Origin of the sequence: Roseovarius carneus (assembly GCF_020141465.1) — a bacterium.
In the GTDB taxonomy this organism is placed as follows: domain Bacteria; phylum Pseudomonadota; class Alphaproteobacteria; order Rhodobacterales; family Rhodobacteraceae; genus Roseovarius; species Roseovarius carneus.
In genome coordinates, this window is the sequence record NZ_JAHSPD010000001.1 from 2,281,407 (window position 1) to 2,509,644 (window position 228,238).

At 61.7% G+C, this 228,238-nt stretch carries 213 protein-coding genes and 6 tRNA genes (2 of these 219 only partly in view); 104 read left to right on the plus strand and 115 right to left on the minus strand.

Features of this window, described 5'->3' with window-relative positions:
- The 3 genes from eno to xth form a co-directional block, all read right to left on the minus strand.
- On the minus strand, positions 1-695 hold the 5' portion of the coding sequence (eno, locus tag KUD11_RS11405; RefSeq protein WP_109384595.1) for a phosphopyruvate hydratase. The gene continues 583 nt to the left of window position 1, outside the view; 695 of the gene's 1,278 nt are visible here — the first part of the coding sequence; it begins with the start codon at positions 693-695; the stop codon falls past the left edge of the window.
- Between the two features lie 74 nt (positions 696-769).
- The gene (locus KUD11_RS11410) at positions 770-1,657 is read right to left on the minus strand and encodes a DMT family transporter (protein WP_109384594.1); all 888 of its coding nucleotides are present in this window, start codon (positions 1,655-1,657) and stop codon (positions 770-772) included.
- Positions 1,654-2,433 (minus strand): exodeoxyribonuclease III, encoded by a 780-nt coding sequence (gene xth / locus KUD11_RS11415; protein ID WP_109384593.1) that lies wholly within the window; start codon positions 2,431-2,433, stop codon positions 1,654-1,656. The genes KUD11_RS11410 and xth overlap by 4 nt, the downstream gene beginning before the upstream one ends.
- A 361-nt stretch (positions 2,434-2,794) precedes the next feature.
- Here xth and KUD11_RS11420 point away from each other — a divergent pair, with 361 nt between their 5' ends.
- From KUD11_RS11420 to KUD11_RS11430, 3 genes are read left to right on the plus strand one after another with little or no spacing between them, the layout of a single operon-like run.
- Positions 2,795-3,271: a DUF6749 family protein gene (locus tag KUD11_RS11420; protein WP_109384592.1), complete on the plus strand. Its 477-nt coding sequence runs from the start codon at positions 2,795-2,797 to the stop codon at positions 3,269-3,271.
- A 49-nt stretch (positions 3,272-3,320) separates the two neighbouring features.
- On the plus strand, positions 3,321-4,415 hold the full coding sequence (locus KUD11_RS11425; RefSeq protein ID WP_109384591.1) for a DUF6902 family protein: 1,095 nt from the start codon (positions 3,321-3,323) through the stop codon (positions 4,413-4,415).
- Positions 4,412-5,329, plus strand: a complete 918-nt coding sequence (locus tag KUD11_RS11430; RefSeq protein ID WP_109384590.1) for a DMT family transporter — start codon at positions 4,412-4,414, stop codon at positions 5,327-5,329. The genes KUD11_RS11425 and KUD11_RS11430 overlap by 4 nt, the downstream gene beginning before the upstream one ends.
- Positions 5,330-5,348: 19 nt before the next feature.
- Here the strand turns inward: KUD11_RS11430 and KUD11_RS11435 are convergent, their stop codons facing one another.
- Entirely contained in the window at positions 5,349-5,672 is a 324-nt protein-coding gene (locus tag KUD11_RS11435; protein WP_109384589.1) for a HesB/IscA family protein, read from the minus strand.
- A gap of 79 nt (positions 5,673-5,751) precedes the next feature.
- Here KUD11_RS11435 and KUD11_RS11440 point away from each other — a divergent pair, with 79 nt between their 5' ends.
- From KUD11_RS11440 to KUD11_RS11470, 7 genes are all read left to right on the plus strand, one after another.
- Positions 5,752-6,948 carry a deoxyguanosinetriphosphate triphosphohydrolase gene (locus KUD11_RS11440; protein ID WP_109387909.1) on the plus strand — a complete coding sequence of 399 codons (1,197 nt, stop codon included), beginning with the start codon at positions 5,752-5,754 and terminating at the stop codon, positions 6,946-6,948.
- Between the two features lie 52 nt (positions 6,949-7,000).
- The gene (gene argS, locus KUD11_RS11445) at positions 7,001-8,746 is read left to right on the plus strand and encodes an arginine--tRNA ligase (protein WP_109387907.1); all 1,746 of its coding nucleotides are present in this window, start codon (positions 7,001-7,003) and stop codon (positions 8,744-8,746) included.
- Between the two features lie 77 nt (positions 8,747-8,823).
- Positions 8,824-9,783 carry an SPOR domain-containing protein gene (locus KUD11_RS11450; protein ID WP_224380213.1) on the plus strand — a complete coding sequence of 320 codons (960 nt, stop codon included), beginning with the start codon at positions 8,824-8,826 and terminating at the stop codon, positions 9,781-9,783.
- The gene (gene nagZ / locus KUD11_RS11455) at positions 9,780-10,772 is read left to right on the plus strand and encodes a beta-N-acetylhexosaminidase (protein WP_224380214.1); all 993 of its coding nucleotides are present in this window, start codon (positions 9,780-9,782) and stop codon (positions 10,770-10,772) included. Before KUD11_RS11450 ends, nagZ begins: the two co-directional genes overlap by 4 nt.
- Before the next feature lie 3 nt (positions 10,773-10,775).
- Complete coding sequence (locus KUD11_RS11460; protein WP_109384587.1) at positions 10,776-11,567, plus strand: segregation and condensation protein A; 792 nt, start codon at positions 10,776-10,778, stop codon at positions 11,565-11,567.
- Between the two features lie 4 nt (positions 11,568-11,571).
- A complete protein-coding gene (scpB, locus tag KUD11_RS11465) occupies positions 11,572-12,240 on the plus strand; it encodes an SMC-Scp complex subunit ScpB (RefSeq protein ID WP_109384586.1) in 669 nt (222 codons plus the stop codon).
- A 70-nt stretch (positions 12,241-12,310) separates the two neighbouring features.
- Complete coding sequence (locus KUD11_RS11470) at positions 12,311-12,511, plus strand: hypothetical protein (protein ID WP_109384585.1); 201 nt, start codon at positions 12,311-12,313, stop codon at positions 12,509-12,511.
- A gap of 7 nt (positions 12,512-12,518) precedes the next feature.
- Here KUD11_RS11470 and KUD11_RS11475 read toward each other — a convergent pair whose 3' ends face one another.
- The 8 genes from KUD11_RS11475 to KUD11_RS11510 form a co-directional block, all read right to left on the minus strand.
- A complete protein-coding gene (locus KUD11_RS11475) occupies positions 12,519-13,592 on the minus strand; it encodes a 2'-deoxycytidine 5'-triphosphate deaminase (RefSeq protein ID WP_109384584.1) in 1,074 nt (357 codons plus the stop codon).
- A gap of 52 nt (positions 13,593-13,644) precedes the next feature.
- Positions 13,645-13,721 (minus strand) — tRNA-Pro (locus tag KUD11_RS11480).
- Positions 13,722-13,783: 62 nt separating this feature from the next.
- Positions 13,784-14,620: a MerR family transcriptional regulator gene (locus KUD11_RS11485; protein ID WP_109384583.1), complete on the minus strand. Its 837-nt coding sequence runs from the start codon at positions 14,618-14,620 to the stop codon at positions 13,784-13,786.
- 9 nt (positions 14,621-14,629) lie between these two features.
- Complete coding sequence (ihfA, locus tag KUD11_RS11490; RefSeq protein WP_109384582.1) at positions 14,630-14,932, minus strand: integration host factor subunit alpha; 303 nt, start codon at positions 14,930-14,932, stop codon at positions 14,630-14,632.
- Positions 14,933-15,028: 96 nt separating this feature from the next.
- On the minus strand, positions 15,029-15,994 hold the full coding sequence (locus tag KUD11_RS11495; RefSeq protein ID WP_109384581.1) for a beta-ketoacyl-ACP synthase III: 966 nt from the start codon (positions 15,992-15,994) through the stop codon (positions 15,029-15,031).
- The gene (gene plsX, locus KUD11_RS11500) at positions 15,991-17,091 is read right to left on the minus strand and encodes a phosphate acyltransferase PlsX (protein WP_109384580.1); all 1,101 of its coding nucleotides are present in this window, start codon (positions 17,089-17,091) and stop codon (positions 15,991-15,993) included. Before plsX ends, KUD11_RS11495 begins: the two co-directional genes overlap by 4 nt.
- Positions 17,092-17,127: 36 nt before the next feature.
- A complete protein-coding gene (rpmF, locus tag KUD11_RS11505; RefSeq protein ID WP_109384579.1) occupies positions 17,128-17,334 on the minus strand; it encodes a 50S ribosomal protein L32 in 207 nt (68 codons plus the stop codon).
- 155 nt (positions 17,335-17,489) lie between these two features.
- Positions 17,490-18,044 carry a YceD family protein gene (locus tag KUD11_RS11510; protein ID WP_109384578.1) on the minus strand — a complete coding sequence of 185 codons (555 nt, stop codon included), beginning with the start codon at positions 18,042-18,044 and terminating at the stop codon, positions 17,490-17,492.
- A 113-nt stretch (positions 18,045-18,157) separates the two neighbouring features.
- Between KUD11_RS11510 and KUD11_RS11515 the strand changes: the two genes are divergently transcribed.
- The 3 genes from KUD11_RS11515 to KUD11_RS11525 all read left to right on the plus strand — a co-directional run bounded on the left by KUD11_RS11515 (position 18,158) and on the right by KUD11_RS11525 (position 21,329).
- Positions 18,158-18,610 (plus strand): outer membrane protein assembly factor BamE, encoded by a 453-nt coding sequence (locus KUD11_RS11515; RefSeq protein WP_109384577.1) that lies wholly within the window; start codon positions 18,158-18,160, stop codon positions 18,608-18,610.
- Between the two features lie 87 nt (positions 18,611-18,697).
- Complete coding sequence (locus tag KUD11_RS11520; protein ID WP_109384576.1) at positions 18,698-19,483, plus strand: GNAT family N-acetyltransferase; 786 nt, start codon at positions 18,698-18,700, stop codon at positions 19,481-19,483.
- Between the two features lie 31 nt (positions 19,484-19,514).
- Positions 19,515-21,329, plus strand: a complete 1,815-nt coding sequence (locus KUD11_RS11525) for an ABC-F family ATP-binding cassette domain-containing protein (protein ID WP_109384575.1) — start codon at positions 19,515-19,517, stop codon at positions 21,327-21,329.
- 52 nt (positions 21,330-21,381) lie between these two features.
- Here the strand turns inward: KUD11_RS11525 and KUD11_RS11530 are convergent.
- Positions 21,382-21,455, minus strand: a tRNA-Gly gene (locus KUD11_RS11530).
- A 418-nt stretch (positions 21,456-21,873) separates the two neighbouring features.
- Between KUD11_RS11530 and torT the strand changes: the two genes are divergently transcribed.
- The 8 genes from torT (at position 21,874) to KUD11_RS11570 (ending at position 32,038) form a co-directional block, all read left to right on the plus strand.
- Positions 21,874-22,920: a TMAO reductase system periplasmic protein TorT gene (gene torT / locus KUD11_RS11535; RefSeq protein WP_181375258.1), complete on the plus strand. Its 1,047-nt coding sequence runs from the start codon at positions 21,874-21,876 to the stop codon at positions 22,918-22,920.
- A gap of 6 nt (positions 22,921-22,926) precedes the next feature.
- Positions 22,927-24,531 (plus strand): sugar ABC transporter ATP-binding protein, encoded by a 1,605-nt coding sequence (locus KUD11_RS11540; RefSeq protein ID WP_109384573.1) that lies wholly within the window; start codon positions 22,927-22,929, stop codon positions 24,529-24,531.
- Complete coding sequence (locus KUD11_RS11545; RefSeq protein ID WP_109384572.1) at positions 24,528-25,532, plus strand: ABC transporter permease; 1,005 nt, start codon at positions 24,528-24,530, stop codon at positions 25,530-25,532. The genes KUD11_RS11540 and KUD11_RS11545 overlap by 4 nt, the downstream gene beginning before the upstream one ends.
- The gene (locus tag KUD11_RS11550) at positions 25,525-26,508 is read left to right on the plus strand and encodes an ABC transporter permease (RefSeq protein WP_109384571.1); all 984 of its coding nucleotides are present in this window, start codon (positions 25,525-25,527) and stop codon (positions 26,506-26,508) included. Before KUD11_RS11545 ends, KUD11_RS11550 begins: the two co-directional genes overlap by 8 nt.
- 9 nt (positions 26,509-26,517) lie before the next feature.
- Entirely contained in the window at positions 26,518-26,841 is a 324-nt protein-coding gene (locus KUD11_RS11555; RefSeq protein ID WP_109384570.1) for a cupin domain-containing protein, read from the plus strand.
- 141 nt (positions 26,842-26,982) lie between these two features.
- Positions 26,983-27,945: an AraC-like ligand-binding domain-containing protein gene (locus KUD11_RS11560; protein WP_109384569.1), complete on the plus strand. Its 963-nt coding sequence runs from the start codon at positions 26,983-26,985 to the stop codon at positions 27,943-27,945.
- Positions 27,946-28,045: 100 nt separating this feature from the next.
- Positions 28,046-30,073 carry a hydantoinase/oxoprolinase family protein gene (locus tag KUD11_RS11565; protein WP_109384568.1) on the plus strand — a complete coding sequence of 676 codons (2,028 nt, stop codon included), beginning with the start codon at positions 28,046-28,048 and terminating at the stop codon, positions 30,071-30,073.
- Positions 30,074-30,076: 3 nt separating this feature from the next.
- Positions 30,077-32,038 carry a hydantoinase B/oxoprolinase family protein gene (locus KUD11_RS11570; RefSeq protein WP_109384567.1) on the plus strand — a complete coding sequence of 654 codons (1,962 nt, stop codon included), beginning with the start codon at positions 30,077-30,079 and terminating at the stop codon, positions 32,036-32,038.
- 399 nt (positions 32,039-32,437) lie between these two features.
- Here KUD11_RS11570 and KUD11_RS11575 read toward each other — a convergent pair whose 3' ends face one another.
- The 3 genes from KUD11_RS11575 to KUD11_RS11585 form a co-directional block, all read right to left on the minus strand.
- Positions 32,438-32,623: a hypothetical protein gene (locus KUD11_RS11575; protein WP_146190823.1), complete on the minus strand. Its 186-nt coding sequence runs from the start codon at positions 32,621-32,623 to the stop codon at positions 32,438-32,440.
- 202 nt (positions 32,624-32,825) lie between these two features.
- Positions 32,826-32,900, minus strand: a tRNA-Asn gene (locus KUD11_RS11580).
- A gap of 49 nt (positions 32,901-32,949) precedes the next feature.
- Positions 32,950-33,876, minus strand: a complete 927-nt coding sequence (locus KUD11_RS11585; protein WP_109384566.1) for an MBL fold metallo-hydrolase — start codon at positions 33,874-33,876, stop codon at positions 32,950-32,952.
- Positions 33,877-33,962: 86 nt separating this feature from the next.
- On the opposite strand from KUD11_RS11585, the gene KUD11_RS11590 reads away from it, so the two are divergent.
- From KUD11_RS11590 to KUD11_RS11605, 4 genes are all read left to right on the plus strand, one after another.
- Entirely contained in the window at positions 33,963-35,249 is a 1,287-nt protein-coding gene (locus tag KUD11_RS11590; protein ID WP_109384565.1) for an ATP-binding protein, read from the plus strand.
- A 198-nt stretch (positions 35,250-35,447) separates the two neighbouring features.
- Positions 35,448-36,959: an asparagine synthetase B family protein gene (locus tag KUD11_RS11595; RefSeq protein WP_146190822.1), complete on the plus strand. Its 1,512-nt coding sequence runs from the start codon at positions 35,448-35,450 to the stop codon at positions 36,957-36,959.
- A gap of 2 nt (positions 36,960-36,961) precedes the next feature.
- Complete coding sequence (locus KUD11_RS11600) at positions 36,962-38,080, plus strand: hypothetical protein (RefSeq protein ID WP_109384563.1); 1,119 nt, start codon at positions 36,962-36,964, stop codon at positions 38,078-38,080.
- The gene (locus KUD11_RS11605; protein ID WP_109384562.1) at positions 38,077-39,012 is read left to right on the plus strand and encodes a glycosyltransferase; all 936 of its coding nucleotides are present in this window, start codon (positions 38,077-38,079) and stop codon (positions 39,010-39,012) included. The genes KUD11_RS11600 and KUD11_RS11605 overlap by 4 nt, the downstream gene beginning before the upstream one ends.
- Here the strand turns inward: KUD11_RS11605 and KUD11_RS11610 are convergent, their stop codons facing one another.
- A complete protein-coding gene (locus KUD11_RS11610; RefSeq protein WP_224380216.1) occupies positions 39,013-39,699 on the minus strand; it encodes a WecB/TagA/CpsF family glycosyltransferase in 687 nt (228 codons plus the stop codon).
- A 216-nt stretch (positions 39,700-39,915) separates the two neighbouring features.
- Here KUD11_RS11610 and KUD11_RS11615 point away from each other — a divergent pair, with 216 nt between their 5' ends.
- The 8 genes from KUD11_RS11615 to KUD11_RS11650 all read left to right on the plus strand — a co-directional run bounded on the left by KUD11_RS11615 (position 39,916) and on the right by KUD11_RS11650 (position 57,763).
- On the plus strand, positions 39,916-41,355 hold the full coding sequence (locus KUD11_RS11615) for a hypothetical protein (protein WP_109384560.1): 1,440 nt from the start codon (positions 39,916-39,918) through the stop codon (positions 41,353-41,355).
- Between the two features lie 359 nt (positions 41,356-41,714).
- Entirely contained in the window at positions 41,715-48,077 is a 6,363-nt protein-coding gene (locus tag KUD11_RS11620) for a type I polyketide synthase (protein WP_109387903.1), read from the plus strand.
- 6 nt (positions 48,078-48,083) lie between these two features.
- On the plus strand, positions 48,084-49,094 hold the full coding sequence (locus tag KUD11_RS11625) for a glycosyltransferase (RefSeq protein ID WP_109384559.1): 1,011 nt from the start codon (positions 48,084-48,086) through the stop codon (positions 49,092-49,094).
- The gene (locus KUD11_RS11630; RefSeq protein ID WP_109384558.1) at positions 49,091-53,566 is read left to right on the plus strand and encodes a MupA/Atu3671 family FMN-dependent luciferase-like monooxygenase; all 4,476 of its coding nucleotides are present in this window, start codon (positions 49,091-49,093) and stop codon (positions 53,564-53,566) included. The genes KUD11_RS11625 and KUD11_RS11630 overlap by 4 nt, the downstream gene beginning before the upstream one ends.
- Positions 53,563-54,285, plus strand: coding sequence for a 4'-phosphopantetheinyl transferase family protein (locus tag KUD11_RS11635; RefSeq protein WP_224380217.1), 723 nt, complete (start codon positions 53,563-53,565; stop codon positions 54,283-54,285). Before KUD11_RS11630 ends, KUD11_RS11635 begins: the two co-directional genes overlap by 4 nt.
- A 45-nt stretch (positions 54,286-54,330) precedes the next feature.
- Positions 54,331-55,266, plus strand: coding sequence for a hypothetical protein (locus tag KUD11_RS11640; protein WP_224380218.1), 936 nt, complete (start codon positions 54,331-54,333; stop codon positions 55,264-55,266).
- A complete protein-coding gene (locus KUD11_RS11645) occupies positions 55,263-56,963 on the plus strand; it encodes a hypothetical protein (RefSeq protein WP_109384557.1) in 1,701 nt (566 codons plus the stop codon). The genes KUD11_RS11640 and KUD11_RS11645 overlap by 4 nt, the downstream gene beginning before the upstream one ends.
- Positions 56,964-56,977: 14 nt before the next feature.
- Complete coding sequence (locus tag KUD11_RS11650) at positions 56,978-57,763, plus strand: glycosyltransferase family 2 protein (protein ID WP_109384556.1); 786 nt, start codon at positions 56,978-56,980, stop codon at positions 57,761-57,763.
- Here KUD11_RS11650 and KUD11_RS11655 read toward each other — a convergent pair.
- A complete protein-coding gene (locus KUD11_RS11655; protein ID WP_109384555.1) occupies positions 57,760-58,959 on the minus strand; it encodes a glycosyltransferase in 1,200 nt (399 codons plus the stop codon). The two genes, KUD11_RS11650 and KUD11_RS11655, sit on opposite strands and share 4 nt — an antisense overlap.
- Before the next feature lie 196 nt (positions 58,960-59,155).
- On the opposite strand from KUD11_RS11655, the gene KUD11_RS11660 reads away from it, so the two are divergent.
- Positions 59,156-60,532, plus strand: a complete 1,377-nt coding sequence (locus KUD11_RS11660; RefSeq protein WP_181375256.1) for an oligosaccharide flippase family protein — start codon at positions 59,156-59,158, stop codon at positions 60,530-60,532.
- A gap of 3 nt (positions 60,533-60,535) precedes the next feature.
- Here KUD11_RS11660 and KUD11_RS11665 read toward each other — a convergent pair whose 3' ends face one another.
- The 5 genes from KUD11_RS11665 to KUD11_RS11685 form a co-directional block, all read right to left on the minus strand.
- Positions 60,536-61,816, minus strand: coding sequence for a Wzz/FepE/Etk N-terminal domain-containing protein (locus tag KUD11_RS11665; protein ID WP_109384554.1), 1,281 nt, complete (start codon positions 61,814-61,816; stop codon positions 60,536-60,538).
- 164 nt (positions 61,817-61,980) lie between these two features.
- Positions 61,981-62,904 (minus strand): CpsD/CapB family tyrosine-protein kinase, encoded by a 924-nt coding sequence (locus KUD11_RS11670; RefSeq protein ID WP_146190821.1) that lies wholly within the window; start codon positions 62,902-62,904, stop codon positions 61,981-61,983.
- Positions 62,905-62,989: 85 nt separating this feature from the next.
- Positions 62,990-63,664, minus strand: coding sequence for a sugar transferase (locus tag KUD11_RS11675; RefSeq protein WP_109384552.1), 675 nt, complete (start codon positions 63,662-63,664; stop codon positions 62,990-62,992).
- 850 nt (positions 63,665-64,514) lie between these two features.
- Positions 64,515-66,125, minus strand: a complete 1,611-nt coding sequence (locus KUD11_RS11680) for a peptide chain release factor 3 (RefSeq protein WP_109384551.1) — start codon at positions 66,123-66,125, stop codon at positions 64,515-64,517.
- Positions 66,126-66,209: 84 nt separating this feature from the next.
- On the minus strand, positions 66,210-67,229 hold the full coding sequence (locus tag KUD11_RS11685; protein ID WP_109387895.1) for a Hint domain-containing protein: 1,020 nt from the start codon (positions 67,227-67,229) through the stop codon (positions 66,210-66,212).
- Between the two features lie 147 nt (positions 67,230-67,376).
- On the opposite strand from KUD11_RS11685, the gene KUD11_RS11690 reads away from it, so the two are divergent.
- The 7 genes from KUD11_RS11690 (at position 67,377) to KUD11_RS11720 (ending at position 73,539) form a co-directional block, all read left to right on the plus strand.
- Complete coding sequence (locus KUD11_RS11690) at positions 67,377-68,156, plus strand: SDR family oxidoreductase (protein ID WP_109384550.1); 780 nt, start codon at positions 67,377-67,379, stop codon at positions 68,154-68,156.
- Between the two features lie 112 nt (positions 68,157-68,268).
- Positions 68,269-69,636 (plus strand): SLC5/6 family protein, encoded by a 1,368-nt coding sequence (locus KUD11_RS11695; RefSeq protein ID WP_109384549.1) that lies wholly within the window; start codon positions 68,269-68,271, stop codon positions 69,634-69,636.
- 114 nt (positions 69,637-69,750) lie between these two features.
- The gene (locus KUD11_RS11700; RefSeq protein WP_109384548.1) at positions 69,751-70,827 is read left to right on the plus strand and encodes an ABC transporter ATP-binding protein; all 1,077 of its coding nucleotides are present in this window, start codon (positions 69,751-69,753) and stop codon (positions 70,825-70,827) included.
- 166 nt (positions 70,828-70,993) lie between these two features.
- Positions 70,994-71,218, plus strand: coding sequence for a twin-arginine translocase TatA/TatE family subunit (locus KUD11_RS11705; RefSeq protein WP_109387893.1), 225 nt, complete (start codon positions 70,994-70,996; stop codon positions 71,216-71,218).
- Positions 71,219-71,225: 7 nt separating this feature from the next.
- Positions 71,226-71,837: a Sec-independent protein translocase protein TatB gene (gene tatB / locus KUD11_RS11710; RefSeq protein WP_109384547.1), complete on the plus strand. Its 612-nt coding sequence runs from the start codon at positions 71,226-71,228 to the stop codon at positions 71,835-71,837.
- Positions 71,834-72,703: a twin-arginine translocase subunit TatC gene (gene tatC / locus KUD11_RS11715; protein WP_109384546.1), complete on the plus strand. Its 870-nt coding sequence runs from the start codon at positions 71,834-71,836 to the stop codon at positions 72,701-72,703. Before tatB ends, tatC begins: the two co-directional genes overlap by 4 nt.
- Entirely contained in the window at positions 72,700-73,539 is an 840-nt protein-coding gene (locus KUD11_RS11720) for an ATP-binding protein (protein WP_109384545.1), read from the plus strand. Before tatC ends, KUD11_RS11720 begins: the two co-directional genes overlap by 4 nt.
- 202 nt (positions 73,540-73,741) lie before the next feature.
- Here KUD11_RS11720 and KUD11_RS11725 read toward each other — a convergent pair whose 3' ends face one another.
- The 18 genes from KUD11_RS11725 to KUD11_RS11810 form a co-directional block, all read right to left on the minus strand.
- On the minus strand, positions 73,742-74,923 hold the full coding sequence (locus KUD11_RS11725) for a LysM peptidoglycan-binding domain-containing M23 family metallopeptidase (protein ID WP_109387891.1): 1,182 nt from the start codon (positions 74,921-74,923) through the stop codon (positions 73,742-73,744).
- 39 nt (positions 74,924-74,962) lie between these two features.
- Complete coding sequence (locus KUD11_RS11730; RefSeq protein ID WP_109384544.1) at positions 74,963-75,625, minus strand: protein-L-isoaspartate(D-aspartate) O-methyltransferase; 663 nt, start codon at positions 75,623-75,625, stop codon at positions 74,963-74,965.
- Positions 75,622-76,401 carry a 5'/3'-nucleotidase SurE gene (surE, locus tag KUD11_RS11735; RefSeq protein ID WP_109384543.1) on the minus strand — a complete coding sequence of 260 codons (780 nt, stop codon included), beginning with the start codon at positions 76,399-76,401 and terminating at the stop codon, positions 75,622-75,624. Before surE ends, KUD11_RS11730 begins: the two co-directional genes overlap by 4 nt.
- A gap of 96 nt (positions 76,402-76,497) precedes the next feature.
- Positions 76,498-77,151, minus strand: coding sequence for an SDR family NAD(P)-dependent oxidoreductase (locus KUD11_RS11740; RefSeq protein WP_109384542.1), 654 nt, complete (start codon positions 77,149-77,151; stop codon positions 76,498-76,500).
- A gap of 70 nt (positions 77,152-77,221) precedes the next feature.
- Positions 77,222-77,563 carry a hypothetical protein gene (locus tag KUD11_RS11745; protein WP_109384541.1) on the minus strand — a complete coding sequence of 114 codons (342 nt, stop codon included), beginning with the start codon at positions 77,561-77,563 and terminating at the stop codon, positions 77,222-77,224.
- 102 nt (positions 77,564-77,665) lie between these two features.
- Positions 77,666-79,144, minus strand: a complete 1,479-nt coding sequence (purF, locus tag KUD11_RS11750; RefSeq protein WP_109387889.1) for an amidophosphoribosyltransferase — start codon at positions 79,142-79,144, stop codon at positions 77,666-77,668.
- Positions 79,145-79,279: 135 nt separating this feature from the next.
- Positions 79,280-79,726, minus strand: a complete 447-nt coding sequence (locus tag KUD11_RS11755) for a DMT family transporter (RefSeq protein WP_224380219.1) — start codon at positions 79,724-79,726, stop codon at positions 79,280-79,282.
- 4 nt (positions 79,727-79,730) lie between these two features.
- Positions 79,731-80,291, minus strand: coding sequence for a CvpA family protein (locus KUD11_RS11760; protein ID WP_109384539.1), 561 nt, complete (start codon positions 80,289-80,291; stop codon positions 79,731-79,733).
- A 57-nt stretch (positions 80,292-80,348) separates the two neighbouring features.
- Positions 80,349-81,719, minus strand: a complete 1,371-nt coding sequence (gene radA / locus KUD11_RS11765; RefSeq protein WP_109384538.1) for a DNA repair protein RadA — start codon at positions 81,717-81,719, stop codon at positions 80,349-80,351.
- A 32-nt stretch (positions 81,720-81,751) separates the two neighbouring features.
- Positions 81,752-82,201, minus strand: a complete 450-nt coding sequence (locus KUD11_RS11770) for a paraquat-inducible protein A (protein ID WP_109384537.1) — start codon at positions 82,199-82,201, stop codon at positions 81,752-81,754.
- A gap of 32 nt (positions 82,202-82,233) precedes the next feature.
- Positions 82,234-82,590, minus strand: coding sequence for a hypothetical protein (locus KUD11_RS11775; protein ID WP_109384536.1), 357 nt, complete (start codon positions 82,588-82,590; stop codon positions 82,234-82,236).
- Position 82,591: 1 nt separating this feature from the next.
- Positions 82,592-83,338 carry an ABC transporter ATP-binding protein gene (locus tag KUD11_RS11780; RefSeq protein ID WP_109384535.1) on the minus strand — a complete coding sequence of 249 codons (747 nt, stop codon included), beginning with the start codon at positions 83,336-83,338 and terminating at the stop codon, positions 82,592-82,594.
- Between the two features lie 117 nt (positions 83,339-83,455).
- Complete coding sequence (locus KUD11_RS11785; protein WP_109384534.1) at positions 83,456-84,241, minus strand: MlaE family ABC transporter permease; 786 nt, start codon at positions 84,239-84,241, stop codon at positions 83,456-83,458.
- Positions 84,238-85,275 (minus strand): alanine racemase, encoded by a 1,038-nt coding sequence (alr, locus tag KUD11_RS11790; protein ID WP_109384533.1) that lies wholly within the window; start codon positions 85,273-85,275, stop codon positions 84,238-84,240. Before alr ends, KUD11_RS11785 begins: the two co-directional genes overlap by 4 nt.
- 73 nt (positions 85,276-85,348) lie before the next feature.
- Positions 85,349-86,863, minus strand: a complete 1,515-nt coding sequence (locus tag KUD11_RS11795) for a replicative DNA helicase (RefSeq protein WP_109384532.1) — start codon at positions 86,861-86,863, stop codon at positions 85,349-85,351.
- A gap of 243 nt (positions 86,864-87,106) precedes the next feature.
- Positions 87,107-87,787 (minus strand): orotate phosphoribosyltransferase, encoded by a 681-nt coding sequence (locus KUD11_RS11800; RefSeq protein WP_109384531.1) that lies wholly within the window; start codon positions 87,785-87,787, stop codon positions 87,107-87,109.
- A 75-nt stretch (positions 87,788-87,862) separates the two neighbouring features.
- The gene (pyrC, locus tag KUD11_RS11805; RefSeq protein WP_109384530.1) at positions 87,863-88,921 is read right to left on the minus strand and encodes a dihydroorotase; all 1,059 of its coding nucleotides are present in this window, start codon (positions 88,919-88,921) and stop codon (positions 87,863-87,865) included.
- A 63-nt stretch (positions 88,922-88,984) separates the two neighbouring features.
- Positions 88,985-89,959, minus strand: a complete 975-nt coding sequence (locus tag KUD11_RS11810; RefSeq protein WP_109387887.1) for a phosphoadenosine phosphosulfate reductase — start codon at positions 89,957-89,959, stop codon at positions 88,985-88,987.
- A 180-nt stretch (positions 89,960-90,139) separates the two neighbouring features.
- Between KUD11_RS11810 and KUD11_RS11815 the strand changes: the two genes are divergently transcribed.
- The 7 genes from KUD11_RS11815 to KUD11_RS11845 all read left to right on the plus strand — a co-directional run bounded on the left by KUD11_RS11815 (position 90,140) and on the right by KUD11_RS11845 (position 98,348).
- On the plus strand, positions 90,140-91,042 hold the full coding sequence (locus tag KUD11_RS11815; RefSeq protein WP_109384529.1) for an AAA family ATPase: 903 nt from the start codon (positions 90,140-90,142) through the stop codon (positions 91,040-91,042).
- A gap of 67 nt (positions 91,043-91,109) precedes the next feature.
- Positions 91,110-92,417 carry a vWA domain-containing protein gene (locus KUD11_RS11820; protein WP_109384528.1) on the plus strand — a complete coding sequence of 436 codons (1,308 nt, stop codon included), beginning with the start codon at positions 91,110-91,112 and terminating at the stop codon, positions 92,415-92,417.
- Complete coding sequence (locus tag KUD11_RS11825) at positions 92,414-93,376, plus strand: XdhC family protein (protein ID WP_109384527.1); 963 nt, start codon at positions 92,414-92,416, stop codon at positions 93,374-93,376. Before KUD11_RS11820 ends, KUD11_RS11825 begins: the two co-directional genes overlap by 4 nt.
- Positions 93,373-94,368, plus strand: a complete 996-nt coding sequence (locus tag KUD11_RS11830; RefSeq protein WP_109384526.1) for a molybdopterin-binding protein — start codon at positions 93,373-93,375, stop codon at positions 94,366-94,368. The genes KUD11_RS11825 and KUD11_RS11830 overlap by 4 nt, the downstream gene beginning before the upstream one ends.
- 122 nt (positions 94,369-94,490) lie before the next feature.
- Entirely contained in the window at positions 94,491-94,976 is a 486-nt protein-coding gene (locus tag KUD11_RS11835) for a (2Fe-2S)-binding protein (protein WP_109384525.1), read from the plus strand.
- A gap of 81 nt (positions 94,977-95,057) precedes the next feature.
- Complete coding sequence (locus KUD11_RS11840; RefSeq protein ID WP_109384524.1) at positions 95,058-97,421, plus strand: xanthine dehydrogenase family protein molybdopterin-binding subunit; 2,364 nt, start codon at positions 95,058-95,060, stop codon at positions 97,419-97,421.
- Positions 97,422-97,565: 144 nt separating this feature from the next.
- Complete coding sequence (locus tag KUD11_RS11845; protein WP_109384523.1) at positions 97,566-98,348, plus strand: FAD binding domain-containing protein; 783 nt, start codon at positions 97,566-97,568, stop codon at positions 98,346-98,348.
- Between the two features lie 72 nt (positions 98,349-98,420).
- On the opposite strand, the gene infC is transcribed toward KUD11_RS11845, so the two are convergent.
- Entirely contained in the window at positions 98,421-99,107 is a 687-nt protein-coding gene (gene infC / locus KUD11_RS11850) for a translation initiation factor IF-3 (RefSeq protein ID WP_109384522.1), read from the minus strand.
- Between the two features lie 68 nt (positions 99,108-99,175).
- Between infC and KUD11_RS11855 the strand changes: the two genes are divergently transcribed.
- Positions 99,176-99,844, plus strand: coding sequence for a translation initiation factor 3 (locus tag KUD11_RS11855; protein WP_181375255.1), 669 nt, complete (start codon positions 99,176-99,178; stop codon positions 99,842-99,844).
- A gap of 78 nt (positions 99,845-99,922) precedes the next feature.
- On the opposite strand, the gene KUD11_RS11860 is transcribed toward KUD11_RS11855, so the two are convergent.
- The 6 genes from KUD11_RS11860 to KUD11_RS11885 all read right to left on the minus strand — a co-directional run bounded on the left by KUD11_RS11860 (position 99,923) and on the right by KUD11_RS11885 (position 104,960).
- Positions 99,923-100,771 (minus strand): ferredoxin--NADP reductase, encoded by an 849-nt coding sequence (locus KUD11_RS11860; protein ID WP_109384521.1) that lies wholly within the window; start codon positions 100,769-100,771, stop codon positions 99,923-99,925.
- Positions 100,772-100,843: 72 nt separating this feature from the next.
- Complete coding sequence (locus KUD11_RS11865) at positions 100,844-101,248, minus strand: DUF934 domain-containing protein (protein WP_109384520.1); 405 nt, start codon at positions 101,246-101,248, stop codon at positions 100,844-100,846.
- Positions 101,245-102,021: a phosphoadenylyl-sulfate reductase gene (locus KUD11_RS11870; protein ID WP_109384519.1), complete on the minus strand. Its 777-nt coding sequence runs from the start codon at positions 102,019-102,021 to the stop codon at positions 101,245-101,247. Before KUD11_RS11870 ends, KUD11_RS11865 begins: the two co-directional genes overlap by 4 nt.
- Positions 102,008-103,675, minus strand: coding sequence for a nitrite/sulfite reductase (locus KUD11_RS11875; protein ID WP_109384518.1), 1,668 nt, complete (start codon positions 103,673-103,675; stop codon positions 102,008-102,010). Before KUD11_RS11875 ends, KUD11_RS11870 begins: the two co-directional genes overlap by 14 nt.
- Positions 103,675-103,977 carry a DUF2849 domain-containing protein gene (locus KUD11_RS11880; protein ID WP_109384517.1) on the minus strand — a complete coding sequence of 101 codons (303 nt, stop codon included), beginning with the start codon at positions 103,975-103,977 and terminating at the stop codon, positions 103,675-103,677. Before KUD11_RS11880 ends, KUD11_RS11875 begins: the two co-directional genes overlap by 1 nt.
- The gene (locus KUD11_RS11885) at positions 103,977-104,960 is read right to left on the minus strand and encodes a siroheme synthase (protein WP_109384516.1); all 984 of its coding nucleotides are present in this window, start codon (positions 104,958-104,960) and stop codon (positions 103,977-103,979) included. Before KUD11_RS11885 ends, KUD11_RS11880 begins: the two co-directional genes overlap by 1 nt.
- 143 nt (positions 104,961-105,103) lie before the next feature.
- On the opposite strand from KUD11_RS11885, the gene KUD11_RS11890 reads away from it, so the two are divergent.
- Positions 105,104-105,574, plus strand: a complete 471-nt coding sequence (locus KUD11_RS11890) for an Lrp/AsnC family transcriptional regulator (RefSeq protein ID WP_109384515.1) — start codon at positions 105,104-105,106, stop codon at positions 105,572-105,574.
- Here KUD11_RS11890 and tpiA read toward each other — a convergent pair.
- The 6 genes from tpiA to KUD11_RS11920 all read right to left on the minus strand — a co-directional run bounded on the left by tpiA (position 105,571) and on the right by KUD11_RS11920 (position 110,033).
- Positions 105,571-106,317 (minus strand): triose-phosphate isomerase, encoded by a 747-nt coding sequence (tpiA, locus tag KUD11_RS11895; RefSeq protein WP_109384514.1) that lies wholly within the window; start codon positions 106,315-106,317, stop codon positions 105,571-105,573. The genes KUD11_RS11890 and tpiA overlap by 4 nt on opposite strands.
- 99 nt (positions 106,318-106,416) lie before the next feature.
- Positions 106,417-106,767 carry a HesB/IscA family protein gene (locus KUD11_RS11900; protein WP_109384513.1) on the minus strand — a complete coding sequence of 117 codons (351 nt, stop codon included), beginning with the start codon at positions 106,765-106,767 and terminating at the stop codon, positions 106,417-106,419.
- Between the two features lie 102 nt (positions 106,768-106,869).
- Positions 106,870-107,232, minus strand: a complete 363-nt coding sequence (locus KUD11_RS11905) for an SUF system Fe-S cluster assembly protein (RefSeq protein WP_109384512.1) — start codon at positions 107,230-107,232, stop codon at positions 106,870-106,872.
- Positions 107,233-107,336: 104 nt separating this feature from the next.
- Positions 107,337-108,737, minus strand: coding sequence for a 30S ribosomal protein S6--L-glutamate ligase (gene rimK / locus KUD11_RS11910; protein WP_109384511.1), 1,401 nt, complete (start codon positions 108,735-108,737; stop codon positions 107,337-107,339).
- 136 nt (positions 108,738-108,873) lie between these two features.
- Complete coding sequence (locus tag KUD11_RS11915; RefSeq protein WP_109384510.1) at positions 108,874-109,146, minus strand: NfeD family protein; 273 nt, start codon at positions 109,144-109,146, stop codon at positions 108,874-108,876.
- A complete protein-coding gene (locus tag KUD11_RS11920) occupies positions 109,143-110,033 on the minus strand; it encodes an SPFH domain-containing protein (RefSeq protein ID WP_109387885.1) in 891 nt (296 codons plus the stop codon). The genes KUD11_RS11915 and KUD11_RS11920 overlap by 4 nt, the downstream gene beginning before the upstream one ends.
- Positions 110,034-110,168: 135 nt before the next feature.
- Between KUD11_RS11920 and tgt the strand changes: the two genes are divergently transcribed.
- Entirely contained in the window at positions 110,169-111,299 is a 1,131-nt protein-coding gene (gene tgt, locus KUD11_RS11925) for a tRNA guanosine(34) transglycosylase Tgt (RefSeq protein ID WP_109384509.1), read from the plus strand.
- Positions 111,300-111,568: 269 nt separating this feature from the next.
- Positions 111,569-113,980 (plus strand): endopeptidase La, encoded by a 2,412-nt coding sequence (gene lon / locus KUD11_RS11930; RefSeq protein WP_109384508.1) that lies wholly within the window; start codon positions 111,569-111,571, stop codon positions 113,978-113,980.
- Between the two features lie 81 nt (positions 113,981-114,061).
- Here the strand turns inward: lon and KUD11_RS11935 are convergent, their stop codons facing one another.
- On the minus strand, positions 114,062-115,033 hold the full coding sequence (locus KUD11_RS11935) for a phosphotransferase (RefSeq protein WP_109384507.1): 972 nt from the start codon (positions 115,031-115,033) through the stop codon (positions 114,062-114,064).
- Positions 115,034-115,145: 112 nt separating this feature from the next.
- Here KUD11_RS11935 and KUD11_RS11940 point away from each other — a divergent pair, with 112 nt between their 5' ends.
- The 4 genes from KUD11_RS11940 to KUD11_RS11955 all read left to right on the plus strand — a co-directional run bounded on the left by KUD11_RS11940 (position 115,146) and on the right by KUD11_RS11955 (position 119,405).
- On the plus strand, positions 115,146-115,400 hold the full coding sequence (locus KUD11_RS11940; protein WP_109387883.1) for an exodeoxyribonuclease VII small subunit: 255 nt from the start codon (positions 115,146-115,148) through the stop codon (positions 115,398-115,400).
- 39 nt (positions 115,401-115,439) lie between these two features.
- Complete coding sequence (locus KUD11_RS11945; RefSeq protein WP_224380305.1) at positions 115,440-116,258, plus strand: polyprenyl synthetase family protein; 819 nt, start codon at positions 115,440-115,442, stop codon at positions 116,256-116,258.
- 30 nt (positions 116,259-116,288) lie between these two features.
- The gene (gene dxs, locus KUD11_RS11950) at positions 116,289-118,217 is read left to right on the plus strand and encodes a 1-deoxy-D-xylulose-5-phosphate synthase (protein WP_109384506.1); all 1,929 of its coding nucleotides are present in this window, start codon (positions 116,289-116,291) and stop codon (positions 118,215-118,217) included.
- Between the two features lie 114 nt (positions 118,218-118,331).
- On the plus strand, positions 118,332-119,405 hold the full coding sequence (locus KUD11_RS11955) for a PQQ-dependent sugar dehydrogenase (protein ID WP_109387879.1): 1,074 nt from the start codon (positions 118,332-118,334) through the stop codon (positions 119,403-119,405).
- Between the two features lie 18 nt (positions 119,406-119,423).
- Here the strand turns inward: KUD11_RS11955 and KUD11_RS11960 are convergent, their stop codons facing one another.
- Positions 119,424-120,425 carry a GlxA family transcriptional regulator gene (locus KUD11_RS11960; RefSeq protein WP_109387877.1) on the minus strand — a complete coding sequence of 334 codons (1,002 nt, stop codon included), beginning with the start codon at positions 120,423-120,425 and terminating at the stop codon, positions 119,424-119,426.
- Positions 120,426-120,597: 172 nt separating this feature from the next.
- On the opposite strand from KUD11_RS11960, the gene KUD11_RS11965 reads away from it, so the two are divergent.
- Positions 120,598-121,965: a class II 3-deoxy-7-phosphoheptulonate synthase gene (locus KUD11_RS11965; protein WP_109384505.1), complete on the plus strand. Its 1,368-nt coding sequence runs from the start codon at positions 120,598-120,600 to the stop codon at positions 121,963-121,965.
- Between the two features lie 177 nt (positions 121,966-122,142).
- Here KUD11_RS11965 and KUD11_RS11970 read toward each other — a convergent pair whose 3' ends face one another.
- Positions 122,143-122,847 (minus strand): PAS domain-containing protein, encoded by a 705-nt coding sequence (locus KUD11_RS11970; protein ID WP_224380220.1) that lies wholly within the window; start codon positions 122,845-122,847, stop codon positions 122,143-122,145.
- A gap of 261 nt (positions 122,848-123,108) precedes the next feature.
- Between KUD11_RS11970 and KUD11_RS11975 the strand changes: the two genes are divergently transcribed.
- From KUD11_RS11975 to phoB, 10 genes are all read left to right on the plus strand, one after another.
- Positions 123,109-123,999, plus strand: a complete 891-nt coding sequence (locus KUD11_RS11975) for a YicC/YloC family endoribonuclease (RefSeq protein ID WP_181375254.1) — start codon at positions 123,109-123,111, stop codon at positions 123,997-123,999.
- Positions 123,989-124,648 (plus strand): guanylate kinase, encoded by a 660-nt coding sequence (gene gmk, locus KUD11_RS11980; protein WP_109384503.1) that lies wholly within the window; start codon positions 123,989-123,991, stop codon positions 124,646-124,648. Before KUD11_RS11975 ends, gmk begins: the two co-directional genes overlap by 11 nt.
- On the plus strand, positions 124,645-125,175 hold the full coding sequence (locus KUD11_RS11985; protein WP_109384502.1) for a gamma carbonic anhydrase family protein: 531 nt from the start codon (positions 124,645-124,647) through the stop codon (positions 125,173-125,175). Before gmk ends, KUD11_RS11985 begins: the two co-directional genes overlap by 4 nt.
- Positions 125,172-126,215 (plus strand): sensor histidine kinase, encoded by a 1,044-nt coding sequence (locus KUD11_RS11990; RefSeq protein ID WP_109384501.1) that lies wholly within the window; start codon positions 125,172-125,174, stop codon positions 126,213-126,215. Before KUD11_RS11985 ends, KUD11_RS11990 begins: the two co-directional genes overlap by 4 nt.
- 168 nt (positions 126,216-126,383) lie before the next feature.
- Positions 126,384-127,424, plus strand: a complete 1,041-nt coding sequence (locus tag KUD11_RS11995; protein WP_109384500.1) for a substrate-binding domain-containing protein — start codon at positions 126,384-126,386, stop codon at positions 127,422-127,424.
- Between the two features lie 83 nt (positions 127,425-127,507).
- Positions 127,508-128,968: a phosphate ABC transporter permease subunit PstC gene (gene pstC, locus KUD11_RS12000; protein WP_109384499.1), complete on the plus strand. Its 1,461-nt coding sequence runs from the start codon at positions 127,508-127,510 to the stop codon at positions 128,966-128,968.
- Positions 128,965-130,326 (plus strand): phosphate ABC transporter permease PstA, encoded by a 1,362-nt coding sequence (gene pstA, locus KUD11_RS12005; protein WP_109384498.1) that lies wholly within the window; start codon positions 128,965-128,967, stop codon positions 130,324-130,326. The genes pstC and pstA overlap by 4 nt, the downstream gene beginning before the upstream one ends.
- 25 nt (positions 130,327-130,351) lie before the next feature.
- Entirely contained in the window at positions 130,352-131,152 is an 801-nt protein-coding gene (gene pstB / locus KUD11_RS12010) for a phosphate ABC transporter ATP-binding protein PstB (RefSeq protein ID WP_109384497.1), read from the plus strand.
- Between the two features lie 5 nt (positions 131,153-131,157).
- Positions 131,158-131,868, plus strand: a complete 711-nt coding sequence (gene phoU / locus KUD11_RS12015; RefSeq protein ID WP_109384496.1) for a phosphate signaling complex protein PhoU — start codon at positions 131,158-131,160, stop codon at positions 131,866-131,868.
- 13 nt (positions 131,869-131,881) lie between these two features.
- Positions 131,882-132,571, plus strand: a complete 690-nt coding sequence (phoB, locus tag KUD11_RS12020) for a phosphate regulon transcriptional regulator PhoB (RefSeq protein ID WP_109384495.1) — start codon at positions 131,882-131,884, stop codon at positions 132,569-132,571.
- On the opposite strand, the gene KUD11_RS12025 is transcribed toward phoB, so the two are convergent.
- Positions 132,568-133,476 carry a LysR substrate-binding domain-containing protein gene (locus KUD11_RS12025; protein ID WP_109384494.1) on the minus strand — a complete coding sequence of 303 codons (909 nt, stop codon included), beginning with the start codon at positions 133,474-133,476 and terminating at the stop codon, positions 132,568-132,570. The genes phoB and KUD11_RS12025 overlap by 4 nt on opposite strands.
- Before the next feature lie 108 nt (positions 133,477-133,584).
- Here KUD11_RS12025 and KUD11_RS12030 point away from each other — a divergent pair, with 108 nt between their 5' ends.
- Positions 133,585-134,811, plus strand: coding sequence for an acyl-CoA dehydrogenase (locus tag KUD11_RS12030; RefSeq protein ID WP_109384493.1), 1,227 nt, complete (start codon positions 133,585-133,587; stop codon positions 134,809-134,811).
- A 118-nt stretch (positions 134,812-134,929) separates the two neighbouring features.
- Here the strand turns inward: KUD11_RS12030 and KUD11_RS12035 are convergent, their stop codons facing one another.
- From KUD11_RS12035 to dctP, 6 genes are all read right to left on the minus strand, one after another.
- Complete coding sequence (locus KUD11_RS12035; RefSeq protein WP_109384452.1) at positions 134,930-135,940, minus strand: IS30 family transposase; 1,011 nt, start codon at positions 135,938-135,940, stop codon at positions 134,930-134,932.
- Positions 135,941-136,075: 135 nt separating this feature from the next.
- Entirely contained in the window at positions 136,076-137,605 is a 1,530-nt protein-coding gene (locus tag KUD11_RS12040; protein ID WP_109384451.1) for a malonate--CoA ligase, read from the minus strand.
- A gap of 5 nt (positions 137,606-137,610) precedes the next feature.
- Positions 137,611-138,849, minus strand: coding sequence for a malonyl-CoA decarboxylase (locus KUD11_RS12045; RefSeq protein ID WP_109384450.1), 1,239 nt, complete (start codon positions 138,847-138,849; stop codon positions 137,611-137,613).
- Positions 138,846-140,162, minus strand: a complete 1,317-nt coding sequence (locus tag KUD11_RS12050) for a TRAP transporter large permease (RefSeq protein WP_109384449.1) — start codon at positions 140,160-140,162, stop codon at positions 138,846-138,848. The genes KUD11_RS12045 and KUD11_RS12050 overlap by 4 nt, the downstream gene beginning before the upstream one ends.
- 1 nt (position 140,163) lies before the next feature.
- Positions 140,164-140,712, minus strand: a complete 549-nt coding sequence (locus tag KUD11_RS12055; protein WP_109384448.1) for a TRAP transporter small permease subunit — start codon at positions 140,710-140,712, stop codon at positions 140,164-140,166.
- A 68-nt stretch (positions 140,713-140,780) separates the two neighbouring features.
- Complete coding sequence (gene dctP, locus KUD11_RS12060; protein ID WP_109384447.1) at positions 140,781-141,767, minus strand: TRAP transporter substrate-binding protein DctP; 987 nt, start codon at positions 141,765-141,767, stop codon at positions 140,781-140,783.
- 138 nt (positions 141,768-141,905) lie between these two features.
- On the opposite strand from dctP, the gene KUD11_RS12065 reads away from it, so the two are divergent.
- Positions 141,906-142,562: a GntR family transcriptional regulator gene (locus KUD11_RS12065; RefSeq protein ID WP_109384446.1), complete on the plus strand. Its 657-nt coding sequence runs from the start codon at positions 141,906-141,908 to the stop codon at positions 142,560-142,562.
- Between the two features lie 72 nt (positions 142,563-142,634).
- Positions 142,635-143,078 carry a type II 3-dehydroquinate dehydratase gene (gene aroQ / locus KUD11_RS12070; protein ID WP_109387861.1) on the plus strand — a complete coding sequence of 148 codons (444 nt, stop codon included), beginning with the start codon at positions 142,635-142,637 and terminating at the stop codon, positions 143,076-143,078.
- A gap of 380 nt (positions 143,079-143,458) precedes the next feature.
- Here aroQ and tsf read toward each other — a convergent pair whose 3' ends face one another.
- A complete protein-coding gene (gene tsf, locus KUD11_RS12075) occupies positions 143,459-144,331 on the minus strand; it encodes a translation elongation factor Ts (RefSeq protein WP_109384445.1) in 873 nt (290 codons plus the stop codon).
- Between the two features lie 85 nt (positions 144,332-144,416).
- Positions 144,417-145,238 carry a 30S ribosomal protein S2 gene (gene rpsB, locus KUD11_RS12080; RefSeq protein WP_109384444.1) on the minus strand — a complete coding sequence of 274 codons (822 nt, stop codon included), beginning with the start codon at positions 145,236-145,238 and terminating at the stop codon, positions 144,417-144,419.
- A 297-nt stretch (positions 145,239-145,535) separates the two neighbouring features.
- Between rpsB and KUD11_RS12085 the strand changes: the two genes are divergently transcribed.
- A complete protein-coding gene (locus KUD11_RS12085; protein WP_109384443.1) occupies positions 145,536-146,231 on the plus strand; it encodes a DUF502 domain-containing protein in 696 nt (231 codons plus the stop codon).
- Positions 146,232-146,325: 94 nt separating this feature from the next.
- Here the strand turns inward: KUD11_RS12085 and KUD11_RS12090 are convergent, their stop codons facing one another.
- Entirely contained in the window at positions 146,326-147,345 is a 1,020-nt protein-coding gene (locus tag KUD11_RS12090; protein ID WP_109384442.1) for a patatin-like phospholipase family protein, read from the minus strand.
- 66 nt (positions 147,346-147,411) lie between these two features.
- Positions 147,412-148,197 (minus strand): 3-hydroxybutyrate dehydrogenase, encoded by a 786-nt coding sequence (locus tag KUD11_RS12095; protein WP_109384441.1) that lies wholly within the window; start codon positions 148,195-148,197, stop codon positions 147,412-147,414.
- Between the two features lie 367 nt (positions 148,198-148,564).
- On the opposite strand from KUD11_RS12095, the gene KUD11_RS12100 reads away from it, so the two are divergent.
- Positions 148,565-150,406, plus strand: a complete 1,842-nt coding sequence (locus tag KUD11_RS12100; protein ID WP_109384440.1) for an extracellular solute-binding protein — start codon at positions 148,565-148,567, stop codon at positions 150,404-150,406.
- 47 nt (positions 150,407-150,453) lie between these two features.
- Entirely contained in the window at positions 150,454-150,567 is a 114-nt protein-coding gene (locus tag KUD11_RS12105; protein WP_109384439.1) for an entericidin EcnA/B family protein, read from the plus strand.
- A gap of 183 nt (positions 150,568-150,750) precedes the next feature.
- Here the strand turns inward: KUD11_RS12105 and KUD11_RS12110 are convergent, their stop codons facing one another.
- Complete coding sequence (locus KUD11_RS12110) at positions 150,751-151,407, minus strand: helix-turn-helix domain-containing protein (RefSeq protein ID WP_109384438.1); 657 nt, start codon at positions 151,405-151,407, stop codon at positions 150,751-150,753.
- Between the two features lie 134 nt (positions 151,408-151,541).
- Between KUD11_RS12110 and KUD11_RS12115 the strand changes: the two genes are divergently transcribed.
- From KUD11_RS12115 to KUD11_RS12130, 4 genes are all read left to right on the plus strand, one after another.
- Positions 151,542-153,044, plus strand: coding sequence for a class I adenylate-forming enzyme family protein (locus tag KUD11_RS12115; RefSeq protein ID WP_109384437.1), 1,503 nt, complete (start codon positions 151,542-151,544; stop codon positions 153,042-153,044).
- A complete protein-coding gene (locus KUD11_RS12120) occupies positions 153,031-153,669 on the plus strand; it encodes a DsbA family oxidoreductase (RefSeq protein WP_109384436.1) in 639 nt (212 codons plus the stop codon). Before KUD11_RS12115 ends, KUD11_RS12120 begins: the two co-directional genes overlap by 14 nt.
- Positions 153,670-153,790: 121 nt before the next feature.
- Entirely contained in the window at positions 153,791-155,005 is a 1,215-nt protein-coding gene (locus KUD11_RS12125; protein ID WP_109384435.1) for an NADP-dependent isocitrate dehydrogenase, read from the plus strand.
- A gap of 237 nt (positions 155,006-155,242) precedes the next feature.
- Complete coding sequence (locus KUD11_RS12130) at positions 155,243-157,714, plus strand: penicillin acylase family protein (RefSeq protein WP_109384434.1); 2,472 nt, start codon at positions 155,243-155,245, stop codon at positions 157,712-157,714.
- A 4-nt stretch (positions 157,715-157,718) separates the two neighbouring features.
- On the opposite strand, the gene KUD11_RS12135 is transcribed toward KUD11_RS12130, so the two are convergent.
- The 10 genes from KUD11_RS12135 to dusB all read right to left on the minus strand — a co-directional run bounded on the left by KUD11_RS12135 (position 157,719) and on the right by dusB (position 170,639).
- Entirely contained in the window at positions 157,719-158,630 is a 912-nt protein-coding gene (locus KUD11_RS12135) for a calcium/sodium antiporter (RefSeq protein WP_109387859.1), read from the minus strand.
- 92 nt (positions 158,631-158,722) lie between these two features.
- Positions 158,723-160,000 (minus strand): GTPase HflX, encoded by a 1,278-nt coding sequence (hflX, locus tag KUD11_RS12140; protein WP_109384433.1) that lies wholly within the window; start codon positions 159,998-160,000, stop codon positions 158,723-158,725.
- On the minus strand, positions 160,000-160,239 hold the full coding sequence (gene hfq / locus KUD11_RS12145; RefSeq protein WP_109384432.1) for an RNA chaperone Hfq: 240 nt from the start codon (positions 160,237-160,239) through the stop codon (positions 160,000-160,002). The genes hflX and hfq overlap by 1 nt, the downstream gene beginning before the upstream one ends.
- A 129-nt stretch (positions 160,240-160,368) precedes the next feature.
- The gene (locus tag KUD11_RS12150) at positions 160,369-161,868 is read right to left on the minus strand and encodes a TrkH family potassium uptake protein (RefSeq protein WP_109384431.1); all 1,500 of its coding nucleotides are present in this window, start codon (positions 161,866-161,868) and stop codon (positions 160,369-160,371) included.
- 25 nt (positions 161,869-161,893) lie between these two features.
- Complete coding sequence (gene trkA / locus KUD11_RS12155; RefSeq protein WP_109384430.1) at positions 161,894-163,270, minus strand: Trk system potassium transporter TrkA; 1,377 nt, start codon at positions 163,268-163,270, stop codon at positions 161,894-161,896.
- Between the two features lie 106 nt (positions 163,271-163,376).
- Complete coding sequence (gene ntrX, locus KUD11_RS12160; RefSeq protein WP_109384429.1) at positions 163,377-164,783, minus strand: nitrogen assimilation response regulator NtrX; 1,407 nt, start codon at positions 164,781-164,783, stop codon at positions 163,377-163,379.
- Positions 164,784-164,790: 7 nt separating this feature from the next.
- Positions 164,791-167,151 (minus strand): sensor histidine kinase, encoded by a 2,361-nt coding sequence (locus tag KUD11_RS12165; protein WP_109384428.1) that lies wholly within the window; start codon positions 167,149-167,151, stop codon positions 164,791-164,793.
- Positions 167,152-167,203: 52 nt separating this feature from the next.
- Positions 167,204-168,562, minus strand: a complete 1,359-nt coding sequence (locus tag KUD11_RS12170) for a response regulator (protein ID WP_109384427.1) — start codon at positions 168,560-168,562, stop codon at positions 167,204-167,206.
- A gap of 2 nt (positions 168,563-168,564) precedes the next feature.
- Entirely contained in the window at positions 168,565-169,656 is a 1,092-nt protein-coding gene (locus KUD11_RS12175; protein WP_109384426.1) for a two-component system sensor histidine kinase NtrB, read from the minus strand.
- Positions 169,653-170,639, minus strand: a complete 987-nt coding sequence (dusB, locus tag KUD11_RS12180; protein WP_109384425.1) for a tRNA dihydrouridine synthase DusB — start codon at positions 170,637-170,639, stop codon at positions 169,653-169,655. Before dusB ends, KUD11_RS12175 begins: the two co-directional genes overlap by 4 nt.
- A 161-nt stretch (positions 170,640-170,800) precedes the next feature.
- Between dusB and KUD11_RS12185 the strand changes: the two genes are divergently transcribed.
- The 3 genes from KUD11_RS12185 to KUD11_RS12195 are packed head-to-tail and all read left to right on the plus strand — an operon-like array spanning position 170,801 to position 172,895.
- Positions 170,801-171,931, plus strand: coding sequence for a bifunctional 2-C-methyl-D-erythritol 4-phosphate cytidylyltransferase/2-C-methyl-D-erythritol 2,4-cyclodiphosphate synthase (locus KUD11_RS12185; protein ID WP_109384424.1), 1,131 nt, complete (start codon positions 170,801-170,803; stop codon positions 171,929-171,931).
- Positions 171,928-172,425, plus strand: a complete 498-nt coding sequence (locus tag KUD11_RS12190; protein ID WP_109384423.1) for a phosphatidylglycerophosphatase A family protein — start codon at positions 171,928-171,930, stop codon at positions 172,423-172,425. The genes KUD11_RS12185 and KUD11_RS12190 overlap by 4 nt, the downstream gene beginning before the upstream one ends.
- Positions 172,422-172,895, plus strand: coding sequence for a CinA family protein (locus KUD11_RS12195; protein WP_109384422.1), 474 nt, complete (start codon positions 172,422-172,424; stop codon positions 172,893-172,895). Before KUD11_RS12190 ends, KUD11_RS12195 begins: the two co-directional genes overlap by 4 nt.
- Here the strand turns inward: KUD11_RS12195 and KUD11_RS12200 are convergent.
- The gene (locus KUD11_RS12200) at positions 172,883-173,332 is read right to left on the minus strand and encodes a type II toxin-antitoxin system RatA family toxin (RefSeq protein WP_109384421.1); all 450 of its coding nucleotides are present in this window, start codon (positions 173,330-173,332) and stop codon (positions 172,883-172,885) included. The two genes, KUD11_RS12195 and KUD11_RS12200, sit on opposite strands and share 13 nt — an antisense overlap.
- Before the next feature lie 128 nt (positions 173,333-173,460).
- On the opposite strand from KUD11_RS12200, the gene KUD11_RS12205 reads away from it, so the two are divergent.
- Positions 173,461-173,643: a hypothetical protein gene (locus KUD11_RS12205; RefSeq protein WP_109387857.1), complete on the plus strand. Its 183-nt coding sequence runs from the start codon at positions 173,461-173,463 to the stop codon at positions 173,641-173,643.
- Between the two features lie 57 nt (positions 173,644-173,700).
- Here the strand turns inward: KUD11_RS12205 and KUD11_RS12210 are convergent.
- Positions 173,701-173,777 (minus strand) — tRNA-Asp (locus KUD11_RS12210).
- A 177-nt stretch (positions 173,778-173,954) separates the two neighbouring features.
- Between KUD11_RS12210 and KUD11_RS12215 the strand changes: the two genes are divergently transcribed.
- Positions 173,955-174,338 carry a thiol-disulfide oxidoreductase DCC family protein gene (locus KUD11_RS12215; protein ID WP_109384420.1) on the plus strand — a complete coding sequence of 128 codons (384 nt, stop codon included), beginning with the start codon at positions 173,955-173,957 and terminating at the stop codon, positions 174,336-174,338.
- A 250-nt stretch (positions 174,339-174,588) separates the two neighbouring features.
- On the opposite strand, the gene KUD11_RS12220 is transcribed toward KUD11_RS12215, so the two are convergent.
- From KUD11_RS12220 to KUD11_RS12235, 4 genes are all read right to left on the minus strand, one after another.
- Positions 174,589-174,664, minus strand: a tRNA-Val gene (locus KUD11_RS12220).
- Positions 174,665-174,716: 52 nt separating this feature from the next.
- A complete protein-coding gene (locus tag KUD11_RS12225) occupies positions 174,717-175,295 on the minus strand; it encodes a histidine phosphatase family protein (RefSeq protein ID WP_109384419.1) in 579 nt (192 codons plus the stop codon).
- Between the two features lie 35 nt (positions 175,296-175,330).
- Positions 175,331-175,405 (minus strand) — tRNA-Val (locus KUD11_RS12230).
- A gap of 18 nt (positions 175,406-175,423) precedes the next feature.
- Complete coding sequence (locus KUD11_RS12235) at positions 175,424-175,966, minus strand: HU family DNA-binding protein (RefSeq protein WP_224380222.1); 543 nt, start codon at positions 175,964-175,966, stop codon at positions 175,424-175,426.
- Between the two features lie 138 nt (positions 175,967-176,104).
- Between KUD11_RS12235 and KUD11_RS12240 the strand changes: the two genes are divergently transcribed.
- Positions 176,105-176,326 (plus strand): hypothetical protein, encoded by a 222-nt coding sequence (locus tag KUD11_RS12240; RefSeq protein ID WP_146190819.1) that lies wholly within the window; start codon positions 176,105-176,107, stop codon positions 176,324-176,326.
- A 108-nt stretch (positions 176,327-176,434) separates the two neighbouring features.
- On the opposite strand, the gene KUD11_RS12245 is transcribed toward KUD11_RS12240, so the two are convergent.
- Positions 176,435-177,994, minus strand: a complete 1,560-nt coding sequence (locus KUD11_RS12245; RefSeq protein WP_109384417.1) for a helicase HerA-like domain-containing protein — start codon at positions 177,992-177,994, stop codon at positions 176,435-176,437.
- Positions 177,995-178,488: 494 nt separating this feature from the next.
- On the opposite strand from KUD11_RS12245, the gene KUD11_RS12250 reads away from it, so the two are divergent.
- Positions 178,489-179,115, plus strand: coding sequence for an invasion associated locus B family protein (locus KUD11_RS12250; protein WP_109384416.1), 627 nt, complete (start codon positions 178,489-178,491; stop codon positions 179,113-179,115).
- 103 nt (positions 179,116-179,218) lie between these two features.
- Here KUD11_RS12250 and KUD11_RS12255 read toward each other — a convergent pair whose 3' ends face one another.
- The 4 genes from KUD11_RS12255 to KUD11_RS12270 are packed head-to-tail and all read right to left on the minus strand — an operon-like array spanning position 179,219 to position 183,421.
- Complete coding sequence (locus KUD11_RS12255; RefSeq protein WP_109384415.1) at positions 179,219-180,430, minus strand: beta-ketoacyl-[acyl-carrier-protein] synthase family protein; 1,212 nt, start codon at positions 180,428-180,430, stop codon at positions 179,219-179,221.
- On the minus strand, positions 180,427-180,684 hold the full coding sequence (locus KUD11_RS12260; protein ID WP_109384414.1) for an acyl carrier protein: 258 nt from the start codon (positions 180,682-180,684) through the stop codon (positions 180,427-180,429). The genes KUD11_RS12255 and KUD11_RS12260 overlap by 4 nt, the downstream gene beginning before the upstream one ends.
- A 30-nt stretch (positions 180,685-180,714) precedes the next feature.
- Positions 180,715-181,806 (minus strand): UDP-3-O-(3-hydroxymyristoyl)glucosamine N-acyltransferase, encoded by a 1,092-nt coding sequence (gene lpxD / locus KUD11_RS12265; protein WP_109384413.1) that lies wholly within the window; start codon positions 181,804-181,806, stop codon positions 180,715-180,717.
- 28 nt (positions 181,807-181,834) lie between these two features.
- On the minus strand, positions 181,835-183,421 hold the full coding sequence (locus KUD11_RS12270; protein ID WP_224380224.1) for a L,D-transpeptidase family protein: 1,587 nt from the start codon (positions 183,419-183,421) through the stop codon (positions 181,835-181,837).
- 379 nt (positions 183,422-183,800) lie between these two features.
- On the opposite strand from KUD11_RS12270, the gene KUD11_RS12275 reads away from it, so the two are divergent.
- Complete coding sequence (locus KUD11_RS12275) at positions 183,801-184,367, plus strand: YcbK family protein (protein ID WP_109384411.1); 567 nt, start codon at positions 183,801-183,803, stop codon at positions 184,365-184,367.
- A 97-nt stretch (positions 184,368-184,464) separates the two neighbouring features.
- Here KUD11_RS12275 and lipA read toward each other — a convergent pair whose 3' ends face one another.
- Together lipA and KUD11_RS12285 are read right to left on the minus strand one after the other, a co-directional pair.
- On the minus strand, positions 184,465-185,412 hold the full coding sequence (gene lipA / locus KUD11_RS12280) for a lipoyl synthase (protein WP_109384410.1): 948 nt from the start codon (positions 185,410-185,412) through the stop codon (positions 184,465-184,467).
- Positions 185,413-185,596: 184 nt separating this feature from the next.
- Positions 185,597-186,571 carry a LysR substrate-binding domain-containing protein gene (locus KUD11_RS12285; protein ID WP_109384409.1) on the minus strand — a complete coding sequence of 325 codons (975 nt, stop codon included), beginning with the start codon at positions 186,569-186,571 and terminating at the stop codon, positions 185,597-185,599.
- 149 nt (positions 186,572-186,720) lie between these two features.
- Here KUD11_RS12285 and katG point away from each other — a divergent pair, with 149 nt between their 5' ends.
- Positions 186,721-188,910, plus strand: a complete 2,190-nt coding sequence (gene katG, locus KUD11_RS12290; protein WP_109387853.1) for a catalase/peroxidase HPI — start codon at positions 186,721-186,723, stop codon at positions 188,908-188,910.
- 134 nt (positions 188,911-189,044) lie between these two features.
- On the opposite strand, the gene KUD11_RS12295 is transcribed toward katG, so the two are convergent.
- Positions 189,045-190,148: a DUF6456 domain-containing protein gene (locus tag KUD11_RS12295; RefSeq protein WP_224380226.1), complete on the minus strand. Its 1,104-nt coding sequence runs from the start codon at positions 190,146-190,148 to the stop codon at positions 189,045-189,047.
- 281 nt (positions 190,149-190,429) lie between these two features.
- Here KUD11_RS12295 and KUD11_RS12300 point away from each other — a divergent pair, with 281 nt between their 5' ends.
- Positions 190,430-190,720: a DUF6477 family protein gene (locus KUD11_RS12300; RefSeq protein WP_109384407.1), complete on the plus strand. Its 291-nt coding sequence runs from the start codon at positions 190,430-190,432 to the stop codon at positions 190,718-190,720.
- Between the two features lie 9 nt (positions 190,721-190,729).
- Here the strand turns inward: KUD11_RS12300 and KUD11_RS12305 are convergent, their stop codons facing one another.
- On the minus strand, positions 190,730-192,274 hold the full coding sequence (locus KUD11_RS12305) for a trimethylamine methyltransferase family protein (protein WP_109387851.1): 1,545 nt from the start codon (positions 192,272-192,274) through the stop codon (positions 190,730-190,732).
- 203 nt (positions 192,275-192,477) lie between these two features.
- Here KUD11_RS12305 and KUD11_RS12310 point away from each other — a divergent pair, with 203 nt between their 5' ends.
- Together KUD11_RS12310 and guaA are read left to right on the plus strand one after the other, a co-directional pair.
- Entirely contained in the window at positions 192,478-193,695 is a 1,218-nt protein-coding gene (locus tag KUD11_RS12310) for a Hint domain-containing protein (protein ID WP_109384406.1), read from the plus strand.
- Positions 193,696-193,704: 9 nt separating this feature from the next.
- The gene (gene guaA / locus KUD11_RS12315; protein WP_109384405.1) at positions 193,705-195,267 is read left to right on the plus strand and encodes a glutamine-hydrolyzing GMP synthase; all 1,563 of its coding nucleotides are present in this window, start codon (positions 193,705-193,707) and stop codon (positions 195,265-195,267) included.
- A 10-nt stretch (positions 195,268-195,277) separates the two neighbouring features.
- Here the strand turns inward: guaA and KUD11_RS12320 are convergent, their stop codons facing one another.
- From KUD11_RS12320 to KUD11_RS12380, 13 genes are all read right to left on the minus strand, one after another.
- Positions 195,278-196,459, minus strand: a complete 1,182-nt coding sequence (locus tag KUD11_RS12320) for a c-type cytochrome (RefSeq protein WP_181375249.1) — start codon at positions 196,457-196,459, stop codon at positions 195,278-195,280.
- A 54-nt stretch (positions 196,460-196,513) separates the two neighbouring features.
- Positions 196,514-196,672, minus strand: a complete 159-nt coding sequence (locus KUD11_RS12325) for a hypothetical protein (RefSeq protein WP_181375248.1) — start codon at positions 196,670-196,672, stop codon at positions 196,514-196,516.
- A gap of 3 nt (positions 196,673-196,675) precedes the next feature.
- Positions 196,676-197,785, minus strand: coding sequence for an Mrp/NBP35 family ATP-binding protein (locus KUD11_RS12330; RefSeq protein WP_109387849.1), 1,110 nt, complete (start codon positions 197,783-197,785; stop codon positions 196,676-196,678).
- Between the two features lie 103 nt (positions 197,786-197,888).
- Positions 197,889-198,908: a formate dehydrogenase subunit gamma gene (locus tag KUD11_RS12335; protein WP_224380227.1), complete on the minus strand. Its 1,020-nt coding sequence runs from the start codon at positions 198,906-198,908 to the stop codon at positions 197,889-197,891.
- A gap of 21 nt (positions 198,909-198,929) precedes the next feature.
- The gene (gene fdh3B, locus KUD11_RS12340; RefSeq protein WP_109384402.1) at positions 198,930-199,526 is read right to left on the minus strand and encodes a formate dehydrogenase FDH3 subunit beta; all 597 of its coding nucleotides are present in this window, start codon (positions 199,524-199,526) and stop codon (positions 198,930-198,932) included.
- 14 nt (positions 199,527-199,540) lie between these two features.
- On the minus strand, positions 199,541-202,501 hold the full coding sequence (locus KUD11_RS12345) for a molybdopterin-dependent oxidoreductase (RefSeq protein WP_109384401.1): 2,961 nt from the start codon (positions 202,499-202,501) through the stop codon (positions 199,541-199,543).
- A gap of 3 nt (positions 202,502-202,504) precedes the next feature.
- Complete coding sequence (locus KUD11_RS12350) at positions 202,505-202,714, minus strand: hypothetical protein (protein WP_109384400.1); 210 nt, start codon at positions 202,712-202,714, stop codon at positions 202,505-202,507.
- A 54-nt stretch (positions 202,715-202,768) separates the two neighbouring features.
- Complete coding sequence (locus KUD11_RS12355; protein WP_109384399.1) at positions 202,769-203,431, minus strand: TorD/DmsD family molecular chaperone; 663 nt, start codon at positions 203,429-203,431, stop codon at positions 202,769-202,771.
- Between the two features lie 120 nt (positions 203,432-203,551).
- Positions 203,552-204,247: a DUF3306 domain-containing protein gene (locus KUD11_RS12360; protein ID WP_181375247.1), complete on the minus strand. Its 696-nt coding sequence runs from the start codon at positions 204,245-204,247 to the stop codon at positions 203,552-203,554.
- Positions 204,244-204,780, minus strand: coding sequence for a DUF3305 domain-containing protein (locus tag KUD11_RS12365; protein ID WP_109384398.1), 537 nt, complete (start codon positions 204,778-204,780; stop codon positions 204,244-204,246). The genes KUD11_RS12360 and KUD11_RS12365 overlap by 4 nt, the downstream gene beginning before the upstream one ends.
- Positions 204,780-205,793, minus strand: coding sequence for a DUF6352 family protein (locus tag KUD11_RS12370; RefSeq protein WP_109384397.1), 1,014 nt, complete (start codon positions 205,791-205,793; stop codon positions 204,780-204,782). The genes KUD11_RS12365 and KUD11_RS12370 overlap by 1 nt, the downstream gene beginning before the upstream one ends.
- Positions 205,790-206,353 carry a DUF6505 family protein gene (locus KUD11_RS12375; RefSeq protein ID WP_109384396.1) on the minus strand — a complete coding sequence of 188 codons (564 nt, stop codon included), beginning with the start codon at positions 206,351-206,353 and terminating at the stop codon, positions 205,790-205,792. The genes KUD11_RS12370 and KUD11_RS12375 overlap by 4 nt, the downstream gene beginning before the upstream one ends.
- Positions 206,350-207,063, minus strand: a complete 714-nt coding sequence (locus KUD11_RS12380) for a biotin/lipoate--protein ligase family protein (RefSeq protein ID WP_109384395.1) — start codon at positions 207,061-207,063, stop codon at positions 206,350-206,352. Before KUD11_RS12380 ends, KUD11_RS12375 begins: the two co-directional genes overlap by 4 nt.
- A 125-nt stretch (positions 207,064-207,188) precedes the next feature.
- Between KUD11_RS12380 and KUD11_RS12385 the strand changes: the two genes are divergently transcribed.
- Complete coding sequence (locus tag KUD11_RS12385) at positions 207,189-209,201, plus strand: 4Fe-4S binding protein (protein WP_109384394.1); 2,013 nt, start codon at positions 207,189-207,191, stop codon at positions 209,199-209,201.
- Between the two features lie 15 nt (positions 209,202-209,216).
- Here the strand turns inward: KUD11_RS12385 and KUD11_RS12390 are convergent, their stop codons facing one another.
- From KUD11_RS12390 to KUD11_RS12405, 3 genes are read right to left on the minus strand one after another with little or no spacing between them, the layout of a single operon-like run.
- A complete protein-coding gene (locus KUD11_RS12390; protein ID WP_109384393.1) occupies positions 209,217-210,488 on the minus strand; it encodes a DUF6522 family protein in 1,272 nt (423 codons plus the stop codon).
- Positions 210,481-211,677: a P-loop NTPase gene (locus KUD11_RS15295; RefSeq protein WP_219930170.1), complete on the minus strand. Its 1,197-nt coding sequence runs from the start codon at positions 211,675-211,677 to the stop codon at positions 210,481-210,483. The genes KUD11_RS12390 and KUD11_RS15295 overlap by 8 nt, the downstream gene beginning before the upstream one ends.
- Positions 211,674-212,291: a MarR family transcriptional regulator gene (locus KUD11_RS12405; RefSeq protein ID WP_109384392.1), complete on the minus strand. Its 618-nt coding sequence runs from the start codon at positions 212,289-212,291 to the stop codon at positions 211,674-211,676. Before KUD11_RS12405 ends, KUD11_RS15295 begins: the two co-directional genes overlap by 4 nt.
- A gap of 590 nt (positions 212,292-212,881) precedes the next feature.
- On the opposite strand from KUD11_RS12405, the gene KUD11_RS12410 reads away from it, so the two are divergent.
- The 7 genes from KUD11_RS12410 (at position 212,882) to KUD11_RS12440 (ending at position 218,817) form a co-directional block, all read left to right on the plus strand.
- The gene (locus KUD11_RS12410; protein ID WP_109384391.1) at positions 212,882-213,946 is read left to right on the plus strand and encodes a hypothetical protein; all 1,065 of its coding nucleotides are present in this window, start codon (positions 212,882-212,884) and stop codon (positions 213,944-213,946) included.
- 159 nt (positions 213,947-214,105) lie between these two features.
- Positions 214,106-214,975 (plus strand): ATPase, encoded by an 870-nt coding sequence (locus KUD11_RS12415; protein ID WP_109384390.1) that lies wholly within the window; start codon positions 214,106-214,108, stop codon positions 214,973-214,975.
- A 29-nt stretch (positions 214,976-215,004) separates the two neighbouring features.
- The gene (locus tag KUD11_RS12420) at positions 215,005-215,937 is read left to right on the plus strand and encodes a homoserine O-succinyltransferase (RefSeq protein WP_109384389.1); all 933 of its coding nucleotides are present in this window, start codon (positions 215,005-215,007) and stop codon (positions 215,935-215,937) included.
- Positions 215,938-215,975: 38 nt separating this feature from the next.
- The gene (locus tag KUD11_RS12425; RefSeq protein WP_109384388.1) at positions 215,976-216,953 is read left to right on the plus strand and encodes an alpha/beta fold hydrolase; all 978 of its coding nucleotides are present in this window, start codon (positions 215,976-215,978) and stop codon (positions 216,951-216,953) included.
- A 52-nt stretch (positions 216,954-217,005) separates the two neighbouring features.
- Complete coding sequence (gene ppk2 / locus KUD11_RS12430) at positions 217,006-217,875, plus strand: polyphosphate kinase 2 (protein WP_109387843.1); 870 nt, start codon at positions 217,006-217,008, stop codon at positions 217,873-217,875.
- Positions 217,868-218,485 carry a TetR/AcrR family transcriptional regulator gene (locus tag KUD11_RS12435; protein WP_109384387.1) on the plus strand — a complete coding sequence of 206 codons (618 nt, stop codon included), beginning with the start codon at positions 217,868-217,870 and terminating at the stop codon, positions 218,483-218,485. The genes ppk2 and KUD11_RS12435 overlap by 8 nt, the downstream gene beginning before the upstream one ends.
- A complete protein-coding gene (locus tag KUD11_RS12440; RefSeq protein WP_109384386.1) occupies positions 218,482-218,817 on the plus strand; it encodes a hypothetical protein in 336 nt (111 codons plus the stop codon). Before KUD11_RS12435 ends, KUD11_RS12440 begins: the two co-directional genes overlap by 4 nt.
- Positions 218,818-218,869: 52 nt before the next feature.
- On the opposite strand, the gene rpsI is transcribed toward KUD11_RS12440, so the two are convergent.
- From rpsI to KUD11_RS12455, 3 genes are all read right to left on the minus strand, one after another.
- Entirely contained in the window at positions 218,870-219,355 is a 486-nt protein-coding gene (gene rpsI, locus KUD11_RS12445; protein WP_109384385.1) for a 30S ribosomal protein S9, read from the minus strand.
- Entirely contained in the window at positions 219,355-219,819 is a 465-nt protein-coding gene (gene rplM / locus KUD11_RS12450) for a 50S ribosomal protein L13 (protein WP_109384384.1), read from the minus strand. The genes rpsI and rplM overlap by 1 nt, the downstream gene beginning before the upstream one ends.
- Positions 219,820-219,979: 160 nt before the next feature.
- Positions 219,980-221,302: an aminotransferase-like domain-containing protein gene (locus KUD11_RS12455; RefSeq protein ID WP_109384383.1), complete on the minus strand. Its 1,323-nt coding sequence runs from the start codon at positions 221,300-221,302 to the stop codon at positions 219,980-219,982.
- A 161-nt stretch (positions 221,303-221,463) separates the two neighbouring features.
- On the opposite strand from KUD11_RS12455, the gene KUD11_RS12460 reads away from it, so the two are divergent.
- Both KUD11_RS12460 and KUD11_RS12465 read left to right on the plus strand, forming a co-directional pair.
- Positions 221,464-221,697, plus strand: a complete 234-nt coding sequence (locus KUD11_RS12460; protein WP_224380228.1) for a DUF1127 domain-containing protein — start codon at positions 221,464-221,466, stop codon at positions 221,695-221,697.
- Positions 221,698-221,890: 193 nt separating this feature from the next.
- The gene (locus KUD11_RS12465; RefSeq protein ID WP_109384382.1) at positions 221,891-223,225 is read left to right on the plus strand and encodes an NAD(P)H-dependent oxidoreductase; all 1,335 of its coding nucleotides are present in this window, start codon (positions 221,891-221,893) and stop codon (positions 223,223-223,225) included.
- A gap of 4 nt (positions 223,226-223,229) precedes the next feature.
- Here the strand turns inward: KUD11_RS12465 and KUD11_RS12470 are convergent, their stop codons facing one another.
- On the minus strand, positions 223,230-223,655 hold the full coding sequence (locus KUD11_RS12470) for a PaaI family thioesterase (protein WP_109384381.1): 426 nt from the start codon (positions 223,653-223,655) through the stop codon (positions 223,230-223,232).
- Between the two features lie 21 nt (positions 223,656-223,676).
- Here KUD11_RS12470 and KUD11_RS12475 point away from each other — a divergent pair, with 21 nt between their 5' ends.
- From KUD11_RS12475 to gluQRS, 4 genes are all read left to right on the plus strand, one after another.
- Positions 223,677-224,498 carry an enoyl-CoA hydratase gene (locus KUD11_RS12475; protein WP_258305400.1) on the plus strand — a complete coding sequence of 274 codons (822 nt, stop codon included), beginning with the start codon at positions 223,677-223,679 and terminating at the stop codon, positions 224,496-224,498.
- A gap of 199 nt (positions 224,499-224,697) precedes the next feature.
- Positions 224,698-226,032 (plus strand): methylenetetrahydrofolate--tRNA-(uracil(54)-C(5))-methyltransferase (FADH(2)-oxidizing) TrmFO, encoded by a 1,335-nt coding sequence (trmFO, locus tag KUD11_RS12480; protein WP_109384379.1) that lies wholly within the window; start codon positions 224,698-224,700, stop codon positions 226,030-226,032.
- Positions 226,033-226,074: 42 nt separating this feature from the next.
- Positions 226,075-226,251, plus strand: a complete 177-nt coding sequence (locus tag KUD11_RS12485; protein ID WP_224380229.1) for a hypothetical protein — start codon at positions 226,075-226,077, stop codon at positions 226,249-226,251.
- 184 nt (positions 226,252-226,435) lie between these two features.
- Entirely contained in the window at positions 226,436-227,281 is an 846-nt protein-coding gene (gene gluQRS, locus KUD11_RS12490) for a tRNA glutamyl-Q(34) synthetase GluQRS (RefSeq protein WP_109384377.1), read from the plus strand.
- A gap of 142 nt (positions 227,282-227,423) precedes the next feature.
- Here the strand turns inward: gluQRS and hisI are convergent, their stop codons facing one another.
- Positions 227,424-227,786, minus strand: coding sequence for a phosphoribosyl-AMP cyclohydrolase (hisI, locus tag KUD11_RS12495; protein ID WP_109384376.1), 363 nt, complete (start codon positions 227,784-227,786; stop codon positions 227,424-227,426).
- A gap of 66 nt (positions 227,787-227,852) precedes the next feature.
- Here hisI and KUD11_RS12500 point away from each other — a divergent pair, with 66 nt between their 5' ends.
- Positions 227,853-228,238 carry the 5' portion of an iron-sulfur cluster assembly scaffold protein gene (locus KUD11_RS12500; protein WP_109384375.1) on the plus strand. The gene runs 61 nt beyond the window's last position, so the window shows 386 of its 447 coding nt (coding positions 1-386); its start codon is at positions 227,853-227,855; its stop codon lies beyond the right edge, outside the window.

The window sequence follows — 228,238 nt, forward strand, 5'->3', positions numbered from 1 at the left end:
ACATAGCCAGCCTTCTCCACGCTGCGCAGCACGAAATCAAGCGCTTCACGGGTGGAGGCGATGTTGGGCGCGAACCCACCCTCATCGCCGATCCCGGTGCTGAGGCCCGCCGCTGTCAGCTCCTTTTTGAGGGTATGGAAAACTTCAGCCCCCATGCGTACAGCCTCGCGGATATTCGCCGCGCTGATCGGCATGATCATGAATTCTTGAATGTCAATAGGGTTATCAGCATGTTCCCCGCCATTGATGATGTTCATCATCGGCACGGGCAGGGTGCGCGCGGAGGCGCCACCGACATAGCGATAGAGCGGTTGCTCACAATATGCGGCCGCCGCCTTGGCCGCGGCAAGGCTCACGCCGAGGATCGCATTGGCCCCGAGGCGCGCCTTGTTGGGCGTGCCGTCCAGCTCAATCATCGTCATATCAATACCGACCTGCTCGGTCGCGTCCATGCCCAGAAGCGCCTCGGTAATCTCGCCGTTCACGGCCTCAACCGCCTCCAGCACGCCTTTGCCGAGATAGCGGGCCGCATCTCCGTCGCGCCGCTCAACCGCCTCATGCGCTCCGGTTGAGGCACCAGACGGGACGGCGGCACGGCCCATTGTGCCGTCCTCAAGGATCACGTCCACCTCCACCGTCGGGTTGCCCCGGCTATCGAGGATTTCGCGGGCGTGGATGTCGATGATGGTGCTCATGGCGGCTATGTCCTTCGGGGCTGCAAGTGGCATTGCGCAATTCTCTAGCAAACCTGCGCGCCAAGGGGAACCGCTCAGATCAGAGTGGCGGCGCGACGGCCCAGCGCACGTTCGCGCAGGAAGGTATAAAGGCCCGAGGCGATGATGATGCCCGCGCCAAGCAGGGTCATCAGATCGGGGCGCTCACCAAAAATCAGTACGCCAATGAGCAGCGCAAAGATGAGCCGCGTGTAGCGAAATGGCGTGACCACGGCCACTTCACCCACGCGCATGGCCCCTACGATCCAGTAATAGGCCACGACGCCGAAAAACAATGCGGCGGCAAGATTGACCCAGATCAGCGGGGTGGGCATTACGCCACCGCCGCCCACCAGCAGCATAAGCGCCCCGACCGGAACGACGATGGCAAACGCATGGGCCGAAAGCTGAAGCGAGGAGATATGCGCCGGGACCGCACGGGTGGCCAGATCCCGGATCGCCAGACCAATGACACCGAGCACTGCAAAGAGCGAGGCAGGCTCAAATCCCGACAGGCCGGGGCGGATGATCATCAAAACCCCAAGAAAACCCACAAGGATCGCGGCCCAGCGCCGCCAACCCACCTCGGCCCCCATAAAGAGAGCCGCCCCCAGTGTGACCGCGAGCGGCGTCGCCTGAAGGATCGCGGCGGCGGAGGAAAGCGGTGTGAGGGCGATGGCTGCGAGCCAGCCCACGGCGGCGATCAATTCGCCCAAGTTGCGGATCAGAACGGGGCGTGACAACGCCCCTGTGAAGAAAATAGCCTGCCCTTTGAGGCGCGCAAGGCAGGCAAAACAGATCGCGCCGCCGCTGCCAAGCATCACAAAAATCTGCCCGATGGGCAATGTGCCCGACAGGATTTTGAGAAACGTATCCTCAAGCGCAAATCCGGCCATGGCCAGCGTCATAAGCGCCGCCCCGCGCAGATTGTCTGACGCGATCATGCCCTGAGCTTCACCCAGATCGGCACGTGATCCGATGGTTTGTCACCCGCGCGGGTCATCTTGTCGATTTGGCAATCTTCTAGCAGATCGGCGCAGGCGGGGCTGAGCAGGAAATGATCAATGCGGATGCCGTCATCGCGGTTCCATGCGCCGGCCTGGTAATCCCAGAACGTATAGTGGCCCGGCCCTTGGGTGCGGGCCCGGAACGCCTCGGTGAAGCCCAGCGCCATGAGACGGCGGAAAGCCGCGCGGCTTTCGGGACGGGCGAGGGCGTCCTCTTGCCAGACCTCGGGGCGCTTGGCATCCTCATCTTGCGGGATGATATTATAATCTCCAGCCATCAAGAAAGGTTCCTCCAGCGCCAAAAGGGCCTCGGCGCGGGCGTGCAGACGCTCCATCCATGCGAGCTTGTAGTCGTATTTCGGCCCTGGTGCGGGGTTCCCGTTTGGTAGGTAAAGACCACAGACGCGCACCGGCGTGTCGCCCATCACAGTGGCCTCAATCCAGCGGGCCTGTTCGTCACTGTCGTCGCCGGGCAGGCCGCGTGTCACATCTTCCAGCGGCAGCTTGCTGAGAATTGCGACGCCGTTGAAGCCCTTCTGCCCATGTGTCTCGACCGTGTATCCGCGATCCTCGAAAAGTTCGCGGGGGAAACCCTCGTCTACGGATTTGATTTCCTGAAGTAGGGCCACGTCTGGGGCGGCCTCATCCAGCCAAGCGGGCAGGGCGTTGATGCGGGCCTTGATGCCATTGATGTTGAAACTCGCGATCTTCATCGGCGGACCTCTCTGCTGCGTCCCTCCTCTATGGCGCGCGTCGCAGGGCAGTGCAAGCGGGCGGGTGAGGCGGAATTCATCGTGCATGCGAATCGTCTTTGTATGAATTGAGTGGGTGAAGTGAAATGCTCGCATAAGTGGTATGATCAAATTCTGTGGGTAAGTTTGTGGTTAAGTCAGGGATAAATTTTTTGCGGCAAAAAAGGGCCGTAAGAAAAGTGCTTATTCCAGAGCACTTTAGGAATAAATCGCCAGTTTTATGAGGTTTTTTGAATCTATTTTTAGGTGAAATAGGCTTGGCAGCTTCAACCTTAGGTGTAATCCTGAGGCTATTGTAAATTTCAATATAGGGAAGAATGCCATGTCCGCACAACTTAAAGAAGAAAATATGATCACATCCACCGCAACCGAGACGGCGTCCGATTTTGGTGCGAGCCTGTTTGATGGTGGCTCCGTGGAGGCGTTCACCTCCTCGCTTGGCCCGGCCATGTCGGGCGCGGCTGAGACTGGCGAAGGACTTGAGATGTTCACCTCGTCGTTGGCGCCAAATGCGACCCATATCGCATCGGGCGACGTGACCGGCGCGTTCACCTCTTCGTTGATCGCGCAAGGCTCCAGCGTCTCTGCGGGTGAGGCGACAGAGGCGTTTACCTCCTCGCTCAGCCCTGCGACCACGGCAAAGCTCTCGGATGGGGATGCGGTTCAGGCCTTCACCTCGTCGCTGGCGCCACGTGCGGTGGCCGGTGAGGCAACTGGGGCTTTCACCTCGTCGCTGGTGATGGCTACGGCTAAGGCGGATGATGGCGATGCGACTGAAATCTTCACGTCCAGCCTCTAAGCGATAAGCGAAACGGGGCGCGCAGCACCTGACCATGAGGAGCATTGCCATGCACAACATCGTCCAACTGAACATCCCGTTTCGCCAACACAGCAAGGCCGCCCGTCAAGCAGCCCTGCTGAGCACCTTCGCCCATGCCCGCCGCAGCAAGGATGATGTTTTCTGGCTCAAGGAAAACGCCGAAATGCTCAACATCCTTCAAAGTACCGGGCAAAAACTGGGGCGGGAGGCGCTCTCGACCTTTGATGCGTTTTACGATCAGATCGAGACGCGTGTGGAGTTTTTCCCGCAATATTACCGCTTCTTACTGTCGATCTGTCTCGATCTGGAAGATCTCGGGATGCCTGGTTCCAAAGGGGCCGCGCTGACCGCTTGGGCCGCAGAGCAGAGGCTTGCGGAGGCCGAGCTTTCAGATCTGCAACGGGCCGAGGCGCGGCGTCTTTGTGCGCGCCGGGGCGTTGAGGCCTTGCCGCAGGACCACGCGCTTGAGGCGCGGCTGCGCCAGTTTGCGGGCCGTGCAGAGACATTCGCGCTGCCCAACAAGAAGGCGGCATATGAGCTTACGCATATCGTTTTCTACCTGTCGGAATATGGCACGCATGATCCGCAGATTTGCGCCGCCATTCACCAGAGCCTTCTCTTCGCCGGAACGCTCGCGTTTCTGGATTATAACGCCGACCTTCTGGCCGAGATTTGCATCGCCCTCTGTTTTGCGCGCAAGGCCCCGCCACCCCCTTGGGAATTGTGGCTGACACAGCAGTTGAACTGCTTTAGGCTCTCGTCACGTAACAACGCAGGGTTGCAGGATGACTATCACGAATATCTTATGCTGAATTGGTTTTTGGATCAGTCTGGCCATGATGGATTTGCAGCACAAGTGCCGTTGGGTCGCGTGACGTTTTCGCGTGTGCGCCCGCAAATAGGCCCACTGCGTGAACTCTCCGAGACAATGTATGCGATGGGCGCGCACCGGTCGGATGATTGGGAGGTGATGCGCGAGGCCGTGTCGAACCGTGTGTCGGATCAGACGCAGGCAGCTTTGATGGCAGCCGAAGCGTCAACGGCTGAGTTTGGGGCGTTTTTCGCCGGGTTCGCACGGGTGGGGTTGCATTCCAGCCCGACACCACAGGAGGCCTTGGCATGATCGTGGCGCGCTATGGTCTGATCGCCGGGGTGGCGATGACGGCGCTTTATACGCTGCTTATCGCCTCCGCTGATGGGATCACCAAGATGTTCGCGGCGACCTACGCAGCCCCTCAGCTTTTTGCCCTTTCCGGTGCAATTGTCGCGCTCCTCGCGCTGACTGCCGGACGTCTGAGCCCGGCGCGGCGCGGGATGCGCACCAAATGCCCGCGCGCCATGGCCGTGCGTAGCGCCGCGACCGTCCTTGGGGCGGTGTGTTTCTTTTATGCCTTCCGCCTTTTGCCCTTTGCCGAAGTGTTTCTCTTTATCGCCTTGATCCCGCTCTTCACGGGGCTTTTGAGCGGCCCGGTGCTGAATGAGCCTGTGCGCCCGCAAGCATGGGCTGCCTTGATGCTCGGCCTTGTGGGGCTTTTGTGCCTCGCGCCGGAGGGGCTCAGCTCGGTTCAGGTGGGGCATGGCGTGGCGTTGGCTGCGGTGCTTTTGGGCACGGTGTCGATGATGGCCTCTCGGTATATCGGCACCCGCGACGACAATCTTCTGCCGCAGGTTTTTTATCCCAATCTCGCGCTCGCCATCATCATGGCTGCGGCGCTCCCGTTTGTCTGGCAGCCGATGGGCATGGCCGATTTCGGCTTGGCCTGTCTCTATGCGGGGCTGCTATTTGGCGCGCGCTGGGTTCTGGTGGCGGCGTTCAAGGCGATGCCCGCCTATGTGGTCACGCCGCTCATGAACCTGCAGTTCATCTGGATGGTGGTGATTGGCGCGGTTGTCTTTGGAGAGGTGCCTGGGATGGTGGTGTTTCTCGGCGCGGGTCTTGTGATCACGGCGGGGGCTTGGCTCGTCTACGATCAGGCCGCACCGCATATCGCGGTGCGCCGGGCCGAGCGTAAGGCGGCCACATTAGCGGCAGAGTAATCCGCCGCGCAGGGCACGCTTACATCGAAAAGGATGTCCCGCATCCGCAAGAGCTGCTGGCGTTTGGGTTCTCAATCACGAAACGCGCGCCGATAAGCTCTTCGGTGAAGTCAATCACCGCATTGGCCAGAAATGGCAGCGATACCTGATCAACCACGACGCGCTCACCATTGCCCTCAAGGATCAGATCATCCGCGTCTGGCGCGTCTAGCTTGATCTCATACTGAAACCCCGAACAGCCGCCGCCCTCAACCGCCACGCGCAGGGCCTGCCCCTGATCGGAGGCGCCGATTTCGCTCAGACGCTCAAAGGCGCGGGGGGTCACTGTGGGGGGCAGGTTCATGGCAATCTCATCGGTTTCGTTTGGGCGTTTGGTGCAATATAAGCTGTGCTACTGCATCGAGCAAGGAGCAGAGTGCTACATGGTCCAGCCAACAGCCCCCATCGCCTGCGATCCGGCCCAGACACGTGGGCGCCGCGTTTGCGAAGAGGAAAGCGCGCATCGCTCGTGCTTTCAGCGTGACCGTGACCGGATCATCCATTCCAGCGCCTTTCGCAGGCTCAAGCACAAGACGCAGGTGTTTGTGGCCCATGAGGGCGATTATTTCCGCACGCGGCTGACCCATTCCATCGAGGTGGCGCAGGTGGCGCGCACCATTTCAGGCGCGCTTGGCCTGAATGGCGAGTTGACCGAGGCGGTCGCACTCGCCCATGATCTTGGGCACACGCCCTTTGGCCATACGGGCGAGGATGCGCTTGCGGCTCTGATGGCACCGTATGGCGGTTTTGATCACAACGCCCAAGCGATCCGCATCGTGACCCGGCTGGAGCGGCATTACGCGCGGTTCGACGGGCTGAACCTCACTTGGGAAACGCTTGAGGGGCTGGCCAAGCATAACGGGCCGGTCACGGGCGTATTGCCCGAGGCATTGGCCGAGTATAACGCGCTGCATGATCTGGAGTTGCACACCCATGCCAGCGCCGAAGCGCAGGTGGCGGCCTTGGCCGATGACATTGCCTATAACAACCACGATCTGCATGACGGGCTGCGCGCGGGGCTGTTCTCTGAGCAAGAGGTCAGCGCGCTGCCCATCCTCGGCGCGTGCTACGCCGAGGTGGACGCGGCCCATCCCGGCCTTGATCCTTATCGGCGCAGGCATGAGGCTTTGCGCCGGGTCTTTGGCGTGATGGTGGGCGATGTGATCGACACATCGCGCGCCCTGATCGCCGAGGCGGGCGTTGCGGATGCGCAGGCCGTGCGGCATCTGGGCCGCCCCTTGGTGCAGTTCTCGCCCGCGCTCTGGCGCGATCTGCGCGAGATCCGCGCGTTTCTTTTCGCGCGCATGTACCGCGCGCCGGTGATCATGGAAATGCGTGAGACAGCCACGCGCACTGTGGCGGAGCTTTTCCCGTTCTATATGGAGCGCCCCGCGCTTTTGCCGCGCCGCTGGCAGGCGGATGTGGCGGCGGCAGAGGGCGCGCCCGCTCTGGCGCGGCTGGTGAGCGACTATATCGCGGGGATGACCGACCGCTTTGCGCTGGCCGAACATGCACGCCATCTGGGCGGGCCGGGCGGTGCGGGATCATGGGCTGGCGTGGCTGTGCCTGCGCCGCATTGACGCCCGCTCTGGCAGTGGTAAACCGAGGCCCAAACCGCAAAGGATGGGGCACATGAACCTTTTCACCACGTTACGCACCGCTGTTCTGGATGCGCTGGCCGAGATGGTTGCCGCCGGGCAGCTTCCCGAGGGTCTCTCGATGGACAATGTGACCGTCGAGCCGCCGCGCGATCCGGCCCATGGCGATATGGCCACCAATGCCGCGATGGTGCTGGCGAAGCCTGCGGGCCTGAAGCCGCGCGACATTGCCGACGCGCTGGCCGCGCGTCTCGCCGCCGATCCGCGCATCGAGGGCGCTGAGGTGGCGGGGCCGGGGTTCCTGAACCTGCGTCTCGCGCCGGGCCTTTGGCATGAGGTCGTTCTGGCTGCATTGGCCGCGGGTGCTGATTTTGGCCGCTCGGATATGGGGCAGGGGCGGCGGGTGAATGTGGAGTTCGTCTCGGCCAACCCCACGGGGCCTTTGCATGTGGGGCATACGCGGGGTGCGGTGTTTGGGGATGCGCTGGCGAGCCTTTTGGATTTCACAGGCCATGACGTGACCCGCGAATATTATATCAACGACGGTGGCGCGCAGGTCGACGTGCTCGCGCGCTCGGTCTACCTGCGCTATCTGGAGGCGCATGGGCAGGCCGTGGCGTTTGAGGATGGCACATATCCCGGCGATTACCTGATCGCGGTGGGCCAAGCGCTTAAAGACAAGGTGGGTGCGGTCTATATCGACCAACCCGAGAGCGTTTGGCTCGAAGAGATCCGCGACTATTCCACCGATGCGATGATGGACCTGATCCGAGCGGACTTAAAGGCGCTCGGGATCGAGATGGATGCGTTTTATTCGGAGAAATCGCTCTACGGCACAGGCCGCATTGAGGCGGCGCTGGAAGCGCTTTATGCCAAGGGGCTTATTTATCAAGGCGTGCTGGAGCCACCCAAGGGCAAGAAGCCCGAAGATTGGGAGCCGCGTGAGCAGACGCTCTTCAAATCCACCGCGCATGGCGATGACGTGGACCGGCCCGTCAAGAAATCGGATGGTGCATGGACCTATTTCGCGCCCGACATTGCCTATCACTTCGACAAGATCGAGCGGGGCTATGACGCGCTCATTGATGTATTCGGGGCCGATCATGGCGGCTATGTGAAACGGATGAAGGCGGCGGTGTCGGCCCTGTCGGATGGGCAGGTGAGCCTTGATGTGAAGCTTGCACAGCTTGTGAAGCTCTACAAAAATGGCGAACCCTTCAAGATGTCCAAGCGGGCGGGCACGTTCGTCACCTTGCGCGATGTGGTCGATCAGGTGGGCGCGGATGCGACGCGGTTTGTCATGCTTACGCGTAAGAACGACGCGCCTTTGGACTTTGATTTTGACAAGGTTCTGGAGCAATCCAAGGAAAATCCGGTCTTTTACGTGCAATACGCCCATGCGCGCGTCTGCTCGGTTCTGGCCAAGGCGCAAGGGGCGGGGATTGACGTGTCGGACGGGGCTTTGCGCGCGGCCGATCTCAGCATCCTCACCCATGAGGCAGAGCTGGCGCTGGCGCGCAAGATCGCCGAGTGGCCGCGCCAAGTTGAGATCGCCGGGCGCACGAATGAGCCGCACCGCGTGGCCTTCTATCTCTTTGATTTGGCCAGCGATCTGCACAGTCTTTGGAACCGTGGCCATGACGTGCCCGAGCTGCGCTTTCTTCAGGAGGGCGATCCGGCCACATCCAGCGCGAAAATTGCCCTCGCGCGGGCCGCAGCCGTTGTTATTTCCGCAGGTCTTGGTATCTTGGGAGTCACTCCGGCGCAAGAATTGCGATAAAAATCGCGACAGTCCGGGGATATATGAGGCAGAAATTCATCCCCGGCACATGCTGGCCGGCGGCAAAGAGGCGAGATATGGCACAGATGCAGGCAGACGGACACTGGTCCGGTGAGGCGCGCGGAACCCGCGGCCAAGATCAGGTAAGCACGCTTTCAAAACTGACATATTGGGTCGCGTCTGCGATCTCTTTGGGGTTGATGATTGGCCTTGGGGTTTGGGGTTACAAGCTGATGGCGCGCGACGTGAGCGGTGTGCCTGTGATCCGCGCCGCCGAAGGCCCGATGCGGGTCCAGCCCGAAGAACCCGGCGGACAACAAGCGGCCAATCAGGGACTATCGGTCAATGGTGTGGCCGCGACCGGAACGGCGGCCTCGGCTCCAGATGAGTTGATCCTCGCTCCGGCCCCGCTTGACCTGACGCTGGAGGATGATCCGACGCTGGAGCGGGTTCAGACGACTTCCCTGCAAACCGCAACAACGCCCGAGACAGCGCCTTCAGACGTCACCCAAGCGGCGCCTGAAATGTCTCAGGCCACAGCGCCTGCCACCGATGAGGAGGCCGCGATGCTGGCTTTGGCCGAAGCCCTGTCGCAAGATGTGCCCCCTTTGAGTGAGGTGGTGCCTGAGGCCAATCTGCGCATTTCCACACCGATTTCGGGCGGTATTGGCAGCTCTCTGCGCCCCAAAGCGCGCCCCTCTGGGGTGCAAGCCGCGTCGCTCTCCAATGGTGCGCCGAGTTCCGCGCAAAGCGCACGCCAAGATGTGGCCGCCGCTGATATCCCGGTAGGCACGCGGCTGGCGCAGCTTGGCGCATTCAAAAGTGAGGCGATTGCTCTTGAGGAATGGGCGCGGCTTGAGGCGCGGTTTGAGGATGTTCTGAGCGGCAAGGGCCGCGTTATTCAGCGCGCCGAAAGCGGTGGGCGGACCTTCTACCGTTTGCGCGCCATAGGGTTTGAGGATCTGGCCGATGCGCGCCGTTTCTGCTCGGCTTTGGTGGCCGAGCGGGCCGAGTGCATCCCAGTGGTCACGCGGTGAGCCGATTTGGCGCGACGATCCTCGACGCAGAAGGACTTCGCCTGAGCGCTGAGGAAAAGGCGTTTTTTCGCGAGGCCAATCCGTTTGGATTTATTCTCTTTGGCCGCAATATTGCGGATGCTGACCAAATCCGCGCGCTCTGTGATGATATGCGCGAGGCGGTGGGGCGCGAGGCCCCGATAACCATCGACCAAGAGGGCGGTCGGGTCCAACGGCTGCGCGCACCTTGGCGGGTTTGGCCCGCACCTTTGGCATTTGTGGAGCAGGCAGGCGCGCAGGCCGAGGAGGCGATGTACCTGCGCTATCGCTTGATTGCGCATGAACTGCGCGCGCTTGGGATCGACAGCAATTGCGCGCCCTTGGTGGATGTGGCGGGCCCCGAGACCCATGATTTTCTCCGCGATCGGTGCTATGGTACGGACTCTGCGCGCGTTGCGGCCTTGGGCCGGGCGGTGGCGGAGGGGCATCTGGCGGGTGGCGTCTTGCCGGTTGTGAAACACATCCCCGGTCATGGCCGCGCCACCGCCGACAGCCATCTTGACCTGCCCGTGGTGGACGCGGATCATGCCGCACTCACCGCATGCGATTTCGCACCTTTCAAGGCGCTGAGCGACCTGCCGATGGGGATGACCGCGCATCTGAGCTACAGTGCGATTGACCCGGTTCCGGCCACGGTATCGGCTAAGATGATGCGGATCATTCGCGATGAGATTGGCTTTGGCGGGCTTATCATGACCGACGATATATCAATGAAGGCGCTGACCGGCGCGCCCGCCGATATTGCACGCGCCTCGCTTGAGGCGGGCTGTGATGTGGCGCTTCTCTGTAACGCCGATCTGGACACGCGCCGGGCCGTTGCCGAGGCCTCAGGCGCGATGAGCCCCGCCGCACAGACCCGCGCCGAGGCCGCCCTGGCCGCACGCAGACCGCCCGATGAGGTTGACATTGCCGCGCTGGAGGCAAAGCTGTCTGCCATCATGGGCGGGTAGGATATGTCTGAGACGGACGAGGATTTTGATCGCGGTGCGGCGGATAACGTGGCCGAAAGGCTCGCGGCAGAGGCGCTGATCGTGGATGTAGATGGGTTTGAGGGGCCGCTCGACGTGCTCTTGATGCTCAGCCGCACTCAAAAAGTGGATTTGCGCCGTATTTCCGTGCTGCAACTTGCGCGGCAATATCTGGCCTTTGTAGAGAAAGCCCGCAAGCTCCGGCTGGAGCTGGCTGCGGATTACCTCGTCATGGCGGCGTGGCTCGCCTTTCTCAAATCCCGCCTGCTGCTGCCGCCCGATCCCACAGAGGAAGGCCCCTCAGGCGAGGAGTTGGCCGCACATCTCGCGTTTCAGCTTGAGCGCCTTCAGGCGATGCGCGATGTGGCCGCACGTCTTATGGGGCGTGACCGGCTGGGCCGGGATTTCTTTGCGCGTGGCGTGCCCGAGGAGATCACACGCTCGCGCAAGATCACTTACACCGCCTCGCTTCTGGACCTGATGCAGGGCTATGCGCGCACCCGCACGAAGGATGAGTTTCGCCCCTATGCGTGGGACCGTGATGCGATTTACCCGCTGGAGGCCGCGCTGGACCGGATGCGGGGCCTGATCGGGTTTGCGGGTGGTTGGACGGATATCGTGACCTATCTGCCCGATGGGTTCGGCACCGACCCTGCACGCCGCCGCTCGGCCACGGCCTCGACCTTTGCGGCCTCGCTTGAGCTTGCCAAAGAGGGGCGGATCGAGATTCGGCAGGGCGAACATTTCGCGCCAATCGAGCTGAGGCGGAAGGAATAACTGTATGAGTGAAGAGCCTGAAACCAAAGAAGAAAGCCTCTTTGAAGCGCCGCCGATAGGCGAGCAGGAGCGTATGGTCGAAGCCATCCTCTTTGCGAGCGCTGAGCCTGTCACGGTGCGCGAGCTTAACGACCGGATGCCCCATGGCAGCGATGCCGCCGAGGCGCTTGTTTACTTGCGCAAACGCTATGAGGGGCGCGGCGTGACGCTGATGAAAACCGGCGATGCCTATGCGATGCGCACGGCACCTGATCTGGGATTCCTGATGCAGCGCGAGACGATGGAGACCCGCAAGCTTAGCCGGGCCGCGATCGAGACATTGGCGATCATCGCCTATCACCAGCCTGTAACACGGGCCGAGATCGAGGAAATTCGCGGTGTGTCGGTCAGCCGGGGTACGGTGGATCAGCTTTTGGAGATGGAATGGGTCCGGCTTGGGCGGCGCAAGATGACACCCGGACGCCCTGTGACATTCGTGGTCACCGCGACGTTCCTCAGCCATTTCGGGCTGGAGAGTGCGCGCGATCTTCCGGGCCTCAAGGAGCTTCGGCAGGCGGGGCTTCTCGACAGCCGTCTGCCGCCATCCTCCATGCCCGGTGCGCCCTCGGGCGAGGATGAGGACGGCGAGATGCTGCTGGAAGAGGGCGATCAATCGGAATTGTTTGAAGAATAGGTTATGTTGCCATCAAAATGGCATAGTTCGACACTATATTCTCCATCAGGCAGTAAAACAGGAGGGCGCTATGAACGTCAACTCAATGGTTAACATGGTTGTGCGCATGGTTATGCGCCGTGTTATGAGCAAAGGGATAAATGCCGGCATGGATGCGGCGACGAACCGCATGTCGAAGGGTCGCCCCGAGGGCGCACAGGTCGATGCCGCCCCAACGCAAAAACGCGCAAAGCAAACCATGCGGATGGCGCGCAAGATCGGCCGGATGTAAGGTCTGCTCAGGTCTTGAAGTGTTTCGACAGCTTCAGACCTTGCCCCTGATAATTTGATTTAAGCTCCGCGCCGTAGAGCTGCGCGGGGATTTCGTCCATGCGCTCATAGATCAGACGCCCCACGCTTTGCCCGTGCTCCAGCACGAAGGGCGCTTCATGACAGCGTACCTCAAGAACTCCGCGCGAGCCTGCACCGCCCGCCGCGTCATGGCCGAAACCGGGGTCAAAGAACCCCGCGTAATGCACCCGAAACTCGCCTACCATCGCCACGTAAGGCGCCATTTCTGCGGCATAGCTTGGCGGGATATGCACAGCCTCGCGACTCACTAGAATATAGAACGCGCCGGGGTCCAGAATGATGCGGCCCTCGTTACTATGGACCTCTTCCCAAAACTCCGCCGGATCGTAATGCCCGATCCGCTCCAGATCAATCAGCCCGGTATGCGGCTTGGCGCGGTAGCCGACCAATGTGCCGGCGCTGGGTTTGAGATCGACGCTGAAGCCAAGCCCCTCGTTGATCTCGGCAGGGCTGTCCACCAGACGTTCGGCTTTGTGAAGGGCGTGTAGCTCCGCGTCGCTCAGCACCGCTTGGCCCGCGCGAAAGCGGATTTGGTTGAGGCGCATGCCCGGGCGCACGAGGACCGAAAAGGAGCGGGGGCAAATCTCGGCATAAAGCGGGCCGGTATAGCCTTCGGGAATACGGTCAAACTCGGTGCCGCCATCGGTGATGAGCCGTGTCAGCAGATCCAGCCGCCCGGTGGAGGATTTGGCATTCGCCACAGCCTGAAGCCCGGCGGGCAGGGCCAACTGCTCCATCAGGGGGACGACGTAGACACAGCCCTTTTCCAACACTGCGCCGGGGCCAAGGTCAATGCGGTGCATCTCGAACTCGGCAATGCGATCTGCCACTGGGGTGCCTGCGCCCGCAAGAAACGAGGCGCGGACGCGGTAGGCGGTCTGCCCGAGGCGCAGATCAATGCTTGAAGGTTGGATTTGGTCGTCTTTGATCGCAGGATTCGCAGTAATCTGGCCCGTTTTGGCCATTTTGCGAAGCTGTTGAGAGGCGAGAACACCGGTCATATGATGTCCGCCTTTATCTTGCGTGGTAGCGGGTCTGCGGGAAGGGTGTAAATGGTCGGGCTAGCAGGACTCGAACCTGCGACCTTCCGTCCCCCAGACGGACGCGCTACCAGACTGCGCCATAGCCCGACGATGGATGCTTCATACCTGTTTTGCGGCGCAGAACAAGGGGGGGCAGACAAGTTTTCCACCTAAGGGGTGGTGCCCGTCGATCCGGGCACTCGCAGATCGCGCAAACGCGAGGCCAGCGCGCTGAGCGCATCTGCCTTGGAGGGGGAAACTGGCGCTGAGAGACCCGCCAAAGCGGTGAGTGTTCCCGCAGGGGCTGTGATTGTATCGGGCGGATCATCCGGCGTGGTGATCGGGCGCGCGCTGGGAAGGACGGGGGGGTCTTGGTGTTTCGGTTCTTCTGGCGTGGCCGCTTCGGCGGGGGGGGATTCGGGCGCATTATCCGCGCTATCCACCTCAGGCACGTCCTTGGCTAATGTGCGGTCAGGCTCACTGGAGGGCGTGGTCTCAGGTACAGGCTCGGGCGCTGGTTCATCCTCGATAGGGGCCGTGGCGTCCTGCATCTCATCCGCTGCGGCCTCAGGCTCAAGGTCAGGCTCTGACACAGGCTCAGGCTTTCTCACGGCTCTTTCGGTGGGTTTTTCACCGCCCGATCGACCAAAACTCAGCACTTGCCCACGCTCTTCTTCGGCCTCGGGCGCCACCTCAAGAGTGATCTCATCCATACCCAGAGAATCATCGATATCCATCGGCGGAGACAGGGCCATGACGTGTTTAACGCCTTGTTCGCGCATGATCTTTTGTACGCCCTTTATCGTCATGCCTTCATCATGCAAAAGTTTGCGAATGCCGCCCAGAAGCTGCATGTCGGCGGGGCGGTAATACCGCCTGCCGCCCGCGCGTTTCACGGGTTTCACTTGGGTGAATTTGCTTTCCCAGAACCGCAGGACATGAGCGGGAATACCCAGCCAGTCGGCGACTTCGCTGATCGTGCGAAAGGCGTCTGCGGATTTGGACATATGCCGGGCTTAGCGCTTGTTGCCGTCGGCCACGCGATCCTTCATCAGGTGCGAAGGTCGGAAGGTGAGCACGCGGCGCGGGTTGATAGGGACTTCTTCGCCGGTTTTCGGATTGCGGCCCACGCGGGCAGATTTCTCGCGCACGGAAAAGGTGCCAAACGAAGAAATTTTCACCTGCTCGCCGCGTACCAGAGCATCCGACATATGCTCCAGAACGCTTTCGACCAACTGTGCGGAGTCGTTGCGTGAGAGGCCCACTTCGCGAAAAATAGCTTCGCTCAGGTCCATGCGCGTCAGTGTCTTATCACTCATCCTGTCCCCCGGATTGTTTTGTAAGGTTAGAGCCAATAAAATTTGAAAGTCAATATCAACGGCTTGGTCTGCCAAGTTTACTCAGGTTTGCGGCCATTACCAGCGCATCACCACGGCACCCCATGCCAATCCACCGCCGATCGCCTCGCTGAGGATCAGATCACCTGTCGTAATCCGCCCGTCCGCTACACCGATGGACAAGGCCAGCGGGATGGAGGCGGCCGAGGTATTTCCGTGGTCCTGCACCGTAAGGATCACGCGGTCCATTGGTAGGCCAAGCTTCTTTGCGGTGCCTGCGATAATGCGGATATTGGCCTGATGCGGTACGACCCAATCAACATCGGCACCCGAAAGACCGGCGCGCTCCAGAGCCGTCACAGCGGTGCTCGCCAGCTTGTCCACCGCCTGCCGAAACAAGGGGTTACCCTGCATCCGCAGCTTGCCGGACGTGCCTGTGGTGCTGACGCCGCCATCGACATAGAGCATGTCGCGGTAGCGCCCGTCAGAATTGAGGTCCGTCGCCAGAATACCGCGATCCTCTGCATCTTCGCGCGCCTCAAGGATCAGTGCGCCCGCGCCATCGCCAAAGAGGACGCAGGTGCTGCGATCCTCCCAATCCATGATGCGGCTGAACGTCTCCGCGCCGATCACCAGCAACCTGTCTGCCTGACCCGCCACGATAAGCGCGTTGGCATTACAGAGCGCATAGATGAAGCCCGCGCAGACGGCCTGAACGTCAAAGGCAAATCCGCGTGTCATCCCCAGCGCGTGTTGCACCATCGTGCCCACAGAGGGAAATGTGAGGTCCGGCGTGGACGTCGCGATGATGATCCCGTCAATGTCCTGCGCCGTCAGACCTGCATGGGCCAGGGCGGCCTCCGCCGCGCGGGTCGCCAGATCTGATGTGGTTTGACCCTCGGCGGCGAAATGCCGCCGCTCAATGCCGGAGCGGGTGCGAATCCACTCATCCGTAGTGTCGATGAGACCCTCGAAATGGCTGTTCGGAACGATCCTGTCCGGCAGGTAATGCCCAATACCGCGGGCCACGGCGCGTCTTGTCATGTGTTTTCACCGTCTGCTTCGGAGCCCGCATCTTCGGCGGGCAGGGAGGCGGATGCAACCCGCGCGGCCAGCTTTTCAGAAAACCCGCTCTGGGCCAGTTGAAAGGCAAGCTTCACAGCCGCCGAAACGCCCGTGGCATCCGCCGCGCCGTGCGATTTTACGACCGTGCCGTTGAGGCCCAAGAATACGCCGCCATTGACCTGACGCGGATCGATCCGCTTTTTGAGGCGACGCAGGGATGTATAGGCGAGCAGCGAGGCGAGCCGCGACAGGGGCGTATATTTGAACGCCTCGCGCAAAAGCTCTGCAATCAGGTTTGCCGTGCCCTCGCCGGTTTTGAGCGCGACATTGCCGGTGAACCCGTCGGTGACGATCACATCGCAAATATCGCCGGGCAGATCGCGGCCTTCGACAAAGCCGATGAAGTCGAAATCCGCATGGCGGGCATTGGAGGAGATAAGCTCATGCGCCTCTTTCAGTTCCGAGCGGCCTTTATGTTCCTCGGTGCCGACATTCAGCAGGCCCACGCGAGGCCGCGCCACGTCAAAGCCATTGCGCGCATAGCTCACGCCCATAAGCGCATATTGCATGAGATCTTTGGCATCGGCGCGAATATCCGCGCCCCCGTCCAGCAGGACGTTGAAGCCTTGGGGATTGCGCGAGGGCCAGAGCACGCCAATCGCAGGGCGATAAATGCCGGGTAGGCGGCGCAGGCGCAGAACGCTCATCATCATCAGCGCCCCGGTATTGCCGCATGACACGCAGACGGTCGCCTCGCCCGCGCGGACCGATTCGAGGGCCGACCACATGGAGGTGTTCTTGCCGTGGCGCATAACGTGGCTGGGTTTGTCATCCATCGACACGATATCGGGGGCGTCGCGAATCTCGCAGATATTTGCCAGAACCCGCTTGCGAGCGACCAACGGCTCCAGTTCGGCGCGGGGGCCGTGCAGGATAAAACCGATATCGGGATTAAGCGACGCGGATTTTGCAATCCCGGCCACAACCACAGCCGGGCCAAGATCGCCACCCATCGCATCTATGGATATAACCGTCCGCCCATGCCGCACCGGAGCCGTGTCCTGCTGCGCTGTCATGGGGGTGTCCTATCCGTATTCAGGCCGGGAGGGGCCTCAGGCTGCGTCTTCGTCCAGGTCGATGTCGTCTGTCATCGCCACGACTTCGCGGTCTGCGTAATGGCCGCAAGCCGAGCATACGTGGTGGGGGCGTTTCAGCTCACCGCAATTCGGGCACTCGTTCGGGTTTGCACTCGAAAGAGAATCGTGCGCGCGGCGATTGTTGCGACGCGACTTGGAGACTTTGTTCTGCTGGACGGCCATGGTGCGATCCTAAATTCCTTGGGGCCTCATATCTGGCCCGGTTTCATGGGTTCACGCGGCTCATACTTCCGAGTGAGCCGTCGGTTCAACCCCAAATTCCGATGAAAGCGCGAAAATACAGGCAAAGGGGCTTTTAGCAAGCAGTTTCTCGCGCGTTACGTGTCGTTCTTGTCAAGGTTTTGCTTCAGAGCCGCGAGGCCTGCGAAGGGCTTGGCGTCCTCGTCACTCATCGGGGTGCTGCCGGGGGTGGTGAAGGCGGTCTGCGTCAGTGTGGCCCCGTCCTTGCGTGGATAGTCGGGCAGGGCCAGCGCGAGCGCCTCCATCAGGATGCGGGGTATGTCGATGAACTCAGCGAGCGGTTCGCTGCTTTCATCCTCGGGCATTTCCATTTCCTCATCAGTAGAGGGGGCAGGCATATTTTCCAAAAACTGCCGTCTGAGGGGCACGTCGATACGCGTGGTAATGGGCTCCAGCGTGATCACGCAGCTTTGCTCCGCGGTGGCGCCCAGGTCTCCGCGCAACTCCCAGTCGCGTTTGCCTATGCCGGTCAGCGTGCCGCGAAAGCTCAGCTTGCGCACGCTTGGCAGATCCAGATCCTTGGCCATCTGCGCGCGCATAGGCGCATCCGCCACAAGGTCGAGCGTGAGGCCGCGACTTGGCGAGAGGTCCGCCGCGCGCAGAACTTCGGGGGTTTTGGTCGTATCAGCCATGAGCGATGCGTGTCCTTGTCGGGGCGAGACAGGTTAACGCGGCCTTGAACCCGAGGGGGGGAGTGTTGTAAGCGGGATGAAAGGCACCGCGTGGCAGTATCAAGAGGTCAGACATGTTCGGACACCAACTTTCCTTTCGTGCGATCCTCGCGGCAGGCGCTTTGTGCTTTATGACAGCGTGCAGCGCCACCTTCAACAATCATGGCTATGTCCCGCTGGACGAAGACTTGCAACAGCTTGTGGTTGGTGTGGATTCGCGCGCCACGGTGGATGATCTGATCGGGCCACCCTCGGCTTCGGGTGTGCTCAGCGGCGGGGATTATTATTATGTCCGCAGCCGCATCCGCAATTACGGCATCCGTCGCCCCGAAGTGATTGAGCGCCAAGTACTCGCCATCAGCTTTGATGGCTCCGACACGATCGCCAATATTGAGCGGTTCGACCTCAGCGATGGCAAGATTGTTGCGCTGTCGCGGCGGGCTACCAACTCTTCGGTCGAGGGGCAGGGGTTCTTGCGGCAGATCTTGGGTAATATCGGCAATATCAACCCGGCCGACTTTTTCTGAGCCAGGTCGGGCATTCGTGCTCGCAAAGTGCTATGATAGAGTCGGGCAGGGCGCGTCGCCCCGCAGCATGAGGCGGTAGCGCCAGTTATGACATCACTCACAGGCCCGACGGTCGATCCGGTTGCCAGTCCATACGCGGGGCCACGCTACGTGGCGCGGCTGGCCCACGGCCCGGATGATTTGGCACGTGCGCAGGCGCTTCGCGCGCTCAGCTTTGGGCGGGCCGGGGCCGATTGCGACGGGTTTGACGCCGATTGCTTGCATTTTCTGGTGGAGGACCGGCGCAGCGGCGGGCTTGTCTGCTGCTACCGGATATTCCCCCTGACAGGCCCGACCATTGCGCGCAGCTATTCGGCGCAATTCTATGATCTCGCGCGGCTCGCCGCCTTTCCCGGCCCGGTGGTCGAGATTGGCCGCTTTTGCACCCATCCAGAGGTCCAAGACCCCGATATCTTGCGCGCCGCATGGGGCGCACTTACGGCATACGTGGATGCCAATGGGGTGGAACTTCTCTTTGGGTGTTCCTCGTTTCAAGGGATTGAGGCGGCGCGTTATGCAGATTCCTTTGCCATTCTTGCGGCGCGGCACCGTGCGCCAGAGGCGTGGATGCCAGGGATCAAAGCGCCTGAAATTGTCGCCCTGTCTACTCTGCGCGCTGGTCAGCGTCCTGATCTGCGCCGCGCGTCCGACCTCATGCCGCCCTTGCTGCGCACCTATCTTTTGATGGGAGGCTGGGTTAGCGATCACGCGGTGGTGGACCGGGCGATGAACACGCTGCATGTCTTCACCGGGCTTGAGATTGCAACGATCCCCGAGGCCCGCAAGCGGCTTTTGCGGGCCGATGCCGAGACCCGTGCGCCCAAGCCTTCTTGACGGGGCCGTGCGGGCGGGTTAGCTGCCCGATATGGCAGCCCGTCCCCCCCTTTTACAGCTGAGCGACATCGCCCTGACCTTTGGCGGTGATCCAATATTTTCCAACCTCTCCTTGGTGGTGCAGCCGGGTGACAAGCTCGCCCTTGTGGGGCGCAACGGGTCGGGTAAATCCACGTTGATGAAGGTTATGGCGGGGCTGGTCGAGGCGGATGCAGGATCGCTGGTCATCGCACCGGGTGCGAGCGTTGGATATATGGAACAAGACCCTGATATGGCCGGGTTTGCCACGCTGGGGGATTATGCCACCGCCACGCTGGACCCTGCGGAGCATTACAAGGTCGAGATGGCCGCCGAGGGGCTGAAGTTCAACCCCGAGGGCGATGTGTCCACTGCCTCGGGCGGGGAACGGCGGCGCGCGGCGCTGGCGCGTTTGATGGCCGAGGCGCCGGAGCTGATGCTGCTGGATGAGCCAACCAACCACTTGGATATCGAGGCGATCGGCTGGCTTGAGCGGACGCTCAAGGAGACCAAGGCAGGCTATGTGCTGATCAGCCACGACCGCGCCTTCCTGCGAGAGCTGTCGCGCGCAACACTCTGGATCGACAGGGGAATGTCGCGGCGGCAGGAGAAGGGGTTTGACGCGTTCGAGGCGTGGCGCGACAAGGTCTGGGACGATGAGGACATGCAGCGCCACAAGCTGGATCGCAAGATCAAGTCCGAAGGCCGTTGGGCCGTGGAAGGCATCAGCGCACGGCGCAAGCGCAATCAGGGCCGGGTGCGCGCCTTGCAAGAGTTGCGCGCCGAACGTTCAAGCCAGATCCGCCGTCAGGGGGCGGCGTCCATGGCACTGGAGTCGGGGCCGAAATCAGGCAAGCTGGTGGCCGAGGCTGAAGTTATATCAAAGGCTTACGGCGACAAGGTGATCTTGCAAGACTTCTCCATTAAGATCCAACGCGGCGACCGGATCGCGCTTGTTGGTCCTAATGGCGTGGGCAAAACCACCTTGCTGCGGATGCTTTTGGGCCAAGAGGCACCGGACAGCGGCAGCCTGCGTTTGGGCACCAATCTCGCGCCTGCTGTGTTTGATCAAAGCCGCGCGCAGCTTGATCCGGACATGAGCCTTTGGGACAGCTTAACTGGTGATCCCGACATGCGCGTGTCGGGCAAGGCCGATCAGGTTCTGGTGCGCGGGATGCCGCGCCATGTGATTGGATACCTTAAAGATTTTTTGTTTGACGAGCGGCAGGCGCGTGCGCCTGTGCGGTCGCTGTCTGGTGGCGAAAAAGCGCGGCTTTTGCTGGCCAAGCTGATGGCCAAGGAGAGCAACCTTCTGGTGCTTGATGAGCCGACGAATGACCTCGATATCGAGACGCTGGACCTGCTTCAGGAGTTGCTCGATGATTATGACGGCACGCTGATCCTTGTCAGCCACGACCGTGATTTTATCGACCGGGTTGCGGCGACCACCATTGCGATGGAAGGCGATGGCCGCGCCGTTGTCTATGCGGGCGGGTGGAGTGACTACCGCGCGCAAAGGGGCAGTGATCCGGCGGAGGAGACGCAGGCAAAACCCCGCAAATCCAACGCGAAGGCGGCGCCTGCGGCAAAACCTGCGGTGAAGCTGAGCTTCACTGAGACCCACCGTCTGGAGGCCCTGCCTGCCGAGATCGCGCGGCTGGAGGCGGAGATTGGCAAGCTTGAAGGGCTGATGGCTGACCCAGAGCTTTACACCCGTGAGCCTGTGAAGTTCCGCAAGGCGAGCGAGGCTTTGACCACCCGGCAGGCGGCCTTGGCGGCGGCGGAGGAAGAGTGGATGGTGCTGGCCGAGAAGGCCGAAGCGTCCTAAGCAGCGCGCCTGATCAAGGCACGTGGCGGCACTCAATTTATCTGAGCAAAGCTGGAGCGGGTAACGAGAATCGAACTCGTAACTAAAGCTTGGGAAGCTGCCGTGATACCTTTTCACCATACCCGCCGCTGAGTGAAGGTTTGCCCCAAAGCGCGGGCAGGATCAAGCGCCATTCGTGGCGCGCGCTGGGGGCAAGTCTGGGCCCCTTACGTCTTTGTTGCTGCGCGGAATAAGCGCCTCCGTAGGCGGATTATTTGCATATTCGCGCGGCCCAAGGTATCAGAAATACCGATTACGCATCGCTGAAAATCGTATTTTACAATATAAAGCCTCTATCACTACACTATATTTGGCCGTGGTCTGGGTTGGATTAGAGGCATGCTTTGCCTGCTTGTGCGCTATTTCAGCCCAATTAGGCCGCTGACGACCAATAATAGGCCGCTTGCACCCAACATACTCCGCATCAAGCGCGGCTGGGACAAGCCTGAGACGCGGCAACAGCACGCGGCACATGATAAAAAACTACGAACTTGGAGGTTCAAACATGAAAAAACTCATTACCAGCCTGTCGATCTCGACGCTGCTAGCGTCGTCCGTGGCAACAACGGCATCTGCCGCTGATATCTGGCCTTTTGACGTGATCAACGCCGAAGGCGGCGGGGCCGAGGTCGTGTCTTATGTCGGTCTGGAGGCGGCCGAGCAGCCTTGGCACATCTGCGTGCTCTTTCCGCACATGAAAGACAGCTACTGGGTCGGCGTGAACTACGGCATCGTGGATCAGGCGCGCAAGCTGGGTGTGAAAGCCACCATCCTTGAGGCAGGCGGCTACACCGAAGCTGCCAAGCAGGTAGCGCAGTATAATGACTGTGTGGCGCTGGGTGTTGATGCGATCGTGATTGGCGCGATTTCCGAGGCGGGTCTGGCCAAGAGCATGGAAGAGGGCCGCGAAGCGGGCATCGTGCAGGTTGGCGTGATCAACCCGATGAGCGATGTGGCCGATGCGCGCATCTTTGCCAATTACGACGATGCGGCTGAGGCGGGTGCGAACTACCTGATCGAGCTTGCGGGCGACACGCCCATGCGCATGGTGCACTTCCCCGGGCCCCAAGGTTCCGGCTGGGCTGAGGCGTCCACTGAGGGCGTGACGCGCGCTCTGGAAGGCAGTTCCATCGAACTGCTCGAATCCAAATACGGTGACACCGGCAAGAGCATTCAGCTTCAGCTCGTGGAAGATGCGCTTCAGGCCCATGACGGCGTGAACATCATCTTCGGCACGGCCGTGACAGCAGAAGTCGCGGGCCAGGCTCTGGAAGAGGCGGGCATCGAAAATGCGATGGTTGCGGCCTATTACTCGAACGAGGGTATGGTCGATATGGTCAAGTCTGGTGCCGTGACCGCCACGGTGACCGAATCGCCGGTTATGGAGGCGCGGATCGCCATGGACATGGCCGTGCGCATCCTTGAGGGCAAAGAGCATATGACACATCTCTTCCCCTCGATGACTGTTGTGACCCAGGACAATATCGCCGATCTTGATCTGAGCCGGTCCTTCGCTCCGGCGGATTGGGAGCCGGTCTACTCGGTCGAGTAAGTCTTGATGACAATCGCAACAAATACACCGGGCGCTCAAGCAGCGCCCGGCTTTGTCTCGCTCCCCCTGATCAAGATCGAGGGGTTGCATAAATCCTATGGCGCGTTCAAGGCGCTGGACGACATGCAGTTTGAGCTGCGCGCGGGCGAGGTGCATGTGCTTTTTGGCGAAAACGGCGCGGGCAAATCCACCCTTATTCAGATCATTTGCGGCGTTCAGGGCTTTGACGAAGGGACATACGATCTCTTTGGCGCCCCGGCTGGTACGCTCAGCCCCGCGATCGCGCATAAAAAGGGTGTGAGCATCGTTTTTCAGGAATTCAGCCTGATCCCCGATATGACGGTCGAGGAGAACCTCTTTCTCGGCCATGAGGTGATGCGTGGCGCGCGGCTTGATAAGGCGGCGATGCGCGCGCGCGTGGCGTCTGTGCTGGACCGGCTGGGCTTTGCACTTGATCCTGCCGCGCAGGTCAGCAGCCTGCGGCGCGCCCATCAGCAGATGGTTGAGATCGCCAAGGCGCTCTTGTGGGATTGCAAGGTCCTGATCCTGGATGAGCCGACAGCGTCGCTCACCGATCAGGAGGCCGCGCAGCTTTTCGATATCATAGAACAGTTGCGTGCGGACGGTCTTGGGATCGTCTATGTCTCGCACCGGATGCCAGAAATTCAGCGCCTTGCGGACCGGATCACGGTGCTGCGCGACGGCAAGTTTATCGCCACGGTGCGCAATGAGGACACAAGCGAGAAGGAGCTTGTGCAACTGATGACGGGGCGGACTTTTGACGAGTTTTTCCCGCATGTCGCGCGCAATGTGGGCGAAGAGGTTTTGCGGTTTGAGGATGTGACGCTGCAAAGCGGTCTGGCCGAGCATGTGAGCTTTGCCGTGCGCCGGGGCGAGGTTCTGGGCTTTGCGGGCCTTGCGGGCTGTGGCAAATCCGAGGTGCTGCGCGCGGCCTTTGGGCTGGAGACCGCCGCGCGGGGCCGGATCACGGCAAGCGGGGTGGCGTTGACGCATCATAACCCACGAAAGGCGCTCAAGGCGCGCATCTGTTATTTTCCGTCCGATCGCGCGACTGAAGGGTTGGCGATGCACCAAAGCATGGTCTTCAACGGTACCATCGCCGCGTTGGATGATCCGGCCTTTTCGCGCAGTAAGACATTGCTGAAGCGCAAAGCCGAGACAAGCTTTACCCAATCCATGATCGACAAGCTGAAAATCCGCACGCCGGGCCTTGGCGCGAAGGCGGATCAACTATCGGGTGGCAACAAGCAAAAACTGATGATTGCCAGGGGTTTGTCGCGCGATTTTGATGTATTTTTATTCGACGAGCCCACAGTGGGTGTCGATATCCAAGCCAAGCTGGAGATTTATGACGTGATCAAGACACTGACCGAGGACGGTAAGGCGGTGGTCATCGCCTCATCCGAGCTGGCCGAGGTCATGCATATGTCGCACCGGGTTCTGGTCATGCGCGAGGGTGCCATCGTGGGTGAGCTTGACGGTGAGGCGGTCACGGAAGATGCGCTCTTGTCGCTTTTCTTCGATCACGAGGTCACGACGAGTGGGCAGGCAACGAGCGGAGAAACAACGGGCGGGGAGGCGGCACAATGAGCGATGCAAGCCTGACCCGCGAGAGCCAAATGGGCCGCATCCTCCGTGTGGTGGGCATTTTGCCCATCGTTCTGGTGCTGACATGCGTGTTTCTGGCGCTTTATGAGCCACGGTTTGTGCGGACCAACAATCTGATCAACGTGCTGCGCAATGCGTCGTTTCTCACGATCATCTCGGCCGGGCAGATGCTTGTCATCATCGTCGGCGGTTTTGACATCTCCGTCGGGGCCATTGTCGCGCTGACCTCGGTCAGTGCGGCCTTGTCCATGGCGGGGCTGTCGGAGATGGGGGTCGAGAGCGTCGGGATGATCGTCCTTTTGGGGTGTCTCATGGGGCTGATCCCGGCGATCATCGTAGGCATCGCCAATGGCTTTTTCGTGAGCGTGATGAAAATCTCGCCCTTCATGGTGACCATTGGCACGATGACGATTGCGCTGGGGATTGCGGGCTATGTCACGGGGGGTACGCCGATTTATGACATGCCCGAGCTTTTCACCCGCGAGATCGGGCGCGGCAAGGTTTTTGGCCTGCCATACATCGTTTATGCGGCCATGATTGTGGTGCTGGTGATCTGGTATATCCAGAACCAGACGCGGATGGGCCGCTATTTTTATGCGGTCGGTGGCAATGAGAAAGCGTCCCGCCTGTCGGGGCTCAACACACGCAAATATATCTGGCTGGCTTATGTGTTCAGCGCGCTTCTGGCCGGGATTGTCGGGCTTTTCCTCACTGCGCGGGTGGGGTCGGGCGAGGCGACGCTGGGCAGCAACCTGATGTTGGAGAGTATATCGGTCGCGGTGATTGGCGGTGTGGCCCTCAAGGGCGGCGTGGGGCGGATCGGGATGGTGGTGATGGCCGCCCTCTTCCTATCGGTGCTCAGCAACGGGATGAGCCTCGCGCGGATCGACAGCAAGTATCACATCATCATCATAGGTCTGGTGATCATTATCGCCGTGGCCGCTGAGAGCTTCCGCGAGAGCAGAAAGGGCCGTCATGTCTGATCAAACGCAAACACCGGGTTTCGATCTGCGCAGCATGGGGACGCATCTCTTGTTGCCGCTCGCGATTGTGGCGGTCGTGCTGGTCTTTGCCCTGCTACAACCGGCGATGGTGTCGGGCGGCAATGTGGTCAATATCCTCAAGCAATCGTCGCTGTTTTTCTTCGTGGCCTGCGCGCAATTGATGGTGATCATCACGCGGGGGTTTGATCTGTCGGTGGGGGCCAACGTCTCGCTGGTGTCGGTCGCGTCCTCCATGGTGATGACAGCGCTTATCCCCACGATGGGGGCGGGTGCGGGGATCGCGGCAGGGGTGGTGTGCGGGCTGCTGATCGGAGTGGGGATCGGGGCTGTGAACGGCGCTCTTGTGGCTTATGCGCGGATTAACCCGTTTATCGCGACACTGGCCACGATGAGTATTTTCACCGGATTTGCGACCACGATTTCGGGCGGTTTTCCTATTTTCAATCTGCCTGATGCGTTCAATTTCGGTTTCAATCAGATGTTGATCCTCTTGCTGCCGATCCCTGTGGTGATTGCGGGGCTGGTCGCATGGGGCATCCATTTCACGCTGACGCGGACGGTGCATGGGCGCGTGCTCTATGTGCTGGGCGACAGCAACGCCGTGGCCCATGTCGGCGGGCGGCGCGTGAAAGAGCATCTTTTCTTCGCATATGTCAGCGCAGGGGTCTTGGCCTCCATCGCCGGCATTCTGATGACCGCGCAGACCGGGTCTGGCGAGCCGAACCTCGGGACGTCGTTGGTGCTGGGCAGTATCGCGGCGGCAGTGATTGGCGGCGCGTCCTTGCGCGGCGGGGCGGGCGGCATTTCGGCGCCAATCTATGGCGCTTTGCTGATCACGTGCCTCTCGGTCGGCATGAACCTTGAGCAGATCCACGGGGCATTGCAACCTGTGGTGATCGGGGCAATCTTGATTTTTGGAGCAGCACTTGATGCGCTGCGCAATCGCGGGCGGTAGGAGGCAGCCATGTGTAAGGGAAGCGGAGCGGGCACAGCGGTGCCGAAGGTGTTTATCGACAACGAGCGCACACGCGTGACCGAATGGCGTTTTGCCGCGCGCGGGGACAACACGGGCTGGCACAGGCATGAGTATGATTATGTCGTGGTGCCGGTGCAGGATGGCTTTTTGGAACTGACTGACCCGGATGGGAAAATGACCCGCGCCGAGCTGAAGACAGGCGTGCCCTATTTTAAAAATTTGGGCGTTGAGCATGATGTGGTAAACGGGAATGACTTCGAGTTTGCCTTCATGGAGGTGGAGTTCAAGGATAGCGCTGCGGGCGGCGCTTAGGACCGTACCAAGGGCTGATCCGGGCCGTAGAACGGCCTTGGGCAAAGGTTTATGCGTATTTCACCAAGTCTTGGCCGAAGCCTTGGGAGATACTTGCCACAATAGCGGCACTGGGATGGAGCGCTTTGCGAGGGGGAGATCATGTATTTTTCGACAGCTGAGTTCACCGCGCCCGACAAGAGCGATGTCTGGGCTCGTAAACTGTCTGAGACCTATTTCTCGCTTGAGGCCGAATGCCATAATGCGGCGGAGTTTCAGGGCGAGCTGAAATCTTGGTCGTTGGGCGTCATGGGCCTGTCAGAGATGGAATGTGACGGGGTCCTTTACCATCGCCGCCGCGAACATTTTGCCAAGGAACAAGACGCAAGCCTCCTGATCACTATCCCGCACAAGGGAGATGTGCATTTCAAGCAGGCCGCGCGCGATACCAAATGCGGCCCCGGTGCGTTTTTGGTGGAGCGAGGCGACATGCCTTATGAGTTCTGGCACGCCAAGCGCAATCGGCTATGGGTGCTCAAAGTGCCCACCGCCAGCGTCCGCTCGCGCCTTGGGGCGACGGATCGGCTGGGCTCACTGACCTTTGATGCCACGGGCGGTGTCGGGTCTTATTTCGTGGGGGCTGTGCGCAACACGATCGAGTGTATTGATATGATCGCCGATGCCGGGCGCGATATGGCGGGGCAACATCTGCTGGACCTTCTGTGCCTATCGATGCGCAGCGATGACCGTATTCTGGACAGCAATTCCTCGACCATCCGTGCAGCTCATCTTCAACGTGCCGAGCAATATATCCGCGATAACCTTGCCAATCCCAACCTCAGTTCGCAACTGGTCGCCGAAAGCTGTGGCATCTCGCTGCGCTATCTTCAGCGTCTCTTTGCGGAGACGGACAACTCCATCGTAGGTTATATCCGCGACAAGCGGCTCACGCGCTGTGACGAGGCGCTTCGGATGGTGGGCGAGACCTCTACCGTGGCCAATATCGCCTATAAATGGGGGTTCTACGACCAAGCGCAGTTTTGCAAACATTACCGCAAGCGCTTTGGCTGCACCCCCACCGACACACGCAGACAGATCCGCCTGGAGGCGGCGCGCGAGGGCTGAGAGCGGCCCGCCACACAAAGATACCAAATGAAGCATGGCCCCGAATAAAGGGGCATGACCCCTCACGGGGTGCGCAGACATAAAAAGACAGGAACGCAAAATGACAAAAACACGGGTTGCAGTCGATGTGGGGGGCACGTTCACCGACGTGGTCATCATGGATGAGGCAAGCGGGCAGATCCGCATTGAAAAGACCCCCTCCACCCCCGATGATCCGATGCGCGCCATCATGACCGGTGTGGCGGATGCAAAGGTGGATCTTGCGGATGTCACCATGTTCTCGCATGGCACCACGGTGGCTACGAACGCGCTTATCATGCGGCAATTGCCACGCACGGCGATGGTCTGCACCGAAGGGTTCCGCGATGTGGTGGAGATACGCCGCTCCAACAAGGAAGACCTTTGGGACACCTATAAGGACGTGGCCAAGCCCTATATCCCGCGCCGGGACCGTTTGTGCGTCAAGGAACGGATCGACGCTGCAGGCAAGGTGATCGCCGAGCTGGACGAGGCAGATGCCCGCCGGGTGGCCGCGATCCTCAAGAAACGTGATGTGAAGGCCATCGCCGTTTGTTTCATCAACTCTTATGTCAACGGCGCGCATGAGCGGCGGATGAAGGAAATCCTGCGCGAGGTGATGCCGGATGTGCATATCTCGATCTCAAGCCAGATCATGCCCGAGATTTTCGAGCATGAGCGGTTCTCGACCACGATGGTCAATGCCTGCGTGTCGCCCGTGGTGGTCGATTACGTCTCGCGGCTGAGCGATAAGCTCTCGGACGGGGGCTATACGCGCGACCTTTTGCTCCTGCACACCGGCGGCGGCGTGATGACGCCCGCAAGCGTCAAGGATTTTGCCGCGCGTCTGGCTGGCTCGGGCATTGCGGCGGGGGCGATTGCGAGCCGGTTTATCGGCAATCTCTGCGGCCATGAGAATTCCATCGGGTTTGACATGGGCGGGACCAGCACGGATGTCTCGCTGGCCTATCAGGGCGAAAGTACGGTGACGAAGGATTGGTATATTGAATACGGCTATCCTATCCGCTTCCCGTCGATCGAGGTTCTGACCATCGGCGCGGGCGGTGGATCGCTCGCGTGGCGCGATGAAGGTGGGTCCTTGCGCAACGGACCGCAATCCGCGGGCGCGATGCCCGGCCCTGCGTGTTATTCCAACGGCAATGAGGTGGCCACCAACTCGGACGCCAATGTGGTTCTGGGCCGTCTCGGCACCAGCCTTGCAGGCGGCGATATCACGCTCGACCCCGCGCTGGCCGAAAAGGCGGTGCAAGACACCGTGGCAGGGCCTTTCGGGATGGAGCTGCACGCCGCAGCAGAGGCGATCATCGACGTGGCCAACGCCAACATGGCCAATGCGGTGCGGCTCTTGTCGATCAGCCGCGGCCATGATCCGCGCGATTTCGCGCTGGTGGCCTTTGGTGGGGCAGGGGCCTTGCACGGCGCGGCTGTGGCCCGCGAATTGTCGATCCCCGTGGTCATCGTGCCGCCCAATCCCGGCGTCACCTCGGCCATGGGCTGCTTGCTGGTGGATATTCAGCATGACTTCTCCGACAGCTTCATGGCCGATGCGGCCACCACCAAGCCGGAAGATCTGGAGGCGGCGTTTGCCTCTATCGAGGCCGAAGCGGCAGAGCGTTTGCGGCATGAAGGTGTCGCCCCCAAGGACACGGTTTTGCAGCGCACGGTTGAGATGATGTATCAAGGTCAGTGGCGTTCGCTTGCGGTGCCTGCACCCGGAAAAATCACCTCGACCAGCGATCTGATCAACGGCTTTCATGATCAGCATGAGCGCGAATACAATTTCCGCCGCGAGGATGCGCCCGTCAGCATCTTCCGTGTGGGGATCAAGGCCACGGGCGTGGTGCCCAAGGCCGAATTGCCCAGCTTTGAGGTGGTCAAGAACACGCCTACGCCTTTGACCACCCGCAAGGTGTGGTTCAAGGGCGCGGCCCATGACACGCCGGTCTATGACCGCGCGGCCTTCAAGGCGGGGGCCGAATTCGACGGACCCGCGATTGTCGAACAGGTGGACAGCACCGTGGTCGTGCCGCCGAGCACCCATGTGACGGTCGATCAGTATATGAACATTCTTATGCGCGTGGAGGGCTGAGCCATGAACACTGCACACACCCAAGAGCTGGACCCGGTCACCTTCGAGGTTCTGAAAAATTCCTTCATCACATCGGTCGATCAGATGGCCGAGCAGATGCTGCGAACCTGCTATTCGTTTGTGATCTACAACCGTGATTTCTCCAATGGTCTGCATGATGCGGATGGCAATTGCGTGGCGCAGGGCAACGCCGATATCGCGGTGCATGTCGGCACGCTGCATTACACCTGCAAGGACGTGATCCGCGTCTTTGAAGGCGATATGTATCCCGGTGATGTCTATGCAATTAACGATCCATATGCGGGCGGCACGCATTTCAGCGATGTGCGGCTCATTCGGCCCATCTTTGACGAAGAAACCCTGATCGGTTTCTCGCAATCCAACGGGCATTGGTCCGACCTTGGTGGCTCTGTTCCCGGATCGTTCAACGTGAGCGCCCATGAGATGTTTGGCGAGGCGGTGCGGATCACGCCCATCCGCCTCTTCCATAAGGGCAAATTCTGCTCGGACGTGGCCAATATGATCGCGGCCAACACCCGCGATCCCGCCTCGATCATTGGCGATATCCACTCCCAAGCGCAGGCGACGCAGGTCTCCGAGCGCGAGTTGCAGCGCCTTGTCGCCAAATATGGCCGCGATCAGGTGATGCAGGGTATGAGCGCGGTGCAGGATTACGTTGAACGCTCCGTCCGGCAGCGGATTGCGGCGCTGCCTGATGGCACATGGGAGGCGGTGGATTACATTGACCGTGATCCCGGCGCGGGCGAGGGGATGATCCCCATCCATATCAAGATGACCATCAAGGGCGATCAGATCACCTATGATTTCGAGGGCAGCCACCCGACGATCTCGTCGATCTACAACTCCGCCCATGGCGCGACCTTTTCGGCGGTGGTGGCGGGGATGAAGACCTTCTTCCCCGACCTGCCGATGAACAGCGGCTTTTACCGGATGGTGGATGTGAAGGCGCCCAAGGGCAGCGTGGTCAGCGCCGAGTGGCCCGTGGCCGTGACCGGGTTCCTGATGCCGTTCGAGAAGATCATGAACGCGATCTTCGAGATGTGGTCCCAGATCATGCCGGAACGCGCCATCGCCTGTGCCTTTAACCTCGAATACCTGTTGGCGGGCGGCAATGACCTGCGCAAGCCCGAGAAGCCCATTTACATGTTCTACGAATGGCTTCCCGGCGGCTGGGGCGGGCGCAACGGCAAGGATGGCAGCGACGTGACGACCGCGTGTTTTGGCACTGGCCTCATGTCGCAACCTTCCGAGGGCAATGAACGCGTGAACCCGACCCGCGCGGACGAGTTCCAGATCATGCAAGACAGCCCCGGCCCCGGCAAATGGCGTGGTGGTGCGGGCGTGATCAAGGCCTCGACTTTGCTGGAGGCCGAAAACACCGTGATCTCCTATATCTGCGACCGGGAGCGGGCCGTGGTCTGGGGGGTGGAGGGCGGATTGCCGTCGATGCCGCATGGCCTGATGATCGCCGATGGCGAGACGGGCGAGGAAAAATGGCTCGGCTCCGTCTTCTCCAACTACCGCATCAAGAGCGGGGATCGCTTCACCCGCCCCACGGCGGGCGGGGGCGGCTATGGCGATCCGATGGAGCGTGACCCCGTGCATGTGCTTGAAGACGTGATCGACGAGTATGTGTCGGTTGGCCGGGCCGAGCTGGATTACGGCGTGGTGATCAAGGTGAACGATGCCGATATGCTCGATTACGAGATTGACGTGGCCGCCACCGACAAGGCCCGCGCCCATATCCGCGCAAACCGTGTCACCTGGGCGCGCACCGACCCCGAAGAGGTCGCGCAGATGTATAAGGACGGCAAAATCAACGAGATGGACGCCGTGCGCAAATATGCGGTGATCCTTGATTGGGGCACGGGCGAGCTGATGCCGATCTCCACAGGCCAGTTCCGCGAAAGCTATGAGCGCCGCTCGGTCGCGCACTGGACCTGAAACGTAGCTGGGTCGCATCTGGGTCCGGGGGGGTATCCCTCGGGCCCGGTGTCTATTGCGGCATCGAATAGCTTGAGACAGACCAGCATACGCTAAGAGAATGTCTGGCAGCACGCATCGCGCCCTCCATCCTACAAACGCAAGCTTTGCTCTGCGCGGCGCCAGTTCGCTCTCTGGGGCGTTATTTGCCGTGACAGACGGGCTAAAACTGCCATCCCTTACCTTTGCCCCAATCCGTGAGCGCGCCGGAGTCGAGCATGATGCGCTTTGGGTAGCGGGGACCGAGACGATTACTGAGCCTGTGCAGTGCATCCTCGTAGGGCACCCATTTCTGAGGATCAAAACCGCGCTCGGATAGTTCCAGACGCATACGAGCGTCGGCATGCGCGAGCTTGCCACTCACAGGCTTGGAGTGCGCGCCAGTTGATCCTCGAAAGAGAACACACCGTGCCGCAAATCATCTACCCACCGAGACAACGGCTGAAAATGATTTGGATGCACCGAGAACAACCGCTGACGGGCCAGTTGGTTCTCAACCACCTGAAAGTCGTCATTTGCTGGTGTTCCTGATGCATAGTGCAGCATCGGTGCGCTTGCTCCTGATTATGGTGTGAGCAAAGCACTGATTTCAAACAGATTCGCTCAGCCAGCTTCCTAATCGCTAACCAAGCGAGGTTACCAAAGCGTTAACACCGTGCCGCCAATATCAATGTTGCAGAAATGTTGCACAAAACAAAATCCACCCAGAAGGGCAGATTTGTAACTCTTTGATCTCTTTTAGAGATTTTGGCTCCGGCGGTAGGGATCGAACCTACGACCAATTGATTAACAGTCAACTGCTCTACCGCTGAGCTACGCCGGAATACCGCGGTTCGTATAGCAATGGGTCTGGGCGGCGTCCAGAGGGTTTGTCAGTTATTTTGATGGCGATCTTGTAGGGCCCTGAATGGGGTGTCCGCATGCAGTGCGCCTTGGGGTGCAGCGTGTTTTTTGCCCATCAGGTCAATGAGATGCGCGAGGACGTTGCGGACGGCGGCGGGCAGGAGGGCAGGGTTTGTGTCGGTGTAGATGGCCTGTGCGATCTGGCTGGCTGTGGCCGGGCCGTGGGCGATCTGCGCCAAGATCTGGGCTTCGCGGGTCTCGCGGTGCGCAATCAACCACTTGAGCCGCGCGGCGGGGTCCGTGATGGGCGCGCCGTGGCCGGGGTACAGGACCTTTGCGCCGCACTCTTGCAGCCTGCGGCATGAGGCCATGAAATCCGTGAGGTCCCCGTCGGGGGGCGAGACGAGGGAGCTGGCCCAGCCCATTACCAGATCGCCGCAGAAGATGGCCCCGCCCATCTCAAAGCAGAGATGATTGCCGAAATGGCCGGGGGTCCAGAGGGCGCGGATCTGCCAATCTGTGCCAGTAATGATCTCGTTATCTTTCAGGGTGATATCAGGGGTAAAGCCTTCATCCACACCTTCGCCGCCGCGCATGAGGCCGGTGGCTGCGAGATCTGCCATCACTGCGCTGCGCCCGGCCTCTGGCCCGCCATACGCATAGACCGGCGCGCCTGTCTGTTCGCTAAGCGGAGCCGCGAGCGGCGTGTGGTCGCGATGCGCATGGGTGGTGAGGATATGGGTGATCCGCTGCCCGGGCTCCAGCGCGCTTAGGATAGCGCTCAGATGGTTTGGATCGTCCGGGCCGGGGTCAATGACGGCGATATTGCTTTGGCCGATGAGATAGGTATTCGTGCCACGGTAGGTCATGGGCGACGGATTGGGGGCCACGATCCGCCGCAGGTCGAGGGCGAGGGGGATGGCTGTGCCGGGGGCGGGGTTGAAATCATCGCTCATGGGTCTTGGATAGGGCTGCGCGGCGCGCGGTGTAAAGGTGCATTGAGGCATTTCCCCGGCATGGCTTTCGGATTAGGCTCGCTCGCATGACTTTTCATTGGCTCAAACGCTACCTGCCGCGCAGCCTTACGGGGCGCGCCACGCTGATCCTGCTCTTGCCGGTGATCACGGTGCTGATCGTGGTGTCGGTCGTGTCTGTGCAGCGGCTTTTTGAAGGGGTGACGCGGCAGATGACGGTGACCGCGGCGCGCGAGATTTCGCTTGTGATGGCGGCGGATGGGGATGCTCTGGCGCGGGCGCTTGATATGGAGCGCCGTGTTTTGGCTAGCAATGAGGTGCCGGAGGCGGATTTGCGGCGCTGGCATGATTTGACAGGGATTGTGGTGATCCGTGAGCTGCGACGGCTGGTGCCGGAAATCAGCGCGGTGCATCTGCCCGATAATCAGGTCGTGGCGCTTTATGTGGAGGGGCGGGACGGGGCTCTGGAGTTGAGGTTTGACCGGCGGCGGGTGTCCGCCTCCAACCCGCATCAGCTTTTGGTGAATATGCTGGTCTTTGGGGCGCTTATGACCGTGGTTGCCTATATTTATCTGCGCAACCAGCTCAGGCCGATCACGCGGCTGGCACGGGCAGCGGAGGCGTTTGGCCGCGGACGGATGGAGGATTATCGCCCGCGCGGTGCCATCGAGGTGCGCGCGGCGGGGCATGCATTTTTGGACATGCGCGCGCGGATTGAGCGGCAGATTGAGCAACGCACGTTGATGCTGTCGGGTGTGAGCCATGATCTGCGCACGCCGCTTACGCGGTTGAAGTTGAGCCTGACCATGCTTGAGGATCAAGAAGAGGCGGCCCCGATGCTGCGCGATGTAGATGACATGCAGCGCCTTTTGGACGAATTTTTGGCCTTTGCCCGTGATGCGGCGGAGGATGAGCCGGAGGTGGTGGACCCTGTAGCCCTTGTGAGGCGGATCGTGGAGGATTGCGTGCGCAGCGCCTTGCCCGTGACTTTGCATGAGGTGCGTGGTGAAGGCGCGCTGCCCTTGCGTCCCGGCGGCATCCGGCGGGCGGTGGAGAACCTGATCAACAACGCGGTGCGCTATGGCAGCCGGGCGGAGGTCTCGGTGCAGATCACGGCACGCACATTGCGGATCACTGTAGAGGATGATGGGCCGGGCATCCCCGAGGCGCTGCGCGAGGAGGCGGTAAAGCCCTTTGCGCGGCTGGAGCCGGGGCGCAATCAGGATAAGGGCACGGGTGTGGGCCTTGGGCTTGCGATCACCACGGATATTGCGCGGGTGCATGGGGGGAACTTGCGGCTTGGACCCTCGGAGCGTCTGGGAGGGCTGTGCGCAGATATCGTGATTGCGCGGTGATAGCGGTTTTTTTGAGTATTTTTTGCTAAGAAGAAGCGCAAATGTGGCGCGCAGGCCCCTTATGCGGTGTTTTGGGCCGGGGGACCTCATATAAAGATTGCTTGATATGGTGCGCCTGCGGTTTATGGCATTGGGGGCGTAACTGAGATCGGCGAAATTGTGCAGCAGGCGGGCGGTTATCCATTTGTGGAGGTGCGCATGGACGACGGGCGCGCCGAGATGTCCGGGGTCTCTGCATGGCAATCGGGACCGTCATTCGATGTACCTGTTGGGCGGCTTTTTGCGCGCTGGGACTGGGATGGGGCGACGCTCAGGGCTGAGGTCGATCCCTTCGGGTTTTTCAATCTTTATGTCTATGAGAAAGCAGGCAGGGTGATGATATCGCCCTCGCTTCTGGAGCTTGTGGCGCAGGGTGCGGATACGGCGCGCGATGATCTGGCGCTGGCTGTGTTTCACCGGATGGGTATTTTTATCCATGATGAGACGCCGCTTGCCCATGTGCGGACCCTGCCGCCCGGCGGTCGCCTCGTGTGGTCGGAGGGGCGGTTGGAGATCACGGGCGGGGTGGATATCCCCGTGGAGCGGCAGATCAGCCGCGAAGGTGTCGTCGAGGGCATGACGGAGTATTTTCGCGCAGGGATGGCGCGGATTTTGCACAGCTATGATGGGCCTTTGGCGCTGCCGCTGAGCGGGGGGCGGGATTCGCGCCATATCCTGCTGGAGATGCTGCATCAAGGTCGGCGGCCCGAGGCGTGTGTGACGTTTCATCATAATGGTGTGGTGATGAATACCGAGGCGCAGGCGGCGCGTATGGTGTGCGAATGGGCCGGGGTGCCGCATCATGTGCTGGGCCATGCGCGGCCCCGTCTGGCCGATGCGCTGCGGAACGTTGTGATGACGAGCCTTTGCGCGGATGAGCATGCGCAGATGATGCCGCTTCATGATTACTTTCTGGGCCGCGATATCGCCGGGTTTGACGGTATCGCAGGCGATATCCTGACCAACCCGGATGGTGATGCGGAGCGGTTCTACCAGCTGGCGATGAAGGATGATTATGTCGGCATCGCGCGCGGGTTGGTGGAGGGGCATGGCGGCGTGATCTCGCAGCCCGGATGGGGGCAAGGGGCGGGGCCGCTTTACTCACCCGGGATGGATCGCGAGGTCTTGGAGCATATTGGACGGGCGGTGGCCGCCTATGCGGATGCGCCGGACCCTTATCAAGTGTTCTGGATGTATCACCGCACGCGGCGTGAGATTAACTTCGTACCACAAGCTATTTTAGAGTCTACGAAAATGGTTTTTTGTCCCTATCTGGATGAGCCTTTTGCACGGTTCTGCATGTCGCTGCCTTATGCCGTGACGCGCGATCAGAAATTGCACAATGACTGCATCGCGCGCGCTTATCCGGGTTATGCGGATATCCCTTTTGCCGAAGGGTTTGCCGCGCCCGCGCCCCAATCCGGTGGGCTGCGCCATAAGCTGCGCAGTGCATTGGATGTTATGCGGATTTGCCGGAAACTGGGCGCGCTTGGGGAGGTGCGGGCGTTTATCGGCGAGCCTGCGGAGCTGAAACGTGGCCCGGACACGGCGTACCGCTTGCATGATCTGTGTCTGAGCGGGCTTGATACGGTCAAGGCACGGGCTTTGCTGGATTTGGCGTCAGAGCTTGAGGCTGCGCGGCCGCGCCATTTGATCACGGATGCGATCTGAGGATGTTGGATCGTGTCTCTTCCAAGCTGCGCCAAGCGTTTTACCAGCGCAAACGCAGCGGCGCGTTTCAACGTCCCTTTGATCAAAGTGCTGCGCGCAAGCTGCTTCTGCTAAGTGTTGATCACCGGATTCCACAGAGCCAATTGTTCCCGTTTCATTATTACGCAGGCGCGCTGCGGCGGGATCTGGACATGGATGTGCGCGAGGTCGTGGCCGAGGAATACGGGCTTGAGGGACATCCAAAGAACGCCACAACCATTTGCTTTCAAACACAATTCGATATCTCGGATGAGGCGCTTGTCACGCTTGTGGCGCGGATACGCGCGCGCAATCCGAAGGCGCGGCTGATCTATCTCGATTGGTTTGCGCCGACGGATTTGCGGCTGGCCGCGCGGGTCGGCCCTTTGGTGGATGCGTATGTGAGCAAGCATGTGTTGCGCGACCGGGCGCGCTACGGCGAGCCGACATTCGGCGACACGACGCTTATGGATCACTATGGGCGGGCCTTCGGTCTGACCCATACGGAGCAACATTTTCCGGTGCCGGAGGCGTTTTGGGACAAGCTGCATCTGGGTCCGTCCTTTGCCACGGCGGATTTCATGCTGCCGGTTTTTGCGCGCGGTGCGCGGCCCCAAGGCGCGCGGCCCATTGATCTGCATGCGCGCATCGCGGTTGGTGGCACGCCATGGTATGCGCAGATGCGGGCGCAATGCGCGGCGGCGGTGGACGCTTTGGACGGGGTCAATTGCGTGACCGGAACTGGCATCCGACATCATCTCTTTCTGCGCGAGCTGCGGGGATCGAAGCTCTGTTTCAGCCCGTTTGGCTATGGTGAGGTGTGCTGGCGTGATTATGAGGCGGTGATGACGGGGGCGGTCCTGATCAAGCAGGATATGAGCCATGTGGAGACCGACCCGGATATCTTCTTGGCGCATGAGACTTACGTGCCGGTGCGCTGGGATCTGAGCGATTTCGCCGATGTGGTGCGCGGCCTGTTGGACGACGCGCCACGCCGCAAACGGATCGCGGAGGCCGCGTTCGCGCGGTTGCAGGACTATGCCCGCGCGGGCCGCTTCGTAAGCCAGATGCGGGCGGTGATTGCACCGGAGGCGGGTCCATGAGCGTTACCGCCATTGTGATCGGGCGCAATGAGGGCGCGCGATTGGTGGTGTCTCTTGCCTCGCTCAAGGGCGAGGTGGCGTCGGTCATTTATGTCGATAGCGGCTCTAGCGATGGGAGTGTTTCGGCGGCGAAAGCTGCGGGGGCGCAGGTCGTGGCGCTGGACATGGGCAAGCCCTTTACGGCGGCGCGGGCGCGCAATGCAGGCCTGACGTTGGCGGACACTGAGTTCGTGTTCTTCCTCGATGGGGATTGCAGGGCTGTTCCGGGCTTTGTGGCCGACGCAATCGCTTGTTTAGAGGCGCATCCGCAGGTGGTTGTGGTCTGTGGCAGGCGGCGCGAAATTGCGCCCGAGGCCAGTGTTTACAACGCCTTGGCGGATCGTGAATGGGACGGCCCAAGCGGCGCGGTCAAGGCCTGTGGCGGGGATGCTGTGATGCGTGCAGCGGCTGTGCGGGCTTTGGATGGCTATAATCCTGCGCTGATTGCTGGCGAGGAGCCGGACCTCTGCTTGCGCCTACGCGCGCAGGGTTGGGGCATCTGGCGGCTAGACCGGGATATGACGTTGCACGATGCGGATATGCACCGCTTTGAGCAGTGGTGGCAGCGCGCGATGCGGGCGGGCCATGCCTTTGCCGAAGGGGCTATGCTGCATGGTGCGGCACCCGAGCGGCATTGGGTGGCGGAGACACGCAGGGCGCTTCTTTGGGGCGCAGTTTTGCCTTTGGCGCTGCTTACCCTGAGCTTCACTGTGTCGTGGGGCTGGCTCTTGTGGCTGGTCTATCCGGCGCAGGTTTTGCGGCTTTCGCGGCGCGGCGGCTGGGCCTGGGGTTTCTTCACGGTCTTGGGCAAATTCGCGGAGGCGCGGGGCGCGGTGGGCTATTACTGGCGCAGGCTGCGCGGGGGTGAAGTGCGGATTATCGAATATAAGTGATCATTTCGCGCGCCATGTGCGCCAGATCAGTGCCGGCAGGATAGCAAAACATTTGGCATAGCGCGGGACGAGCCGGGCAGGGCTGCTGAGCGCGCGCCACAGCCATTCGAGCGCAATCGCCCGGACCCATGCGGGTGCGCGCCGCTGATGGCCGCCCAGAAAATCAAGGCCCGCGCCGATGGAGGCAAACCCGACCGACGGGGCGAGGCTGCGACCGCGTGCGGCCAGCGCCTCTTGCTTGGGCGCGCCGAGGGCCAGAAAGCATAGGCCCGCGCCTGAGGCCTCAACCGCGCGCAGCACCTCCGCCGCCGTGTCGCCCTCTGGGTCAAACCCCATGGGCGGTGCGTGGGCATATGCGACCTCAAGCCCCGGCAGGGCGGCACAAAGATGCGCGCGCGCGTCCTGCAAGGCCAGTTCCGTGGAGCCGATTATCGCGATGGGCACGCCTGCCTCTTGGGCAAAGCTGCACAGAGGCACGATCATATCCGAGCCGGGCAAGAGCTCAATCGTCTCGCCCGCAAGCCGCGCAAGCCAGACAATCGGCCGCCCATCGGCCACGACAATATCCTGCGCCGCATATGACGCCGCAAACGCCGGGTCTTCCCCAATCTTTACAAGATGGTCAAGGTTCACGGTGGCCAAGGCAAAGCCGCGCCGTGCGCGCAACGCGGCCCCGATATCTGCCATCAATCGCGCCTGTGTCGGGTGCGTGATACGGACGCTGTGGGGCGGGACGTGCAGGATCATGAAAGGCCTCTCGACATGGTGCCCCTACAAACTCCTTCAAAGCGGCCAAGAAAAGGCAAAATCGAGGGGTAGGCGGGACAAATCATGCGCCCTTGTGCTATTTGCCCCCAAAGCGGGCGCGAGGGCCCGACCCCAAGCTGAGACCGCCCCAAGGATATGCCCAACGCGCTTGCCTTTTTGATGCTGATGATCTGGCCCATCGTGTGCCTGATCCTGTTTCGGCGTCTGGGGGTCGAGCGCGCGATTATCTGGTCTATTTTGGGCGGCTATCTGATCTTGCCACAGTCGGCGGCCTTTGATTTTCCGCTGATCCCGGCGATGAACAAGACATCCATCCCCAATATCTGCGCGTTTCTCTTTTGTGTGTTCCTGCTCAAGAAAAAGGTGGGGTTTTGGCCAATGACATGGCCAATGCGGGTGATTGTGCTGCTCTTTATTGGTGGGGTGGTGCCCACGGTGCTCACCAATGGCGACACGATCGTTTTCTCGCTTTTGGGGCAGACTGCGCCGATTGTCTTCTCCACCGCGTCACTTCCCGGCCTGGGGTTGCGTGATCTTTTGTCGGTGATCATCGGGCAGGTGATCACCCTGCTGCCGTTCTTTCTTGCGCGGGCCTATCTCAGCACCGAGACGGGCCTGCGTGAATTGCTCTACGCATTGATGATAGGCGCGTTGATCTATTCCATCCCCTCGCTGATCGAGATCCGGCTGAGCCCACAGATGAACGTCTGGGTCTACGGCTTCTTTCAGCATGATTTTGAGCAAATGATGCGCCAAGGCGGGTTCCGGCCCATCGTCTTCCTGCCGCATGCGCTCTGGCTTGCTTTCATGGTGATGAGTGCGGCGATGGCCGCTATCGCCTTGGCGCGTGAAGCGCCTGTGCAGAGCAAGGTAAAACTCTTTGTCGCGGCGTGCTATCTCATGGTGCTTTTAGTGCTCTGCAAAAGCCTTGCATCGCTGCTTTATGCGCTAATTCTGGCCCCTGTGCTCTTGTTTGCGTCGAGCCGTATCCAGGTCTGGCTGGCCTTTATCTTCGCGTCGGTCGCCTTCATCTACCCAATGCTGCGCAATAATGGCTGGGTGCCCTTGGACAATATTCTGGCGCGGGCAGAGGCCTATAGCCCTGCGCGCGCGCAATCCCTTGGATACCGCTTCAACAACGAGGAGCAACTTCTTGAGCGCGCGGATGAAAAGCAACTGTTCGGCTGGGGTGAATGGGGGCGGAACCTCGTGCGAAACGTCGAGTCGGGCGAAATTCTGACGATCCCTGATGGACAATGGATCATTACCTTCGGCTCTTTCGGTTGGGTCGGCTATATCGCGCAGATGGGCATGATCGGTGGGCCGCTCTTGATCCTGTGGTGGGGGATGAACCGCTGGCCGGGCGGGCAGATGCCGCGCTATCTGGCGCCTGTGGCGCTGCTCTTGTCCATCACGATGATCGACATGCTGCTCAATGCGATCCTCACGCCTTACACATGGCTGATGGCCGGGGCGGTTCTGGGGGCCTGCGAGGCCCAGCATGTGAAACGGATTAATACCCCAGTGTCAGAGCCGCGACCGCCTCGCACGGTCATGGGTGCGCGGATCAGATGAGCCTTCTGCGCGAGGGAAACGGGGCTTCCAGCAACCGGTGAGTGATTCGGCGAGAAATAACTGAAAAGTGGCAAAAATGTGCAATTGTTTCGGATTAGTATCCAATCTGTTTCTCCTATTGGTTTTGTCGCAATTGGCGGATTAAACACATTATGGGCACATTTCCAAAGTTTCTTTTTATAACAAAATCTTGCGTTCCAATTGTTACCTAAATCGGGCGCTAACCCTTCGTCGGGAAAAAGCGTTGAGATAGATAGAAATGGTTTCAACCTGTGTATTCTCGGGCAAGCTGGAGCTTGGACCCCCCTATGGCAGATAGTTTTGCACCCTCGGCCAAGATCAGTGGCGGCACAGCAGCAATGCTGCGCGACCACTGTGCCTCGCGCAGGTGTGATATTGCGATTGTGGGCATGGCTGCACAGGTTCCGGGCGCGGCGAGTATAGCGGAGTTCTGGCGCAATCTGTCGGGAGGCATTGAGAGCATCTCGCGCCTTAGCGAGGCAGAACTGCGCGCGGCGGGCGAGGACCCGGCCAAGATGCGCCTCAAAAATTACGTGCCCGCCGCCGCCGTGCTTGATGGCTTCGCGGAGTTTGATGCGGAGTTCTTCGGCTTTGGTCCCAAGGACGCCACGATCCTTGACCCGCAGCACCGCAAGTTCCTTGAGGTTACATGGCAGGCGATGGAGCAGGCGGGCCATGTCCCGAGCCAGTTTGGTGGGCGCATCGGTGTCTATGCGGGCTGCGGCATGGGGAGTTATTTCTATTTCAACATCTGCTCAAACCCCGATCTGGTCGAAGACACCGGCATGTTTCTTCTGCGCCATACCGGCAATGACAAGGATTTCCTCAGCACGCGGGTGAGCCACGTGTTCGACCTCAAAGGGCCGAGCATCAACATGCAAACGGCATGCTCCACCTCACTCGTGGCCATTCATTACGCGCGGCAGGCCTTGATATCAGGCGAATGCGACATGGCGCTGGCGGGGGGTGTCACGATCGAGCTGCCGCAGGGGCGGGGCTATGCGTTCAAGGAAAATGAGATCCTGTCGCCGGACGGGCATTGCCACGCCTTCGATCACCGCGCCGAAGGGACCGTGTTTGGCAGCGGTGCCGGGGCCGTGGCGCTCCGCCGGCTTGAGGATGCGGTGGCGGATGGCGATCATATCTGGGCCGTAATCAAGGGCTCGGCCATCAACAATGACGGTGCCGCCAAGGCCGGCTATCTCGCGCCAAGCGTGGACGGGCAGGCGGCGGCGGTGCGCGCGGCCTTGACGGATGCGAATGTTGCGCCGTCAAGCGTTGGGTATATCGAATGCCACGGCACGGGCACCTATCTGGGCGATCCTATCGAGGTGGCTGCCCTGACCGAGGCGTATGGCCAGACGCCCGGCCATGTTTGCGGCATAGGCTCGGTCAAGACCAATATCGGCCATCTCGATACGGCAGCAGGGGTTGTGGGGCTGATCAAGACGGCGCTCAGCCTGCATCACAAACAAATCCCGGCAAGCCTTGGCTTTGAGGCCCCGAACCCTGCGATTGATTTTGAGGGCAGCCCGTTTCACGTAAACGCTGCGCTGACAGAATGGGCAGCGGACGGGCCCCGCCGGGCGGCTGTGAACTCGCTCGGCGTGGGCGGTACGAATGCGCATGTGGTGCTGGAAGAAGCGCCTGCGCGCGCGGCGTCTGACGAAAGCGATTTCCCGTTTCAGGTGCTCACCCTCTCGGCGCGTAGCAAATCAGCGCTTGAGGCAAGCTCAGCCGCGCTTGCCGCATATCTGCGCGCGCATCCCGGTGCGGATATGGCCGATCTGGCATGGACCCTGCGCGCGGGGCGTCACGGGTTCGACAAGCGCCGCGTTCTCGTGGCCGAGACGCCGGTGGAGGCGGCAGCGCTGTTGGAGGCGGGCGATCCGCTGCGCGTTCATACCCATGCGGTGCTCGCAGCACCCGAGACGGTGTTCATGTTCCCCGGTGGTGGCGTACAATACACTGGCATGGCGCGCGATCTGTACGAGACAGAGCCGGTTTTCGCCGAGTGGATGGATCGCGGGTTTGCCCATCTGGAGCCGCAGCTTGAGTACGACATCCGCGCGCTGTGGCTGCCTGAGCCGGGGCAGGAAGATGCCGCTGCCGAAACGCTCAAGCGTCCGTCGGTGCAATTGCCGCTGATCATGATCACCGAATACGCGCTGGCGCAATTGTGGATCAGTTGGGGTGTTATGCCCGCTGCCTTGGTGGGTCATTCAATGGGCGAGAATACCGCAGCCTGCCTCGCGGGTGTGATGCAGTTTGAGGATTGCATTGACCTTGTGCTCCTGCGTGGGCGGCTCTTTGACACGGTACCTGCGGGGGGCATGCTCAGCGTGCCTTTGCCGCTGGCCGAGCTGGAGCCGCTCATTGGCAATGACCTTGATATCGCCTCGGTCAATGCGCCCGCGCTCTGTGCTGTGTCCGGCCCCAATGCCGCGCTGGAGGGTTTGGCCGCACGGCTCAAGGCGCGCGATGTGGAGACGCAGCGGGTGGCGATTGATATCGCGGCTCATTCGCGAATGCTTGACCCCATTTTGGATCGGTTCCGCAGCTTTGTCGCAGGGTTGGACCTGAAAGCGCCGCAGATGCCGGTGATCTCCAACCGGACGGCCAAGCCCCTCACGGCGGCGCAAGCCACAGACCCGGATTATTGGACCGAGCAGCTCCGCCAGACTGTCCGCTTTGGCGATTGCATTGACGCGCTCCCGGACGTGCCGCGCGTTTTCTTGGAGGTCGGGCCGGGCAAAGCGCTGAGCGCGCTGGCCGGGATGGCACCGGGTGTGACGCCTGCCCAAGTGCTCAGCTCCCTGCGCCACCCGGAGCAGGACATGGCCGACGACGCCTTTTTCCTGCAACAGATCGGGCGGCTCTGGGCCTGTGGGGTCGAGGCCGATTGGGATCAGATCTGGGGCGGGGCGCGCCGCGTGCGGCTCGATCTGCCGACCTATCCGTTTCAGCGCAGCCGCTATTTCATCGAGCCGGGGCAGGCGGCGGTGGAAGACACCCTCGCGCGGAGCGATGATATAGCCGACTGGGGCACGCGGCCTGTCTGGATGCCGCGTCTGGCGGAATGTGCGCTCGATGTGGAGGCGGATCTCGGTCCGCCGCTCACATGGGTGATCTTTGAGGATGACGCGGGCTTTGCCGCGCCCGCGATTGCGCGGCTGCGCGAGGCGGGTCATGTGGTGACAACCGTGCGCTCTGGTGACAGCTTTCAGCGGCGTGGTGAGGAGACATATATCCTCGCACCCGAGCAGGGGCGCGCGGGGTATGAGGCGCTCTTATTCGCGCTGGCGGGGGACGGGCGCTTGCCGGACCGTATCGCCCATTTCTGGCTGGTGACGCAGGGCGAGAGTTTCCGCCCGGGCAGCAGTTTTTTCGACCGCAACATCGACCATGGGTTCTTCAGCCTCCTGCATATCGCGCAAGCGATCGGGGCGGTCGAGATGCCGAGCCCATGCCATATCACGGCCTTCGCCACCGGCGCGGCGGATGCGCGCGGCGGCGGCATGGCGGCACCCGAGAAGGCCACGCTAGAAGGCCCCATTGGGGTGATCCCGCGCGAATTGCCCAGCGTTACGGCCAATATGGTGGATGTGGAGCTTGCCGCGCCGCCCAAGGGCCGCCATGCACGCACACAGCCTGACCATACAAACCGTCTCCTGGAGGAGCTTCTGGCCGAGCCGTCCTCTGTGCCCGCCGCGTGGCGCGGTGGCAAGCGGTTCGCAAAGGTGCTGCGCCCAGCCGACTTGCCAGAAGCGGGCGCGCTTTATGCCGAGGGCGGCACGTATCTCATCACCGGTGGGTTTGGCGGGATCGGGCTCAGCGTGGCGCGCGATCTGGCGGCGCGGGCGGAGGCCAATATCGTGCTGTTGTCGCGCAGCGCCCTGCCGCCGCGCGAGGCTTGGGGCAGCTATCACGGTGCGGGCCGTACCGCACGTCGCATCGCCGCCGTGCGGGAGATTGAGGCGGCGGGCGGGCGCGTGCATGTCTGCCGCGCGGATGTGACGGATATCGCCCAGATGCGCGCGGCGCGGGCGGAGATCGAGGCACAGTTCGGCCCGCTCACAGGTGTGTTCCACGCGGCGGGTGCAATTGATGACGCGCCAATCCTCGCCAAGGATGCGGGCCATGTGCAGGCCGTTTTCGCGCCCAAGATTGGCGGGCTTCGGGTGCTCGACGAAGTCTTCCCCGATGGCACGCTTGATCTCATGGTGCTTTTTTCGTCCACCTCCGCCCTGATCCATCCGGCGGGGCAGGTGGATTACGTCGCCGCCAACGCTTATCTCAGCGCCTTTGCTGCCGCGCGGGTGGGGGCCAAAACCCGCATTGTTGCGGTCAATTGGGGCGTGTGGGCCGATACGGGCATGGCCGCCGATGCGATGGCCGCGCGGATGGGCGTCGCGGAGCCGGGCGAGGCGCGCGCGCTTTCGGGTCCGGTTTTCAATGCGCTGTGCGAGGATGCAAGCGGCGTGCGCCGCTTTGCCGCCGATCTGAGTGCTGAGGATTGGATGCTGGGCGAGCACCGCACCCGCGCGGGACAGATCGTGCTGCCCGGCACGGGGTATATCGAGCTTGCCGCGCAGGCGATGGCAGCCGAGGGTGGTTTTGCACCGTTTGAGCTGCGCGACCTTTACTTTCTGCGCGCGCTGGAGGTGCCTGAGGGCGGCATGCAGCACACGCAACTGAGCATTGCGGGCAGCGATGGCGCGCTGTCGATGGTGGTCGCCACGCAGCAGCGCATTGGCGCGCGGACAGGCTTGGTACCCCATGCTCAGGCGCAGATCGTGCCACTTGGCCTTGCCGCGCCACGTATTGATGTCGGGGCTATCACGGCCCGGTGCGACAGGCAGGCGGCACAGCCTTTCGTCTCGCCACAAGAGCAGCAGTTGGACTTCGGCCCGCGCTGGCGCGTGGTGGAAGACGCGGCCTTTGGCGCTGGTGAGGGGATCGCGCATCTGGCGCTGCCAGAGGCCGCATCGGGTGATTTGTCGGATGGGTATCTGGCGCATCCGGCGCTTTTGGACCTTGCCACCGGCTGGGCAATTGCGCTCAGCGCAGACTATGATCCCTCCGAGCTTTGGGTGCCTGCGGGCTACGGATCGGTGCGTATCTTCGCGCCGCTGCCCGCGCGGATCGTGTCCTGGGTTCGGCTGGCGCGCGGCGGGGACGCCGAGACCGCAACCTACGATATCGTGCTGGCCACACCCGAAGGCGATGTGGTGTTGAGCGCGGATGGGTTGCAGATGCGCAAGCTGGACGCGGGCCTCAAACCCGCTGCGCTGAGCGAGCGGGACATGCTGGCCGAACCCGGTGCGGACGTAGCACCCCTCTCGCCCGGTGAGACGCGCCTGATGCGGATGATGGCGCTTGGCATTACGGCCGAAGAAGGTCCCGAGGCGCTGCGCCGCGCGCTGAGCACGGGCGCGCCGCAGATCGCCATTTCACCCATGAGCCTTACCAACCTGATGGTTGAAACCACGCGCGGCGAGGCGGCGCGCCCGGTGGGCCAAAGCTTTGAGCGGCCTGAGCTGGACGGCGATTTCAGAGCACCCGAAGGGGCGTTGCAAATTCAATTGGCCGAGATGTGGTCGTCCCTTCTGGGGATCGCCAAGGTGGGGGCTGAGGACAGTTTCTTTGATCTCGGCGGGCACAGTCTTCTAGCGGTGCGGCTCTTTGCGCAAATCAAGCGCGGCTTTGGCGTCGACTTCCCGATCTCGGTACTTTTTGAGGCACCGAGCATTACAGCATTGGCCGCGCTCATCGAGGCGCAGACCGGGCCGGTTGAGCAGAGCGTTGAGGCCGAAACGCGCGTGGCTGATACGCCGCTGCGCCGCCATCTTGTGCCGCTTCACCCCGATATGTCGGGCGGGCGCACGCCACTTTTCATCGTGGCGGGTATGTTCGGCAATGTGCTCAACCTGCGCCATCTGGCACTTGTGGTGGGGCGGGATCGACCTGTCTGGGGCCTTCAGGCGCGCGGCCTGATTGGTGACGAAGTACCTCACAACACAATCGCAGATGCCGCGCGCGATTATATCGCGGAGATGCGGCAGGTGCAGCCCGAGGGCCCCTATATGCTGGGCGGTTTTTCTGGTGGCGGGATCACGGCGCTTGAGATGGCGCAGCAGTTGCGCGAGGTTGGCGAGGATGTGTCCATGCTTGCGATGCTCGACACGCCGCTGCCCGTACGCCCCAGCCTCAATCGCCGAGACAAGGCGTTGATCAAGCTTGCGGAATTGCGCGCTAAGGGTCCGGGCTATCTGCTGGACTGGGCGCGCGCGCGGGCCGCTTGGGAGGTCGAGAAACGGCAAGGCGTGGCACCGAGCGAGGAGGGCAGCTTCAACAATGCCGAGATCGAGCAGGCCTTCCGCGCTGCTGTCGCCGCCTACCATGTAGCGCCTTGGGACGGGCCGTTCACGCTTTTTCGGCCAAAACTTGACCAGCATTGGAAAGTCTCAGCCGGCAATTGGGTGAATGCGGCACGCGAATATGTCTACCCCGACAATCAATGGGCGCAATACGCGCCCCAAATACAGGTGATCGAGGTGCCGGGCGACCATGACAGCATGGTTCTGATGCCCAATGTGGGCGTTCTCGCCGGACATCTGAGCGATATCGCCGCCGCCGCCGATCTGGCGCGCAGCCCCCGTCGCGGTTCCGATACCTCCTTAAACAAAGCAGCGGAGTGATATGACATGAGTGCCGATCCGTCCGTTCTCACAGTGATCCTGAATTACCGCACGCCCGAACTGGCCGTGAAGGCCTGTGCCGCCGCCCTGCGCGAGATGGCGGGGATACGCGGCGAGATTGTCGTCGTGGACAACCAATCGGGCGATGATAGCTGCGCTGTGATCGGCGAGGCTATTGTGGACGGTGGCTGGGATGCGCAGGGGCGCGTTCGGCTGATCCCATCGGGGCGCAATGGCGGCTTTGGCGCGGGCAATAATTTTGGCATCCGGCAGGGTTTGTCGGACGGCAGCGCGCCTGATTTCGTCTACATCCTCAACTCGGACGCGTGGCCGGAAAAGGGTGCTATTCGCGCGCTTTTGGAGGTTATGCAGACCGAGCGTAAAGCGGGCATTGTCGGCAGCTACATTCGCGGTGTGGATGGCCATGCGCATCAGACGGCGTTTCGCTTTCCCTCCATCGCGGGCGAATTTGAGGGCGCTGTGCGCACCGGCATCGTCAGCCGCCTCTTGGCAGGGTCTGTTGTGCCGCTGCCCGTGCCGCAGGCCCGCACAACGGTGGGCTGGGTCGCGGGGGCGTCGGCGATGATGCGGCGGCGGATGCTGGATGAGATCGGCATGTTTGATGAGACGTTTTTTCTCTATTATGAGGAGACGGATCTGTGTCTGCGCGCGACCCGCGCGGGCTGGGACGTGGTGTATGAGCCGCTCTCGGAGGTTTTGCATATCGGCTCTGTCTCGACGGGGATGAAGACATGGGCGCGCACGCCGGATTATTGGTTCGCCTCGCGCAGGCATTATTTCACTAAAAACCATGGGCGTGGCTATGCGGCCTGCGCTACCATCGCACGAGTGGCGGGTGCTGTGCTTTGGCGGCTGCGCTGGCCGTTCACGCGCCGCCCCTTGGGAGATCCGCCGCAGTTCCTGCGTGATCTGTTGATGAGCAGCGTGGCAGGCACCCGCTCACGCGCCTCTCGCCCCTCTGAGCCACGCCACCCAACAGCCGAGGAGGCGCAATGAGCCAGTTTTCCTGCGTTCTGATCGGTTCCGAGACGCTGACCCTCACCGTGGCGGAAATGCTGGTGGAGGCGGGTGTTGATCTGCGCGCCGTCTGCACGCGCCATGGCGGCTTGCAGGCTTGGGCGGAGGCGCGCGGGATTGCCGTGGGGGGGGATCTGTGGGTTCTGGACGTTCCCCATGACTGGCTGATCAGTGCGGCGAACCTGCGCATCCTGCCCGAGGCCGTGATCGCGCGGGCCGCGCGCGGGGCGGTGAATTTTCATGATGGGCCGTTACCGGACTATGCCGGGGTAAACACGCCGGTCTGGGCGCTTTTGAACGGGGCCGCAGCTTATGGCATTACGTGGCACCACATGGCGGGCGGTGTGGACAAAGGCCATATCTTGCTCCAGCGCTGGTTTGACATCGCGGTGGGTGAGACGGCGCACAGCCTCAATGCGCGGTGTTACGCGGAGGCCGTGGACAGCTTTGGCGAGGTGATTACCGAGTTGGCCTCTGATAGGCCCGCCGCGCTGCCGCAGGAGGGGCCGGGGCTCTATCTTGGCCTCGCTGACCTGCCGCCTGCTGCGGGGCATTTGGATTTTGGAGGACCGGCGCAGACAGCGCTGCATCTGGTGGAGGCGCTGGATTTCGCAAACCATGCAAACCCTATTTGTGCGGCCAAGCTTGAGCTGGGCGGTCATGTTCTTGCTGCGGGCTCTGCCGAGATGTTGGGCGGGCGGGGCGCGCCGGGCACGGTTCTTGAGGTGTCAGACGAGGCGCTTGTGGTGATGGCCGACGGGGGCGCGCTGCGCCTTGGGGACTTGCGCTACATGGATGGACGCCGCGTTGATCCCAGCGCGTTGGTGGCGCAGGGCGATGTGTTGCACCTGCCCGCTCGGGCCGTCACGGCGGGCGCGCGTCTTGCAAAGCTCGCCCCGGCAGAGGCGCTCTGGCGGCGCAGGCTTGAGGCAGAGCTGCTCGGCGTGCCTTTGGCCGGGCCACGCAGCGCCGCGCCGGATTGGCAGCGTGTGGAGATCAGCGTGCCGGATGGCACCAGCCTTGAGGATATTGCTGCCCGCTTTTTGGAGTTCGCGGAACGCTCTGCCGGGGCGCGAGGTGCCGTGGCCCTGCAAACCTCCGAGCTTGCGACCCTACTGGATGGGGCCGAGGGCTATATCACACCTTGGGTGCCGATGGTTGCAGTGGCGGATATCGCAGTCGCGCAATCGCGTCCGGGATTTGCCGCTGATCTGATGCTGCGCACGCCTGCGCTTGCCGGGCGAGGGCAGCCTGATCTGGCGCTATCGCTCAGTGGTGCGCCGGTGCCGGGCTGCGCGCTCAGCTTTTTGCCGCACGAGGCCGCGCTGATCTATGATGCGGCGCGTTTGAGCGCAGATGCGGCCACGCTTCTCACCGCCCGGCTGGAGGAGGCGTTGCGCGGACCGCTCGTGGCGCTGCCCGAGGCTGATCGCGTGGCGATCACCGCATGGAACGACACATGCGTTGCCTATGATGCCACCCTCACAATGCCACGGGCGTTTGAGGCGCAGGTGGCGCGCATGCCTGCGGCCACGGCACTCATTTTCGAGGATACGGCGCTCAGCTATGGTGATCTGAACGCGCGAGCTAACCATGTGGCGGCCGCCTTGCAAGCGGCAGGCGTGGGGCCGGGCGTCACTGTGGCATTGATGGCTGCGCGTGGCTTTGATCTGATGATCGGCGCGCTGGGGATTTTGAAAGCGGGCGGGGCTTACGTTCCGCTCGACCCGGAGTATCCGGCTGCGCGTACGGCTCATTGTATCGCCGACAGCGCCGCCCCGGTGATCCTCACGCAAGAGGCGCTCCGTGGATCGCTGCCCGCCACGCAGGCAACTGTGCTCACGTTTGAGACGCTTCAGGGCCACCGCGAGGCCAATCCAGAAACCGGCGCGGGGCCAGATGATCTGGCCTATCTGATCTATACCTCAGGCTCCACCGGCGCGCCCAAGGGCGTGATGGTAGGGCATCGCAATGTGGCCAATTTCTGCGCTGCGATGGATGCGCATATCACGCGCACCCCCGGCGATACATGGCTTGCGGTGACCTCGCTGGCTTTTGACATTTCGGTGCTGGAGCTTTTCTACACGCTCACGCGCGGCATGCGCGTGGTGATCTCGGGTGATGGGCCAAGGGCGGCGGTATCGGGCACGTCCACGCTCGGCTCGGATCGAGGCATGGATTTTGGCCTTTATTATTGGGGCAATGATGATGGGGTGGGCGCGCAGAAATATCACCTCCTGCTGGAGGGCGCGCGCTTTGCCGAGGCGCATGGCTTCACCTCGCTCTGGACGCCTGAGCGGCATTTTCACGCCTTTGGCGGGCCTTATCCGAACCCGTCCGTGACAGGTGCCGCCGTGGCGGCGGTTGCCCCCGGTCTCAGCGTGCGGGGCGGTAGCTGCGTGGCCCCTTTGCACCACCCCGCGCGCATCGCGGAGGAATGGGCCGTGATAGACAACCTCACCAATGGCGGCGCGGGCATTGCCTTTGCCTCTGGCTGGCAGCCGGATGATTTCATATTGCGGCCTGAGAATACGCCGCCCGAAAACAAGCCGGCGCTCTATGAGACGCTGAAAACCGTCCGCAAGCTCTGGCGCGGAGAGGAGGTGGCCTTTCCTACGGCCACCGGCGGCACCCATAGCGTGGTCACGCAGCCGCGTCCGGTGTCCAAGGAACTGCCCGTTTGGGTGACCACGGCAGGCAACCCTGAGACATGGCGCGAGGCGGGCGCGCTGGAGGCGAATGTGCTCACGCATCTTCTGGGGCAGAGCATTGAAGAGGTGGGTACAAAGATAGCGCTATATTACGCGGCCCTGCGCGAGGCGGGGCATGATCCGGCGGATTTCAAAGTCACAATGATGCTGCACACCTATCTCGCGGAGACCCGCGACAAGGCGCGTGAGGTGGCCCGTGAGCCGATGAAAGACTACCTGCGCTCCGCCGCCGGTCTGATCAAGCAATACGCCTGGGCCTTCCCGGCGTTCAAGCGGCCCAAGGGCGTGAGCACCCCTTTTGAGATGGATCTGGGCAGCCTTGAAGCGGACGAGCTTGAGGCGATCCTCGATTTCGCGTTTGAGCGGTATTTTGAGGATGCAGGTCTCTTTGGCACGGTTGAGGATGCCGCCGCGCGCACAGAGCAGCTCAAGGCGATTGGCGTGGATGAGATTGCATGCCTGATTGATTATGGCATTGCGCCCGAGGTGGTCATGGAGGGTTTGAAGCCCTTGGCCGAGGTGCTGCGCCGCGCCAATGCGGGGGCCGCGCTCGACCCGGATGATTTTTCCATCGCGGCTCAGATCATGCGCCACGGCGTGACCCATATGCAATGCACCCCCTCGATGGCGCGGCTTTTGACGATGGATAGGGATGCGCGGCGTGCTTTGGCACGGGTGGAGCAGCTCTATGTTGGCGGGGAGGCTCTGCCGCAGGATCTGGCCGTGGAATTGCGTAGCGCGGGCCCGCGCGACATTCGCAACATGTATGGCCCGACCGAGACGACGATCTGGTCCAGCGTGGACCGGGTAGGCGATGGTCCTGTGAGCATCGGCACGCCGATTGCGAATACCACGTTGCATGTGCTGGACGAGGCGGGCCGCGAAGTGCCTGTGGGCGTCCAAGGCGCGCTCTGGATTGGGGGCGCGGGCGTGACGCAGGGTTATTGGCAGCGCGAGGCGCTGACGGCGGAGCGGTTCCGCAGCTTGGACGGCGTAGGGCAGGGGGTGCTCTACGACACGGGCGATCTGGCGGCGTGGCAGGCGGATGGGCGCATGGCCTATCTGGGCCGTGCCGATACTCAGGTGAAGATACGCGGGCAACGCATGGAAATGGGCGAGATCGAGGCCTGTCTCAAGGCGCATGAGCATGTGACCGAGGCGGTCGTCATGGCCCGGCCCGGCCCCACGGGTGATCCGCGTCTGGTGGGGTATTTCACCGCCTCCGCCGCTCTGGCCGAGCCGGACCTGCGCGCGCATCTGGCCAAGCATCTGCCCGCTGCGATGATCCCTGCGGTGCTGGTCCCGCTCGACACCTTCCCCCTGACGCCCAACAAGAAGATTGACCGCAACGCGCTGGCCTCGCCCGAAGCTGTCGCGCCCCCTGTGCCCAAGGCCGAAGCGGAGATGCCTGCATCCGATATGGGGCAGGTGGTTCTGCGCGTCTGGCAAACGGTTCTGAGCTTGCCGCAGATTGGTGCACGCGACAATTTCTTTGATCTGGGCGGGCATTCGTTATTGGCGGTGCAGGTGCACCGCGATTTACGCACAGCACTGCCCGATACGCGGCTGACGATCACGGATATCTTCCGTTTCCCGGTGCTGGCTGATCTGGTGGCGCATATGGAAACTGGTGGGATCAAACCAGCTGCCGCCGTAGCCCCAACACCCGACGCGCCAGGTCGCAGCGCCACCATGTCCAAGCGCCGTGCGATGCGCGCCGGGCGGGAGGCGCGGCCATGATCGCAGCGGGCACATTGCAACAGGTCGGAGCAGGGCAGGACGCGCTGCCGATGGATATTTTCCCCGAGGGCGTGGCTGTGGCCTTCAGCGATCCGCGCGCCCCTGCGCCGGATGTCTGGCCTACGGAGGCCCCGGCAATTGCCAATGCGGCCCCGCGCCGCCGGGCCGAATTTGCCGCCGGTAGGGCCGCCGCACGCGTCGCGATGGCGCGGCTGGGCCTGCCCCCCGCCGCCGTGCCTGCCGGGGCCGATCGTGCGCCGATCTGGCCGCATCGCCTGACCGGCAGTCTCACACATAACCAGACGCTTTGCATCGCGGCCCTCGCACGGTCGGAGCAGTTTCGCGCGCTTGGCGTCGATGTGGAGGAGGATGCGCCCTTGCCTGCGGAGTTGATCCCCACGATCTGCACATTGGCCGAGCGCGCATGGCTGGCCTGCCAGCCAGACGAGCTGCGCGGCACGTTTGCGCGGTTTATCTTCTCGGCCAAGGAATGCGCTTATAAATGCCAGTATGGCGTGACGGGCAAGATCTTTGATTTCGACACGCTGGAGATCACGCCCGATCTGGATACGGGGCAGTTCGAGGCCACGTTTCTGCGCGACATAGACCCGTTCAAGGCGGGGACATGCCTCTCGGGCCGCTCGTGGCGCGGGCAGGGGGTGATTGTGACCGGAATGGCGCTTAAACCCGCACCGCGCTGGGGCTTGAGGGATTTGTGACGTGCGTGTGTTTGTAAAGTTGGAGGTTGGCCCATGGCGCGCCTTATGATGTTATCTGTCGTCAGTGCTCTGATCCTTGCGCTGCTGGTCAGTGCCGGGGCATGGGTCCTGCGCGCCACTGTTCCAAGTGCCGAGCAGATCGCGACCTCCTATGCCACACCACTCCCTGCGCCTGAGGGGCCGCTGCGCGTCTTTCATCTGGGCCATTCTCTGGTTGGGCGGGACATGCCCGCGATGCTCGCGCAACTGGCCGGGCACGAATATGAAAGCCAGCTTGGCTGGGGCACATCCCTGCGCGAGCATTGGGAGCCGGACGCGGCCATCAACGGATTTGAGGCCGAGAATGATCACCCCCGCTTTCGCGACGCCCGCGAGGCGGTTGGATCGGGCGACTATGGCGCCGTGGTGCTGACCGAGATGGTCGAGATCAAGGACGCAGTCAAATACCATGAGAGCACCATATATTTTGGCAAATGGGCCGATCGCGCGCGCGCAGCTACGCCTCAGCCGCGTATCTATCTCTACGAATCCTGGCACCGGTTGGATGTGAAGCCTGGCTGGATGGCGCGGCTCGATGGTGATTTGGAGACCTATTGGCAGGGCGCGCTGTTATACCCTGACTTGGGCAAAAACCCCCGTGCGCCCGCCTATCTCATCCCGGTGGGGCAGGTCATGGCGCATTTCGTGCGCAGCGTGGAGACGATGGGCGGGCTTGGCCCCGTCAAGAGCCGCGAGGATCTTTTCCAGCGCAAGGAGGATGGCAGCGTTGATCAGATCCATGTGAACGATCTTGGCGCGTACCTTGTGGCGCTCACGCATTATGCAGTGCTCTATCACCGCTCGCCCGTGGGTCTGCCCCATGCGTTGATGCGCGCCGATGGCAGTGCGGCGATAGATCCCGGTGCGGATCTTGCGCGGCTCATGCAGCAATCGGTGTGGGAGGTCGTAACGGCCCTGCCACAGACCGGGATCGGCTCATGATCCCGCGCCGGGCGTTTTTGCAGGGGGCGCTTTGCCTCGCGGTGTGTCTGGGCGCCTTCACCGGGGCAGGGCTCGCGCAGGACGCAAAACCACCCGTGGCGATTGGCCTGGCACCCATCACCGACTGGAGCACGCAACAGCCCTTTCTCGACGTGATGAAAACCGCGCGCCGCTGGATCGGTCATGAGCCGGGCCGCTGGGGCGGGCGCAGTTTTGAGGCGCTGGAGGCGTCGGGGCTTCTGGACGACGAGGGCTGGCCCATGTCCAAACCCTCTGATCTGGGGGCGATCGGCACACTGATCCTTACCGATATGCCGGAAGGGGCCGGGGCGCTCGCTGGGCGCTATCTGTTACGCTTTGAAGGCGAGGGGATTGTCGAGGTGTCGGGCCGTGCCACCAATGTGCGCTACGGGCGCGGCGAGGTGACCTTTGACTATACGCCCGGCCCCGGCCCGGTTGAGATCCGTATCCAGCGGTCGGACCCTGCGCGCACAGGCGATTATGTGCGCAGTATCACGGTGGTCAAGGACGAGCACGTTGCGGCCTTTGATGCGGGCGCGGTCTTTCGGCCCGCGTGGCTGGACATGCTGGACGGGTTCGAGGCGCTGCGCTTCATGGATTGGATGAACACCAATGATCATGGCCCCGTCGCATGGGAGGCACGCGCGCGGGTCTCTGATTTTTCCTACACACGCCACGGCGCGCCGGTGGAGATCATGTCGGCATTGGCCGCTGAAGTGGGCGCGGATCTCTGGATCAACATCCCGCATCTGGCGGATGACGCCTATGTCCGCACCTATGCCGAGGCATTGCGCGCAGTGCTGCCCGAAGGGTCGCGCGCTTATGTGGAATTCTCAAACGAGCTTTGGAACTGGCAGTTCCTGCAAACCGAATGGGCCGATGCCCAAGGGCAGACGCGCTGGGGGATCCAGCATCGCGGAGCGCAGTTCTACGGGATGCGGGCGGCTGAGGTAGCGGATATCTTTTCGGACGTGTTTGCGCAGGACCGCGCGCGCCTGATCAACGTCATTGCCACGCAAACCGCGTGGTTGGGTCTGGAGACTGACGTTCTTGGCGCGCCTCTGGCGGTGCAGGAGGGGCAGCGCCCGCCGCATGAGGCGTTTGATGCCTATGCTGTCACCGGGTATTTCGGCCATGTTCTGGGTACCGAACGACGCGCCGAGCTGATCACTGGCTGGCTTGCTGCCTCGGCTGATGCGGCGGAGGCTGAGGGCCGCGCTCAGGGTCTGGCCGGGGTGGCGCTCGACATGCATATGGCCAAACACCGTTTTGATCTGGCCACGCAGATGGCCGCTGAGGAACTTATCGATGGGCGCCATAGCGGCGATCCGGACGACACGCTGACCGACCTTCTGGACCGGGTGCTGCCCTATCATGCAGAGGTGGCGGCGCGGCACGGGCTGGACCTTATCATGTATGAGGGCGGCACCCACGTGGTGGGGATCGGCACGCGCGTGGATGATGATGCGCTGACCGCGTTTTTCACCCATCTGAATTATGCGCCACAGATGGGCGCGATCTATGATGCGCTGATGGCGGGCTGGGCCGCGAGCACGCCGGGTATTTTCAACGTCTTCACGGATGTGCAGGCCGCGAGCAAATGGGGCAGCTGGGGCGCGCTGCGCTATCCCGGTGACACCTCCGCGCGCTGGCAGGTGATTGAGCGGCGCAAGTGAGAGGTCTGAGCGTGATGATCCCGGCCCATGATGAGGCGGGTTATATCGCCGCCTGTTTGGGGGCGGTGTTCGCGTCACGCCTGCACGGGCGCGAGATGCAAGTTATGGTGATCGCCAACGCCTGCACCGATGATACGGTGGCGCGCGCCCGTGCGGCAGGGGCCGAGGTGATTGAGACAGCGCAGGGCGGCAAGCTCCATGCGCTGGGTCTGGGCGATGCGGCGGCGCGTCATGATCTGCGGGTCTATCTTGACGCGGATGTGGTGGTGAGCCCTGATTTGCTTGCACAGATAGCGGATATATTGGACGTGCCCGCGCCGCGCTATGCCTCAGGCACGCCGATTGTGACCCCTGCGCAGAGCTTCGCCACGAGGGCCTATGCGCGGTTCTGGCAAAGCCTGCCCTTTGTCCAGACTGGTGTGCCGGGGTTTGGGATTTTCGCCGTTAACACAGGTGGGCGCGCGCGGTGGCGCGATTGGCCCGATATCATATCGGACGACACGTTCGCGCGGCTCAGCTTTGTGCCTTCCGAGCGGGTGCGTGTGTCGGCCACCTATCGCTGGCCCATGGTGGAGGGGGTGCGCGCCCTCATTCGTGTGCGGCGGCGGCAGGATCGTGGGGTGGCGCAGATCGCCGCGCGGTATCCTGAGCTTTTGGTGAATGAGGACGTGCCGCCCGTGGGCCTTGGTGGCATCGTGTCGCGCGCACTCCAAGATCCGATTGGTTTTGCCGTCTATGCCTTTATCAGCCTTGCCGTTCAGCTGGGCCGGGGTACGGGCGGATGGGAACGGGGACGCTAAAGCGCTCGGATATGCGCAGCGAGCTTGGCCGCCTCGATATGCGCGTCATGGCGCTCCAAAACGCGGGCGCGGGCGGCCTTGCCCATTGCCATGCGTTTGGTATGCGGCATTGCGGCCAGCGTCTCAACCGCCTTGGCCAATGCCGCATCATCGCCTGCGGGCACCAGCCAGCCCGTCTCACCGGGCAGGACCAGTTCCGGCATGCCTGCGATATAGGTGGCGATCACCGGACGGGCCGAGGCCATCGCCTCCATCACCACCATTGGCAGGCCCTCGGCAAAGCTGGGCATTATAAGCGCATGGGCGCTTGCCAGCTCGGCCCGCACGCCAGCCTCGTCCAGCCAGCCCGTAAAGCGGACATGTTTGCTCAGCCCCTCGGCCTTCAGCGCCGCCTCCATCACGGGCCGCAACGAGCCGTCGCCGATCATAACAAGCTCAAGCTCGGGATGCGCGGCGCTCAATCGGGCCAGCGCGGGCACCAGCACCATCTGCCCCTTTTGCTCCACAAACCGCCCAATCGCAACAAGGCGCAGGCCAGTCTTTGGGATGGGCGCAGGTGCGTTGAATTTTCCAACCTCGATCCCGCAATGCACGATCTTGATCTTGTCCCATTGCGCATGATCCACAAGACGGCAGAGCTGCGCACGACCATAGCTGCTAATCGCCACGGCAAAGGCGGCGCGGCTGACTTTCTCGGCAAGGCCAAGCGCGCGGGGGGCGTCAAACTCCTCGGGACCGTGGACGGTGAAGCTGTAACGCGGCCCACCAAGCGCGTGGGTGAGCGTGGCCACGGCGGCGGCATTGGTGCCGAAATGCGCGTGGCAATGCGTGATTCCAAGCACTTGACAGCGCCGCAGGATATACGCGGCTTCCACCAGATAAATCAGATGCCGAAACCGCCCTACCTCGGATCGCGCGCCCATCCGCCACGCCAAAGCCAGCGCCTCGGCAAAGCGCGCAGGCCCCGCGAGGAGGGCACGAAAGAGCGCGATAAGCAGCGCGACTGGCCCCGCGCGTAACACATACTCAGTACGCCCGGCCTCAGCTATATCACCCGGATCGACCAGATCCACATTCGCCGCGCGCATGGCCAGCCGCGTGATCTCAAACTCCTGCGTCTCAAGCGCGTGCAACTCGCGCCGGATAAAGCTGTGCGAGGGCTGCGGATAGGTATTGAGGATATAGGCGATTTTCACGGGGTGCGCGGCCTTGGAAATTGGGTTTAGCGCACCCTAGCCGCCACAGGCATGACCCGCAAAGCCCCGCATTTCGCGCACCTTCGATTGCTCCGGACGGGTTGCAAACGCGCATCTTTCGCAGGCCGCCACATGGCGGTGCCGCCGCCCGTGATTGACCCCCGCGCGCCCGCGACCTAAGCCAAGGAGATGAGCCATGAAAGGCCCTGATGTGATCAAGGCACTCAGCACCGCGTTTCGCGGGAACCGTCTGACCGCGCGTATCCTGCGCAGCGCCTCTTGGGCGCTCATGGGGTATGGCGGCACGCAGGCGATCCGGCTGGCTTCGAACCTCATCCTCACCCGGCTGTTATTCCCTGAGGCGTTCGGCCTGATGACGCTGGTCACTGTCATCACCGTGGGGCTGATGATGTTCTCGGATGTGGGTATTGGCCCCAGCATCAGCCAGAGCAAGCGGGGTGACGACCCGGATTTCCTCAACACCGCATGGACCATTCAGGTGATGCGCGGGTTTACCCTTTGGGGGGTGACGCTCCTGCTGGCGACGCCTGTGGCCACGCTTTACGACCAGCCCGATCTGGCGTTTTACCTGCCGATTGCGGGGTTCGCGCTGGTGATCACCGGGTTTTTCCCGACGCGGATCGAGACTGCGCATCGCCATCTGGTCTTTGGTCGCCTGACCGTGCTCGATCTTATTGCGCAGCTGATTGGCGTGGGGCTTATGGTGGTCTTGGCGCTTGTCACCGGCTCGGTTCTGGCGCTGGTGGTGGGCGGCATCCTCATCGCGCTGGCCAAACTCATTCTCACCACGCTCTATCTGCCCGGCGCGCGCAATCGCTTCCAGCTTGAACGCGCCGCCGTGGCCGAGCAGGTGCGCTTTGGCAAATGGATATTCCTCTCGACGGCCTTTGCCTTCATCTGCACCCAAGGCGACAAGGCGCTTTTGGGGGTGCTTTTGCCGCTGGCCACGCTCGGCATCTACAATATCGCGTTTTTCCTCGCGAGCTTTCCGATGTCGCTGGGCCAATCCATCACACAGCAAGTGCTGATCCCGGTCTACCGCGACCGCCCGCCGGGAGAGAGTGCCGACCACCGCGCACGCCTGCGCAAGATGCGGTTTTTGCTCAGCTCCGGCATGTTCACACTTTTGGCTTTGATGGCGCTGACGGGGCCTTGGCTCATTGGGCTGCTCTACGATCCGCGCTACGCGGCGGCGGGGGCGATGGTCACGGTGATGGCTTGTGCATTTTTGCCCATGGCGCTGGGGCTGAGCTATGATCGCGCGGCCCTTGCGGCCGGGGATTCGCGCGGGGCGTTTGTGTGGTCTGCACTACGCTCAATCGCGCAGATGGGGATGCTCTGGGTCGGGTTTCAGGCTTACGGCCTTCTCGGCGCTATGGCGGGGATGGGGCTTGGCCTTGTGCTGATCCATCCAGTGCTCATCCGCCTCGCACGCAAGCATCATGCGTGGGACGGGCTGCATGATCTGATCTTCGGCGCTTTGGCAATCGCCATCACAGGGCTCAGCTTTTGGCTCCACGCCCCTGCGATCCTCGCCCTTTTGGCACAGTAACACTCAGAGCCGCCGCCCACGGGTGAGCGCGGTGATAAGGCCACGCAAACGCCCGCGTTTTCGCGGTTTAGGGGCACGGGGGCTGCGCACCGGGCGCATCTCGGGGATCGAGATGACCGGGCGCAGGCCCAGCTCGCGCTCCATCTGATCGGCGGTGCGGATGATCGGCGTGCGCCAATCCATCAAGAACGCCACCGCCACGCCCAGAAGCAAAGCCGCCAAAGCGCCCATAAGCGCCGTCACCTTGCGTGAGCGGGTGTAGGGATAATCGGGCAGGGGCGCGGGCTCCAGCACTGTCAGGCGTTCGGATTGCGATGTCGTTTCCAGAGTGTAGCTCACCTCGGCCTCCTTGCGGCGGGCGGTGACGTCCTGAAGCTGCGCGCGTAGATCCTCGATGCGGCGCTCATACTGCGCGATCTGGACGGTGACCTCGGGCGAGGCCTGCAATGTCTCGGTGAGGCCTGCAAGGTTGCTTTGCAAGAGCGCACGTTCCTCGCTTAGCTGCGCGATCTGCGCTTGCGTGTCTTCGCGTTGCTGCCGCTCGATCCGTGTGGTCGCGGGTTGGGCCAGATCGCGTTGCAGGGTGATCAGCTGTCGGTCGATGCTCAAAAGCCCCTCGGTCAGGCTTTCCACCTCGCGTTGCATCAGGTCGATACTGCCCGGAAGGGCCATGTCATGGGTCGCGCGATAGGCGGCGAGCGCGGCGGATTCGCGGGCGATATCGGCGGTGATCACAGCCTCCTGCGCGATGAAGAAATCCAGTGTTTCACGCGCTTGATCGAGGCGCGTGGACACGCTCAGCGCGATTGTGCGCTGCGAGAATTCATGGGCCAGCGCTTGCGCGCCTCGGGCCGTGGGCCAATTGGCATTGACCCGCAGGAGCGACACGCTGCCATCATCGGCAAACCCTTCGCGGGCGGCGGCGACCCCTTCGACAAAGACCGATTGGCGCACGAGGGCTACCATTTCGGCGGTGCGCAGGCCCGGCTGATCTGCGAATAGGCCCAGCCTGTCGATCGTCTCCAGAATGGCGCCGCGTGACATCACCTGCTGTTCGATCAGTTGCAAACGGCGCGCGGCAGAGCCTGCGATGGTGGAGGGGGCAAGCTCGGCGGCGATCCGCGGGCTTTGGACCTGAAGCACCTCGGAGGAGGTGTAAAGATGGGTCTGGGCCGCCGCGAACAAGAGGCTGCCGATGCTACCCAGCACAAAGACAGCCGCAATCACCAGCTTGCGACGGCGCAGCATGTCCAAAAGTTCGGCAATGGAATGGATCGGGCCCATCTGGTCTTGTCTGCCTCACATCATGTGCGTTTTGCACTGAAACTTGCGCCTTGGGCGCGGCTCTGATTGGCGTGAAGGGCAAGGCCCAGATTACACGCACTCAGAGGTGTCGCATAGCATGTAGGCAAGAATATGACGTAACGCGGCCTGGCGCGGGTTAGAATTTAGGGCCTGCGCGTGCGGTTGAGGATGACGCCAAGAAGCTTGGTCTTGCCCTCCAGCCGCCGCTCGCATTCCGTGATCTGATCCCGCAGGGTGCGCGCGGCATCGGCAACCAGAAGAACACCGTCCACCTGAGGCAAAAACGCCTCAAGGTCGTCATGCTCCAGCATGGGTGGCATGTCATAGAGCACGATATCGGGGTTTAGCGCGCCGATCATATCGTCCAGCACCTCGGCCGTTTGGCGGGCCAGAAGCGTCTCTGAGGGGTTTTGCGGACGGGCGCGGTTGAGGCCCACGGCAAGGCTGTCGTCGCAGCGGATCAGGTGATCCTCCGCAGTGACATGGCCCGAGAGAAAGCGGTTCATGTCGCCGGGGCCGCGCAGGTCCAGCATCTTGGAGACGGCGGGATTGCGCTGATTGAGGTCCATCAGCACGGCGCGGTAATCCGGGATGCGGCTAATCGAAAGGGCAAGGTTAACAGCCGTGAAGGTGGCACCACAGCCCGATGTGGGTGCTGTGATCGCGATACGGTTCCAGACCTCGGATTGAAGCGTTTGCAACAGCTGCGTGCGCAGATCGTCCATCGCGCGCAGGATACGTTGATCACCACCCGCAAGCTTGGTCTGGGCATTGAGCGCGGATTGCGCGCCATGGCCGAAGGGCACGCGAACGAGATCATCCCAACTGCCCGCATCGAGGCCATACATGGCTGCTGCCTGCGCGGCGACCGTCGGCTCCGTCAGGCCATATTCGGCACGTGCCGGGCGCGGCATGTCAGGATCGCCTGTGGACCAGCGTGAGGGCATGTATTGACCATTGACGCGGCGCGTCAGCTCAAGATCGAAGGGCAGGGCAGCCGGTTTGGAGCCTTTGCCCCCCATCCGGCGGGCCGATCTTGTGGCAGTCTCGACATAACGTTCCAACATGGAAATTCCTCGTATCAGATGCGGCTTCTCGTATGAGAATACAACGTAGCCCCCGGCCAGATCCTGGGGCGCTTTGGCCGCGCTATTAGTACCCTGTCCGCCTCAAAACAGCGCCGAATGTGCGCCACATGATCCGGATATCTTCAATGAAAGAAAGTTCATAATGATATGTCGCATCCAGCGTCATACGCAACTGGAAGTGGCTTTCGTTACGGTTGGACACCTGCCAAAGGCCCGTGATGCCGGGGCGCAGCGCGAAATAGTGATGCGCGTCGCCGTAAAGCGGCAGTTGCTCAGGCAGCATCGGGCGCGGGCCCACAAGGCTCATCTCGCCCAGAAACACGTTCCAGAGCTGCGGTAGCTCATCCAGCGAGGTCTTGCGCAGAAAGGCGCCAACGCGGGTGATGCGCGGGTCGTTCTTTAACTTTTGGGTCGTGTTCCATTCATGGCGCAGGGCCGGGTCGGCGGCCAATGTGCGCTCTAGAATTTGGTCTGCGTCCCGCACCATGGTGCGCAGTTTGAGGATGGAGAACTGGTCTCCGTTCTGTCCCAAACGCATCTGGCGGTAGAACGGGCTACCGCCCTCACGCCAAAGCATGAGGAAAGGTATGCCAATAAAGAGCAAAGCAAGCGGGAATGTGATCAAAACAAAAGTGACGTCAATAATGCGTTTACCCAACGCCCTGTATACCCCCCCCTGAGAGAGCACAGGAAACGCATGGTCCGGGCCTGCTTGGTGTTCCAGGGTTTGGGTGGTCATGTGGGTTCTGGTCAAAAGAGATGCGCTGGCGCTCTGACTGAATTCAGGATCGTCGAAGAAAAACCTGCGCGCGTGGCGCAGGAAAGCTGGCGCTTTGCCAGTGGCCTTCTTCTGCGGTGGCGGGGCAAATGATGTATCTGGCATGGTCACTCCTTAGGACCCACACGCGCTTATGTTCGCCCTCGTATGCCCCATGTTGTATTCCCCATATTCTTTTTGCTCGAAATCTGCGCTTCATTGACAGCTTTAATCAGCGATGTTCAGCCCACGGCGAGACATCTTACGCGCCTCTCCATCAGACCCCGAGGCCAACACGTAGCCTTAAATACGACATGTTTTCGGCTTAATTGCTTCTATCATTTTTCGGCAAATTTTTAATGGAATTTTTAGAAACAGTTCGTTTCTTTAATCTCTCTGGGTAACGCGTAACAATTGGAAAAAACTACACCTTTTAGCTGCATTCTGTCGTCTACAATGGAACCAATTCTGTGCTTCTCGTCGATTGTCTCCAGTCGGGAAACACAACAGGGTCTAGGTATCTTCTAGACTTCGACTTACGCCTGTCCGGCAATCGGCTGGCGACGAAAAATTTAACCATGTTTCTTCCCGATCATTCTGGATTGAGAGCGAGTTTGTGGTCTCCGCCAGGGCGAAATTTGGGTTTTGAGACTCACCGATTGGCAAAATTGGGGCGCAGAATGTGGCTAGATGACGGCGAAACAGGTGTGAGGCATGCCTAATTAGGGCGATGTCCTTCAACGACGTCCGGGGCGATGTTACGAAGGGGCCCGCGCGCAGGGTCGCGGCGCAGAAAACCGCGGCGGCGTTATTCCTGCCGCGTGCACGGCACTTAGCTGACCATCATTTCCTTGGTGCCTGTCAGGGTAATGTCCGGGTAGTCGCGCTCGATCCGGTCAATGTCCCATTGCAGCCGCGTGAGATAGACGACATCGCCGTCATTATCATGCGCGATATGCTGTTTGTTGGCCTCGATAAACTTGTCCACGGCAGGTTTGGCACCAAGTGCCCAGCGGGCGGAGGTGAACTGACTGGCCTCAAAGCGCACGGGCAGGCCGTATTCCAGCTCGATTCGGCTTGCGAGCACCTCGAATTGCAGCGCCCCCACGACGCCCACGATAAAGCCGGACCCGAAGATAGGTTTGAAGACTTTTGCGGCCCCTTCTTCTGCAAATTGCATGAGGGCCTTTTCCAGATGTTTGGACTTGAGTGGATCGCCCGCGCGCACGGTTTGCAAAAGCTCGGGCGCGAAGGAGGGGATGCCGGTCACACGCAGCGCTTCGCCCTCGGTCAGGGTGTCGCCGATCCGCAATTGCCCGTGGTTGGGGATGCCGATGATATCGCCCGCCCAAGCCTCCTCGGCCAATTCGCGGTCCGAGGCGAGAAAGAGCACCGGGTTGCTCACCGCCATCGGCTTTTTGGTGCGCACATGGGTCAGCTTCATGCCCCGTTTAAAATGGCCCGACGCCATGCGAACGAAGGCTACGCGATCGCGGTGCTTAGGGTCCATATTGGCCTGCACCTTGAAGACAAAGCCCGCAACCCTGGTCTCTTCGGGGGCGATGTTGCGCGGGGTGGCGCGCTGTGGCTGTGGCTCCGGGCCGTAGGCGCCAATGCCCTGCATCAGCTCCTTCACGCCGAAGGAATTGATCGCGGAGCCAAACCAGATGGGGGTCATATGCCCCTCCAGCACCGATTGGATGTTGAGCGCGGGCAGCAATTCGCGGGCCATCTCGACATCCTCGCGCAGCTTCGCGACCAGATCGGCGGGCACGTGTTCGTCCAGCCGTGGATCGTCCAGCCCATCAATCTCGATGCTGGCGGCCACCTTGTTGCGGTCCGCGCGGTCCATCAGCTCAAGCCGATCATTGAGCATGTCATAGCAGCCGATGAAATCGCGCCCCACGCCGATGGGCCAGCTTGCGGGTGTCACGTCAATCGCGAGGTTTTCCTGAATTTCGTCAATAATTTCAAAGGTCTCGCGGCTTTCGCGGTCCATCTTGTTACAAAAGGTCAGGATCGGCAGGTCGCGCAGGCGGCAGACCTCGAAAAGTTTCTGGGTCTGGCTCTCCACACCCTTGGCCCCGTCGATCACCATCACGGCGGCGTCCACAGCCGTCAGCGTGCGGTACGTATCCTCGGAGAAGTCCGAGTGGCCGGGCGTATCCACCAGATTGAAGCGGAAATGACCAAAATCAAACGACATGGCGGAGGCGGAGACGGATATGCCGCGGTCCTTCTCCATCTGCATGAAATCCGACCGCGTGCGCCGCGCTTCGCCCTTGGCCCGCACTTGCCCCGCCATCTGGATCGCGCCGCCAAAGAGGAGGAATTTTTCCGTCAGCGTGGTCTTGCCCGCATCAGGATGCGAGATGATCGCAAACGTGCGGCGCCGCGCGATTTCGGGCGGCAGAGCGGGGCGGTTTGAGATATCATCAGGCATGGCTCGGCGTATAGGCCGCGCGCTAGGCCGTGGCAAGACGGCGCAGGCCTGCGGGAGACGGCCCTGAGGCTTAAAGCACGCGTGTCAGCGTGTTGAGGCACGGCGCAAAAGCGCCGCTGCATCCGGGTGGTTCAGCAGCGCCTCGCCCACCTCGAATTTCATGTGGCGGCGCCCTTCATGGCCCGGAAGGCTCTCGGCGAGCTTGATATTGAGATACGCGGGCAAAGCAGCGCGGGTGCGCGTGTCCACCAAAAGCGTCTCGGCGGCGATGCCTTCGGCGTAGATGATCTGATGATCGTCAAAGAGCAGTTGGAAGTAATCCACAAATCCGCCCGGTTCCTGCACGATCGTGTCACCATTCAGCAGATGACGCGCGCGGACCAGAACCTCGTGGCGGCCTGCGCCAAGCGCGTCGGAGCGTTGATATATAAATAGCCGATGATCGGGGCTCACGTATAGATCGCCCTCATTATGCAGTGCGCCCGCTTTGATGCAGATGGGAGCGAAATCCCCAACCGCCCGCGCGGTCGAGCGGCCAATCCACGTCACGGCGCGCGGACCGTCATCGCGGGTCAGCACCATATCGCCGTCCTGCAACTCCTCCACGGGCTTTTGCGCGCCCGAGGCCATTGTGATCCGCGTCCCGCGTGTAAACGCCACGCAGGCAACCTCGGCAAACCGGGTGCGCGCGCCCTCAACATCGATCCCGACAAGCGTATAATCCGTGCGCGTGGTCATCACGGCGAGGGGCAGCGCATAAACCGCCTCCACATCGCCCATTGCGTCCACCTCGACCAGCACCACAACCTCGGTCGTGACGCCCATCGGCGTCATCAGGGTCAGGCAGCAGTCGATATGGATTACGTGTCCCGCCCGGCCCAGATTTGTCTTGGGGGCCGCGATCAATGTGCCTCCGGGGCCCGCCGTCACAATCAGTCGCTCGGTGTGGGCGTTTTGGTGCAACTCATATGTATCGTCCAGATCAAGCTCGGCCCCAAACGACAGTGCATCGCCCAGATTTGCGCCATTGATCACCGTCAATGCGCTGGAGCGGAAGACATGCAAGGTCTGAATATGGGCCGGGTTTTCGGATCTGAGGGTCATCATTTGCTCTTTTGGTCTGCAAGGGGCTGGCATAGGCTTTGACGTAACGACGAAATGTGGCAACAGCATGCCGCCAACTTGCAAGTTTCAAGATAGTGTGGCCGCTCCCGCAGGTGAGGTCACGGGGAAATATGAGGGGATCGCTTCATGGATTTGGGTTTGAACGGCAAACGGGCGCTTGTTTGTGCGTCGTCCAAGGGGCTTGGTCTGGGCTGCGCGCGGGCTTTGGCGGCAGAAGGCGTGCATCTGGTGATGAATGCGCGCGGGGCAGAGGCGCTTGACGCCGCTGCATCGGCGATCCGGGCGGAGTTCGGCGTTGAGGTGACAATTGTGGCCGCCGATGTGAGCACGCCAGAAGGGCAGGCGGCCCTGATCGCGGCGGCGGGGGACGTTGACATCCTTGTAAATAATGCAGGCGGGCCGCCTCCGGGCCTGTGGTCCGATTGGGATCGCGACGACTTCATAGCCGCCCTTGACGCCAATATGCTGGCGCCGATCGCGCTCATCAAGGCGCTGGTGCCGGGCATGATGGCACGCGGATGGGGCCGGGTGGTCAACATCACGTCACAATCCGTCAAAGCCCCCATCGCGGTTCTGGGCCTCAGCAATGCGGCGCGTGCGGGCCTCACGGGCTATGTTGCGGGAACGTCACGTCAGGTTGCGGGCAAGGGGGTGACGATCAACAACCTTTTGCCAGGGATTCATGCGACCGACCGGGCCGTGGCCCTCGATACGGGCGTGACCAAGGCGCAAGGAATCACCATGGACGAGGCCAAGGCACAACGCTGCGCCACCATCCCCGCAGGCCGCTACGGCACGGCGGAGGAGTTTGGGGCGACCTGTGCGTTCCTGTGTTCGCATCATGCCGGGTTCATCATCGGACAGAACATCCTTCTGGACGGAGGCGGGGTGAACGCGACGCTTTAACGCCACCTCGCGCGGTATCACATCTTCGTTGGGCGCCGCCTTGGCCCATTGGCGGCCGGTCAATCAAGCTGCTAGGCGGCAGGTCTAATCATATATCCCCAAGGATTCGCCCATGCAAACCGCAGCCATCATTGCCATTTTCGCCGCCATCATCATCGCCAGCCTGATCGCCGCCCCGCGCCGCGCCACGGTGGACGGGTTCTTTGGCGGGGCTAGTGCTGCGGGCCGTGCGCCGGGGCTTTGGGTGCTGGTGCTCAGCCAGGTCACCACGTGGATCTTCGCCCGCTCGCTAATGAATGCCGCGATATTGGGCTATTTCTACGGTATCTGGGGCACGCTGGCCTATGCGGCCTATTACGGCTCTTTCCTGACGGGCGGTTTTATTGTCGGCAGGCTACGCGAAGGCGGGGCAGGATCGGTGCAGGACTGGCTTGGCGCGCGGTTCGGCGCGGCGGGCACGGGATGTTACAACCTTGTCATCGCGCTGCGGCTCTTGTCCGAGGTGTTTGCCAATCTGCTCGTCGTCGGGCTGATCTTCGCAGCCGTGTTGCCCGAGATTGGGCTGGCGCGGGAGGTGTCGATCGTGGCGGTGGCGCTGCTTGGTCTGGGCTATAGCGCGTGGGGCGGACTGAGTGCGGCGCTGCGCACCGATGTGCTTCAAATGAGCGTCTTTCTGGTGGTCTTTACTGTGGCCTTTGTGGCCCTTCTGCTCAGCCCCGGCTTCTCGCTCGGCGCGGTTCTCACGGCCCCCGGCACGGCTGGCGCGTGGAACGGGCAGGTGTTGCTGCTGGTCGCGTTTCTTCAGGTTTTCTCATATCCCGCCCATGATCCGGTGATGATGGATCGTGGTTTTCTGGCGGATCGCGACACCACGCGGCGGTCCTTCCTGCATGCGTTTTGGATATCGACGCTGTGCATCATTGCCTTTGGCATGTTCGGCGTCCAAGCCGGCCTTATTGGCGCGGAATATGAGGGCCAGCTTTTGGGCACATGGCAGCAGATGTTCCCGCCTTGGCTCTACGTGGCGCTTTTGGTTTCACTTCTGGTCTCCGCGCTCAGCACGCTTGATTCGGCGCTGGCAAGTGCGGCGCGGCTGGTTGTGGAGGAGTTTCGGATCGGCGCGCGCAGCCTTGCGTCGGGTCGCATTGCGATGACGGTTTTCATGGTGCTGGGGGCGGCGCTGACGCTTTGGGGGAATCAGACGCTCTTTGATGCGGTGGCGGTCAGCGGGACAGCCAGCATGTTTCTTACGCCCATCCTGATCGTGGGGCTGGTCATGGGGCGGCGTATCGCGCTCTGGTCTTACCTCGTGGCTTACGGTGCGGCAATTCTGGGCGCACTGGCGTATTTTGGGCGCGATTGGGCGTTTTTTGCGGCCCTCCTGCCCGAGGGGCATAAATATGAGCAACTCTTGGTGATCTGCATCGCGGTGCTTGCGGCGGGCTTTGCGGCCACTCTTTCCGGTGCACGACGGGCTTGATCCAACGCCCCATTGGTCCGCTTGCCTTGCACCGCGCCGCATGGCTTGCTATCTGCGCGTCAGCAATCCCGACAGGTTCGGTCGGAAACAGATGGAAGACCGCACTTGCCGCCAATGCCGCCGCGCCTTGAGATCAAAAACGTAACGCGCAGCTATGACGGGCGGCGCGTTGTCGATGATGTGTCGCTGAGCGTGCGGGCAGGGCAGGTGACATGCCTTCTGGGGCCTTCCGGCTGCGGCAAATCCACGGCTTTGCGGATCATTGCCGGGGTGGAGATGCAAGATAGTGGCGAGATCTATGTGGATGGCGCGCTGATCTGCGACACCAGATTTCGCATACCGCCCGAACAACGCAATATTGGCCTGATGTTTCAGGATTTTGCGCTGTTTCCGCATCTGACGGTCGGCGATAACGTCCGTTTCGGCCTACCCGGTGATCGTGGCAGCACGGCAGGACGGGTGCGCGAATTGCTCGACCGTGTGGGTCTTGGGCGCTACGTGAAAAGCTACCCCCATGAGCTTTCGGGCGGCGAACAACAGCGCGTGGCGCTGGCCCGCGCGCTTGCGCCGCGTCCGCGTATCATGCTGATGGATGAGCCATTCTCGGGGCTCGATAACCGTCTGCGCGACGGGATCCGCGACGAGACGCTTGAGATTCTGCGCGAGCAGGATACGGCGGTTCTACTGGTCACACACGAGCCGGAAGAGGCGATGCGCATGGCAGATGATATCGCCCTGATGCGCGGCGGGCAGATCGTACAACAAGGCGCGCCCTATAATCTCTATAACGCGCCTGTGGATCGAGACGCTGTGGCATTTTTCAGCGATATCAATGTGATCCGGGGTGAAGTGAATGGGGCGCTCACGCCCACGCCTTTCGGCAATTTTCTTGCTCCCGGCGTGCCGGATGGCACGCAGGTCGAGATTGTAATCCGGCCCCAGCATATCAAGATCGACTTTGATCGCGCGGGCCGTGGCCCCAACCCCACGCCCGGCGATGGCACGCCCGCGCGCGGCGTGGTGCAGCGCGCGCGGTTCATGGGGTCTGAAAGCCTTGTGGAGTTTCGCATGGACCATGACGGCTCCATCCTCAAGGCCACCGTGCCCAATGTGTTCCTGCCCAAACCGGGCATGGCACTTTGGCTGATGATCCGGCGGGATCGGTGTTTCGTCTTCTCCGCGCGCTCATAGTCACCGCGCAATCACCCCGCAATCACCGCGCACGGGACGAGTTTTTTACCAAATTCTACTATCTGCGCGCATTGCGTCTTTTATCCCGCCCTCAGAGGCTTTAGATAATGTGAGTGAATTTTCCGGGGTGGCGCGGATGCCCCCCTGCGGATGGGAGAGTAAAAACATGCTGAACAATATCGGTCTTCCCGGCATTTTGCTGATCGCGGTCGTCGTGCTGGTGCTTTTTGGGCGCGGCAAGATTTCATCGTTGATGGGTGAAGTGGGAAAGGGCATTACATCCTTCAAAAAGGGCATCAACGACAGCAGCAAGGAGCTTGAAGACGACATGGCCGCTGCCTCGGATGAAGCCAAGGACGTGACGCCCGAGCACGACAAAGACAAGGTCTGAGCCCCAGATGCTGGATCTCGGCTGGTCGGAACTGCTGGTGATTGGCGTTGTCGCGCTGATCGTGGTGGGCCCCAAGGATCTCCCCGGCATGTTCCGCACCGTTGGACGGTTTGTGGGCAAGGCCAAGGGCATGGCGCGCGAATTCTCCAAGGCGATGAATGATGCGGCCGATGATGCTGGCGTAACCGACCTGCAAAAGACGCTGAAATCCGCGACAAACCCCGTGGGCAGTGCGATGGACGAGGTCCGCAAGACCGCGACCAGCTTCACCCAATCTACGAGAGACGCGGGCAAGCCTAAGGCTGAGACCTCACGCATGTCGCCCGAACGGCAAGCCCAGACCGAGGCGATCCGCCAGAAATACGCCGAGGGCGAGGCAGCCCGCAAGGGGGCACAAACGGCTGAAGCCGCAGCCCCAGCGGCTAAGGCAACTGCGCCGAAGCCACCTGCGGCCAATAAGGCGGCTGAAAAGACCGCCCCGAAACCAGCAGCCAAAAAGCCAGGGGCAAAGGCGGCGCCAAAAGCCGCTCCCAAAACCGCGGCAAAACCGGCAGCCAAGGCAACAAAGCCTGCGGTCAAAAAGACCGCAAAGAAACCCGCGCCTGAGGGCAAGGCATGACCGACACAAACGAGCTTGAAGACAGCAGTGCGCCACTGATCGAGCATCTTACCGAGCTCCGCTCGCGCCTCATAAAATCGGCGATGGCGTTTTTGGTGGGCATGATCATCTGCTTCACGGTTGCCACACCGATCTTTAACTTTCTCACAGACCCGCTTTGCAAGGTTCTCGCCGATCGTGGACAGGATTGCGACTTGATCTTCATCTCGCCGCAAGAGGGCTTCTTCGTCGCCATCAAGGTCTCGTTCCTCGGCGGATTTATCCTAGGCTTTCCCTACATCGCCAATCAGATGTGGCGCTTCGTGGCGCCCGGTCTTTACAAGACCGAGCAGGGGGCGTTTTTGCCCTTCCTCATTGCCTCGCCCTTCATGTTTATCCTTGGGGCGAGTTTTGCGTTCTATGTGGTCACGCCGCTTGCCTATGATTTCTTCCTCGGGTTTCAGCAATTCGGGACCGCCGGCGAAGCGGTCGAGGGCGGCCAGAACGCGGCCCCGCTCAGCGTTGTGTTCCAAGGCTCCGCACAAGAATATCTCAACCTCACGATCAAGTTTATCGTGGCCTTTGGTTTGTGTTTTCAGCTTCCCGTACTGCTGACCCTGATGGGCAAGGCGGGGCTTGTCAGCTCCGATGGTCTGCGCACTGTGCGCAAATACGCGGTGGTGGGTATCTTGGTGCTGGCCGCTCTGGTCACGCCCCCAGATGTAATCACGCAAGGTATTCTCTTTGTTGTCGTCTACGGGCTTTATGAGATTTCCATTCTTCTGGTGAAACGGGTGGAGCGGAAACGCGAAGCCAAGCTGCGTGCCGAGGGGCTGTGGTTTGAGGATGACGATGATGAGGATGAGGATGAGGCGCGCGACAAATGAGTGATCCGCTAGAACGGATCGCCGCCGCGCTGGAGCGGATCAGCCCACCCCCCGCCGACGCCCCCGATATGAGCGCGGCTGATGCGTTTGTCTGGCACGTTTCGCCGGACCGCCTCAGCCCGGTCGCAGATGTTTCGCGGGTCGAGATGGAACTTCTCGTTGGTATCGACCGATCACGCGACACGCTGTTGGAGAATACCCGTCAATTCGCGCGGGGCCTGCCCGCGAATAACGCGCTTCTCTGGGGCGCGCGGGGGATGGGCAAATCCAGCCTCGTGAAGGCGGTGCATGCCGCCGTGCGTGCCGAGGGCGCGGATATCAAGATCGTAGAATTGCAGCGCGAGGACCTGACCAGCGTCACACGGCTCCTAGCGCTTTTGCGCGCGTCGCCTGCGCGGTTCATCCTTTTTTGCGATGATCTGAGCTTTAGCCATGATGATCAGCATTACAAATCGCTCAAGGCGGTTCTGGATGGCGGTATTGAGGGGCGGCCTGATAATGTGGTGTTCTACGCCACGTCGAACCGCCGCCACCTGATGCCGCGCGACATGATCGAGAATGAGCGTAGTGCAGCGATCAACCCCGGCGAGGCGGTTGAAGAGAAGGTCTCGCTCAGCGACCGGTTTGGGCTGTGGCTCGGCTTTCATAGCTGTGATCAGGATCAATATCTGGCGATGATCCACGGGTATTGCCAGGCACTTGGCATCAAGATTGCCGAGGATGATCTGCGCGCGCAGGCGATTGAATGGCAAGCCACGCGTGGCGCACGCTCAGGCCGGGTGGCGTGGCAGTTTGTCACCGACCTTGCCGGGCGGATGGGCGCGCCGATTGCGTGAGCAGGCTTTGCCAGTCCCGCATAGGCTTTTGAGTATTTTTGCTAAAGGGTTTCGCGAAAAAGCTGAATCACTGGTTTTCGTGAAACGCGCACTTCATTTGAGCGCTCCACGCGTTTCGCCTCAATTGAGTGCCTCAAGTTTAAGGCGAAACGCTTTAAGAAGAAGGGGCGGGCCCTGTCGCTCTGAGGCCCGCCTGCGCTATTTATGGCGTAAGGAAGGGGATGGGATCGAGGCTATCGAACCCGTTGCGCACTTCGAAATGTACGGCTGCCACACCTGTTGACGGGATCTTGGCGAGGGTTTGGCCACGGTTGACCGTATCACCCGTTGAGACCGCAACATCCGACACGTTGGAGTAGACTGTCAGCAGGTTGTCTGTGTGTTTAACCACGATGATCGGTGTGCCTTTGGTGTCTTTGGTGATGGCGGCGACGACACCTTTATCGGCGGCCTTGACGGCGGTGCCGGGGGCGGCGGCGATGTCGATCCCGTCATTCTTGCCCTTGGAGTAAGGGCGAATGATATCGCCGCGCACGGGGTAGCTCATCCGGGCGGTTGTACTGGTGGTCTGCTCTGCGCCAAGATCAGGTGCGTCACCCGGTGGCTCTGCTGCGGCCACGGGGGTGGTGTCTTCGTCGGGCAGCGGTGTGGCGGCGCTGGGAGGTTCGGGCGTGGGGGAGCCTGTGCCAGGGGCTCGGGGCTCTGGAGCCTCGGCTGCGTCGAAGGGTTGGGTCTGCTGACCGGGCAAGGCCACGGGGATCAGCAGATATTGCCCTTCGCGGACCGCGAAATCGGAGTTGAGGCCATTCCATTCGGCGAGGCTTCTGATCGACACGTCATAAAGCCGCGCGATAGTGAAGGCCGTCTCGCCGCGTTTGACGCGGTGGCGGATGGGCTGTGCGCCTGTTTCAGCGGGGGCCAGTGCTGTTGTCTCGACCCGAGCGCTATCGGCGGCGTCGATTGCATTTCCGGCAAGTTCTGTGATGTCTGCACTATCTGGACGGATCGGGCCGCCCGCAGGCTCTGCCACGCGCGCGGGCAGGGCGATCACTTCGCCTTGGCGCAATGTATCACCCGTCTGGATTCCGTTGAAACGGGCCAGCTCATTGGCATCAACACCGATCCGCGATGCTAGGCTGCTCAGTGTATCGCCGCTCTGTGCCACCGCCACTTGATAGCCTGGATAGGAGATGATGCCGCGGCTATCGGGCGCGGGCCGATTGGAGGCGGCTGCGCGGGCCGCTTCGGCTGTATCCAGCGCATTGCCGGTGTCAAAGCCACCGCGCAGGTCCATATCAAAGGTTTCCGAGCACGCAGCCAGCGCCATCAATGTCAGGCCAGCCAGCACGGGCAGGGGGCGTTGGAGCAGTCTCATCTCGATCATCCTCATCACTTGCCCCATTGTGACCCGGGGCTTTAAAACTCATCTTTGCGCTTCGTCCCGGCCCAAACCCTCAAGGAGCGGCACGAAACGCACTGGGCGCAGTTCGTCATAGTCAAACCCCGTCTCATGCCTTGTAACACGGATCAGGCTTTGCACGGCGTCAGACTGCCCCACGGGCACAACCATGATACCGCCGATTTTAAGTTGCGCCAAGAGCGGACCTGGCGGATCTTCGGCCGCAGCCGTCACGATGATCCGGTCAAAAGGGGCTTGGTCGGGCAGACCGAAGCTGCCATCGGCCGTAAGCGCCGTGATGTTGGTGAGATCAAGATCGCGGAAAATCTCGCTTGCCTCACGCACAAGGCGCTTGTGGCGATCCACAGTGTACACCCTGCGGGCCAGTTGGCTGAGGATGGCCGCCTGATAACCTGAGCCGGTGCCCACCTCCAGAACCTTGTCGCGCGCCGTGACTTTGAGCGCCTGCGTCATCAGGCCCACGACCGACGGCTGGCTGATCGTCTGGCCGCAGGCGATGGGCAGGGGCATGTCCTGATAGGCGCGTTCGGCGAAGAGACCGCGAATGAAGGGGCCGCGGTCGATCTTTTCCATGGCGCCAAGCACGCGGACATCCGTCACCCCCTTGGAGCGCAGGGCGAAGAGGAACTGCATCTTGCGTTCCGCGGTTTCGTCTTCAACGCTCATTCGATGGCTTTCAAAGGCTCCAACACGTCATGGGCGGTGAGATCGGCCCGCATGGGCGTGGCGGTGATATAGCCCTCAAGATTGAGCGAAGCATCGGATCCGGGGCTGGTGGGCTGGCCCTGGGGCGCGCCCGTGACCCAGAGGAACTGGCGTCCTGAGGGGGCGCTAACGGGTTTCACACCGAATCCCATATCGCGGCGGAAGCCTTGCCGCGCAGCGCGCAGGCCTTTGACATCCGCGCCGGGCACGGGCGGAAAATTGACGTTGTAGAAAATGCCGTAATCATCGGCGGTCCACACGCCCTTGTCCAAGAGCCGCTGCACTGTCGCAAGCCCATGCTGGCGCGCGCTTTCGAATTTGTCGTCCAGATCCTTGTTGAGGGGGCCGTAATATTGGCTGAGCGCAATCGCAGGCACACCTTGCAGCGCCGCTTCCATGGCCGCGCCCACAGTGCCGGAATAAACTGCGTTCTCGGCGGCGTTGTTGCCGCGATTGACGCCCGAGAGGACGAGATCGGGCCGCTTTGGCATAAGGTGATGGAGCGCTGCGAGGACGCAATCGGCGGGGCTACCCTGTACCGCATAGCGCCGCATGCTCATCTCGCTGAGCATCATCGGGTTGGTATAGGAGATGCAATGCCCAACGCCCGATTGCTCAAACGCCGGGGCCACACACCAGACCTCGCCACCGGGACCCGCAAGCGCGTCTGCGATTTCGGTCATGACCTCAAGGCCGGGGGCCGTAATGCCGTCATCATTGGTGATCAGGATACGCAAGGCTGAGGCCCTCCAGCAGGGGTTATGTTTTTGTGTATCCGCCTGACCTTGGGCGGGCAAGCGTGGCGATGTATTTGCAGTGGTTTTACCGCGCCTTCAGCCCAAAATGCTCACCATGCGGCGCGCCTCTTCGCGCGGATGCGTCAGCTCGGACGTATCCTCGCCGGGGAAAAACCGCGCGCGGGTGGCTGTGGGCATGGGTGCCGGGCTGAGGATATGCACATGTGGGCCGGTGCGTTGTGTCTCGGCAGCCCAGGAGCGGGCGAGCGCGATCTGCGCGGCCTTGGTGGCGCCGTAGGCCGAAAAAAACTTGTCGCCCGCGCGGCGGTCATCAAAGAACACGGCGCGGCCCGAAGTGCCCAAGAGGGGGGCGATATAGGGGATAAGCTGCCCGGTGGCGGTGGTGTTGCAGGCCACGGATTTCGCCCAATCCTTGGCATCGAGATAGGCGGCGGGCGTCATCGGGGCCGCATGGACCGCCGTGTGAAGCCAAAGGGCAATACCGCCCCACCGATCATGGATCGAGCGGCAAAGCTGCGCCATCGCCTCGGGCTTCGTGATGTCCATCGGCGCGAGCGTGGCTTGGTGACCCGCCGCCTGAATACGGTCATCGAGTTCCTCAAGCGCACCGGTGGTGCGGGCCACGGCGACGATGTGATAGGAGGGGGCCAGTTCTTCGGCCAATGCAGCGCCCAAGCCGCGCGATGCGCCGGTGATGAGGGCCACGAGGGGTTGTGTTGTCGGTTCCATGGGCGGTGGCATCCCACCCTTGCCGCGCCGGATCAAGTGTAATCGCCGCCTGCGTGGCAAAATGCGCCGCTTAGCCGGGGATGTGGAGCATTTCCGAGCGGGTGCCGCGCACCAAGACAAGCGTGCCTTCTGCGATGGCGGCCACGGTTTTGCGGCCAACAGTGTCGCCCAAGGTGACGCGCTGTATGTCGCCGCGCGCGCGGATCAAGGCATGTGTGCCGGAAGGGGCGGAGAACGTGCCCAAAAGGATGACAGGGTCATCGGGCAGAGCGCCCTCAATGGTGGCTGCGCGTTCAGTCTTGGCAGTGTCATTGCCGGCCTCAATGCGGTCCGGCTCCTGCACGGCTGGTACGGTTTGCCGCGCCGGAGCGGTGGATGCGTGATCAGCGGTGGGATTGGACGATTCGGACATGGGCAGGCCCCTTATGATTGCTTTGAGGGGCAGTTAAGAGGGCTGTACCCGCAGCACAATCGCCGCAAAAAAACCTGCGCGGAAAGGCGCCGGAAGGGCGGTTTACTCTGCTGCTTTCAGCTCAAACCCCTTGGCGATCTGATCTGAGGGCTTGACCGGGTATTCGCCCGAAAAACACGCATCGCAATATTGCGGGCTGGTATTGTCGCGACCCTTGCCCTCACCCACGGCGCGGTAAAGCCCGTCAAGCGAGATAAACTTGAGGCTATCGACCTGCAAATGCGCGCACATCTCATCCTCGGACATGGTCGCGGCCAGCAGCTTTTCGCGCTGAGGCGTGTCTACGCCGTAAAAGCACGGCCATGCTGTGGGCGGCGACGCGATACGGAAATGCACCTCAGCGGCCCCCGCATCAAGGATCATCTCCTTGATCTTGCGGCTGGTGGTGCCCCGTACGACGCTGTCGTCGACCAGAATGACCCGTTTGCCTTTGATGAGCGCCCGGTTCACGTTGAGCTTGAGGCGCACGCCCATGTTGCGGATCTGCTCGGTTGGCTCGATGAATGTGCGGCCCATATATTGGTTACGGATGATCCCCATCGCGTAGGGGATGCCCGATTGCTGACTGAACCCGATGGCCGCAGGCGTGCCCGAATCCGGCACCGGACAGACCAGATCGGCCTCCACCGGGCTTTCCTTGGCAAGTTCGACACCGATTTGGCGGCGCGTCTCGTATACGCTGCGCCCGCCGAGGATCGAATCGGGGCGCGAGAAATAGACATGCTCGAAGATGCAAAAGCGCGGCTTCTGGCGGCGGAACGGGAAATGGCTTTCAACGCTATTGCCGTTGATCACGACCATCTCGCCCGGCTCCACTTCGCGCACATATTGTGCGCCGATGATGTCGAGCGCGCAAGTCTCGGAGCTGAGCACCCAACCATCGGCGACCTGTCCCAGCACAAGCGGGCGCACGCCCAGCGGGTCGCGCACACCAATGAGCTTGGTGCGGGTCATTGCGACGATGGAAAACGCACCCTCAACCCGGCGCAGCGCATCTTGCATTCGCTCGGGGATGGTGCGTTGCAGGGAGCGCGCCATGAGGTGGATGATACATTCGCTGTCGGAATTGCTCTGAAAGATCGAGCCGCGCTCGATCAGCTCTTTGCGCAGCGCGTCGGCATTGGTGATGTTGCCATTATGGGCAATCGCGGCGCCGCCCATGGCAAACTCGCCAAAGAAGGGCTGGACATCGCGGATCACCGGCATTTTGCCGCCAGATGTGGAATAGCGCACATGCCCGATTGAGAGCTGACCGGGCAGGGTTTCCATCAGGCTTTGCTTGGTGAAATTGTCGCGGACATAGCCAAAGCGGCGCGCGCTGTTGAAACCGTCGGTCGCATCGTAGCTGACGATCCCGCCTGCCTCTTGGCCGCGATGTTGGAGCGCGTGCAGCCCGAGGGCTACGAAATTTGCCGCATCGGTCACGCCGATGACGCCAAATACGCCGCACTCTTCTTTAAGCTTATCGCCATCCTCTGCATCACGCAGATAGGTGGCGTCGAACGGGTGGGCGGGGGGCATCATCTTGGACAAGAGAGAGCAGCTCCGAATCCGTGTGTCATGTGAACGTCACACATAGGGGCTCTGGGACCCCGTGTCACGCGGAAGCTTGGCCTAGTTCGCCTTGCAACCCATTACAACGTCATTTTGGACGCCTCAGAACCGCGACAGGACGACACCGCCCAGCACGAGAGCCGCAGCCATTAGGCGTTGTGGGCTGATATCGGTCTGCGCGAGGCCAAATGCGCCCATCTGGTCGATCACCAGCGCCGCGATCATCTGTCCAAGGATTACCACCATCGCGGTGGTCAGCACGCCAAGGATCGGCACTGCCCAGAGGGACGAGAACACGAAGACCGCGCCCATGAGGCCACCAATCAGAAGCGTTGCGGGCACTTTGCCCACTTTGGTCAGGCTCGCCCCGTCGCCAATCGCCAAAGTCAGGATCAACAGGGCCACAAGCCCCACGGCGAAAGACACTGTAGCCGCCCCCATCGCGCTGCCGATGCCGCGCCCGAGGGCTGCATTGATCGGCGACTGGACGCTGACCAAAGCCCCTGCCACAATCAAAATTACGGTCGCAATGAGGACCTGAGTGTTCAAGGGGTTACTCGGGCGTGCCGCAGGCGCCGACAAGCGCCTCATATTGCGCCGTGATCCAGCCAAGCGCCTGCTCGGGGTTGCTGTTCTCAATCTGTCCGGTCATTTGGGCAAAGACGCGCGCCGAGCGGCTGTCGTCGATCATTGGCACGGTTTGCGCGGTGGCCACGGTATCATAGACGAAATAGGCGATGGTTACCAAAAGGATGCCGCGCGCCACGCCGAATACGAAGCCCAACCCTTGGTCGATCCCGCCCAGGGCCGAGCGTTGTACGAGCGACGAGAACAGCGGTGTGATCAGCGAGGAAATGATCAGTGCGATGGCAAAGACGGCGGCAAAGGCACCGATCATGCTCAACTCGCAACTGTCGGAGATAAACTCGCCCACGACAGGGATTTCCTTGACCAGCGGCTCCATCTGCGGCGCGAAGAGGAAGGCGAGAATACCGGCCACGACCCAGCCCGCAATCGCCAGCGCCTCGCGCACGAAACCGCGCGAATAGGCCAAAAGCGCCGAGAGAACGATGACCGCCGCCACGACCCCGTCGATAATGGTGAAGCCTTCCATGGATCGTTCCGCCTTGTCCCTCGGGGCGCATATCTGCGCCTGAATTACTGAGTGGCGCTAACCTGCGCCGAAAATGTCACCTACGAACCCGGTCAGATCTCCTGCGCGGGTCAGGCTGAGTCCGGTCTTCTCTCCCAGCTTACCGCCTTCGGGAAGGATTGCTGCGGTAAAACCAAGTTTTCGGGCTTCTTTCAACCTGTTTTCCGTCTGGGGCGCGGGGCGCAATGCACCAGAGAGGCTGATTTCGCCGAAAACTACCGTATCGGCGGGCAGAGCGGCGTCTTCACGCGCGCTCAGAAGGGCGGCGGCCACGGCGAGATCGGCGGCAGGCTCGGATATCTTCAGGCCGCCTGCCACGTTCAGATAGACATCAAGCCCGGCAAACGGGATGCCGCAACGCGATTCGAGCACGGCAAGGATCATCGCCAGCCGCGCGCCGTCCCAGCCCACCACAGCGCGGCGCGCTTGGGAATGGGGCGAGGGGGCGACGAGGGCTTGAAGCTCCACCAGCACGGGCCGGGTGCCCTCAATGCCTGCGAAGACGGCCGATCCGGGCGAGGGCTTGCCACGCTCGCTGAGGAACAAGGCCGACGGATTGAGCACCTCGGCCAGCCCGCCGCCGGTCATCTCGAAGACGCCAATCTCATCGGCGGGGCCAAAGCGGTTTTTCACCGCGCGCAGGATGCGGAACTGGTGCCCGCGCTCGCCCTCGAAATAGAGCACGGTGTCGACCATATGCTCCACCACGCGGGGGCCAGCGATCTGGCCATCCTTGGTGACATGGCCCACGAGGACGACGCTCACCCCCTTGCGCTTGGCAAAGCTGGTCAACTCATGGGCGGCGGCGCGCACCTGAGAGACGCTGCCCGGTGCGCTGCCCACGGTATCGAGCCACATGGTCTGAATGGAATCGATGATCACCAGATCGGGCGCCTCAGCCTCAATCGTGGTGAGAATATCGCGCAGGTTGGTCTCGGCGGCGAGCTTCACTGGCGCGTCCTTCAATCCCAGACGCGCGGCGCGCATCCGGACTTGGGCGCTGGCCTCTTCGCCCGAGACATAGATGGTTTTGAGGCCCTTATGGGCAAAGGCGGCGGCGGCTTGCAACAAAAGTGTGGATTTCCCAATGCCGGGATCACCGCCCACAAGAATGGCCGAAGCCGGCACAAGGCCACCGCCCAGAACGCGGTCCAATTCGGCCAGTCCCGATTGACTGCGCGGAGGCGGGGCCTCGGTCGAGCTGAGATCGCTGAGCACCATGCGCGCGCCGCGCGCGGCGCCAAGCGATGTGGTGCTGGCGGGGCCTTTCGAGAGGCCCGTATCCTCGACGATGCAGTTCCACTCGCCGCAAGCGTCACAGCGCCCGGACCATTTCGTGTGGGACGCACCGCAAGCGGTGCAGGTGTGAGGGGTTTGCGTCTTTGCCATGAGAAGCGTGATGCCCGCAAAGGGCGGTGGCGTCAAACCCTGTCGGGCAGGGGCCGCGCGCTGAGATGGGAGATGGCGAGCGAGGCGAGGATGCAGCCGGTGAAGAGATAAAGCCCCCATGCCGTCTCAACCGTGGCCAGCCCCACGCCTTTGACGATCACGATATAGAGAGCGATGAGAAACACATCCGCCATGGCCAGCTTACCCAAGAGGTGCAGGGTGGGCAGGGCGCGGGGCGCGAGGAGGCCGAAGTGGAGCAGCGCCAGCAGGGCCGTCTTGGCATAGGGCGCGAAGAGGGCGAGGAAGGTAACGAGAATGGCCAGCGGGATGTCGGTGCCCCAAAGCGACTGGAGGCCGGAGACGATGGAAATCTCGCTGAGACCAAAGAGCGGCAAAAGCCCCGCGCGCAGCATCGGTGCAAACCACGCGATGGGGAAGAGGATGAGGAGGCTTAGGTTGGCGATGCGCAGGGCAAGCAGCATATGCGGACATTTCGGGTTGTGGGCATGGGGGCTCAGAATGCGAAGGCGGCAAAGAGGAGCCACGCGCAGAGGGCCCATAAGGCCGCGCTGATCATGGTGAGGGTCGTGGCCCCGGAACGCAGCCAGAGCGCGCGGGCGAGGCACGCCGTGATGATGAGCACTCCAGCGGCAGAGCTCAACGTGATGAGCCGCGCAAATATCTCGCCGCCCAATGTGGCCAGACAGACCGAGAAGAGCAGGACGAGAAGCACCGTGAGACCTGGCAACACCGCCAGCACCCTGCCCGTGCGCGGAGCGACGCCGTGTCGGAGGATTTGCAGCCCTGCGACAGTGGTCAGCGCGGCGGCGGCAGCGGGCAGGGTGATGAGGCCGATTGAGAGGATATCCATCTCAGCGCACCGCCTCGATCGGCCCTTCGGCGCGGCCGTGGATGAACTGATCGAGGTAGGGATCGCCTGACGCGTCCATATCGGCCACGGGGCCGGTCCATTGGATCACGCCATCATGCAGCATCGCGATATTGTCGGCGATGGCGCGGACCGAGGACATATCATGGGTGATGGTCATTGCGGTCGCGCCCATTTCGGTCACGATCTCGCGGATGAGGTCGTTGATCACGCCGGACATGATCGGATCGAGGCCGGTTGTCGGTTCATCGAAGAAGATGATCTCGGGTTCGGCGGCGATGGCGCGGGCGAGGCCCACGCGCTTTTGCATACCGCCCGAAAGCTCTGCCGGGAAGAGATCGGCCACATCGGGGGTAAGCCCCACACGGCGCAGCTTCTCAATAGCAATCGCGCGCGCCTCGGCCTGCGGGCGCTTGAGCGAGCCGCGCATCAGGCGAAACGCCACGTTTTGCCACACGGGCAGCGAATCAAAGAGCGCACCGCCCTGAAAGAGCATCCCGAAGCGCGCAAGGAAGCTGTCGCGCTCGGCCTTGCTCACATCTTCGCCGTCCAACGTGATCGTACCGCTATCGGGCCGCACGAGCCCAAGAACTGATTTGAGGCAGACCGATTTGCCTGTGCCAGAGCCACCGATGATGACCATAGACGTGCCTTTAGGGATGAAGAGATTGACCCCTTGCAGCACTTTCTTTGGCCCGAAGGCTTTGTGGACGTCTTGCAGATCAATCATTGCGGTGTGCCTTTATGAGGCGTGGTGGGGGCGCTGCCCCAGCGTCGAAAATTCTTTGAATTTTCAACGCTCCCCCGGGATATTTGGGGCAAGAAGAGGATGGGCGGCGGATCTCGGTCATATCGTGAAGAAGATGCTGGTGAGGATGAAGTTTGCCGCGAGGATCAGGATCGCTGCGGCCTCGACCGCGTCCTTGGTGGCGCGGCCCACGCCTGCGGCCCCGCGTGAGGTGTTCATGCCGTAGTAGCAGCCCATCAGCGTGGCGATGAAGCCGAAGACCGCGCCCTTGGCCAGCGACGACCAGATATCGCGGGCTTCGATGAAATTCACTGTGTTGTTGAGATAGGTCGACGGGTTGAACCCGAGGCTTTGCGTGCCGACGATATAGCCGCCGAAGATGCCGATGATATCGCCCACGGCCACCAGGGCTGGCACCATGATGAGCCCTGCGAGGACGCGCGGCACGGTCAGGTACTTCATCGGGTGTGTAGAGAGGGTGACGAGGGCGTCGATCTGCTCGGTCACTTTCATCGTGGCGATCTCGGCGGCGATGGACGAGGTGACGCGCGCAGCGATCATCAGGCCGACGAGGACGGGGCCAAGTTCGCGCACCATGCCGATGGCCACAATCTGGGGCACGACCGCCTCGGCGTTGAATCGCGCGCCGCCCGAATAGATTTGCAAGGCCAGCGCGCCGCCGGTGAAAAGGGCTGTGAGCCCTACCACTGGAAGGCTAAAATACCCAACACTCATAAGGGCATGGCCGATTTCTTTAAGGTAGATCGGCGGGCGCATCATATGGCCAATCGTCTGACCCGCAAAAATCGAGATACGGCCCAAGGCGCCGAGCCCGGCCAGCACAGGGCGGCCAATGGCGGCCAAAAGGGTGCTGAGCCAGCTCATCCGCCAATATACCGGCGGGTGTAGCGCGCGCCCAATGAGGTGAGTATCTCGTAGCCGATCGTGCCTGCGGCCACGGCCAGATCATCAATGCCTTGATGGGGCCCCAAAAGCTCAACCGTTTTGGGATCAAAGCCAGCATCGGTGATATCGACGCTCATAAGATCCATGGAGATGCGCCCCGCCAGCGGGCAGCGCGTATTCTCGACCCAGACCGAGGCGTTGGGGCCCATGGCACGCAAGATCCCGTCGGCATACCCAGCGCTCAGCGTGGCGATACGGCTGGGGCGGGGCGCCGTCCATGTGTTGCTGTAGCCGACCGTCTCACCGGGGGCCACATCGCGGCATTGGATCACCGGGATTTCAAGCGATGCGACAGGGCTGGCGTTTGCGAAGGGCGCGCCGCCATAAAGGCCGATACCGGGGCGTGTGAGGTCGAAATGATAGGCCTGATCCAGCAAAATCCCGCCCGTATTGGCAAGGCTTAGCGGGCAATCAATACCCTCCGTCATTTCCAGAAATGTATTGAGCTGCGCGGGGTTCATCGCGTGATCGCGGTCCTCTGCGCAGGCCAGATGGCTGAGGATCAGTTGCGGCCCCTGCGCCAGGGCAATTTCGCGGATGGCAATCCATTCGGACGTCTCCATCCCAAGCCGGTTCATACCCGTATCAAGCTGAAGCGCGAAGGGCTGACCGGGTAGGGTCTCCGCATGGCGGATCATCTGATCAAGAGAGTTGATAACCGGCACGAGGTCCAGATCGCCGATCATATCCGCATCGCCGGGCATGTGGCCCGAGAGGATGTAGATCACCGGACCGCGCCCCAAAGCATGACGCAGGGCAGCACCTTCCTCGGCCACGGCCACGAAAAATGTGCGCGCACCGCTGCGTGCCAAGGCCCGGCCTACGCGGTCCGCGCCGAGACCGTAAGCATCGGCCTTGACCACGGCTGCGGCCTCGCCCGCGCTGGCGGCATCCAGGGCCTGCCAATTCGCAGTGAGGGCGCCCAGATCTATGGTGAGGGTTGCGGTGCTCATGGGGCTCGTTTTGACAGGGTGGCGCGGGGGGTCAAGGGCAAAGCTTGGATGCTGCGTGCGGCCCTCGCGCGTTTCAGAATTCCTGCTCTTCGACTTGCGCGCCTTGCTGCCAAGGCTGCACGAGGTTTCCAAAGCGGGTAAAACGGCCCTCGAAGCTCAGCTCGATCGTGCCGATGGGGCCGTGACGCTGCTTGCCGATAATGACCTCGGCCTTGCCATGAAGACGCTCCATGCGCTCTTGCCATGCCGCGATCTCGTCAAGTTTTTCGTCCGAGGGTTTTTCACGCTCGGCATAATACTCCTCGCGGAACACGAACATGACCACATCGGCGTCTTGCTCAATGGAGCCTGATTCGCGCAAATCTGAAAGCTGCGGTCGTTTGTCCTCGCGGTTTTCCACTTGGCGGCTGAGTTGGCTCAGCGCGATCACGGGGATATCCAGCTCCTTGGCGATGGCCTTGAGGCCCATGGTGATCTCTGAAATCTCGTTGACCCGGTTCTCGGACCGGCCCGTGCCGCGCACCAGCTGGAGATAGTCCACGATCAAAACATCCAAGCCATGAGTTCGCTTGAGACGGCGGGCGCGGGCGGCCAATTGGCTGATTGGCAGGGCAGGCGTGTCGTCGATATAGAGTGGGCAGGATTCGAGCTGCTTGGCGGCATCCACAAAGCGGCGAAACTCGCCCTCGGTCAGGTCGCCGCGGCGGATCTGCTCGGACGGGACCTCAGACGCCTCGGAGAGCACGCGGGCGGCAAGCTGCTCAGCGCTCATCTCCAGCGAATAAAAGCCCACGACGCCGCCCTCGACGGAGCCTTCTGTCCCATCGGGCAGCGTGCCACGGCGGTAGGATTTGGCGATGTTGAAGGCAAGGTTTGTGGCCAGTGAGGTCTTGCCCATGGAAGGACGCCCTGCGAGGATCAGAAGGTCGGATTTGTGCAGCCCGCCGAGTTTTTTATCCATGTCAATCAGGCCGGTAGACACACCGGCCAGACCGCCTTCGCGCTGATAGGCGGCGTTGGCCACATTAACAGCATCAGTTACGGCTTTGAGAAAGCTTTGAAATCCGCTGTCGGTTTGGCCTTGTTCGCTGAGGCGGTAGAGTTGCTGCTCGGCCTCGACGATCTGGTCCTTAGGCTCGCTCTCGACATCCATGCGCGCGGCCTTACCGGCGATATCCTGACCAAGGCTGATCAACTCGCGCCGGATGGCCAGATCATAGATCATCTGTGCGTAATCGCGCACGGCATAGGTGCTGATCGCGGAGCCTGCGAGGTTCACAAGATAGGCGGGGCCGCCCAACTCCTTGAGACCTTCATCCTCCTCCAGAAACGCCTTGAGTGTAACGGGGGAGGCAAGGTTGTTCTTGGCAATGCGCGCGGAGGCGACCTCATAGATGCGGGCATGGACGGGATCGTAGAAATGCTGCGCGCCGATGATGGAGGCAACACGGTCGTAGATATCATTATTGGTCAGGATCGCACCCAGAAGCTGCTGCTCGGCCTCGATCGAGTGAGGCATTGTGTCCGCGTTCTGGATCTCGGCTGTGGCCGATTGGCCCGTGGCGTTGAAAGTTGCGATCTCGTTCATGTCTAATTCCCATCGGCTTCTTACCATTCGTCTTATGCGGAGCGGAGGGCGCGGTCCAATTGTATAAGGCTGTGGATGGGCTGTGGAAAAGAGACTTTGGAATATCTTGTGGTACAGGCCACCCCGCACTAGGCAGTGTAGACCGACATCAGTCACGCTGTCTACGTTGCGGCATGAAAGGAAACGGGCGCGAAAAATTTCGCATGCGAGAACCCATAGCGCCGTTGCGTCAATATCTGCGAATCAATGCTCGGCGCGGGTCTCTTGCCAAGCGCGCGGGGCTTTGAGAAAAGCCTCGACCTCGGTCAGCGTCTCTGACGTGAACGCGTCTTGCCTGCGGGCCTCGGCCAGAACGTCCCACCATGTGCAAAGATGGTGGAGCGTCACGCCGTGATCACCCAGCGTTTTGAGCGTGTCGGGGAAGATGCCGTAATAGAAGATCACGGCTGTGTGGTCGCAGGTGGCACCGGTTTCGCGGATGGCGTCAACAAAGCTGATCTTCGAGCCGCCATCGGTGGTCAGATCCTCGACCAGCAGAACCCGCTGGCCCTCGCTCATTTCGCCCTCGATGCGCGCGCCACGCCCGTAGCCTTTGGGCTTTTTGCGTACATAAGTCATTGGCAGGGCCATCCGCTCTGCCACGAGAGCCGAAAAAGGGATACCCGCCGTCTCGCCACCCGCGATATTGTCGAACGCCTCAAGCCCTGCGTTGCGCATCACTGTGATCGTCAAAAAATCCATCAAGGTCGAGCGGATGCGCGGGTAACTGATGAGTTTCCGGCAGTCGATATAGGTCGGGCTGGGCAAGCCGGAGGCGAGGATGAAGGGCTTGTCTGCGTTGAAATGCACGGCGCCGATTTCCAGCAGCATCCGTGCGGTGAGGCGGGCAATCTCGTCTTGGGCGGGGTAGGCGCTGGGGATCATCTTGGGGGCTCCTTGGGGCGGCGGGTCTAAAAGAGATTTCTGCCTTCGGCGAGGATATTTTAAGCAAGAAGAGGATTAGGCCACGCGCCAATCAAGCGCGAAGCCGGGATCGAAGACCGTGACAGGGCCCTCTTCGGTGTGGATGTGCTGGGGGATATCGGGCGTGCCGCGCGTCAAGATGATGTGGCTCTCATTGGGCGGCAGACGGTAATAGGCGGGGCCGTGCAGGGAGGTGAAACCTTCGAGCCTGTCCAGCGCGCCTGCGCCCTCGAACACATGGGCAAGGATGGGCAGCGTGTTGGGGGCGGTGAAGCAGCCCGCGCAGCCGCAAGGCTGAAGCTTTGCGGGGTCGGTGTGCGGCGCGCTGTCGGTGCCCAGGAAAAAGCGCGCGTCGCCGGATGTGGCGGCTTGGACGAGGGCCACGCGGTGCTCTTCGCGTTTGGCCACGGGCAGGCAGTAGTAATGCGGGCGGATACCACCGGCGAGGATGTGGTTGCGATTGATCACTAGGTGATGCGTTGTAATTGTGGCCGCAAGATTTTCAGGCGCGCTGCGGACATAATCGGCGGCGGTTGAGGTGGTGATATGTTCCATGATCACGCGCAGGCCGGGCGTGCGGTTGCGCAGTGGATCGAGAATGCGGTCGATGAACACCGCCTCGCGGTCGAATATGTCGATATCGCCGTCTGTTACCTCCCCATGCACGCAGAGCGGCAGGCCAATTTCTGCCATCCTATCCAGCACAGGCTGCACGCGGGCAAAATCTGTCACGCCGCTGGCGGAGTTGGTCGTGGCTCCTGCGGGGTAGAGCTTGACCGCTTGGATGAGGCCTGAGGCATGGGCGCGCGCGACATCCTCAGGGTCGGTCTCCTCGGTCAGGTAGAGGGTCATCAGCGGCTGAAACACGCTGCCTTCGGGACGCGCCGCGAGGATTCGGGCGCGGTAGGCGGTGGCCTCGGCCATGGTGACCACGGGGGGCACGAGGTTTGGCATGATGATGGCGCGGGCGAAATGCGCCGCCGTCCATGGCAACACAGCGTGCAGCATTGCCCCGTCGCGCAGGTGCAGGTGCCAATCATCGGGCGTGCGGATGGTGAGGCTCTGGGGGGCGTGATTTGTTATTGGATTTGTCATGGGAAGGGGCATACCCGAAAACCCATGGGGCGCGCCAGAGGGGAGTGTCTGGCTATGTGTCGCTTATGTGTCCTCGGCCTGAAATCCGGGCGGGAGCGCTTTGCCCTCATCGGCCAGAGCCTTGCCGGCCGCTGCCATCGCGCGCTTGAAGCGCGGGCCGCGCCGCTGCTCCAGCACTTTGCGGGCCAGCAGAATAGTGAGGTAATGACGCCCATCTGCGGTGGTCTTGCGCAGCAGGTTGAACTGATACCCCGGATCGGTGCGCCGGGCGCGTGCAAGCTTGGCCAGTGCGTGCAGCGACAGTTTGCCTGCGCTGACCTGTGCCAGAATGCGCAGCAATATCTGCATCCGCATCAGGCTTTCGTCCATTCGCTCCCCGATGAAGCGCATCCGGAATTTGGTCACATTGGGCCGGGTGAAGAGGGCTGCGTGCATTGCGTCCATCGCGATCTCGGGATCATAGAGCACAAAGGCCTGTTCTGCCGCGTCCAGCATGTCGGGCGCGTATCCATAGCGGTCATCAAACGCGGTGCGGCGCATCTTGGTGAAGCGCGTGTCCCATTCTGCGACGCGCGGATCAAGGCTGGCTTGCGGGGCGAGGGCCACGACACGCGCGCCGGGCGAGGCGACGGAGAAGGCCGCCGCCGCATAGCCGCAAGGGCCTGCTCCGTAGAAAATCACCTGATCGAATTCCTCAAAGAACCCGTCATCCACAAGCCGGTCGAAATAGGCATAGACCGCCCGGTCGCGAAACCATGTGTCGCCATCCGCCACGATGCAAAGGCTCGACCATCCCAGCGCCTTGGTCATTTCCCAGCCCAAGGGCTGCGCATCTTCCGAGAGCGCCGCAATCCCGGCATGGGTCTCAAAAGTGACCAGCAGAGTGGGCTTGTTTTCGACAAAAATCGCAGTGTGACGCGCGCCCAGAGGCTCGACATAGCCGTCCTCATCGGTGACCTCAGCAACTTTTTCGAGCCATTCCTCGCGCGTCTTCAGCCCGGATAAAGGCATATCAAACGTATTGGGCGCGTCTTGCATGGCACTGATCCTCAAACTGCTCTGGCTCTTCGGGGGCGCATTTTGCGCCACGATTTTGTCGCCCAATTGCCGAAGGGAGTAGAACGCCTTTGTGGCAAAAATTAGGAAAACCCAAGGGGTTTGCTGGACAGTGCGCCGCGCGCCGCTAATGATAGAGGGGTGCAATTCAGGAGGACCACAATGCAAACCCCAGACAGTATCGACGGCGTTGAAACCCTTCTGGAGGATCAGCGCTATGTTTGCGGGCGCGGCTTGTCGACGGCGATGTTTCTTGCCCTGCGCCTTGGGCGGCCCTTGTTTCTGGAGGGCGAGGCAGGTGTCGGCAAAACAGAGATCGCCAAGGCCATTTCCAAAGGGTTGGGGCGCAAACTCATCCGGCTGCAATGCTATGAAGGGCTTGATGCCTCCTCTGCGGTTTATGAGTGGAACTTCGCAGCGCAAATGATCGCCCTGCGCGCGGCAGAGGCCGGCGGGGCGACCGACGGCCTCAAGGATCAGCTTTTCGCGGAGGAATTCCTGATCGAGCGGCCCCTTTTGCAAGCGATGCGGCCCCACGAGGGCGGCGCCCCCGTCCTGCTGATTGATGAGCTTGACCGCACCGACGCGCCGTTCGAGGCGTTCCTGCTCGAAGCGCTCAGCGACTTCCAGGTCACCATCCCCGAGATCGGCGCAATCATCGCCCCTGAGCCGCCCATCGTGATCCTCACCTCCAACCGCACGCGAGAGGTGCATGACGCCCTCAAACGACGCTGCCTGTATCATTGGGTCGATTACCCCGATTTCACCCGCGAGCTTGAGATCCTCACCGCCCAAGCCCCTGAAGTTTCCGCCCAGCTCAGCCGCGAGGTGGTGGCCTTCGTCCAGCAATTGCGCACCGAGGATCTGTTCAAAAAACCCGGCGTGGCGGAAACCATCGACTGGGCTAAATGCTTGCTGGCGCTTGATGTGGTCACACTCTCGCCCGAGGTGATTGCAGATACGCTCGGAGCCGTGCTGAAATACCAAGACGATATCTCCAAACTCCAAGGCTCCGAGGCGAAGCGCATTCTGGAAGAGGCCAAGGCGGCGTTGGAGCCTGCATGATGCTTTTTCTTGGTCCAAATACCCAAATTCCACCCGTGGCCACACGGGCGCGGGCGGTGTTTGAGCCATGACCGAATATCCGCCCCTCGATCTGCCCGACGATCCCAAACTGGCGCAGAACGTCACTCATTTCATGCGCGCGCTGCGCAAGGCGGGGCTGCCCATTGGGCCGGGTGCCGTGATAGATGCAGTGCGGGCGGTGGCCGAGACGGGGTTTACGTCGCGCACCGATTTTTACTGGGCGCTTCATGCGCTTTGCGTGCGCCGGCCTGAGCATCGCGCGGTCTTTGCGCAGGTGTTCCGGCTTTATTGGCGCGACCCGAGGTTCATGGAGCATATGATGTCGCTGCTGCTGCCCGCTGTGCGCGGGGTACAGGAAGACCGCAGCGCGCAGGCGGCGGAGAAGCGTGCGGCGGAGGCCTTGCTTGACGGGGCCGAGCCCGACATGCCCAACCTGCATGAGGATGAGAATGAAGAGACACTCATTGAGATCGACGCCTCTGCCACCATGTCGGGCGAAGAGCGTCTGCGGAGCCTCGATTTCGAGCAGATGAGCACGGGCGAAATGGCGGAGGCCAAGCGCATGCTGGCAAAGCTCAGCCTCCCGGTGAAGCCTCTGCCTTCGCGCCGCTATGGCGCCAGCCCCTCGGGCGCGCGGATCGACGCGCGCCGCACCATGGCACAGGCGTTGCGGCGCGGCGGTGAGATCACGCAGCTTTCGCGCGCCACGCCGCGCCCACGCTGGCCCAACCTAGTGGTGATCTGCGATATTTCCGGCTCCATGAGCACGTATAGCCGCATGGTGCTGCATTTTCTGCATGCGGTGGCCAATCATAAGGGTGCGGGGTGGGCGCAGGTGCATGCGTTCACCTTTGGCACACGGCTTACGAATATCACCCGCCATTTGCGCACCCGCGATGTGGATGCCGCACTGGCAGCGGCGGGGCGCGAGGCGCAGGATTGGGAGGGGGGCACGCGGATCGGGTCCTGCCTTCACGCGTTCAACCGCGACTGGTCGCGCCGGGTGCTGGGGCAGGGGGCTGTCGTGCTTTTGATTACCGATGGTCTGGACCGAGACGCGCCTGAACAGTTGAGCGCTGAGATGCAGCGCCTGTCGCTCACCGCGCGGCGGCTGATCTGGCTCAACCCTTTGCTCAGGTGGGAGGGGTTCGCGCCCCGCGCCAGCGGCATCGCCGCGATGTTGCCCCATGTGCACAGCTTTCGGGCGGGTCATTCCATCGCCTCGCTGGAAGAGCTCGCCGCCGTCATTTCCAGCCCCGATGATGCGGGCGAGAAGGCGCGGCTGATGGCGCAGCTTGGTCCCGTTAGTGGACAAGACGGGTGGAGGGACGCCGAAAGAGGAGCGGAGCGATGAGCGGGTTTGATGATATCGTGGAGACGGCTCTGGCATGGCACCGCGCGGGCGAGGGCGCGGCGCTGGCCACGGTCGTGCAGACATGGGGCAGCGCGCCGCGCCGAGTGGGCAGCCAGCTTGCCATTTCGGGCAGCGGACAGATGGCGGGCTCCGTCTCCGGCGGCTGCGTCGAGGGGGCCGTGGTCGTGGAGGCGATGGAGGCTATCGAGAGCGGCGCGGCGCGGATGCTGGAATATGGCGTGTCGGACGGTGATGCGTTTGCTGTGGGGCTGGCCTGCGGCGGCACGATCCGGGTGCTGGTGGAGCCTGTGGGAAGCGTGCTTCCCGAGGTGCTTCTGGAGGGTCTCTGCGCGCGGCGCGCGGCGCGCGAGGCCTGTATTTACGTGACCAAGCTGGGGGGTGCGCCACGACTTAACGCGGGCGATCCTGCGCGGCTGCGCGCTGATCGTTCGGGCTTTGATGAGGACGGCGAGACGTTTCACTGCGTCTTCAACCCGCCTTTGCGCCTTATCATCGTGGGGGCCGTGCATATCGCGCAGGCCCTTGTGCCGATGGCGCGGGTTGTGGGCTATGATCCGGTGTTGATTGATCCGCGCGCTGGGTTTGCCGCGCCTGAACGGTTCGCGGGCGAGAAAATCCTTGAGGATTGGCCCGATGAGGCGGTGGCCGCCCTTGGCCTTGATGCGCGCACGGCGCTGGTCCTTCTGACCCATGACCCCAAGCTTGATGATCCCGCACTTCTCGCGGCTCTGGCCTCTGACGTATTCTATATCGGCGCTTTGGGGTCCAAGCGGACCCATGCCAAGCGGGTGGAGCGGATGGAGGCGGCGGGCATCAGCGCCGCAGATATCGCGCGCATCCATGGCCCAATCGGTCTGAATATAGGTGCAGCGGGACCGTCCGAGATCGCGCTCAGCATTCTGGCCGAGATGACACAGCGCCTGAGGAAGCCCGCGTGAAATTCGGCCCCGTGCCTTTGTCGCAGGCCGAGGGCGCTATTCTTGCGCATTCCCTGCACGCGGGCGGGCGACGGATTCGCAAGGGCGCGGTACTCGATGTGGCCGCTCTAGAAGCGCTTGGGGCGGCGGGGCACGCAAGCGTGGTCGTGGCCCGGATGGAGCCCGGCGATCTGCATGAGGATGCGGCGGCGGAAGCTCTGGCCACCGCGCTCGCATCGGGTCCGGGGATCAGCCTCAGCACGGCCTTTACGGGTCGTGTGAACCTCATCGCGGAGGGGCCGGGTGTGGTGCAACTGGACGCGGCCGCGATTGATGCGGCCAATATGGTGCATCCGATGATCACCGTGGCAACCGTGCCGCAGATGCAACAAATGGCGCTTAAGGGGCTAATCGCGACGGTGAAAATCATCGCCTACGGCGTGCCCGGCGAGGCCGTCGCCCGCGCCGCAGAGGCCGCGCGCGGGGCCGTGCGCATGGCCGCGCCAAAGATGCAAACCGCCAGCCTGATCATCACCGACATTCCCGGCGGGCCGGGTTCCAAAGGCGAGGCTGCCATCCGGGGCCGTGTGGAGGCGCTTGGTCTCAGCCTCAAAGAGACCGCTCTTGTGCCGCATGAGGAGGGCGCGCTCAGCGCCGCGCTCAACGCAGCCACGGGCGAGGTGATCTTGATCCTCACCGCCTCGGCCACGTCGGATGTGATGGATACCGGGCCTGCGGCCCTTACCCTCGCGGGCGGGCGGGTTGAGCGGTTTGGGATGCCCGTCGATCCGGGCAACCTTCTCTTTCTCGGCCATCTGGGCGCGCAGGCGGTGATCGGCCTTCCGGGCTGCGCACGGGCCCCGGCGCTCAACGGGGCCGATTGGGTTCTGGCACGGGCCGTCTGCGGGATAGAAGTCACAGGCGCGGACATCGCGGGCATGGGGGTTGGCGGGCTTTTGAAGGAAATACCCACCCGCCCCATGCCCCGGCGCGGGCGGTCTGGGGTAGCGTAAGGGCAGCATAGGGGCGGCGTAGGACCGCCAAAACCTGAAATTGGTCAAAGAAACCATCTTCTCAAACGCCACACTCCGTGCTTAACTTGTCCTCAACAAAAAACAAAACAGGGAGGAGCCTTATGTCACAGGTCACAATGACCGTGAATGGCAAGACCGCGTCCGGCGAAATTGAAGGCCGGACGTTGCTTGTGGAATTTATCCGAGAAACGCTTGAGTTGACCGGCACGCATGTCGGCTGCGACACCAGCCAATGCGGGGCCTGTGTGGTGCATGTAGACGGCCGCGCCGTCAAATCCTGCACCATGTTCGCCGCCGAAGCCGAAGGCGCAGAGATTGTCACCATCGAAGGGATGGCCGCACCCGACGGCACGCTCAACACGTTGCAACAGGCGTTTCAGGATCATCACGGCCTGCAATGCGGCTTTTGCACCCCCGGCATGGTAATGAGTGCAGCCGCGCTCCTCAAGGATAACCCAAAGCCCAGCGAGGCCGAGGTGCGCGACTACCTTGAGGGCAATATTTGCCGCTGCACCGGGTATCACAACATCGTGAAGGCGATCCTTGCCGCATCGGGGCAGGATATCAGCGCAATCGCCGCTGAATAAGGATTTCGCCGCGCCCTATGGTGGGAGCGGCGCGAGGCACGCGGGTATTGTCCCGGCGGCCCAGCAATTTGGAGGATTACTATGCCCAAAGATGGTGGCATCGGCGCCAGCCCGAAGCGGCGCGAGGATATCCGGTTCCTGACCGGGACCGGCAATTACACAGACGACATCAACCTGCGTGGACAGGCCTATGTGCATTTCCTGCGCTCGGATATGGCCCATGGGCGGATCAAATCGATTGATACATCCGCCGCCGAGGCGATGCCGGGGGTTGTGAAGATCTATACTGGCAAGGATTTCGAGACAGCGGGGTCCATCCCCTGCGGCTGGCAGGTCACCGACCGCTTTGGCGAGGTGATGAAAGAGCCGCGCCATCCGGTGCTCTGCGAAGGCAAGGTGCGCCATGTGGGCGATCCGATCTGCGCCATTGTGGCCGACAGCCGCGAGCAGGCGCGCGACGCCGCCGAGGCAATCGAGCTGGATATCGAAGAGCTTCCAGCCGTTGTGGACATGAAGAAGGCCTTGGAGGCTGGCAGCCCCAAGGTGCATGACGATCTCGACGACAACCTGTGCTTCGACTGGGGTTTTGTTGAGGAAAACAAGGAGGCCGTGGACGCCGCAATCAAGTCAGCCGCCCATGTCACCACAGTTGAGCTGATCAACAACCGCCTTGTGCCCAACGCGATGGAACCACGCGTGGCTGTGGGGGATTACAACCGCGCGGGTGGCGACAGCACGCTCTATACCACAAGCCAAAACCCGCATGTGATCCGCCTTTTGATGGGGGCCTTCGTTCTGGGCATTCCTGAGCACAAGCTGCGCGTTGTGGCCCCGGATGTTGGCGGCGGTTTCGGCTCCAAGATCTATCACTACGCCGAGGAAGCGTTCGTCACTTTTGCGGCCAAGGACCTGAACCGTCCCGTGAAATGGACCTGCACCCGGTCTGAGGCATTCCTGTCGGATGCCCAAGCGCGCGATCACGTGACCAAGATCGAATTGGCGCTTGATGCGGACAACAACTTCACCGCCGTGCGTACCTCGACCCATGCCAATATGGGCGCGTATCTGAGCACCTTTGCGCCGTCCATTCCGACATGGCTGCATGGCACATTGATGGCGGGCAACTATAAGACGCCGCTGGTTTATGTGAACGTGAAGGCGGTGTTTACCAACACGATTCCCGTCGATGCCTATCGTGGCGCGGGCCGTCCCGAGGCGACATATCAGTTGGAGCGCGTGATCGATCAGGCCGCGCGCGAATTGAAAGTTGATCCCATCGCGCTGCGCCGTCAGAACTTCATCGACGAGTTCCCGTATCAGACGCCTGTGGCTGTTGAATATGACAGTGGCGATTTTCACCGTCTGATCGACAAGCTGGAAGCGCGCGCCGATTTCGCCGGCTTTGAGGCCCGGCGTGCCGAGAGCAAGAAGAACGGCAAGCTGCGCGGGATGGGCGTCAACTGCTTCATCGAGGCTTGCGGGATTGCGCCGTCGAACCTTGTGGGACAACTTGGCGCGCGCGCAGGGCTTTACGAGAGCGCCACTGTACGGGTGAACGCAACGGGCGGAATCACCGTGATGACCGGCTCGCATTCTCACGGCCAAGGGCATGAGACGGTGTTTCCGCAGGTGGTGGCGGATATGCTTGGCATTGACGCGTCAATGATCGAGATCGAGCATGGCGACACGGCCAACACGCCGATGGGTATGGGCACATATGGCTCCCGCTCCATCGCTGTGGGCGGCAGCGCCATGGTGCGCGCAACCGAGAAGATCATCGCCAAGACCAAGAAGATCGCGGCACATTTGCTTGAGGCCGCAGAGGCCGATATTGAGCTGAAGGATGGTCAGTTTACCGTGGCCGGCACCGACAAGTCGGTCGCCTGGGGCGATGTGACATTGGCCGCTTACGTGCCGCATAACTATCCGCTGGAAGAGGTGGAACCGGGGCTGGAGGAGACGGCGTTTTATGACCCGAACAACTTCACCTATCCGGCGGGCGCCTATGCCTGTGAGGTCGAAGTGGACCCCGATACCGGCAAGGTGACCATCGCGAAGTTCACCACGGCGGATGATTTCGGCAATATCGTCAATCCCATGATCGTGGACGGGCAGGTGCATGGCGGGCTCACCCAAGGGATCGGGCAGGCCTTGCTGGAAAACTGTGTCTATGATGAGGACGGGCAGCTTCTGAGCGCGTCCTACATGGATTACGCGATGCCACGCGCCGATGATGTGCCGTTTTTCTCGATTGATCACTCAAACGGGACGCCCTGCACGCACAATCCTCTGGGTGTGAAAGGTTGCGGCGAGGCGGGGGCCATCGGCTCAACCCCCACGGTGATCAACGCGGTTGTCGATGCGTTGCAATCGGGGGGCTTCAACGTGGATCACGTCGATATGCCCGTGACCCCGCTGCGTGTCTGGGAGGCGATGCAAGGCTGATTATTTGGCCGAACTGCCGATTGATAGAACCGGGGGCCAGCCTACAGATGGGTAAAACCGGGGGCCAGCCCCCGGGAATGCCCCCGGAGTATTTTAACAAAGAAGAAGGGCAAAGGGCGTAGCCCGGCCTTGGGAGGAATGACAATGTACGCATTCGAGATAGAACGGCCCGCCACGATCGCAGATGCGGTGAAGGCCATGGGCGCGGACGAGGCGCAGGCGCTTGGTGGGGGGCAAACCCTGATCCCGACGCTGAAACAGCGTTTGGCGGCCCCCGGTGTTTTGGTGGCGCTCAGCGGTGTGGGCGAGATGCGCGGCATTTGCGTTGATGATCGTGGGCAGCTTTGTATTGGCGGCTCGACCATTCATGCAGATGTGGCGGCCGATAAGACATATCCGGCACTTTCTGCTTTGGCAGGTCATATCGGTGACCCGGCGGTGCGCAACCGTGGCACGATCGGCGGAAGCCTTGCGAATAACGATCCTTCGGCCTGTTATCCTGCGGCGGCGCTGGCATCGGGCGCGATCATTGTCACGAATAAGCGCGAGATTGGGGCGGATGATTACTTTCTTGGAATGTTCGAGACCGCCCTTGATGAGGGGGAGATCATCACCGAGGTGAAGTTTCAGGTGCCCGAGCGAGCCGCCTATATGAAATTCGAGCAGCCCGCGTCGCGCTTTGCGCTGGTTGGGGTGTTCGTCGCGAAATATGCGGATGGTGTGCGTGTGGCCGTCACGGGCGCGTCGGAGGCCGGTGTGTTCCGCTGGTCCGAAGCCGAGGCGGCTTTGTCGGCCAATTTCGCCGCATCGGCGCTGGAGGGGCTGAGCCTGTCGGGGGATGGAATGATCGGTGATCTGCATGGCACGGGGGCCTATCGTGCGCATCTGGTCGCTGTGATGACCAAGCGGTCGGTTGCCGCTGCTTAAGCGCCACCTATGAAAACGCAGAACGGCGCCTCCATATGGGGCGCCGTTTTTCGTTGGGTGCAGACGTTTGGCTTAGCGGGGCAGAGGGCCGATGATCATGATCATCTGGCGGCCTTCCATCTTCGGCATGTTCTCAATCTTGCCGGTGCCTTCGACGTCTTTGGCAACACGCTCAAGCAGGTTGCGTCCCAGATCCTGGTGCGCCATCTCGCGGCCCCGGAAACGAAGGGTGATCTTTACCTTGTCGCCGTTTTCCAAAAACTTGAACACGTTGCGCATTTTCACATCGTAATCATTGGTGTCGGTGTTGGGGCGGAACTTCACCTCCTTCACCTCGATGATCTTTTGCTTCTTGCGGGCCTCGGACTCGCGCTTTTGCTGTTCGTATTTGTACTTGCCGTAGTCCATGATCTTGCACACGGGGGGCGATGCATTTGGCGAAATCTCAACAAGGTCGAGACCGGCCTCATCGGCCATTTCCATTGCGCGGCGTGACGACACCACCCCGACATTTTCACCATCTGCGCCAATCAGGCGAAGCTCCTCATCGCGAATACGGTCGTTGACGCGGGGGCCTGTGTCGCGCTGCGGGGGCGCGTTGTGCGGTCTGCGGGCTATGGCTTTGATCCTTTGATTGTTAAGGCCTTCATCTGAGACGGCAAGGTAACTGCGCGCGCAGGCCACTTCAAGGCGCAATATAGGCTGTTCTGCGCCGAGAGCCGTGATATTCCCCTTGCGCCTTGCTGTTGGCAGGGCCATTTGGGAGCCATGTAAAGCGGGAGCGCCCTTTGTGGGTCCAAAGCCCGCGCGTAAGAGGGGATAATGATATGAAAAACCTGATATGGGTTGTTGTTGCTGCCGGTGTTCTGATCGGTGGTTATGTTCTTGTGACCGGCAACTCGCCGACCGAGATTGTTGCAGAGCCCGAGCCAGAAGTGGCTGTTGAGGTTGAAGAGGCTGTTGATACGGCCGCAGAGGAAGCGGCCGCTGCCGCAGAGGCAGAAGCAGAGGCCGCAGCCGCAGAAGCTGCCGCACTTGAAGAAGCCGCAGCCGCCGAAGCCGAGGCCGCCGCTCAGGCAGCCGAGGAAGCCGCCGCCGCCGCAGAGGCAGAAGCTGCCGAAGCCGCAGCAGCACTGGAAGAAGCCGCAACAGAAGCCGAAGCCACTGCAACCGAAGCTGTCGAAGGCGCTGTGGATGCTGTGACCGACACAGCAAATGAGGCTGTTGAGGCGCTGGAAGGTGCGGTTGAAGGTGTGACGACGGACACGGCGACTGATACGGCCACTGACGCCGCAACAGATGCAGCCACAACCGCGACACCAGATGCGCTGACCGTTGGTGGGTTCGACATGAGCGCCGTGAGCGACATGATCGACGCCTCCAGCCTTGGTGATGTGCAAAAGATGGGCCTCAAGACGGCCCTTGAGCAGGCTGCAAACAATCCCGAAGTTCTCTCGGGCGTTCTGGACCAGGTGAAGACGGCCCTCGGCCTCTGATCCGGCCTCAGGTCAAAATCAAACCCGCGTAGGAGCACTCCTGCGCGGGTTTTTTGATGTCTGAACGTTACCTGAAAATCAGTCCAGAAAAGCCTTCTCGACCACGTAATGCTGCGGCTTCGAATTCGCGCCCTCAACCAGCCCATAGTCTTCAAAGAGGGCTTTGAGTTCCAGATTGAAGGCCATGTTCCCGCAGATCATCGCGCGGTCCGTCTCCGGGCTGAGCGCGGGCACACCGAGATCGGTGAAAAGATCGCCAGAGCGCATCAGATCAGTGATCCGGCCCATCTTGGGGCTCTCTTCGCGGGTGGTGGTGGGGTAATAGCGGATCTTATCTGCAAAGCCTTCGCCGATAAGCTCGGCCAGCATCTCATCATTGCGAATCTCGTCGATCAGTTTTGCACCATACGTCAGCTCACCCACTTCGCGGCAGGTATGGGTGATGATCACCTCGTCGTAATCCTCGTAAGTCTGCGGATCACGAAGGAGCGATGCAAACGGCGCAAAGCCCGTGCCCGTGGCGAAAAACCAGATGCGTTTGCCGGGCAGAAGTGCGTCATGGACGAGCGTGCCCACGGGTTTGGGGCGCAGGATGATCTCATCACCGGGCTGAATATGTTGCAGCTTGGACGTGAGCGGGCCGTCCTGCACCTTGATGGAGTAAAACTCCAACTCATCATCCCAGCTGGGCGAGGCGATTGAATAGGCGCGCAGCAGCGGCTTTTGCTTGCCCGTCTCTGGGTTGGGATCGCCCATCAAGCCAATCATCACAAACTCGCCCGAGCGAAAGCGCAAGGACGCAGGCCGCGTCACTCGGAAGGAAAAGAGCCGGTCCGTCCAATGGGTCACTTCCGTCACGCGTTGTGCATCGGGCAGGGTGGGGGTGGCTTTGGCAGCGGATTGCGTCACGGGTGATATCTCATTCATAAGGTATTTGGGCCGATGCATATCACCGGCCCCTCCTTTTAGGCTTTGACAGAGGTCAGATAAAGGGGGCAATCAGCCGCGAAGGCGGGTCTGATAGTCATGGCTGCGCCAATCGGCCCGCGCCATCCATTGATCCTCGGGCTGCCGCGCGGCGAGATCGTCGGAAATCTCCACCTCATCAAAGCCCGCGCGCCGCGCCATGCTGTATTGATCCGCAATGACATGCCCGCGTGCACGCAGACGGCCCTGATACCCCATCAGCCGTAATTGCCGCGCAATGGTGAAGCCGCGCCCATCGGCAAAGCTCGGGAAATCAACGCGGATAAGCGGAACCTCCGGCAAGCGCCCGGCAAGCTCCAGCGGATCGGCGGAGGAGGGCAGGTCGATCCCGATCCCGTCATGCGCATCGTTGAGCGCCGCAATCGGCGTGGTCCAGTCATCGGGCGCGAAGCCCTGATCCGTCACGAGAATGCTCATGCGGTTTCTCCTTGTTGGGGTTGCGTGGTGTTTGGGGGCCGGACGATCCGTCCGTTCTCGATATGGATGCCGCATTCGGATTGCGCCTGCCCGCGCCAGCGGCCCGCGCGCGGGTCCTCGCCGGGGGCGACGGGCGAGGTGCAGGGCGAACAGCCGATGGACGGATAGCCCTTGGCAACCAGCGGATGCCGGGGCAGGCGGTTTTCTTCCATATAGGTGCGCACATCTTCGGGGCGCCAATGGGCCAGCGGGTTGACCTTCATCCGGCCCGAGGGCTTTTCGACCTCGAAAAAATCGAGCGCAATGCGCGCGCCGCCCTGAAACCGTTTGCGCCCGGTGATCCAACCGTCATAGCCCTTGAGCGCGGCCTCCAGCGGTACGGATTTGCGCAAGGCGCAGCAGGCGGTGGGATTGGTCTTGTGAAGCGTGCCATCCGGGTCTTGGGCCGTAATGTCCTTGGCGCCTGCACGGATGATATGCAGCGACTTGAGGCCCAGCCGCTCGGCCAGTTCCTGTTGGTAGACCAGCGTCTCTGTGAAGAGCATTTCAGTGTCGATGAACAAGACAGGCGTGGCGCGGTCAATCACCGACACCATATGCAAAAGCACCACCGATTCCGCCCCAAAGCTGGAGACAAGCGCCAGCCGCCCGGTTTCGGGTGCGCGCAGGGCATGGGTCAGAACCTCCTGCGCCGCATGCAGGCGATACCAGTCGTTGAGCGCGCCAGCACGTGTGCCCGCCAGCGCGTCCTGCGTGGCCTCATTCGGCTGCATAGGACGCGGCCTCATCGTAAAGTGCGGCTTTGAACGGAGCCATGCCAAGACGCTGATAGGTGGCGAGGAAGGTCTCCTCCGGCCCGTTGCGCTCAGCCAGATAGGCGTAGACGATCCGCTCGATCGCGGGCAGCAGCTCTTCTGCGGCAAAGCCGGGGCCGGTGCGGTCGCCCACGCGCGCATCTTCGCGGTGATCGCCGCCAAGGGTGATCTGGTAGCTCTCAACGCCTGCACGATCGAGGCCGAGGATGCCGATATGGCCCACATGGTGATGCCCGCAGGCATTGATGCAGCCCGATATCTTGATCTTTATCTCGCCGATTTCATGCTCCAACTTCAGCTCGTCAAACCGCAGCGCAATCTCTTGGGCAATCGGGATCGAGCGGGCGGTGGCCAGCGCGCAGTAATCCATGCCAGGGCAGGCGATGATGTCGGAGATAAGCCCGATGTTCGCTGTGCCCAGCCCCGCCTCGCGCAGCGCCGTATAGAGCGCGGGCAGATCAGATTTGTGAACATGGGGCAGGATCACGTTCTGCTCATGGCTTATGCGCAGCTCGTCATGGCCATACCGCTCGGCAAGGTCGGCCATGAGGCGCATCTGGTCCGCCGTAGCGTCCCCCGGTGTCGCACCATGGGCCTTGAGGCTGATCGTGACGATGGCATAGTCCGGTTTTTTGTGCGCGGCCAGATTGGTGTCGGCAAAGGCGCGGAAACCGGGATTGTCCGCGTAAGCGGCGGTGTAATGATGCACCGGGCCGCTGCGAAAAGTTGGGGCGGCAAACTGTGCACGGATACCGTCCAGCATGGTTTGGTCCACCCCGCTGAACGTGGGTTTGATCAGCGCAAAGGTCGCGTCAACACGGGCGCGGATATCCTCGATCCCGTGCTCATGCACGGTGATCTTGATGCGCGATTTATACTTGTTGTCGCGCCGCCCGAGCAGGTTCCAGACCGCAACTGTTGCCTCGATATAGGGCAGCAAGTCCGCCTCGGGCAGGAATTCGGCCAGCACTTTGCCGATCATCGGCGTGCGGCCAAGGCCACCACCGACCAGCACCTGATAGCCAATCTCGCCGTCCCGCTCCACGATGCGCAGCCCGATATCATGGGCTGCTGTCACGGCGCGGTCATTGGGGCTGCCGGTGACGGCCACCTTGAATTTGCGCGGCAGGAACTGAAACTCCGGATGGTCGGTCGACCATTGGCGGATCAGCTCGGCCACGGGGCGCGGATCGGCGATCTCATCTGCGGCCGCACCTGCGAAATGGTCGGCTGTTACGTTGCGGATCGTGTTGCCGCTCGTTTGGATCGCGTGCATCTCCACCTCGGCCAGCGCGTCGAGGATATCTGGGACATCGCGCAGCTCGGGCCAGTTATATTGGATGTTCTGCCGCGTGGTGAAATGGCCATAGCCCTTGTCCCACCGCTCCGCGATCATCGCCAATGTGCGCATCTGGCGGCTGTTCAACGTGCCATAAGGGATCGCCACGCGGAGCATATAGGCATGGAGTTGCAGATAAAGCCCGTTCATCAGGCGCAGGGGCTTGAACTCATCCTCGGTGAGGCTGCCATCAATCCGGCGCTCCACTTGGGCGCGGAACTGCGCGTTGCGCTCGGCGATGAATGCGCTGTCAAACTCATTATAGCTATACATTACGCGCGCTCCGCTTGCTTGCCATGATTGTAATTCGACGGGCCCGTGCGGCGAAAATCCTCGCGGAAATGCGTGGGCTCGGGGCCGTTATCCGTGGGCGTCATATCGGCGAGGTAGACGCCGACCACTGTGTTGGCCTGCGCTTGTGCGTCGAGAAGGCGCAGCTCCGCATCGGCCTCATCGGTGAGAATTTCGGCCTCAGCGAGGTGCCGTGTCCATATGCCGGCCTCCGTGAGGTAGACGACATCCCCCTCCAGAAGGGCGTTGGCGGTGATCACTTTTGGGGTAAAGTCGCGTGGCATCAGGCGGTTTCCTTCAGCATTGTGAGATTGGGCAGCGGTGCAATGCCGGGGATGACGAGCGCGTCGATCCCGGCGCTGCGCAGGGCTGCGAGGGTTGCAGGCGCGGGGGGCGTGGCCGAGAGGGCGAGGATATGAGTGCCCTCAGCCGCGGCTTGGGTCATATGCGCAGCATCAGAGAGCGGCCCGAACGCCGCCTCGCGGCGGGCCAATTCGAGGATTGCCCCCGCAATCTCAGGTCCGTGCAGGACCAAATCGGCCTCATGCAACGCGTTGCGGGTTTTGAGCGGCAAAAGCTCAGGATCGGCGGCGGCGGCAATGGCGAAGGTAACGCGGCCTTTGCCGCTTTGAGCAGTGAGATGCGATTGCAGCTGTTGATCCAGAACCTGATGCAAATCCACCGCCTCGTCGCGGTCCAGCGCATCGGGGCCCTTGGTGAAGAAAAACTCCGTCCAGAAGGCCCGGCGCGCGCGGCCCATGGGCAGCGCCTCGGCCATGCGGCGAAAGCCTTTGGCGGCGCGGGCAAGGGGGCCGAGACGTGCAGGCAGCATCGCCTCGATATCGGCCTTGATCGCGCGGGCCAGCACCGGCGCTGTGCCCTCGGTGCCGATGGCGATGGTCACCGGATCACGGTCAACGATGGCAGGGGTAATGAATTGGCTATCGGCGAGGTTGTCCACGATATTGGTGAGCGCGCCGTCGCGCCGGGCCAGATGCACGGTGCGCGCATCCTCGGCTGCATCCTCATCGGCGGCATAAAAGAGAGCGGCGCACAGGGCATCGCCGGGGTCCATCGCGCGGCGGATGATCCGCAGGCGGCCCTCGGCCTCCCATGTCACGATCTGGGCGTCGGGCGTGGGGGCAAAAACGGTCAGGTGCGCTTCGGTCTTCATCAAGAGGCGAAGTTTGGCCATCGCCGCATCCCCGCCACCCGACAAGATCACGCGGCGCCCGGCAAGGGCCATGAAGATCGGAAAATGTTGCATGGACCTGCCTCCGGCTTGGTTGACGTTGGATGTAATATAGAATTTATTCCCCCCTGAGCGCCATATAGCGCGATGATTAAGGACGTTCGTTCCAACCGCGTGACTGCGACGGGGCGATGTTCCAGCAAAAAGGAATATGCGGAATGTCTGTTCGCATCGACGATCTGGATCGGAAAATCCTGCGCGAGTTGCAACGCGATGGGGGCCAATCCCTCGATGATATTGCCAAGTTGGTGGGAAGCTCGAAGACGCCTGTGTGGAACCGGATTCGCAAACTGCGCGAGGCGGGCGTGATCCGCCATCAGACCTATCTTCTGGACGCCGAGGCGCTCGGGTTTGAGGCGTGTTTTTTCGTTCTCATCCGCACGTCCGAGCATGATGCGGGCTGGCAGCAGACGTTTCTAAAGGCCCTGCAAGACAGGCCTGAGGTGCAAGAAGCGCACAGGCTCGCGGGCGATATCGACTATATTCTAAAGGTGCGGGTCGCCAATGCGCGCGCCTATGACACGTTCTACCAAGCGCTGATTTCCGAGGTGAAAGTGCATAATGTAACGGCGCTCTTGTCGATGGAGGAGATCAAATCGACCACAATCCTGCCGCTTGGGAAGAGTTAAAGAGCGGATTCCAAGGCGTTGATAATAGGCGAAAAATCTCTTGGGGTGAGGCTCCCGCCTCCCACAAGTGCGCCGTCCACATCGCCGATCCCGAATATCTCGGCGGCATTAGCGGGCTTAACCGAGCCACCATAGAGAAGGCGCATCCCATCCGCATCCGCAAACCGCGCGGCAAGGGTGGTGCGCATGAAGCCATGCACCTCGGCAATCTGCTCTGGCGTGGGCGTGAGGCCCGTGCCGATGGCCCAGCAGGGCTCATAGGCGATCACGCAATTCTGGGCCGTTGATGTGTCTGGGACCGACAGGGCAAGCTGCGCGCCGATGATATCAAGCGTATTCTCTGCCTCCCGCTGCGCCAGACTTTCGCCCACGCAGATCAGGGTCATGAGCCCCGTGGCCTGTGCCGCCTTCGCCTTGGCCCGCACAGTTTCGGAAGTTTCGCCGTAAGCTTCGCGCCGCTCGGAATGGCCCAGAATGACGGCGCTCGCCCCGGCATCGTGCAGCATTTCGGCGGAGATATCGCCTGTATGTGCGCCTGACGTCTCCGCGTGGCAATCCTGTCCCCCAATAGCGAGGGGGAAGGCCGCGACGGCCTCTACAGCTGCGGCCAGAAGCGTGGCGGGCGGGCAGATCAGGATGTCTACGGAGGGGGTCGTATGGGCGCGCGACAGGGCCTCAAGCGTGCCCAAAGCGGCGCGGGTGCCGTTCATCTTCCAATTTCCAGCCGCCAGTTTACGCCGCATATCGTCCCTCCGAATATCATGCGCGCAGTGTCTTGCATTGCGGCACGGCACGCAAGGCGTATTCGTTAAAACTGTTTTCTTATAAAGGTTTAAGGCGTGTTACGTTTCGGCAAACTTGATCGACTCACCGCACCCACACGCCTCTGTCACGTTGGGGTTGCGGAACTTGAAACCCGATTCTAGCAGCGCGACCTCATAGTCGATCTCAGTGCCGAAGAGAAACATCTGCGCCATCGGTGCGATCATCACACGCGCGCCAGCTTGCTCAACCACCTCATCCAGTGGATCGACCTCGGTTACGTAATCCATCGTATATTCCATGCCCGCGCAGCCGCCCTTTTTCACACCGATGCGCAAGCCTTGATGGCCGTTTTTCGTCATCAGCTTAGAGATTTGGGCCGCAGCCTTATCCGTCATGGTGACGGCCTGTTTTCCGGGAATTCCGAACATTATGGGCACCTCATTCGTCGCTAAGGGATCATACCCGTTTTGCGGCGATATCTCAAGATTTGCGCGAGGCACCGGGCGCTTTTCGGGCGCGCGGCGCTGCTATTACATGAAACCAAGCTCGAGCTTGGCCTCGTCGCTCATCATATCCATGCCCCAGGGTGGCTCCCAGACCAGCTCCACATCGACCTGTTTGATGCCCGCAATAGGCTCGATCGCGTCGGCAACCCAGCCGGGCATCTCGCCTGCCACGGGACAGCCGGGGGCGGTCAGGGTCATCGCGATTCTCACTGCGTTTTCATCATCAATATCAATCGTATAAATCAGACCAAGATCGTAGATATTGACTGGAATTTCTGGATCAAACACGGATTTGCACGCCTCGACCGCCTGCTCATAGAGCGGATGCTCGGTGCTGGACGGTGCGATGAGGGGGGCGCCCTCGAAAGGTTGGGGGTTTTCGGTCATGATCTATCCTGCGGTCTATTCTGAGTGAATATATAGGAATTATCCGGGCGCGCGTCTAGAGGTTGTGCAAGACCACGGCATAGGAGATTTGCGAGACTACAGGCTCAATCACCCTTACGGCGGCGGATCGGGGCAGGGCGGACCCGCGCTTCAATCGTCTCATAGAGCAGGCCCGCGATGTTTTTGCAGGTGGACCCTTCGATCCCTTCAAAGCCGGGTGAGGAGTTCACCTCCAGCACTTTCGGCCCCGTCTCCGAGCGCAACAGGTCCACCCCCGCGAGATTGAGGTTGAACGCCTTGGCCGCACGCAGCGCCGTGTCGCGCTCAACCTTGGTGATACGCACGGATGTCGCGCTGCCGCCACGGTGCAGGTTGGAGCGGAAATCGCCCTCGGCCCCGGTGCGCTTCATGGAGGCCACCACCTTGCCGCCAATCACCAGACAGCGGATATCCTCGCCTGCGGCTTCCTTCACGAAATCCTGCACCAGAAAGTTCGCCTTCAGCCCGCGGAACGCGTCGATCACGCTCTCGGCGGCCTTCTTTGTCTCGGCCAGCACAACGCCTTTGCCTTGCGTGCTCTCCAGCAGCTTCACGATCAGCGGCGCTGTCCCCACCAGCCCGATAAGGTTGCCAGTGTCGCGCGGGCTTGCCGCGAAGGCGGTGTTGGGCATGCCGATCTTGGCGCGCGCCATGATCTGATGAGCGTGCAGCTTGTCGCGGCTGGCCGTAAGCCCAACCGAGCCGTTGACGCACCATGTGCCAATCGTCTCAAACTGGCGGATGATGGCGGCACCGTAGGGTGTGATCGACGCGCCTATACGCGGGATCACGGCGTCGAACCGGGGCAGGCGTTTGCCGTCGTAATGGACTTCGGGGGCCATGGCATTGATGGCCATGTAGCAGCGCGTGGTGTCGATCACCTCAACCGTGTGGCCACGTTCCTCGCCCTCTTGGACAAGCCGCCGGGTGGAGTAGTTATCCTCCCGGCTCAGCACCGCAATGCGCAGCGCGCGGTCGGGTGCGGATTGGCGCATTTTGGCGGTGTGGTACACATCATAGCTCATTTCCGGTTGCAAGAACCGGTCGGTGGCCACGATGGAGATGTGATCCTTCAGCGCTTGTCGCCCCAAGAGCATCCGGCTCGCCATGGTGCCGCGATTGGTCAGGGTGATCTCAATGGGCCAAGTGTCGCCGCCTACTTCGAGAGCCGTCTCAATCACAAAGCGCGATTCCTTCTCGCCATTCGATGATGTGACGTCGCGCCGATCAATGATGGGCGCGGAGCACGCGATCACTAGATCATCGCGTCCCGGAATGGGATGGACGGTGAAGCGGACCTTGGGCTTGGACGCAGGGCCGAAGGTCTCGATGTCAAACGCATGAAGCGCGGATGTGCGCGCGCCTGTATCGACCTTGGCGCGCAGCGCGGGCACGCCGAGCGCGGGCAGTCCGATCCATTCTTCCCAGCCAAATTGCAGGGTCTGGGTCTCCGGGGTCTCGGACATGGGCGCGCGTCTCCTTGAGGCGATGCATTTCAGGTGTTTTGGTTCGGGTCGAGCCTATCAGCTTTGCCGCCCGGGGAATACCGGATGGCCTCGCGTGCTGTGTCTAGCTGTGTCACGCGGCGGTCTCTGTGCAACCTCAGCCGTTGATGTCATCCTTGAAGTGACGTACCTGCCCTTGGGGCAGTCGGAAGGCGCGGCGCAGGCCGATCCATGCCAGAAGCGACAGAACAGCAAAGAGCACCAGAAGAGCCGCGAGGCCAGGGGCAAAGCCCAAAATAAGCACGAGGGCAACCACGGCCGCGCCAATCGCGAAGCCAAGAAAGATAAAGCCCGGTACCAAAAGCTCAACCACAGCGAAGATCAGCCCGGCAGCCCCCCAAACCCACCAAAGCTCCAAAAGGGCGGTCATCCTCTCCCCTTCAGCATTTTGAACGCATCACCAAAGGCTTCGAGCGCATTGGCGGGCACCACGATCGTGGACGAGCCCGGACTGCTCCCCAGCTTGTTGAGCGCTTCGACCTGCTTGAGCGCCACTTGGTATTGCGCCGCCTCCAGCCCGTTATCGGCAATCGCCTGCGCCACAACGGAGGTCGCATAGGCCTCAGCATCAGCGGAGATCCGGCGGGCTTTGGCAATCTGCTCAGCCGCGTAAAGCTCCGCGTCGGCGTTGAGTTCAACGGCGCGTTTGCTGCCCTCGGCCTCGGTCACCTGGGCGCGACGGGCGCGCTCGGCGTTGAGCTGTTGCAGCATCGCGTCGCGGGTGGCCTGATCGAGGTTCACATCGAGGATTTCGGCGCGGGTCACTTCGATCCCCCAATTGTCTACCGCGTCCTCAACAGTTGCTTTGATCGTCTGGATCAGCTGCGAGCGGTTGGATTGCACCTCATCCAGATCCATCTTGCCCATCTCGGCGCGCACGATGCCCGCCACGGTGGTGGCAATCGCGCCGTCAATATCGCGGATGCGGTAGACGGTTTTTTCGGGCTGCACGATGCGATAAAAAACCGAGCTGTCGACCTGCACCAGCACGTTATCCTTGGTGATCGCGTCCTGACTGGCCGTGGGCAATTGCCGCTCAAGGATCGAGATTTTATGCGCGATCACATCAAGAAACGGCACGATGATGTTGATCCCCGGAGCCAGCACCGAATTAAGCCGCCCAAAGCGTTCGACCACATGTTGCTCGGATTGCGGGACAATCTTCACACCCTTCACGATCACAATGACGATCAATAGGAAAAGCAGCAGGTACAACAGGTTGGCGGAGAGCAAGTCGAGGAACAGGTCTTCGGTCATGGCAGGCCCCTTTGGCGTGGCAGTTTGTCTATATGTCAGGCTCATGCGAGGTTTTGCAAGTCGTGCTCATCCGGTTTATGGGGGCTGAAGATGTAAAACCCGTTGAAATACGCATTAAATACGAAAGTCAGAGCGATGGTTCAGAAGTTCAGCTTCACCCTTGAGGGCCAAGATGGGCGTGCGCGCACCGGCGTGATCGACACGCCGCGCGGCGCGATCCGGACGCCTGCGTTCATGCCCGTGGGCACCGCCGCAACCGTGAAGGCGATGCTGCCATCCTCTGTGGCCGAAACGGGCGCGGATATCTTGCTGGGCAATACCTATCACCTGATGCTGCGCCCCACGGCGGAGCGGATCGCGCAGCTTGGCGGGCTTCACAAATTCATGAATTGGGACAAGCCCATTTTGACCGATAGCGGCGGGTTTCAGGTGATGAGCCTTGCAGGATTGCGTAAGCTGACAGAAGCGGGTGTGACCTTCAAAAGCCATATAGACGGATCGAAACATGAACTGAGCCCTGAGCGGTCGATGGAGATCCAGAAGCTCTTGGGTTCGGACATTGTGATGTGTTTCGATGAATGCCCCGCGCTCCCCGCCGACCGGGCGCGGATCACCGAGAGCATGGAGTTGTCGATGCGTTGGGCGGCCCGCTCGCGGGATGCGTTTGGCGATCGCCCGGGATATGCGCTTTTCGGCATTCAGCAGGGGGGGCTTGAGGAGGATCTGCGCGCGCGCAGCGCCGAGGCTTTGCGGGCGATTGAGTTCGATGGCTACGCGGTTGGCGGGCTGGCGGTGGGCGAGGGGCAGGAGGCGATGTTCGGCTGTCTCGATTACGCGCCGGAGCAACTGCCCGAGGACAAGCCACGATACCTAATGGGCGTGGGCAAGCCCGACGATCTGGTGGGCGCGGTGGCGCGGGGCATTGATATGTTTGACTGCGTGCTGCCGTCCCGGTCGGGGCGGACGGGGCAGGTGTTTACCCGGCGTGGCGTGCTCAACATCAAAAACGCGCGGCATGCGGATGACCCGCGCCCGCTGGACGAGGACTGCACATGCCCCGCCTGCCGGGGCTATTCGCGCGCCTATCTGCACCACGTCTTTCGCAGTCAGGAAATGATCTCGGGCATGCTGCTCACTTGGCACAACCTGCATTACTACCAAGAGCTGATGGCGGGCATGCGCATGGCGATTGCGGCCGGCACGTTCGACGCGTTTCAGGCCAATTTCCACGCCCTGCGCGCCCAAGGCGATATTGAGCCGCTCTAGGGCCTGCCATACCGAGATGACGCTACGACATCCACTCAGGACACCCCGCCCATAACCCCGGATATTTTTAGCCATTTTGCGCCACATCTGGCCTTGCCGCCCGCCCCGCGCAAGGGCATGGTGCCTACCAATTGGTTGAAACATGTGGGCCACCGCCCCAAGTTAACCACATGATGATGGAGAGGGCATGGCTGCCGCCGAGCGGGGCCTGACCCTTTTGCCAAGAAAAAGCCAGGCCGCAGAGCCTTGGCCACGACAAAGGAAAGAGCATGCAAGAGCCCCTCAATTCCTCCTATCCGGTGTTGCCGCTGCGCGATATCGTGGTGTTCCCGCATATGATCGTGCCGCTCTTCGTGGGCCGCGAGAAATCGGTCCGCGCGCTGGAAGAGGTGATGGCAGATGACAAACAGATTCTTCTGAGCAGCCAGATTGATCCAAGCGAGGACGACCCGGATGCCAAGGGCATCTACAAGGCCGGTGTTCTGGCCAATGTGCTGCAACTGCTGAAATTGCCCGATGGAACCGTGAAGGTGCTGGTTGAGGGTGTCGCTCGGGTGCGGATCGCCGAATACCTTGAGAATGATCATTTCTTTGAGGCGCGGGCCGAGTATCTGACTGAGATGCCGGGTGATGTGGCAACGATCGAGGCGCTGCTTCGAACCGTAGCGACCGAGTTTGAGCGCTATGCAAAGGTCAAGAAAAACGTGCCTGAAGAGGCGCTTACCGCCGTCAGTGGATCCGAGGAGCCAGCAAGGCTTGCCGATCTTGTGGCCGGGCATCTGGGCATTGAGGTGGAGCAAAAGCAGGAGCTTTTGGAAACCCTCTCGGTGTCCGAGCGGCTGGAGAAGGTCTACGGCCTTATGCAGGGCGAGATGAGCGTTTTGCAGGTCGAGAAAAAGATAAAGACCCGCGTGAAAACGCAGATGGAACGCACCCAGCGTGAATATTATCTGAACGAGCAAATGAAGGCCATTCAGAAGGAGCTGGGCGATGGCGAAGAAGGCGAGGGCGAAATTGCCGAGCTGGAAAAACGTATTTCCGAGACCAAGCTGAGCAAGGAAGCGCGTGAGAAGGCCGATGCGGAGCTGAAAAAGCTCAAGAATATGAGCCCGATGAGCGCCGAGGCCACGGTTGTGCGCAACTATCTCGACTGGATGCTGTCGATCCCATGGGGCGTGAAATCCCGTGTGAAAAAAGACCTGAGCCGCGCCGAAAAGGTGCTGGACGACGATCATTACGGGCTTGAGAAGGTCAAGGAGCGCATTGTCGAGTATCTCGCAGTGCAGCAACGCTCGAAAAAGCTCAAAGGCCCGATCATGTGCCTTGTGGGCCCGCCCGGCGTGGGCAAAACCTCGCTTGGTAAATCCGTGGCCAAGGCAACGGGGCGCGAGTTTATCCGCATCTCGCTTGGCGGTGTGCGTGACGAATCCGAGATCCGGGGCCACCGGCGGACCTATATCGGCTCCATGCCCGGCAAGATCATTCAGGCGTTGAAAAAGGCCAAGACGACCAATCCGCTGATCCTCTTGGACGAGATCGACAAAATGGGGCAGGATTTCCGGGGCGACCCGGCGTCCGCCATGCTCGAAGTGCTTGATCCTGAACAGAACTCCACCTTTATGGATCACTATCTTGAGGTCGAATATGACCTCTCGAACGTGATGTTCCTGACCACATCAAACAGCTACAATATGCCCGGCCCACTGATGGACCGGATGGAGATCATTCCGCTGGCGGGTTACACCGAGGACGAAAAGCGTGAGATCGCCAAGCAGCATTTGCTGGACAAGCAAGTCAAGAACCACGGGTTGCGCAAGGGCGAATTTGAGCTGACCGATGCGGCTCTGACGGATATAATTCGTTATTACACCCGCGAAGCGGGCGTGCGGAACCTTGAGCGCGAGATTGCCAAAGTGGCGCGCAAGGCGGTCACGCAGATTATTAAGAAAACCGCCCAAGCCTTTGTTGTCAAACCTGAAAACCTCAGTGAATATCTGGGCGTGCGCAAGCATAAATTTGGGCTGGCCGAGGAAACCGATCAGGTCGGTGTGGTCACAGGGCTGGCCTATACATCCGTAGGCGGGGAGCTTTTGAATATCGAAGCGCTGCGCCTGCCGGGTAAGGGGCGGATGAAGACCACGGGCAAGCTGGGCGATGTGATGAAGGAGTCCATTGATGCGGCCTCCAGCTATGTCCGTTCGGTCGCGCCCAGCCTCGGAATCAAGCCGCCGCGCTTTGACAAGTGGGATATCCACGTCCACGTGCCCGAAGGGGCCACGCCAAAGGATGGCCCCTCCGCGGGTCTGGCCATGGTCACGTCCATCGTGTCCGTCCTCACGGGCATCCCGGTGCGCAAGGATATTGCCATGACGGGCGAGGTGACACTGCGCGGCAATGCGCTGCCCATCGGAGGATTGAAGGAGAAGCTTCTTGCGGCTCTGCGCGGAGGTATCAAGACGGTACTGATCCCGGCGGAGAACGAAAAGGATCTGGTGGAAATCCCCGACAACGTGAAAGAGGGGCTCAATATCATCCCGGTCACTCACGTGCAGGAAGTGCTAAAGCTGGCCTTGACGGGTATGCCCGAGCCCATCGAATGGGATCAGGACGCCGAAGAAGCCGCCGCAGCCGAAGCGGCATTGAAAACGGGCGGAGATGGATCGACCGCAGTGGCGCATTGATCAAAGCTTGAGTTGAAAAAGAAAGGGCCGCTCCGAACCGGGGCGGCCCTTTTTGTATGCCAAGGCGTTTCGCGAAAAACTCTAAAAAAGAGGCGTGCCAGGCCCCGTGCGGGCCAAATCGCTGAGCAAATCGCGATACATCGCCTCCGCCGCCTTGATCCGCCATTTGGGCAGGGCGCGGATTTCAACGCGGATGAGCGCCTCAAACGCCAAGAAGAACGGCAGGACCACCGCACGCTCCTCTTGGGTCAGCGCAAAGACCTCCGCAAAGGTCTTAAGCGCCGCAAGGTCCACGCCAAGCGCCCGCTGTCCCGAGGCCTCAATGCGCCGCCGCCCGATATGCATCACAAACCGCGCCATATCCTTATAAATGGGCATCCGTGTGGAGCCGCCAAGGTCGATTCCGGTGATCCGCGCGCCGTCCACGATCAGGTTGTTTGGGTGAAAGTCGCCGTGGGAAATCGCGGTGCGCCAGAGCGCGCCTTCGATATGGGGGCCAAGGCGTTCCATTTGCTCAAGGATTTGCACCTCCAGCGCGCGCAAGGCGGGGAAGGGCTGTTTCTCGGATGCGGCCCGCGCGCGGCGCACCCATCCTGCCGTGCCTGCCACGCGCGGTGCGTCTGTCATCGCGGTGGATTGGCGTAACCAGCGGGCGGCGGGTGCGAAAAACGCTACACGCTCAGCCGCCTCAAGCCGCCGCATCAGCGTGAGCATCGGGGTGCCTGGCACCCGTTCAAGCACGATCACGCCAGCGCCAGTGTTGGCATAGACAGGCTCTGCAATGCGCAGATCGCCCTCGGCCATATAAGGCCAGAGGCGCTCTATCTCGGCCCATTCGCGGGCGGGCGCGCCCTCTTCGGGGCGATAATTCAGACGAAAAACCACGTCACGCCCCTCAAACACGCCCTCGAAAATCGCGCGCTTCCCGGCCACGTTGCGGATCAGATCACCCGGCTCAGCGGCGGCCAGGCGCGGGTCCTGCTGGCCCACAACATGAAGCCGCTCGGCGATTTCCATCAGCGCGTCAAAATTGGGGATTGGTGCGTCAGTCATACCCTTTGATGCGGGCCGAAGCCCCACAGGTCAACCGAATTGAACTGCGAATTGAACATGGCGTGCGCGCGCCCTATGGTGAGGGCCGAAAACTGCCTCAAGGATGCGTGACATGCCCCAAACCCCCGACGATACGCCCGTAGCCGAAATGAGCTTTGAAGCGGCCATGGCCGAACTGGAGCAGGTTGTGGCCAAGCTGGAGCGCGGCGATGTGGCGCTCGATGCGTCGATCACGCTCTATGAGCGCGGTGCGGAGCTGAAAAAGCGCTGTGAAGCGAAGCTGAAGGAGGCCGAGGAAAAGGTCGCGGCGATCACCCTTGGCCCAGATGGTGCGCCCACGGGCACAGCCCCTCTGGACGGCGCATAGGTGAGCGCCCAGCCGGTCCCGGATCAGGTCTCTGCCTGTCTGCACGCGGCGCTGGCCCCTTTTGGGTCGCCCGCTGTCGCGCAGGCCATGCGCTATGCGGTGGAGGGGGGTAAGCGTATCCGGGCGCAATTGGTGATGGAGAGCGCGCGGATGCACGATGTGCCCGACACTGCCTCGGTCTTTCCCGCCGCCGCGATCGAGGCGCTGCATGCCTATAGCCTCGTGCATGATGATATGCCGTGTATGGACGATGACGCACAGCGGCGCGGACGGCCCACGGTGCATGTGAAATGGGATGAGGTGACGGCCGTTCTGGCCGGGGACGCGCTGCAAAGCCTCGCGTTCGAGCTTGTGGCGCGCCCCGAGGTCGGATCGGGGGACGTGCGCGCAGAGCTTGCATTGAGCCTTGCGCGCGCGGCGGGCGGGCAGGGGATGGTTCTTGGGCAAGCGCTTGATATGGAGGCGGAAAGTGCACAAACACCGCTGACGATTGATCAGATCACAGCGATGCAGGCGGGCAAGACCGGCGCGTTGATTGAGTGGTCCGCCGCCGCCGGGGCGCGCCTTGCAGGGGCTGATCCTGCACCGTTCATCGCCTATGCCTCTGCCCTTGGCCTCGCGTTTCAGATCCGCGATGATCTGATTGACGCAACCGGCGATGCCGCACATGCGGGCAAGGCCGTGGGCAAGGATGCGGCGGCAGGCAAGGCCACGTTCGTGTCGCTTCTGGGCTTGGATGGGGCGAGATGCCGCGCAGCAGATCTGGTGGACCTCGCCTGTGATGCGCTAAATCCTTATGCAGAGCGCGCGGACCCGTTGCGCAAGATTGCCCGCTTCGTTATCGAGCGCACACGTTAAGAGTTTGGCCCCAGGGAGGGGCGTGAGAGCATGTCGAACCGCCCCGTCACACCGCTTCTGGATCAAGTCCAAAGCCCCGCTGATCTCAAACGGATGAGCGATGCGCAGCTGCGCACGCTGGCCCATGAGCTGCGCGCCGAGACGGTCAGTGCTGTGAGCGAGACGGGCGGGCATCTGGGCGCGGGCCTTGGGGTGGTGGAACTGACCGTGGCGCTTCATGCGGTGTTCGATGCGCCGAAAGACAAGATCATCTGGGACGTAAGCCACCAGTGCTATCCGCATAAAATCCTCACCGGGCGGCGCGACCGTATCCGCACATTGCGCCAGAAAGACGGGCTGAGCGGGTTCACCAAACGCTCGGAGAGCCCATATGATCCGTTTGGCGCAGCCCATAGCTCTACCTCCATCAGCGCGGCCTTGGGCTTTGCCGTGGCGCGCGATCTGGGCGGCGCGTCCGAGACCGGGCATGGCGATGCGATTGCGGTGATTGGCGACGGCGCGATGAGTGCGGGCATGGCGTTTGAAGCGCTCAATAATGCCGGGCATCTGGGCAAGCGGCTGATCGTGATCCTCAACGATAACGAGATGTCGATTGCACCGCCCGTGGGGGCGCTGTCGTCTTACCTCAGCAGGCTCTATGCCGAGGCCCCGTTTCAAGATCTCAAGGCCGCCGCAAAGGGTGCCGTGTCCTTCCTGCCGCCCCCCTTTCAGGAGGGCGCGCGCCGAGCCAAGGATATGCTCAAGGGGATGGCCGTGGGCAACACGCTCTTTGAAGAGCTTGGCTTCTCTTACATCGGGCCGATTGACGGGCATGATATGGACCAACTCCTGCCAGTTCTGCGCACAGTGCAGGCGCGTGCGACGGGGCCGATGCTCATTCATGTGCTGACCAAGAAGGGCAAGGGCTATGCGCCTGCTGAGGCAGCCCGCGACGGGGGCCATGCGACCGCGAAGTTTGATCTGGTGACGGGCAAGCAGTCCAAAGCCCCCTCCAACGCGCCCAGCTATACCTCCGTTTTCGCCCGCACCCTGACAGATATGGCCGCCAAGGATGACCGCATCTGCGCCGTGACCGCCGCCATGCCCGATGGTACGGGGCTGAACCTCTTTGCCGAGCGGTATCCCGGCCGTCTGTTTGACGTAGGGATCGCCGAACAGCACGCCGTAACATTCGCGGCGGGGCTTGCGGCGGGAGGGATGCGGCCCTTCTGCGCGCTTTACTCGACCTTCCTGCAACGCGGCTATGATCAGGTCGTGCATGATGTGGCCATTCAACGCCTGCCCGTGCGCTTTGCGATTGATCGCGCGGGGCTGGTGGGGGCGGATGGCGCGACCCATGCGGGCAGTTTCGATGTGGCTTTCCTCGCCAACTTACCGGGGATTGTGGTGATGGCCGCCGCCGATGAGGCAGAGCTTGTCCATATGGTCGCCACTGCCGCCGGGCATGACGAGGGGCCGATTGCGTTCCGCTATCCGCGCGGCGAAGGCGAGGGCGTCGAGATGCCCGAGCGCGGCGTCCCGCTTGAGATTGGCAAGGGACGGATGATCCAGCAAGGCGCGCGCGTGGCGCTTCTGAGCTTCGGCACCCGTCTGGGTGAGGTGCGCCGCGCGGCTGAGGCGCTGGCGGCCAAGGGGATCACGCCCACCATTGCCGATGCGCGTTTTGCCAAGCCGCTCGACCGTGAGATGATCCTTGCGCTCGCCGCCGGGCATGAGGCACTGATCACGATTGAGGAGGGTGCCGTCGGCGGCTTCGGCAGCCATGTGGCGCAGCTTTTGAGCGATGAGGGCGTGTTTGACACAGGGCTGAAATTCCGCTCCATGGTGCTGCCGGATATCTTTATTGATCAGGCGAGCGCGGCGGATATGTACCGGGTCGCGGGGCTTGATGCGGCACAGATCGAGGCCAAGGTGCTCGACGTCCTTGGCGTGGCGCAATTGGCGGACAAACGCGCGTAATTGCGTGGTTTGTGAAACTTATCCACAGCTTTATCCACAGAAGTACCGAGAATAGCTGTATTTGTGGCAGCCCCTTGGCAGGCACGCGTAGATGATTATCTTATCTCTATGCAAATGATCCGCCAATTCGCTCTCCTCTTCGCCCTCGCGGCCGGCCCCGTTCACGCGCTCGACAGCAGCGAGGGTCAGCTTACCGTCACGCCGATTGCCCGCGGTCTAGATGCACCTTGGGCATTTGGGTTCCTGCCCGATGGGGATATCCTGATCACCGAGAAGGATGGGCGCGTTTTGCGTCTGGTGGATGGGACATTGAGCGCGCTGCGCGGCGTGGGGCCAGTGGCGGATGTCGGGCAGGGTGGCCTTCTCGATCTGCTCATCCCCGCCGATTTTGCCGAGAGCCGCGAGGTCTATTTCTCTCTCGCATTGAGCCAAGACCGGGGCGAGGGCACCGCACTGGCCCGCGCACGGCTGGAAGAGGGTGCAGACCGCCTGACGGATTGGGAGGTGCTCTACCAGATTGCGGCGGGGAGCAGCGGTGGGCGGCATTTCGGCTCGCGCCTTGTCGAGGGTGCGGATGGGATGATCTACATGACCGTGGGCGATCGGGGCGACAGGCCCTCGGCGCAAGACCGCAGCAATGAGAACGGCACCGTGTTGCGCCTGACGCGCGACGGCCAGCCTGCGCCAGGCAATCCCTTTGCGGATGGCCAGCCCGCGATCTGGTCATATGGCCACCGTAATCCGCAAGGGGCAGCACTTGATCTTGAAGGGCGGCTTTGGGTCTCGGAGCATGGCGCGCGCGGCGGGGATGAGCTGAACCTCGCGCAACCGGGCGCGAATTACGGCTGGCCCGTGATCAGCTATGGCAGGCATTACTCGGGCGGCAAGATCGGGGAGGGCACCGAAAAGGCGGGTATGGCCCAGCCCGAATTTTATTGGGACCCGTCGATCGCGCCTTCGGGGCTGATGATCTATTCCGGCGCGCTCTGGCCCGAGTGGCGGGGCGATATTTTCACGGGATCGCTGAAATTCGGCCATATCGCGCGGGTGGGCGGCGCGCCCTTGGCCCTGCAAGAGGTGATCGAGGGCCCAGAGACAGCGCGGCTCCGCGATATTCGGGAGGCCCCGGATGGTGCGATCTGGATACTTTCGGCGGGCAATGGCGCGCTTTATCGCATCACGCCCTGAAAGTCACCTTGAGGCGGCTCACACAGACAAGCGTGAGGCCTGTGCGCCACGCTCGCGGTACGGCGTGGTGTTGTAATGCGCGCGGTAGCATTTGGAAAAATGCGAGGGCGACGAAAACCCGCACGCCAGTGCGACATTGATCACCGTCATATCGGTCTGCATCAACAGGTTACGCGCCTTTTGCAGGCGCAGTTCCATGTAATAGCGCTTTGGGCTACGGCTGAGATAACGGCGGAAGAGCCGTTCCAACTGCCGCGTGGACATGCCTGCATCTTTGGCCAGAAGCGAGGGCGAGATCGGCTCCTCGATATTGGCCTCCATCATCTGTATCACTTGGCTGAGCTTGGGATGACGCACGCCGATGCGCGTGGGCACGGAAAGACGCTGCGTGTCCTGATCCGTGCGGATGGTTGAATAAATCATCTGATCGGCCACCGCATTGGCCAGTTTTTCGTCGTGATCATCGGCAATAAGCTTCAGCATAAGATCAATAGACGAGGTGCCGCCCGCTGTGGTCATTCTGTTGCCATCCACGGTAAAGACCGATTTCGTAAGCTCCACCTCGGGAAATTCCTCGGCAAAGCTGTCGTGGTTTTCCCAATGGATCGTGGCGCGCTTGCCCTCCATCAACCCGGCCTTGGCCACCGTGTAAGACGCAGTGCACAGCCCGCCTATCTTGAGCCCGCGCCGCGCTTCGCGCCGGAGCCAGTTGAGCAGGCGTTTGGTCGTATGCTGTTGAATATCTCCACCGCCGCAGACCAACACTGTGTCATCACGGCTCAACTCATCAAGACTGATATCCACCTGAAAGCGTGACCCGGCAGAACAGGCCACGTAATCCTCGCTATCGCCGCAAATTAACCAAGTGTAGAGTTCTGCGCCCGCCATACGGTTTGCAATGCGCAAACATTCGACAGCTGAGGCGAAGCTGAGCAGCGTAAAATTTTCGACAAGCACAAAGATGAAACGGCGCGGGGCCGCGCCTTCGCCTGTGAGAGCCCTAGGACGGTCGTGGACCATGTGATGCATCCTTCCCATGTCGCACCCGTCTATCCGCTTTGCACAAAAGCCCGCCGCGTGACAAGGGCGCGCGCGCGCCTTTGCATCGAATTGCACAATCGTTATATGGTCAGAGCGGGTCATGTTTGTTAAGCAACGGGCCTGAGTTTGATTGATATCGGAGCGCAAGATCATGGCGGAGTGGCAAAAATCGACTTGGCGGACGAAACCGCGGGTTCAGATGCCGGACTATCTGGACGCGGCGGCTCTGGCCGATGTGGAGGCGCGTCTGAGCGCCTATCCGCCCCTTGTGTTCGCCGGTGAGGCCCGCAAATTGAAGCGCGCTTTGGGGGCGGCCTCGCGCGGGGAGGCGTTCTTGCTTCAGGGCGGCGATTGCGCCGAGGCGTTTGATCAGTTCAGCGCCGATGCGATCCGCGATACGTTCAAGGTGATGCTGCAAATGGCGATGGTGCTGACCTACGGTGCCAAGGTGCCTGTGGTCAAAGTGGGCCGGATGGCGGGGCAATTCGCCAAGCCACGCTCGGCACCGATGGAAACCGTGGGCGGCACGGAGCTTCCCAGCTACCGCGGCGATATCATCAATGAGCTTGCCTTTACCGAGGCTGGGCGCATTCCCGATCCGACCAAGATGTTGCAGGCCTATACGCAATCGGCGGCAACGCTGAACCTGCTGCGTGCCTTTTCCAAGGGCGGCTATGCGGATATGACCAAGGTCCATAACTGGACGCTGGGCTTTACCGAGGGCGAAAAGGCCGCGCGCTACCGCGAGATGGCCGAGCGAATTTCTGATGCGCTCGATTTCATGCGCGCCGCCGGGGTGAACTCCGAGAGTACCGAAGCGCTGCAAACGGTGGATTTCTACACCAGCCACGAATCGCTCCTGCTGGAATATGAAGAGGCGTTGACGCGTCTCGACAGCACGTCTGGCAATTGGCTTGCCGGGTCTGGCCATATGATCTGGATCGGGGACCGCACCCGCCAGCCCGATGGCGCGCATGTGGAATTTGCGCGCGGCGTTCTCAACCCTGTGGGCCTGAAATGCGGGCCAACGACCACGGCCGAGGACCTTAAAGTGCTGATGAGCCGCCTCAACCCGGCCAATGAGCCGGGCAAGCTTACGCTGATCGCGCGGTTCGGTGCGGGTAATGTCGGCGAGCATCTGCCGCGTCTTATTCGCGCCGTGCGCGAAGAGGGGGCGAGCGTCACATGGGTGTGTGATCCGATGCATGGCAACACGGTCAAATCGGCCTCCGGCTACAAAACCCGGCCCTTTGATGCGGTGCTGCGCGAGGTCCGTGACTTCTTTGGCGTGCATAAGGCCGAGGGCACGATCCCCGGCGGCGTGCATTTCGAGATGACGGGTCAGGACGTGACGGAATGCACGGGCGGCGTTCATGCGGTCAAGGACGAGGATCTGAGCCACCGCTACCACACGGCCTGCGATCCGCGCCTCAACGCATCGCAATCTCTGGAGCTGGCGTTCTTGGTGGCAGAGGAGCTTTCTGCCCTGCGGGTGGAGCGTCACGCAGAAGCGGTTTGAACTAGGTTATCTTCGCGCTGTAAGGCATTGAAAGGGCCGGGGGGTAAGCCTCGGCCTTTTGCGTTTCAACCGATTGCGCGCGGCTGCGGCCTCGCTCACCACATCAGCGTTCAGACGGGCCGCTTAGCCAAAGTGCCGCAGGTGGTTTCTATGAGGTTTCAGGTCTATGCGTCCGCCTCAGTCGCTTTTGATGAGACGTAGGTAAGACCGCTCACCCGATTTTGCCGGGGTGGTTCCGGACACGCCTTCGAAGGACGCGGCGGGATCGGCAAAACCAGTTTGCAGCGGCTCTGGTGTGGAAGCTGCCACCACGCTTGGCAGGCTCACGTTTATGCTGGTCAGTTTGGTATGGGTGATCGAGAACCGGCGCGGCGCACGGCCCGAGGGGCCGCTGCTCACAAGACAGCCCAAAGCACGGCTGATATCACCCAGATCACTGCGCAATGGCAGCATGATCAGCGTACCATCCAAAGCGGGTGCGCCGGAGCCGCTGGCAGAGCTGAGCGTGAGACGCACAATCGCAGGCTCATCAAAGAGGCGCACCATATGCTGCGCCAGCGCATCGCGATCACCAGGGGTGAGGAATGCGCTGATCGGCATGCCACGCACCTCCATACCCATCAGATCGCTCAGGTGGCTGCCAGCAATGCGCAAGCGGGCAAGGCCCGGCGCAATCCGCTCAATAATGAAAGCGTTGGGGAGCAATGGCTCGATCTCGCGCGGGTCGATGTCTGAGCGTCGAGGCACATCGCCGCCGCGCCGCATCCGTGTCCAATAGCTCTGAAAATCAAGCAAGGCTGCCTGTTCACTGGCGCCGCGCCCGCCAAGGATGCGCATGATCTTGCTGCCTACGGGCGGGCCTACGGTGCGATCTTGTGTCATCCGGTTCTACTCCCCAATACGTGCGCGGCTGTCTGGTGCCCCAAGCACCACCGACCCTCTGGCCTGCCGATATATTTCTAACACAATTGGTATCGGTTTTGTCTAAATTCCAATTCATTTGGTTAACTGATCGGGCGGTCCCTGCGCTATCTGCGCACCGTGACGGCACCATGACGGCACCCTGCGGGCCTGCCCTCAGCGGCTTGCAAGCGGCGGGTGGGCGGCTTAGACGAGAGGGGACATCAGACGGAGAGACGACGCGTGATATATTCCATGACCGGGTTTGCCGCCACGCGCGGCTCTGGGGCGGGGTTTTCCTGGGGCTGGGAGCTGCGCAGCGTCAATGGCAAAGGGCTTGATCTGCGCATCCGTGCGCCCGATTGGGTCGAAGGGCTTGAGGTCGCGCTGCGTGCTCGGCTGGGGCAGGCCGTGGCGCGCGGCAATGTCACACTGAACCTGCGGGTGCAGGCGGAGGAGAGCGGCGGGCGGCTCAGCATCAACGCGGCGCAGCTTGAGGATGTTCTGAGCGCCATGGCCGAGGTCGAGCGCGCGGCGATGGCGCGGGGCCTCAACCTTGCGCCCGCGCGCCCCGCCGATGTGATGAATGTGCGCGGCGTGCTGGAGACGGCCACGGCGGAGCAAGACACAGCCGGGCTGAAAGCCGCCCTTTTGGCTGATATCGAGCCCTTGATAGAGAGCTTCACCGCCATGCGTGCTGCCGAAGGGCAGGCGCTGGCGCGTGATCTCGGCGCGCAGATCGACACCGTCGCCCGTCTGACCGAAGAGGCGGAAAAAGCCGCAGACGCGCGCCGACCCGAAGCCGAGGCCACGTTGAAAGCAGCCCTTGCCCGGGTGATGGACAACACGGACGGTGCCGATGAGGCGCGCATCACACAAGAGCTCGCCATGCTTGCCGTGAAGGCGGATGTGAGCGAAGAGATCGTGCGCCTGCGCGCCCATGTGGACGCCGCCCGTGCCCTTTTGCAGGGTGGCAGCCCGCTCGGGCGCAAGCTGGAATTCCTGACGCAGGAGTTCAACCGCGAGGCCAATACGCTGTGCGCCAAGGCAGGGTCTGTGGCGCTTACGTCCATCGGATTGGACCTCAAGGCGGTGATAGACCAGATGCGAGAGCAGGTGCAAAATGTCGAGTGATGCCAAGACCGCCAGCCGCCGGGGCCTTTTGATCATCCTTAGCTCGCCCTCGGGCGCGGGCAAATCCACCCTGACGCGGCGATTGCGCGCGTGGGACGACAGCCTTGATTTCTCCGTTTCGGCCACCACCCGTACCCCGCGGGCGGGCGAGGTGGACGGCGAGGATTACCACTTCATGACCGAAGCCGACTTCCGCACCGCCGTGGCCGAGAGCGAGATGCTGGAGCACGCCCATGTCTTCGGCAATTTCTACGGCTCACCCAAAGCACCCGTGGCCCGCGCCATCGAGGCCGGGCGCGACGTGATCTTTGACATCGACTGGCAGGGCGCGCAGCAGATCCAGAACTCCGATCTCAGCCAGCATACCTTGTCGATCTTCATCCTGCCCCCCTCCATCACCGAGCTACGCCGCCGCCTAGAAAGCCGTGGACAGGACGCGCCAGAGGTGATCGCCAAACGGATGCAGAAAAGCTGGGACGAGATCAGCCATTGGGGCGAATATGACTATGTTCTGGTCAATGACGATCTGGATCAGACCGAGGCGCGGCTCATCTCAATCGTGCGTGCGGCGCGGCTCAAGCGCATTCAGCAACCCCGGCTGAGCGACCATATCCGCCGCCTTCAGGGCGAGTTTGAGGAGACCCAATGACCCTCTATTCCCTTGACGGCGAGACACCCGTGATCGACGCGGACGCATGGATTGCACCCGGTGCGCATGTGATGGGCCGTGTGCGGCTGGAGGCGGGCGCATCGGTGTGGTTCTGCGCCACGCTGCGCGGTGATAATGAGTGGATCAGCGTGGGGGCGGGCAGCAATATTCAGGAAAACGCGGTGCTGCACACCGATATGGGGCACCCTTTGACCATTGGCGCTGGCTGCACGGTTGGACATAAGGCGATGCTGCATGGTTGCACGATCGGGTCCAACACGTTGATCGGGATGGGGGCCACCGTGCTCAACGGCGCTGTGATCGGCGACAATTGCCTGATTGGTGCGGGCGCGCTGATCACCGAAGGCAAGGTGATTCCGGATGGCAGCCTCGTGATGGGCGCGCCGGGCAAGGTGGTCCGGCAGTTGGACGACGCCGCAATTGAGGGCCTGCGCCGCAGCGCGCTTGGCTATCAGGCCAATATGCGCCGTTTTCAGGCGGGGCTTGAGGTTTTGCAAGGCGGATGAGCCTGCCAGACATCTCCTCGCTTCTGGAGGCGATCCCGCAGCCCGCGCTTTTGATTGGCCGCGCCGAGCGGATCATCGGCGCCAATAGCGGCGCGAGCGCGCTTCTGGGGGGGGCGATCACGGGGCGTCATTTTATCACCGCCATCCGCCAACCCACAGTTCTGGATGCCATCGAGGACGCTCTGCGCACCCACGCCCCGCGCGAGGCGCGCTATCTGACCAATGCAGGAGAGGCGGATGTGACCTACACCGTGACCGCGCGGCCCGTGGACTGGGGCAGCATGCAGGCGGTTCTGGTCTGTTTTGAGGATATCACCCATCTGGAGCAGGCAGGGCAGATGCGCCGCGATTTCGTGGCCAATGTCAGCCATGAGTTGCGCACGCCACTCACCGCGCTGCTGGGATTTATCGAAACCCTTCAAGGCCCCGCCAAGGGTGATGCGGTGGCCACTGAGCGCTTCTTGAGGACCATGGCGCGCGAGGCGGCGCGGATGGAGCGTCTGGTGCATGACTTGCTGTCGCTGAGCCGGGTTGAGGCGCAGGAACGTGTGCGCCCACGCGAGAGTGTAGATCTCGGGGCGCTGCTCACATCAGTGTGCCAAACGCTGCGCCCATTGACCCAAGATGCGGGTGCGGCTCTCGCGCTGACCCTGCCGGACGCAGCGATTAAGGTGCCGGGCGATGCGGATCAGCTGAGGCAGGTTTTCACCAATCTGATCGAGAATGCCGTGAAATATGGCGGGCAGGGGGGCGCGGTGCGGATCACCCTGACGCAGCTTGAGGCGGCCCCCGCGCTGCGCCGCCCTGCGGCAGCGGTCACGATCACGGATCAAGGGCCGGGAATCGATCCGCTGCACATTCCCCGCCTGACCGAGCGATTCTACCGCGTGGATGGTCATCGCAGCCGCGAGAAGGGTGGCACGGGGCTGGGTCTTGCGATTGTAAAACATATCATCAATCGCCATCGCGGGCGGCTCAGGATCGAGAGCGCTCTGGGAAAGGGCAGCACTTTCAGCGTCTTGCTGCCCTTGGATGTCTGAGACATGCCATCCTCCCGCCGTCGCCTCCGAAACCATCCACAGGTATCGCCGCGCATTGTCATAAAGCTGTTACAAAAGTGTAACAAAAGCGTCGTTGCGGGGGTCTAGGCCTGCGTCAGGACCTCCCGAGACGCGGGGGGCCGCCTTTGCGAAATCAGGAGTTGATCCATGACACATCCCAAAATGACCGTCTCTGCCGTAGCTATTCTGGCCCTTGGCGCGGGAGCTGCCCATGCGCGCGACAACGTGCAGGTTGCAGGCTCCTCTACCGTGCTGCCCTATGCCGCCATTGTCGCCGAAGCGTTCGGCGAGAACTTTGATTTCCCCACACCCGTGGTCGAATCCGGCGGCTCCTCCTCGGGCCTCAAGCGGTTCTGTGAAGGGGTCGGCGAGAACACGATCGACATCGCAAATGCCAGCCGCGCAATACGCGAAAAAGAAGTGACCGCCTGTGCCGAGAACGGTGTGACGGACATTATCGAAGTGCGCATCGGTTATGACGGGATCGTCTTCGCGAGCCAGATCGACGGTCCCGCCCTCACTGCATTCACACCCAGCGATTGGTTCAACGCGCTGGCCGCTGAGATGCCCGTGGACGGCGCACTGAGCGCGAACACCAACATGACATGGGCCGACGCTAATGCCGATCTGCCCGCCGTTGAGATTGCGGCTTTCATCCCCGGCACCAAGCACGGCACGCGCGAAGTCTTTGAGGAAAAGGTCCTGCTTCAGGGCTGCGAAGACACCGGCGCGATGCAGGCGATGATGGATATGGGCATGGATGAGGACGCCACCGAGAAGGCCTGTATGGCCGTGCGCACCGATGGTAAATCGGTCGATATCGATGGCGACTATACCGAGACCCTCGCGCGCATCGACAGCAATGTTGACGGTGTGGGCGTATTTGGCCTCGCCTTCTATGAAAACAACACCGACACGCTGAAGGTCGCGACCATGGGCGGTGTCTCGCCCTCGACCGAGACAATCTCCTCGGGCGAATACCCAGTGTCGCGCCCGCTCTATTTCTACATCAAGAAGGCGCATATCGGCGTGATCCCCGGCCTTAAGGAGTTCGCAGAATTCTTTATCTCTGATGAGATCGCAGGTCCCGATGGCCCATTGGCACAATACGGCCTCGTCTCCGACCCTGAGCTTGCCCAGACCCAAGAGGCGGTCGCGGGCGAGCAGGTCATGGGCGGCGGTAGCTAAGCCAGACGACAAACCAACCTTCGGGGGCGGCGGTGCTGCCCCCGAGGATTTTTGCCAAAATACTCAATTCCGGTGGTGCTGCCATGCCAACGTTCGTAATTGTCTTGATCGTCGCGTTTCTCTCTGTGCTCGGCTTCATGCTGGGCCGGGGGCGTGCGCTTGGCTCGGCAGGCGGTGACGCACGTGGGTTGCACTCGCTACCGCATTTCTATGGGGCTAATGTCGCCCTGAGCATTTTTTTACCGGGCTTTGGCCTTCTGGCCCTGTGGCTGATCGCGCAGCCCCTTATCGTGGAGCAGCGCATCGCGGGCCAATTGCCTGAAGGCGCCGTGGCTGAGGGCAGCACCATCAGCCTTGTGATGAGTGATGTGCGCCGCGTGGCCGAAGGGCTGGACTTGGCCGTGGCTACAGGAGACCTGAGCGCGGATGAGGCGCGCGGAATGACTGATCCGCAAGACCTGCGCGCGCGTTTGGCGGGGTTGGGCGTGGCGCTCGGCTCGGATGTGACGCCGGCGATGCTGGGCGCGGCGCAAACCTACCGCAGTTTTTCAGCCGCCGCAGGCTGGGCCATGACACTGGCGGTGCTGGGAGTGGCACTTGCCGGGTTTGTCCTCGCGCTGCGCCGCACGGACCGTGATTTCCGCGCCCGCAATGTGGTGGAAAAGGTGGTTATGGCGCTCTTGATCGCGGCGGCGTCGCTGGCGATCCTGACCACGCTGGGCATCATCTTGTCGCTCGTGTTCAACACGGTGGAGTTCTTCCGCCTGCACCCGGCGTCGGATTTCTTTTTTGGCCTTATATGGTCACCCAGCTTTGGGGGGGGCTCGTCTCTCAGTGTTCTGCCGCTTCTCTGGGGCACCCTCTATATCTCGATTATCGCTCTTCTGGTCGCGGTGCCCATCGGGCTTTTCGCGGCAATCTACCTGTCGGAATATGCGGGGCCAAAGGTGCGCGCCATGGCCAAGCCAATGATCGAGGTTTTGGCGGGCATTCCGACAATCGTCTATGGGCTCTTTGCGCTGCTGACGGTCGGGCCTCTCTTGGTCACGGTCTTTGGCGATGAGGGCCTTGGCTGGATGCAGGCGGGCACCGCGGTGATGACGGCGGGGCTGGTGATGGGTGTCATGCTTATCCCGTTCGTAAGCTCGCTCAGCGATGATATCATTAACGCCGTGCCGCAAGCGATGCGCGATGGCTCCTATGCGATTGGGGCCACCAAATCCGAGACGATCCGACAGGTGATCCTGCCTGCGGCTCTTCCGGGCATCGTCGGCGCAATCCTTCTGGCCGCCTCCCGCGCGATTGGCGAGACGATGATCGTCGTGCTCGGGGCAGGGGCGGCGGCCCGGCTCAGCATGAACCCGTTTGACGCCATGACCACCGTCACCGCCAAGATCGTGAGCCAGCTTACCGGCGATAATGACTTCGCCTCGCCCGAGGCGCTGGTGGCCTTTGCGCTTGGTATGACGCTCTTTATCATCACGCTGGGCCTCAATGTCTTCGCCCTCTACATCGTGCGCAAATACCGGGAGCAATACGAATGACCGACATGAACCTTGCTTCCGAGACACCACAGACACCAGCGCCCAAAGGCAGCCTGACCCGTGCGGACGCGAGTACCAAAAAGCGCAACGCCGCCGAGACGCGGTTTCGCTTTTACGGGCTGACGGCGGTGGCGATTGGCGTGGTGTTTCTCTTGATCCTCGTCACCTCCATCGTGAGCAACGGTGTGGGCGCATTTCAGCAGACTTTCATTACCGCGCAGGTCTATCTCGACCCCGCAAAGCTTGATAAAAACGGCAATCGCGATCTGGAGGAGATGAAAAAGGTCTCGACCTTCGGCTATGCGCCGCTCATCCAGAGCGCCCTTCTGGCCGAGGTTGAGGCGCGCGGCATCGACACGACGCTATCCAAGCCCGGTGATATGAAAAACCTCCTCTCGGCCTCCGCCCCGGCGCAGGTGCGCGACTATGTATTGGCCAACCCCGACCGCGTGGGAGAGACGGTGGAATTCCGCCTCCTCGCCTCATCGCGCGTGGACGGATATATGAAGGACCGCGTGTTCCGCGAGGATGTGGCGCGCGACAAGAATATTTCGGTGGAGCAATTGGACCTCACAGATGCGCTGGTTGGCGTGGGCGTGATCGCAAAGGGCTTCAACTCCGCGTTTATCTTTGGCGCGGACGCCTCCGGCTCGCGCCCTGAGCAGGCGGGGATGGGGGTCGCGATGATCGGCTCATTCTTCATGATGCTCGTCGTGCTGGTCCTCAGCCTGCCCATCGGCGTGGCCGCTTCCATCTATCTTGAGGAATTCGCGCCGAAAAATCGCCTGACCGATCTCATTGAGGTCAATATCTCCAACCTTGCCGCCGTGCCATCCATCGTCTTTGGCATTCTGGGTCTGGCCGCGTTCATCCAATTCGCGCATCTGCCACAATCGGCCCCTCTGGTGGGTGGATTGGTGCTGACCTTGATGACCCTGCCGACGATTATCATCTCCACCCGCGCTTCGCTCAAGGCCGTGCCTCCGTCCATTCGCGATGCGGCGCTGGGTGTGGGCGCGTCCAAGATGCAGAGCGTTTTTCATCATGTCTTGCCGCTCGCCATGCCCGGCATCCTGACCGGGACGATCATTGGCCTCGCGCAAGCCTTGGGTGAGACGGCACCGCTCTTGCTGATCGGGATGGTCGGCTATGTTGCCACGAACTATCCCGATGGCATATCGGCGGGGTTTCTGGACCCCAACTCGGCCATGCCCGCGCAGATCTATGAATGGGCACGCCGCTCGGACCCCGCGTTTTACGAGCGCGCATGGGGCGGGATCATCATTCTTCTGGTCTTCCTTTTGACCATGAACATCATTGCCATCCTTCTGCGCCGCCGGTTTGAGCGGCGGTGGTAGAGCGGTGGAAGATCGGAGCCCAACCATGTATGACGCGCCTGCCCAACTGGAGAAGCAAGTGACCCAGACTGACATCAAAATCGCCGCGCGCGGCGTGCAGGTTTACTACGGTGACACACACGCCATCAAGGACGTGGATGTGGATATCGTCGACAAGACGGTGACCGCATTCATCGGTCCGTCGGGCTGTGGAAAATCCACCTTCCTGCGATGTTTGAACCGAATGAACGACACGATAGATATCTGCCGGATCGAAGGCGACATCCGCATGGATGGTGAGGATATCTATGACCGCCGGGTGGACCCGGTGCAGTTGCGCGCCAAGGTCGGCATGGTGTTCCAAAAGCCCAACCCGTTCCCCAAATCCATCTATGATAATGTGGCCTATGGACCCCGCATCCACGGCCTTGCCCGCAACAAAGCGGAGATGGACGATATCGTGGAGCGCGCCCTGCGCCGCGGCGCGATCTGGAACGAGGTGAAGGACCGGCTTCATGCGCCCGGCACGGGCCTTTCGGGCGGGCAGCAGCAGCGGCTTTGCATCGCGCGGGCGATTGCGACCGAGCCAGAAGTTCTCTTGATGGATGAGCCATGCTCGGCACTTGATCCCATCGCCACGGCGCAGGTGGAGGAGCTGATCGACGAGCTGCGCTCGAATTATTCGGTCGTGATCGTCACCCACTCGATGCAGCAGGCTGCCCGCGTCAGCCAAAAGACCGCGTTTTTCCACCTTGGAAACCTTGTGGAATACGGCGAAACGAGCACGATTTTCACCAACCCCGTGGATGAACGGACTGAATCCTACATCACCGGCCGGATCGGGTAAGCACAATGCAAGACACACATATCGCCTCGGCTTTTGACCGCGACCTTGAGGTCATTCAGGCCCAGATCATGAAGATGGGTGGCCTCGTGGAAGAGGCCATTATTGATGCTGCCACCTCGCTTGAGACCCAAGATCAGGAGCTGGCAGAGACCGTCCGCCGCCGCGACCGCGCGATTGATGATCTGGAGGAAATGATCAATCAGGAGGTGGCGAAGGTGATCGCCCTGCGCGCGCCCACGGCGATTGACCTGCGCCTGATCCTGTCGGTCCTGAAGATCTCCGCCAACCTTGAGCGGATTGGTGATTACTCCAAAAACATGGCCAAGCGCACCACGGTTCTGGCGCAGCTTCCACCCGTCAACGGCTCTCCCGCCGCGCTGCGCCGCATGGCGCGTGAGGTGGAGCGGATGCTGAAAGATGCGCTCGACGCCTATATTCAGCGTGACGCGGATTTGGCGTATGAGGTGATGCTGCGCGATCAGGATGTGGACCAGATGTATAACGCGCTTTTCCGCGAGTTTCTGACCTTCATGATGGAAGATCCGCGCAACATCACCGCCTGTATGCATCTGCATTTCATCGCCAAGAACACCGAGCGGATGGGCGATCATGTGACCTCTATCTGCGAGCAGGTGATCTATCTCGTCACCGGCGAGATGCCCGAGGAAAGCCGCCCCAAGGGTGATCTGACCTCGACCAAACCCGTCGATATTTGAGGGAGGGCAGGGGATGAGCATTGATCAACCCTGCGTTTTGCTGGTGGAGGACGAACCGGCGCAGCGCGAGGTTCTGCTCTACAACCTTGAGGCCGACGGCTTTGCCGTGCAGAGTGCCGAGAATGGTGAAGAGGCGCTGGAGCTTGTCCGCGAAGGGCCGCCCGATCTTATCGTCCTGGATTGGATGCTGCCGCGCGTCTCGGGGATAGAGGTGTGTCGCCAACTTAAATCCCGCGCCGAGACGCGCGCCATTCCGATCATCATGCTCTCGGCCCGCTCCGAGGAGGTGGACCGCGTGCGCGGCCTTGAGACGGGGGCCGATGATTATGTGGTAAAGCCCTATTCTGTGGTCGAGCTGATGGCGCGGGTGCGCGCTCAGTTGCGCCGCACGCGGCCCGCCTCGGTGGGAGAGCGGCTCGAATATCAGGGGATCGCACTTGATGCTGAGACGCACCGCGTGACCCGCGATGGCGAAACGCTCAAACTGGGGCCGACCGAGTTTCGCTTGCTCAGCACCTTCATGGAAAAGCCGGGCCGGGTCTGGAGCCGTGAACAACTTCTCGACCGGGTCTGGGGGCGCGATATCTACGTCGATACCCGCACGGTCGATGTGCATATCGGGCGGTTGCGCAAGGCGCTCTGTCAGCATGGCGGGGACGATCCGTTGCGTACGGTGCGCGGCGCGGGATACGCTCTGGGTTAGCGTGGCAGCATGTCCTCATCGCTCGCTTGCGCGGCAAGCCATGCGCGAAACGAGGCCAGCGCGCCGGTTTGCGCCGCACCACGTGGCCAAACGAGGTAATACGCACCGGGGCTGGGGCAAGGCCCGCCCCACGCGGAGATAAGCCGCCCGCTCGCCAAGTCCTGCTCCGCAAGGTAATCGGGCAGGAGGGCCACGCCCAGCCCATGCAAAGCCGCCTGCGTGATCGTGGCGAACTGGTCGTAAATCGTGCCAGGCGCATCCCCGTCGGGCGCACCTTGGGCCGTGAACCACGCCGCCCACGCGTCAGGCCGCGTCTCGATATGCAAAAGAGGCAGATCCTGCAACGAAGCCGGGGACAAGGGCATGCGCCCGGCAATGAGATCAGGCGCACAAACTGGGATCACAGCCTCCCCACGCAGGCGCATCACCTCTGTGCCCGGCCAATCCCCATCACCGAAATATATTGCGGCATCAAAGGGTTCTGACGCAAAGCTAAACGGGCGCACACGCGTCGAGAGATTCAGAGTGACTTCTGGATGGCTGCGCGCAAAATCAGGCAGGCGCGGGACCAACCAGCGCATCCCGAACGTGGGTAAGATCGCGAGGCTCAGGCTACCGCCCGCAGGGTTGACCGTGAGTTTCATGGAGGCCTGCGCGATCTGGCTGAGCGCGCCGCGCACCTCCGCCGCATAGGCGCTTGCCTCAGGCGTCAGCACCATCCGCCGCCCTTCGCGCAGCACAAGGCGCAGACCCAACTGCTCCTCCAGCGTCTGGATCTGGCGGCTGACCGCGCTCTGGCTAAGGTCCAGCGCTTCGGCTGCGGCGGTCGCGCTGCCCAGACGATCCAACGCCTCAAGCGCGCGAAGGGCAGCGGTCGACGGCAAAAAGCGGCGGGGCAGGGCCATCTATGCGGTTTACTCATGGGTTGATGCAGGTTCTGCGCTATTGTTTGAGCGTATTTTGCGGTATGGTCCAGTAGAAATACGCACATCCCCCATGAAAGGACCGCTCCCATGAGCCTTGACGCCCCACAGACCCTCAAAGCAAAAGACGCGCCCGATCTGGGCACATTTGACTGGGCCGACCCCTTTTACCTGAACGATCAGCTCAGCGAAGACGAGCGTATGATTGCCGATAGCGCCCGCAGTTTTGCCGCTGAAAAGCTGGCCCCGCGCGTCATCAAGGCCTATGCGGAGGAGACGGTCTCACCTGAACTTTTCCCTGAAATGGGCGAAATGGGGCTGCTTGGGACGACCATCCCCGAAGAATATGGCGGGCTTGGCGCCAGCTATGTGAGCTATGGCCTTGTCGCGCGCGAGATCGAGCGTGTGGATAGCGGCTACCGCTCCATGATGTCTGTGCAATCCAGCCTCGTGATGTATCCCATTTACGCATATGGCACCGAGGAACAGCAACTGAAATACCTGCCGGGCCTCTCCGCCGGCACGCTGATCGGCTGCTTTGGCCTGACCGAGCCGGATGCTGGGTCTGATCCGGCGGGCATGAAGACCAAGGCTGTAAAGACCGATGGCGGCTACCGGATCACCGGCTCCAAGATGTGGATTTCCAACAGCCCGATCGCCGATGTGTTCATCATCTGGGCCAAGTCCGACGCGCATGACGGCAAAATCCGTGGGTTTGTCCTTGAGAAAGGCATGAAGGGTCTGAGCGCGCCCAAGATTGGCGGAAAGCTGAGCCTGCGCGCGTCTGTGACCGGCGAGATCGTGATGAAGGATGTCGAAGTTGGCGAGGACGCGCTTTTGCCCGGCGTCGAAGGACTCAAAGGCCCGTTTGGCTGTCTCAACCGCGCACGCTATGGCATTGCGTGGGGTGTCATGGGGGCGGCCGAGTTCTGCTGGCACGGTGCGCGGCAATACGGGCTTGATCGGCATCAGTTCAAGAAGCCGCTGGCCCAGACGCAGCTTTTCCAGCTCAAGCTTGCCAACATGCAAACCGAGATCACGCTGGGCCTGCAAGCGGCGCTGCGGGTAGGACGGCTCATGGACGAGGCGCGGGCAGCACCCGAGATGATCTCGCTCATCAAGCGTAACAACTGCGGCAAAGCCCTTGAGATTGCTCGGCATTCCCGCGACATGCATGGCGGCAACGGAATCTCCGAAGAGTTCCAGGTGATCCGCCACATGATGAACCTTGAGACGGTCAACACCTATGAGGGCACGCATGATGTCCATGCGCTGATCCTTGGGCGGGCGCAAACCGGCCTTCAGGCTTTCTTTTAGACCTTGAGATAGAGCAGCCTGATCTCTAGAGGTCAGGCTGCCTGATTTCGTTTAGGTGGCATAATAACATCGGCCAGGGTGTGAACTCACGCTGAAGTGCAGTTCCTGATATGTTGTTTTACTCCAATCGGTTCCGTAACTCCATCAGTTCGCTTTCAAAGACCTCAGCAGGCGTTCGGTAGCCAAGGCACTTGCGCGGCGTTGAATTGAGGCGGTGGCAAATCGACCTCAAATATCGATTTGTGAGCGCCGTCGGTTCGGTTGATCTGGGGAGATAACGGCGCAGCCTGTTGTTCGTGTTCTCAACAGTGCCTTTCTGGTAGGGTGCTTGGGGATCACAGAACCATGCATCCGCACCAATGCCGTCCTTTAGACGCTTCCAGGCTGAGAACTCAGTCCCGCGATCAAAGGTGATTGACTGACGTGCATCTGCGGGCAGCGGTGCCAAGCCGTTGATCAGGGACTCCATGATCGGTTTGGATGTGCGATCCTCATTGCGGATGACGACAGCATAGCGGCTCACGCGCTCCACCAACGAAGTCACATTCACCTTTCCATGTTCGCGCCGGAACATCATCAGATCGCACTCCCAATGGCCAAACTCAGACCGCTCAGCAATGCGTTCGGGCCTGTAGAATAGGCTTTGCGCATCAAAGATGTGACCACGCTGGTGGCGTCGATGTCCACGCGGCCTGCGGCGTTTACGATGCTCCGGCAGGTGACGATAGAATTGCTCTGCGCGGCCATCCTTGGAATAGGCGAAGCGGTAGATGGTCTCATGGCTCACGCGGATCGGATGACGTTCTAGGCGCATCCGGCCTGCGATCTGTTCAGGAGACCAACCAGCTTTGAGACGGTCCTCAATAGCGGCCTTCAACTCCGGGTTTACGATCATCTTGCGATGGACCGCGCGACGCCGCTCGTACTTATCCTGCGCGACGACCGCGTGATAGCCGTTCAACTCCGGTATCTCTTTGTCGGTGTATCGGTTGCGCTTGATGTCCCGGTAGATCGTAGAGGGGTCACGACCCAATCTATCCGCGATCTCTGATACCGGCATTTTGGCTTCAAGCCACTTTGCGAGCTTACGCCGTTCGTCCAGCTTCAGATGACAGTAGTGGCTTCCCATTCTTCATACTCCATGCATCTCTCTGTTTTAGTACAGAATTTGCACTTCGTTTGTGAATCCACCCAGAAATCGGCCAATATTCGCATAATCATTATTATGTAAATATTAGAAATGACCAAAGCACGCCCCGCAAGACTACTCTACACTCTCGCTCTGCATAAAGATCGCGCTGTAAGTCTCTCTTAACACGTTCTTTTGAACTTTTCCCATCGTATTACGCGGCAGCGCCTCTAGCGTGATCATACGGCGTGGATGTTTGAAGCGCGCAAGCTCCTTGCCCACAGCGATCTCGATCTGTGCCATATCAGGCTGCGCGTCTTTCTCGGCCACCAGAACCGCGACGACACTCTCACCAAAATCGGGATGCGGTACGCCGATCACGGCGCTCTCACAAACACCCAGCTGCGCGTCGAGGACCAGCTCAATCTCCTTGGGATAAATGTTGTAGCCACCGGAAATGATCAGATCCTTGCCGCGTCCGACGATCTGCACATAGCCCTGATCGTCGATCAGCCCCAAATCGCCGGTGATGAAAAACCCGTCCGCGCGCAGCTCTTCGGCGGTCTTCTCGGGCATCTTCCAATAGCCCTGAAAGACGTTCGGGCCGCGCACCTCGATCTGCCCGACTTCGCCCTGCGCAAGGGTTTCGCCCGTGCCAGGATCAGTGATTTTCAACTCAACACCCGGCAGCGGCATCCCAACCGTGCCCGCGCGGCGCGCCCCGTCATAAGGGTTCGTGGTGTTCATATTGGTTTCTGTCATGCCGTAGCGCTCAAGGATCGCGTGGCCTGTGCGCGCCTCAAAGCTGGCATGGGTTTCGGCCAAAAGCGGCGCGGACCCGGACACGAAAAGCCGCATATGCGCCGCCGCCGCACGGTCAAAACCGGGCTGGTCGAGAAGCCGTGTATAAAATGTGGGAACGCCCATCATTGACGTGGCCTCTGGCAGACGCGTGAGCACCTCTTCCGCATCAAACTTGGGCAGGAAGATCATCGAGCCGCCCGCAATAAGCGTGACATTAGTCGCCACAAAAAGTCCGTGCGTATGGAAGATCGGTAGCGCGTGCAAAAGCACGTCCTGGTCGGTAAAGCGCCAACATTCAACCAGCGCCTCGGAGTTGCTTAGCAGGTTGCGCTGCGACAGCATTGCCCCTTTGGAGCGCCCGGTTGTGCCGGATGTGTAAAGGAGAGCTGCCAGATCGTCCGCGCCCCTATCTGCGGTGTCGAACATCTCTGGCTGGCCATCTGCGGCCATCGCGAGCGATCCTGTGCCATCCGCATTCAGCACCGCCAGACGCGCCCCCAGATCGGAGGCCATCTCGGCCATTTCCACCTCAGACGCCCCATCGCAAACGATCAAAGACGCGCCGGAGTCCTCGATAAAATACTGCAATTCCGCCGCCGTGTAGGCGGTGTTGAGCGGCAAGAAGACCACACCCGCCTGAGCGCAGGCCGCATAGAGCGCCAGTGCCTCGGGCGATTTGTGGATCTGCGCCGCAAGCCGATCGCCAGGGCGCAGGCCGGTACCGGCCAGAACATGGGCAAATTGAGCGGCGCGGCGCAGGAAAGCGTCATGGGTAAGGGTGACGCCGGTTGCGAGATGCAAAAACGGCGTCTGCGCCCCCGCATGGCGGCCAAATAACTGATCGTAAAGCGGATTGGCCATTTGTCTCAGCCTCCCTGCGTAAGTGTTTTCTGCCCCGCCGCCGCCATCGTGCGTATCTCGGACGTGGCGGCGATCTCATAACTGCTGGCGAAGGCCTCGTGGGTTTGGGCCAGCGTGCGCAGGTCGTAGAGGTAATTCACCATGACCCCGCCGGATTGCGCGCGGCCCTTGTCGGACATATCAGCCCCCTCATGCAAGCCATGTATCCGCGCGCCATTGCCGAGATGAAAGCGCGCGACGGGGTCCACGGGATCACCCTGAGGCCGTTTGGCGTTGAGCAGGTAATGCGCCGCAAGGGCCCCCGTGGGCGCGGTTTCGATCCCCTGCCCCATCTGCCATTTGCACAGGCCCGGGATGGGTGAGAGGGTTACAAAGGTCTTCAGACCCGGCATCTCGGCGGCGAGATCAGCGGCCACCTGTTTGATCAGCGAATTGCCAAACGAAATGCTGGCCAGCCCGGCCTGACAATTGGAGATGGAGTAGAACACCGCGGTGTCCGCAGCCCCACGCTCCAGCGGCGCGCGCGCCTCGGCCAGAAGCGGCGCAATCGCGCCGGGGATGCCGCGCGTGAGCGCAACCTCGACAAAAATCAGCGGCTCATCCGGCATGGCGGGATGAAAGAACGCAAAACAGCGGCGGTCCGCAGGCTCCACCCGGCGGCGCAGATCGCGCCAGCTTTCGATCTCGTGGACCGCCTCATAGGCGATGATCTTCTCCAGCAGATGCGCGGGGCTGCGCCAGTTTATCGGCCGCAGCACCAGAAAACCGCGATTGAACCACGAGGCAAAGAGATGCCGGAAATCAAGGTCCAGCGCCTCAAGCTCTGGCACGCCCCGCCCCAGCCGCAAGAGATCCGCGCGCATGGCCACCAGTGCCGCCGTGGCACCGGGCACCTGATTGAGACGGCGGATCAGCTCCTGGCGCAGCGGCTCGGCGGCGCGGGTGAAGGCGCGGTAGCTCTCCTTGCCGGGCGTGGCCTCGTACGCATCGAGCGTGCGGCGCACAGCGGCCGGATCGATCCCCATGGCACCTGCGAGATGGGTGAAGAACCCCAGCTTGCCTGCATCATCGAGCGCCGCAAAACGCCCCAGGATCTGCTCTGCCAGATGCCGGCCGGACACCTCGCCCGAGGCGCTGACCAGCGCGTCGCACATCTCCTCCATCGGCGCGCCGTCCCAATCGGGCGTCTGCGCCGAATAGCGCCGCTCGAACACCGTCGAGAGGAGATCGGCCAGCATGCTCACACCCCGGGCCCCATCACCAGATCAGGCAGCCATGTGGCAAGGCCCGGGAAAAAGCACAAGAGGACAATCGCGATCACCATGCACGCCACGAAAGGCAGCGACCCCATGAGGATTGTCTTGAGCGAGATATCGGGCGCGATGCCGTTGATGACATAGAGGTTGAGCCCCACTGGCGGGCTGATCAGGCCGATTTCCATGTTGATCGTGAGGATCACCGCGAACCAGATTGGATCGAACCCCGCCACCGTGATGATTGGTAGCAAGATGGGGGCGGCCATAAGGATCACCGCCACGGGAGGTAGGAAGAAACCCGCGACCAGCAAGAAAACGTTGATCACCCCCATCAGGACCCAGCGATTGACCTCCAGCGTGCCTATCCATTCGGCAATGGATTGTGTGATGAAAAGGCTGGAGAGCATGTAGGAAAACACCCCCGCCGCCCCGATGATGAAAAGGATCATCACCGATTCCTTGGTGGAATCGCGCAGCACGACCCAGAGGTCCTTGGGGTTCCAGAGGCGGTAGATGATCATCGCGATCAAAAGACACATGAGCGCGCCCACGGCGGCCGTCTCGGACGGTGTGGCGACCCCACCATACATCGCGTAAAGCACGCCGATGATGATGGCGATGAAGGGCAGAACGCGGGGCAGGATCTCGAATTTCTGCTTCCAGCTATAGATGCGCGGAGTGAGCAGCGCCATGTTGCCCGACTTCCATGTGGAATAGAGCGACCATGCCATAAATAGCGCCACCAGCATCGCGCCCGGTATGACGCCTGCCAGAAAGAGCCTGCCAATCGAGGTTTCGGTCGCGATGCCGTAGACGATCATCGTGACGGACGGTGGGATGAGGATACCCAGCGTGCCGCCCGCCGCGATGGAGCCTGCGGCGACACCGTCCGGATACCCGCGCTTGCGCATCTCGGGGATGCCCATCTTACCGATGGCCGCACAGGTGGCGGGGCTGGAGCCGGACATGGCCGCGAAGAGCGCACAGGCCCCGAGGTTGGAGATCACAAGCCCCCCCGGCACACGGGTGAGCCACCGTTCCAGCGCCTCATAGAGGTCCGCCCCTGCCCTTGTGGAGGCAATCGAGGCCCCCATGATGATGAACATCGGAATGGACAACAGCGCGAAGTTATCAAGCTTGCCAAAGAGGATTTCGGGCATCAGCTCAAGGCTGCGCATCCCGTCGAAGATAATGAGGAACCCGGCAGAGACGATCAGCAGGCCAAGGGCCACCGACACGCCGGAAAAGAGCACCAGAATGGTTGCGATGGCGACCAAAGCGCCCAGAATGAGAGGGTCCATCTCAGCTGTCCTCCAGCCCGAAGGGCGTCTCGATTTTCAGGATCATCGCGACGAAATCCGCGATGAGTTGCAACAGGAAAAGGCCAAAACCCACGGGCATGGCGAGATAGGGAATCCACAAGCGCACCCCCCACACCGTGTCCGACCGCCAGCCCCGCTCATAGGCGAAAAGCCAGTATTCAAACCCGTAATAGAGCATCACCGACACAATCGTGATCGACACGCTCAGCGTCACGCAAGCCAGCGCAAAGCGTCCGCGCGGACCAAAGACCAAGGGGATCAGGTCCACATTCACATGACCCCGCAGGCGCTGCACATAAGGCAGGCCGATCAGCGTGGCCGCGATCATCAGATAGACGACCGCCTCGGTCTGCCAGATGGTGGAGCCGTTGAGCACGAACCGCACGTAGATCATCTGGCATGTGATGGCGACGGCCGCCACGATCATGCCCGCCGAGACACATCCCGCGAGGGTCGAGATGGCGGCGACGAGACGCAGGAATGGGTTATCGCCAGTTTTGGCGATACGGGTTGTCAGCTGGCCTGCCATGGCGGCCTCCTGTCAGGAGAAATGGAAAAAGGGGTGCGGCACCAACGCGCCGCACCCCTTGGGATGATTTAGTCGACCGACAGCGCCATATCGAGAAGCGCCTGCCCATCAGGCACGTCCGCCACAAAAGACGCATAGGACGTCTCTTGCGCAATCGCGCGCCAGGCATCGAAATCTTCCTGGCTCATCGTGGCAATTTCCACCCCCGCGTTCTGGAACACTTCGACCGAGGCCGCATCCTGCTTCTTGGCTTCTTCAAGATAGAACGCCTCGGCCTTCTCGGCCGCGGCCATCAGGGCGGCTTGCTGCTCATCGGTCAGGCTCTCGAACTTGGATTTGTTCATCAAGAGAGGCTGATACATGAACCACAGCGCCACATCGGCAGCTGGGGTGTAGCAGGCCACCTGCTCATAAACCCGAAAGCTCACGAAGGACGAAGACGATGTGTTGGCGGCATTCAGAACGCCAGTTTGCATCGCATTGTAAATCTCTGAGCTTGCCATCGAGGCGATGGACGCCCCTGCCCCGGCCAGCATCTGTTCAAACGCTTTGCCTGCCGCACGGGTCTGAAGACCCTCCACATCGCTGGGCTTGGTGATGCACTTGTCCTTGCCGACAAACCCGCCTGCAAGATAGCCGTGCACGAGCACCATCACGTCATCATCGGCCATCTTTTCTTCCAAGGCGGCCATAAACTCGCTGTTGTTGAGGCGTGCGGCGTGATCATGGTTCTTCACAAGGCCCGGCATCAGCGTGAGGTTGAACGCAGGCTGCTGACCGCCCGCATAACTGAGCGGGAAGACGGTCATGTCAAGCTGGCCCCGGCTCAGAGGCTTATACTGTTCGCGCGGCTTGAAAAGCGACTTGGACCCGAAGATCTTGATGTCGAGATCCACATCAGCCGCGGCGACCTCATCGGCCACCATCTGTGCGACCTGATGGCGGATGTCCTTGTTGGACCATTGATGTGACAGGCGCAGTTCCGTGGCGCTGGCAGCCCCTGCAAGAGCAAAGAGCGCCGTCGCGGCGACAGCCGCCTTGAGCGTATGTTTCATAATCATCCTCCCAGATTAAGCACGGCCCCTCCGAGCCGCTTGTGCCGTAAGGGTAGCCACGCTGTTTCGAGAGTCAATCATTTTGTATACAATCCTGTTTTTGTTGCATCCGAATGGAATACCCATATATACAAAGCCATGGACACCCGCCGCGCAGACAGTATCGCCGCCGCCCTTGAAGAGATGATCCTCAGTGGTGGCGCGGCTCAGGGAGACAGGCTCGACGAGCATAGCTTGGCCGAGCGTTTTGGCGTATCGCGCACCCCCATTCGCGAGGCCCTTCAAAAGCTGGCGCGCACCGGGCTTGTCGAACATATCCCCCATCGTGGCGTGTTTGTGCACCAGCCAGGTCCGGTGGAATTGATGGAAATGTTCGAGGTCATGGCCGAGCTTGAGGCCGCCGCCGGGCGTCTTGCCGCCCTGCGCATCTCGGACGCGGCCCTGTCAAAGCTGCACGCGGCCAATATCGCCTGCCAAGCCGCCATCGACGCGCAAGACACCGATGCCTATTACACCAGCAACGAGACGTTTCACCGGATGATCTACGCCCAATCCGGCAACAGCTTTCTGGAGGCCGAGACGCTGCGCCTCTTCAAGCGCCTGCGCCCCTTCCGACGGCTGCAATTGCGCCTGCGTGGGCGCATGGCGCAATCCATGGCCGAGCATGAGGCGATCCTCGCAGCGCTCGAAGCAGGCCGCCCCACCGCAGCCGCAGACGCGCTGCGCGCCCATGTGGCCGTGCAGGGCGAGAAGTTTCACCACCTTATGGCCTCGCTCCGACCTGCGGCAGAATAAGCGCAAAAATCCCCGACCCATCTCGACAGAGCCGACTGAATGGCGCTAAAACACGCAAAAGGGAGCTGCGTCATGATATCATTTCTTATATTGAACGGCCCCAACCTGAACCTTCTGGGCACAAGACAGCCTGAGGTTTACGGCCACACCACGCTCAAAGATATCGAGGCGATGTGCCATGCCAAGGCAAAGGACCTAGGTCTGCAGATCACATTCGAACAAAACAATAGCGAAGGCGCGCTGGTCGATGCCATCCATGCCGCGCGCGGTGTCCATAGCGGCATTATCCTCAACGCAGGGGCTTATACGCACACCTCCGTGGCTCTGATGGATGCGATCAGCTCCGTGGCGCTGCCAGTGGTTGAGCTTCACCTCTCGAACATCCATGCCCGCGAGGAGTTTCGCCATCGCAGCTATATCGCGCCAGTGGCCACCGGAATCATTTGCGGCTTCGGCGCTGCGGGCTATCCGCTGGCGATCGAGGCGCTCAATGGCCAGCTTGCCGCGCAAGGCTGATAAACCAGCCTAGACTGGTCTCGGTGCAGAACATCCACATATGCAACCTGATCGCGCGCCAGTGTGGCATTTCGCACCCCAACACGCACATGGGCGGCACGCTCATATAAAGACACCGTCGGCCATGCGCTAAAACCGCGCTTTAAAGCGTATCGCGTTTAACAGGCTTCAAGGGTTCATCAAACCGGGAACGGCAGGGTTTTCCAAGTATACCGTGTTCGCCCTGTCCAGTGAATTTAATGGAACGCCGCACGCCATAAGACCCTGATCATCGTCAAGATCGTGATCATCTTCTTGCCCGAAATATCCCGGGGAGGACGCTGAAACCCGGTGAGGGTTTCGGCGGGAGGGGCTGGCCCCTCCCAACCGCGCCAAAGAGATCAGCTCTGGCCGACTTTAGCCACCTCAGCGGCGAAGTCTTCCTTCTCCACTTCGATGCCTTCGCCCACTTCAAGACGCACGAAACCCGTGATCTCCACGCCCGCCTCTTTGGCAGCCGCTTCCACGGTCAGGTCCGGGTTCATCACGAACGCCTGACCCATCAACGTGGATTCGGCGATGAATTTCTTCATCCGGCCCACGATCATCTTCTCGATCACAGCTTCAGGCTTGCCGCTTTCGCGCGCGATATCCATCTGGACCTGCTTTTCCTTCTCAACGACCGACGCATCAAGCGAGGCTTCATTGAGTGCGGCAGGGTTCGTGGCCGCGATATGCATGGCAACCTGGCGGCCAAAGGCCTCGTCACCCGTCAGCGCGACAATCACGCCGATTTTGCCCATGCCATCCGCAGCGGCGTTGTGCACGTAAGACACCACAGTCGTGCCCTCGACGGCCTCCATGCGGCGCACCGACATGTTTTCACCGATCGTGGCCACTTTGGCGGTCACGGTCTCTTCAACCGTCTTGCCACCCATGTCGGCGGCTTTCAGCGCCTCTACGTCAGCCGCAGACACGGCCACATCCGCGATACCTGCGACCATGGCTTGGAAATCGGCGTTCTTGGCGACGAAATCTGTCTCGGAGTTGATCTCGACCGCGATGCCCCGGCCCCCGGCCACTTTGACGGCCACAAGGCCCTCAGCGGCGGTGCGGCCCGATTTTTTGGCGGCCTTGGCAAGGCCCTTGGTGCGCAGCCAGTCAACGGCGGCTTCCATGTCGCCATTATTTTCGGTCAGCGCTTTTTTCGCGTCCATCATGCCTGCGCCTGTGCTGTCGCGCAGTTCTTTAACCATTGCAGCGGTGATCGCCATCTCGGCTCTCCTTCAATGTCTCAAAAAAGGGGTTCGGAGGCAGGTTACCCTGCCCCCGTTGTCTCAAAGCTCAGATCACCAGATCTCAGCTTGCGGGTGCGTCACCCTCGGCGGCGGCTTCTACAGCAGGCTCGGCTGCGGGCGCAGCAGGTGCCTCGGCCATTACTTCTTCCGCAGGGGCCTCTTCCATCGCGCCCACATCCACGCCAGCAGCACCAAGCTGCGCACTCATCCCGTCAAGGGCCGCACGGCTCACCAGATCACAATAAAGCGCAATCGCCCGCGCCGCATCGTCATTGCCGGGGATGATATAGTCGATCCCGTCGGGCGAGCAGTTGGTGTCAACAATCGCCACAACCGGAATGCCCAGCTTGTTGGCTTCGGCCACGGCCAGCGCCTCTTTGCGCACGTCGATCACAAAGATCAGGTCCGGCACGCCGCCCATTTCGCGGATACCACCCAATGAGGCCTCAAGCTTACCCATGTCGCGCTCCATGCCGAGACGCTCTTTCTTGGTCAGGCCCTCGGCCCCACCTTCCAGCGCTTCTTCAATCATTTTAAGGCGTTGAATGGACTTGGACACAGTCTGCCAGTTGGTCAGCGTGCCACCAAGCCAGCGGTGGTTCATGTAATATTGTGCGCATTTCTCAGCGGCTTCGGCCACGGGCGTTGCCGCCTGACGCTTGGTGCCCACAAACAGGATACGGCCGTTCTTGGCCACGGTTTCGCGCACCACGTTGAGGGCTGCGTCGAGCATCGGAACCGTCTGAGTGAGGTCCATGATGTGGATGCCATTGCGCGCGCCATAGATGAACTCGCCCATGCGGGGGTTCCAGCGTTGCGTTTGGTGGCCAAAGTGCACGCCAGCTTCGAGCAGCTGACGCATGGTGAACTCGGGAAGAGCCATGCTTTTATTCCTTTTCCGGTTTTCGCCTCGGTACGGGGAGAGAGGCGTATGCCTCAACCGGTGGACCGGTGGGGATGTCTCCCCCACACGAGCCCGCCCATACCTGCGGATTTCTAGTGGCGCCCGTTTAACGCGGCCCGGCACCGGGCGCAAGAGGGCATGGTGCGGTTTGAAAATGGCGTCGCATGCCCGATTTTTCAGCGTTACACGTCACTTTGAACGCGCGCCCTCACTGGCCCCGTTGCCGCCGCGTTGCTTTGCGCATACATAAGCATATCACTCCTTGTCGGCTCAATCATGAACACACCTTTCGACGATCCTCCCCCTCCCCCGCGCCGCCCAGGCATCTTTGGGCGCATGCGGGCCAATTTCCTGACGGGCCTGGTGGTTATCGCGCCCGTCGGCCTGACGATCTGGCTTTTGTGGACGCTCATAGGATGGGTGGACAGCGTGGTGCTGCCGCTCATCCCCTATCGGCTCAGCCCAGAGCGCTATATCGGGATCGACCTGCGCGGCATTGGCGTGATCGTCTTTTTGGTTTTTACGATCATTGTTGGCTGGATTGCGAAGGGCCTCATCGGGCGTTCGCTGATCCGGTTTGCAGAATCGCTGGTGCAGCGGATGCCGGTGGTGCGCTCGATCTATTCGGGCGTGAAACAAATCGCAGAGACGGTCTTTGCGCAGTCCGAGCGCAGCTTCGAGACTGCGTGCCTGATCGAGTATCCACGCAAGGGCATCTGGGCCATCGGCTTTATCTCCACCACGGCCAAGGGCGAGGTGGCGCGCAAAACCACGGCCTCGGGTGAGTTGATGTCGGTCTTCGTACCGACCACGCCAAACCCGACCTCTGGGTTCTTGCTCTTCTTCCCGCAAGAGGATGTGCAGGTGCTCGATATGAGCGTTGAGGATGCGGCGAAGCTGGTGATCTCGGCGGGGCTTGTCTACCCCAATGGCGATGGCAAAGTGGTCGTCGAGGACAAAGCCTCAGCTTGAGGAGCGTTGCAGCGTTTCGGCCTGAACTTGAGACACTCACCTTGAGGCGAACCGCACCCAACATTCGTATGTCGCGTGCGGTTCGTGAAACGTATTAGCTGAACATCGCCTCAAGATCGGTGCTGGAGCGCGCACCGATGTCCTGCAGATGCGCGTCAATAAACCCTTGGGCGGCGGCGCGCCCCGCCTCTTTCAGGCGCGCAAGAAGATAGGGATTGGGCGCGAGCTTCGTAGCCACTGACAATTCGCGCATCAGATCATCATCTGAAATCATATGCACGAAAAGCCGCTTCATTGCCCCCTCAGGCACGCGGCCCTTGGCCAAAAGACGTTGCACGAATTCAATCGCGCGCAGCTCTCGCAGAAGCGAGGAATTGAAGCTGATCTCATTGATGCGGTTCTGGATATCCTGCGCGCTGCGCGGCACCTCGGCGCGCTCCAGCGGGTTGATGTTCACCACCACAATATCGGCGGGCAGGTCATCCCGAAAGAGCGGGAAAAGCGCAGGGTTGCCCGTATAGCCGCCGTCCCAGTAATGCGCGCCGTCAATCTCGACCGCCTGAAAAAGGGTCGGCAGACAGGCGGAGGCCAAAAGCGCGTCGGCGCCAATCTCGCCGCGCTCGAATATGCGGATCTTGCCGGTATGGACGTTCGTGGCAGACACGCTCAGGAAGGGCGCATGATCATCGCAGACCTTGTCATAAGCGAAGCCATCGACCACACGGCGCAACGGATTGGCATAGAACGGCCCATATGCGTAGGGCGAGACCATGCGCGCCGCCGCATCTGCCATCAAGGCGGGCGGTGTGAGCGCTATTGCGGCGCTCAGCGCTTCGGCGGCAGGCTGTGCGCCCAGCATCCATGCGGGCATGCGCAGATCATCCACAGCCCCCATCTGCGCCCAAAGCCAGTCGAGCCGCGCCTTGGCCCCCGCGCGGCCATCCTCAATCCAGCCCGCCTTGTAGGCGGCCCCGTTGAGCGCGCCCGCCGAGGTGCCGGAGATGGCAGCGATCTCGATGCTCTCTTCTTCCAGCAGGCGGTCGAGCACACCCCAGGTGAAGGCCCCATGCGCACCGCCACCCTGAAGGGCGAGGTTGATCCGTTTGACTGTCATATCGGGGCTTTCATTTGTGGCGTGGCCGGGACGCCTCCGGCGGGGATATTTAAGGCAAGAAGAAGCTCAGAGTGCTGTCCAGCCGCCATCAATGCTGATCGTGGTGCCTGTGATCTGATCCGCAGCGGGCGAGCAGAGGAAGACAGCGGTGCCGCCGATCTGCTCCGTGGTGGCGAATTCCTTGGAGGGCTGGCGCTCAAGGATGATCTGTTGCTTCGCCTCTTCCTCGCTCAGGCCATATTTCTTGGCCGTGTCGGGGATCTGGCTCTCTACCAGCGGGGTGAGCACATAGCCCGGGCAGATCGCGTTGGCTGTAATCGGCTCTTTCGCGGTTTCCAAGGCGGCCACTTTCGTCATGCCGACAATGCCGTGCTTGGCGGCCACATAGGCCGATTTATAGGGGCTTGCCGTCAGACCATGTGCCGAGGCGATATTGACGATGCGGCCCCAGCCCGCCGCGCGCATCATGGGAAGGGCGGCAGCGGTGGTGTGAAACGCAGAGCTGAGGTTGATGGCGATGATCGCGTCCCATTTTTCCGTCGGAAACTCCTCCATCGGGGCGACGTGTTGGATGCCTGCGTTGTTTACCAAGATATCACAGGCCCCAGCCTGGACGATCAGGGCGCGGCACTCATCAGGCTTGGACATATCCGCCTTGATATAGCGCGCGGTCACGCCGAACTCCTTGCCGATGGCGGCGGCCAGCGCGTGATCATCTGCGTTATCTGTGAAGGAGTTCAGCACCACATCGGCACCCGCCTCGGCCAAGGTGCGGGCCACGCCCAGACCTATGCCCGAGTTGCTGCCGGTGATGATTGCGGTCTTGCCCTTGAGGGGTGTTGCGAGATCCATGTTGCGGCCACCTTATCTATGTTGCACATGCAGCATATAATGCCGCGCCGCCGAATGACAGGGGGCCAGGGGTGTGTGGACATGAGGACCATGCGATGAAGGTCGGGTGGATTTGGCATGGGAGGATGGCGCGTCTTCGGCTATGGGGCTGCATCACCACGCCCAAAAACCAGGCCAAAAAAAAACGCCAGCACGAAGCTGGCGTTAAGTTATTGAGGCAGGTTTCATACAGGCAAGAAACCTATCGAGCAGTGAGACCTTTATAGGCAATCTCGCGCCGCCATCCAAGCTAAAAGTTTGATAAGGTGTGAATCCAGCCTTACGCTCAGGGTCATAGAAATAAGTCAGAATAGGGATTGTTGCCGGAATGAGACCAGTTAATTTCTCAGCAGGATTTGCGCGTCGGGCCGCTTTTGGCGTTGTTTTTCTGGCCTCCGGCGTGGTCACCGCCGCCATGGCCGAGCCACAGCACGGCATCGCAATGTATGGCGCGCCCGCCCTGCCCGAGGGGTTTGAAGCACTGCCCTATGCCAACCCCGATGCGCCGCGCGGCGGCACTATTGTCACCGGCAATGTGGGGGGATTCGATTCGTTGAACCCTTTCGCGGTGAAAGGCACGCCGCCATGGCAGCTGCGATTCTTGGGCACCGAATCTCTGATGGGCCGCTCTTGGGACGAGCCCTTCACGCTGTACGGCCTGCTCGCCGAAACGGTTGAGGTGCCCGACGACCGCTCATGGGTGGAATTTACCCTGCGCGAGGAGGCGCGATTTTCCGATGGCAGCCCGGTTACGGTAGAGGATGTCATCTGGTCTTTTGAGACCTTGGGCACACGCGGACATCTGCGTTACCGCAACTTTCACGGCAAGACCGCCGCGATCACCCAAACCGGCCCGCGCAGTGTGCGGTTGGATTTTTCCGCCCCCGAGCGCGACCTACCCCTTCTTGCGGGGCTGAGGCCGATCCTGAAGAAGGCGCAATGGGAGGGGAAAGTGTTTGAGGACGGCGTGCTGGAGGATATCCCTATCGCCAGCGGGCCTTATGTGGTCGAGAGCTATGAAATCGACCGCAATGTCGTGCTCCGCCGCAATCCGGACTATTGGGGCAATGATCTGCCCCTGCGCCGTGGCACCGCCAATTTTGATGAGATCCGCATTGAGTTCTACGGCGACGATTCCGTGCTGAAGGAGGCGTTCAAGGCGGGCGAGGTCAGCTATATCCGTGAGTTCAACGCGGAGCGCTGGGCCGAACTTGGCAATTTTCCGGGCGTGGCGCGCGGCGAGATCATCCTCAGCGAAATCCCGCATGAAAAGCCGACGGGGATCACCGGATTTGTGATGAACACCCGCAACGCAGCGCTGTCGGATTGGCGGGTGCGTGAGGCGCTCATCCATGCGTTCAACTTTGAGTTCATCAATGACGCGCTGACGGGCGGGCGGCAGCCGCGCATCACGTCCTATTTCTCGAACTCCGTGCTGGGGATGGAGCCGGGACCTGCGCCGGCACCCGTCCGCGCGCTTCTGGAGCCCTTCGCAGACAGCCTTCTGCCCGGCACGCTTGAAGGGTATGCCCTGCCCGTCTCTGACGGGACCAAGCGCAACCGGGCCAATATTCGCGCGGCGGTGACCCTTCTCAAGGAGGCGGGCTGGACCGTGCAAGAGGGTGTTTTGCGCAATGAAAATGGCGCACCGATGACCTTGACCGTCCTCTTGAAGCAGGACGGTCTGATCCAGCAAGCGGGCGCCATGATGGATATCTATGCCCGCGCGCTGGAGAGGCTCGGCATCACCCTCGAGATCGAGATCACGGACAAGGCGCAGTTTGCCGTGCGCGAGGCGAATTACGATTTCGATCTGACCTTCATGCGCCGCGCGCTCTCGCTCAGCCCCGGGAACGAGCAATATTTCTACTGGGGTGCCGACGGCGTGGACCAGCCCGGCAGCCGTAACCTCATGGGCATGAACAGCCCCGCCGCCGAAGCGATGATCGCCGCGATGCTGTCGGCCACAACGCGCGAGGAGTTCATCAATGCCACCCGTGCGCTGGACCGGGTGTTGATTTCAGGCCGCTATGTCATTCCAATCCAACAATATTCCGTGGGCCGTATTGCCCATCAAGCCGCCTTGCAGTATCCAAAAGACAGGCTGCCAATCTACGGCGACGGCATAGGATTTTTGCCCGAAGTCTGGTGGATGGCCAAACAAGACTGAGAAAACTCAGCGAAATGAGCAGTTTGAGAGCAGATAAGGCAAGAGCAATGAAAAAACTCATGGTGATGGGCATGTTGGCCATTCTGGCCGGGTGTGCGACAATCGAAGGCGCGGGACGCGATATCTCAGGCGCTGCGCGCGGCGTTCAAAGCTGGTTCTAGGCCTTTAACGCTCGGAATTGGGTGTGATTTATTGCCTCGCGCAAGGTTTTGCGCGGGGTTGTTGGTCTTAGAGAGCATGTCACGTTCAATTAAGTTCATCAGACTCGGCGACCGCATTATGCTTTGCAAACGCTGCGGCGCCCAGTCCGGGGAATACCCGAATGCGGTTAACCGCGACATGTCCTAATTGACGGATGTGACCCAGAGGATCGTCGCATCCTCGGCGCTCAGGCTGATCACGTTATGGCCCATTGCGGCGTCGTAATAGGCGCTATCCCCGCGCCGCATTTCAACGGGCTCGTAGAATTCCGTGTAAAGCCGGATCACCCCGGTCAGCACATAGAGCACTTCTTCCCCGTCATGGCGAACCCAGCCGTCAAACTCCTCGACGCTACGCGCCCGGATGCGCGCGGTATAGGGCATCATCCGCTTTTGGCGCAGGCTTCCCGCCAGCAATGTGTGCTCATAGGTGGCCGTTGCATATGGCGTGCCTTTGGCCGCGCGGGTCACGTCCATACGGCCATTAATCTGGTCGCGCTGCGGCGGTGTGAAAAGCTGTGGCACGGAAATCTCCAGCCCCACGGCCAGCTTTTTCAGCGCCTCATAGGTAGGCGACATCTGCCCGTTCTCAATCTTGCTGAGGGTCGAGCGCGCAAGCCCCGCCTGCCCGGCAGCCTGCTCAAGCGTCCAACCGCGCGCCTTGCGGAGTTCGCGCACACGGCGGCCGAGGTTGAGCGGCTCACCCGCCTCCTCCGCGCCGCTCTCGCGGGCGATCTGGATCAGGTTGCCGTTCACTTTTTCGCTTGGCTCTGCGCTGTTGTTCTCGGTGTCATCGCTCATGGCTCTCATATAGGCCCGCTGTTGCCGCCCGTGCAACTCCTCGCCTCTGCGGTGCCCCCGAAAAGCGCCATCGGCACTTGGCGGAGCCATGGGCCGCTTGCATAAGCGCGCGGGCCACCCTACCCCTTTTCCCCATGCAGCCTGATCCCTGTCCCACCCCGTTCAACATGGCCGCCTATGTGCTGGCCCATGCCGGTGTGCAGCCTGACAAGCTGGCCATGGCGATCATCGGCGCGGACGAGGCCGAAAGCTGGACCTACGGCGCGCTTGAAGCCGCGGTCCGGGGCACGGCGAGCGGGCTTTTGGGCGCAGGGCTTCTGCCCGGAGACAGGGTGCTCTTGCGGTTGGGCAATAGCGTGGATTTTCCCATCGCTTATCTCGGGGCAATTGCCGCCGGAATGGTGCCCGTGCCCACATCCTCGCAGCTCACGGTGCCGGAGCTGGCCACCGTGACCGATCAGATCGCCCCGGCGCTCGCCTTGCAAGACCCGGATCTGCCTGCCCCCAAATCGGTCCGGCGGGCCGAGCTTGGCACGCTGCGCGGCTGGCGCGCCTTGCCGCCCACGCCCTACCATATGGGCGACCCTGAGCGGCCCGGCTATATCGTCTTCACCTCCGGCACATCGGGGCGCGCCCGTGCTGTGGTTCATGCGCATCGCGCCATCTGGGCGCGGCGGATGATGCATGAGGGTTGGTACGGGCTGCGCGCGGAGGATCGCCTTTTGCATGCGGGCGCGTTCAACTGGACCTATACGCTCGGCACCGGGCTGATGGACCCGTGGAGCGTGGGGGCAACTGCCCTGATCCCTGCCGACGGCACCCCGCTTGAGGCGCTTCCGGAGCTTCTGCGGCAGCATGACGCCACGCTCTTTGCCGCCGCACCGGGCGTCTACCGCAAGCTTTTGAACGCGCGCACCATGCTCAATTTGCCAAGCCTGCGCCACGGTCTGAGCGCGGGTGAAAAGCTCTCGGAGACACTCAGCCAGCGGTGGGCCGAGGCCACTTGCACACAGGTCTACGAGGCCTATGGCATGTCGGAGGCCTCCACCTTCATCTCGTCCAGCCCCACCAGCCCCTGCCCGCCCACGGCCCTTGGCCGCCCGCAAAAGGGCCGCCGCGTGGCGATCCGCAAGGATGGCGCAGAGCAACCGCCGGGTACGCCCGGTACCATCGCGCTTCACCGCTCCGATCCCGGCTTGATGCTCGGCTATCTGGGGGCCGAGGCGGAGACGCAGGCGCGGTTTTCTGGCGATTGGTTCCTCACCGGCGATCTGGGCGCGATGGATGCCAGCGGGCTCATTACCTATCTGGGCCGCGATGACGATATGATGAATGCGGGCGGCTACCGTGTCTCACCGCTTGAGGTGGAGGTGGCGCTCAGCGCCATACCCGGCCTCGATCAGATCGCCGTGACAGATATCGAGGTGGCCGAGGATGCGCGCGTCATCATGGCCTTCTACACCGCCCCCGCCCCGCTCAAGACCGCCACGCTGGAGGCCTTTGCACAAGCGCGGCTGGCAGGCTACAAGCGGCCCCGCGCCTATCATCACGTGGCGACTCTGCCGCTCAACCCGAACGGAAAATTGCAACGCCGCGCCCTGCGGCCCATTTATGAGGCCCTGCATGGTCAAACTTGATATCATCTCCGACCCGATCTGCCCGTGGTGCTATATCGGCAAGACCCTGCTCGACGCCGCCCTGCTGGAGCGGCCAGATCACCCGTTTGAGATCAGGTGGCATCCCTTTCAGCTCAATCCCGACATGCCCGAGGGCGGGATGGATCGGCGCGCCTATCTTGAGGGCAAGTTTGGCGGCAAGGCGGGTGCCGTGCAAGCCTATGCGCCCGTGGTGGAGCGGGCCGAGGCCGCCGGGCTGAAGATCGACTTTGAGGCGATGAAGCGCACGCCCAACACGCTTGATGCGCACCGCCTGATCCACTGGGCCGGGATCGAGCATCATCAGGAGGCGGTCGTCATGGCGCTCTTCCGGGCTTACTTTGAGGAGGGCCGCGATATTGGCGCGCATGAGGTTCTGGCCGATATCGCCGACACCGCAGGCATGGACGCCGCCGTTGTTTTGAAGCTTCTGGAAAGCGATGCAGACCGCGCCGAGATCATCGCGCGCGACACTCAGGTCCGCGAGATGGGCGTGAGTTCCGTCCCCACCTTCATCGTGGCCGGGCAACACGCCGTGCCGGGCAGTCAGGACACTGCCCTATGGGTGCGTGTGATTGACGATATCGCGACCCAAGAAGCGCAGTAAGGCGTGTCAGGTTTAAGGTGGTGAATTATGTATACACTCGCATACACTCCTTCCCATACCCCATAAAATGCGCTAAAGACGCGCCAGACCCCCTGTTCAGCCATAACGAAAGGCCCACGCGATGAGCAAAATCAAGGTAGCAAACCCGGTTGTCGAACTCGACGGCGATGAAATGACCCGCATCATCTGGGATTTCATCAAGAAAAAGCTCATCCTGCCCTATCTCGATGTTGATCTGAAATATTACGATCTGGGCATTCAGGCGCGTGACGACACGGATGATCAGATCACCATCGACAGCGCCCATGCGATCAAGAAATACGGCGTTGGCGTGAAATGCGCGACCATCACCCCGGATGAGGCACGCGTCGAGGAATTTGGCCTCAAGAAGATGTGGCGTAGCCCCAATGGCACCATCCGCAACATTCTTGGCGGCGTGATTTTCCGCCAGCCAATCATCTGTTCCAACGTGCCGCGCCTTGTGCCGGGTTGGACCAAGCCCATCGTCGTGGGCCGCCACGCGTTCGGCGATCAATACCGCGCAACGGATTTCAAATTCCCCGGCGCGGGCAAGCTGACGATCAAATTCGTCGGCGAGGATGGCACCGAGATCGAGCATGAAGTGTTTGACGCACCGGATTCGGGCGTTGTGATGGCGATGTATAACCTCGACAAATCCATCATTGATTTCGCTCGCGCATCGATGAATTACGGTCTCAACAAGGGCTGGCCGGTATACCTCTCCACCAAGAACACGATTCTCAAACAATATGATGGCCGGTTTCTTGAGCTGTTCCAGCATATTTACGAGACTGAATTTCAAGACAAATTCAAAGAGGCGGGCATCACCTATGAGCACCGTCTGATCGACGATATGGTCGCCTGCGCGATGAAGTGGAACGGCGGCTATGTCTGGGCCTGTAAGAACTATGATGGCGATGTGCAGTCCGACACTGTGGCCCAAGGGTTCGGCTCGCTTGGCCTCATGACCTCTGTTCTGATGACGCCTGATGGGCAAACCGTCGAGGCAGAAGCGGCTCACGGCACCGTCACGCGGCACTACCGCCAGCACCAGAAAGGCGAGGAGACCTCGACCAACTCCATCGCGTCGATCTATGCATGGACAGGCGGGCTGAAGCACCGCGCCAAGCTGGACGATAACGCGGCATTGCTGAACTTTGCCGAGACGCTGGAGAAGGTCGTGGTGGACACGGTCGAGGCGGGCTCCATGACCAAGGATCTGGCGCTTTTGGTCGGCCCCGATCAAGGCTGGCTGACCACGATGGGCTTTCTGGAGAAGGTGGACGAGAACCTGAACAAGGCGCTCGCGGGCTGAGCGTTGCACCTGACCAACACCCAAGGGGCCTCCCACGCGCGGGGGGCCTTTTTGCATTCCAATAGCCCCGACTTTTTCTTGGCCAAAATACCCAAATCCTGACCGCGCTCCAAGCGGTGCCTGCCCTATGGCACATCCACGCTCTCCCAAAGAGCCCCCATTGTCTCCCGCACCTTTTCTGATTATCCCCGAGCAAGGTTAGACGCGCCGCGAACCGCGGCACAGCGCGGAGGCTCGATGGCGCAGATCTACACATGGTTGATGCGGATCGCGGGGGCGTTGATCGCGCTTGGGCTGCTGGCGGTGCTCAGCCTTTATTTTCTGCTGTCACGCTCCCTTCCCGACTATGACGCAACGGTTGAGGTGCGCGGTCTCACAGCCCCCGTGGAGATCGTGCGCGACAATGCCAACGTACCGCATATCTTCGGGCAGGCCGAACAGGACGTGTTTTTCGGTCTCGGTTTTGCCCATGCGCAGGACCGCCTGTGGCAAATGACCGTGTTGCGGCGCACGGCGCAGGGGCGGCTCTCAGAGGTGTTCGGCCCCCGGACCCTCCCCATTGATCGGCTGATGCGGCGCTTTGATATCTACACAGCCGCGCGCTCCTCGGTCGAGGCGCAGGACGCGGCCACCAAAGCCGCCCTTGAGGCCTATGCCGCCGGGGTGAACGCGCGCTTTGCCCAGATCAACGAGGACGCTCTGGGCCGTGGCGCACCGGAGATGTTTCTTTTCAACGCGCCGATCTCGCCTTGGGGGCCTGCGGATTCCATCGCGATTATCAAGTTGATGGCCGTGCAACTGTCGGCGCACCTGCCCCATGAGGTGTTGCGCGCGCGCACGGCGCTGATGCTCGACGATGACGCGCGGTTGCGCGATATTCTGCCCGATGCGCCCGGCACTGGCGTGGCGGCCCTGCCGGAATATGCGAGCTTCTTTGCGCCGGGCGCCCTGCCCCGCTTTACCCAAACAGCCGAGATGATGCGCCACCCCCTGATGCCGGCACAGCCCCCGGCCCTCTCGGGGGCCTCCAATGTCTGGGCCGCAGCGCCATCGCGTTCGGCCGCCGGTGGCACGCTTTTGGCCAATGATCCGCATCTGGGCTTCACCGCCCCCGCGATCTGGTATCTTGCGCGGCTGGAGCTGGCCACAGGCGGTGTGATCGGGGCCACGATCCCCGGCGTGCCTGCCATTCTGGCCGGGCGTAGCGACAATCTGGGTTGGGGCATCACCTCGGCCAATCTCGATGATCAGGACGTGTTTATCGAGCAGCTCAACCCCGACAACCCCGAAGAATACCGCGCGCAAAATGGCTACAAGCCGTTCACGACCCGCCGCTCCATCATTGAGATAGAGGGCGCGGACCCCGTCACCATGACCCTGCGCTGGACCGAGAATGGCCCCGTCCTGCCCGGCACGCAATATGATCTGGCCGCCGTCACCCCGGCGGGCCATGTGGCCTCGCTCGCGTGGACAGCGCTCAGCCCACGCGACACCACCCTTAGCGCCGCAATCGCCCTGATGCGCGCGACCTCCGTGGAGCAGGCTCTGGCGGCGGGCGAGCGGTTCGTGGTACCGGCACAGAACCTCACTGTGGTGGATGGTGAGACGATCGCGATGAAGCTCGTGGGCGCCATGCCCCGCCGCACCGCCGCGCATGAAAGCGGGGGGCGGATGCCCAGCCGGGGCTGGATCTCGGACAACCGCTGGCAGGGGCGCTACCCCTATTCGGCCAACCCGGAGTTCATAGCGCCCGAAGGCGGTATTCTGGGCAACACCAACAACAAGACGGTGGACCGGCCCTTCCCGCTGCATGTGAGCTATGTCTGGGGCGACACGCAACGCATCAACCGCTGGCAGCGTCTGATGCAATCGCGCGAGGTCCATACCCGCGACAGCTTTATCGAGGCGCAGCTTGATACGGTGAGCTTCACCGCGCGCTCGCTTCTCCCGCTGATCGGGGCAGATCTTTGGTTCACTGGCGAGAGCGCGCCCGAGGGCACGCCCCTGCGCCTGCGCCAAGAGGCGCTGACCCTTCTGGCCGATTGGAACGGCGAGATGAACGAGCACCGCCCCGAGCCACTGATCTATGCCGCGTGGCTGCGCGCGCTGGGTCAGCGTCTGGCACAGGACGAGTTGGGGCCCCTCGCGCCCGAATTCACCCATCACGACCCGATCTTTATCGAGCGGGTCTACCGGGATGTGGAGGGGGCATCTGCGTGGTGCGATGTGCGCCAATCAAGCCCGGTGGAGACCTGCACCGACATCTCGCGGCTGGCGCTTGATGATGCGCTGGTGTGGATCACGGATCGGTATGGCACAGCGCTGGAATCGCTGCGCTGGGGCGATGCCCATGAGGCGACCCATGATCACCCGGTTCTGGGCTCTGTCCCGGTACTGCGCTATTTCGTGAACATCCGCCAGAGCACCTCGGGCGGCGATAACACCCTCATGCGCGGGCGTACCATCGGGACAGGCCCCAAGCCCTATCTGAACGTGCATGGCGCGGCTTACCGAGGCGTCTATGACTTCGCCGATCCCGGCAGCAGCGTGTTTGTCACCTCCACCGGGCAATCGGGTCATTTCCTGAGCCGGCATTACGATGATATGGCCCAGCTTTGGCGGCGGGGAGAGTATATCCCCATGTCCCTCGATCCCGAGCTTGCCCGCGCAGCATCGGTCGGGGTGACAGTGCTACAACCCGCACCCTGAGGTGTCAGACCACCAACAGAACAAGATAGAGCACGTAGAGCGCAAAAAACATCGCCCCCGCCGGACGCCCCAGACGCCCGCGCAGAGCAAAGAGCCCTAAAAGGGCCGTCGCCCCCAGCATCACCCAAATGTCGAAGCCTGCGATCTGTGTCGGCACTTCGAGCGGAAGCACCAGCGCCGTGATGCCCAAAATTCCGAGGATATTGAAGATCCCACTCCCTAGAATATTGCCAAGCGCGATATCACCCTGCCCTTTGCGCGCCGCAATAAGCGATGTGGCAAGCTCGGGCAGCGACGTGCCTATGGCCACAATGGTCAGGCCAATCACCGCTTCTGACAGGCCCACGGCCCGCGCAAGATCCGTGGCCCCAATAACAAGCGCATACGCGCCGCCGATGATCAGCACCAAACCCGCAAGCACCCCTAATAGCGAGGTCCAAAGAGCCCCGGATTTTGGCGTAATCTCCTCCTGCACATCATCACCGCGACGCAGCGCAAGGATAAGATAGAGGATCAAACCCGCCACACAAAAAACGCCTGCAATACGCCCCACCCCGCCGCTGAGCACGAGGGCTGTGCAGAAAAGGCTCGCCAGCGCCAGCGTCACCCCATCGCGCAACATGCTGCCGCGCGGCAGCATCATCGGCGCAATCAGCGCCGAAAGCCCAAGTATGAGAAGGATGTTGCCGATATTGCTGCCCACCACATTGCCAAGGGCGATGTCGGGCGCTCCGCGAAGGGCGGCGCTGAGGCTCGCCGCAAGTTCGGGTGCGGAGGTGCCGAACCCCACCAGGGTAAGGCCGATCACGAAGGGCGAAAGCCCTGCGCGCGACGCCATAGCGACCGAGCCACGCACCAAAAGCTCGCCCCCTGCCAGAAGGCCGACCAAACCAATCGCGATGTAGAGACTATCCATATCCGTGTCCAAGGGCCCTGTAAGGCGGGCCACCCTTGCGCCATAGCGCTTGAGATACATGGGCGCTGACCGAAGTCATTGCAATGCGGTGATCAGCCGAGCGCTGCAAACTCGGACGCTTGCCGTAAGGACCAGCGCACCTCAAGGGTGAAGCCCGTCTCGGTTTGCGTTTCGTGCTCAACCAGACCGCGCTCAAAGAGCCATGCCCGCTGACGCCCCGCAGCAAAGGCCAGCTCGACCGTCTCATTGCGCATCTCGGTCGCGAGCGCCTCTGCTATCCGCTCCACAAACGCCTGCATCCCTTCGCCCGTGACGGATGACAGGGCTTGCACGTCGTCCATCCGCTCGGCGCGCGCGATCGCGGCGGCGCGGTCATCATCGCTCAGAAGATCAATCTTGTTCCAAATCTCGATGCGCGGCGTATCCTCGGCCACATTCAGCCCTTCGAGGATCGCCTCCACGTCGCGCTTCTGCGCCTCGGTCTCGGGATGCGCGATATCGCGAACATGGCAGATCAGATCGGCGCTCAGCACCTCCTCCAGCGTGGCGCGGAAGGCCGCGACAAGCTCGGTCGGCAGATCAGAGATGAAGCCCACCGTGTCGCTCAGGATCACCTCGGGCCCGCCACCGGGCAGCGCGATGCGCCGCATCGTGGGATCGAGCGTCGCAAAGAGCATGTCCTTGGCCATCACCTCGGCCCCTGTGAGGTGGTTGAAGAGCGTTGATTTCCCGGCATTGGTATAGCCCACGAGGGCCACAATCGGAAACGGCACCTTGGCGCGCGCGGCGCGGTGCAGGGTGCGGGTTTTCACGACCTTCTCAAGCTGACGGCGCAAACGCACCAGTTGCAGATCAATCGCGCGGCGGTCCGCCTCGATCTGCGTCTCGCCGGGGCCGCCGACAAAACCAAGCCCGCCGCGCTGCCGCTCAAGGTGAGTCCACGCCCGCACGAGGCGCGTGCGTTGATAGCTGAGCGCGGCCATCTCGACCTGCAAAACGCCTTCGCGGGTTGCGGCACGGTCCGAGAAAATCTCAAGGATCAGCCCGGTGCGGTCCAGAAGCTTCACGCCCCATTCTTTCTCAAGGTTGCGCTGCTGCACGGGCGTCACGGGGCCGTCTATGAGGACCAGCTCGACCTCGGCCTCCTCAAAGACGGTCTTCAGCTCGGCAATCTTGCCCTTGCCAAAAAGCATGCCGGGATGGGCGCGTTGCAACCGAACGATCTGCGCGCCACATGGCTCAAGCCCCGGTAGCGCATGAGCAAGCGAGACCGCCTCTTCCAAGGCCAGTTCGGGCGCACGTCTGTCGCCTACACCGTAAATATCGGGATGCAGCACCCACGCGCGGGTGCGCATGGGATCATGACCCATCACGCGGGATCGTCACCGTCATAAAGGTTGATAGGCTGGCTTGGCATGATCGTGGAGACCGCATGTTTATACACCAGCTGGCTTTGGCCATCACGGCGCAGAAGGATGCAGAAATTGTCGAACCAAGTGATCACACCTTGCAATTTCACACCATTGATCAAGAACACCGTGACAGGCGTTTTTGTCTTGCGCACTTGGTTGAGAAACGCGTCCTGAAGATTTTGACGATCAGAAGCCATTTGTCCCTAAAGCCTTTTTTTATTATTCGCGCCGCGGACCGGCACGCCTTGCGCAGCACTATGCAGGGCAAGGTTGGCAGTTTCCAGCCCTAATTTCAACTGATCGGGCGGGTGTGCGCTTGCGCCACGTCAGTCGCGCCACAGACCCGGATTGAGCAGGGCGATGATCGCCAGCAATTCCAGCCGCCCCAGAACCATGCCCGCGCAGAGCACCAGCTTGGCCCCCGGCGCCAAGAGCGCCAGCATGATAGGCGCATCCCCCGCCACCTGTGTGAGCGGCCCCGTGGTCGAGAGCGCCGCGATCGACAGGATAATCGCCTCCTCGAAGCCCACACCAAGCGCGGCAAGAATCACCGTCAAAGCGGCAAGGCTCAGCGCGAAGAGCATGAAGAACACCCACGCCACAAACGCACCCTGACGGCGGATGCGGCGGCTGCGCGCGCCTTTGCGACCTACGGAGGACGGATGGACAAGCCGCTCCATCTCGCGCTGCCCATTGAGGTAGAGCGCATAGACCCGCAAGAGCTTCACCCCGCCCGCCGTGGTGGCCACCCCGCCCCCCACAAGGGCGAGGCCGAGCAGGATCAACCCCGGCGTGCCAAGCCCTGACCAGCCCTGCGCCTCGGGCCAATAGGCGCTTTGAAAGCCGGTGGTGCTGAGAAAGGACATGACGCTGAACATGCCCCCCCAAAGCGCCTTGAGCGCGGTCGGGATATCCTCGGCCAATGTGTCGTCCCACGCGCCGATCCAGTGCCGCGAGAAGAGCAAAAGCGGCACGCCGATCACCAAGCCTACGCCTAGGCGAAACTCGGGGTCGTTCCAGACGCCGGGGCGCGCGGTCGTGATCGTGTCCGTCGAGAAGGTCAGCCGCGACAGCGCGAAGAACATGAAGAAAAAGATCACGATCTCGCCCCCCACCCCGGAGCCTGCATTCTGCACCCCGCCCACGGCGGAAATGCCGCTGGTGGAGAGGGTCGACATCGCATGGATCAACGCCACAAGCGGGCGGTCGCCCCCCACCGTCAGCATCAACCACAACACCCCCGTGAGGCCAATATAGATGGGGGCCAGCGTGCGGGCGGCACTGGCCATGCGCCGGCCCGTATGGGCGCGTTCAAACCGGTCGAGCCGCCCCTCACCCTGCCCCGGCTCTGCCGAGGCTGTCACCTCAAACCCGCCAAGGTTCAGCGGCGCCAGAACCGCAAGGGCCGCCACCCAAATCAAAAGCCCCCCGGCCCAGCCGACCATACCGCGCCACAGATGCAGGCTATCCGGCAGGCGGCGCGGTGTGTCAAACATGGTCGCGCCCGTGGTGGTTAAGCTCGACACCATCTCGAAATAGGCGTTGAGAAAGCTGGTGGTACGCAGCCCTTCGTAAAATGGGATGGCAAGAAAAACCGGCAGCGCTGCAAAGGCCAGAAAGAGCGACAGAAGATTGCTGAGATCCGAGCTTTCGCGCTGCTTTTGGTTGCTGATCGCCACCGCGATGGCCCCGATAAGCACCAACCCCAAGACGCCGCTATAGGCAAAGGCGCGCGATACGGTGTGATCCTCACGCAAAAGCGCGTGCAACGCGGGCACAAACATCGCCGCCGCCGCAAAAGCCGCAAGGATCAGGATCAGCGGCATCTCGGCGCGCTGGCCGGGAATGTCCCTAGAAGAAATCAATCGAGACCTGAAGCAGTTGCTCCACCTGCGCCACATCAGCGGCCATGGCGAAGATGACGATCACATCGCCCTCCTCGATCCGCAGGCTGCCGGTGGGTTTGTGGATCACCTTGCCCTTTTGCACCGCGCCCACAAGGACGCCCTCGGGAAAGTCGATATCGCGGATCTGGCTGCCTGCGATGGAGGAGGTGGACATCACCTGCGCCTCGATCACCTCGGCCTCGGCATCGCCGATGGAATAGACGCCACGCACCCGCCCATGCCGGATATGGCGCAGAATGGAGCTGACGGTGGTGGCGCGCGGATTGATATAGGCATCCACACCAATGGGCTCCAGCAGCGGGATCAGCGTGGGGTCGTTGATGAGCGCGATGGCGAAGGGGCAGCCCTCGGATTTCGCGCGCACGGCGGCCAGAAGGTTGGTCTTGTCGTCATCCGTCACGGCCAAAACTGCATCGGCGCGGGCAATCCCCGCCTCGGCCAAAAGGGCGCTATCCAACGCATCACCATTCAGCACGATGGTCCGCTCCAAAGCGTCCGCGGCCTTCTCGGCATGGGCGCGGCTGCGTTCAATAACCTTGGCGCGGATACGCCTGCCGCTTTGCTCTAGCTTGCGGGCCACTGTGAGGCCCACATTGCCACCGCCAAGGATCACGACACGCTCTTGTTTGGGGGATTTCTTGCCGAACACCTCCAGCGTGCGCGGGATATCCTCATCGGGAGAAAAGATATAGCATTCATCCCCGGCAAAAAGCTGATCGCCCGCTTCAGGCGCAAAAAGTCGCCCCTCGCGCCGCACGGCCAGAACGACCACACGCAAGGTGGAGAAAAGATCACTGAGCTGACGCAAGGGTGTGTTGAGCACCGGGCAATCATCGGCCAGGCGGATCCCCATAAGCTTTGCCGCCCCACCCAGAAACGTCTCGGTATCAAAGGCGGCGGGCGCGGCAAGCCGCTGCAACGCGGCCTCTGCCACTTCAAGCTCGGGGCTGATCACCACATCAATCGGCATGTGATCGCGGCGGTAGAGGTCGGAATAGATCGCGTCGAGATAGGACTGACTGCGCAGCCGGGCGATCTTGCGATTGATGGCAAAGACCGAATGGGCCACTTGACAGGTGACCATGTTCACCTCGTCGGAATGAGTCGCGGCGATGATCATATCGGCGTCGCGCGCGCCCGCCCGGTCCAGCACATCGGGATAGCTCGCAAACCCCGCGAGGCCTTGCACATCCAGCGTATCCGTGGCTCTGCGCACCAGATCGGGATTGCTGTCCACAACCGTCACATCGTTACGCTCACCCGAGAGGTGACGCGCGATTTGCCAGCCAACCTGTCCCGCGCCGCAAATGATGACTTTCATACCGCCTCGCCCCGCATGGCCGTTTTTAGAGGCGGCTTGCCGCCCCCGCTATCAGCCCCCGTGCATGGCAGAGCGGCCCTGCGCGGTCAAATCAATTCAGCCGCGCTCAGCCTGCCACAAACCCTGCCACTTTGGCCACCCGCGCACCCGATTTAGCCGAGGTGACAACCCCCAGAGATTTCAGCTTACGGTGCAGCGCGCTGCGCTCCATCCCGACAAATTCGGCGGTGCGGCTGATATTGCCGCCAAAGCGGTTGATCTGCGTCAAAAGGTATTCACGCTCAAACGCCTCACGCGCCTCCCTGAGCGGCATAGTGGCTAGCGCACCAGACAACACCACGCGCCCATCCTCGTGGGCTGCATCGCTTTCGCCCGGAAGCTCGGCCGCGTCGATCTCGCCTGCGCCATCGCCCAAGATCAGCACCCGCTCAATCATGTTGCGCAACTGGCGCACATTGCCAGGCCATGTCATCGTCTGCAAAAGCGCGTTGGCCTCACCGCTCAGGCTGCGCAAGGGCAGGCCTTGGGTCTTGTTGAACATGTCGATGAAATAAGTGGCCAAAAGCGGGATATCATCGCGCCGCTCCTCCAGTGATGGCACAGCGATCGGCACCACATTGAGCCTGTGGAAGAGTTCGCGCCGGAACGTGCCTTGGGTGATGGCATCCTCCAAATCGCGGCTGGTGGAGCTGATCACCCGCAGATCGACCTGCACCTTGTCCGAGCCGCCCACGCGCAGGAATTGCTGATCGACCAGCACGCGCAGAATCTTGGATTGCGTGCCCGGCGGCATATCCGCCACCTCGTCAAAATAGATCACGCCTCCATTGGCCTCTTCCAGAAGACCCGGCTCCACGCCGCGCTCCTCGCTTTCGCGACCAAAGAGGACCTCCTCCATCCGCTCCGCCTCGACCGAGGCACAGCCGACGGAGACGAACGGCGCATCCGCCCGGTTTGAGTTCACATGGATATAGCGCGCGGCCAGTTCCTTGCCGCTGCCAGCAGGCCCCGAAAGCATCACGCGACCATTGGACCGTGTGACCTTGTCAAGCTGGCTCACCAATGCGCGGAAAACGCTGCTTTCACCCAGCATATCAGCGGGGCCAGTGTCGCGGCGCTTCAGGCTTTGGTTCTCGCGGCGCAGACGGCTTGTTTCCATACCGCGCCGGATCACCACCATCAACTGTTCAATGTTGAAGGGCTTCTCAATGAAATCATAGGCTCCCTGCTTGATGGCGGCGACAGCTATCTCGATATTGCCATGGCCCGAGATGATGACGACCGGCACATCCGGGTAGTCGCGCTTGACCGCCTTGAGAATATCGATCCCGTCCATATTGCTGTCTTTGAGCCAGATATCGAGCACCAGAAGCGCCGGGGGCTGCTCGGAAATTGCGGCCATCGCCTCGTCGGAATTCCCGGCAAGACGGGTGGTATAGCCCTCGTCCTGCAAAATATCCGAGATCAGCTCACGGATGTCGCGTTCATCGTCCACAATCAGAATATCACTCATAAGGTCCTCATACTACTTGTTTGGCCGGGGGTACGGTGCCCGATTTGTTTGTGTCCGGCCCATTTATGTCCGGGGCCGCGGTCGTCGCTGGCGCATCCGCGCGGGTGAGATCGAGAGAAATCACCGCCATCGCACCAATCCGCGCGCCGGGGGTGAAGGCAGGCGCATCGACAAGGGTCAGCGTGCCACCATGCTCTTCGATGATCTTCTTCACGATGGGCAGGCCAAGGCCGGTGCCCTTGTCGCGGGTTGTGACATAGGGCTCAAAAAGCCTGCTACGATCTTCGGGCAGACCGATCCCGTTATCCGCAATCGTGATCTCCGCGCGCCCCGCCTTGTGATGGGTGCTCACCCGGATCGTTGGTTGGAACCCTTCTGGCAGTCCTTCTTTTTCCTGCAAGGATTCAATTGCTTCCCCGGCATTCTTGATAAGGTTTGTCAGCGCCTGACTGATCATGGTCGCGTCCACATCCGCCAAGAGCGCTTCGTCAATCAGGTCAGTCTCAATGCTCAGATCCGGCTGGCCCGCTTGCTGGAGCAACACCGCCTCGCGCACCAATTGGGTGACGCTTTCAGGTTTGCGCTGCGGCTCGGGCATGCGGGCGAATTTGGCGAACTCATCCACGATGCGGCGCAAATCATCGGTCTGGCGAACAATCACGCCCGTTAGCTGCGTCAGCGCCTCGGCGTTTTCCGCATCAAGCAGCTTGGAGAATTTGCGTTGCGTCCGCTCGGCAGAAAGCTTGATCGGCGTAAGCGGGTTCTTGATCTCATGGGCAATCCGGCGGGCCACATCGCCCCAGGCCGCCATGCGTTGGGCACTTACCAGATCAGTCACGTCATCGAAGGCAACAACATAACCCTCCCGCTCGCCTGCCTCACCAGTGCGGGTAGACATGCGGACCAGCAGGCTTTCCTGAAGCCCGGCACGTGTGACGCGAATTTCATCCTGGACAAAGCCGCTGGCGCTGCGTCGCAACCGCTTAAAAAGAGACGTAAATTCCGGTACGGCCACAGCCAGATCGACCGATTGCCGGTCCTCTTGCCAATCCAGAAGCCGCTCTGCCGCGCGGTTCACGAAAGTCACGCGGCCCTTCGCATCAAGCCCCACGACACCAGACGAGACCGATCCCAGCACCGAGTCAAAGAGTCTGCGGCGGCGCTCAATCTGATCGGTATTTTTCAACAGCTTGCCACGCTGCGCTTTAAGTTCACGCGTCATCTGGTTGAAATACGTGCTTAATTGCGCGATCTCATCATCGCCCTCCTCTTCGCGGACACGCACATCAAGGTCACCCGCCCCGACCCGTTGCGCCGCAGAGGTCAGCCGTCCAACGGGGCGCGACAACCGTTCGGCAAACCACAGGCCGAGCCAGACCGCCGCCAAAATCAGGATCACCGCGAATCCCAGATACAGCAAGCCAAACTCGAACAGAACGCGCCCCCGCTCACTCTCGCGTTGTTGATAAAACGTCGCTGTTTCCTTGGTTTCATCCAAGAGGTTCAGGATATCGCCATCGACATTCCGGCTGACATAGAGAAAACGGTCAACGAAGCTCTCCAAAGGTAGCAGCGCGCGAAACTCATTATTGTCCCAATCCTGAATGACCAACACACCCTCGGCGCGCGCGGCGGCCAATTGCGTGGCAGTGGGACGTTCAAAGTCAAAGAGATACGAGCTTTCGCCCCGCGCCCGGATCTCGCCCACGCTGTTGATGACAAACGCCTCACGCAGGCCACGCTGAATCTCGCGCTGCCCGTCGCTCAGGACTTTGCGGATGTCCCCATCATCCATGAACACTGTAGCTTGTTTGGTGCGGTTGATGATCGTCGCCAGAACCTGCGCATCAATCACCAGATCGCGGCGATGCTCTTCTTCATAGGCCTCGGCGGCCGCCACCGAATTGCTCACCACACGTCCCACACGATCCGAGAACCACGCCTCAAGCCCCATATTCACGCTGAGCGTGGCAAAAACGGCGACAGTGACAGTGGGCAAAAGCGCCATGATCGCGAAAACGCCCGTCAGCCGCAGGTGCAGGCGCGAGCCCGCCGATTGGCTGCGCCGGGCCGAGATCATCTGAACCACACGCTGCATCACGAGGGCCGCGACAATGATCACATAGACCAAATCCGACAGCAGCACGATTCGCAGCGCGCGCGATGAGGCTCCCTGATCCAAAGGCCCCATGACGAGGAAAGTAATCAGCGCGAGAACAGGGCCAAGCACAACCACGCCAAGCGTCGCCACATTGCGAAGCCTCCGCAAACGACGGAGTTGGCTGAGCTTTTCCCAGCTTACCCTGCGTGTCGCTATTGCCACAAAGCCCCCCAACAGCTCGGTGCGGAACGGCCCGCACCACCACATCTTGCGGCCTCACGGGGCACTGCCCCAGATTTGCCACAGGCCTGTTGCGGTTTTACATCAATTTGCGACGGCGTGTCACGTGAATATCAAGATCAAGAATTTTCTTGCGCAGCGTATTGCGATTGATGCCCAGAAGATCGGCGCATTTGGCTTGATTTCCGCCCGTGGCATCCAATGCAATCTCGATAAGCGGCATCTCCACCTCGCGCAATATTCGTGCGTAAAGCCCATCCGGCGGCAGCATCGCGCCGTGCAGATCAAAGTAGCGCTGCAAATGCCGCGCGACCGAGGCCGAAAGCGTGCCGCCCGCATCTTCATCCATCGCCGGGACGGCGGCGGGCTGACTTCCCAGAACGCTTGCAACCTCGTCGCGGGTGATGTCCCCCGAGCGCGCGGTGAGACCGATCCGGCGCACTGCATTCTCCAACTGGCGGACATTGCCGGGCCAGCCATAGGCGCGCATCACTGCCTGTGCATCAGGGTGGAATTTGCGTTCGCCTGCGCCAGACGCGGCCTCACGCCCCAGAAAATGCGCGCACAGAAGCTCGATATCCTCGACCCGGTCACGCAGGGCCGGAACCTCGATCATCGCACCGCTGAGGCGGTAATAGAGATCATCACGCAATGTGCCGGGCGTGCTCAGCTGGCCCTGAGACGTGGCCATGAAGCGCGGCATGTGATCACCCGGCGCGTCCATCATCCGCACCACACGGCCCTGCGCATCCGCATCCAGATCCGAGATTTCGTCCAGCACGATCGTGCCCCCGCGCGCCCGCGCCATGACGCGGGCAGGCCCTTCAAGGTCTTGTAGATCTACCGGCGTTACGGTCACAAAAGGCAAGGTGCGACGATCCGAGAAATCGTGAATGGCGCGGGCGATCAGCGATTTTCCGGTGCCGGATTCGCCGGTGATCAGCACCGGAAGGTCCGCATTAATCACTTTGGCCACCACACGGTAGAGCATCTGCATTGCGTCGGTCTGGCCAATCAGAGGCAATTCCTCTGGCCGCTCCTCGGGGGTCTGCACCCGCGAGGCCCGCGCGTTGCGCCGGCTTTCCAAGGCGCGAGCCGTGCGCTTCATCAAATCGGGCAGATCGAAGGGCTTGGGCAGGTAATCATAGGCCTCGGCCTCGGCGGCCTGAATGGCCGTCATGATCGTGTTTTGCGCGGAGATCACGATCACCGGCATGCCGGGGCGATCCTGCGCAATCTTGGGCAGCATCTCCAGCCCGTTGCCATCGGGCATGACCACATCCGAGATCACCACATCGCCGCGCCCCTCCGCCACCCAGCGCATCAGCGTGGTGAGCGATGAGGTCGCATGCACTTTACACCCCGCCCGCGTGAGGGCCTGCGTCAGAACCGTGCGGATCGTGCGGTCGTCATCGGCGACCAGAACCGTGCCATCCATTCTCAACTCTCCTTTTTGGGTGTGGGGATTTTAGGTGTGGGGGCCAGCGGCAGCGAGATGCGAAACACCGTCCGCCCTGGCGCAGAGTTGACGGAAATCCAGCCGCCATGATCCGAGATTATCTTCGCCGCGAGCGCAAGGCCAAGCCCGGTGCCATTCTCGCGGCCCGATATGAAGGGCTCAAATATGTCGCCCGCAATCTCGGGCGGCAGGCCGGGGCCGTTATCAATCACCTCGATCTGAAGCGGCAGGGCTTGCTCCTTCCCTTGGCTGTTTCGCAGGCGCAAGGAATGCTCATAATAGGTGTGGAGTCGGATCGTGCCGCCCCCGCCGCCCGCCGCCTCGGTGGCGTTTTTCAGCAGGTTTTGAAGCACTTGCACCAGCATATCCGCATCCCCGAGCGCTAGGGGCAGCGATGGGTCGTAACGCTCCTCAATGGTCATTTCAGCCGCCACACCCAGAAGGGCCGAGCGGCGGGCGCGGTCCAGAACGTCATGGATGTTGACCGGGCCAAAGCTGGGCGCACCGACATTGCCGAACTGCTCCACCTGATCGAGAAGCGCCACGATCCGGCGGCTTTCGCTCACGATAAGATCGGTCAGCTCAAGGTCATCGCCGCGCAAACCCATCGACAAAAGCTGCGCCGCCCCCGTGATCCCCGCCAGCGGGTTCTTAATCTCATGGGCCAGCATTTCGGCCATGCCAATGGCGGATTTCGCGGCGGATTTGACCGATTTACCCTGACTCAGCCGTCCAGCCATTTCGCGCGGCGAGATAAGCATCAGCATCATACCGGGATGACCGGACAGCGGCGCGATTTGCAGGTTGCATTGCAAAGGCGCGCGGCTGCCCGTGCCCACATCCACATCATTCACGAAAAGCGGCGCCTCATTACTGCGCGCGCGGGCAAATGCTTGCTCAAGCGGCGCATCCACCATCAGCGTGTCCCAGATCGGCAGGCCCTCCGCCGCGCGGGTCGAGGTGTTGAAAAACCCCTCCGCCGCCGTGTTGAGCCGTGCAATCCGGTCCTCCCTATCCAGCAAAAGCGCAGGCACCGGGAGCGAGGACCAGATCGCGTCATTCATAGCGCTCATGCAGCCTGCCTCAGCTCGGATACGGCTCCGGGGATGAGGCGCAAAACCTGCTCTGGCGCGGCGCTCGTGAGGATTTCCTTGCGCAAGGCTTGCGGCGCATCAACGAGATACCAGCCCAGATGTTTGCGCGCCACGCGCAGGCCAAGCTTGGGGCCATAGAAGGCGAGCATTGCCTCGTAATGCTCTGCGATCATGTCGGAAAACCGCGCGCCGCAAGGCGCATCAGGCGCGGGTGTGCCGAAAAGATCATGCGCAAGCTCAGCCAATATCCAAGGCCGCCCTTGCGCGCCGCGCCCCACCATGATGCCATCTGCGCCCGATTGTACAAGCGCCTGCCGGGCCGTCTGCGCATCCACGATATCGCCATTGGCGACCACGGGGATGTGCACCGCGTCCTTGACCGCGCGGATCGCGGCCCAATCAGCGTGGCCCTTGTAGAACTGACAACGAGTGCGGCCATGGATGGTGATCATCGCAATGCCAGCATTTTCGGCGCGGCGCGCCAGATCGGGCGCATTGAGCAGCGCATCATCCCATCCCAACCGCGTCTTGAGCGTCACAGGAACGTCCACCGCCCCCACCACGGCCTCGATCAGGCCAAGCGCATGGTCAAGATCCTTCATCAGCGCCGAGCCCGAGGCGCCTGCCCCGCTTGCGCTCGTCACCTTTTTGGCCGGACAGCCCATGTTTATGTCGATGATCTGTGCGCCATTGGCAGCAGCGATGCGCGCCGCTTCGGCCATCCAATGCGCCTCGCGCCCCGCGATCTGCACCGCGCTGGCCCGCGCCCCAAAGCCAAGCTCGGCCTTTTCGCGCGCCCCTCGGCGAGCCTGAACCATTTCCTGACTGGCGATCATCTCGCTCACGACAAGACCTGCGCCAAAGCCCGCCACCAGATTACGGAACGGCAAATCCGTGATTCCCGCAAGAGGTGCCAGCAGGACAGGCGGATCGAGACTATGGGTCTTGAGGTCGAGCGGCATTCGCCTAATCCTTGAGCAGTTGAGTGATTTTTATCCTTCACAAGGCAGTTTATCAATGTGTGCGATGGGTTTGACCTTCTCTAAAATACCTATTTGCACAAAATTTAGACATATGCCGATCCCATTGCACCCCGCCCGCTCTGCGCGGTAAACCTGCGGATATGACATGTGCCGCCATCATCGTGGCCGCCGGGCGGGGCAGCCGCGCGGGCGGCCCCTTGCCCAAACAATGGCAACCCCTTGGGGGGGCGCGGGTCATTGACTGGACGCTCAAGGCCTTTGCTGCCATGCAGGATATCGCCCCTTTGGTGGTGGTGCTGCACCCCGATGATATTGCGGGTTTTAACGCGCCCAATGGGGTGGAAACAGCCCCCGGAGGAGCAACGCGCGCGGCCTCAGTCCTGAGCGGGCTGCGCCATCTTGAAGGGCGCGGCATCACAACGGTGCTGATCCACGATGTTGCGCGGCCTTGCGTCACCTCCACCACGATCCGCGCCGTGCAAAACGCGCTGAAAACAGCGCCTGCTGCCGCCCCCGCCCTGCCCGTCACGGATGCGCTCTGGACCGGGGCCGAGGGCCGTGTGACTGGCACGCAGGATCGATCAGGACTTTTCCGGGCGCAGACGCCACAGGGGTTTCACTTTGATCTGATACTCGCCGCCCATCTGGCCCATACCGGCGGCGCCGCGGATGACGTGGAAGTGGCCCGCGCCGCCGGGCTTGACGTGGCAATCGTGCCGGGCGATGAGGGAAACCTCAAGATCACCCACCAGCCCGATTTTGCGCGGGCCAAGGCACAGCTGCGAGGCGCCATGGATATCCGGATTGGCAATGGTTACGATGTGCACCGGTTTGGCCCCGGCGATCATGTCATGCTCTGCGGTGTGGCCGTGCCGCATGGCCGCGCGCTTCAGGGACATTCGGATGCGGATGTGGGGCTACACGCGCTCACCGATGCTATCTACGGCGCGCTGGCCGAGGGTGATATCGGACGGCATTTCCCGCCCTCGGACCCGCAGTGGAAGGGCGCGCCAAGCGACATATTCCTGCGCCACGCCGTAGAGCTTTCTGCGACAAAAGGCTTTCAGATCAGCAATCTGGACCTCACTCTTGTCTGTGAGCATCCCAAGATCGGGCCGCACGCGCCTGCGATGATTGCCCGAGTGGCCGATATCTGCGCGGTGGAGCCATCGCGCGTGTCCGTCAAAGCCACCACATCCGAGCGACTGGGCTTTACGGGCCGCGAAGAAGGCATCGCCGCAATTGCAACGGCGGCGCTGGTTGCGCCATGAAACTGCCTGAGATCATCGGCACGGTTGGCGGGGTTGGCTACCTGAAACCCGCGCCTGGCACATGGGGCTCTCTCGCGGCGTTGCCGCTGGCGTGGCTCTTGCATGTGGTTGCCGGGCCGTGGCTATTGGTGTTCGCGATTGTTGCCGGATTTATCAAAGGCCTATGGGCCACATCTCATCTAATAAAAGGGCAGGAAAACCATGACCCTGCCTATATCGTCGTGGACGAGGTGGTGGGTCAATGGATCGCCATCCTGCCCCTGTCGATCGGCGCGGCCCATGCCGGGGTCTCCATTCTGGCGCTCTGGCCGGGCTGGATCGCGGCCTTCGTTCTGTTTCGCTTTTTCGACATCACAAAACTTGGCCCCATCGGCTGGGCAGATCGGCGCAAGGGGCCTCTGGGCGTCATGCTGGACGATGTGATCGCGGGTGTCTTTGCTGCCATAGGCGTCTTGATTTTCGCAGGGATTGCCCACGGATTGCTGGGCATATGACCGCGCGCGCGGTTCTGGACGCCGCCCGGTCGCGGAGCGTGATGATCACCGCCGCCGAGAGCTGCACCGGCGGTATGGTTATGGCCGCGCTTACGGATACCCCCGGCAGCTCTGCCGTGGTGGAGTGCGGTTTCGTCACCTATTCCAACGCGGCGAAACGCGAGATGTTGGGCGTTCTGGAGGCCACTCTGGAGGCCCATGGTGCAGTCTCCGAGGAGGTTGCGCGCGAAATGGCGGCGGGCGCGCTATCTCGGTCAGGCGCGGCGCTGTCCGTGTCGATCACCGGAATTGCCGGTCCCGGCGGGTCCGAGCACAAGCCAGAGGGGCGGGTTTGCTTCGGTCTGGCGGATGGCAAAACGGTGCGGAGCGAGACGCAAGAGTTCGGCGCGCTTGGCCGGGCAGAGGTCAGGATTGCGGCGCGGGATCATGCACTGGGGCTGCTGTTACGCGCGCTTACTCAGCGCGCATAAAGCGTATCTGCCCGAGCCTCAAACGCCCGCACGATCCGCTGCATCGCCTCGTAGAAGAAGAGCCCCGCTGCGGATTGCAAAAGACGGTTGCGAAACTCGAAATCCACGAAGAACCGCACATCACAGCCGCTTTCGGTATCTACAAATTCCCAATTGGAAATCATATGCTTAAACGGCCCATCTAGATATTCGGTGTCGATCTTGCGCGCTTCGGGCCAAAGCATGACCCGGCTGGTGAACCGCTCGCGGAAAACCTTGAAGCTGACCACCAGATCGGCCTCCATCAGCACCGCCCCTCCTGGCTGCGCGACCTCGCTGCGCACGCGCGCGGCGGCGGTCCAGGGCAGGAACTCAGGATACTGCCCCACATCGGCAACAAGGTCATACATCTGCTGCGCCCTATAGGGCAGCTGGCGGGATTCGGAATGTGTGGGCATGACGGGACACGCTCCGGCTGTGACAAGGCAATGAGGCGTGGTATGTCATGGGAAACGCAGAAGTTTCAAGAGGCCCAGATGCGTCACCTGACCGCGCCGCCCTGCCCCCGAGCCCAAAGGACCGCCCCGTGAACACCCGCTTTCTGTTGCGCATGGCCCGTTGGGCGCAGAATCCACCCAGCGCAAGCCGCGTGAAATTCGTGCTGGGGATTGTGGTGCTGTGCTTGGGGCTTTTTGCCTATGAGCAGATCTTTGGCTGGCCCGAGGCGCTGATCCCGGACCGCGACGTGCATCGCGGCTACAAGCCCTGAAGCCTGCTCCATCATGAGATATGCAATAGTCTTGTGTCACATTGGATGGGGGGAAAGTGGCGCGGTTGACGGGGCTCGAACCCGCGACCCCCGGCGTGACAGGCCGGTACTCTAACCAACTGAGCTACAACCGCGCGTGGGGGTGGGATAGGCGAAGCGCGCGCGCCCGTCAACGCCCAAAATTGCCCTCCGGGCCATTCTTTTTGCCCAGCTTTTGATTTTCTATCCCGCAGCTTTCGGGCGCGGGCTGGCTGGCCCGGCTGCGGCGGTTTGACCATGGTCCCGCGCGGCTTTTGCCATATCTATGGTACATGACAGATGATACCCGCGTTCTTTACAATGGCGATTGCCCCGTGTGCAGTTACGAGATTGGCCACTATGCCGCCTATAGCGGGCGTGAGGGGCTACCTATCCGGTTTGAGGATCTCAACACGGCCGAGTTGCATGATTGGGGGCTGACCCCGGACTTGGCCGCGCGACGGCTCTATCTGCTCAAAGACGGGCAAATCTATTCAGGCATCCCAGCCTTCATTGTCCTGTGGCGTGACATGCCGCGCTATCGCTGGCTGGCGCGGGTGGTCGCGGTGTCGGGCGTGCATTGGGCCGCGTCTTTTACCTATGATTACGTGCTGGCACCTTTAATTTATCGTTGGCACAGGCGGCGGCAAAGGCGGATGGCGGGGCAAACGCTTTAGAGCGCTCTCGGGGTTTGCGGGAGACGCCTGTTAGTGGTTGGGTGTGTATGGGTGTTTGCTTTGCAGACGGCTTCATCCGCTCTCGGCATTTGCTATGCAAACGCCTGCCGCTGGTTGGGTTAGATTGGGGTTTACGGGGGCGTTTGCTGTGCAAACGCCTTTGACCCGCTCTCGGCATTTGCTATGCAAACGCCTGCCGCTGATTGGGTGAGTTTGGGGCGTACGGGGGCGTTTGCTGTGCAAACGCCTTTGGTGGGTCGTGAGAGACTCGAACTCCCGACATCTTCGGTGTAAACGAAGCGCTCTACCAACTGAGCTAACGACCCGTCCAGAGCAGGTCTTAGCCGGGCTGGCGTGACCTTGCAAGCCCATGTGGGTTCATATCCCGCGCGCCAGATCGAACCGCCGCTCAGACCCGCCGCTCAGCGCGTAAACACAACCTTGTCCGTTGCTCAGGTGGCTGAGATCGGTCCGCGAAAGGCCCATAACCTGCCCGCGCAGCACCTGCCCCAGCATCCCGTGTGCGACGATGATCGCGGGCGCGTCCAGATCGCTCAGGAACGCGGCGACACGCGCCTCAAGCCCCTCCCAGCCCTCGCCGCCGGGCGCGGACGTGTATGTATCAAGCTCGGACGAGCCCTCCGGCAAACCGGCTTTCAGCGCGCCTTCCCATGCGCCTGTATCAATCTCACTCAAGCGCGGATCGTCGCACCACTGCACACCGGGCAACGCCAAAGCTGCGGTCTGCTGCGCACGGCCAAGGGGGGAGACGTAAATCCCGCCGCCCGCGGCCAACACCTGAGGGATAATCGGCACCATCAGCCGAGCCTGCATCCGCGCCTGAGCAAGGCCCAGATCGGTCAGAGGAGAATCAAGCCCGCCCTGAATACGCCGCGCAAGATTCCATTCCGTCTGACCATGGCGCAAAAACCATATATCGGGGTACTTTGCAGTCATCAGAGGACGGCCTTAGTAACGTAGTCTAGGGAAAATGGTGGGTGATAAGAGATTTGAACTCCTGACATCTTCGATGTGAACGAAGCGCTCTACCACTGAGCTAATCACCCGTGCCGCAGTTTCTAGCGTCACTCCTGCTCGTCTGCAACAGGTTCTTTGCCCGGCCCGGCGCGGACGCCTTGAGGCTTGGGCTGGCGGATCTTGGCGACGATAATGCGCGCGGCGGGCGTGTCTTTGATCCGGTTGTGCTTGAGCTTGCCAAAAGGTTGCAGGTTCAGCGCGCGCCCTTCGGCAATCGCCTCGCCAAGAACTTCGAGCATGGCCTCGATCACGGGCTTGGCGTGTTTCTTCGCCACGTCCGAGCGCTCCACAACTTTCGCCATAAGCTCTTGTTTTTTCATCTCGGGATTGCTGTTTTCGGGGGATGTGTCATCGGATATGCCCGCACCCATCGCATCTTGCGCCGCCACAGGCGGCTTGGGGATGAGGCCCGGCGTGGGCTTTTTGGCGACTTGCGCGCCCGGCGTAGGCTTGGCAGAGGGTGACGGCGGCACAGGCGTGGTGACCCGGCGGGGGTTTTCACCGGATTGCACAGGCTTGGCGGATGCGGCTTTAGTGGTTTTGGGAGCTGCGGGCTTGGTCTTGGCGCCCGAGGATTTACGGCCTGTCATTTGAGAGTCCTCCTGCATTCGCTGCATTATTTATTGCCTGAAAACAAGCTACGCGGCGCGCAGGAAAATGGCTAGCGCCTGTTGACCTTGCTGGAAAACGGTCGGTAAAATAGCAACATCGATGATTGGGGAATTATAATGAAGACTTCTACAATAACACGCGGGCTGACATTGGCCCTCGCTCTTGGGATCACGCTTGCCGTGGCCGCGTCGCCTGCGATGGCCGGGAGCCTGGCCGATCCCATCGTCGCGCCCGAAGTGGTGGCAGAAGCCGCTGTCGAGAGCAGCTCAGATGACTGGCAGGGCATGATTGCCTTGCTTGCGGTTGGGCTTATCCTTGCGGGCGCTATGGGAATCTGAGAGCAGGCTGCCGCCGCTTTCAGAGCCGTGATGCACCGTCCCCTGCCCGCTGCGGGCCGGCGGGAACCTGTGGTCTGTTGATCAGCATGGGCAAGTGGTGCGCCGTTCCTAGCGTCCTTTGAAGAGACCACCAAGGATGCCACGCACGATGCGGCGTCCTGTTGTCCCTTTCATCTCCTTCAACAGCGCATTACCAACAGCCGCGCCGATCTGTGAGCCGAATCCGCCGAGTTCTGGCGCATCCGGGGTCCGCGCCGTTGAGCGCGCCACGCGCTTGCCGGAATACCTCCGCGCTGCGTTAAACTCGCGCTCAGCGATGGATTGCTCCTCTGCCACCGTTTCGGCCTTCAGGGCTTCTTGCGCGGCTTCGCCCGCGCGCTTGGCGAGGATTTCATAAGCCGAGAGGCGGTCAACCACCTCCTCATATTTGCCCGCAAGATGGGAGGCCGCGATGGCGGCGCGGCGCTCGGCCTCGGTCAGCGGCCCAAGCTTCGAGGATGGCGGGCGAATGAGCGTGCGCTCGACAATGCCCGGCACGCCCTTGTCGGCGAGCATGGAGGTCACGGCCTCGCCCACCCCAACATCGCGGATCGCATCCACCGTGCTAAAGCGCGCGTTCGGGCGATAGGTCTCGGCGGCGCGGCTGAGCGCCTTGCGGTCACGCGCGGTGAAAGCGCGCAGCGCGTGTTGAAAGCGGTTGCCCAATTGGCCGAGAATATCCTCGGGCACGTCATCGGGGTTTTGGGTGATGAAATAGACCCCAACCCCTTTGGAGCGGATCAAGCGCGCAACCTGCTCAACCTTATCAACCAGCGCCTTGGGCGCGTCATCAAAGAGCAGATGCGCCTCATCAAAGAAGAAAACCAGCTTGGGCTTGTCCGGATCACCCACCTCGGGAAGGGTCTCGAAAAGCTCGCTCAGGAGCCACAAAAGGAAGGTCGCGTAAAGGCGCGGCGCGCCCATCAGCTTGTCTGCCGCGAGGATGTTGATCCGGCCCCGCCCGTCCGGCGCATGGCTCATGAGGTCCGCAAGCTCCAGCGCAGGCTCGCCAAAAAGGCTCGCACCCCCCTGGTTTTCCAGCACCATCAGCTGTCGCTGGATCGCGCCCACAGATTGCGGCGAGACGTTGCCATAGCGCAGCGAGAGCGTGTCGCGGTTCTCGCCCACCCAAACCAGCAGCGCCTGAAGATCCTTGAGATCAAGCAACGGCATGCCCTGCTCATCGGCCACGCGAAACGCGATGTTCATGATGCCCTCTTGGGCCTCGGTCAGCTCCATCAGGCGGCTCAGCAGGAGCGGCCCCATCTCGGCGACGGTGGTGCGCACGGGGTGGCCTGCCTTGCCGAAAAGGTCCCAGAAGGTGACGGGAAACGCCTCGTATGTGTAGTCCTCAAATCCGATCTTTTCCGCGCGCGAGGTGAACGCACCGTGCAGCTTGAAATCGGCGCTTCCGGGGGCTGCGAGGCCCGAGAGGTCCCCCTTCACATCGGACAAAAACACCGGCACGCCTGCGGCGGAGAACCCTTCGGCGAGGATTTGGAGCGTCACCGTCTTGCCCGTTCCCGTGGCCCCGGCAATCAGGCCATGACGGTTCGCGTATTTCAACAAGAGGCCCTGTGTCTCGTTATAATCCGCGCCGCCACCACCGATAAAAATATGTGATCCCAATGCCCTGCCCCCGGCCCTGCAAAATACATGCCCATTTAGCATACAAACTTAACCATTTGGCGCCAGTATAAACCTCGTTCCGGCCCTTCATGCCCTCTTACGGCTGGAATAATGTCCACCCTGTCAGACTGGCCGCGCCTTCGGGTGCGGCCTTTTTTCTCGGGCCCTTTCTTGGATCTTTTTAGGCTTTTCTTTCGGTCCCAAACGGCATGATTTTGGCTGTTGACGGCGAATCCGTTCTGACCTAGCCTCTCGATCAAACGATAAGTCGGCCAAGTCCGGCAGGGAGACGACGAAAAAGGGGCCTCAATTTAAGGTCCCTTTTTCTATGAAGCCCTGATCGCTAAGACCTTACGGATAGTTGAGAGTTTCACCCGGCCCGGCCCTGCGGATTTCCGCCTTGCGCCGCTGCCTTGCTTAGGATTTTATCCTGACACGTGTCGCGCGCCATGTTAGAGCGCTGCTTGATTTCAAATACACTGGATGGGGACAAAATGCCCAAATCACTTTCCATACTCTCTTTTGCCGCCGCTTTGGCGCTTGGCTCAGCCGCGCTGGCGCAGGAGGCCACAACAGAGGGTGCTGAAGGCACTGCCCCTGCCGCAGAGGCCGCCCCCGAGGGAGACACCTCCGCGTTTGCCACAGGCACCGAAGTTACCGAGGCCGCGAGTCCGAGCTACATCAAAGAGACCTTTGGTGATTGGAGCCTGCGATGCTTCCGGATGCCTGAGGGGCAGGAAGATGCGTGCCAGCTCTACCAATTGCTGCGCGAAGAGGCGGGTAACCCGATTGCTGAATTCAGCCTCTTTCGGATCGCGGAAGGCGGGCCGGCGGTTGCTGGCGCGTCTGTGATCGTGCCTTTGGTCACGCTGCTCCCTGCCGAGCTGAAAATCGCGATCGATGGTGGCACTGCGAAAAGCTATCCCTACCGGGTTTGCACTGAAGTGGGTTGTATCGCGCAGCTTGGCCTGACCGATGCGGATGTTGAAGCGTTCAAGCAAGGGGCCAATGCAACAATCACGCTCGTGCCCGCCCAAGCGCCCGACCAGCAGGTCAATATCAACGTCTCGCTCAGCGGGTTCACCGCAGGGTTTGAAGCAGTCTCGACCTTCGCAGAGTAAGTTCCCAAGAATGAATTTTCAGCGCGGCCCCCCTAATAACGGGCCGCGTTTTGCGTTTCAGAGCGTATCGGTTTCAATTTAATTCGGTTAAATACAAAGCGCTTTAGATGAAGCGGCGCAAGGCCAGAACAGCGTTCAACCCGCCAAAGGCAAACGCGTTCGATAGTGCCACATCCACCTTTGCCTCGCGGGCCACATTAGGCACGACGTCGAGCGCGCATTCCGGGTCTGGTTCCTCATAGCTGATGGTCGGCGCGACGATCCCGTCGCGCAGCGCCATGATACAGGCCAAAAGCTCAACCGCCCCTGTGGCGCCGATCAGATGCCCGTGCATGGATTTGGTCGAGGAGATCATCAGGTTATTCGCGTGCGCCCCGAACACATCGGCCACAGCTGCACATTCGGTTTTGTCATTGGCCGCCGTCCCAGTGCCGTGAGCGTTGATATATCCCACATCCTCGGGGTTCACCCGCGCGTCCTGCATGGCTCCAGCGATGGCGCGTGCTGCCCCTTGTTTGGAGGGCATCACAATGTCAGCGGCATCCGAGGACATCGCGTGGCCAATCACCTCGGCTATGATCTCGGCCCCACGAGCGCGGGCGTGGGCGTACTCCTCAAAGACGAAGATCCCAGCCCCCTCGCCCTGCACCATTCCGTTGCGATTGGCCGAGAAGGGTCGACACGCATCGCGTGACATAACACGCAAGCCCTCCCACGCCTTCACCCCGCCAAAGCACAGCATGGATTCCGACCCCCCCGTGACCATCACCGGGGCAAGCCCGCCATGGACCATCTGAAACGCCTGCGCCATCGCGTGATTGGACGAGGCGCAAGCAGTGGAGACGGTGAAGCTTGGCCCTTTGAGGTTGAATTCCATCGACACATGGCTCGCGGCGGCGTTGTTCATAAGCTTGGGCACGACGAAAGGATGCACACGGTTCTTGCCCTCCTCATAAACGGAGCGGTAGTTTTCATCGAGCGTGGTCATGCCCCCGCCTGAATTGCCCAAGATAACGCCCGCGCGCGCGGCCAACTCACCAGAGAATTCCAGCCCTGACTGGCCAATCGCCTCGCGTGCGGCAATCAACGTGAATTGGGTGAACCGATCATAAAGCGATAGCTGCTGGCGGTTGAACGCGGCCTCGGCGTCATAGCCTTTTACCTGGCCGCCGATGCGGATCGAGAGACGCTCCACATCATGAAACTCCAGCGGGCCGATGCCGCAGCGCCCTTCGCGCATCGCCTCAAGCGTGCTCGGCACATCCCGACCCAGCGCATTGATCGTGCCCGCGCCGGTGATAACGACGCGCTTCACGACTGCTCTTTGATCAGACGCTGGATACCATCCATGATGCTGCGCACCGATGTGATATCGAAATCACTCTCGCTCGGCTCATTGGCGTTGAAGGGAACATTGATATCAAACGCCTCTTCGATGGCAAAGATCGCCTCCACCAACCCTAGACTGTCGATGCCCAGGTCCTCAAGGCTACTGTCAAGCGTCACGTCCGACGGCTCCAGCATGGCCTGATCGGCAATGATGGAAATCACGCGCTGTTCGATATCCATGGCGACCCCCTTTGGTGCGTTGAGGCTGATTTAGTCACTCGCACTCTGGTTGAAAACCGCTTTCTTGAGGCGGTCCACCTCTTTGTAGAGGCGACTGAGGCGGCGCATACCCTTATACATTTCCACATGAGCATCCATTTTCATCGCAGGATAGCCCAGCATGACACGGCCCGCCGGGATATTGCTGAGTACTTTGGTGCCGCCGCCACAGATCACATTATCCCCAATAAAGAGGTTGTCACCGACGCCCACCTGACCACCCAGCACCACGTTGCTGCCAATACGGCTGGAGCCTGCGACGCCGACCAAACCGCACAGAAGCGTATCGGTGCCCACGACCACATTATGCGCGACCATCACCAATGTATCGATCTTCGTGCGATCCCCGATGATCGTGTCACGAATCGTGCCGCGATCAATCGCGGCATTGGCGCCGATCTCCACATCATCGCCGATCCGCACAGAACCCAGCGAATGGATGCGTGCATAGCTTTGCGCCGCAGCATCCCCCTGATCCCCGAGGCTTGCGCGGGCATGCTCCACCTGCGACGGCTCGGGTGTCACGAAGCTGAACCCGTCGCCGCCCAGAACCGCGCCGGGATTGATGATTACGCGCGCACCGATCTTCACACGGGCCGCGATCCGCACGCCTTCGCGGATAAGACAGTCCTCAGCGATCCGCGCATCCGCACCGATGCTGACCTGCGGTCCGATGCGGCAGCCCGCGCCGATCTCGGCACCTGCCCCAATCACGCTGAGCGGGCCGATATGGACGCCCGCCGCGAGTTTGGCCTCGGGGTGAATAACCGCCGTGGGGTGAACACCATCGCCCCAGCCCTCGCCGATATCCATCATCGCGGTGAGATGGGACATCGCATAGCGCGGGCGCGGCGCGATGATCGCCGCCTCCAGCCCGAGCGCCTGCCAATCCGCCCCCTCCCAAAGCATCGCCGCACGTGCAGCGCCCTGCCCCAGCGCTTCCGCATAGGCGGGCTTGGTAGCCAGTGCGAGATCTGTGGCGCTTGCATCCTGAGGTTCGGCCAGAGCCGTTATCTCAATATCTAAAGCGCCCAGAGCTTTCGCCCCGAGCGCCTCGGCAATCTGCTTTACTGTATAGGCCATCTGATCACCCCCGCGTTACGGGGGATATTTAGCCCTGTTGCGCGGTCAGCGAAACCCCTGCTTCGCGCAACGCATCCCAGATACGGCCATCGCGGCCATAGATATCGGGGCGATATTGCGTGTGACCCTTGGCCGAGGTGAAGGCCGTGCGATACATGATATGCACCGGCACCTTCTTATCGAGATCCACGCGGGTCTGGCGTTTGCTGTCCAGAATGGTGTGGAAGAAGGTCTTTGGGTCCACCTCTTGCTTGGCAAGAAGGGCGTAGGCAAATTCAAACGGGTCGGCCAGACGGATGCAGCCATGGCTATAGGCGCGCACCTCGCGGCTGAAGAGGTTTTTGGCAGGCGTGTCATGCAGATAGATGTTGTAGCGGTTAGGGAACATGAACTTCACCAGACCCAGCGCATTGCTGTTCGACGGCGGCTGCTTGAGGTTGAAGGGGAAGGTCCGCGCGGTGTAGGCGCTGAAATTGACATTGGCCCGGCTCACCTGCTGTCCACGTGCATTATAGAGCTTGAGATGGCTCACCGCGTTGCGGTTGCGCTGCATCTGCGGAAGGTATTCGCCCACGGCGATGGAGCGCGGCACGTTCCAAACCGGGTTGATCTCCATGTAATCCATCTCGTCCGAGAATTCCGGGCTACGGCGTTTGTCCGTGTTCTTGCCAACAACGGCGCGGGTCTCGAACGTGACCTGACCATCATCGTAGATGCGGGTAGAGAAATCGGCGAGGTTCACTTTGATGTGGCGCTTGCCGAGGGGCATGTTCATCCACCGCTCACGCTCCATCGCAACCATGATCATCGCCAGACGGTCCTCAGGTCCTTTGTTGATTTCCGTGATCGTCGACGCGCCCGCCGTGCCATCGGCGACAAGCCCGTGGGCAGCCTGGAACTCTTGCACGGCCTGTTGCAACGGCGTGTCATAGACATTGGTGGCGCTGCGCTTGAGATATCCCATCGCCGTCAGGCGGTTGCGCAGAGCGACGACCGCAGCCCCGGTCGCCCCCGGTGCAAGCGTCGTGGCAGGCACTGTGCCCCCCCATCCGCCCGCGCTCATCTGAAGTTCAAGGCGGGTCTTTTCCTTCATCAGCCGCGCATATTCGGCTGATTTAGGTGGCAGGGCGCGGAAAAAGCCGCGCGGGTCGCTTTTGGCGAAGTTAACCAGATAAGAGGTCGGCTCACGCAGGGGCACGTCACGCACCAGATCCTTGTCGATCTTCGAAGGGGTCAGCATCCCGGTCTGCATGTCGCGCGCGAGGCGCAGGAAGGTGCGCGACATCGCCACCTCCACCTTGCCCAGATCCCGCGGCGTCCGGGCCGCTTTCATCTGCGCCATCAGCGCCTCGGCGCCGTATCGCTCTATCGGGAGGCCATGGGCGGTGGAGTTGTTGATCGCTTGCATCAAGGCCTGACGGCGCTTGCGATCCTCATCCGAAGCAGAGGTCCAGATACCCTGATAATTGTTGGCGCGATAAAACTCGGACAGGACGTCGTCACGGGAGGCTGCTTCGGCCACGGCCTGTTTGAAGGCTGTCACCTCGGCGCGCGCATCCTGCGGTGCGGCAAAAACCATGATGAGCGCCATCAGTATGGGCGCAACGGCAACCATGACAAAACGTAGACTCTTGAACGAAGGTGCCGGATGCATTGCGTCCCCCTTGCAGCAAATTGGATATACGGCTCCCGAAGGCCGTAGAGTTCACGATGCTAAACTGCGGATTTATGTCCAATCACATTGCGGTAATTCACCCATTTTGCGTTTGATTGCGGCCATTTCGCAGCACCACACAGCACCAGATTGTGGATTCAGCCACGCTCGCAATAAATTGCGCGGGTTTTCGCCGAAAGGCCTTGCCGAGACAAAAAAGACCTAAACACAGACTTGGTTAGCGATTCTTTATGTGTCATAAGGCAGACTGCATCTGGGGATGACATGAAAAGCACCGTAAATTGCGGGCATAAATAGTGACGGACAGGCGCAGAGTGATATGATGGATTCAAAGAACGGCGTGACGCGACGCACCCTATTGCGCGCTTTCGCGGCAACGGCTCTTGTAGCCGCCCCTACTTACTCCAATGCAACAGGCTTTCTGCGCGGCGCAGGCGACATTCGCCGCCTCAAAATGGTCTCCACCCGCACAGGTGAGAAGATCGACACGATCTACTGGATCGAAGGCGAGTATATTAAAGACGCCGTTAACGAAATTTCCGTCTTCATGCGCGACTGGCGCAGCGATTCCGTCAAGAACATGGATACACGCGCAATTGATATCTGGGCCGCGTCGCACCGCATGCTCGATACGAGCGAGCCTTATACACTTCTCTCCGGGTTTCGCAGTGCGCAGACCAATGCGATGCTGCGCTCACGCTCGCGCGGTGTTGCCAAGAATTCCCTTCACATCAAAGGTCAGGCGGCCGATCTTCGGCTGAAGTCGCGCTCGGTCAACCAGATGGGTAAAGCGGCCGCTGCCTGCAATGCAGGCGGTGTGGGCAAATACTCCCGCTCCAACTTCGTGCATATGGATTGCGGCGTTGTCCGCGTCTGGGGCGGCTAACCAAGCCAGCTTGTTGAGCTAATCCACAAAAAAACCCGCGAAGCTAAGCTTGGCGGGTTTTTTGCTGTGGTGTTTGTAGAATACGCCAGCGGGTGGCTCAGCCAAGCTTGGCCTGCCGCGCGGTCCGCAGGCGGGCAAAATCATCGCCCGCATGATAAGACGACCGTGTGAGCGGCGTGGCAGACACCATCAAGAAGCCTTTGCCATAAGCTGCCTTCTCATAGGCTGCGAATTCCTCAGGAGTGACGAAGCGATCAAGCGCATGATGCTTGGGCGTGGGTTGCAGGTATTGCCCGATGGTTAGAAAATCGATCCCCGCCGCGCGCATGTCGTCCATCACCTGATGCACCGCTTGGCGATCCTCGCCAAGGCCAACCATGATACCGGATTTGGTGAACATCATCGGGTCGATTTCCTTCACGCGCTGCAAAAGACGCAAGGAATGGAAATAGCGCGCGCCCGGACGGACCTCGGGATAGAGGCCCGGCACCGTCTCAAGGTTGTGGTTGAACACATCGGGGCGTGCGGCCACGACCGTCTCGACCACAGCCGGATCGCAATGCAGGAAATCCGGCGTCAGAATCTCGATCGTGGTCTTCGGGCTACGGTGGCGGATGGCGCGGATGGTCTGGGCGAAGTGATCCGCGCCACCATCTTTGATATCGTCGCGGTCCACCGAGGTGACTACCACATGGTTCAGCCCCAGTTTCTGCACAGCATCAGCAACGCGGCCCGGCTCAAACGCATCAAGCCCCTCGGGTGGCTTGCCTGTCGCGATGTTGCAAAACGAACAGGCCCGCGTGCAAACATCGCCCATAATCATCATGGTGGCGTGACCTTGGCTCCAGCATTCGCCCACATTGGGGCAGCCCGCCTCTTCGCACACCGTGACCAGCTTGTTTTCACGCATGATCCGGCTGGTATCTTCATAGCCTTTACCACCGGGCGCTTTGACGCGAATCCAGGCGGGTTTCTTGGGTTGAGCATTGTCCGGACGGCGCGCCTTTTCAGGGTGGCGCTGCTCTGGGATCTTGAGGTCTCGCACGAATTATTCCCCGCGAATGGTTTGGTAACTCTTTGTAACGATAAGCATAGGCGGGGAAAAGTGCCAGTGTTGCAAGTCTGCTATGTGGTCTTGCGTTGCGTTATGAGTGCTCCCGCCCGGGCGGTTTCGGCCGCTCAGTTGTGTTGCCCTCTGGGCGATGAGTGTCAGTGTCCGGCCCGCCGCCCTACCCGGCGGCGGGTCGCGATTTATCGGTGTCGCGTTGCCTGAACGCATCACCGTTCCGCATCTCGCCTACCAAAGCGCCCCCGACACGGGCCAAAACACGCCCCAGATCCGTGAACCACCCGGCCTCCGGCGTGGCGGCCCGGCGCACGAGCACAATTTGGCGGCTTGGCTCCGGGCTTGCAAACCGCGCAAGCTGCATATCCGGCGCACCGCGGGTCTCCGTGCGCGCGGCAAGCTCCGGCATCAAGGTCAGGCCAAATCCCGCAGCGACCAAACGCGTGAGTGTCGCAAGAGACGAGGCGCCCATATCAATCTGCGCGTGCCCCCTGCCCCGACCGCACAGATCAAGCGCCTGATCGGTTAGACAATGCCCATCCTCCAAAAGCAAAAGCTGCGCCCCGCCCAGCCCATCCGGGCGCAACGCCTCAACGCTCGCGCCCAATGCGGCCAGCCGGGCCGTGCTGCCCGCGAGCAAAAACCGGTCTTCAAAAAGCGGCACAGCGCGCAGCCCCTCATCCTCCACCGGCAGCGCCATCACCGCCGCATCAAGGCTACCCTCGGCAAGACCCGCGACCAAGCGGTCGGTTTTGCCCTCCTGCACATGCACATCCATGTTGATGTCAAAACTGCGCAGCGCCTCCAGCGTGCCGGGCAGGATATAGGGCGCAATCGTGGGAATGATCCCGAGGCGCAGACGGCCCGCGCGCCCACCTTGCCAGCGGGCAGTTTCCTCAAGGCTGCGCATCTCGGCGTCGATCCGTTCTGCATGGTCAAGGATGAGGCGGCCAAAGGGGGTGAGAATCACATCACGGCTGCGCCGTTCCACTAATGCCTGCCCAAGCTGCGCCTCCATCTCGCGGATTTGCACCGAAAGTGCAGGTTGTGAGATATTCACCGTCGCGGCGGCGCGGCCAAAATGGCGTTGGGCCGCAAGGGCGCGGAAATAGCGGAGTTGTCGCAGAGTGATGTTCATAATCCAAGGTTATTGCATTACAAAGAAACTGCAATTGGATTTTATCGCGCTAGAGGCGGATAGTGTGTCTTAGAACGGTTCCAAAGGCGTGGTTGCGCCTTTATGATACCGCCAACATATATACCCAAAAACACCCTGAGGAGGAAAAGATGGACGGCAACATCAAATGCCCATTCACCGGCAAGCGCCAACAAAACAACCGTGACTGGTGGCCGGAGCAGCTGAACTTAAAGGTTCTGTCGCAACATTCTTCCAAGGTCGATCCAATGGGAGAGGACTTCGATTACGCCGTGGCGTTCAAATCCCTCGATCTGGATGCGGTGAAGGCCGATATCTTTGCGCTTATGAAAGACAGCCAAGACTGGTGGCCCGCCGATTATGGCCATTACGGGCCTCTCTTCATCCGCATGGCATGGCACAGTGCCGGCACCTACCGCACCGGCGATGGGCGCGGCGGCGCGGGCACGGGCAATCAGCGGTTCGCGCCGCTGAACTCCTGGCCGGATAATGGCAATCTCGACAAGGCGCGCCGCCTCCTGTGGCCGATCAAGCAGAAATACGGCAATGCGCTGAGCTGGGCGGACCTCATGATCCTCGCGGGCAATTGCGCGATTGAGGATATGGGCGGGCCGGTCTTTGGCTTTGGCGGCGGTCGTGCCGACATCTATGAGCCCGAGGAAGACATCTATTGGGGCACCGAGAGCGAGTGGCTGGCCACGTCAGACACTCCCGGCAGCCGTTATACCGGCGAGCGTGATCTGGAAAACCCGTTGGCCGCTGTGCAGATGGGCCTGATCTATGTGAACCCCGAGGGGCCGGACGGAAACCCGGACCCCGCCCTGTCGGGCCATGATATCCGTGAGACGTTCACGCGGATGGGTGTGAATGACGAAGAAACCGTGGCTTTGGTCGCGGGCGGCCACACATTCGGCAAGGCGCATGGCGCGGGCGACGCGGCCCATGTGGGCGTGGAGCCTGAGGGCGGCGCGATCGAGGCGATGGGCCTTGGCTGGAAGAACTCATGGGAATCGGGCAAGGGCCTGCATGCCATCACCAGCGGCATTGAGGGCGCATGGAAGCCAAAGCCCACCACATGGGATATGGGCTATTTCGACGTGCTCTTCGGCTACGACTGGGAGTTGACCAAGAGCCCGGCGGGCGCGCAGCAATGGACGCCCAAGGATTGCAAGCCCGAGCACATGGTGCAGGACGCGCATGACCCGAACGTCACACACCCGCCGATGATGACCACCGCCGATCTGGCAATGCGGTTTGATCCAGCCTATGAGGCGATCTCGCGGCGGTTCCACGCGGACCCTGCCCTGTTCGCCGATGCGTTCAGCCGCGCTTGGTTCAAGCTCTGCCACCGCGATATGGGGCCGAAGGCGCGCTATCTAGGCAAGGATGTGCCCGCCGAGGATCTGATCTGGCAGGATCCTATTCCCGCCGTGGATCATCCTTTGGTGGATGCCAAGGATATTGCGCAGCTCAAATCCGATATCATGGCAACGGGCCTCAGCGTATCCGAGCTTGTGGCGACGGCATGGGCGTCGGCGTCGACATTCCGTGGGTCGGACAACCGGGGCGGTGCCAATGGTGCGCGCATCCGTCTCGCGCCACAAAAGAACTGGGAAGCGAATGACCCCAAGCAGCTGGCCAAGGTTTTGGCCGCACTTGAGGGTGTTCAAGCCACGTTCAATGGCGCGCAGAGCGGCGGCAAAAAAGTCTCGCTCGCCGATCTGATCGTTCTGGGCGGCACGGCGGCGGTTGAGGCCGCGGCGAAGGCGGCGGGCCATCCTGTTAATGTGCCCTTCACCCCCGGCCGGATGGACGCGCGCGCCGAGGATACGGATGTCGAAAGCTTCGCGGTTCTGGAGCCTGTCGCGGATGGGTTCCGCAACTATGTGCAGACCGCGTTTTCCGTCCCTGCGGAAAAGCTGATGGTGGACCGTGCGCAGCTTCTGGGGCTGACAGCGCCACAGATGACCGCTCTGGTCGGTGGCCTTCGGGTTCTGGGCGCGAATACTGCCGGGTCCACGCATGGTGTTTTGACGAAACGTGTCGGCACGCTGAGCAATGATTTCTTCACCAACCTTCTGAGCATGGATGTGGCATGGACCTCCGTATCGCCAAACGAGGATCTCTTTGAGGCACGTGACGTGACCTCGGGCGATCTGCGCTGGACCGGCACGCGGGCCGATCTGGTGTTTGGCTCGCACTCGCAATTGCGGGCAATCTCGGAGGTTTATGGCCAAGATGACGGCGAGGCGCGCTTTGTGGGCGATTTCATCAAGGCCTGGGTACAGGTGATGGACGCGGACCGTTTCGATCTGCACTAAGCCATCCGCCGCTAAAACGAGAGCGCCCCGGAAGATATCCGGGGCGCTTTTCATTTGAGTATTTGGACTAAAGCGTTTCGCCTTAAACTTGAGGCACTCAATTGAGGCGAAACGCTTTAAGAAGAAGACGGGGCTCAGCCCATCATGCCGCCTGCTTCACCCAGCTCCATATAATGTCGCTTGAGCCGTTGGAGCGCTATGCGCAGCACGATTTTGCCGGAGCGCGCGGACCAGCCCATGCGTTGTTCCGCGCGCTCCAGCCCCTCCAGATGACAACAGCAGCGCAAGGCGATGTCGCCCAAACCCGGGCCCAGATCGGCGAGTGCGCCTTCGACGCGTTGGCGCGCCGCTTCGGCCCCGCGGGCGGGTGCGCGCGATTTGGGCGCGCTGCGGTCTGAGGTGGTCAGAAAACGGTCCCAGTCTTGGGTGACGCGCGGGCCCATATGCGACAGCTCAAAGTCTTCGCGCAGACGTTCACCCGCGCGCACCAGATCATCGGTGATAAAGCGCGTGCCATCGCGGCCCTTGCGGCGAGCCAGCGCGATAAGGGGCGAGTCGGCCATGCCATAGCGCATCTGGCGGCCCGTCTCAGGGCTCGCATCATCCGCATCCTGCCATGTCTCGGGTCCGTCAAACCCGGTCTGCGCCTCGGCAAAGCCGGAAGCACGGTTCTCCGCCTCGGCCAGCATACGCGACAGGGCGCTGCGCCCCGCCTTGGTGATCCGGTAGCGTGAAATGCGGCCCGGTGCATCGCAGGTGATCCAACCCTTGAGGGCCATCGCCTCGGCCACAGCGCGGTCCACCACCGCGGTGCGCGTAGGCTCGGCTGCCGCGCCGTCACGCACCACAACGGCCTTGTCCATCTGCGCGGCAACGGCCAGAACCGCCCCCGTCTCGCATAACCGGCGCAGAATGCGCTGCCCATCGGCTTTTAGCCGGGCCTCGGTGACATGTGCGATATCGGTCTCGGGTACAGTTGTGGTCATGGTGTTCTCCTTGGATGGAGAACCGGCAGGTATGTTCAGCTTCGCCGCGCGGGACGTGGCAAGATTACGCAAGGCCTCATCGACAAGAGTATCGTCGCGGCGTTCCTCAAAGGTGCGGATACGGCGCAGCACTGTCGAGGCATGAGTGCCCGATTGGCGGGCAAGCTCACGAATTGAGGAGCCACGCTCGGTGTGCATCAGATAGAGCCGGGCCGCATCAGGAACCCAGGCCGGAACGCTCAGCGCGTCCATGTTATGGCGACCTTGATTGCCCATCCGCCATCCTCTTTCTTCCCATCGACGGATCTGCGCCCCAACGCTACGTAATCCAACGCGTTATCCACAGATTTATACACGCGCCGACACAACCTATGAGTGAACACGTTACCGGTTCGTTAATTGTTTCCGTGTTGTCAATCTTTGTTTCCAAAACGTAAACAATTGGAGAAGGTGCCGCGCGCTGCATCCCTGCTTTGCGCAACACCCTCCTGAGCTGTGCTTGAAGTCATGCACTCAGAAAACAGGAGACAAATATGCAAGAGACATTGAACAGTTTGAACGGCCTGCGCCGCCCACGCCTATTGATCCGCGCCGCGCGGATTGGGGCGTCGCATTACAATCGCGACATGTGTTTACGGGGGCATTTTGGCTATGGGGCATTGCCGCGCAGCACACAGGCCCTGTCACGACTGGTAGATATGGAGGCGGCGCTGGAAGACCAGCGCCGCATCAAAGGGGCGGGATACTCGGTATCACGCCATGTGAATGTGCTCATCGCGATGATGGGCGAGGCGCGCATCCTGCGCGCGGCCCTCGCCGCCTGAGCGCACCCTTCAAACGAAAGCGTCGGGCATGGAGGCCTTTTTGTTGGCGATATAGGCCTCCAGCGCCTCGGCGATGGCCGGGTCAAGCGCCGGTTGCTGGTAGGTGTCCAGCATCCGGTGCATCCGCCGGTTGGCAAGGGTCATCGTGTCGCGCGCGCCCTCGTCCTCCCATGTCTCGAAGGGTTTGTAATCGAGCAGGTCTGAGCGCCAGAAGGCAGATTTGAAATTCGCCTGCGTATGCTCGCACCCAAGGTAATGCCCACCGGGGCCAACCTCGCGAATGGCCTCCATCGCCTGTGCGTTTTCATCATGGCTGATGCCGCGCGCCAGATGATGCAATACGCCCAGCTGATCCGCATCCATCACAAATTTCTCGAAGCTGGAGACAAGGCCACCTTCAAGCCAGCCGCAGGAATGGAGCATGAAGTTCACGCCCCCCAAGAGCACCGCGTTATGGGTGTGAGCCGTCTCATACGCCGCCTGCGCATCGGGGAGTTTCGATCCGCAAAGCCCGCCACCCGAGCGATAGGGAAGCCCCATCCGGCGGGCAAGCTGCCCCGCGCCGTAGAGGATATGGCTGGCCTCGGGTGTGCCAAAGGTGGGGGCACCGGAGTTCATGTCAATCGAGGTCACAAACGCGCCGAAAATCACAGGCGCGCCGGGGCGAATGAGCTGGCTATAGGCCACGCCCGCCAGAACCTCGGCCAGCACTTGGGTCAATGTCCCGGTGACCGATACGGGCGCCATGGCCCCGCCCACGATAAAGGGCGAGATGATGCAAGCCTGACCCGCCTCGGCATAGACCTCAAGCGCGCCCATCATCACATCATCAAAGGTGAGCGGCGAGTTAATGTTGATGAGCGAAGTCATCACCGCGTTGTTTTGCACAAACTCCTTGCCGAAAAGGATATCGCACATCTCGACGCTATCCTGTGCGCGGCTTGGCTCGGTGACCGATCCCATGAAGGGCTTGTCCGAGAGGGTCATATGGGCGTGCAGCATATCAAGATGGCGCTTGTTCACAGCCACGTCTGTCGGCTCGCAGACCGTGCCGCCCGAATGGTGCAGCCATTTGGACATATAGCCCAGCTTCACGAATTTGCGGAAATCCTCCATCGTGGCATAGCGTCGCCCACCTTCCATATCGCGCACGAAGGGCGGCCCGTAGACGGGCGCACAAACGAGCGTCTTGCCGCCAATCTCGACATTGCGCTCAGGGTTGCGGGCGTGTTGGATATAGCTGGAGGGCGCGGTTTTGCACAGCTGCCGGGCAAGGCCCTTGGGGATGCGCACCCGTTCGCCATCTATCTCAGCGCCTGCCTGACGCCACCGCTCAAGAGCGGCGGGGTTGTTCACGAAATTCACGCCAATCTCTTCGAGCACGATCTCGGCGTTGGCCTCGATGATCTCAAGCGCCTCTTCGGTCAGCACCTCGAAATTGGGGATGTTGCGCTCGATATATTTGGCGGTCTCGACGCTGACGGCGGTGCGCTCGGCACGGCGGGCAGCACCTCCGCCCCCTCTGGCGCGGCGCGGTGCGATTGTTTCGGCCATGATGATACCCTCGGAGTTGGCGCGTGCCCCAATCGGCCGCGGATGACGCAGTTTTATCGCACTCGCGGGGCGCACCATTGAAGATTTGCGCCGTTTGAGGCGCTCCAGCGACATCCACGCATTTCTGCGCACATTGACGTGGCGTTTACCCATGCCCGCTAGCCTGTGAACCAACGTTTTGACGAAGCTAGAGAAGATGTGCCATGGCACGCGTTGCAGATTATGAGTTTACGGGCCGTAATGGCTCAACCGCCGTGACCGATAGCGGCGACGGCGCGCATAACGGCACTATGCAGGGCGATGCGCGACTTGATGGCAATGGCAATGCCACGTTCGACGGGAGTGGCTATTACGCGGTGATCGCGGCGGATGACAGTTTTGCCTTTTCCGAAGGCACCGTGATCATCGAGTTTACCCAAGACACGGCCTCACAGAGCAACACTCCGTGGGGCAGCAATGCTGCGCAAACCCTCTTTTCCGTGGATGGGACAAAGACACTGGGCGGCGATCACATGACCATTTTCATCCGCTCTGACGGGACTGTCGGCGTCAGGCATCAGTCGGAGAATGGTGAAACCAATTTGGCCGGAGGGCAGATCATATTGGGCCAACCCATGAACCTCGGATACTCATGGGGGCCGCAGGGGAGTACACTTGTCCTTAACGGGACAACTATTGCAAGATCATCCACGCCCCGAGAGCTTGCCGGTGGGGATCACCCGATTATCATCGGTGAGTCGCAAGCCCAATCGATCCCCGGCACGGCTGATAATCCCCGTGGGTTTTTCGACGGCACAATCTCACGGGTGCAAATCCATGATCGCGCCCTTTGCACGGACACGCCCGTACCGTGCTTTGCCGCCGGAACGATGATCGCCGTGCCAGGCGGCGAGAGGGCGATTGAGTGCTTGCGACCCGGCGATCTGGTGCTCATGGCAGACCATGGCCCGCAACCGCTGGTGGATGCGACCCACACAACCTGCAGCGCCGCCGATCTGGCCGCAAAGCCCGGCCTGCGCCCCATTCGCATCGCGCCCGGCGTATGTAACAACAAGCGCGCGCTGATCGTCTCGCGGCAACATGCGATCTGGATGGCTCGGGAGGATGTGTTGATCCGCGCCATTCACCTTGCAAGATATGCAGGCGGCGGGGTGCGGATCATGAACGGGTGCCGCAAGATCGACTATCACCACCTGCTGTTTGAGCGTCACCAGATCATCTTTGCCAATGGCGTGGCCGCCGAGAGCCTGCTGCCGGAATGGGTGTCTCATACCGGGAGCGCCTCCACCCATGCTACGCCCGTTCGCCCCATTTTGAGCAGCAGAGCCGCGCGCGGGTTGCTCACTCTAGGGGCGCAAAACCGCAAGGCAGGGCCAGCCCTGCCAATAAGTAAACTTGCAACCGCCGCAGGACCCACCTAATCAGGCCGCATGACAGAGATATCCCATGACCGCCTTCTCATCATAGACTTTGGTAGCCAGGTAACGCAGCTGATCGCGCGCCGCCTGCGGGAGCTGAACGTCTATTGCGAAATCCACCCCTACCAGAATGTAACCGAAGCGTTTCTCGCGGAGTTCGCGCCGCGCGCCGTGATCTTGTCGGGTGGCCCCGCCAGCGTGCTGGACGCAGGCTCTCCGCGACCGCCCGCGCGCGTGTTCGAGATGGGCGTGCCTGTGCTTGGCATTTGTTATGGCCAGCAGGTGATGATGCATATGCTGGGCGGCAACGTCGAGCGCGGCGACGGCACTGCCGAGTTTGGCCGCGCCTATGTCGTGCCCGGCCCCGAGCGGATTGAGATGCTGAATGGCTGGTTCGAGGGGGAGCGCGAGCAGGTCTGGATGAGCCACGGCGACCATGTCAACGCGATTGCGCCAGGGTTTGAGGTCTATGCGACCTCGCCGGGCGCGCCGTTCGCGATCACAGGCGATGTGGCACGTGGGTTTTATGCCGTGCAGTTCCACCCGGAGGTGCATCACACCCCCAATGGCGCGGCGCTTTATGCAAATTTTGTGCGCATGGCAGGCTTCAAAGGCGATTGGACCATGGCCGCTTACCGCGAGGAAGCGGTGCAGAAAATCCGCGACCAAGTGGGCGACAAACAGGTGATTTGCGGGCTTTCGGGCGGGGTCGACAGCTCGGTCGCCGCCGTGCTCATCCATGAGGCGATTGGTGATCAGCTGACTTGTGTGTTTGTCGATCATGGGTTGCTCAGGCAGGGCGAGGCCGACGAGGTCCTCACCATGTTCCGCGATAACTACAACATCCCGCTCATTCACGCGGATGAGGCGGAGCTTTTCCTTGGCGAGTTGGACGGCCAAAGCGATCCGGAGACCAAGCGCAAGATCATCGGGCGGCTCTTTATTGATGTGTTCCAGAAACACGCCAACGCCATCGAGGGCGCGGAATTTCTGGCCCAAGGCACGCTTTATCCCGATGTGATCGAATCGGTATCCTTCTCCGGCGGGCCGTCGGTCACGATCAAATCGCATCATAATGTGGGCGGGCTGCCCGAGAAGATGGGCCTGAAACTGGTTGAGCCGCTGCGCGAGCTTTTCAAGGACGAGGTGCGCGCTTTGGGCCGTGAGCTTGGCCTGCCTCAGAGCTTCATCGGGCGGCACCCTTTCCCCGGCCCCGGCCTCGCCATTCGCTGCCCCGGCGAGATCACTCGCGAGAAGCTTGAGATCCTGCGCAAGGCGGACGCGGTCTATATCGACCAGATCCGCAAACATGGGCTCTACGATGACATCTGGCAGGCCTTTGTCGCGATCCTGCCCGTGCGCACCGTGGGTGTGATGGGCGACGGGCGCACCTATGATTTTGCCTGCGCGCTGCGCGCTGTCACCTCCGTCGACGGCATGACGGCCGATTACTACCCGTTCAGCCATGAGTTTCTGGGCGAGACGGCCACGCGGATCATCAACGAGGTGCGCGGCATCAATCGCGTGACATATGACATCACGTCGAAGCCTCCGGGCACGATTGAATGGGAATGATCCGCCTTCCTTAGCGGGCAGCGACCTTGAGAAATTCGATCAGCGCGCGGCGGTCTTCTGCGCTTGGTACGCGCTGTTCTGGCATACGGCTGCCGGGGGTGTAGGCATCGGGGCCAAATTCGAAAAGCTCCGAGATGGTTTGCGCGGTCCACACAATATCGAGGCCTTTGAGCGCTTCGGAATACTGATAGCCCTCTGCGGTGGCGATGGGGCGCCCGAATATGCCGTGCAAGGTCGGCCCTGCCCGCGCGCCATCATCCGCGGTCAGGGTGTGGCACACGGCACAGGCGCGAAAGACCTCGGCCCCACGCGGATTGGTCAGCGTGGGATCGGGCGCGCCGCCACCCTCGCCCAACGGCTCACCGGCCAGTGTCCAGCGCCGGATCAACCCGTCATTGCCGCCCGTCAGAACCTCACCCCCCGTTATGGCCAGCGCCCAGATCGGGCCTTGGCCCGTCTTGAGAGTCGCCGTCACCTCCAGCGTGTCGCGATCCAGGAGCCACACCTCCCCGGTCGTGGCCCCCACGGCGATCATTCCCGCGCGCCCCACCACCGACAAAAGGGGGCGCGTGGCCAAAGCGATCTCGCGGAGATCCGCATCCGGTGTCACCACGCGCAACGCGCCATCGGGCGAGGCGAGCAAGAGCGCATCACCATCCACGGCCAGCGCCGAGGCAGGTGCAGGCAGGCCAATCTCGCCGCCCGGCGCGCCATCGCCCGTCCAAAAGCGCAGCCGAAGATCCGCGCCCACACTGGCGAGGCCACCACGAAAGGCCAAGAGGCCCGTTATCTGCCCGTCATGCGCGTAGATCATGCGTGGTGCGCCTGACCCGGACCAAAGCGCGATGCGCCCCTCCCATCCAGCGGAAGCAATCCCACCGCCCCAGACAGCCATCGCGCCCACGGGCAGCGGATGCCATTTCTCAGATTGCAGCGGTTCGGGCCCCTCGCCCCAGATCGCCACGCGCCCATCTTGTCCACCGGACGCAAAGCGGCCATCCGGTAGTGGCAGGACGGCCGTGACCGCCCCTTCGTGATGTCGGGTGATTTGGGTGGCGACAGGCCCGTCCCAGACAATAGCCCGCGTATCAAACGAGCCCGAAATGATGCGGCCCGTCTCGTCCACAGCCAGCGCCCGCACAGGGCCACCATGGCCCTGCAAATCCTGTGCCGTGACTGGTGCCGCAAGCATCCATGCACAAAGCAACGCCGCAAGCCGCAGGCAGGATTGTCGCGCCATACCGGATCAGTATTCGATCAGGTTCTGCGGTGCGCCCGGAGTGGTGCGTGCCCCTTCGGTCGTGAAGGCCTCAAGGCTGTTGCTTTGGAAATTGTCGTTCAGCACAAACGCGGCACCGACCGAAATACCCACGACGACGACACATGCAATAAGAAAGGATTTCATCACTCAGGCTCCTTGGAGTTTTTTGTTGGGTTGGGTGTTGGAGGCATTGGCACTTAACCGGGACCAGAGTGCAGCGGCCATATCTGTGTAAAGGCGGCCAATCGGGCCGCTCGGGTCGCGAGCGACAATGGGCTGACCGCTGTCGGAGGCCGCGCGCAGATCCATCGTCAGCGGCACGGCGCCGAGGAAGGGCACGCCGAGGCGGTCCGCTTCGGCCTCGGCCCCGCCGCTCCCGAAAAGAGCGTGCTTGGTGCCGCATTCGGTGCAGATGAAATGCGCCATATTCTCGATCAGCCCGAGGATCGGCACATCAACCTTGCCAAACATCGCAATGCCGCGCCGCGCGTCAATAAGGGCCAGATCCTGCGGGGTGGAGACAATCACCGCACCCGAAAGCGTGGTGCCTTGGGCGATAGCCAGTTGCGCATCGCCCGTACCGGGCGGCATGTCCACGATCAGCACGTCAAGCACGCCCCAATCCACATCCGAGATCATCTGCGTGATCGCGGACATGACCATCGGCCCGCGCCAGACCATCGCTGTCTCCGCATCGACCATCATGCCCATGGACATCGCCAAAATCCCGTTGGACTGCATCGGCAGAAGGCGGCGATCCGTGCCCATGCGCGGTTGCCCGTGCAGCGCCAGCAATGTGGGGATCGAGGGCCCGTGAATATCCGCGTCCAGAATACCCACCTTCAGGCCTTGGGCGCGAAGACCAAGCGCGAGGTTCACCGCCGTGGTGGACTTACCAACCCCGCCCTTGCCCGACGCCACGGCCACAACATGGCGCACATCGGCGAGCGGTTTGGGCGCTGCGGATTTCGGCCCGGCTGCGACAGGTTTGAGGTTTGGCGGGCTGGACGTGTCATTGGTCAACATGACAAGCGCGCCCTCACCGCCGGGAATGGCGCGGAGTGCTGCCTCAGCCTCGGTGCGGATATCTGCCAGCGCGGATGCGGCATCAGCCGTGGTGAGGATAGACACGCTGATGCGGCCATTTGCCATGACCGGTCCCGAGACCTCAGGTGCCCCCAGAAACGGCGCGCCGCCCGGCATGGTCAGCCGGGACAGCGCCGCGCGGGCCGCCAAAAGGATGGGATCATCGGCCATTGGGGTCAGGTCTTTCTGTCGTGCCAAGAGGTTGTCTCGGCCACCAAAGAAACGAAAGGCGGCGCGCCGGGAGGAATATCCCCCAGAGGCGCGCCGCCCATATTCACTCAGCGGGATGGGCCGCTTTGCCAGATCCATCCGCCTTGCCGGTCTTGCCTTCGACCTCATCAACCCAGAGCGAGTGATGCTCCTTGGCCCAGTTGAGATCGACTTCACCGGAACCCATCGCATCAAACGCGCCTTCCATACCGACCGAGCCAATATAGATATGCGCGATGATGATGAACGAGAGGCCCGCCGCAACAATGCCGTGGATCAGCTGATAGAGCTGCCAATCGGCCTGCGTGCCAGCCAGCGCCGGGAAGAGCATCATCACACCGGTAAACGACAGCGCAGCGCCACCCAACGTGACCGACCAGAAGATAACCTTCTGACCCGCGTTGAACTTCTTGGCAGGCGGGTGAACGCCCTTCTTCAGAAGCCCGCCGCCTTGGGCGATCCATTCGGCGTCCACCTTGTTGGGCATGTTGTGCGACACCCAGACGAGGAACGACAGGATCAGACCCAGCATGAACGGCCAGCCGACATAATTATGCGCGATCTTGCCCCATGTGGAGATGGTGGAGAACGCCCCCTCGCCCAGCCATGGCAGGATCATCGTGCGCCCAAGGACAAGGTTAAGCCCCGTCAGCGCCAGAACGATGAACGAACCCGCCATCAGCCAGTGTGCAAAACGCTCAATCGAGGTGAAACGCAAGATACGAATGCCGGACAAGCCGCCATCGACCTTGATCCGGCCACGGATCAGGTAGAACGCCCCCAGAACCACAACAGCGCCAACCACCGCGAGGATGGTCAAAAAGCGCACCGTGCCGGTATGGGTATCCGCCCAGGACGCATTGCCGGGCTTGATCAGCCCGGTAGACAGCTCATCCGGGATAGAGACGCGGCCAGTGATCTTCTCACCGCCCTGCAACGCTTCAAAAAGCGCATCTTCCGTGACCGATTGCTCGGTCGGGTTGATCTGCTGGGCCTGCGCTGTTGGTGCCAAAGTGAGCCCTGCGACGCTGAGCATCGCGACCACACCGAGGATGGAGGCCAGACGTTGTGCGAGATTTTTCATGTTCATTTTCCTATTTCCCGCTCAGACTGTGATGGAGTCGCCGTAAGCGCTCCGCCAGCCCCATGCCCCAGATCCATAGCCCCGCGTCACAACGCGTTCCTTGTAGATTTCGGCAATGATATCGCCGTCACCCGCCAGGAGAGACTTGGTCGAACACATCTCGGCGCAGAGCGGAAGTTTGCCCTCGGCCAGACGGTTGGAGCCGTATTTTACGTATTCGGCTTCGGTCATGTCCGCCTCTGGGCCACCGGCGCAATAGGTGCATTTGTCCATCTTGCCGCGCGTGCCGAAATTGCCGACCTTGGGATATTGCGGCGCGCCGAAGGGGCATGCGTAGAAGCAATAGCCACAGCCGATGCAGGTGTCCTTGGAGTGCAGGACAACCGCGTCATCGGTGGTGTAGAAGCAATCCACCGGGCAGACCGCCGCGCAAGGCGCGTCGGTGCAATGCATGCAGGCCATCGAGACCGAGCGTTCGCCGGGCAGGCCATCATTGATGGTGACCACACGGCGCCGGTTGATGCCCCACGGCACTTCGTGCTCGTTTTTACAGGCCGTAACGCAAGCGTTGCACTCGATGCATCGATCCGCGTCGCACAGGAATTTCATACGTGCCATTTTCTTGTCCTCCCTTATGCCGCTGTAATCTGGCAAAGGGTCACTTTGCCTTCATGCATGCCAGTTACCGGATCATATCCGTAAGATGTGACCGTGTTGACGCTTTCGCCCAGAACGATGGGGTCGGTGCCCTCGGGATAATTGCCCCGTTGGTCCTCGCCCTGGAACCAGCCGCCGAAGTGGAAGGGCATGAACGCCACGCCCGTCGCCACACGCTCGGTCACGAGGGCTTTCACCCGTGCTTTGCTCTCATTCTCGGGGCCCATGACCCAGACCCAGCCGCCATCGACAATCCCACGTGCATCCGCATCGGCGGGGTTGATCTCGACGAACATGTCTTGCTGCAATTCCGCAAGCCATGGGTTGGAGCGGGTCTCTTCACCGCCGCCTTCATATTCCACGAGCCGCCCGGAGGTCAGCACGATGGGGAAGGTCTCCGCCAGGTTCCGCTCAACCGCGGAGGCCTGCATGGAGAAGCCCACATTGGGGACGCGGAACTGGCGTCCATCCTCGCGGGTCGGATAATCAGCCACCAGATCGGGGCGCGGGCTATAGATCGGCTCGCGGTGCACCGGGATCGGATCGGGCAGGTTCCACGCAACCGCGCGGGCCTTGCCGTTGCCGAAGGGCACACAGCCATGCTCGATCGCAACCCGCTGAATACCGCCAGAGAGGTCCAGAGACCAGCTAACGGCGGCCATCGCTTCGGGGTCATTGCCGCCAATACGTTGGATCACGGCCAGCTCATCCGCTGTGAGGTCACTGTCCCAGCCAAGGGTCTGAAGGATGCCGTAGGTGAACTGCGGGTAGCCATCCTCGATCTCGGACCCGACGGGGAAGCTGCCCTCCGCCAGAAGCGTCTCGCCCTCGCGGTCAAGACCAAAGCGCGGACGGAACGCCCCGCCCCCGTCTTTGACCGCCACGTTGGGATTGTAGAGGATGTGCGTGCCGGGATGGTTGAACTCCGGCGTGCCCCAGCAAGGCCATGGCAGGCCGTAGAAATCGCCACCAACCCCTTCAGCATCCGCAGGGGCGCGCAGCGTGACCAGGTCAAACTTGTCCTGATTGGCCATATGCGCCTTGATCCGCTCGGGGCTTTGACCCGTGTAGCCGGTAGACCAGCCGCCGCGATTGATCTCGCGCAGGATGGATTCCGGTGTCGGCTCCATGGAGAATTTGCCCTGCACCATCTCGTAGGGTTTGAACATCTCGTCGCCAAAACCCAGCTTTTGCGACAGACGGTAGATCACCGCATAGTCGTTGTCACTCTCAAAGATTGGCTCCACGACCTTCTCGCCCCATTGCACGGAACGGTTGGAGGCGGTCCGGCTGCCGGAGCACTCGAACTGCGTCGCGATGGGCAGAAGATAGGTGTTGTCGGGACGGTCATGCAGCGCCGCAAAGGTCGTCGGGTGCGGGTCCGCCACAACCAGAAGGTCAAGCGCATTCATACCCTTAAGGCTGTCGCCCATACGCGGCACAGTGTTACCACCATGGCCGAATACGATCATTGCCTTGATGTTGTCGCGCTGGTCCACATCGTCGGAATCAAGCGTTGTCGCATCAAACCAACGGGTCGACGGGATACCCGCCATCGACATGTTGGCTCTGGCATCACGCGCGTCGCGCCCGCCCTTGGCCGGCACGTCGTCAAACCGCGAGACGAAATAGTCGTAATCTACGTCCCAGACGCGGCTCCAGTGCTTCCAGCCGCCTTCCGACAGGCCGTAATAGCAAGGCAGCGAGCCGATATCGAGGCCGAAATCCGTGGCCCCCTGCACGTTGCAGTGGCCGCGGAAGATGTTCGCGCCCGTGCCGTCAGAGCCCACATTGCCTGTGGCCAAAAGCAGGTTGCAATAGGTCCGCACATTGGCCGTGCCGACCGTGTGCTGCGTGCCGCCCATGCACCAGATAAAGGTCGAGGGCTTTTGCGTGGCGAAGGTCTGTGCCACGCGCTTCAGCTCTGCCTCACCGATGCCGGTGATCCGCTCCACTTTCTCGGGCGTGTATTCCTTGAGCGCTTCCTTGACCTGATCCATCCCCCAGACGCGCTGGTCGATATAATCCTGATCTTGCCAGCCATTCTCGAAGATGTGCCACATGATACCCCAGATAATGGCGATATCCGTGCCCGGACGCATGCGGATGTAATCGGTCGCATGGGCCGCTGTGCGCGTGAAGCGCGGGTCGATCACGATAACATTGGCGCGGTTGGTCTCTTTGCCCGTCAGGATGTGCTGGAGCGAGACAGGATGCGCTTCGGCCGCGTTCGAGCCCATGAAGATGATGGTCTTGGAGTTGCGGATGTCATTGTAGCTGTTGGTCATGGCGCCGTAGCCCCATGTGTTCGCCACGCCCGCCACAGTGGTGGAGTGGCAGATGCGCGCCTGGTGATCAACGTTGTTCGTGCCCCAGAACGCTGCGAACTTGCGGAAGAGATACGCACCCTCGTTCGAGAACTTGGCCGAACCGAGAAGATAGGCGCTGTCCGCGCCGTTCTTCTCGCGAATGTCGAGCATCTTGTCGCCGATCTCGTCAATCGCCTGATCCCAGGAGATACGGACCCACTCACCGTTTTCTTTCTTCATCGGGTATTTCAGGCGGCGGTCGCCATGCACGATCTCACGCACCGACGCGCCCTTGGCACAATGAGTGCCGCGGTTGATCGGGCTGTCCCATGCGGGCTCCTGACCCACCCAGACGCCGTTTTGCACTTCGGCCTTCACGGTGCAGCCCACCGAGCAGTGGGTGCAGATATTGGTCTTGACCTCGATCGGCTGGCTGAAATCGGTTTTGCCGGCCTCAGCCTTGCGCACAGTGCTGGCGCCGATAGCACCAAAGGCCGCGAGGCCACCGACCGCAAGGCCGGAGGTTTTCAGAAAGCTGCGTCGGTCTACCGGCTTGGCCGAGACGTTTTGTGCGAAGGCGGCAAGCCCGCTGCGGCGTGCATCCGTTGATCTGCGTTTGACCAGCATGGCTTATGCCCCCTTGTAGTAACGGTTGGTGCGGTAGAAGGCCTCGACATGTTCGGTCTTTTGATAGCGCGCCTTGGTCCGCTCATCGCCGACTTCCTCGGCAAAAGACGGTGTCGCACCGCCTGCGACAACACCGGTCGCGGCGGTGGCGGCAACGGCGCCGAAAAAGCCCCGTCGTCCGATTCCTTTGTCTGTCTTCATGCTATCAGCCATGTCGTCCTCCCATAATCATGTGTCCTCCGGGCATTGCACCTGCGGAGGGTATTCCTAAAGCCCGCGCGCCCCGGCACCCGAAGCGCGATGCGCCTTCGCTTCAAGGGCGAAAGCGCGTGTTTCGATATCGACAAAAATCCGGCCCACTTCGGCCACGGCACGGTAGAACCGCGCGCTTGGCGTGACCGCCAGATCATCAAAGAATTGTGCCGCCCAAGGTTCCAGATGCCGTGCAAAGAACCCCGCCTCCCCGGCGGCCCCGCAGCCCAGCACGCTTGCGTCAAACTCACCGGCGGCAAGACCGGCCATGACTTCGGCAACACTCGCAATGTGGTCTTCGGGCTCAAAGCGGCCCTCGGCACGCGCGATCCCCATCATCCCCAGATCCCGGCGCAGATCGGCCAGAGGCCGCTCGTTCAGGAACCCGGTCAGATAAAAAGAGGCGTAAGGCAGCAGCTCACCGCGCCCAACCCCTACGAAAACTTCAAAATATTCGCGCGACACTGCGTCCACATCCGCGCTTGCGGCGGTCTCGGCCAGAACCCTGTAGGCTTGGCCCAGTGCGGTGCCATCCCCGGTCAATCCGGCGAGCATATCCAGCGCGCCACGATCCGGCGCCTTGAGCAACAAAGAGGCGATGAGCGCCCATTGCTGAGCCCTTAGAACGTCTTGTTCTGATCTGGCTGGCGCGGCATTTGCCGTGCTGGCTGTGGTCACAATCCCACCTCATCATGCTCAAGAAACAGCGGTGCGCATCCACCGCATCTGAATAGCATTCCACGAATCTGCGCATTTGGCAATCATTACCGGATACTATGGTGCACGAAAAAGCCCGTTTCACTCGGGCATTGCGCCGCCATGTCTGCGCGGCGGAGCAAGGGCGGCATGATCTTGGGGCGCAGCGGTCGCCTTTCGCTCTGCACCGGGCAAATCGGGGGAGGATGCGGGCGTCTGGCCGGGATCGCTGCGCCGCACGGCAACAGGCGCAGGGGTATCGGCGGGGGCATCGGGGGCCGCGTCAACGGGATCATCGCCCGCTCTCTCGGGCGCATCCTCGGCAGTCTGATCCTCCACAGGCGTCTCGGCAACCGTGTCCTCCTGAGGCCCTCCGATCAGGTCCTTGACCATCTTCGCCACGCTCTGTTCGGACAAAACACCCCCGCCACCCGGCACACCGCCCGGCGCGTTCCAGTCCCACGCATAATCCACCGCCGGGTCCGCATAATCGCGCACCAGAGGGCTGGCCGACCACAGCTTGCGCAGCGCCGCGTTTTTCATTTGCGCAGGGACACCGCGCGCCATGAAAGGTGTGATGTCGGAGCCGACGGTGATCTCATCGAGCGACGGCAGAGAAGCAATCAGATCCGCGTCCGGCTCCTCGCCCTCCGCTGCACCCGCCTCTGAAAGGGTTTCCTCTTCCAAAGGCTCCTCGGGAGTTATCTCGGCCTGCTCCGCCTCCGTCTGCCGCGCCGCAAGCTTCCGGCGCGACCATGCGCTCAGAAAACCGCCATCGCTCTCGTCCGGGGCGCTCATATCTTGCCCTTCGGCGGCAAGGCGCCTTTGCCGCGCGTCACCGTCCATTTTTCCTCGGCGGGCAGAATCCTCGGCGCACGCTGGTCCGTGGTCGATGTGGCGGGCACGCGTTTGCGTTTGTGAAATACCTCACCCACATGATGCGCAGCAATAAACACCTCGATCTGGCGCGCGATTGCGGCGGGCATGTCCAGCGCCTCAACCAGCCGCTCCGGGTCGCTCGCCATCGCCTCACCCTCATAAGGGTCCGCCGTCACCAGCGTCACCGCCCCCCCATCGCATGACACCCAGATGGATGGGCGCGCGGCGCGCAGATTGTCGATGTAATGCGCCGTCTCGCCCGAATGCAGCACCACTGCATGGTCGCCCATGTAATAGGTCCGCACCTCGCCCACCTCAGCCATCAATGCGCCGGGGCTAAGCGTCGGCAGATCCGCCATCAGCGCCGCAGGACGGGTGCAGCGCACAGCCCATTTATTCGCAGGCGGGTGCGACACGCCGAGCACGGCCACGCGGAGAACCTCCCTCGGCATCAGGCGCTCCCCATCGCGGCGGGCAAAGCGCCAGTATCTTCAATGAGTGGCAGGCCCGTCACGAGGTTTTGCGGCTTGAAGCGGATCACGTTGCTGTCGTCCAAACCCACCAGGAGATAGACTGGCTGCGCGCCTACCTCCGGCAGCACCCCCTGCGATGTCTCGAACGTCAGCGTGAAGAGCCCCACAAGCGACGCGGCAGGCGCTTTGCCCTGCCAGAGCGCATTCCCAAGCGCCGTCCCGGCTGTGTCGAGCCCGACATACCAACTCAGATCCACATCCTCGGCGGTGCGCATCGGGGTCACGCGCACGCGTTGGCCTAGCAGGTGTTGCACGAAACACGCCACCGCATCGGCCAATCCCGCGCGCGCCTTTGGATCGGCCCCGAAGGGCAACACCATCGTATGCGCATCGGAGCGGCTCCAATAGGTCCATGCGTTGTCCGCGTTGAGCACGTCCAGCGTATCGACCCCGCCCCCCATCATCGCGGCAAGCGGGTTGCTTTTCACCTCGCTCTCAAGCTCGGACACCAGCTCATCATCGGCCAGCATCAACGCATCCTCGTTAAGATAGGCGCGCTGGGGCCGGAAAAACATCTCGGCGGCGCGCAGGGTGTGCACATCCTCGCAGCCCTCAAGCGCATTACGCAAGATAAGCTGCACCAGCTGATCATAAAAGAGATGCGGCAGACGCACGCGCCCCCGCACCAGCGCCAGATACCCCGCCTCGATCGAGCCCGCCTCCAAAAGCGTATCGCGCAACGTCAGCAGGAAGTCCCAATTCTCGCGCGCATCGGCGTCTTGCATATTGGCGCGCTCAACCGCAGGCACGGGCGCGCGCGGGCTTGCCAAAAGACGCGTATGCAGTGCCCGCTCGGCGGCGCAGGCCTCGGGTGGGGGCACAATTTCGGGCCGCGCGAGCCACGCAAGGATAAGGGCGTCGGTCACCTGCATACGCCCGGCGGCGTCAAGCTCGGTCAGGTGGTGGCCGGAGGCGACCCAGAATTCTCTCATGATGCGTTTTTCTCCTGCACAAAGGACGCAAGATCAAACGCCTCGCCCTCCTCCTCATCGGTTTCCACCATGTGAAAGGCCTTGTCATGCCCGCCCAGATAGCCTGCCGAAAACGCCGTCTCGTCACGGGGCTTGAGGGTGCGGAACTGCTCGCGGATACCGTCCGCGCCATGAGTGCGGTGCAGCGCGATCAACGTGCCCTCCGCATGGCCCCGGCAGAGGTCTTCGGCAAGGCTCAGCTCCTCTTCGGCGGCGGGCAGCGCCGCATCGAGATCTGGCGCGCCCAGCCGCGCCATCAGTTGTTCCGCAAGCATATGCAGCACCGCGTCGCGGTCTGAGGGCGGCACCAGCGTCACCGTGACCAGCGTGGACCAGCCAAAGCTCGACACCCCGAGCAAGCCCGAGCGGAACGCGATCCGCGCCTTCCGGTCCAGAGTGTCGGGGTCACGGCCCGCGAAAAGGAACGTGCCCGTCACCGCCCATTCGCCGGGCGTGGCGGCGGGTGCGAAGATGACGTTATCCGAGCGGTCAAGCTGGATCGTGCGGGGCAGTCTGATCACAGTTTTGGCCCCAATGCGTCGCGCCAATGGCTGTGCTCAAGCGCGTCTTTCAGAAGTGATACGCCCTCCGCGCCCTCAAAATCACCCGCCTCTGTCACGCTGCCCGCGCGCGACAACTGGCCCGCGTAGCGCGCGGCAAGGGGGGCAAAGCCGCCATGGGTCTGACGGTCGAAATTCAGCATCATATAGGCCGCGAAACTTTCCAGAATGGCGGGGGGATCGGTGAAATCCTCCTCTTTCAGCGACACGGAGTCTGGCCGCTCCCCCGGTGCAGACAAAGTGTCGCGGTCCGCGATAAGCTCCACCCCCAACACCATCCAGTCAGGCACATCCCCCTCACCCGCATCAGGCGCCACGCAAAGACGCATACCGCCCAGCCGCCCTGCATCCAGCAACAGCTCCCCCGGCCAGCCGAAGCCAACCGCCCGCTCCGGCGGGCAATGGACCGCGACCGCATCGCCCAAGGCCAGCATCCCCAGAAGAAACACTTTGCGCGCCTCGGCCAGAGGGGTATCAGGCTCCAGTACCACTGCGAAATCAAAGCGGCCCGGTTGATCCGCAGATGTGCTCGCGTGCCACACCAGCGTGCCCGCGCCATGCCCTGGCGCAAGGCGGCAGGCCTCGGTCAGGGCATCCCCTTGGGCAAGCCAATGTGGCGTATAGGGGGGCGGCAGCAACAGCGCACGCGGCGCGGAAAGGTCGTCGAGCACGTCGGCTTATCCTTGCAAGAGGCTGGGTTTGGGGGGAGTGTAGCGCACTTGAGCGGCGCTGCAAAGACGCACGCAGCCCCGCACCCGCAAGCCATGACGCAAAGATTGATCGGACAGACAAAGCCATGACCCAAGCGACACCAGCCCGCACCATCCTGACCTGCACCTGCGAGGGGACCATGGCCTTGGATGAGGCCTCTTTGGCGCGCGCGGGCTGTGGTGGGGGCGGCTCCGTCAATCAGCTGTGCCGCGCCAATCTGGACCATTTCCGCGCGGCATTGGCCGAAGGTTTGCCCGTGACCGTCACCTGCACGCAAGAAGCGCCGCTTTTCTCCGAAGTGGCGGCGGATGAAGCCCCCGACGTGCCGCTCGCCTTTGCCAATATCCGCGAGACCGCAGGCTGGACCGCCGAGGCCAAGACCTCTGGCCCGAAAATGGCCGCGATGATCGCCGCCGCCTCCATTGCGCCTGCGCCCTTTGGCATCACCACGCTGGAGAGCAATGGTGTGACCCTAATCCTCGGGACGGACGAGACCGCGATCGAGGCCGCAACGGCCCTTGCTGAGCAACTTGATATCACCGTGCTGATCCAGCCCGGTTCCAAGGTCTCGCCCCCACGCCAGACCCGCTTTCCGGTGCTGCAAGGGCAGATCCGAACCGCTACGGGGCATCTGGGCGCGTTTGAGCTGTCGGTCGATGCCTATGCGGTCCCGTCGCCCTCGTCGCGTGATGTGCTGAGCTTTGGGGCCGCGCGTGATGGGGCCACCTCGCGCGCGGATATCGTCATTGACCTCACCGGGGGAACACCCCTCTTTGCCGCGCATGATCTGCGCCCCGGATACATGCGGGCGGACCCGCGTGATCCGCGCGCCGTGGCCAAGCTGATCTCCGAGGCGGGCCAGATGGTCGGGGAGTTCGACAAGCCCATTTTCATCAATTTTCGCGCCGATCTCTGCGCCCATTCTCGCAACGGCATCACCGGCTGCACCCGTTGCCTACCGCTTTGCCCCACGGGCGCAATTGCGCCCAACGGCGACAGCGTGGAGATTGGTCTGGCGATCTGCGCAGGCTGCGGACAATGCGCTGCCGTGTGTCCCACCGGGGCCGCGTCCTATGCGCTGCCGGATGTGGCCACGGTGGCTGAAAGGCTGCGCGCGGCGCTTCAGGCTTGGCAGGCGGCGGGCGGCACGATGGCACCCGTGATCTTGCTGCATGACGCCGATCACGGCATGGCATTGATCGAGGCGTCCGGGCGCTTCGGGCGCGGCCTGCCAGCGCATGTGATCCCTCTGAGCCTCAATGAAATTACGCAAGCCGGGCCGGAAATCCTCGCCGCCGCCTTTGCCTATGGCGCGGGCGCGGTTGCCCTTCTGGGGCGTGCCAAACCGCTGCATGACGTGGAAGGCCTACGCGCCGGAATGGCGCTTGTGGCCGATGTGGCGCAGGCGCAGGGCCACGGGCCGGTGACGCTGATCGAAACGGATGATCCTGATGCGCTGGAGGCGGCTCTGGACGCCCTGCCCCGCGCCAAAGCGCTTGCGGCGCCCTCAGGCTTCCTGCCGCCCACGGATAAGCGCGGCCTCTTGGTTATGGCCTTTGCAGAGATGAACCGCGCGGCACCCACGCCCGCTGAGGTGCTGCCCCTGCCCAAGGGTGCACCCTTTGGCCAAATCGCCGTGGACCCCGAGGCCTGCACGCTTTGTCAGGCCTGCACCGGGGTCTGCCCCACCGGCGCGCTTCTCGACAATCCAGAGACGCCGATGTTGCGCTTTACGCAAAGTGCCTGTGTGCAATGCGGGCTGTGTGCCGCGACCTGTCCGGAAGATGCGATCAGCCTCACGCCGCAGCTTGATTTCGCCGCATGGGACACCCCGCGCCAGATCCTGCACGAAGAGCCGCCCTTTTGCTGCACCCGGTGCGACAAGCCCTTCGCCACGCGCTCAGGGATTGAGCGAGTGCAATCTCGCCTCGCCGATCACTGGATGTTTCAAGGCGAGGATGGAGAACAACGGCTCAGCGTGCTGGCCATGTGTGAGGATTGCCGCGTTGAGGAGATTGTCACGCAAGGTTTCGATCCGCATGACGACACCACCCGCAAGGTCCGCACCAAGGCGGATTACCCGACCGAAGGCGAGTAACCTCAGGCCTCCGCGTCAAGCCGAGCTGCCCTGCCTCAGCCGCGCAAGCTCGCGTGCATGAAACTCCGCCTCGCTTTGGCCCTCCTGCGGCCCGATCCCGAGACTGCGCGCAAGATCGAAGAACCCCCGTGCAGGCAGGCCATCGCCAGTCCGGCTCACCGCGCGGGCCGCGATCAGGGCGCGCCCGGCGGCGGCATCCTCGCGCATGGTCGCCTCCAGGCCCCGCGTGATCCACGTGACCGAACCCGGTGCCCAATGCCCCAGCGCGCGGGCCAGCGCGCCATAGGAAATATGCGGCGTCTCCTCGGGCAGGGCTTCAAGATGCGCGCGCAGCTCGGCCACAAGCGTCTCCTCGCGCCCGGCCGCAGCCCCCGCCGCGCGGGGCGGTGGAATTTCGCGGGCGGTGCCATCGGTGAACACTTCCGCCGCCCAAGCCCGCGTGGCGCTGCGCAGCACGATCCGGGTCTTGCCCGCATCCGCGCCCTTGCCCATCTCTGTGACCCCCACAACATCGCCCGTGCGCAAGCCCGCGCGCAGGGCCTCGGGGCTTAGCCCCAGACGCGGGGCGAGAAAATCGGGATCAACGGTGATCTGGTCGTCCTGCCAATTCAGCACGCCCGGAGGTACGGGACGGTGGAATGCAGGCTTCCCGGCGACCTCACCCGCCATGGGCGACGCACCACCGCCGCGTTCATAGAAAGGATTGCTGCCCGCCTCGTGATCGGTCAGGTCCACGATTTCGCCAATTTCGGGCAAGGCCGCGCGCAGCATTCGCTCCACACCCTCGCGCAAGGTGGCGGATGACGCAGCACAGCCCTGACAGCCGCCCGACATGCGCAAATAGACCGTCACGCCCGAGACACGCTCTGCCGCGATATGCCCGCCATGGGCCGCAACAGAGGGGTTCACTTGCCGCTCCAGAAGCTCCTCAACCGCGCGCAAAAGCTCTGCATCCGGGTCCACCGGCGCGGCCCGTCCCAAAGGCGCGCCGCTTGCGTCCAGAACCTGCCGGATCGCGGCGGCGATGGCGGGTTTCAATGCGGCCCAGTCCGCGCCCTCCTCCTTGCGCACCCAGATCGTGGCCCCGGACACTTCGACATGGCACAGCCCCCCAATGGCGAAAAGCGCATCAGGCAAAGGCGCGCGCGCGTCCCGTTCTGCGCCTCCCACCTCAAACCGTGCGGGCGGGCCCTCCTGAAGGGCGGCGTCCAACAAGAAGCCCATCACCTGCGCGTCATTGGCAGAGCTTTGGGCCTGAATGCGCCGTCGGGTGGTGCTCTCAGACATCCTCGACCTCCGTGCCTTGCATCGTATGCAGCTGTTTGAACGTGTAAATCCCGGTGTCGTGGCCATCGCTGAAGGCAAATCCCAGTGCGTAGTTCCCAACGCTCCAAATCCGCGTGACCTTGATATCCAGAGGCACGGTCTGCGGATCAAGCAGCGGTTTGCCCGTCACCTCATCGCGGCATTTGGCGCAACGACAGGCCAGCCGCACATCGCGCACGCCCAAGCGTTGCACCTGCCCATCGGCCCAGCCCAGCACCAGCCCTGCCGCATCGTGATCAAGCGACAAAAGCCGGTCCGGCGTGCCATCGCGGGCAGCGTCGGGAGCAGCGGCAGGTTTGCCGCTATCGTCGCCCAGCGTCCACGCAAAAGGCGTGGCGATGCCCGCCGCTGTGCTCACCCCAGCAAGCGCCGCCGCGATGCTACGGTAAGCCTCGGACGCAGGGCTTTCGGGCGCGGATTTCACCAGTGGCGTGCCCGCATCGCCCGAATCCACCACACCGGGATCGAGCGGCACTTTGCCAAGAAACGCCACGCCCAGCTCGCGCGCAATCGCCTCCCCGCCACCATCATGGAAGATATGCGTCACGGTCCCGCAAGTCGGGCAGGTAAATCCGCTCATATTCTCGATCACGCCGAGGATCGGCACCTTGACCTGCTCCATCATCCGCAAGCCGCGCCGCGCGATCTTGAGGCTGACATCCTGTGGCGTGCTGACCACCACGGCGCCGGACAAGGGAAAGGCCTGCGCGAGGGTCAGCTGAATATCCCCCGTTCCAGGCGGCAGATCCAAGAGCAGAAGGTCGAGCGTGCCCCAATCCACCTGTCCCACGAACATTTGCAGGTATTTCGTCACCATAGGCCCGCGCAAAATGGCGGGCGCATCATCGTCGCTGAGCATGGCCATGGACATGACCTTGACCCCGTGCCCCTCCGAGGGTGTGACCTTGCCATTGGGCGACATCTGCGGCTTGCCACCGGACACGATGCCCAGCATGCCGGGAATGGACGGCCCATAGATATCGGCGTCCACAATCCCCACGCGCAGGCCCGATTGCGCCAGCGCCACGGCGATATTGGCGGTGACGGTGGATTTGCCCACACCGCCCTTACCGCTGCTGATGGCGATCATCCGGGGCATATCGCTTGCGCTGCTTTGCTGGCCTGGGCTGGCTGTGTCACGCTCTGTCATGGGGTCTGTCCTTGTGTATTTACGTCTGAAGTCCGTGTGGTCCGGTGTGCCCCTTTGGGGCCACGATAGCTGGCGCAGAGCATGTCGATTTCATCGGCCCCGAGGGCCGCGTCCATGCAGGCGCAATATCCCGCCCCGCCCGAGCCCGCGAAATGCGTGCAATCGCGGCAGGTGCCGAAGGCCGGTGCATTCTTGATCTCGGCCAGCCCCGAGGCAAGGCGCGACAGGGTTGCGAGAAAGGCCGCGCGCTCCACCCCGCCCATAGCACCCAGAAGCCCGCTCAGCGCGCCCAGCGGATCACTTTTCAAAAGGTGCCGCCCCGCTTCGGTCAGATCAAACCGCACGCTGCGTCCATCAACGGGCGATGGTCGGCGCGCGATCAGGCCGCGCATCTCAAGCGCCTTGATCACCTGTGATGCGGTGCCACGTGTCGTAGCCTGAAAGCTGGCGAAGGCCGAAGGCGTGCGCGTGGTCGCATTGGCGCGCGCGAAAAACCGCAAGCAGGCCCATTGCACGGCTGTGAGGTCTGCGCGCGCATCCTCGGACCGCGCGGCACGCCCGACATGCACGAGCAATTCGGCGATACGATCTGGGGAGTGGGCTGTGTCTGTCATCCCACTTTGATAGCGAGGCGATACCATATTGGCAATGCGACATGCCGCTCTGAGGTGCCTATATCTACCTCACAGAGACCCAGAAATCGGCGGTGGCGTACACTCTTTAGCCTTCTGCCCGGTATCTTATTTCCATTCGCGAGCGAAGCACCAAATATCTGGACCTACGAGATTGGCATCAGGGAGAGATTCACCGAAAACTGGACTGGCCGCTTCACCCTCGGCTATGAACAAGATCACGATACTCCAGTAAACGGTTTTCCGGGCGTGACGAATATGTGAGCTATGGGCTGGGCGTGACCTACACGACCGAGCGGTATGACATCTCCGCAGATGTGACATACCGCGATATCGGCGAAGAGATCGCAAGAAATGCGCTGAGCCGGGCTTTATCTTGGGCGCGCAGAGCGCAACTCCACATTGCGCCAAGGTCGCCAACCGCCCGCCACTAGGCCTAAACGCCCCTGAATGTGACGTTTTTGTAACGCACCACCCGTCATACGGCCCCGTCCCGCCCGTGACGCTGCGTAAATGTTTGTGGGCTAAACGCTATTTCGTAAAAGCGATTCAGTTCTTGGAGGAGCGTAATTATGAAATCGAATATCCTGTGCAGTGCCGCGGCACTGACCCTGATCGCCGGCGCTGCAACCGCCGGTGGCATCCAACGCGACGGTGACCGCTCGCAAATCCTCTTTGAGGATGGCGACAACTACGTCGAGTTCTCGGCCACACATGTCAGCCCAAGTGTCCGATCAACATCGGCGGTTCAGGGCGGCCCAACACCCAACATCCAAGAGAGCTATCAAACCTTCCATCTGGGCTACAAACGCGCGGTGAGTGATCAGATTACCGTGGCCTTGCTGGTACAGGAAATGGTCGGTGCGGATGTGTCCTATCCCGCGACGGGCACTGGCGGCGCCCTTTTTCAGGGCGGCACAGCAACCGTCGATTCGATGGCCGTGACCGGCCTTGTGAAGTATCAGTTTAACGACCGGTTCAGTGCCTATGGCGGCCTGCGTGTGCAGAGCCTGCAAGGCAACGTCTCCGTCCCTGCTATCGGTAACTACGCCCTGACCGTAGGTAACGATTACCGGGCCGGGTATGTCCTCGGTGCGGCGTATGAGATTCCCGATATCGCCTTGAAGGTCGCGTTCACCTACGAATCCGAGATCGAGCATGAGTTCCGCGACAATGCAGGCAACCCATTCAAAGTGGCCATTCCGCAAGCTGCGACGCTGCATCTTCAGTCGGGCGTTGCCCAAAACACCATCGTTTTCGGGTCCGCCCGTTGGCAGGAATGGACCGAGTTCCAAATTGCACCTGCCGATTTCGCACTCTTCCCATCTCCAATCGCAAGCGAGCCGTCTGATATCTGGACCTATGAGATCGGTGTCGGCCACCGCTTCAACGAAAGCTGGGCTGGCTCCTTCACCATCGGGTATGAAGAGGATCAAGGCGATATCGTCGGCAACCTCTCGGGCCGTGATGGCTTCGTAAGCTACGGGCTTGGCGTGAAATACTCCGCCGAGACCTATGACGTCTCCGCCGGGGTCAAATATATCGAGATTGGCGACGCCGTGACATCGCGCGCAGGCTCCAGTTTTGAGGGCAATGACGCGATTGCGTTCGGTGTGAAAATGGGCTTCCGTTTCTAAGCCCACACCGTCTGAGACGAAAGGGCCCCGCCAGCCTATACGCTGCGCGGGGCTTTTTCTTGGGTGCTCTGCGGTGGGTGCATTTACCGCGCCATATTGGATTTGACGCGGGCGGCCCCCGCGCTTACCACGGGATACCCAAGCCAGAGAGCCGCGCCGATGATCTACCCCACCGCAAAAGCATGGCGCGACGCGCCGCATAAACGGGTGCTGTTTTATGGCATGTCCGGCCTCGGCAAGACGCATGTGTCCAACATGCTGCGCGCGGGCGGGGAGTGGTTTCACTATTCCATCGATTACCGGATTGGCACACGCTACATGGGCGAACTTATCGCCGACAATGCCAAGCGCCACGCGATGCAGGTGCCGTTCCTGCGCGAGTTGCTGTTGACGGATTCGATCTATATCGGCTCCAACATCACCTTCGACAACCTCGCCCCCGTCTCCACCTATCTGGGCAAGCCCGGCGACCCCGCGCGCGGCGGCCTGCCGATGGAGACATATAGCCACCGGCAGGAAGAATTCCGAAGCGCCGAGATTGCAGCGCTGCGCGACACCGCGCATTTCATCACCCGCTCGGGTGCGCTCTATGGCTATCCGCATTTCATATGTGACACGGGCGGGTCGATCTGCGAATGGGTGGACGGGAATGACCCGAACGACCCCTTACTAACCGAGCTTGCCTCCCACTGCCTTCTGGTGCGCCTTGAGGGCGACGAGGCGCACACAGCCGAGCTTATCCGCCGCTTTGATCGCGCGCCCAAGCCGATGGCGTATCAGCCGGAGTTTCTGGAGGCGGCATGGGCCGAATACCTCGCGGAGAAGGGCTGCGACGGAGGGGATGTTGACCCCGATAGCTTCATCCGCTGGACCTATGCCCGCGCGCTGGCCCACCGCGCGCCGCGCTACGCCGCCATGGCGCCCTGGGGCGTATCGGTGCACGCTGATGAGATGGCAGCAGTGCATGACGCCGCGAGCTTCGAGGCCCTGATCGCGACGGCCATTGAACGCCGTGCCGCGCAGGTCTAGATAGACCCTTCCCAGCGGAAAGAAAAGCGATGCCCATCAAAATCCCTGCCAAGCTGCCCGCCTATGCCGTGCTGACGCGCGAGGGCGTGAGCGTGCTGGATGAGGATCTGGCGGCACGACAGGATATCCGCCCGCTGCGCATCGGCCTTTTGAACCTGATGCCCAAGAAAATTCAGACTGAGACGCAGTTTGCCCGGCTGATCGGGGCCACGCCCCTTCAGATTGAGCTAAGCCTGATCCGCATGTCCGAGCATCAGACCCGCAACACCGCCGCCGCCCATATGGAAAGCTTTTACCGCCCGTTCACCGAGATTGCCGAGAGCGACGAGAAATTTGACGGGCTGATCATCACCGGCGCACCGATCGAGCATCTGGAGTTTGGCGATGTGACCTATTGGGATGAGTTGCGGCAGGTTTTTGACTGGACCCAATCCCATGTGCATTCCACGCTTGGTGTATGCTGGGGCGGGATGGCCATGATCAACTATTTCCACGGCGTGCAAAAGCATCTTCTGGAGGCCAAGGCGTTTGGCTGTTTCCGGCACCGCAACATGGCCCCCGCCTCGCCGTTTCTCAATGGATTCTCGGATGATTGCGTGATCCCCGTCAGCCGCTGGACCGAGATGCGCCAGACCGAGATTGACGCCGCAGGCGGGCTGTCCACACTTCTGCACTCCGACGAGGTGGGGCCCTGTCTGGTCGAAGATCCTGCGCACCGCGCGCTCTATATCTTTAACCATCTGGAATATGACAGCGATACGCTCAAACAAGAATATGATCGCGACGTGGCCGAGGGCACGCCCATCAACGTGCCCTGCAACTACTATCCCGGCGATGATCCGTCGCGCGCGCCGCAGAACCGCTGGCGGAGCCACGCGCATCTGCTTTATGGCAACTGGATCAACCAGATCTACCAATCCACGCCCTTTGACATGGACAAGATCGGCCTAGCTTCCGCCTGAGGCCGGATCACAATAGGCCAGATCACAAGAGGTATGACATGGCGCGCAAGATGACATGGGCCGCACTGGGTGCGCTGGCATTCGTCGCAGGCTGCGCGGGCCTTGCCGAAAAGCGCGAGCGCGAGGCGCGTGCCACCTACCCGCCCATCGGGCAGCTTCTGGATGTGGACGGCACGCAGGTCCATGCGTGGGTCCAAGGCTCCGGCCCCGATCTGATCCTCCTGCACGGGGCGAGCGGCAATCTGCGCGACTTCACCTTTGATCTGGCCGGGCGGCTGTCGGACCGTTACCGCGTCATTGCGTTTGATCGCCCCGGCCTTGGCTACACGGACCGCCTGCCCGGCTATGGCGGATATGGCCGCGCCAAGGGCGAGCCGCCGCTGGAGCAGGCCGCCCTCTTGCAAGCTGCCGCCGCACAGCTTGGCGTGGAACGCCCCATCGTGCTGGGCCACAGCTTCGGCGGGGCCGTTGCCCTCGCCTGGGGCCTCAGCGCGGCAGAGGAGACAGCAGCGCTGGTCCTTCTGGGCGGCGTGGCCCTGCCATGGCCCGGTGATCTGGGCACGTTCTACGACCTCACAGGTTCTGCACTTGGTGGCGCAACTGCGGTTCCTTTGATCACGGCCTTTGTGCCGCAAAGCCGCATCAACAAAGGCCTCGCGCAAATATTCCCGCCGCAAAGCCCCCCCGAGGGGTACGGAGATTATGTTGGCGCGGGCCTCACGATCCAGCGCAGCGCACTGCGCGCCAATGGTCAGCAGGTTCTGGGCCTGCGCCCCTATATTGTTGAGATGTCAGAGCGTTATGCCACAGAGCTTACAATGCCAATCGAGATCATCCACGGGGCCGAGGACACGACCGTGCCGCTCTCGATCCACTCAGGGCCGTTCGCAGAGATGGTCAGCACCGCCAATCTGACCATGCTAGAGGGTGTGGGCCACATGCCCCATCACGCTGATCCAGACGCCACCATCGCTGCCATTGATCGCGCCGCCGCCCGCGCAGGTCTGCGCCCCTGATTGCACGCGGGGAGCGCGCGGGCCATACTCCGAAAAAACAAAGGACATTGCCATGGACCTGCCCTTCGACGGCGCAATCAGCTCGTTTTTCAAACACGAGGCCCCGGACGAGATCCGCAACGCGATCCGCCGTGCCGAAAAGGGTGAGATCATCGAGCCGAGCTATCCCCATTCCGAGCGTATGCCGCGCAAAGCCTATGAAAAGGACCTCGCGAAGCTTCAGATCGAACTGGTCAAGTTTCAGGCGTCGGCCAAGGAAACCGGCACCCGCGTCGCCATCGTTTTTGAAGGGCGCGATGCAGCCGGAAAAGGCGGCACAATCAAGCGTTTCCGCGAGAACCTTAATCCACGTGGTGCGCGGCTTGTGGCCCTTCCCAAGCCCTCGGATAAAGAGCAGACGCAATGGTATTTTCAGCGCTATATCGACCACCTGCCCGCCGCCGGGGAAATGGTTTTCTATGACCGCAGTTGGTACAATCGGGCTGTGGTGGAGCATGTCTTCGAGTTTTGCACCCCAGATCAGCGCATGAAGTTTTTCACGCAAGCCCCTGAGTTTGAGAAGCTTCTGGTTGATGAGGGGATCACGGTAATCAAATTCTGGCTCAATGTCGGCCGCGCTGAACAGCTGCGCCGATTTCTCAGCCGCGAGGGTGATCCGCTTAAACAATGGAAGCTGAGCTGGATTGATGCCGAGGGGCTGAAGAAATGGGACGCCTACACGGCAGCGATTGGCGAGACGCTGGAGCGCACCCATACAGATCACGCGCCCTGGACCATATTGCGCAGCGACGACAAGCGCCGTGCGCGCCTGCAAGCCATCCGGACCCTGCTGCACAAGGTCGATTACGCGCAGAAGGACCCCGCCGCGATTGGCCCAATCGATCCGAAAATCTGCGGCGGGCCAGAGATCTGGCATGCCTAAACGGGGATACCACCACGGCAACCTCCGGCAGGCTCTGGTCGAGGCGGCCCTCGCGCTGATCGAGGCGAAAGGGCCCACAGGTTTCACCCTGTCTGAGGCGGCAAAACAGGCAGGCGTGACGCCAGCGGCGGTTTACCGGCACTTTGCCGGGCGCGAGGACCTAATCGCGGAAGCCGCGCACCAAGGCTACGAGATTTTCGCGGAATTGATGCAATACGCCTATGACAGCGGGCAGCCCTCTGCGCTGGCGGCGTTTGAGGCCACGGGCCGCGCCTATCTGGCCTTTGCGCGTAAGCATCCCGGCCATTACATCGCCATGTTTGAGAGCGGCGTGTCGGTCAACCGTACGCCCGAGCTTGCCGCCGCCTGCCTGCGCGCGCGCGGCATTCTGGAACACGCCGCCGCCGCCCTCTCGGAGCATATTCCGCCCGAAAAGCGCCCGCCGCCTGCGAAGGTCTCGGCCCATATCTGGGCCATGAGCCACGGTGTGGTTGAGCTTTTCACCCGCAACTCCCCCGGCACGGCAAGCCCGTTTCCTCCCGAGGACCTGCTGGAATCGGGCATTGGCATTTATTTACGTGGACTTGGCCTGATTGGACCGGATGAATGATCTATCTATTAGTACTGTCAGCTCTCTTTTACGCAGGGTTTCTGGCAATCCGAAAACACGTGCAGGCGCTGGTCTTTCTGGCGCTGGGGGCTGGCTATCAGTGGTTGAGCTTTGCAACGCAAGCCTCGGACGGTGCTTCTAATTACACGGAAACTGTGATCATCAGCCTCGCCTCTGGCTTCGGCTATGTCGCCTGGCGCAGCACGCAGCGTTATCTTATTGAGGCCCCGTTTGGGCGCGAGCGTTTGATGATCTTCGCAGGTTTCGCGGTCAATTGGGGGTTGGCTGTGTTTTTGCTACATGCAGCAGGCCAGATAACCTTCGCTCTTTAAACGAAAAAGGGCCGCCCAAAGGCAGCCCCTTTCCAAGATATGCGGCCCAAAATCAGCGCTTGGAGAACTGGAAGCTCTTACGCGCTTTGGCCTTGCCGTATTTCTTCCGCTCCACAACGCGGCTGTCGCGTGTGAGGAAGCCCGCCGCTTTCAAAGCGCCGCGCAAGGAGGGATCATACAGCTGAAGCGCTTTCGAGACGCCGTGCTTGACCGCACCCGCCTGCCCCGAGAGGCCGCCGCCTTTGACCGTCGCCATCACGTCGAACTGATCTTCGGTGCCGGACACCGTGAAGGGCTGCCGCAGGATCATTTGCAGCACGGGACGCGCGAAATAGTCCTTCATCTCTTTGCCGTTCACGACAACCTTGCCGGAGCCGGGCTTGATCCAGACGCGGGCGACCGCATCTTTACGCTTGCCGGTGGCATAGGCACGGCCCAGTGCGTCGCGCACGGGCTCACGCACGATTGCGGGGGCTTCAGCCGCGGCGATGCCTGCGACTGCTTCGAGACCTTCGAGGGAGTTGATTTCATCAGCCATCAGTAGTTCACCCGCGTATTCTTGGAGTTCATGGATTTCACGTCCAGCACTTCGGGGCTTTGCGCCTCATGCGGATGCTCGGCGCTCGCGTAGACGCGCAGATTGGTCATGATCGTGCGGCTCAGGCGGTTGCCGGGCAGCATGCGTTTGACGGCTTGCATGACGACGCGCTCGGGGTGCTTGCCCTCAAGGATTTCGCCCGTGGTGCGCGATTTAATCCCGCCCGGATGGCCAGTGTGCCAGTAGTTGGGCTTGTCGCGCTTCTTGCCAGTAAGCTGCACCTTGTCCGCATTGATCACGATGACATTGTCACCCATATCCATGTGGGGCGTGAAGCTTGCCTTGTGCTTGCCGCGCAGGCGCGTGGCGATGATCGACGCAAGACGACCCAGAACGATGCCTTCGGCGTCGATCAGGATCCATTTCTTGTCGATATCTGCCGGTGTCGCAGAGAATGTTTTCATTGCAGGATGACCCTATCTTGTATGATGCAGGCGCACCCCAAGGGGCCACCGTCATGTGATGGGCGGGTTATAAAGGGCGAGACCGGCACGTCAACACGTGAATGGCGGGTAAATTCGATGCATTTCAATGGCTTGCAAAATAGGTATCATTTTACCCCATCTAAAAGTCCACATTGAGCGGCGGATTGGCCAGAAGCGCCCCGATCCGGTGCAGCGCGGTCTCAAACACGTCCTCGTCGGCAATGGCCGTGACCGTGAGGCGCACGGCATGCGGCGCGTGCCCATCGGGCAGCGCAAACTCATCGGCGGGTTTGATGCGAATCCCTTCCGCCGCGCAGGCACGCGCGAAGGTGGAACCGCACCAGCCCTGCGGCAGTTTGAGCCAGACAAACGGCACATCCGCGCGCCACGTGACGTCCCAAGCTCCAAGGATGCCCGCGACCAGCGCCACGCGCTTGGCGATTAAGCGCTCCACCTCGGCGCGGATCGCCTCGGCCTTGCCCGAGACAATCATATGGGTGCACAGATCCAGAACAGGCTGCGGCAGGCCGTAGAATGAGCTTTGCGCCACCTGCCGCGCCGCTGCCGCCTGATCGCGCGGACAGGCGATATAACCAAAACGCAGCGCCGCCGAGACCGTCTTGGTCAGCGAGCTGATATACCAGCCCCGCTCGGGACAAAGCGCGCGGAAGCCGGCGATTTCAGGCCGATTGATGCAGTGGCAATCATCCTCGACGATCTGGATTTGGTACTGTCGGGCGATCTCTGCAATTTGCTGTTTGCGCGCAGCCCCCATGCGGGCGGTTGTCGGGCTGTGGGACTGTGCCGCGGTCAGCAAGACCTGTCCGCCATGGCGTTGCAACGCCTCCTCTAATGCAGCGGGAATGATCCCTTCCGCGTCGATCTTCACCCCGATCACCTGCGCGCGCAAAAGACGGGCGGCGTGGCGCACACCGGGATAGCACAGCGTCTCGGTCAAGATCACCGGGCTCGGCCCGTGCAGGATTGTCTGAAGTGCTACCATGACGGCGTTCTGCGCCCCAAGTCCCAGCACAATGTCGTCCACCTCCAGATCGCCCACACGATCCGGGCCGATCCAATCAAGCACGGCGCGACGCGCGGGCAGATCGCTCAGATGGGTAGGATAATCAATGTAAGGCGTTGTCTCGACGCGCGACATCTGGCCCAGAATGGCGCGGATCATGGCGCTTTGCCCCGCCTCGGGGACGCGCGAGGCCCGAAAATCGAGCTGCCCTTCGCGCGGGGCGTTCACCAGTGGCTCATCAGGCACAGGGCGGGTGACAAGCCCGCCCGTCACGAAGGTCCCGCGACCCACAGTGGTCTCCACCAGCCCCTCTTCGGTGGCCAGTTTATAGGCCCGCGCGACCGTGCCCGGCGTGATGCCAAGCTGATAGGCCATCTCGCGCACAGGCGGCAGACGACTGCCTGAGGCGAGCTTGCCCGAGCGAATGGCGGTGCGCATAGATTGTATCAATACAATGTACTTTGGCTCCGCTGATGCGCTAAAATTAGGGTGAATTATTGTATCAGTCACAATGTTTTCCTCGCATCTCTTTGCCTCAAGGGTTAGCAATTAGTGGCACAATTTAAGAATTGTATCAATACAATTAAGGAGAGATTATCATGGCGACCCTCATGAGCCCCTATCTCGCAGCCCGCGCAGAGCTTGGCGCGCTTGGCCCCCTGCCCGTCGCGGCTCAGGTGGCACTTCGGGTCGCCTATGAAGTCTCGCTCTGGGCACATCGCGCGCGCAGCCGAAAGGCCCTTCGCGCGCTGGACGCCCACCTTCTCGACGATATCGGAATGACCCGCGCGCAGGCCCATATGGAAGCCTGCAAACGGGCCTGGTGGCCGTAACCGTTCCCCGGTACGGCCCCTCTTCCACCTGAGGCCAGGTTCGCACTGGCCTCTTTTTTATCGTGCGCCTGCACCATTTTGCGGCGGGCTCCGGATGCGGCAAGCGCTTGACCTTGGGCGGAACTCTGGCGAACGTGGCGCCTGAAATACGCGCGCAGGGCCATAAGGTCTGCGCGACCACGGGGAGAGCATCATGGGCCTATACGAGCAACTGCAACAACGCGAGACGCAAGGCGCCCCTGTGCGCGTGGGCCTCATTGGCGCGGGCAAGTTCGGCACGATGTTTCTGGCCCAAGTGCTCCGCATCCCAGGTATTCATGTGGTGGGCGTGGCTGATTTACGGGTCGATGTGGCCAAATCCAACATGACCTATACCGGATGGGCGGCGGACCGGATCGAGGCCGCCTCCCTCGATGCCGCCCTCAGCAGCGGCGAGACCCATGTCGGCCAAGACGCACTGGCGCTCATCGCACATCACGGGGTCGAGATCGTGATCGAATGCACCGGCAATCCGGTGATCGCGGTGGATCATGCCCTCGCCGCCTTTGCCGCCGGTAAACACGTGATTTCCGCCACGGTAGAGGCCGACGCGGTTTGCGGTGCGGCGCTGGTCAAACGGGCAGAATCGGCGGGTGTGATCTACAGCCAGGCTTACGGTGATCAGCCCGCGATGACGGTCGAGCTTGTCGATTGGGCGCGCACCTGCGGGTTCGAGGTGACGGCGGCCGGGCGGGGGCATAAGTGGAAGCCGGAATACCGCTTTTCCACCCCCGACACGATCTGGGATTATTGGGGCGTCACCGCGGAAAAGGCCGAGCGCGGGAGGCTTAACCCCAAGATGTTCAACAGCTTTCTCGATGGGACCAAACCTGCGATCGAAAGTGCCGCCATCTCCAACGCCACCGGCCTGAACGCGCCCACAAACGGGCTCACCTATCCCTCCGGTGCGATTGACGACATCGCGACCCTCATGCGGCCACACGATGCGGGTGGTGTGCTGGAGGAGGCAGGAATGGTCGAGGTGATCTCAAGCTTTGCCGAGAATGGCACGCTCATCCCCAATGATATCCGCCAAGGCGTCTGGGTGGTGGTGAAGGCCACGTCTGACTATGTGAAAAACTGCTTTGAGGAATACATGGTCTCCACCGACGAGAGCGGGCTTTACTACTGTAATTTCAAACGCTTCCACCTGATCGGGCTGGAGCTGGGCCTGTCGGTCGGATCGGTTGGCATCCGGGGGGAGGCGACGGGGACCAGCCGGGAGTTCCGCTCGGACGTGGTGGCGGTCTCGAAAAAGGCCATGAAAGCCGGTGAAATGCTGGACGGTGAAGGCGGATATTGCGTGGCGGGACAACTGCGCCCCAGCCGCATCTCAGTACCGATGCGCGCGCTGCCTCTTGGGCTGACGGGCGATATCAAGCTGATCCGCGATGTGGGGGTGGATACGGTCCTGACCTATGACGATGTGGAAATTGACGAGACGCTGAACGCGGTCATCCTGCGCCGCGAATGCGAGGCGATGGTCTGACGCCTCAGACCTGCGCGGGTGGGATCGCATAGGTGAGGCTAGCGCGGGCCACGGGCGCGTCATGCCCGTGCGAGCGCAAAAGTACGTCGCCCACAGCCAGCGTACGGCCCAGTTTCAACAGGCGACACGTGGCCAGCACATCCACTCCGGCCGCAGGTTTGCGCATGAAATCAATTGAGCAGCTGGTGGTCACGGCCAGCGCCTGAGGCCCGATCCGCGACAGCACCATGAGATAGACCGCCACATCCGCCAGCCCGAAAAGTGCGGGACCCGACACCGTGCCACCGGGGCGCAGATGCTTCTCGCCAACCCGCAACCGCAGGACCAGCTCCTCCGCGCTCACCGCGTCGATGGCAAAATCATCCTTCACTTGCGGAAATTCCGCGGCCACGAAGGCGCTCAATTCGGGCAGGCTCATTTTCAGCTTCATGCTTTTCTCCGCTCGTGTGTTCTGCGAAGATGCGCGCAAGCATCGAGGAGACGCAAGATGGCAGTTTTGAAACGCACGGATATGGGCGCGATTGCCCATCTTGAAATGACCTCGCCCGAGCGGCTCAACGCACTGAGCGATGAGATGCTTGCCGCCCTCACCGCGGAATGTGCGGCGCTAATGGAGCAGCGTCATATCCGCGTGGTGATCCTGTCGGGAACGGGCAAAGCGTTTTGCGCGGGCCATGACCTTAAGGAAATGACCGCAGGCCGGCAGGCGGAGGATGGGGGCAAGGCCTATTTCGCGGATCTCTTCTCGCGCTGTGGTGCGGTAATGATGGCCCTGCGCGCCCTGCCCCAGCCAGTGATCGCGCAGGTGCACGGCATTGCCACAGCAGCGGGATGTCAGCTTGTGGCGTCTTGCGACATGGCGGTGGCGGCGCATGGCACGCGCTTTGGCGTGAACGGTGTCAATATCGGGCTTTTTTGCTCCACGCCCATGGTCGCACTCAGCCGCAACATCCCGCGCAAACAGGCGTTCGAGATGCTGACCACCGGCAGCTTTATTGACTGCGACAAGGCAGAGGCGCTGGGGTTGATCAACCGCTCCGTGCCGCAAGACGATCTGGCGGCGGAAACACGCGCTTTGGCAGAGGTAATCGCAGCCAAACTGGGCGCGGCGGTATCTGTGGGCAAGGAGGCGTTTTACGCCCAGCTAGAGATGCCTTTGGAGGCCGCATACGCCTATACTGGCGATGTGATGGTCGAGAATATGCTCTGGCGTGACACGGCCGAGGGAATATCCGCCTTCCTTGAGAAGCGCCCGCCTGAATGGGAGCAATAGGCCCGGCAAGCGTTATGCCTGTTCAGGGTTAACGCGTCAGGCTTGGGATTTCACTAGCGATAGCAAGCGTTTGGAGCGGCTTATCAGAACCGCACACATGCTGGCCGCTCGATCCATTTCAGCTCATCATGGGTCAGGGTCTGACCGCGCGCGGAGGAGACCCTTTGCAATCACGCGGCGATGGATTACATCGCCGGACATGACAGAAAAACTCCATATTATTGGCGGCGGCATGGCCGGATCAGAGGCTGCGTGGCAGGCGGCCCAGATGGGCGTGCCTGTCGTGATCCACGAAATGCGTCCTCACGTAGCCACTTTCGCACACCGCACTGGCGATCTGGCCGAGATGGTCTGCTCCAACTCGTTCCGCTCGGATGATGATGAGCAAAACGCCGTGGGCCTTCTGCATTGGGAAATGCGCGCGGCTAACGGCATCATCATGGCGATGGCCGACAAGCACCGCCTGCCTGCGGGCGGCGCGCTGGCCGTGGACCGCGACCCGTTTGCGGCAAGTGTCACGGCGGCCTTGCGCGCGCACCCGCTGATCGAGGTAGAGTACGGCGAGATCACCGATCTGCCCATATCCGGCCATTGGATCATCGCTACCGGGCCGCTGACCTCCACTGCGCTGGGCGCGGCCATTGCGGCGGAAACCGGCGCCGAGGCGCTCGCGTTTTTCGACGCCATCGCGCCCATCCTACATTACGACAGCATCGACATGTCCCGCGCCTGGATGCAATCGCGCTATGACAAGGGCGACACCGAGGACGAGCGCACGGCCTATCTCAACTGCCCCATGGACAAGGACACTTACGAGGCGTTTATCGACGCGCTTCTGGCGGCTGAAAAGACCGAATTCAAAGAGGGCGAGACAGCCGGGTATTTCGACGGCTGCCTACCGATTGAGGTGATGGCCGAACGCGGGCGCGAGACTTTGCGCCACGGCCCGATGAAGCCCGTGGGCCTGACCAACCCGCACCAGCCGGATGTGAAGGCGCATGCGGTCGTGCAGCTGCGCCGAGATAACGCGCTGGGAACGCTTTATAATATTGTGGGCTTCCAGACCAAGATGAAATACGGCGCGCAAAAAGAGGTTCTGCGGATGATACCGGGGCTGGAGAACGCAAGCTTCGCGCGATTGGGTGGCATCCACCGCAACACGTTCCTCAATTCGCCCACGCTGCTGGACGCGCAGATGCGCCTGCGCTCCATGCCGCATATCCGCTTTGCGGGGCAAATAACGGGCGTGGAGGGCTATGTGGAATCCGCCGCGATGGGCCTGCTTGCGGGCCGTATCGCCGCCTCTGATATCCTCGGCACGCCCCTGCCCGAGGTGCCACAAGACAGCGCCATGGGCGCGCTCGTGCACCACATCACTGGCGGGGCGGATGCCAAGACGTTCCAACCGATGAACGTGAATTTCGGCCTCTTCCGCCCGGTTGAGGGATTCAAAGGCGGGCGGCGTGGGCGGACGGACCGCTATAAGGCCTATACCGACCGCGCGAAGGCCGCATGGACAGGCTGGCTCGGTTAAAAGGTTCTGGACCCGGCCTGAGCTTTGCGCCACCTTCACATAATGACGAAACCTCTCGATCAGGTCTACGCAACCTCCGGGACGCAAGCAACACGTGCGTTTTATGACGCGTGGGGCCGCGCTATGAGCGCTGAAGTGGCCAAGAACGGCTGCGCCACACTGGGGCGCGCGGCCTTCGGATCTGGCGCCGCTCCGGCGCCACGTTTGATATACTCATGATACTCCTGCCCAAAGGTGACTTTTTCGCTTTGCCCTACAATGATCACACCCTGAAAAACCCCGCCTTTAAAGGCGCAATCGCCGCTTGGGTAGATCCCGGTGCAACCTGCCTGCATGTGCGCGCCAATAGCCCCTACCTGCCAGAACATGACATGAAGTTCACAATATAAATGCTTGAGAAGCTGTGACATTCACCACTCGGTTTGCACCATCCCCCACAGGACCGCTGCATCTGGGCCATGCCTATTCAGCACTTCTGGCCCACGATATGGCCCGCGCTGAGGGGGGACGGTTTCTTCTGCGGATTGATGATCTCGATCAGACGCGCTCGCGCCCGGACTGGGAGGCGCTGATCCTAGAGGATCTACGCTGGCTCGGGATTGACTGGGACGGCCCCATCAGGCGCCAATCCGAGCATTTCGACGACTATCGCCGCGCCATTGAAAGCCTCGCAGAGCAAGGCGCGGTCTACCCATGCCGCTGCACCCGCGCCGATATTGCCGCCGCCGCAAGCGCCCCGCAGGAAGGCGCGCCGGGCTTTGGTCCCGATGGCCGCATCTATCCCGGCACCTGCCGCGCGCGCCCCTTTGCGTCCCGCACCCCGACCGATGCACTGCGCCTTGATCTCACGAAAAACACCACCGGCGCCATGCCCGCCTTCACCGAAATGGGCCCGGCCCATGGGGGGCTGCATGAGGTGACGGCGCAGCACCTGGCGACCCATGTCGGCGATCCGGTTATTGCGCGCCCCGGCCTCGCTGCCAGCTATCATTTCGCCGTTGTTCTCGATGATGCCGCGACCCAAGTCACCCATGTGATCCGTGGCGAAGACCTTTTTGAGGCCACTTTTCTGCAATGCTCTCTGCAACAGCAGCTCGGCCTGCCGCCTGTGACCTACCACCACCACGCGCTCATCCGCGACGAGGCCGGCAAACGCCTTGCCAAACGCGACAATGCCCGCGCCATCTCCAAATACCGCGCCGATGGAGCCACACCTGAGGATGTCCGCAGAATGGCCGGCCTGCCCTAATTTTTTCTTGGTAAAAATATCCTAAAGCGGCTCGCATTATACCCAACGCATGGAGATAATGCGAAACGCGTGCATCAATGCCATGATATGTGCGTTTCGAGAAAAGCTTTACGTAGGTTTTTCTCAAACACTTTAAGGCGCCTCAGCCCGCTTCAGGCTCGATCACAATCCGTTCCACACCGTCCTCGACAACTGTGTAGAAGCAGCTCCGCCGGTTCGTGTGGCAGGCTGGTCCCGTCTGGTCGATCTGCAAAAGCAGGCAATCACGGTCACAATCCACGCGAAACTCGCGCAAGTGCTGAACATGCCCGCTCGTCTCACCCTTGATCCAGAAACTCTGCCGCGAGCGCGACCAATAGGTTACCCGCCCCGTGTCCAGCGTGCGTTGCACAGCCTCAGAGTTCATCCACGCCATCATAAGCACCTCACCAGTGCCTACATCCTGCGCAATGGCCGGGATCAGCCCGTCCGCATTATACGTCAAACCCGCCGGATCAAATGCCACCTCAGAAATCCTTTTCTTCGTAAGACGCGCGGCCTATCTATAGGTCAGGTCGCGAAAGGAAAAGTAATGCCCGCCGACACAGATATGATCAAGCTCTATTCGGGCCGCATCCTCGCGCTTGCCGCAGATATCCCGCATCTTGAGAGGCTGGAGGCCCCGGATGCCACGGTAAAACGCCGCGCGCCGCTCTGTGGCTCTGCCGTCACCGTGGATATCAATCTTGAAGATGGAAAGATTTCCGCCTTCGGGCAGGAAGTGAAAGCCTGCGCGCTTGGTCAGGCTGCGGCCAGCGTTGTGGGTGGTGCGATTCTGGGCCGGACGGTGGATGAGGTCAGCGCCGCACGCGATGCGCTCAAATCCATGTTAACCGAGAACGGCCCCACACCGCCCGCCCCCTTTGATGGGCTCGAAGTGTTGCGACCCGCGCAGGACTACAAAAACCGCCACGCGTC

Bases quoted from the DNA above. Each gene is read 5' to 3' on its own strand.
- KUD11_RS11410 (WP_109384594.1), bottom strand. From the start codon at position 1,657: ATGATCGCGTCAGACAATCTGCGCGGGGCGGCGCTTATGACGCTGGCC.
- xth (WP_109384593.1), bottom strand. From the start codon at position 2,433: ATGAAGATCGCGAGTTTCAACATCAATGGCATCAAGGCCCGCATCAAC.
- KUD11_RS11420 (WP_109384592.1), top strand. From the start codon at position 2,795: ATGTCCGCACAACTTAAAGAAGAAAATATGATCACATCCACCGCAACC.
- KUD11_RS11425 (WP_109384591.1), top strand. From the start codon at position 3,321: ATGCACAACATCGTCCAACTGAACATCCCGTTTCGCCAACACAGCAAG.
- KUD11_RS11430 (WP_109384590.1), top strand. From the start codon at position 4,412: ATGATCGTGGCGCGCTATGGTCTGATCGCCGGGGTGGCGATGACGGCG.
- KUD11_RS11435 (WP_109384589.1), bottom strand. From the start codon at position 5,672: ATGAACCTGCCCCCCACAGTGACCCCCCGCGCCTTTGAGCGTCTGAGC.
- KUD11_RS11440 (WP_109387909.1), top strand. From the start codon at position 5,752: ATGGTCCAGCCAACAGCCCCCATCGCCTGCGATCCGGCCCAGACACGT.
- argS (WP_109387907.1), top strand. From the start codon at position 7,001: ATGAACCTTTTCACCACGTTACGCACCGCTGTTCTGGATGCGCTGGCC.
- KUD11_RS11450 (WP_224380213.1), top strand. From the start codon at position 8,824: ATGGCACAGATGCAGGCAGACGGACACTGGTCCGGTGAGGCGCGCGGA.
- KUD11_RS11460 (WP_109384587.1), top strand. From the start codon at position 10,776: ATGTCTGAGACGGACGAGGATTTTGATCGCGGTGCGGCGGATAACGTG.
- scpB (WP_109384586.1), top strand. From the start codon at position 11,572: ATGAGTGAAGAGCCTGAAACCAAAGAAGAAAGCCTCTTTGAAGCGCCG.
- KUD11_RS11470 (WP_109384585.1), top strand. From the start codon at position 12,311: ATGAACGTCAACTCAATGGTTAACATGGTTGTGCGCATGGTTATGCGC.
- KUD11_RS11475 (WP_109384584.1), bottom strand. From the start codon at position 13,592: ATGACCGGTGTTCTCGCCTCTCAACAGCTTCGCAAAATGGCCAAAACG.
- KUD11_RS11485 (WP_109384583.1), bottom strand. From the start codon at position 14,620: ATGTCCAAATCCGCAGACGCCTTTCGCACGATCAGCGAAGTCGCCGAC.
- ihfA (WP_109384582.1), bottom strand. From the start codon at position 14,932: ATGAGTGATAAGACACTGACGCGCATGGACCTGAGCGAAGCTATTTTT.
- KUD11_RS11495 (WP_109384581.1), bottom strand. From the start codon at position 15,994: ATGACAAGACGCGCCGTGGCCCGCGGTATTGGGCATTACCTGCCGGAC.
- plsX (WP_109384580.1), bottom strand. From the start codon at position 17,091: ATGACAGCGCAGCAGGACACGGCTCCGGTGCGGCATGGGCGGACGGTT.
- rpmF (WP_109384579.1), bottom strand. From the start codon at position 17,334: ATGGCCGTCCAGCAGAACAAAGTCTCCAAGTCGCGTCGCAACAATCGC.
- KUD11_RS11510 (WP_109384578.1), bottom strand. From the start codon at position 18,044: ATGGCTGATACGACCAAAACCCCCGAAGTTCTGCGCGCGGCGGACCTC.
- KUD11_RS11515 (WP_109384577.1), top strand. From the start codon at position 18,158: ATGTTCGGACACCAACTTTCCTTTCGTGCGATCCTCGCGGCAGGCGCT.
- KUD11_RS11520 (WP_109384576.1), top strand. From the start codon at position 18,698: ATGACATCACTCACAGGCCCGACGGTCGATCCGGTTGCCAGTCCATAC.
- KUD11_RS11525 (WP_109384575.1), top strand. From the start codon at position 19,515: ATGGCAGCCCGTCCCCCCCTTTTACAGCTGAGCGACATCGCCCTGACC.
- torT (WP_181375258.1), top strand. From the start codon at position 21,874: ATGAAAAAACTCATTACCAGCCTGTCGATCTCGACGCTGCTAGCGTCG.
- KUD11_RS11540 (WP_109384573.1), top strand. From the start codon at position 22,927: ATGACAATCGCAACAAATACACCGGGCGCTCAAGCAGCGCCCGGCTTT.
- KUD11_RS11545 (WP_109384572.1), top strand. From the start codon at position 24,528: ATGAGCGATGCAAGCCTGACCCGCGAGAGCCAAATGGGCCGCATCCTC.
- KUD11_RS11550 (WP_109384571.1), top strand. From the start codon at position 25,525: ATGTCTGATCAAACGCAAACACCGGGTTTCGATCTGCGCAGCATGGGG.
- KUD11_RS11555 (WP_109384570.1), top strand. From the start codon at position 26,518: ATGTGTAAGGGAAGCGGAGCGGGCACAGCGGTGCCGAAGGTGTTTATC.
- KUD11_RS11560 (WP_109384569.1), top strand. From the start codon at position 26,983: ATGTATTTTTCGACAGCTGAGTTCACCGCGCCCGACAAGAGCGATGTC.
- KUD11_RS11565 (WP_109384568.1), top strand. From the start codon at position 28,046: ATGACAAAAACACGGGTTGCAGTCGATGTGGGGGGCACGTTCACCGAC.
- KUD11_RS11570 (WP_109384567.1), top strand. From the start codon at position 30,077: ATGAACACTGCACACACCCAAGAGCTGGACCCGGTCACCTTCGAGGTT.
- KUD11_RS11575 (WP_146190823.1), bottom strand. From the start codon at position 32,623: ATGCTGCACTATGCATCAGGAACACCAGCAAATGACGACTTTCAGGTG.
- KUD11_RS11585 (WP_109384566.1), bottom strand. From the start codon at position 33,876: ATGAGCGATGATTTCAACCCCGCCCCCGGCACAGCCATCCCCCTCGCC.
- KUD11_RS11590 (WP_109384565.1), top strand. From the start codon at position 33,963: ATGACTTTTCATTGGCTCAAACGCTACCTGCCGCGCAGCCTTACGGGG.
- KUD11_RS11595 (WP_146190822.1), top strand. From the start codon at position 35,448: ATGGACGACGGGCGCGCCGAGATGTCCGGGGTCTCTGCATGGCAATCG.
- KUD11_RS11600 (WP_109384563.1), top strand. From the start codon at position 36,962: ATGTTGGATCGTGTCTCTTCCAAGCTGCGCCAAGCGTTTTACCAGCGC.
- KUD11_RS11605 (WP_109384562.1), top strand. From the start codon at position 38,077: ATGAGCGTTACCGCCATTGTGATCGGGCGCAATGAGGGCGCGCGATTG.
- KUD11_RS11610 (WP_224380216.1), bottom strand. From the start codon at position 39,699: ATGGCAGATATCGGGGCCGCGTTGCGCGCACGGCGCGGCTTTGCCTTG.
- KUD11_RS11615 (WP_109384560.1), top strand. From the start codon at position 39,916: ATGCCCAACGCGCTTGCCTTTTTGATGCTGATGATCTGGCCCATCGTG.
- KUD11_RS11620 (WP_109387903.1), top strand. From the start codon at position 41,715: ATGCTGCGCGACCACTGTGCCTCGCGCAGGTGTGATATTGCGATTGTG.
- KUD11_RS11625 (WP_109384559.1), top strand. From the start codon at position 48,084: ATGAGTGCCGATCCGTCCGTTCTCACAGTGATCCTGAATTACCGCACG.
- KUD11_RS11630 (WP_109384558.1), top strand. From the start codon at position 49,091: ATGAGCCAGTTTTCCTGCGTTCTGATCGGTTCCGAGACGCTGACCCTC.
- KUD11_RS11635 (WP_224380217.1), top strand. From the start codon at position 53,563: ATGATCGCAGCGGGCACATTGCAACAGGTCGGAGCAGGGCAGGACGCG.
- KUD11_RS11640 (WP_224380218.1), top strand. From the start codon at position 54,331: ATGATGTTATCTGTCGTCAGTGCTCTGATCCTTGCGCTGCTGGTCAGT.
- KUD11_RS11645 (WP_109384557.1), top strand. From the start codon at position 55,263: ATGATCCCGCGCCGGGCGTTTTTGCAGGGGGCGCTTTGCCTCGCGGTG.
- KUD11_RS11650 (WP_109384556.1), top strand. From the start codon at position 56,978: ATGATCCCGGCCCATGATGAGGCGGGTTATATCGCCGCCTGTTTGGGG.
- KUD11_RS11660 (WP_181375256.1), top strand. From the start codon at position 59,156: ATGAAAGGCCCTGATGTGATCAAGGCACTCAGCACCGCGTTTCGCGGG.
- KUD11_RS11665 (WP_109384554.1), bottom strand. From the start codon at position 61,816: ATGGGCCCGATCCATTCCATTGCCGAACTTTTGGACATGCTGCGCCGT.
- KUD11_RS11670 (WP_146190821.1), bottom strand. From the start codon at position 62,904: ATGTTGGAACGTTATGTCGAGACTGCCACAAGATCGGCCCGCCGGATG.
- KUD11_RS11675 (WP_109384552.1), bottom strand. From the start codon at position 63,664: ATGACCACCCAAACCCTGGAACACCAAGCAGGCCCGGACCATGCGTTT.
- KUD11_RS11680 (WP_109384551.1), bottom strand. From the start codon at position 66,125: ATGCCTGATGATATCTCAAACCGCCCCGCTCTGCCGCCCGAAATCGCG.
- KUD11_RS11685 (WP_109387895.1), bottom strand. From the start codon at position 67,229: ATGACCCTCAGATCCGAAAACCCGGCCCATATTCAGACCTTGCATGTC.
- KUD11_RS11690 (WP_109384550.1), top strand. From the start codon at position 67,377: ATGGATTTGGGTTTGAACGGCAAACGGGCGCTTGTTTGTGCGTCGTCC.
- KUD11_RS11695 (WP_109384549.1), top strand. From the start codon at position 68,269: ATGCAAACCGCAGCCATCATTGCCATTTTCGCCGCCATCATCATCGCC.
- KUD11_RS11700 (WP_109384548.1), top strand. From the start codon at position 69,751: ATGCCGCCGCGCCTTGAGATCAAAAACGTAACGCGCAGCTATGACGGG.
- KUD11_RS11705 (WP_109387893.1), top strand. From the start codon at position 70,994: ATGCTGAACAATATCGGTCTTCCCGGCATTTTGCTGATCGCGGTCGTC.
- tatB (WP_109384547.1), top strand. From the start codon at position 71,226: ATGCTGGATCTCGGCTGGTCGGAACTGCTGGTGATTGGCGTTGTCGCG.
- tatC (WP_109384546.1), top strand. From the start codon at position 71,834: ATGACCGACACAAACGAGCTTGAAGACAGCAGTGCGCCACTGATCGAG.
- KUD11_RS11720 (WP_109384545.1), top strand. From the start codon at position 72,700: ATGAGTGATCCGCTAGAACGGATCGCCGCCGCGCTGGAGCGGATCAGC.
- KUD11_RS11725 (WP_109387891.1), bottom strand. From the start codon at position 74,923: ATGATCGAGATGAGACTGCTCCAACGCCCCCTGCCCGTGCTGGCTGGC.
- KUD11_RS11730 (WP_109384544.1), bottom strand. From the start codon at position 75,625: ATGAGCGTTGAAGACGAAACCGCGGAACGCAAGATGCAGTTCCTCTTC.
- KUD11_RS11740 (WP_109384542.1), bottom strand. From the start codon at position 77,151: ATGGAACCGACAACACAACCCCTCGTGGCCCTCATCACCGGCGCATCG.
- KUD11_RS11745 (WP_109384541.1), bottom strand. From the start codon at position 77,563: ATGTCCGAATCGTCCAATCCCACCGCTGATCACGCATCCACCGCTCCG.
- purF (WP_109387889.1), bottom strand. From the start codon at position 79,144: ATGCCCCCCGCCCACCCGTTCGACGCCACCTATCTGCGTGATGCAGAG.
- KUD11_RS11760 (WP_109384539.1), bottom strand. From the start codon at position 80,291: ATGGAAGGCTTCACCATTATCGACGGGGTCGTGGCGGCGGTCATCGTT.
- radA (WP_109384538.1), bottom strand. From the start codon at position 81,719: ATGGCAAAGACGCAAACCCCTCACACCTGCACCGCTTGCGGTGCGTCC.
- KUD11_RS11770 (WP_109384537.1), bottom strand. From the start codon at position 82,201: ATGCTGCTTGCCCTGCGCATCGCCAACCTAAGCCTCCTCATCCTCTTC.
- KUD11_RS11775 (WP_109384536.1), bottom strand. From the start codon at position 82,590: ATGGATATCCTCTCAATCGGCCTCATCACCCTGCCCGCTGCCGCCGCC.
- KUD11_RS11780 (WP_109384535.1), bottom strand. From the start codon at position 83,338: ATGATTGATCTGCAAGACGTCCACAAAGCCTTCGGGCCAAAGAAAGTG.
- KUD11_RS11785 (WP_109384534.1), bottom strand. From the start codon at position 84,241: ATGAGCTGGCTCAGCACCCTTTTGGCCGCCATTGGCCGCCCTGTGCTG.
- alr (WP_109384533.1), bottom strand. From the start codon at position 85,275: ATGAGCACCGCAACCCTCACCATAGATCTGGGCGCCCTCACTGCGAAT.
- KUD11_RS11795 (WP_109384532.1), bottom strand. From the start codon at position 86,863: ATGAACGAGATCGCAACTTTCAACGCCACGGGCCAATCGGCCACAGCC.
- KUD11_RS11800 (WP_109384531.1), bottom strand. From the start codon at position 87,787: ATGATCCCCAGCGCCTACCCCGCCCAAGACGAGATTGCCCGCCTCACC.
- pyrC (WP_109384530.1), bottom strand. From the start codon at position 88,921: ATGACAAATCCAATAACAAATCACGCCCCCCAGAGCCTCACCATCCGC.
- KUD11_RS11810 (WP_109387887.1), bottom strand. From the start codon at position 89,959: ATGCAAGACGCGCCCAATACGTTTGATATGCCTTTATCCGGGCTGAAG.
- KUD11_RS11815 (WP_109384529.1), top strand. From the start codon at position 90,140: ATGCAAACCCCAGACAGTATCGACGGCGTTGAAACCCTTCTGGAGGAT.
- KUD11_RS11820 (WP_109384528.1), top strand. From the start codon at position 91,110: ATGACCGAATATCCGCCCCTCGATCTGCCCGACGATCCCAAACTGGCG.
- KUD11_RS11825 (WP_109384527.1), top strand. From the start codon at position 92,414: ATGAGCGGGTTTGATGATATCGTGGAGACGGCTCTGGCATGGCACCGC.
- KUD11_RS11835 (WP_109384525.1), top strand. From the start codon at position 94,491: ATGTCACAGGTCACAATGACCGTGAATGGCAAGACCGCGTCCGGCGAA.
- KUD11_RS11840 (WP_109384524.1), top strand. From the start codon at position 95,058: ATGCCCAAAGATGGTGGCATCGGCGCCAGCCCGAAGCGGCGCGAGGAT.
- KUD11_RS11845 (WP_109384523.1), top strand. From the start codon at position 97,566: ATGTACGCATTCGAGATAGAACGGCCCGCCACGATCGCAGATGCGGTG.
- infC (WP_109384522.1), bottom strand. From the start codon at position 99,107: ATGGCCCTGCCAACAGCAAGGCGCAAGGGGAATATCACGGCTCTCGGC.
- KUD11_RS11855 (WP_181375255.1), top strand. From the start codon at position 99,176: ATGAAAAACCTGATATGGGTTGTTGTTGCTGCCGGTGTTCTGATCGGT.
- KUD11_RS11860 (WP_109384521.1), bottom strand. From the start codon at position 100,771: ATGAATGAGATATCACCCGTGACGCAATCCGCTGCCAAAGCCACCCCC.
- KUD11_RS11865 (WP_109384520.1), bottom strand. From the start codon at position 101,248: ATGAGCATTCTCGTGACGGATCAGGGCTTCGCGCCCGATGACTGGACC.
- KUD11_RS11870 (WP_109384519.1), bottom strand. From the start codon at position 102,021: ATGCAGCCGAATGAGGCCACGCAGGACGCGCTGGCGGGCACACGTGCT.
- KUD11_RS11875 (WP_109384518.1), bottom strand. From the start codon at position 103,675: ATGTATAGCTATAATGAGTTTGACAGCGCATTCATCGCCGAGCGCAAC.
- KUD11_RS11880 (WP_109384517.1), bottom strand. From the start codon at position 103,977: ATGCCACGCGACTTTACCCCAAAAGTGATCACCGCCAACGCCCTTCTG.
- KUD11_RS11885 (WP_109384516.1), bottom strand. From the start codon at position 104,960: ATGCAACATTTTCCGATCTTCATGGCCCTTGCCGGGCGCCGCGTGATC.
- KUD11_RS11890 (WP_109384515.1), top strand. From the start codon at position 105,104: ATGTCTGTTCGCATCGACGATCTGGATCGGAAAATCCTGCGCGAGTTG.
- tpiA (WP_109384514.1), bottom strand. From the start codon at position 106,317: ATGCGGCGTAAACTGGCGGCTGGAAATTGGAAGATGAACGGCACCCGC.
- KUD11_RS11900 (WP_109384513.1), bottom strand. From the start codon at position 106,767: ATGTTCGGAATTCCCGGAAAACAGGCCGTCACCATGACGGATAAGGCT.
- KUD11_RS11905 (WP_109384512.1), bottom strand. From the start codon at position 107,232: ATGACCGAAAACCCCCAACCTTTCGAGGGCGCCCCCCTCATCGCACCG.
- rimK (WP_109384511.1), bottom strand. From the start codon at position 108,737: ATGTCCGAGACCCCGGAGACCCAGACCCTGCAATTTGGCTGGGAAGAA.
- KUD11_RS11915 (WP_109384510.1), bottom strand. From the start codon at position 109,146: ATGACCGCCCTTTTGGAGCTTTGGTGGGTTTGGGGGGCTGCCGGGCTG.
- KUD11_RS11920 (WP_109387885.1), bottom strand. From the start codon at position 110,033: ATGACCGAAGACCTGTTCCTCGACTTGCTCTCCGCCAACCTGTTGTAC.
- tgt (WP_109384509.1), top strand. From the start codon at position 110,169: ATGGTTCAGAAGTTCAGCTTCACCCTTGAGGGCCAAGATGGGCGTGCG.
- lon (WP_109384508.1), top strand. From the start codon at position 111,569: ATGCAAGAGCCCCTCAATTCCTCCTATCCGGTGTTGCCGCTGCGCGAT.
- KUD11_RS11935 (WP_109384507.1), bottom strand. From the start codon at position 115,033: ATGACTGACGCACCAATCCCCAATTTTGACGCGCTGATGGAAATCGCC.
- KUD11_RS11940 (WP_109387883.1), top strand. From the start codon at position 115,146: ATGCCCCAAACCCCCGACGATACGCCCGTAGCCGAAATGAGCTTTGAA.
- dxs (WP_109384506.1), top strand. From the start codon at position 116,289: ATGTCGAACCGCCCCGTCACACCGCTTCTGGATCAAGTCCAAAGCCCC.
- KUD11_RS11955 (WP_109387879.1), top strand. From the start codon at position 118,332: ATGATCCGCCAATTCGCTCTCCTCTTCGCCCTCGCGGCCGGCCCCGTT.
- KUD11_RS11960 (WP_109387877.1), bottom strand. From the start codon at position 120,425: ATGGTCCACGACCGTCCTAGGGCTCTCACAGGCGAAGGCGCGGCCCCG.
- KUD11_RS11965 (WP_109384505.1), top strand. From the start codon at position 120,598: ATGGCGGAGTGGCAAAAATCGACTTGGCGGACGAAACCGCGGGTTCAG.
- KUD11_RS11970 (WP_224380220.1), bottom strand. From the start codon at position 122,847: ATGACACAAGATCGCACCGTAGGCCCGCCCGTAGGCAGCAAGATCATG.
- gmk (WP_109384503.1), top strand. From the start codon at position 123,989: ATGTCGAGTGATGCCAAGACCGCCAGCCGCCGGGGCCTTTTGATCATC.
- KUD11_RS11985 (WP_109384502.1), top strand. From the start codon at position 124,645: ATGACCCTCTATTCCCTTGACGGCGAGACACCCGTGATCGACGCGGAC.
- KUD11_RS11990 (WP_109384501.1), top strand. From the start codon at position 125,172: ATGAGCCTGCCAGACATCTCCTCGCTTCTGGAGGCGATCCCGCAGCCC.
- KUD11_RS11995 (WP_109384500.1), top strand. From the start codon at position 126,384: ATGACACATCCCAAAATGACCGTCTCTGCCGTAGCTATTCTGGCCCTT.
- pstC (WP_109384499.1), top strand. From the start codon at position 127,508: ATGCCAACGTTCGTAATTGTCTTGATCGTCGCGTTTCTCTCTGTGCTC.
- pstA (WP_109384498.1), top strand. From the start codon at position 128,965: ATGACCGACATGAACCTTGCTTCCGAGACACCACAGACACCAGCGCCC.
- pstB (WP_109384497.1), top strand. From the start codon at position 130,352: ATGTATGACGCGCCTGCCCAACTGGAGAAGCAAGTGACCCAGACTGAC.
- phoU (WP_109384496.1), top strand. From the start codon at position 131,158: ATGCAAGACACACATATCGCCTCGGCTTTTGACCGCGACCTTGAGGTC.
- phoB (WP_109384495.1), top strand. From the start codon at position 131,882: ATGAGCATTGATCAACCCTGCGTTTTGCTGGTGGAGGACGAACCGGCG.
- KUD11_RS12025 (WP_109384494.1), bottom strand. From the start codon at position 133,476: ATGGCCCTGCCCCGCCGCTTTTTGCCGTCGACCGCTGCCCTTCGCGCG.
- KUD11_RS12030 (WP_109384493.1), top strand. From the start codon at position 133,585: ATGAGCCTTGACGCCCCACAGACCCTCAAAGCAAAAGACGCGCCCGAT.
- KUD11_RS12035 (WP_109384452.1), bottom strand. From the start codon at position 135,940: ATGGGAAGCCACTACTGTCATCTGAAGCTGGACGAACGGCGTAAGCTC.
- KUD11_RS12040 (WP_109384451.1), bottom strand. From the start codon at position 137,605: ATGGCCAATCCGCTTTACGATCAGTTATTTGGCCGCCATGCGGGGGCG.
- KUD11_RS12050 (WP_109384449.1), bottom strand. From the start codon at position 140,162: ATGGACCCTCTCATTCTGGGCGCTTTGGTCGCCATCGCAACCATTCTG.
- KUD11_RS12055 (WP_109384448.1), bottom strand. From the start codon at position 140,712: ATGGCAGGCCAGCTGACAACCCGTATCGCCAAAACTGGCGATAACCCA.
- dctP (WP_109384447.1), bottom strand. From the start codon at position 141,767: ATGAAACATACGCTCAAGGCGGCTGTCGCCGCGACGGCGCTCTTTGCT.
- KUD11_RS12065 (WP_109384446.1), top strand. From the start codon at position 141,906: ATGGACACCCGCCGCGCAGACAGTATCGCCGCCGCCCTTGAAGAGATG.
- aroQ (WP_109387861.1), top strand. From the start codon at position 142,635: ATGATATCATTTCTTATATTGAACGGCCCCAACCTGAACCTTCTGGGC.
- tsf (WP_109384445.1), bottom strand. From the start codon at position 144,331: ATGGCGATCACCGCTGCAATGGTTAAAGAACTGCGCGACAGCACAGGC.
- rpsB (WP_109384444.1), bottom strand. From the start codon at position 145,238: ATGGCTCTTCCCGAGTTCACCATGCGTCAGCTGCTCGAAGCTGGCGTG.
- KUD11_RS12085 (WP_109384443.1), top strand. From the start codon at position 145,536: ATGAACACACCTTTCGACGATCCTCCCCCTCCCCCGCGCCGCCCAGGC.
- KUD11_RS12090 (WP_109384442.1), bottom strand. From the start codon at position 147,345: ATGACAGTCAAACGGATCAACCTCGCCCTTCAGGGTGGCGGTGCGCAT.
- KUD11_RS12095 (WP_109384441.1), bottom strand. From the start codon at position 148,197: ATGGATCTCGCAACACCCCTCAAGGGCAAGACCGCAATCATCACCGGC.
- KUD11_RS12100 (WP_109384440.1), top strand. From the start codon at position 148,565: ATGAGACCAGTTAATTTCTCAGCAGGATTTGCGCGTCGGGCCGCTTTT.
- KUD11_RS12105 (WP_109384439.1), top strand. From the start codon at position 150,454: ATGAAAAAACTCATGGTGATGGGCATGTTGGCCATTCTGGCCGGGTGT.
- KUD11_RS12110 (WP_109384438.1), bottom strand. From the start codon at position 151,407: ATGAGCGATGACACCGAGAACAACAGCGCAGAGCCAAGCGAAAAAGTG.
- KUD11_RS12115 (WP_109384437.1), top strand. From the start codon at position 151,542: ATGCAGCCTGATCCCTGTCCCACCCCGTTCAACATGGCCGCCTATGTG.
- KUD11_RS12120 (WP_109384436.1), top strand. From the start codon at position 153,031: ATGGTCAAACTTGATATCATCTCCGACCCGATCTGCCCGTGGTGCTAT.
- KUD11_RS12125 (WP_109384435.1), top strand. From the start codon at position 153,791: ATGAGCAAAATCAAGGTAGCAAACCCGGTTGTCGAACTCGACGGCGAT.
- KUD11_RS12130 (WP_109384434.1), top strand. From the start codon at position 155,243: ATGGCGCAGATCTACACATGGTTGATGCGGATCGCGGGGGCGTTGATC.
- KUD11_RS12135 (WP_109387859.1), bottom strand. From the start codon at position 158,630: ATGGATAGTCTCTACATCGCGATTGGTTTGGTCGGCCTTCTGGCAGGG.
- hflX (WP_109384433.1), bottom strand. From the start codon at position 160,000: ATGGGTCATGATCCCATGCGCACCCGCGCGTGGGTGCTGCATCCCGAT.
- hfq (WP_109384432.1), bottom strand. From the start codon at position 160,239: ATGGCTTCTGATCGTCAAAATCTTCAGGACGCGTTTCTCAACCAAGTG.
- KUD11_RS12150 (WP_109384431.1), bottom strand. From the start codon at position 161,868: ATGCCGCTGATCCTGATCCTTGCGGCTTTTGCGGCGGCGGCGATGTTT.
- trkA (WP_109384430.1), bottom strand. From the start codon at position 163,270: ATGAAAGTCATCATTTGCGGCGCGGGACAGGTTGGCTGGCAAATCGCG.
- ntrX (WP_109384429.1), bottom strand. From the start codon at position 164,783: ATGAGTGATATTCTGATTGTGGACGATGAACGCGACATCCGTGAGCTG.
- KUD11_RS12165 (WP_109384428.1), bottom strand. From the start codon at position 167,151: ATGTGGTGGTGCGGGCCGTTCCGCACCGAGCTGTTGGGGGGCTTTGTG.
- KUD11_RS12170 (WP_109384427.1), bottom strand. From the start codon at position 168,562: ATGGATGGCACGGTTCTGGTCGCCGATGACGACCGCACGATCCGCACG.
- KUD11_RS12175 (WP_109384426.1), bottom strand. From the start codon at position 169,656: ATGAGCGCTATGAATGACGCGATCTGGTCCTCGCTCCCGGTGCCTGCG.
- dusB (WP_109384425.1), bottom strand. From the start codon at position 170,639: ATGCCGCTCGACCTCAAGACCCATAGTCTCGATCCGCCTGTCCTGCTG.
- KUD11_RS12185 (WP_109384424.1), top strand. From the start codon at position 170,801: ATGACATGTGCCGCCATCATCGTGGCCGCCGGGCGGGGCAGCCGCGCG.
- KUD11_RS12190 (WP_109384423.1), top strand. From the start codon at position 171,928: ATGAAACTGCCTGAGATCATCGGCACGGTTGGCGGGGTTGGCTACCTG.
- KUD11_RS12195 (WP_109384422.1), top strand. From the start codon at position 172,422: ATGACCGCGCGCGCGGTTCTGGACGCCGCCCGGTCGCGGAGCGTGATG.
- KUD11_RS12200 (WP_109384421.1), bottom strand. From the start codon at position 173,332: ATGCCCACACATTCCGAATCCCGCCAGCTGCCCTATAGGGCGCAGCAG.
- KUD11_RS12215 (WP_109384420.1), top strand. From the start codon at position 173,955: ATGACAGATGATACCCGCGTTCTTTACAATGGCGATTGCCCCGTGTGC.
- KUD11_RS12225 (WP_109384419.1), bottom strand. From the start codon at position 175,295: ATGACTGCAAAGTACCCCGATATATGGTTTTTGCGCCATGGTCAGACG.
- KUD11_RS12235 (WP_224380222.1), bottom strand. From the start codon at position 175,966: ATGACAGGCCGTAAATCCTCGGGCGCCAAGACCAAGCCCGCAGCTCCC.
- KUD11_RS12240 (WP_146190819.1), top strand. From the start codon at position 176,105: ATGAAGACTTCTACAATAACACGCGGGCTGACATTGGCCCTCGCTCTT.
- KUD11_RS12250 (WP_109384416.1), top strand. From the start codon at position 178,489: ATGCCCAAATCACTTTCCATACTCTCTTTTGCCGCCGCTTTGGCGCTT.
- KUD11_RS12260 (WP_109384414.1), bottom strand. From the start codon at position 180,684: ATGGATATCGAACAGCGCGTGATTTCCATCATTGCCGATCAGGCCATG.
- lpxD (WP_109384413.1), bottom strand. From the start codon at position 181,806: ATGGCCTATACAGTAAAGCAGATTGCCGAGGCGCTCGGGGCGAAAGCT.
- KUD11_RS12270 (WP_224380224.1), bottom strand. From the start codon at position 183,421: ATGGTTGCCGTTGCGCCCATACTGATGGCGCTCATCATGGTTTTTGCC.
- KUD11_RS12275 (WP_109384411.1), top strand. From the start codon at position 183,801: ATGATGGATTCAAAGAACGGCGTGACGCGACGCACCCTATTGCGCGCT.
- KUD11_RS12285 (WP_109384409.1), bottom strand. From the start codon at position 186,571: ATGAACATCACTCTGCGACAACTCCGCTATTTCCGCGCCCTTGCGGCC.
- katG (WP_109387853.1), top strand. From the start codon at position 186,721: ATGGACGGCAACATCAAATGCCCATTCACCGGCAAGCGCCAACAAAAC.
- KUD11_RS12295 (WP_224380226.1), bottom strand. From the start codon at position 190,148: ATGGACGCGCTGAGCGTTCCGGCCTGGGTTCCTGATGCGGCCCGGCTC.
- KUD11_RS12300 (WP_109384407.1), top strand. From the start codon at position 190,430: ATGCAAGAGACATTGAACAGTTTGAACGGCCTGCGCCGCCCACGCCTA.
- KUD11_RS12305 (WP_109387851.1), bottom strand. From the start codon at position 192,274: ATGGCCGAAACAATCGCACCGCGCCGCGCCAGAGGGGGCGGAGGTGCT.
- KUD11_RS12310 (WP_109384406.1), top strand. From the start codon at position 192,478: ATGGCACGCGTTGCAGATTATGAGTTTACGGGCCGTAATGGCTCAACC.
- guaA (WP_109384405.1), top strand. From the start codon at position 193,705: ATGACAGAGATATCCCATGACCGCCTTCTCATCATAGACTTTGGTAGC.
- KUD11_RS12320 (WP_181375249.1), bottom strand. From the start codon at position 196,459: ATGCTTGCGGCACCAGTCACGGCACAGGATTTGCAGGGCCATGGTGGC.
- KUD11_RS12325 (WP_181375248.1), bottom strand. From the start codon at position 196,672: ATGAAATCCTTTCTTATTGCATGTGTCGTCGTCGTGGGTATTTCGGTC.
- KUD11_RS12330 (WP_109387849.1), bottom strand. From the start codon at position 197,785: ATGGCCGATGATCCCATCCTTTTGGCGGCCCGCGCGGCGCTGTCCCGG.
- KUD11_RS12335 (WP_224380227.1), bottom strand. From the start codon at position 198,908: ATGAAAAATCTCGCACAACGTCTGGCCTCCATCCTCGGTGTGGTCGCG.
- fdh3B (WP_109384402.1), bottom strand. From the start codon at position 199,526: ATGGCACGTATGAAATTCCTGTGCGACGCGGATCGATGCATCGAGTGC.
- KUD11_RS12345 (WP_109384401.1), bottom strand. From the start codon at position 202,501: ATGCTGGTCAAACGCAGATCAACGGATGCACGCCGCAGCGGGCTTGCC.
- KUD11_RS12350 (WP_109384400.1), bottom strand. From the start codon at position 202,714: ATGGCTGATAGCATGAAGACAGACAAAGGAATCGGACGACGGGGCTTT.
- KUD11_RS12360 (WP_181375247.1), bottom strand. From the start codon at position 204,247: ATGAGCGCCCCGGACGAGAGCGATGGCGGTTTTCTGAGCGCATGGTCG.
- KUD11_RS12365 (WP_109384398.1), bottom strand. From the start codon at position 204,780: ATGCCGAGGGAGGTTCTCCGCGTGGCCGTGCTCGGCGTGTCGCACCCG.
- KUD11_RS12370 (WP_109384397.1), bottom strand. From the start codon at position 205,793: ATGAGAGAATTCTGGGTCGCCTCCGGCCACCACCTGACCGAGCTTGAC.
- KUD11_RS12385 (WP_109384394.1), top strand. From the start codon at position 207,189: ATGACCCAAGCGACACCAGCCCGCACCATCCTGACCTGCACCTGCGAG.
- KUD11_RS12390 (WP_109384393.1), bottom strand. From the start codon at position 210,488: ATGTCTGAGAGCACCACCCGACGGCGCATTCAGGCCCAAAGCTCTGCC.
- KUD11_RS15295 (WP_219930170.1), bottom strand. From the start codon at position 211,677: ATGACAGAGCGTGACACAGCCAGCCCAGGCCAGCAAAGCAGCGCAAGC.
- KUD11_RS12405 (WP_109384392.1), bottom strand. From the start codon at position 212,291: ATGACAGACACAGCCCACTCCCCAGATCGTATCGCCGAATTGCTCGTG.
- KUD11_RS12410 (WP_109384391.1), top strand. From the start codon at position 212,882: ATGAAATCGAATATCCTGTGCAGTGCCGCGGCACTGACCCTGATCGCC.
- KUD11_RS12415 (WP_109384390.1), top strand. From the start codon at position 214,106: ATGATCTACCCCACCGCAAAAGCATGGCGCGACGCGCCGCATAAACGG.
- KUD11_RS12420 (WP_109384389.1), top strand. From the start codon at position 215,005: ATGCCCATCAAAATCCCTGCCAAGCTGCCCGCCTATGCCGTGCTGACG.
- KUD11_RS12425 (WP_109384388.1), top strand. From the start codon at position 215,976: ATGGCGCGCAAGATGACATGGGCCGCACTGGGTGCGCTGGCATTCGTC.
- ppk2 (WP_109387843.1), top strand. From the start codon at position 217,006: ATGGACCTGCCCTTCGACGGCGCAATCAGCTCGTTTTTCAAACACGAG.
- KUD11_RS12435 (WP_109384387.1), top strand. From the start codon at position 217,868: ATGCCTAAACGGGGATACCACCACGGCAACCTCCGGCAGGCTCTGGTC.
- KUD11_RS12440 (WP_109384386.1), top strand. From the start codon at position 218,482: ATGATCTATCTATTAGTACTGTCAGCTCTCTTTTACGCAGGGTTTCTG.
- rpsI (WP_109384385.1), bottom strand. From the start codon at position 219,355: ATGGCTGATGAAATCAACTCCCTCGAAGGTCTCGAAGCAGTCGCAGGC.
- rplM (WP_109384384.1), bottom strand. From the start codon at position 219,819: ATGAAAACATTCTCTGCGACACCGGCAGATATCGACAAGAAATGGATC.
- KUD11_RS12455 (WP_109384383.1), bottom strand. From the start codon at position 221,302: ATGCGCACCGCCATTCGCTCGGGCAAGCTCGCCTCAGGCAGTCGTCTG.
- KUD11_RS12460 (WP_224380228.1), top strand. From the start codon at position 221,464: ATGGCGACCCTCATGAGCCCCTATCTCGCAGCCCGCGCAGAGCTTGGC.
- KUD11_RS12465 (WP_109384382.1), top strand. From the start codon at position 221,891: ATGGGCCTATACGAGCAACTGCAACAACGCGAGACGCAAGGCGCCCCT.
- KUD11_RS12470 (WP_109384381.1), bottom strand. From the start codon at position 223,655: ATGAAGCTGAAAATGAGCCTGCCCGAATTGAGCGCCTTCGTGGCCGCG.
- trmFO (WP_109384379.1), top strand. From the start codon at position 224,698: ATGACAGAAAAACTCCATATTATTGGCGGCGGCATGGCCGGATCAGAG.
- KUD11_RS12485 (WP_224380229.1), top strand. From the start codon at position 226,075: ATGACGAAACCTCTCGATCAGGTCTACGCAACCTCCGGGACGCAAGCA.